The 226,353-nt window shown below is 61.2% G+C and carries 218 protein-coding genes and 1 riboswitch (1 of these 219 only partly in view); of the genes, 130 read left to right on the top strand and 88 right to left on the bottom strand.

The features are described from left to right. A protein-coding gene (locus I2H36_RS08095) for an acetyl-CoA C-acetyltransferase (protein WP_196263384.1) crosses the window boundary here: on the bottom strand, window positions 1-805 show its 5' portion. It extends 374 nt beyond the left edge of the window; the window shows 805 of its 1,179 coding nt (coding positions 1-805); its start codon is at window positions 803-805; its stop codon lies beyond the left edge, outside the window. A gap of 223 nt (window positions 806-1,028) precedes the next feature. On the opposite strand from I2H36_RS08095, the gene phaR reads away from it, so the two are divergent. Next, complete coding sequence (gene phaR, locus I2H36_RS08090; RefSeq protein WP_196263383.1) at window positions 1,029-1,604, top strand: polyhydroxyalkanoate synthesis repressor PhaR; 576 nt, start codon at window positions 1,029-1,031, stop codon at window positions 1,602-1,604. Between the two features lie 74 nt (window positions 1,605-1,678). Here phaR and I2H36_RS08085 read toward each other — a convergent pair whose 3' ends face one another. From I2H36_RS08085 to mtgA, 3 genes are all read right to left on the bottom strand, one after another. Beyond that, window positions 1,679-3,313: an EAL domain-containing protein gene (locus tag I2H36_RS08085; protein WP_196263382.1), complete on the bottom strand. Its 1,635-nt coding sequence runs from the start codon at window positions 3,311-3,313 to the stop codon at window positions 1,679-1,681. 209 nt (window positions 3,314-3,522) lie between these two features. After that, window positions 3,523-3,708 carry a 50S ribosomal protein L32 gene (gene rpmF / locus I2H36_RS08080; protein WP_036358586.1) on the bottom strand — a complete coding sequence of 62 codons (186 nt, stop codon included), beginning with the start codon at window positions 3,706-3,708 and terminating at the stop codon, window positions 3,523-3,525. A 159-nt stretch (window positions 3,709-3,867) separates the two neighbouring features. Beyond that, window positions 3,868-4,659: a monofunctional biosynthetic peptidoglycan transglycosylase gene (mtgA, locus tag I2H36_RS08075; protein ID WP_425523288.1), complete on the bottom strand. Its 792-nt coding sequence runs from the start codon at window positions 4,657-4,659 to the stop codon at window positions 3,868-3,870. Between mtgA and I2H36_RS08070 the strand changes: the two genes are divergently transcribed. Then, entirely contained in the window at window positions 4,658-5,584 is a 927-nt protein-coding gene (locus I2H36_RS08070) for a polyprenyl synthetase family protein (RefSeq protein WP_196263381.1), read from the top strand. The genes mtgA and I2H36_RS08070 overlap by 2 nt on opposite strands. On the opposite strand, the gene I2H36_RS08065 is transcribed toward I2H36_RS08070, so the two are convergent. The 6 genes from I2H36_RS08065 to I2H36_RS08040 all read right to left on the bottom strand — a co-directional run bounded on the left by I2H36_RS08065 (window position 5,581) and on the right by I2H36_RS08040 (window position 12,326). Next, window positions 5,581-6,171, bottom strand: a complete 591-nt coding sequence (locus I2H36_RS08065) for a GNAT family N-acetyltransferase (protein WP_196263380.1) — start codon at window positions 6,169-6,171, stop codon at window positions 5,581-5,583. The genes I2H36_RS08070 and I2H36_RS08065 overlap by 4 nt on opposite strands. Before the next feature lie 106 nt (window positions 6,172-6,277). After that, entirely contained in the window at window positions 6,278-8,224 is a 1,947-nt protein-coding gene (locus tag I2H36_RS08060) for a potassium transporter Kup (RefSeq protein ID WP_196263379.1), read from the bottom strand. Between the two features lie 184 nt (window positions 8,225-8,408). Further along, a complete protein-coding gene (gene ispG, locus I2H36_RS08055) occupies window positions 8,409-9,695 on the bottom strand; it encodes a flavodoxin-dependent (E)-4-hydroxy-3-methylbut-2-enyl-diphosphate synthase (RefSeq protein WP_196263378.1) in 1,287 nt (428 codons plus the stop codon). A gap of 166 nt (window positions 9,696-9,861) precedes the next feature. Then, on the bottom strand, window positions 9,862-10,365 hold the full coding sequence (locus I2H36_RS08050; RefSeq protein WP_246718703.1) for a Fur family transcriptional regulator: 504 nt from the start codon (window positions 10,363-10,365) through the stop codon (window positions 9,862-9,864). A 162-nt stretch (window positions 10,366-10,527) separates the two neighbouring features. Continuing rightward, window positions 10,528-11,178, bottom strand: a complete 651-nt coding sequence (locus I2H36_RS08045; RefSeq protein WP_196263377.1) for a class I SAM-dependent methyltransferase — start codon at window positions 11,176-11,178, stop codon at window positions 10,528-10,530. Then, a complete protein-coding gene (locus I2H36_RS08040) occupies window positions 11,175-12,326 on the bottom strand; it encodes a glycosyltransferase family 4 protein (protein WP_196263376.1) in 1,152 nt (383 codons plus the stop codon). Before I2H36_RS08040 ends, I2H36_RS08045 begins: the two co-directional genes overlap by 4 nt. Before the next feature lie 110 nt (window positions 12,327-12,436). Here I2H36_RS08040 and I2H36_RS08035 point away from each other — a divergent pair, with 110 nt between their 5' ends. The 7 genes from I2H36_RS08035 (at window position 12,437) to I2H36_RS20315 (ending at window position 18,037) form a co-directional block, all read left to right on the top strand. Then, on the top strand, window positions 12,437-12,766 hold the full coding sequence (locus I2H36_RS08035; RefSeq protein ID WP_196263375.1) for a SemiSWEET family sugar transporter: 330 nt from the start codon (window positions 12,437-12,439) through the stop codon (window positions 12,764-12,766). A 27-nt stretch (window positions 12,767-12,793) separates the two neighbouring features. Then, entirely contained in the window at window positions 12,794-13,963 is a 1,170-nt protein-coding gene (locus I2H36_RS08030; RefSeq protein WP_196263374.1) for a DNA topoisomerase IB, read from the top strand. 85 nt (window positions 13,964-14,048) lie between these two features. After that, window positions 14,049-14,381, top strand: coding sequence for a hypothetical protein (locus tag I2H36_RS08025; protein ID WP_196263373.1), 333 nt, complete (start codon window positions 14,049-14,051; stop codon window positions 14,379-14,381). An 84-nt stretch (window positions 14,382-14,465) separates the two neighbouring features. Continuing rightward, on the top strand, window positions 14,466-15,344 hold the full coding sequence (locus tag I2H36_RS08020) for an MBL fold metallo-hydrolase (protein WP_196263372.1): 879 nt from the start codon (window positions 14,466-14,468) through the stop codon (window positions 15,342-15,344). A 73-nt stretch (window positions 15,345-15,417) separates the two neighbouring features. Then, window positions 15,418-16,854: a cytochrome ubiquinol oxidase subunit I gene (locus tag I2H36_RS08015; protein WP_196263371.1), complete on the top strand. Its 1,437-nt coding sequence runs from the start codon at window positions 15,418-15,420 to the stop codon at window positions 16,852-16,854. Window positions 16,855-16,865: 11 nt separating this feature from the next. After that, the gene (gene cydB, locus I2H36_RS08010) at window positions 16,866-17,915 is read left to right on the top strand and encodes a cytochrome d ubiquinol oxidase subunit II (RefSeq protein ID WP_196263370.1); all 1,050 of its coding nucleotides are present in this window, start codon (window positions 16,866-16,868) and stop codon (window positions 17,913-17,915) included. Further along, window positions 17,915-18,037, top strand: a complete 123-nt coding sequence (locus tag I2H36_RS20315; protein ID WP_281432979.1) for a hypothetical protein — start codon at window positions 17,915-17,917, stop codon at window positions 18,035-18,037. The genes cydB and I2H36_RS20315 overlap by 1 nt, the downstream gene beginning before the upstream one ends. A gap of 3 nt (window positions 18,038-18,040) precedes the next feature. Here I2H36_RS20315 and I2H36_RS08005 read toward each other — a convergent pair whose 3' ends face one another. After that, entirely contained in the window at window positions 18,041-18,901 is an 861-nt protein-coding gene (locus tag I2H36_RS08005; RefSeq protein ID WP_196263369.1) for a hypothetical protein, read from the bottom strand. Between the two features lie 404 nt (window positions 18,902-19,305). On the opposite strand from I2H36_RS08005, the gene I2H36_RS08000 reads away from it, so the two are divergent. The 8 genes from I2H36_RS08000 (at window position 19,306) to I2H36_RS07965 (ending at window position 31,548) form a co-directional block, all read left to right on the top strand. Beyond that, on the top strand, window positions 19,306-21,075 hold the full coding sequence (locus I2H36_RS08000; protein WP_196263368.1) for a type I secretion system permease/ATPase: 1,770 nt from the start codon (window positions 19,306-19,308) through the stop codon (window positions 21,073-21,075). Continuing rightward, window positions 21,076-22,401: an HlyD family type I secretion periplasmic adaptor subunit gene (locus tag I2H36_RS07995; RefSeq protein ID WP_196263367.1), complete on the top strand. Its 1,326-nt coding sequence runs from the start codon at window positions 21,076-21,078 to the stop codon at window positions 22,399-22,401. It begins immediately after the preceding gene. A gap of 281 nt (window positions 22,402-22,682) precedes the next feature. Beyond that, a complete protein-coding gene (locus I2H36_RS07990) occupies window positions 22,683-24,884 on the top strand; it encodes an alpha,alpha-trehalose-phosphate synthase (UDP-forming) (RefSeq protein WP_246718724.1) in 2,202 nt (733 codons plus the stop codon). A gap of 22 nt (window positions 24,885-24,906) precedes the next feature. Then, window positions 24,907-25,659: a trehalose-phosphatase gene (gene otsB / locus I2H36_RS07985; RefSeq protein WP_196263365.1), complete on the top strand. Its 753-nt coding sequence runs from the start codon at window positions 24,907-24,909 to the stop codon at window positions 25,657-25,659. Between the two features lies 1 nt (window position 25,660). Further along, entirely contained in the window at window positions 25,661-27,469 is a 1,809-nt protein-coding gene (locus I2H36_RS07980; protein ID WP_196263364.1) for a glycoside hydrolase family 15 protein, read from the top strand. Window positions 27,470-27,531: 62 nt separating this feature from the next. Beyond that, window positions 27,532-28,512: a glucokinase gene (locus I2H36_RS07975; RefSeq protein ID WP_425523292.1), complete on the top strand. Its 981-nt coding sequence runs from the start codon at window positions 27,532-27,534 to the stop codon at window positions 28,510-28,512. 64 nt (window positions 28,513-28,576) lie between these two features. After that, complete coding sequence (locus tag I2H36_RS07970) at window positions 28,577-29,692, top strand: succinylglutamate desuccinylase/aspartoacylase family protein (protein ID WP_196263362.1); 1,116 nt, start codon at window positions 28,577-28,579, stop codon at window positions 29,690-29,692. Window positions 29,693-29,964: 272 nt separating this feature from the next. Then, window positions 29,965-31,548, top strand: a complete 1,584-nt coding sequence (locus I2H36_RS07965; protein WP_196263361.1) for a peptide chain release factor 3 — start codon at window positions 29,965-29,967, stop codon at window positions 31,546-31,548. Between the two features lie 235 nt (window positions 31,549-31,783). Here I2H36_RS07965 and I2H36_RS07960 read toward each other — a convergent pair whose 3' ends face one another. The 6 genes from I2H36_RS07960 to I2H36_RS07935 form a co-directional block, all read right to left on the bottom strand. After that, complete coding sequence (locus tag I2H36_RS07960; protein WP_196263360.1) at window positions 31,784-33,250, bottom strand: PAS domain-containing protein; 1,467 nt, start codon at window positions 33,248-33,250, stop codon at window positions 31,784-31,786. Window positions 33,251-33,322: 72 nt separating this feature from the next. Next, window positions 33,323-34,273, bottom strand: a complete 951-nt coding sequence (locus I2H36_RS07955; protein ID WP_196263359.1) for a sugar kinase — start codon at window positions 34,271-34,273, stop codon at window positions 33,323-33,325. A gap of 200 nt (window positions 34,274-34,473) precedes the next feature. Further along, window positions 34,474-35,382, bottom strand: a complete 909-nt coding sequence (locus tag I2H36_RS07950; protein WP_196263358.1) for an N-acetylglucosamine kinase — start codon at window positions 35,380-35,382, stop codon at window positions 34,474-34,476. A 35-nt stretch (window positions 35,383-35,417) separates the two neighbouring features. Next, window positions 35,418-36,308, bottom strand: coding sequence for an N-acetylmuramic acid 6-phosphate etherase (locus I2H36_RS07945; RefSeq protein ID WP_196263357.1), 891 nt, complete (start codon window positions 36,306-36,308; stop codon window positions 35,418-35,420). Window positions 36,309-36,417: 109 nt separating this feature from the next. Continuing rightward, complete coding sequence (locus tag I2H36_RS07940; RefSeq protein ID WP_196263356.1) at window positions 36,418-37,437, bottom strand: serine hydrolase domain-containing protein; 1,020 nt, start codon at window positions 37,435-37,437, stop codon at window positions 36,418-36,420. Between the two features lie 7 nt (window positions 37,438-37,444). Then, window positions 37,445-38,542: an anhydro-N-acetylmuramic acid kinase gene (locus tag I2H36_RS07935; protein WP_196263355.1), complete on the bottom strand. Its 1,098-nt coding sequence runs from the start codon at window positions 38,540-38,542 to the stop codon at window positions 37,445-37,447. Between the two features lie 141 nt (window positions 38,543-38,683). Between I2H36_RS07935 and I2H36_RS07930 the strand changes: the two genes are divergently transcribed. The 4 genes from I2H36_RS07930 (at window position 38,684) to I2H36_RS19985 (ending at window position 42,457) form a co-directional block, all read left to right on the top strand. Continuing rightward, window positions 38,684-40,183 (top strand): ABC transporter substrate-binding protein, encoded by a 1,500-nt coding sequence (locus I2H36_RS07930; protein ID WP_196263354.1) that lies wholly within the window; start codon window positions 38,684-38,686, stop codon window positions 40,181-40,183. A gap of 63 nt (window positions 40,184-40,246) precedes the next feature. After that, on the top strand, window positions 40,247-41,194 hold the full coding sequence (locus I2H36_RS07925) for an ABC transporter permease (RefSeq protein WP_196263353.1): 948 nt from the start codon (window positions 40,247-40,249) through the stop codon (window positions 41,192-41,194). Window positions 41,195-41,198: 4 nt separating this feature from the next. Then, window positions 41,199-42,023: an ABC transporter permease subunit gene (locus I2H36_RS07920; protein ID WP_196263352.1), complete on the top strand. Its 825-nt coding sequence runs from the start codon at window positions 41,199-41,201 to the stop codon at window positions 42,021-42,023. Continuing rightward, a complete protein-coding gene (locus I2H36_RS19985) occupies window positions 42,020-42,457 on the top strand; it encodes a GNAT family N-acetyltransferase (protein ID WP_196263351.1) in 438 nt (145 codons plus the stop codon). The genes I2H36_RS07920 and I2H36_RS19985 overlap by 4 nt, the downstream gene beginning before the upstream one ends. Window positions 42,458-42,461: 4 nt before the next feature. Here I2H36_RS19985 and I2H36_RS07910 read toward each other — a convergent pair whose 3' ends face one another. From I2H36_RS07910 to I2H36_RS07890, 5 genes are read right to left on the bottom strand one after another with little or no spacing between them, the layout of a single operon-like run. Next, window positions 42,462-43,529: a Gfo/Idh/MocA family oxidoreductase gene (locus tag I2H36_RS07910; RefSeq protein ID WP_196263350.1), complete on the bottom strand. Its 1,068-nt coding sequence runs from the start codon at window positions 43,527-43,529 to the stop codon at window positions 42,462-42,464. A gap of 12 nt (window positions 43,530-43,541) precedes the next feature. Then, on the bottom strand, window positions 43,542-44,675 hold the full coding sequence (gene nagA, locus I2H36_RS07905) for an N-acetylglucosamine-6-phosphate deacetylase (protein ID WP_196263349.1): 1,134 nt from the start codon (window positions 44,673-44,675) through the stop codon (window positions 43,542-43,544). After that, window positions 44,675-45,733 carry an SIS domain-containing protein gene (locus I2H36_RS07900; protein ID WP_196263348.1) on the bottom strand — a complete coding sequence of 353 codons (1,059 nt, stop codon included), beginning with the start codon at window positions 45,731-45,733 and terminating at the stop codon, window positions 44,675-44,677. The genes nagA and I2H36_RS07900 overlap by 1 nt, the downstream gene beginning before the upstream one ends. After that, on the bottom strand, window positions 45,720-46,505 hold the full coding sequence (locus I2H36_RS07895; RefSeq protein WP_196263347.1) for a GntR family transcriptional regulator: 786 nt from the start codon (window positions 46,503-46,505) through the stop codon (window positions 45,720-45,722). Before I2H36_RS07895 ends, I2H36_RS07900 begins: the two co-directional genes overlap by 14 nt. Then, window positions 46,502-47,383, bottom strand: a complete 882-nt coding sequence (locus I2H36_RS07890; RefSeq protein WP_196263346.1) for a glucosamine kinase nucleotide-binding domain-containing protein — start codon at window positions 47,381-47,383, stop codon at window positions 46,502-46,504. Before I2H36_RS07890 ends, I2H36_RS07895 begins: the two co-directional genes overlap by 4 nt. A gap of 354 nt (window positions 47,384-47,737) precedes the next feature. Here I2H36_RS07890 and I2H36_RS07885 point away from each other — a divergent pair, with 354 nt between their 5' ends. The 4 genes from I2H36_RS07885 to I2H36_RS07870 all read left to right on the top strand — a co-directional run bounded on the left by I2H36_RS07885 (window position 47,738) and on the right by I2H36_RS07870 (window position 52,019). Then, complete coding sequence (locus tag I2H36_RS07885) at window positions 47,738-49,027, top strand: ABC transporter substrate-binding protein (protein WP_196263345.1); 1,290 nt, start codon at window positions 47,738-47,740, stop codon at window positions 49,025-49,027. A gap of 71 nt (window positions 49,028-49,098) precedes the next feature. Next, window positions 49,099-50,061: a carbohydrate ABC transporter permease gene (locus tag I2H36_RS07880; protein WP_196263344.1), complete on the top strand. Its 963-nt coding sequence runs from the start codon at window positions 49,099-49,101 to the stop codon at window positions 50,059-50,061. A gap of 13 nt (window positions 50,062-50,074) precedes the next feature. Further along, entirely contained in the window at window positions 50,075-50,902 is an 828-nt protein-coding gene (locus I2H36_RS07875; RefSeq protein ID WP_196263343.1) for a carbohydrate ABC transporter permease, read from the top strand. Between the two features lie 25 nt (window positions 50,903-50,927). Then, complete coding sequence (locus I2H36_RS07870) at window positions 50,928-52,019, top strand: ABC transporter ATP-binding protein (RefSeq protein ID WP_196263342.1); 1,092 nt, start codon at window positions 50,928-50,930, stop codon at window positions 52,017-52,019. A 10-nt stretch (window positions 52,020-52,029) separates the two neighbouring features. Here the strand turns inward: I2H36_RS07870 and I2H36_RS07865 are convergent, their stop codons facing one another. From I2H36_RS07865 to I2H36_RS07850, 4 genes are all read right to left on the bottom strand, one after another. Beyond that, a complete protein-coding gene (locus I2H36_RS07865; RefSeq protein WP_196263341.1) occupies window positions 52,030-52,731 on the bottom strand; it encodes a thiamine ABC transporter ATP-binding protein in 702 nt (233 codons plus the stop codon). Then, entirely contained in the window at window positions 52,718-54,295 is a 1,578-nt protein-coding gene (locus tag I2H36_RS07860; RefSeq protein ID WP_196263340.1) for an ABC transporter permease subunit, read from the bottom strand. Before I2H36_RS07860 ends, I2H36_RS07865 begins: the two co-directional genes overlap by 14 nt. A gap of 6 nt (window positions 54,296-54,301) precedes the next feature. Further along, the gene (gene thiB / locus I2H36_RS07855; RefSeq protein ID WP_196263339.1) at window positions 54,302-55,306 is read right to left on the bottom strand and encodes a thiamine ABC transporter substrate binding subunit; all 1,005 of its coding nucleotides are present in this window, start codon (window positions 55,304-55,306) and stop codon (window positions 54,302-54,304) included. A gap of 70 nt (window positions 55,307-55,376) precedes the next feature. Continuing rightward, window positions 55,377-55,483: riboswitch (TPP riboswitch) on the bottom strand. 47 nt (window positions 55,484-55,530) lie between these two features. Continuing rightward, complete coding sequence (locus tag I2H36_RS07850; protein WP_196263338.1) at window positions 55,531-57,876, bottom strand: Tex family protein; 2,346 nt, start codon at window positions 57,874-57,876, stop codon at window positions 55,531-55,533. A gap of 182 nt (window positions 57,877-58,058) precedes the next feature. On the opposite strand from I2H36_RS07850, the gene I2H36_RS07845 reads away from it, so the two are divergent. The 5 genes from I2H36_RS07845 to I2H36_RS07825 all read left to right on the top strand — a co-directional run bounded on the left by I2H36_RS07845 (window position 58,059) and on the right by I2H36_RS07825 (window position 64,327). Beyond that, window positions 58,059-59,369 (top strand): Hsp70 family protein, encoded by a 1,311-nt coding sequence (locus I2H36_RS07845; protein WP_196263337.1) that lies wholly within the window; start codon window positions 58,059-58,061, stop codon window positions 59,367-59,369. An 89-nt stretch (window positions 59,370-59,458) separates the two neighbouring features. Then, window positions 59,459-62,245 (top strand): phosphoenolpyruvate carboxylase, encoded by a 2,787-nt coding sequence (gene ppc / locus I2H36_RS07840; protein ID WP_196263336.1) that lies wholly within the window; start codon window positions 59,459-59,461, stop codon window positions 62,243-62,245. A 100-nt stretch (window positions 62,246-62,345) separates the two neighbouring features. Next, window positions 62,346-62,519 (top strand): hypothetical protein, encoded by a 174-nt coding sequence (locus tag I2H36_RS07835; RefSeq protein ID WP_196263335.1) that lies wholly within the window; start codon window positions 62,346-62,348, stop codon window positions 62,517-62,519. 98 nt (window positions 62,520-62,617) lie between these two features. Next, window positions 62,618-63,529 (top strand): dihydrodipicolinate synthase family protein, encoded by a 912-nt coding sequence (locus I2H36_RS07830; RefSeq protein ID WP_425523287.1) that lies wholly within the window; start codon window positions 62,618-62,620, stop codon window positions 63,527-63,529. A gap of 18 nt (window positions 63,530-63,547) precedes the next feature. Then, a complete protein-coding gene (locus I2H36_RS07825; protein WP_196263334.1) occupies window positions 63,548-64,327 on the top strand; it encodes an SDR family oxidoreductase in 780 nt (259 codons plus the stop codon). Window positions 64,328-64,366: 39 nt separating this feature from the next. Here the strand turns inward: I2H36_RS07825 and chrA are convergent, their stop codons facing one another. The 3 genes from chrA to I2H36_RS07810 form a co-directional block, all read right to left on the bottom strand. Further along, window positions 64,367-65,767, bottom strand: a complete 1,401-nt coding sequence (gene chrA, locus I2H36_RS07820; protein WP_196263333.1) for a chromate efflux transporter — start codon at window positions 65,765-65,767, stop codon at window positions 64,367-64,369. Between the two features lies 1 nt (window position 65,768). Next, window positions 65,769-66,593: a chromate resistance protein ChrB domain-containing protein gene (locus I2H36_RS07815; protein ID WP_196263332.1), complete on the bottom strand. Its 825-nt coding sequence runs from the start codon at window positions 66,591-66,593 to the stop codon at window positions 65,769-65,771. Between the two features lie 136 nt (window positions 66,594-66,729). After that, window positions 66,730-67,518 (bottom strand): LOG family protein, encoded by a 789-nt coding sequence (locus tag I2H36_RS07810; protein ID WP_196263331.1) that lies wholly within the window; start codon window positions 67,516-67,518, stop codon window positions 66,730-66,732. 487 nt (window positions 67,519-68,005) lie between these two features. On the opposite strand from I2H36_RS07810, the gene I2H36_RS07805 reads away from it, so the two are divergent. The 3 genes from I2H36_RS07805 (at window position 68,006) to I2H36_RS07795 (ending at window position 71,884) form a co-directional block, all read left to right on the top strand. Then, a complete protein-coding gene (locus tag I2H36_RS07805; RefSeq protein ID WP_196263330.1) occupies window positions 68,006-69,202 on the top strand; it encodes a fumarylacetoacetate hydrolase family protein in 1,197 nt (398 codons plus the stop codon). 2 nt (window positions 69,203-69,204) lie between these two features. Beyond that, on the top strand, window positions 69,205-70,680 hold the full coding sequence (locus tag I2H36_RS07800; protein WP_196263329.1) for an aldehyde dehydrogenase family protein: 1,476 nt from the start codon (window positions 69,205-69,207) through the stop codon (window positions 70,678-70,680). Window positions 70,681-71,086: 406 nt separating this feature from the next. Then, window positions 71,087-71,884 carry a CYTH domain-containing protein gene (locus I2H36_RS07795; protein ID WP_196263328.1) on the top strand — a complete coding sequence of 266 codons (798 nt, stop codon included), beginning with the start codon at window positions 71,087-71,089 and terminating at the stop codon, window positions 71,882-71,884. Between the two features lie 51 nt (window positions 71,885-71,935). On the opposite strand, the gene I2H36_RS07790 is transcribed toward I2H36_RS07795, so the two are convergent. From I2H36_RS07790 to I2H36_RS07780, 3 genes are read right to left on the bottom strand one after another with little or no spacing between them, the layout of a single operon-like run. Next, window positions 71,936-72,781, bottom strand: a complete 846-nt coding sequence (locus I2H36_RS07790) for a lytic transglycosylase domain-containing protein (RefSeq protein WP_196263327.1) — start codon at window positions 72,779-72,781, stop codon at window positions 71,936-71,938. Between the two features lie 38 nt (window positions 72,782-72,819). Continuing rightward, entirely contained in the window at window positions 72,820-73,287 is a 468-nt protein-coding gene (locus I2H36_RS07785; protein ID WP_196263326.1) for a hypothetical protein, read from the bottom strand. A 7-nt stretch (window positions 73,288-73,294) separates the two neighbouring features. Further along, window positions 73,295-73,648, bottom strand: a complete 354-nt coding sequence (locus I2H36_RS07780; protein ID WP_196263325.1) for a DUF6152 family protein — start codon at window positions 73,646-73,648, stop codon at window positions 73,295-73,297. Between the two features lie 191 nt (window positions 73,649-73,839). Here I2H36_RS07780 and I2H36_RS07775 point away from each other — a divergent pair, with 191 nt between their 5' ends. After that, the gene (locus I2H36_RS07775; RefSeq protein WP_196263324.1) at window positions 73,840-74,139 is read left to right on the top strand and encodes an HlyU family transcriptional regulator; all 300 of its coding nucleotides are present in this window, start codon (window positions 73,840-73,842) and stop codon (window positions 74,137-74,139) included. 231 nt (window positions 74,140-74,370) lie between these two features. Further along, window positions 74,371-76,086, top strand: coding sequence for a catalase (locus I2H36_RS07770; RefSeq protein WP_196263323.1), 1,716 nt, complete (start codon window positions 74,371-74,373; stop codon window positions 76,084-76,086). Between the two features lie 34 nt (window positions 76,087-76,120). Here the strand turns inward: I2H36_RS07770 and I2H36_RS07765 are convergent, their stop codons facing one another. Both I2H36_RS07765 and I2H36_RS07760 read right to left on the bottom strand, forming a co-directional pair. Beyond that, window positions 76,121-77,008: a YihY/virulence factor BrkB family protein gene (locus I2H36_RS07765; RefSeq protein WP_196263322.1), complete on the bottom strand. Its 888-nt coding sequence runs from the start codon at window positions 77,006-77,008 to the stop codon at window positions 76,121-76,123. 215 nt (window positions 77,009-77,223) lie between these two features. Further along, on the bottom strand, window positions 77,224-78,288 hold the full coding sequence (locus tag I2H36_RS07760; RefSeq protein ID WP_196263321.1) for a zinc-binding dehydrogenase: 1,065 nt from the start codon (window positions 78,286-78,288) through the stop codon (window positions 77,224-77,226). A 546-nt stretch (window positions 78,289-78,834) separates the two neighbouring features. Here I2H36_RS07760 and I2H36_RS07755 point away from each other — a divergent pair. From I2H36_RS07755 to I2H36_RS07735, 5 genes are all read left to right on the top strand, one after another. Further along, complete coding sequence (locus I2H36_RS07755; RefSeq protein ID WP_196263320.1) at window positions 78,835-80,781, top strand: PrkA family serine protein kinase; 1,947 nt, start codon at window positions 78,835-78,837, stop codon at window positions 80,779-80,781. 29 nt (window positions 80,782-80,810) lie between these two features. Beyond that, window positions 80,811-82,118 (top strand): YeaH/YhbH family protein, encoded by a 1,308-nt coding sequence (locus I2H36_RS07750; protein WP_196263319.1) that lies wholly within the window; start codon window positions 80,811-80,813, stop codon window positions 82,116-82,118. Then, window positions 82,115-83,659 (top strand): SpoVR family protein, encoded by a 1,545-nt coding sequence (locus tag I2H36_RS07745; RefSeq protein WP_196263318.1) that lies wholly within the window; start codon window positions 82,115-82,117, stop codon window positions 83,657-83,659. The genes I2H36_RS07750 and I2H36_RS07745 overlap by 4 nt, the downstream gene beginning before the upstream one ends. Window positions 83,660-83,825: 166 nt before the next feature. Beyond that, window positions 83,826-84,287, top strand: a complete 462-nt coding sequence (locus I2H36_RS07740; RefSeq protein ID WP_196263317.1) for a hypothetical protein — start codon at window positions 83,826-83,828, stop codon at window positions 84,285-84,287. A 72-nt stretch (window positions 84,288-84,359) separates the two neighbouring features. Continuing rightward, window positions 84,360-84,650 (top strand): hypothetical protein, encoded by a 291-nt coding sequence (locus I2H36_RS07735; protein ID WP_196263316.1) that lies wholly within the window; start codon window positions 84,360-84,362, stop codon window positions 84,648-84,650. A gap of 242 nt (window positions 84,651-84,892) precedes the next feature. On the opposite strand, the gene I2H36_RS07730 is transcribed toward I2H36_RS07735, so the two are convergent. The 7 genes from I2H36_RS07730 to I2H36_RS19975 form a co-directional block, all read right to left on the bottom strand. Continuing rightward, entirely contained in the window at window positions 84,893-86,083 is a 1,191-nt protein-coding gene (locus I2H36_RS07730; RefSeq protein WP_196263315.1) for a YihY/virulence factor BrkB family protein, read from the bottom strand. Between the two features lie 428 nt (window positions 86,084-86,511). After that, on the bottom strand, window positions 86,512-87,840 hold the full coding sequence (locus tag I2H36_RS07725; RefSeq protein ID WP_196263314.1) for a hypothetical protein: 1,329 nt from the start codon (window positions 87,838-87,840) through the stop codon (window positions 86,512-86,514). Between the two features lie 272 nt (window positions 87,841-88,112). Then, on the bottom strand, window positions 88,113-88,856 hold the full coding sequence (locus I2H36_RS07720; RefSeq protein WP_196263313.1) for an SDR family oxidoreductase: 744 nt from the start codon (window positions 88,854-88,856) through the stop codon (window positions 88,113-88,115). Further along, window positions 88,856-90,103 (bottom strand): FAD-binding protein, encoded by a 1,248-nt coding sequence (locus I2H36_RS07715; protein ID WP_196263312.1) that lies wholly within the window; start codon window positions 90,101-90,103, stop codon window positions 88,856-88,858. The genes I2H36_RS07720 and I2H36_RS07715 overlap by 1 nt, the downstream gene beginning before the upstream one ends. 84 nt (window positions 90,104-90,187) lie before the next feature. Next, the gene (locus I2H36_RS07710; RefSeq protein ID WP_196263311.1) at window positions 90,188-90,583 is read right to left on the bottom strand and encodes a GtrA family protein; all 396 of its coding nucleotides are present in this window, start codon (window positions 90,581-90,583) and stop codon (window positions 90,188-90,190) included. Between the two features lie 80 nt (window positions 90,584-90,663). Next, window positions 90,664-91,590, bottom strand: coding sequence for a UbiA family prenyltransferase (locus I2H36_RS19980; RefSeq protein WP_343234414.1), 927 nt, complete (start codon window positions 91,588-91,590; stop codon window positions 90,664-90,666). Next, window positions 91,545-92,207, bottom strand: a complete 663-nt coding sequence (locus I2H36_RS19975) for a haloacid dehalogenase-like hydrolase (RefSeq protein WP_343234422.1) — start codon at window positions 92,205-92,207, stop codon at window positions 91,545-91,547. Before I2H36_RS19975 ends, I2H36_RS19980 begins: the two co-directional genes overlap by 46 nt. A gap of 360 nt (window positions 92,208-92,567) precedes the next feature. On the opposite strand from I2H36_RS19975, the gene I2H36_RS07700 reads away from it, so the two are divergent. Beyond that, window positions 92,568-92,783: a hypothetical protein gene (locus I2H36_RS07700; protein ID WP_196263310.1), complete on the top strand. Its 216-nt coding sequence runs from the start codon at window positions 92,568-92,570 to the stop codon at window positions 92,781-92,783. A gap of 46 nt (window positions 92,784-92,829) precedes the next feature. On the opposite strand, the gene I2H36_RS07695 is transcribed toward I2H36_RS07700, so the two are convergent. Beyond that, entirely contained in the window at window positions 92,830-93,066 is a 237-nt protein-coding gene (locus tag I2H36_RS07695) for a hypothetical protein (RefSeq protein WP_196263309.1), read from the bottom strand. Between the two features lie 70 nt (window positions 93,067-93,136). Here I2H36_RS07695 and I2H36_RS07690 point away from each other — a divergent pair, with 70 nt between their 5' ends. After that, window positions 93,137-93,523 (top strand): response regulator, encoded by a 387-nt coding sequence (locus tag I2H36_RS07690; RefSeq protein ID WP_196263308.1) that lies wholly within the window; start codon window positions 93,137-93,139, stop codon window positions 93,521-93,523. Between the two features lie 16 nt (window positions 93,524-93,539). Here the strand turns inward: I2H36_RS07690 and I2H36_RS07685 are convergent, their stop codons facing one another. Both I2H36_RS07685 and I2H36_RS07680 read right to left on the bottom strand, forming a co-directional pair. Beyond that, entirely contained in the window at window positions 93,540-94,424 is an 885-nt protein-coding gene (locus tag I2H36_RS07685) for an aldose 1-epimerase family protein (protein ID WP_196263307.1), read from the bottom strand. Between the two features lie 140 nt (window positions 94,425-94,564). Then, window positions 94,565-97,564, bottom strand: a complete 3,000-nt coding sequence (locus tag I2H36_RS07680; RefSeq protein ID WP_196263306.1) for a bifunctional diguanylate cyclase/phosphodiesterase — start codon at window positions 97,562-97,564, stop codon at window positions 94,565-94,567. Window positions 97,565-98,388: 824 nt separating this feature from the next. On the opposite strand from I2H36_RS07680, the gene I2H36_RS07675 reads away from it, so the two are divergent. The 5 genes from I2H36_RS07675 (at window position 98,389) to I2H36_RS07655 (ending at window position 104,363) form a co-directional block, all read left to right on the top strand. After that, complete coding sequence (locus I2H36_RS07675; RefSeq protein WP_196263305.1) at window positions 98,389-99,075, top strand: response regulator transcription factor; 687 nt, start codon at window positions 98,389-98,391, stop codon at window positions 99,073-99,075. A gap of 831 nt (window positions 99,076-99,906) precedes the next feature. Beyond that, on the top strand, window positions 99,907-102,708 hold the full coding sequence (locus tag I2H36_RS07670) for a hybrid sensor histidine kinase/response regulator (protein WP_196263304.1): 2,802 nt from the start codon (window positions 99,907-99,909) through the stop codon (window positions 102,706-102,708). Window positions 102,709-102,710: 2 nt separating this feature from the next. Next, a complete protein-coding gene (locus I2H36_RS07665; protein ID WP_196263577.1) occupies window positions 102,711-103,199 on the top strand; it encodes a chemotaxis protein CheW in 489 nt (162 codons plus the stop codon). 59 nt (window positions 103,200-103,258) lie between these two features. Continuing rightward, entirely contained in the window at window positions 103,259-103,642 is a 384-nt protein-coding gene (locus I2H36_RS07660; protein ID WP_036358805.1) for a response regulator, read from the top strand. Window positions 103,643-103,661: 19 nt separating this feature from the next. Then, the gene (locus I2H36_RS07655) at window positions 103,662-104,363 is read left to right on the top strand and encodes a protein phosphatase CheZ (RefSeq protein WP_196263303.1); all 702 of its coding nucleotides are present in this window, start codon (window positions 103,662-103,664) and stop codon (window positions 104,361-104,363) included. A 95-nt stretch (window positions 104,364-104,458) separates the two neighbouring features. Here the strand turns inward: I2H36_RS07655 and I2H36_RS07650 are convergent, their stop codons facing one another. The 3 genes from I2H36_RS07650 to I2H36_RS20415 all read right to left on the bottom strand — a co-directional run bounded on the left by I2H36_RS07650 (window position 104,459) and on the right by I2H36_RS20415 (window position 110,714). Next, window positions 104,459-107,209, bottom strand: a complete 2,751-nt coding sequence (locus I2H36_RS07650) for a heparinase II/III domain-containing protein (protein WP_196263302.1) — start codon at window positions 107,207-107,209, stop codon at window positions 104,459-104,461. Window positions 107,210-107,389: 180 nt separating this feature from the next. Then, window positions 107,390-108,010 (bottom strand): response regulator FixJ, encoded by a 621-nt coding sequence (fixJ, locus tag I2H36_RS07645; protein WP_196263301.1) that lies wholly within the window; start codon window positions 108,008-108,010, stop codon window positions 107,390-107,392. Continuing rightward, window positions 107,976-110,714, bottom strand: coding sequence for a PAS domain S-box protein (locus I2H36_RS20415; RefSeq protein WP_196263300.1), 2,739 nt, complete (start codon window positions 110,712-110,714; stop codon window positions 107,976-107,978). The genes fixJ and I2H36_RS20415 overlap by 35 nt, the downstream gene beginning before the upstream one ends. A gap of 394 nt (window positions 110,715-111,108) precedes the next feature. Between I2H36_RS20415 and flgB the strand changes: the two genes are divergently transcribed. The 16 genes from flgB to I2H36_RS07560 all read left to right on the top strand — a co-directional run bounded on the left by flgB (window position 111,109) and on the right by I2H36_RS07560 (window position 124,036). Further along, window positions 111,109-111,498: a flagellar basal body rod protein FlgB gene (flgB, locus tag I2H36_RS07635; protein WP_343234413.1), complete on the top strand. Its 390-nt coding sequence runs from the start codon at window positions 111,109-111,111 to the stop codon at window positions 111,496-111,498. Next, the gene (gene flgC, locus I2H36_RS07630) at window positions 111,495-111,911 is read left to right on the top strand and encodes a flagellar basal body rod protein FlgC (protein WP_196263298.1); all 417 of its coding nucleotides are present in this window, start codon (window positions 111,495-111,497) and stop codon (window positions 111,909-111,911) included. Before flgB ends, flgC begins: the two co-directional genes overlap by 4 nt. Window position 111,912: 1 nt before the next feature. Further along, complete coding sequence (gene fliE, locus I2H36_RS07625; protein ID WP_196263297.1) at window positions 111,913-112,245, top strand: flagellar hook-basal body complex protein FliE; 333 nt, start codon at window positions 111,913-111,915, stop codon at window positions 112,243-112,245. 12 nt (window positions 112,246-112,257) lie between these two features. Then, window positions 112,258-113,046, top strand: a complete 789-nt coding sequence (gene flgG / locus I2H36_RS07620) for a flagellar basal-body rod protein FlgG (RefSeq protein ID WP_196263296.1) — start codon at window positions 112,258-112,260, stop codon at window positions 113,044-113,046. Between the two features lie 24 nt (window positions 113,047-113,070). Further along, complete coding sequence (gene flgA, locus I2H36_RS07615; protein ID WP_196263295.1) at window positions 113,071-113,535, top strand: flagellar basal body P-ring formation chaperone FlgA; 465 nt, start codon at window positions 113,071-113,073, stop codon at window positions 113,533-113,535. Continuing rightward, window positions 113,535-114,632 carry a flagellar basal body P-ring protein FlgI gene (flgI, locus tag I2H36_RS07610; protein WP_196263294.1) on the top strand — a complete coding sequence of 366 codons (1,098 nt, stop codon included), beginning with the start codon at window positions 113,535-113,537 and terminating at the stop codon, window positions 114,630-114,632. The genes flgA and flgI overlap by 1 nt, the downstream gene beginning before the upstream one ends. A gap of 32 nt (window positions 114,633-114,664) precedes the next feature. Then, window positions 114,665-115,138, top strand: coding sequence for a MotE family protein (locus I2H36_RS07605; RefSeq protein ID WP_246718718.1), 474 nt, complete (start codon window positions 114,665-114,667; stop codon window positions 115,136-115,138). Then, on the top strand, window positions 115,135-115,833 hold the full coding sequence (flgH, locus tag I2H36_RS07600) for a flagellar basal body L-ring protein FlgH (protein WP_196263293.1): 699 nt from the start codon (window positions 115,135-115,137) through the stop codon (window positions 115,831-115,833). Before I2H36_RS07605 ends, flgH begins: the two co-directional genes overlap by 4 nt. Window positions 115,834-115,853: 20 nt before the next feature. Beyond that, window positions 115,854-116,363 (top strand): flagellar basal body-associated FliL family protein, encoded by a 510-nt coding sequence (locus I2H36_RS07595; RefSeq protein ID WP_196263292.1) that lies wholly within the window; start codon window positions 115,854-115,856, stop codon window positions 116,361-116,363. A gap of 58 nt (window positions 116,364-116,421) precedes the next feature. Beyond that, on the top strand, window positions 116,422-117,159 hold the full coding sequence (gene fliP / locus I2H36_RS07590) for a flagellar type III secretion system pore protein FliP (RefSeq protein ID WP_196263291.1): 738 nt from the start codon (window positions 116,422-116,424) through the stop codon (window positions 117,157-117,159). 121 nt (window positions 117,160-117,280) lie between these two features. Further along, window positions 117,281-118,918 carry a flagellar basal-body MS-ring/collar protein FliF gene (gene fliF / locus I2H36_RS07585; protein ID WP_196263290.1) on the top strand — a complete coding sequence of 546 codons (1,638 nt, stop codon included), beginning with the start codon at window positions 117,281-117,283 and terminating at the stop codon, window positions 118,916-118,918. Further along, on the top strand, window positions 118,918-119,565 hold the full coding sequence (locus I2H36_RS07580) for a hypothetical protein (protein ID WP_196263289.1): 648 nt from the start codon (window positions 118,918-118,920) through the stop codon (window positions 119,563-119,565). The genes fliF and I2H36_RS07580 overlap by 1 nt, the downstream gene beginning before the upstream one ends. Then, window positions 119,562-120,800: a MotB family protein gene (locus tag I2H36_RS07575; protein ID WP_246718700.1), complete on the top strand. Its 1,239-nt coding sequence runs from the start codon at window positions 119,562-119,564 to the stop codon at window positions 120,798-120,800. The genes I2H36_RS07580 and I2H36_RS07575 overlap by 4 nt, the downstream gene beginning before the upstream one ends. Continuing rightward, window positions 120,800-122,092, top strand: a complete 1,293-nt coding sequence (locus tag I2H36_RS07570; protein ID WP_196263288.1) for a chemotaxis protein MotC — start codon at window positions 120,800-120,802, stop codon at window positions 122,090-122,092. The genes I2H36_RS07575 and I2H36_RS07570 overlap by 1 nt, the downstream gene beginning before the upstream one ends. Before the next feature lie 377 nt (window positions 122,093-122,469). Next, the gene (gene fliK, locus I2H36_RS20410; protein WP_210330996.1) at window positions 122,470-123,468 is read left to right on the top strand and encodes a flagellar hook-length control protein FliK; all 999 of its coding nucleotides are present in this window, start codon (window positions 122,470-122,472) and stop codon (window positions 123,466-123,468) included. Then, window positions 123,410-124,036 (top strand): transglycosylase SLT domain-containing protein, encoded by a 627-nt coding sequence (locus I2H36_RS07560; RefSeq protein WP_196263286.1) that lies wholly within the window; start codon window positions 123,410-123,412, stop codon window positions 124,034-124,036. Before fliK ends, I2H36_RS07560 begins: the two co-directional genes overlap by 59 nt. Window positions 124,037-124,079: 43 nt before the next feature. Here the strand turns inward: I2H36_RS07560 and I2H36_RS07555 are convergent, their stop codons facing one another. From I2H36_RS07555 to motA, 8 genes are all read right to left on the bottom strand, one after another. After that, on the bottom strand, window positions 124,080-124,553 hold the full coding sequence (locus I2H36_RS07555) for an AprI/Inh family metalloprotease inhibitor (RefSeq protein WP_196263285.1): 474 nt from the start codon (window positions 124,551-124,553) through the stop codon (window positions 124,080-124,082). Between the two features lie 251 nt (window positions 124,554-124,804). Next, complete coding sequence (locus I2H36_RS07550; protein WP_196263284.1) at window positions 124,805-125,284, bottom strand: hypothetical protein; 480 nt, start codon at window positions 125,282-125,284, stop codon at window positions 124,805-124,807. Window positions 125,285-125,304: 20 nt separating this feature from the next. Continuing rightward, window positions 125,305-126,369: a flagellar biosynthesis protein FlhB gene (gene flhB, locus I2H36_RS07545; RefSeq protein ID WP_196263283.1), complete on the bottom strand. Its 1,065-nt coding sequence runs from the start codon at window positions 126,367-126,369 to the stop codon at window positions 125,305-125,307. 17 nt (window positions 126,370-126,386) lie between these two features. Beyond that, window positions 126,387-127,415 carry a flagellar motor switch protein FliG gene (locus I2H36_RS07540; RefSeq protein ID WP_196263282.1) on the bottom strand — a complete coding sequence of 343 codons (1,029 nt, stop codon included), beginning with the start codon at window positions 127,413-127,415 and terminating at the stop codon, window positions 126,387-126,389. A gap of 14 nt (window positions 127,416-127,429) precedes the next feature. Then, on the bottom strand, window positions 127,430-127,783 hold the full coding sequence (gene fliN / locus I2H36_RS07535) for a flagellar motor switch protein FliN (RefSeq protein ID WP_210330995.1): 354 nt from the start codon (window positions 127,781-127,783) through the stop codon (window positions 127,430-127,432). An 11-nt stretch (window positions 127,784-127,794) separates the two neighbouring features. Then, window positions 127,795-128,106 carry a hypothetical protein gene (locus tag I2H36_RS07530; RefSeq protein WP_196263281.1) on the bottom strand — a complete coding sequence of 104 codons (312 nt, stop codon included), beginning with the start codon at window positions 128,104-128,106 and terminating at the stop codon, window positions 127,795-127,797. Further along, entirely contained in the window at window positions 128,090-129,019 is a 930-nt protein-coding gene (locus I2H36_RS07525) for a flagellar motor switch protein FliM (protein WP_196263280.1), read from the bottom strand. Before I2H36_RS07525 ends, I2H36_RS07530 begins: the two co-directional genes overlap by 17 nt. A 3-nt stretch (window positions 129,020-129,022) precedes the next feature. Continuing rightward, window positions 129,023-129,904 carry a flagellar motor stator protein MotA gene (gene motA / locus I2H36_RS07520; RefSeq protein WP_196263279.1) on the bottom strand — a complete coding sequence of 294 codons (882 nt, stop codon included), beginning with the start codon at window positions 129,902-129,904 and terminating at the stop codon, window positions 129,023-129,025. Between the two features lie 211 nt (window positions 129,905-130,115). On the opposite strand from motA, the gene flgF reads away from it, so the two are divergent. The 21 genes from flgF to I2H36_RS07415 all read left to right on the top strand — a co-directional run bounded on the left by flgF (window position 130,116) and on the right by I2H36_RS07415 (window position 148,673). Next, on the top strand, window positions 130,116-130,841 hold the full coding sequence (gene flgF / locus I2H36_RS07515) for a flagellar basal-body rod protein FlgF (RefSeq protein ID WP_196263278.1): 726 nt from the start codon (window positions 130,116-130,118) through the stop codon (window positions 130,839-130,841). An 8-nt stretch (window positions 130,842-130,849) separates the two neighbouring features. Next, a complete protein-coding gene (gene fliI, locus I2H36_RS07510; protein WP_196263277.1) occupies window positions 130,850-132,175 on the top strand; it encodes a flagellar protein export ATPase FliI in 1,326 nt (441 codons plus the stop codon). A gap of 93 nt (window positions 132,176-132,268) precedes the next feature. Continuing rightward, window positions 132,269-133,759 (top strand): flagellar hook protein FlgE, encoded by a 1,491-nt coding sequence (locus tag I2H36_RS07505; RefSeq protein ID WP_196263276.1) that lies wholly within the window; start codon window positions 132,269-132,271, stop codon window positions 133,757-133,759. Window positions 133,760-133,791: 32 nt separating this feature from the next. Next, window positions 133,792-135,255 (top strand): flagellar hook-associated protein FlgK, encoded by a 1,464-nt coding sequence (gene flgK, locus I2H36_RS07500; RefSeq protein ID WP_196263275.1) that lies wholly within the window; start codon window positions 133,792-133,794, stop codon window positions 135,253-135,255. Window positions 135,256-135,257: 2 nt separating this feature from the next. After that, entirely contained in the window at window positions 135,258-136,607 is a 1,350-nt protein-coding gene (locus I2H36_RS07495; protein ID WP_196263274.1) for a flagellin, read from the top strand. Between the two features lie 15 nt (window positions 136,608-136,622). Next, window positions 136,623-136,970, top strand: coding sequence for a flagellar biosynthesis regulator FlaF (gene flaF, locus I2H36_RS07490; RefSeq protein ID WP_196263273.1), 348 nt, complete (start codon window positions 136,623-136,625; stop codon window positions 136,968-136,970). After that, window positions 136,967-137,383: a flagellar biosynthesis repressor FlbT gene (gene flbT, locus I2H36_RS07485; protein WP_196263272.1), complete on the top strand. Its 417-nt coding sequence runs from the start codon at window positions 136,967-136,969 to the stop codon at window positions 137,381-137,383. The genes flaF and flbT overlap by 4 nt, the downstream gene beginning before the upstream one ends. A gap of 16 nt (window positions 137,384-137,399) precedes the next feature. Continuing rightward, the gene (gene flgD, locus I2H36_RS07480; RefSeq protein ID WP_196263271.1) at window positions 137,400-137,795 is read left to right on the top strand and encodes a flagellar hook assembly protein FlgD; all 396 of its coding nucleotides are present in this window, start codon (window positions 137,400-137,402) and stop codon (window positions 137,793-137,795) included. A gap of 1 nt (window position 137,796) precedes the next feature. Then, complete coding sequence (locus tag I2H36_RS07475; protein ID WP_196263270.1) at window positions 137,797-138,063, top strand: flagellar biosynthetic protein FliQ; 267 nt, start codon at window positions 137,797-137,799, stop codon at window positions 138,061-138,063. 129 nt (window positions 138,064-138,192) lie between these two features. Beyond that, window positions 138,193-140,268: a flagellar biosynthesis protein FlhA gene (gene flhA / locus I2H36_RS07470; protein WP_196263269.1), complete on the top strand. Its 2,076-nt coding sequence runs from the start codon at window positions 138,193-138,195 to the stop codon at window positions 140,266-140,268. Then, window positions 140,265-141,020 carry a flagellar biosynthesis protein FliR gene (fliR, locus tag I2H36_RS07465; protein WP_196263268.1) on the top strand — a complete coding sequence of 252 codons (756 nt, stop codon included), beginning with the start codon at window positions 140,265-140,267 and terminating at the stop codon, window positions 141,018-141,020. Before flhA ends, fliR begins: the two co-directional genes overlap by 4 nt. A gap of 5 nt (window positions 141,021-141,025) precedes the next feature. Continuing rightward, entirely contained in the window at window positions 141,026-141,424 is a 399-nt protein-coding gene (locus I2H36_RS07460) for a hypothetical protein (protein ID WP_196263267.1), read from the top strand. Window positions 141,425-141,471: 47 nt separating this feature from the next. Beyond that, window positions 141,472-141,975 carry a rod-binding protein gene (locus tag I2H36_RS07455; protein WP_196263266.1) on the top strand — a complete coding sequence of 168 codons (504 nt, stop codon included), beginning with the start codon at window positions 141,472-141,474 and terminating at the stop codon, window positions 141,973-141,975. Window positions 141,976-142,015: 40 nt separating this feature from the next. Continuing rightward, a complete protein-coding gene (locus tag I2H36_RS07450) occupies window positions 142,016-142,360 on the top strand; it encodes a magnesium transporter CorA family protein (protein WP_196263265.1) in 345 nt (114 codons plus the stop codon). Further along, the gene (locus tag I2H36_RS07445) at window positions 142,357-142,806 is read left to right on the top strand and encodes a hypothetical protein (RefSeq protein WP_210330994.1); all 450 of its coding nucleotides are present in this window, start codon (window positions 142,357-142,359) and stop codon (window positions 142,804-142,806) included. The genes I2H36_RS07450 and I2H36_RS07445 overlap by 4 nt, the downstream gene beginning before the upstream one ends. 51 nt (window positions 142,807-142,857) lie before the next feature. Further along, complete coding sequence (locus tag I2H36_RS07440; protein ID WP_196263264.1) at window positions 142,858-143,241, top strand: response regulator; 384 nt, start codon at window positions 142,858-142,860, stop codon at window positions 143,239-143,241. Window positions 143,242-143,245: 4 nt separating this feature from the next. Beyond that, window positions 143,246-144,361 carry a protein-glutamate methylesterase/protein-glutamine glutaminase gene (locus I2H36_RS07435; protein ID WP_196263263.1) on the top strand — a complete coding sequence of 372 codons (1,116 nt, stop codon included), beginning with the start codon at window positions 143,246-143,248 and terminating at the stop codon, window positions 144,359-144,361. Further along, window positions 144,358-145,209 (top strand): CheR family methyltransferase, encoded by an 852-nt coding sequence (locus I2H36_RS07430; protein WP_196263262.1) that lies wholly within the window; start codon window positions 144,358-144,360, stop codon window positions 145,207-145,209. Before I2H36_RS07435 ends, I2H36_RS07430 begins: the two co-directional genes overlap by 4 nt. 410 nt (window positions 145,210-145,619) lie before the next feature. Further along, entirely contained in the window at window positions 145,620-147,176 is a 1,557-nt protein-coding gene (locus I2H36_RS07425) for a flagellin N-terminal helical domain-containing protein (RefSeq protein ID WP_196263261.1), read from the top strand. A gap of 74 nt (window positions 147,177-147,250) precedes the next feature. Continuing rightward, entirely contained in the window at window positions 147,251-147,835 is a 585-nt protein-coding gene (locus tag I2H36_RS07420) for a hypothetical protein (RefSeq protein ID WP_196263260.1), read from the top strand. 49 nt (window positions 147,836-147,884) lie between these two features. Continuing rightward, window positions 147,885-148,673, top strand: coding sequence for a DUF1217 domain-containing protein (locus tag I2H36_RS07415; RefSeq protein ID WP_196263259.1), 789 nt, complete (start codon window positions 147,885-147,887; stop codon window positions 148,671-148,673). Between the two features lie 33 nt (window positions 148,674-148,706). Here the strand turns inward: I2H36_RS07415 and I2H36_RS07410 are convergent, their stop codons facing one another. Beyond that, on the bottom strand, window positions 148,707-149,078 hold the full coding sequence (locus I2H36_RS07410) for a hypothetical protein (protein ID WP_196263258.1): 372 nt from the start codon (window positions 149,076-149,078) through the stop codon (window positions 148,707-148,709). 215 nt (window positions 149,079-149,293) lie between these two features. On the opposite strand from I2H36_RS07410, the gene I2H36_RS07405 reads away from it, so the two are divergent. Both I2H36_RS07405 and I2H36_RS07400 read left to right on the top strand, forming a co-directional pair. Then, window positions 149,294-149,431, top strand: coding sequence for a hypothetical protein (locus I2H36_RS07405; protein ID WP_196263257.1), 138 nt, complete (start codon window positions 149,294-149,296; stop codon window positions 149,429-149,431). A 282-nt stretch (window positions 149,432-149,713) separates the two neighbouring features. Further along, a complete protein-coding gene (locus tag I2H36_RS07400) occupies window positions 149,714-150,373 on the top strand; it encodes a transglutaminase-like cysteine peptidase (RefSeq protein WP_196263256.1) in 660 nt (219 codons plus the stop codon). A 58-nt stretch (window positions 150,374-150,431) separates the two neighbouring features. Here I2H36_RS07400 and I2H36_RS07395 read toward each other — a convergent pair whose 3' ends face one another. Continuing rightward, complete coding sequence (locus tag I2H36_RS07395) at window positions 150,432-151,064, bottom strand: hypothetical protein (RefSeq protein WP_196263255.1); 633 nt, start codon at window positions 151,062-151,064, stop codon at window positions 150,432-150,434. A 156-nt stretch (window positions 151,065-151,220) separates the two neighbouring features. Between I2H36_RS07395 and I2H36_RS07390 the strand changes: the two genes are divergently transcribed. Beyond that, a complete protein-coding gene (locus I2H36_RS07390) occupies window positions 151,221-152,891 on the top strand; it encodes a methyl-accepting chemotaxis protein (RefSeq protein ID WP_196263254.1) in 1,671 nt (556 codons plus the stop codon). 88 nt (window positions 152,892-152,979) lie between these two features. Here the strand turns inward: I2H36_RS07390 and I2H36_RS07385 are convergent, their stop codons facing one another. Continuing rightward, entirely contained in the window at window positions 152,980-153,480 is a 501-nt protein-coding gene (locus I2H36_RS07385) for a response regulator (RefSeq protein ID WP_196263253.1), read from the bottom strand. Between the two features lie 119 nt (window positions 153,481-153,599). Here I2H36_RS07385 and I2H36_RS07380 point away from each other — a divergent pair, with 119 nt between their 5' ends. The 4 genes from I2H36_RS07380 to I2H36_RS07365 all read left to right on the top strand — a co-directional run bounded on the left by I2H36_RS07380 (window position 153,600) and on the right by I2H36_RS07365 (window position 156,729). Then, on the top strand, window positions 153,600-153,998 hold the full coding sequence (locus tag I2H36_RS07380) for a response regulator (RefSeq protein ID WP_196263252.1): 399 nt from the start codon (window positions 153,600-153,602) through the stop codon (window positions 153,996-153,998). A gap of 39 nt (window positions 153,999-154,037) precedes the next feature. Further along, complete coding sequence (locus I2H36_RS07375) at window positions 154,038-154,460, top strand: response regulator (protein WP_196263251.1); 423 nt, start codon at window positions 154,038-154,040, stop codon at window positions 154,458-154,460. 92 nt (window positions 154,461-154,552) lie between these two features. Then, window positions 154,553-154,960, top strand: a complete 408-nt coding sequence (locus I2H36_RS07370) for a response regulator (RefSeq protein WP_196263250.1) — start codon at window positions 154,553-154,555, stop codon at window positions 154,958-154,960. Between the two features lie 179 nt (window positions 154,961-155,139). After that, window positions 155,140-156,729: an ABC-F family ATP-binding cassette domain-containing protein gene (locus tag I2H36_RS07365; RefSeq protein WP_196263249.1), complete on the top strand. Its 1,590-nt coding sequence runs from the start codon at window positions 155,140-155,142 to the stop codon at window positions 156,727-156,729. Between the two features lies 1 nt (window position 156,730). On the opposite strand, the gene I2H36_RS07360 is transcribed toward I2H36_RS07365, so the two are convergent. Then, window positions 156,731-160,201, bottom strand: a complete 3,471-nt coding sequence (locus I2H36_RS07360; protein WP_196263248.1) for an indolepyruvate ferredoxin oxidoreductase family protein — start codon at window positions 160,199-160,201, stop codon at window positions 156,731-156,733. A 157-nt stretch (window positions 160,202-160,358) separates the two neighbouring features. Here I2H36_RS07360 and I2H36_RS07355 point away from each other — a divergent pair, with 157 nt between their 5' ends. Continuing rightward, window positions 160,359-160,814, top strand: a complete 456-nt coding sequence (locus I2H36_RS07355; protein ID WP_196263247.1) for an Lrp/AsnC family transcriptional regulator — start codon at window positions 160,359-160,361, stop codon at window positions 160,812-160,814. 12 nt (window positions 160,815-160,826) lie between these two features. Here the strand turns inward: I2H36_RS07355 and I2H36_RS07350 are convergent, their stop codons facing one another. Together I2H36_RS07350 and paaZ are read right to left on the bottom strand one after the other, a co-directional pair. Next, window positions 160,827-161,252 carry a PaaI family thioesterase gene (locus I2H36_RS07350; protein WP_196263246.1) on the bottom strand — a complete coding sequence of 142 codons (426 nt, stop codon included), beginning with the start codon at window positions 161,250-161,252 and terminating at the stop codon, window positions 160,827-160,829. Between the two features lie 107 nt (window positions 161,253-161,359). Then, window positions 161,360-163,387, bottom strand: a complete 2,028-nt coding sequence (gene paaZ / locus I2H36_RS07345) for a phenylacetic acid degradation bifunctional protein PaaZ (RefSeq protein ID WP_196263245.1) — start codon at window positions 163,385-163,387, stop codon at window positions 161,360-161,362. 215 nt (window positions 163,388-163,602) lie between these two features. Here paaZ and I2H36_RS07340 point away from each other — a divergent pair, with 215 nt between their 5' ends. The 7 genes from I2H36_RS07340 to I2H36_RS07310 all read left to right on the top strand — a co-directional run bounded on the left by I2H36_RS07340 (window position 163,603) and on the right by I2H36_RS07310 (window position 169,170). Beyond that, on the top strand, window positions 163,603-164,499 hold the full coding sequence (locus I2H36_RS07340; RefSeq protein ID WP_196263244.1) for a PaaX family transcriptional regulator C-terminal domain-containing protein: 897 nt from the start codon (window positions 163,603-163,605) through the stop codon (window positions 164,497-164,499). A 178-nt stretch (window positions 164,500-164,677) separates the two neighbouring features. After that, window positions 164,678-165,673, top strand: a complete 996-nt coding sequence (paaA, locus tag I2H36_RS07335; RefSeq protein WP_196263243.1) for a 1,2-phenylacetyl-CoA epoxidase subunit PaaA — start codon at window positions 164,678-164,680, stop codon at window positions 165,671-165,673. 14 nt (window positions 165,674-165,687) lie between these two features. Continuing rightward, on the top strand, window positions 165,688-165,978 hold the full coding sequence (gene paaB / locus I2H36_RS07330) for a 1,2-phenylacetyl-CoA epoxidase subunit PaaB (protein WP_036358944.1): 291 nt from the start codon (window positions 165,688-165,690) through the stop codon (window positions 165,976-165,978). Then, a complete protein-coding gene (gene paaC / locus I2H36_RS07325) occupies window positions 165,978-166,736 on the top strand; it encodes a 1,2-phenylacetyl-CoA epoxidase subunit PaaC (RefSeq protein ID WP_196263242.1) in 759 nt (252 codons plus the stop codon). The genes paaB and paaC overlap by 1 nt, the downstream gene beginning before the upstream one ends. Window positions 166,737-166,745: 9 nt before the next feature. Further along, window positions 166,746-167,258: a 1,2-phenylacetyl-CoA epoxidase subunit PaaD gene (gene paaD / locus I2H36_RS07320; RefSeq protein ID WP_196263241.1), complete on the top strand. Its 513-nt coding sequence runs from the start codon at window positions 166,746-166,748 to the stop codon at window positions 167,256-167,258. A gap of 16 nt (window positions 167,259-167,274) precedes the next feature. Beyond that, window positions 167,275-168,351 (top strand): 1,2-phenylacetyl-CoA epoxidase subunit PaaE, encoded by a 1,077-nt coding sequence (gene paaE / locus I2H36_RS07315; RefSeq protein WP_196263240.1) that lies wholly within the window; start codon window positions 167,275-167,277, stop codon window positions 168,349-168,351. A 15-nt stretch (window positions 168,352-168,366) separates the two neighbouring features. Beyond that, on the top strand, window positions 168,367-169,170 hold the full coding sequence (locus I2H36_RS07310; RefSeq protein ID WP_196263239.1) for a Phenylacetic acid catabolic protein: 804 nt from the start codon (window positions 168,367-168,369) through the stop codon (window positions 169,168-169,170). 29 nt (window positions 169,171-169,199) lie between these two features. On the opposite strand, the gene I2H36_RS07305 is transcribed toward I2H36_RS07310, so the two are convergent. From I2H36_RS07305 to paaG, 4 genes are read right to left on the bottom strand one after another with little or no spacing between them, the layout of a single operon-like run. Continuing rightward, on the bottom strand, window positions 169,200-169,835 hold the full coding sequence (locus I2H36_RS07305; RefSeq protein ID WP_196263238.1) for a TetR/AcrR family transcriptional regulator: 636 nt from the start codon (window positions 169,833-169,835) through the stop codon (window positions 169,200-169,202). Between the two features lie 8 nt (window positions 169,836-169,843). After that, window positions 169,844-171,178 carry a phenylacetate--CoA ligase PaaK gene (paaK, locus tag I2H36_RS07300; protein ID WP_196263237.1) on the bottom strand — a complete coding sequence of 445 codons (1,335 nt, stop codon included), beginning with the start codon at window positions 171,176-171,178 and terminating at the stop codon, window positions 169,844-169,846. Window positions 171,179-171,191: 13 nt separating this feature from the next. After that, window positions 171,192-171,668, bottom strand: coding sequence for a hydroxyphenylacetyl-CoA thioesterase PaaI (gene paaI / locus I2H36_RS07295; protein WP_196263236.1), 477 nt, complete (start codon window positions 171,666-171,668; stop codon window positions 171,192-171,194). Next, window positions 171,668-172,459, bottom strand: a complete 792-nt coding sequence (paaG, locus tag I2H36_RS07290) for a 2-(1,2-epoxy-1,2-dihydrophenyl)acetyl-CoA isomerase PaaG (RefSeq protein WP_196263572.1) — start codon at window positions 172,457-172,459, stop codon at window positions 171,668-171,670. Before paaG ends, paaI begins: the two co-directional genes overlap by 1 nt. Before the next feature lie 350 nt (window positions 172,460-172,809). Here paaG and I2H36_RS07285 point away from each other — a divergent pair, with 350 nt between their 5' ends. From I2H36_RS07285 to I2H36_RS07265, 5 genes are all read left to right on the top strand, one after another. Next, window positions 172,810-173,976: an ABC transporter substrate-binding protein gene (locus I2H36_RS07285; protein WP_196263235.1), complete on the top strand. Its 1,167-nt coding sequence runs from the start codon at window positions 172,810-172,812 to the stop codon at window positions 173,974-173,976. A gap of 77 nt (window positions 173,977-174,053) precedes the next feature. Next, complete coding sequence (locus tag I2H36_RS07280) at window positions 174,054-174,926, top strand: branched-chain amino acid ABC transporter permease (protein WP_196263234.1); 873 nt, start codon at window positions 174,054-174,056, stop codon at window positions 174,924-174,926. A 2-nt stretch (window positions 174,927-174,928) separates the two neighbouring features. Then, window positions 174,929-175,876 carry a branched-chain amino acid ABC transporter permease gene (locus tag I2H36_RS07275; RefSeq protein ID WP_196263233.1) on the top strand — a complete coding sequence of 316 codons (948 nt, stop codon included), beginning with the start codon at window positions 174,929-174,931 and terminating at the stop codon, window positions 175,874-175,876. Then, window positions 175,873-176,655, top strand: a complete 783-nt coding sequence (locus I2H36_RS07270; RefSeq protein WP_196263232.1) for an ABC transporter ATP-binding protein — start codon at window positions 175,873-175,875, stop codon at window positions 176,653-176,655. Before I2H36_RS07275 ends, I2H36_RS07270 begins: the two co-directional genes overlap by 4 nt. Beyond that, complete coding sequence (locus I2H36_RS07265) at window positions 176,648-177,352, top strand: ATP-binding cassette domain-containing protein (RefSeq protein WP_196263231.1); 705 nt, start codon at window positions 176,648-176,650, stop codon at window positions 177,350-177,352. Before I2H36_RS07270 ends, I2H36_RS07265 begins: the two co-directional genes overlap by 8 nt. Before the next feature lie 13 nt (window positions 177,353-177,365). Here the strand turns inward: I2H36_RS07265 and I2H36_RS07260 are convergent, their stop codons facing one another. The 11 genes from I2H36_RS07260 to I2H36_RS07210 all read right to left on the bottom strand — a co-directional run bounded on the left by I2H36_RS07260 (window position 177,366) and on the right by I2H36_RS07210 (window position 188,207). Next, a complete protein-coding gene (locus I2H36_RS07260) occupies window positions 177,366-177,584 on the bottom strand; it encodes a DUF2783 domain-containing protein (protein ID WP_196263230.1) in 219 nt (72 codons plus the stop codon). Next, complete coding sequence (locus I2H36_RS07255; RefSeq protein WP_196263229.1) at window positions 177,581-179,185, bottom strand: FAD-dependent oxidoreductase; 1,605 nt, start codon at window positions 179,183-179,185, stop codon at window positions 177,581-177,583. Before I2H36_RS07255 ends, I2H36_RS07260 begins: the two co-directional genes overlap by 4 nt. 33 nt (window positions 179,186-179,218) lie before the next feature. Continuing rightward, window positions 179,219-180,175, bottom strand: coding sequence for an MBL fold metallo-hydrolase (locus I2H36_RS07250; RefSeq protein WP_196263228.1), 957 nt, complete (start codon window positions 180,173-180,175; stop codon window positions 179,219-179,221). A 134-nt stretch (window positions 180,176-180,309) separates the two neighbouring features. After that, complete coding sequence (locus tag I2H36_RS07245; RefSeq protein ID WP_196263227.1) at window positions 180,310-181,182, bottom strand: TonB family protein; 873 nt, start codon at window positions 181,180-181,182, stop codon at window positions 180,310-180,312. A gap of 17 nt (window positions 181,183-181,199) precedes the next feature. Continuing rightward, window positions 181,200-181,646: an ExbD/TolR family protein gene (locus I2H36_RS07240; protein ID WP_196263226.1), complete on the bottom strand. Its 447-nt coding sequence runs from the start codon at window positions 181,644-181,646 to the stop codon at window positions 181,200-181,202. Continuing rightward, entirely contained in the window at window positions 181,646-182,332 is a 687-nt protein-coding gene (locus tag I2H36_RS07235) for a MotA/TolQ/ExbB proton channel family protein (RefSeq protein ID WP_196263225.1), read from the bottom strand. The genes I2H36_RS07240 and I2H36_RS07235 overlap by 1 nt, the downstream gene beginning before the upstream one ends. A 10-nt stretch (window positions 182,333-182,342) precedes the next feature. Continuing rightward, window positions 182,343-182,807, bottom strand: coding sequence for a Tat pathway signal protein (locus I2H36_RS07230; protein WP_196263224.1), 465 nt, complete (start codon window positions 182,805-182,807; stop codon window positions 182,343-182,345). 827 nt (window positions 182,808-183,634) lie between these two features. Continuing rightward, window positions 183,635-185,152, bottom strand: coding sequence for a UxaA family hydrolase (locus I2H36_RS07225; protein WP_196263223.1), 1,518 nt, complete (start codon window positions 185,150-185,152; stop codon window positions 183,635-183,637). Window positions 185,153-185,170: 18 nt separating this feature from the next. Then, complete coding sequence (locus I2H36_RS07220; RefSeq protein WP_343234421.1) at window positions 185,171-186,520, bottom strand: TRAP transporter large permease; 1,350 nt, start codon at window positions 186,518-186,520, stop codon at window positions 185,171-185,173. Between the two features lie 20 nt (window positions 186,521-186,540). Further along, a complete protein-coding gene (locus I2H36_RS07215) occupies window positions 186,541-187,119 on the bottom strand; it encodes a TRAP transporter small permease (RefSeq protein WP_210330992.1) in 579 nt (192 codons plus the stop codon). A gap of 101 nt (window positions 187,120-187,220) precedes the next feature. After that, on the bottom strand, window positions 187,221-188,207 hold the full coding sequence (locus I2H36_RS07210) for a sialic acid TRAP transporter substrate-binding protein SiaP (RefSeq protein WP_210331009.1): 987 nt from the start codon (window positions 188,205-188,207) through the stop codon (window positions 187,221-187,223). A 134-nt stretch (window positions 188,208-188,341) separates the two neighbouring features. Between I2H36_RS07210 and I2H36_RS07205 the strand changes: the two genes are divergently transcribed. The 5 genes from I2H36_RS07205 to lpdA all read left to right on the top strand — a co-directional run bounded on the left by I2H36_RS07205 (window position 188,342) and on the right by lpdA (window position 194,154). Then, entirely contained in the window at window positions 188,342-189,058 is a 717-nt protein-coding gene (locus I2H36_RS07205; protein WP_196263219.1) for a GntR family transcriptional regulator, read from the top strand. A 113-nt stretch (window positions 189,059-189,171) separates the two neighbouring features. Then, entirely contained in the window at window positions 189,172-190,404 is a 1,233-nt protein-coding gene (locus I2H36_RS07200; RefSeq protein WP_196263218.1) for a 3-methyl-2-oxobutanoate dehydrogenase (2-methylpropanoyl-transferring) subunit alpha, read from the top strand. Between the two features lie 3 nt (window positions 190,405-190,407). Further along, entirely contained in the window at window positions 190,408-191,421 is a 1,014-nt protein-coding gene (locus I2H36_RS07195) for an alpha-ketoacid dehydrogenase subunit beta (RefSeq protein WP_196263217.1), read from the top strand. Window position 191,422: 1 nt separating this feature from the next. Continuing rightward, a complete protein-coding gene (locus I2H36_RS07190) occupies window positions 191,423-192,751 on the top strand; it encodes a dihydrolipoamide acetyltransferase family protein (RefSeq protein WP_196263216.1) in 1,329 nt (442 codons plus the stop codon). Window positions 192,752-192,756: 5 nt separating this feature from the next. Next, a complete protein-coding gene (gene lpdA / locus I2H36_RS07185) occupies window positions 192,757-194,154 on the top strand; it encodes a dihydrolipoyl dehydrogenase (protein WP_196263215.1) in 1,398 nt (465 codons plus the stop codon). A 33-nt stretch (window positions 194,155-194,187) separates the two neighbouring features. Here the strand turns inward: lpdA and I2H36_RS07180 are convergent, their stop codons facing one another. From I2H36_RS07180 to I2H36_RS07170, 4 genes are read right to left on the bottom strand one after another with little or no spacing between them, the layout of a single operon-like run. After that, on the bottom strand, window positions 194,188-195,234 hold the full coding sequence (locus I2H36_RS07180) for an adenylate/guanylate cyclase domain-containing protein (protein WP_196263214.1): 1,047 nt from the start codon (window positions 195,232-195,234) through the stop codon (window positions 194,188-194,190). Beyond that, entirely contained in the window at window positions 195,231-195,359 is a 129-nt protein-coding gene (locus I2H36_RS20310) for a hypothetical protein (protein ID WP_281432978.1), read from the bottom strand. Before I2H36_RS20310 ends, I2H36_RS07180 begins: the two co-directional genes overlap by 4 nt. Next, complete coding sequence (locus tag I2H36_RS07175; RefSeq protein ID WP_210330991.1) at window positions 195,356-198,553, bottom strand: response regulator; 3,198 nt, start codon at window positions 198,551-198,553, stop codon at window positions 195,356-195,358. The genes I2H36_RS20310 and I2H36_RS07175 overlap by 4 nt, the downstream gene beginning before the upstream one ends. A gap of 24 nt (window positions 198,554-198,577) precedes the next feature. Beyond that, window positions 198,578-199,681 (bottom strand): branched-chain amino acid ABC transporter substrate-binding protein, encoded by a 1,104-nt coding sequence (locus tag I2H36_RS07170; RefSeq protein WP_196263212.1) that lies wholly within the window; start codon window positions 199,679-199,681, stop codon window positions 198,578-198,580. 386 nt (window positions 199,682-200,067) lie between these two features. On the opposite strand from I2H36_RS07170, the gene I2H36_RS07165 reads away from it, so the two are divergent. Next, on the top strand, window positions 200,068-201,549 hold the full coding sequence (locus I2H36_RS07165) for a mannitol dehydrogenase family protein (protein WP_196263211.1): 1,482 nt from the start codon (window positions 200,068-200,070) through the stop codon (window positions 201,547-201,549). Between the two features lie 68 nt (window positions 201,550-201,617). Here I2H36_RS07165 and I2H36_RS07160 read toward each other — a convergent pair whose 3' ends face one another. Further along, on the bottom strand, window positions 201,618-202,724 hold the full coding sequence (locus I2H36_RS07160; RefSeq protein WP_196263210.1) for a S8 family serine peptidase: 1,107 nt from the start codon (window positions 202,722-202,724) through the stop codon (window positions 201,618-201,620). Between the two features lie 245 nt (window positions 202,725-202,969). Then, on the bottom strand, window positions 202,970-203,455 hold the full coding sequence (locus I2H36_RS07155; RefSeq protein WP_210330990.1) for a hypothetical protein: 486 nt from the start codon (window positions 203,453-203,455) through the stop codon (window positions 202,970-202,972). A gap of 559 nt (window positions 203,456-204,014) precedes the next feature. Between I2H36_RS07155 and I2H36_RS07150 the strand changes: the two genes are divergently transcribed. The 5 genes from I2H36_RS07150 to I2H36_RS07130 all read left to right on the top strand — a co-directional run bounded on the left by I2H36_RS07150 (window position 204,015) and on the right by I2H36_RS07130 (window position 207,112). Then, window positions 204,015-204,422, top strand: coding sequence for a DUF1236 domain-containing protein (locus I2H36_RS07150; RefSeq protein WP_196263208.1), 408 nt, complete (start codon window positions 204,015-204,017; stop codon window positions 204,420-204,422). Window positions 204,423-204,585: 163 nt separating this feature from the next. Next, window positions 204,586-205,077: an RNA polymerase sigma factor gene (locus I2H36_RS07145; protein WP_196263207.1), complete on the top strand. Its 492-nt coding sequence runs from the start codon at window positions 204,586-204,588 to the stop codon at window positions 205,075-205,077. A 30-nt stretch (window positions 205,078-205,107) separates the two neighbouring features. After that, window positions 205,108-205,857, top strand: coding sequence for a hypothetical protein (locus I2H36_RS07140; protein WP_196263206.1), 750 nt, complete (start codon window positions 205,108-205,110; stop codon window positions 205,855-205,857). A gap of 106 nt (window positions 205,858-205,963) precedes the next feature. Next, window positions 205,964-206,320, top strand: coding sequence for a DUF1236 domain-containing protein (locus I2H36_RS07135; protein WP_196263205.1), 357 nt, complete (start codon window positions 205,964-205,966; stop codon window positions 206,318-206,320). 57 nt (window positions 206,321-206,377) lie between these two features. After that, window positions 206,378-207,112: a LuxR C-terminal-related transcriptional regulator gene (locus I2H36_RS07130; protein ID WP_196263204.1), complete on the top strand. Its 735-nt coding sequence runs from the start codon at window positions 206,378-206,380 to the stop codon at window positions 207,110-207,112. A 65-nt stretch (window positions 207,113-207,177) separates the two neighbouring features. Here I2H36_RS07130 and I2H36_RS07125 read toward each other — a convergent pair whose 3' ends face one another. The 5 genes from I2H36_RS07125 to I2H36_RS07105 all read right to left on the bottom strand — a co-directional run bounded on the left by I2H36_RS07125 (window position 207,178) and on the right by I2H36_RS07105 (window position 211,634). Further along, window positions 207,178-208,008, bottom strand: coding sequence for an NAD(P)-dependent oxidoreductase (locus tag I2H36_RS07125; RefSeq protein ID WP_196263203.1), 831 nt, complete (start codon window positions 208,006-208,008; stop codon window positions 207,178-207,180). Window positions 208,009-208,047: 39 nt separating this feature from the next. Next, window positions 208,048-208,740, bottom strand: coding sequence for a 4-carboxy-4-hydroxy-2-oxoadipate aldolase/oxaloacetate decarboxylase (locus I2H36_RS07120; protein ID WP_196263202.1), 693 nt, complete (start codon window positions 208,738-208,740; stop codon window positions 208,048-208,050). Further along, the gene (locus I2H36_RS07115; RefSeq protein WP_196263201.1) at window positions 208,737-209,459 is read right to left on the bottom strand and encodes a PIG-L deacetylase family protein; all 723 of its coding nucleotides are present in this window, start codon (window positions 209,457-209,459) and stop codon (window positions 208,737-208,739) included. The genes I2H36_RS07120 and I2H36_RS07115 overlap by 4 nt, the downstream gene beginning before the upstream one ends. Window positions 209,460-209,489: 30 nt before the next feature. Beyond that, window positions 209,490-210,578: a 4-oxalomesaconate tautomerase gene (locus I2H36_RS07110; protein ID WP_196263200.1), complete on the bottom strand. Its 1,089-nt coding sequence runs from the start codon at window positions 210,576-210,578 to the stop codon at window positions 209,490-209,492. 93 nt (window positions 210,579-210,671) lie between these two features. Next, a complete protein-coding gene (locus I2H36_RS07105) occupies window positions 210,672-211,634 on the bottom strand; it encodes a LysR family transcriptional regulator (RefSeq protein WP_196263199.1) in 963 nt (320 codons plus the stop codon). A 399-nt stretch (window positions 211,635-212,033) separates the two neighbouring features. Between I2H36_RS07105 and I2H36_RS07100 the strand changes: the two genes are divergently transcribed. The 15 genes from I2H36_RS07100 to I2H36_RS07030 all read left to right on the top strand — a co-directional run bounded on the left by I2H36_RS07100 (window position 212,034) and on the right by I2H36_RS07030 (window position 225,471). Next, window positions 212,034-212,801: an alpha/beta fold hydrolase gene (locus I2H36_RS07100; protein ID WP_196263198.1), complete on the top strand. Its 768-nt coding sequence runs from the start codon at window positions 212,034-212,036 to the stop codon at window positions 212,799-212,801. Continuing rightward, window positions 212,794-213,147: an extradiol ring-cleavage dioxygenase gene (locus tag I2H36_RS07095; RefSeq protein WP_196263197.1), complete on the top strand. Its 354-nt coding sequence runs from the start codon at window positions 212,794-212,796 to the stop codon at window positions 213,145-213,147. The genes I2H36_RS07100 and I2H36_RS07095 overlap by 8 nt, the downstream gene beginning before the upstream one ends. After that, complete coding sequence (locus tag I2H36_RS07090; RefSeq protein ID WP_196263196.1) at window positions 213,147-214,013, top strand: class III extradiol dioxygenase family protein; 867 nt, start codon at window positions 213,147-213,149, stop codon at window positions 214,011-214,013. Before I2H36_RS07095 ends, I2H36_RS07090 begins: the two co-directional genes overlap by 1 nt. Window positions 214,014-214,017: 4 nt before the next feature. Further along, the gene (locus tag I2H36_RS07085) at window positions 214,018-214,332 is read left to right on the top strand and encodes a YciI family protein (protein ID WP_196263195.1); all 315 of its coding nucleotides are present in this window, start codon (window positions 214,018-214,020) and stop codon (window positions 214,330-214,332) included. A 63-nt stretch (window positions 214,333-214,395) separates the two neighbouring features. Further along, window positions 214,396-215,571, top strand: a complete 1,176-nt coding sequence (locus tag I2H36_RS07080; protein ID WP_196263194.1) for an ABC transporter substrate-binding protein — start codon at window positions 214,396-214,398, stop codon at window positions 215,569-215,571. A 176-nt stretch (window positions 215,572-215,747) separates the two neighbouring features. Further along, window positions 215,748-216,830, top strand: coding sequence for an aromatic ring-hydroxylating dioxygenase subunit alpha (locus tag I2H36_RS07075; protein ID WP_196263193.1), 1,083 nt, complete (start codon window positions 215,748-215,750; stop codon window positions 216,828-216,830). 7 nt (window positions 216,831-216,837) lie between these two features. Beyond that, window positions 216,838-217,812 carry a PDR/VanB family oxidoreductase gene (locus I2H36_RS07070; protein WP_196263192.1) on the top strand — a complete coding sequence of 325 codons (975 nt, stop codon included), beginning with the start codon at window positions 216,838-216,840 and terminating at the stop codon, window positions 217,810-217,812. 38 nt (window positions 217,813-217,850) lie between these two features. Next, window positions 217,851-218,612, top strand: coding sequence for a GntR family transcriptional regulator (locus I2H36_RS07065; RefSeq protein WP_196263191.1), 762 nt, complete (start codon window positions 217,851-217,853; stop codon window positions 218,610-218,612). A 42-nt stretch (window positions 218,613-218,654) separates the two neighbouring features. Continuing rightward, window positions 218,655-219,830, top strand: coding sequence for an ABC transporter substrate-binding protein (locus tag I2H36_RS07060; RefSeq protein WP_196263190.1), 1,176 nt, complete (start codon window positions 218,655-218,657; stop codon window positions 219,828-219,830). A gap of 57 nt (window positions 219,831-219,887) precedes the next feature. Continuing rightward, window positions 219,888-220,742 (top strand): ABC transporter permease subunit, encoded by an 855-nt coding sequence (locus I2H36_RS07055; protein WP_196263189.1) that lies wholly within the window; start codon window positions 219,888-219,890, stop codon window positions 220,740-220,742. 19 nt (window positions 220,743-220,761) lie between these two features. Further along, on the top strand, window positions 220,762-221,796 hold the full coding sequence (locus I2H36_RS07050) for a branched-chain amino acid ABC transporter permease (RefSeq protein WP_196263188.1): 1,035 nt from the start codon (window positions 220,762-220,764) through the stop codon (window positions 221,794-221,796). Window position 221,797: 1 nt separating this feature from the next. After that, on the top strand, window positions 221,798-222,550 hold the full coding sequence (locus I2H36_RS07045; protein ID WP_196263187.1) for an ABC transporter ATP-binding protein: 753 nt from the start codon (window positions 221,798-221,800) through the stop codon (window positions 222,548-222,550). Beyond that, entirely contained in the window at window positions 222,543-223,277 is a 735-nt protein-coding gene (locus I2H36_RS07040) for an ABC transporter ATP-binding protein (protein WP_196263186.1), read from the top strand. Before I2H36_RS07045 ends, I2H36_RS07040 begins: the two co-directional genes overlap by 8 nt. 23 nt (window positions 223,278-223,300) lie before the next feature. Next, window positions 223,301-224,434 (top strand): 5-methyltetrahydropteroyltriglutamate--homocysteine S-methyltransferase, encoded by a 1,134-nt coding sequence (locus I2H36_RS07035; protein ID WP_196263185.1) that lies wholly within the window; start codon window positions 223,301-223,303, stop codon window positions 224,432-224,434. A gap of 74 nt (window positions 224,435-224,508) precedes the next feature. Then, window positions 224,509-225,471 carry a catechol 2,3-dioxygenase gene (locus tag I2H36_RS07030; protein WP_196263184.1) on the top strand — a complete coding sequence of 321 codons (963 nt, stop codon included), beginning with the start codon at window positions 224,509-224,511 and terminating at the stop codon, window positions 225,469-225,471. 20 nt (window positions 225,472-225,491) lie between these two features. Here I2H36_RS07030 and I2H36_RS07025 read toward each other — a convergent pair. Beyond that, on the bottom strand, window positions 225,492-226,353 hold an 862-nt coding region (locus I2H36_RS07025; protein WP_196263183.1), incomplete at its 5' end, for a dihydrodipicolinate synthase family protein.

The raw sequence follows: 226,353 nt of genomic DNA, 5'->3' as shown, positions 1-226,353 counted from the left end.
CGCGCTTCTGGGCCTCGGCTTCCGTCATCAGCACCAGGGCGGCGGCGCCGTCATTGATGCCCGAGGCGTTGCCGGCCGTGACCGTGCCGTCCTTCGAGAAGGCAGGCCGCAGCTTGCCGAGAGCTTCCACGGTGGTGCCGGCGCGGATGTACTCGTCCTGGTCTACCACGATGTCGCCCTTGCGGGACGCGATGGTGACAGGGGTGATCTCGTCCTTGAAGCGGCCTTCCTTCTGGGCGGCTTCGGCCTTGTTCTGGGACGCGGTGGCGAACTGGTCCTGCTCCTCGCGGGTGAGCTGCCAGCGCTGGGCCACGTTCTCGGCGGTGTTGCCCATGTGATAGCCGTTGAAGGCATCCATCAGGCCGTCTTTCAGCATCGTGTCCACGAGCTTGAAGTCGCCCATCTTGGTGCCGGAGCGCATATGCGCCGCGTGCGGCGCCATCGACATGGATTCCTGACCGCCCGCCACGATGATGCTGGCATCCCCGTTGGCGATCTGCTGCATGCCGATGGCCACTGTGCGCAAGCCCGAGCCGCAGAGCTGGTTGAGGCCCCAGGCGGTCTTTTCCTGCGGCACGCCTGCGGCCATGGCGGCCTGACGGGCCGGGTTCTGGCCCTGAGCTGCAATGAGGATCTGGCCGAGGATCACCTCGTCCACTTCCGAGCCGTCGACCTTGGCGCGCTCGAGAGCGGCCTTGATCGCGATGGCGCCGAGATCATGGGCCGGGGTGTTGGCAAAGGCCCCGTTGAACGAGCCGACGGGGGTGCGTGCCGCTCCGACGATGACGATGCTGTCTCCGGCCATGCCTCTCTCCTATGCTGATCCGTGTGTGCTGGGATGTATGTAGTGCTTATTCGATGAAAGCCCCAGAGGGTGGGATGTCAAGGATAGGATTGTTCGACCCAGTCTCAAGAAGCCTTAGACTTTTGGCGCTTTGCACCTCTGTTATAAGGCCTATAATCAGGTCAGGCCGACATCCCGAAGGGTGCCGGGCCCGGTGAATTTCCCTGGAGCGTATCGGGACAACATGGCGACGGACAAACAACCGACGGTTATCAAGAAATATGCCAACCGCCGCCTCTATCACACGGGCACCTCGACCTACGTGACGCTGGAAGATCTGGCCGGCATGGTGCGCAAAGGCGAGGACTTCGTGGTCTATGACGCGAAGTCCGGCGAGGAGATCACCCGCTCGGTCCTGGCCCAGATCATCTTCGAGCAGGAGAACAAGGAAGGGCCGAACCTCCTGCCCGTCACGGTGCTGCGCCAGCTGATCCGCTTCTACGGCGACAGCATGCAGGCCCTGGTGCCGAGCTATCTCGAATTCTCCATGAACAACCTGTCCCAGGAGCAGCAGAAGCTGCGGGAACAGATGGCGCAGGCCTTCGGCCCTTCGGCCTTCCAGGCCATGGAGGAGCAGGTGCGCAAGAACATGGGCTTCTTCACCGAAGCCATGCGCATGTTCTCGCCCTTCCCGAACGGGAGCCCGGGCATGCCGGAGGCAAAGCCCGCTTCCAAGGGGGAGGGACCCGATGACCTCAATACCTTGAAGCGGCAGATGGCCGACATGCAGGCCAAGCTCGACAAGCTGGCGAGCAAGTAGCCCGAGACTTCCATCGAAGAAAACCGCATCGGATCCGATCTCAAAAGTGCCGATCCGCTTTTGGGTCCGATGCGCTAGCCTCGCGCTTTCTTCAGCATCCGCTGAAGCGGGGACGGCTGCACGATGGCTTCGGGCTCACCGAACAATCCGCCCTGCAGGTAATCCACGCCCCAGGAGGCAAGCAGCCGGGCGACGGCCTCGTCGTCGACCCACTCGGCCGCGGTGGCGATGCCCATATGCTGGGCCCGGTCGACGAGGGTGCGGACATGGAGCCGGTCGTCCGTGGAACGCCTCAGCGGCTGAATGAAGACCCCGTCGATCTTGAGAATGTCGATCGGCAGCACCCGCAGATGAGCCGTCGGCACATGGCCTGCCCCGTAGCCCGTGAGAGCGATGCCCACGCCGAGCGCCTTCATGGCATGAAGCCTGCCGAGGTTGCGCCGGCATTCAGTCAGAGCAATCTCAGGAATCTCAAGAACGAGCCGCGCCTCAATGCCGGGATGGGCGCCGAGATGCGCCGCTAGCATCGACAGCCATTCGGCATCCTGGAGAGTCCTGGATGAAACCGGCAGTGCCAGTCGCCGATCCGGAATTCGAGCCAAGTGATCGGCGGCCAATTCCAGCATGCGTCCGTCGACGAGCAGGGGAAGGTTCGCCTCCTGCAGACCGGGTGCAGGGCCCAGGGGCGTGACGCGGCCATCGGCTCCTGCCACAGAGGCACAGGCGTGAGCCAGCATCGGCGCGCGGGTCTGGGCATCCACCATGGGCTGGCAGGCCAGGGTCAGGCTGCGGTCGTTGAGCGCGGCAACCCAGTCGAACGGCGCCTGCTCGGCGACGCGTGTTGCCCTGGCAGGGCGGGACTTGTAGAGAGCCGACGCCTCACCCCGGTCCGTACCGGCAACGAGAGCCTGCTCGGCGAAGCGCAGCAGTTTTGTGGCTTTGAAGGTGTGATCCGGCGCACAGGCTGCGCTCAGGCGCAGTGAGGATCCGGCCGGGTGATTCTGCAGGAGCCCGTGCAGGCGGTGCATGGCGCCTGCGGTGTCAGCGGCCGGGCAGCAGGTGAGAGCCAGGGCGAACCGGTTCGGCCCGAGCGCCGCGAAAAGGTCGTGGCGGCGCATCATCGGACGAAGCCGGCGTGCAACCTCCGCCATCTCGTCCGTTTCGTCCCCGTCGAACGCGCCGACGATGAGCGTGCAGGTCTGGGAGACGCGGACGGCCTCGTTGATGGCGTCCTGAATGCCGCAAAGAAGCGCCGAGCGCTCCCTCAGCACCGCAGGCAGGAGGTCGCGAGCGCCAGAGGCGGAGTCGATGCGCAACTGGCCGCGTGCGAAAGCGGGGCGGCCCTGCACGTCCGGCTGCCAGCGGCCGGAATCTTCGATCATGACAACTCGGTCGGGCTCAAGCCGCAGAGCATAGCGCGTCTCGTAAGCGTAGTTTGAAGGCTCCATGGCCGCGATGGCATCAGGGCGCGCGAGGCCGCAGCTGGGCTCGACCAGTTGCGCAAAGGCTTGACCATTCTTGGGCAAGTCTCGTGATGGGAGCCGAAGGGCCTCAGCGGCGCCGGGTCCCCAGGTCAGAGCGTCGGTGATCATGTCCCAGGCATAGAGGATCCCAGCGACGGACACGGGGGAGGCTGCAGCCTGGCTCTTGCGCGGCAGCCGGGAGGCTCCCTTGAACAGCCCCATCGGGCCTTGCCGCTTCGTTGCCATCACGCTCACCCTCGGAAATACGCACGATTCCAGGATGGCGACGCAGGGGTCGCAGGTCGGGCCGGTCCTGGAGAACAAGGATGCAGGATCGGCCCTCAGGCTTAATGAAGGGTAAAAAGCTTTGGAAAATCAGCAGACTGGGGATTGTGGGCATAAAAAAACCGACGCTTGAAGCGCCGGTTTTTGATACTCGCATGACGTGTAGAAAATTACGCGTCAGCCTTCACCTTCAGGACCTGACGGCCACGGTACATGCCGGTCTTCAGGTCAACATGGTGAGGACGGCGCAGCTCGCCGGAATCCTTGTCCTCGATATAGGTCGGGGCCTTCAAGGCATCGGCGGAGCGACGCATGCCACGCCGCGAGGGCGACGTTTTTCTCTTAGGAACGGCCATTTCTCGTCTCCGGTAAAAAAGCGGAGCGCCCGCTCAACCGGGGAACGCTCACATCTCAAACTTGATGAGGTTGCGCCTCATACAAGGTCTTCTGGCAAATATCTAGCCCCCTGGCGCATTCGGCATGTTTTTCATTGCCGCAGGGTGCCTCAGGAGGCCTCAGGGCTTCAGGCAGTCGCTGAAGGGCGCGGCCCTCACCATCCGCACCTGCAACTGCCCGGCCAAGGCCTGATGTCCTGGCTTCGGGCGGGCCGGATTGCGCACGAGAGGATTGGGCAGTGACCGGGCCAGAAGAGCCGCCTCACGGGCGTTCAAGTTCCTAGCCGACTTGCGGAAGTATTTTTGCGCGGCGGCTTCGGCCCCGAACACCCCTTCGCCCCATTCGGCGACGTTGAGGTAGACCTCCATCATCCGGCGCTTGGACCAGATCAGGTCGAGATAGAGCGCCACCGGGATCTCGAGCCCTTTGCGGATGTAGGAGCGGCTCGGCCACAGGAAGAGGTTCTTGGCCACCTGCATGGGAATGGTCGAGGCGCCGCGGGCCGGTCCATCGTCGTCGGCCGCCTCCACCACGTCCCGGAGGGCGTCCCAATCCACGCCGTCATGCTCGCAGAAGCGGCTGTCCTCCGCGGTCAGAACGGCCAGCGGAAGGCTGGGCGCGATTTCGTCGAGGCCGACGAAGGTCCGTTCCACCGGTTGCAAGGTGAGCCAGCGGCCGAGCATCAGGGTCGAAACCGGCGGCACGGCCCAGTACAAAAGGCCTAGCCAAAAGACCGCGCCGACCCATAAGAGAACGAGACCGAGGCCGATCTGAACAAAGCGGCGGAGAAAGCGGGCAGCCGTCATCGGTTTCCCGGGCCGTCCCGACCGCAGCGTCCATTTCGGCTTCAATTGTTCACCCACGTTCCCCTCGGGCGGAGCGGCGGCTCCACCCGAATCCAGGCTCATCATGATGCCATCCACCCCTACTTTCACGACACGGCTTTCCGAGGCCGCGAGAGCCATTGAGGCCAGTCTCGAAGCCTTGCTATCAGACAAAGCCGCTTCCGGCGAGATTGCCCGGCCGCCCCGGCTCATGGCCGCCATGCGCCATGCTGCCCTCGGGGGCGGGAAACGCCTGCGGCCCTTCCTGACTGTCGAGGCGGCGCGCCTCTTCGGAGCAGAAGGGCAGGGGCCTCTGCGGGTCGGCTGCGCGGTCGAGCTTCTGCATTGCTATTCCCTGGTGCACGACGATCTGCCCTCCATGGACGACGACGACCTGCGCCGGGGCCGTCCCACGGTGCATAAGGCCTATGACGAGGCCACTGCCATTCTCGTGGGCGATGCCCTTCAGACCTTGGCCTTCGAGGTGCTGGCCGATCCCGCCACCGCGGTCGACCCGGCGATCCGCTCCGATCTCGTGCTCGGGCTCGCCCGGGCCTCCGGCCTCGGCGGCATGGTGGGCGGCCAGCTCCTCGACCTCTCGGCGGAGGGCCGCTACGGGCCGGCAAGCTTAAGCGAGGCGGATGTGCGCCTGCTCCAGATGATGAAGACCGGCGCCATCCTGACCTTCTCGGTAGAGGCTGGGGCGATCCTCGGCAAGGCGGATGGTCCGGCGCGCCAGAGTCTCGTCGAGTATGGCCGCGCGCTGGGTGCCGCCTTCCAGGTGGCCGACGACATCCTCGACCGGGAAGCCTCGGCGGAAGCGCTCGGCAAGCGCACCGGCAAGGACCAGGAGAAGGGCAAGGCGACTCTCGTCGACCTGCTCGGCATGGACGGTGCCCGCTACGAGTGCCGCCAACTCGTGGAGAAGGCGCATGCTTCTCTCGAGAGGTTCGGTTCGAAGGCGGGTACGCTCTGCGAGGCGGTGCGGTTCGTCGTCGAGCGGAAGGTCTAGGGACTGGCTCGCTCCGCAAGGGAGGCGGCCGCGTCAACACCTGCGTCCGTCGGCACCCAGAACTGGAGCTTCAAGTGACCCGGCCGGGCATTGTGCGGGACCGTGCCGGCCGCCTCGCCGCCATTGGCGAGGATCACCTTGCGCGAGGCTTCGTTGTCGTCATCGCAGGTGATCAGAACCCGCGAGAAACCCTCCTCCCGGCAGACGGGCAGGATCATGCGCAACGCCTGCGTGGCATAGCCGCGCCGCTGCTTCCACGGCACGATGGTGTAGCCGATATGCCCATAGGCGCTGGGTGGCAGTTCTTCCGTGCCGCGCTGGAAGCGAAAGCCGATGCGCCCGCAGAATTCGCCATCGCTGATCCAGAAATCGTGCGCGGGCAGGCGGGCGACCTCCCGCCCGTCGGCCAGTCGAATCATCGGGCTATTGTAGAGATCGTGCAGGAATCGCTTAGGGTTGCGGCGCAGCTGCCAGAGCTGCTCACGGCTGACATCCTGGTCGGTATTGGGTGACCATCCGCGGGCAAGGGCATCTTCGTAAGCGGGCAGCCAGGTGAGAGACGGGCGGAGGAAGGTGATGTCAGTCATGGCGGCTCGAAGGTGACATCGGGCCGCCACGAGAGCAACAGGCTCGCGCATCGTGCGGACATCCGGTTCCGGTCCATCCGATGCGCAAGTCTTGGACCATTGATGCCTACACCGTCACCTGCGTGCCGACCTCGACGACCCGTCCGGTGGGGATCTGGAAGAAGTCCGTCGCGTCGCTTGCCGATTTCGCGAGGCTGATGAACAGCTTGTCCTGCCAGAGCGGCATGCCCGACTGGCTCGCCGGCCGGATCGAGCGCCGCGACAGGAAGAACGATGTCGCCATGATGTCGAACTTGAAGCCTTGCTTGCGCAGGATCGCCAGCCCGCGCGGGATGTTGGGCGTCTCCATGTAGCCGTAGCTCAGGCGGATGCGCCAGAACGAATCGCCCACATGCTCGATGGAGACGCGGTCCTCGTCCTCCACGCGCGGGATGTCCGCGCTGTTGACCGTGAGGATCACGTTCTTCTCGTGCAGCACCTTGTTGTGCTTGAGGTTGTGCAGGAGGGCGGCGGGCGCCGTATCCGGATCGCTCGTCAGGAACACGGCCGTGCCCTTCACCCGGTGCGGCGGGCTCTTCTCCAGCATCTGCACCAGCTCGACGAACGGCACGTCGATCTTGCGGGTCTTCTCGAACAGGATCCGGGTTCCCTTCACCCAGGTCCACATGAGCAGGAAGAAGCTGCCGGCGATCAGAAGCGGCACGTAGCCGCCGTCCAGGAGCTTGACCAGGTTCGATGAGAGGAACGTGAGATCGATGAGCAGCAGGGGAATCATAATCAGGCCGGTCTTCACCGGGCCCCAGCCCCAGCTCCGGCTCATCACCACGCAGGCGAGCAGGGTCGTGACGACCATGGTCCCGAACACTGCGATGCCATAGGCGCTGGCTAGGCTGCTCGACGAGCCGAACAGGACCACGAGCCCCACGACGGCCCCGAGCAGGAGCCAGTTGACCCGCGGCAGATAGATTTGGCCCTGGTGGGTTTCTGACGTAAAGCGGACTTCGAGGCGCGGCAGCAGACCGAGCTGGATTGCCTGCCGGGTCAGGGAATAGGCACCGGTGATCACGGCCTGGCTCGCCACGATGGTCGCCAGGGTGGCCAGGATGACCAGCGGCAGGAGCAGCCATGGAGGCGCCAGTAGGAAGAACGGGTTTGCGATGGTCTCGGGGTTCGACAGGACAAGGGCGCCCTGGCCGAGATAGTTCAAGGCGAGGGCAGGAAAGACGACCGTTCCCCAGGCCATGCGGATCGGCCTGCGGCCGAAATGTCCCAGATCCGCATAGAGCGCCTCTGCGCCGGTCACCGCAAGACACACGCTTCCGAGAATGGCGAAGGCGGTTCCCGGATGCGTGACGAGAAAGGATACGCCGTAATATGGGTTGAATGCGAGAAAAACTTCCCAATCGTCAGCGATATGGAGAAGACCGAGGCCCGCCATGCTGATGAACCACAGCAGTGTCAGTGGACCAAAAAGGGCCGCGACTCTGCCCGTGCCGTGGCTCTGAGCCGCGAAAAGGGCGATCAGGATCGCCAGAGCGCCCGGTAGGACATACGCCTCGAAGGAGGGAGCGACCAGCTTCAGGCCCTCCAGGGCCGAGAGCACGGAGATGGCTGGCGTGATCGCTGCGTCGCCATAGAACAGGGCGGCGCCGGCCATGCCCATCATGAGCACGGGCAGGCTCCGGCGCCCAAGTGCGAGCTGCGTCAGGGCGACCAGGGTTAAGGAGCCGCCTTCGCCCTTGTTGTCGGCCCGTAGCAGCAGAATGACGTATTTGACGGTGACTGTGAGGATCAGGGCCCAGAGCAGCAGCGACAGGATGCTGATCACCAGCTCGCGGGTCAGATCCACCGGCACGCCGTGGTGCCCTCCAGTGGCGGCTGCCACGGTCTCGCGCATGGCATAGAGCGGGCTGGTGCCGATATCCCCATAGACCACGCCGATGGCGCCAAGGGTCAGGGTCCAGAAGCTCGCCTTGTGATGGCTCTCGGGAAGGGTAGCCTCAGGGACTGCGGAATCCGCATGTCCGGGAACGACGGCGTGCTGTTCTGCCATGGGTGCTTTTCTTTGCGGATGTGCCCGCGGACGGCCCTTGTTCAAGTCACTCTGCAATCGACGAAGGGCGGCCCCTTCTCAAAAAGCGCAGCGGCCGTCATTGCCAGCGCGGCGGGCTTCTAGCACATCGCGCTTGAGCTTAAAACGGAATTTCTCTCAAGGTTCCATGGTCCAGCTTGCCGCCTCATTCGGCGGCATCGCGACCGGGCTGCCCATAATTCCTGTCGATGTAGTCGATGACGATCTTCTGGAAGTCCTGGGCGAGGGTCGGCCCGCGCAGGGTCATGGCCTTCTTGCCGTCGATGAAGACCGGGGCTGCCGGCTGCTCGCCGGTGCCGGGAAGCGAGATGCCGATATTGGCGTGCTTCGACTCGCCCGGCCCGTTCACGATGCAGCCCATCACGGCCACGTTCAGGTTCTCGACGCCCGGATGGGTGCGGCGCCATTCCGGCATGGATGTGGAGATCCAGGTCTGGATGTCGCGTGCCAGCTCCTGGAAAACCGACGAGGTGGTGCGTCCGCAGCCGGGGCAGGCGGCTACCAGGGGTACGAAGGTGCGGAAGCCCATGGTCTGGAGCAGCTCCTGGGCCGTCTTGACCTCGAGCGTCCGGTCACCGCCTGGCTCCGGCGTCAGGGAGAAGCGGATCGTGTCGCCGATACCCTGCTGGAGCAGGATGCCGATGGCGGCCGACGAGGCCACGATGCCCTTCGAGCCCATGCCGGCCTCGGTCAGCCCGAGATGGATGGCGTAGTCGGAGCGGCGGGCCAGGTCCTGGTAGACGGCGATCAGATCCTGCACAGCGGAGACCTTGGCCGACAGGATGATCCGGTCGCGTCCGAGACCGATCTCCTCAGCGCGGCCGGCCGAGAGCAGGGCGGACTGGATCATGGCCTCGCGGGTCACCCAGCGCATGTCGCGCGGGCGGGCCGAGGCCGCGTTCTCGTTCATCAGGTGGGTGAGCAGCTCCTGATCGAGGGAGCCCCAGTTGGCCCCGATGCGCACGGCCTTGTCGTGCTTGATCGCCTGCTCGACGATGGCACCGAACTGCCGGTCCTTCTTTTCCTTGAAGCCCACATTGCCGGGGTTGATCCGGTACTTGGCCAGCGCCTCGGCACAGGCCGGGTGATCGGCCAGCAGCTGATGGCCGATATAGTGGAAGTCGCCCACGAGGGGCACGTCCACGCCGAGCCGGTCGAGCCGCTCGCGGATCTTCGGCACGGCGGCCGCGGCCTCGTCGCGATCGACAGTGATGCGCACGATTTCCGAGCCCGCCCGGGCGAGCGCCGCCACCTGGGCGACGGTGGCGTCCACATCCGCCGTGTCCGTGTTGGTCATCGACTGGACCACGATCGGAGCGCCGCCGCCGACCATGACGGAGCCGACCCGCACGCCCACCGTGCGGTGGCGCGGGGCGGGACCTGCCGGACTTTCAGAGGCGGGATCGGTCTCAGGAGACGAGATGAAGGACATGCTGCAACCCACGACGGCAGCTCCGGGCTGCCGCCGTTTAGCTGATGCCAAAAGCCCCCTGCGTCAAGCGCGGCTTAGAGCATCAGCCCCAAAAGTGGATTTGCACTTTTGGGACTCAGCAGATGCTCCTTAAAGAGACTGCGCTGGCGGAGCGAAGGCTCACGGATCAGTGAACATCCTGGCAATGGGGGCAGCGGCCGGTAATCTCCAGGGCGCGGCTCAGGGGCTGGTAGCCCTGCGCCGTCAGCACCCTGCGGACGGTCTCCGCCACGTCCGGGCAGGCGATCTCGGTGGCTTCGCCGCAGGCCTCGCAGATCAGGAACGCCGGGGTTGCATGGCCGCCCGTGCTGGCGATGTACGCATTGCGGCTGGCAAGGCGGTGGGCCAGACCCTGCTCGATTAGGAAGTCGAGAGCGCGGTAGACCGTGATGGGTGCCATTTTCCGTCCCTGGGAAACCAAGGCATCTGCCAGATCGTAGGCGCCGAGCGGCTTTGCGGCGCCGAGAAGCACCTCGAGCACGCGCCGGCGGATAGGCGTCAGCCGCACGCCCCTGGCCCGGCACTGAGCTTCGGTTTCCGCCAGGATCTTTCCGGTTCCGGAAGAGAGAGAGGTCTGGAAGCGAGCGGCTTCGCCAGGAAGGCGGTGCTGCAGGGAAGGGGCATGGACCATCAGGATCCCTCTTCGGGTTAGACTGAAAGCGATACGGTGCTACGCCTGCAAATCAAGCGCATCCACTTCGTTCATATAGGTTATAACACTACCTATTTCGAGGGGTAAACAGCAAACTCGATGGATAGGCCAATAAAATGCGAGCCCGTCCCCGAAGCCAGATCACGCCTGCCTGAAACGCCAAACGCTGGAGCGCTTGATGTCGGAATCCTCGAGCGTGCGGGTGACCGGCACCTCATAGGCGGCCAGGCTCTCGAGCCGGTCCTTCGGCAGATAGCTCCGTCCTGGATCGCCGATCAGCACCGTCGCTCCCCGGTTGCTCAGGGCCAGCAGCCACTCGATCACGCGGGCGGCGAGATCGTGCTCGTAACAGATGTCTCCGGCGAGCACCGTGTCCCAACCCCGGTCCTGCCCGACGATGTCAGCGGCAAGCGGAGTAACGGCAACGCCGTTGGCTTGCGCATTCACCCCGACGGCTGCAATGGCGAAAGGATCGATGTCGCAGGCGGTCACCTCGGCAGCCCCTGCCTTCATGGCCGCGATGGCGACAAGCCCCGACCCGGAGGCGAAGTCGAGCACGCAGCGGCCGCGCACCGTCTCGGGATGATCGAGGATGTAGCGCGCCAGCGCCTGTCCGCCGGCCCAGGCAAAGGCCCAGAAAGGCGGGGCCAAGCCGATCTCGCCGAGTTCCTCCTCGGTTCTCTGCCATAGCTCCGTGGCCTCGTCGGCTACGTGCAGGGCGATCTCCGGCGCATGGGGCACGGAGCGAAGCCGGGTCTCGGCGAGGATGAAGGCGACCGGATCGGCGATCATGAGGCCAGCATGGAGCGGTACAGCTCCTTGACGCTGTTCATCACGTCCCGTTCCGTGAAACCGTCGAGAACCCGGGCACGGGCGGCCTCGCCCATGCGGGCGATGCGATCCGGCTCCTGGGTCAGGGTCATCAGAGCCTCGGACAAGGAAGCGGCATCGCCGGGTGGAACGAGCAGCCCCTCAACACCGTCGCGCACGAGGGTCCGGCAGCCGGGCACATCCGTGGTGACGATGGCACGGCCGCAGGCGGCCGCTTCCAGCAGCGTGCGCGGCAGGCCTTCGCCACCGCGGGAGGGCAGGCAGGCCACATGGTGCTCGCGCCAGACGCCCGCGATGTCCCGCGTCGCGCCGTGCCAAGCGATGCCGGGCTCCGCGCTCCAGGCCTTCAGGGTCGCTTCGGGAATCGCTTTCGGGTTCGACGGATCGGGGGCACCGTAGAGAGAGAGCTCGATGGGTGCGCCTTTCGCCCTGGCCATGCGGACCGCCTCCACGGCCACGTCGATGCCCTTGGACCAGAGCATGCGGGCGACCACGCCGACCTTGATGGGAGGCTGGACCGGCAGGGGCTCGGGCTTGAGGACTTCAGGATCGACGCCGGCGCCGCCGAGGATGGTGACATGGGAGTCCGCCGGGTTAAGGCCGAGGAGCTTCGGATCGTCCGTGTTCTCGAAGACGTAGCGGGTTCGGCCAGTCTGGAGGCCGCGCATCAGCAGGCGGATCGCCCGTTGCGATAAGCGCCCTACCAAATCGGTCCGGGCGCCGATGAACCCAAGGCCCGTGAGCGCATAGACCCGTCGTCCGACGCCGGCCAGGGTGGCGGCGAAGCCGCCGAGCAGGATGCCCTTGAGAGCGATGCAGTGAACGAGATCTGCCTTCTCCGCCTTGAGAATGGCTGCCAGCTGGCCGGAGGCATCGCCCATGGTGATAGGGTTAAGGCTGCGCCGCTCGATGTCGAGCGGTACGATCTTCGCGCCCAAGGCCTCAATAGCCTCTCGGTGCGCCCGCACCCGCGTGACCACCGTCACCGCAAGCCCCAGCTCGCGGGCGGCCCTCACCATCGGCAGGAAATGGGAGGCGAAGAACCAGTCCTCGGTCACGACGAAGACGAGCTTCCGGTCTTGAGTTTCAGGAAGGGGAATAGAGGACAAAGGACAATCCGAGTGAAGCAAGGCGCCCTTGTAACCTCCCTGTGCGGGGAAAGGGAACTCCCCCTCGGCGGCGGCCGTTGCCGTCGACTTGTGCAACGGGAGGAACCCTCATGGCGGACTGGCTGCCGACCGTGCTGGCGACAATCGCCGGCATTCTCTCCACGTCAAGCTTCGTGCCCCAGGTGCTGAAGGCTTGGCGCGAGCGGGATACGGCGGCCATCTCGAAGCGCATGTACCTCGTCACCGTGACGGCCTTCGTGCTCTGGTCGGCTTATGGGTTCCTGATTAGGGCCTGGCCGCTCATCGTCTTCAACCTGCTGAGCCTTGGCTTGAGCGGCACCATCCTGTTCCTGAAAATCCGCAACGATCGCCAAGGGAACCTTGCCTCAGCCGCCGCATCGATCTCGCGCAGGGAACCCGAGGCAGTCCGGCCTGGTTGACGTTCCGCTCTTCAGACAAGGCGCCCCATGCTGCTGGAACCCAACGCCACCTCCGAGAACATCGTCGACCCAAGGGATGCCGCTGAAACGGCAGGCCTTCGTTATGTCTCGGACGAGGAGCCCGGCATCCGGCGCAAAAAATCCGGCAAGGGCTTCACCTATCAAAAGCCCGACGGCTCGAAGGTCGCGGACAAGGCGACGCTCGACCGCATCAAGTCGCTCGCCATTCCACCGGCCTACACGGATGTGTGGATCTGCGCGAAGGCCAATGGCCATATCCAGGCGACAGGTCGCGATGCCAAGGGGCGCAAGCAGTACCGTTACCACCCGGCTTTCCGCGAGGTCCGCGAGAGCACGAAATACGAGCATATGCTCGAGTTCGCCCGGGGTCTACCGGCAATCCGCAAGACCATCGACGAGCATATGAGACTGCGCGGGCTTCCGCGTGAGAAGGTGCTGGCCACCGTAGTGCATCTGCTCGAGAACACCCTCATTCGTGTCGGCAACGCCGATTACGTGAAGCAGAACAAGAGCTATGGCCTCACGACCCTGCGCGACCCGCATGTGAAGGTCGAGGGCGGCGAGCTGCGCTTCCAGTTCAAGGGCAAGAGCGGCAAGACCTGGAGGCTGCAGGTGAAGGATCGGCGCATTGCCAGGATCGTGAAAGCCTGCCAGGACCTGCCGGGTCAGGATCTGTTCCAGTATCTTGACGGGAACGGAGAGCAGCAATCGGTCACTTCCGCCGACGTGAACGCCTATCTCAAGGAGATGACGGGCCGCGACATCACGGCCAAGGATTTCCGCACCTGGGCCGGAACGGTGCTGGCCGCGCTCGCCCTCAAGGAATTCGAAGAGTTTGACAGCGAGGCCAAGGCCAAGAAGAACATCCGGGCGGCGATCGAGAAGGTCTCAGGGCGGCTCGGCAATACTCCAAGCATCTGCCGCAAATGCTATGTTCACCCAGAGGTCTTCTCCTCCTACCTCGATGGCGAGCTTCTTCTGGATATCAAGGAAGAGATCGAAACGGAGCTGCGCGAGGATCTGCCGTCCCTCAAGCCCGAGGAGGCTGCCGTTCTCACCCTGCTGCAGGAACGCCTGTCCCGCGAGGTGAAGAAGCAGGAAGAGGCGAAGCCGGCCAAGCGTCGCTCCCCATCACGCAAGGCGCAGGCCAAGGGTCAGGCTGAGATGCGGGCTTGAGACAGCAGCAGACAGCCTGAAGCTTGACCCGATCCGCCGCTCATGGTCCATCGCATTTGTTCGATTGGCGTGAAAAGGTTTCGCGATGAGGGTGCTGGCGGCTGTTGTGTTGGCGTGCTCGATAGCAGGTGGGCTGTCATCCGCTCTGGCTCAGAGTACGCCGCCAAAGTCTTGGCCTGAGGTGAAATGCGAGCGCTATGAAAAGGCCTGGATAGAGGCGCTCGCGCGGCGGGGCAGGCAGGGCCTGAGCCCGGAGTTCATCGAACGCCACGAGGCCTTCCTCGCGTCCGGCTGCACCACACAAGCCGATGTCTGCCCCAGGTCCGCGGAGGAGCTCGGCTTGGCCAACATCATGGTGGTTGCGGCCATGAATGCCGGCACGGCAAGCACCTTCCCGCCCTTCGCCTGCCGCGAGTGATCGGCCGCTCGGGATCATAGCTGATCGAACATTTTCCTCGAGCCTTGCGTTAGGCTCTCGCTCCATTCGTTCGGCGAGGTTCCCATGCGCATCCATCACCTCAATTGCGGCTGCATGTGCCCGGTAGGCGGCCGGCTCTGGGATGGGGTGAGCCGCGGGCTGACCGGCCATCTGGTCTGCCACTGCCAGCTGATCGAAACCGACCGCTACGGGCTCGTGCTTGTCGATACGGGCATCGGCGCCCGCGACGTGGAGGATCCTTACGAGCGCCTGAGCCCCCTCTTCGTGCATGTCAACCGCATCCAGCTGGAGCAGCGCTACACTGCTGTCGAGCAGGTGAAAAGCCTCGGCTTCTCCCCGCGGGACGTGCGTCACATCGTGCTGACGCATCTCGACTTCGACCATGCGGGCGGTCTTGAGGATTTTCCGGACGCAACGGTTCACGTCCTGCGCGCAGAGCTGGAGGAGGCCGAGGTTCGGCAGGGCTTCATCCATCGCCGCCGCTACCGCCCCAAGCAATGGGAGGGCGTTCGCGACTGGCGCTTCTACGACCCGACCGGCGAGCGCTGGTTTGGCTTCGGCTCCGTGCGCGACCTCGACGGCCTGCCGCCCGAGATCCTGATGATACCCCTGCCGGGCCATACGATGGGGCATGCGGGCATCGCCATCGACACGCCGGAAGGCTGGCTGCTCAACGCGGGTGACGCTTATTTCCACCGGCACGAGATGGACGAGGATCCGTCCTGCACGCCTGGGCTCGCAGCCTACCAGAAGCTGATGGAGGAAAACCGCCCGCTGCGCCTTCACAACCAGGAGCGCCTGCGGGATCTGGCGAACAGCTCGCGCAGCAACGTCAAAATCTTCTGCAGCCACGACCCCGTCGAGTTGGAGGCGCTGCAACGCCTGAGCACCGGTTGGCGCCCGCTTCACTCGGAGGCTATGTCAGGAATGCAGGCCTACTAGCCCTCCGACCCCTGGTCCCGGCCTGCCGCTGCCCTAAAAGCAGGCAGGTACGTTGATAAGGGGGAAGGCGGATATGGAATTCGATGCCCTGCTGCTCTCGCGCATCCAGTTCGCGTTCACGATTGCCTTCCATATCATCTTTCCGGCTTTCACCATCGGCCTCGCCAGCTGGCTCGCGGCGTTGGAATTCAACTGGCTGCGCACGGGCAACCCGCTCTACCGCAATCTCTTCCGCTTCTGGGTAAAGGTCTTCGCCGTCTCCTTCGGCCTCGGCGTCGTGTCGGGCATCGTCATGAGCTATCAGTTCGGCACGAACTGGTCGCGCTTCTCCGAGTTCACCGGCAATGTCCTCGGTCCTGTGATCGCCTATGAGGTCATCACAGCATTCTTTCTGGAAGCCGCCTTTCTCGGCATCATGCTCTTCGGCTGGGAGCGCGTCGGCGACCGCCTGCATTTCTTCGCCACCTGCATGGTGGCCCTGGGCACGCTCATTTCCGCGTTCTGGATTCTCTCCGCCAACTCCTGGATGCAGACGCCGGACGGCTTTGCCATCGAGAACGGCAAGGCGGTTCCGGTCGACTGGTTCAAGGTCGTGTTCAATCCATCCTTCCCCTTGCGCTATGCGCATATGGTGATGGGCTGCTACCTGACGACAGCCTTCGCGGTTGCCGGCATGTCGGCCTGGATGCTGCTGCGCCATCCGCACGATGCTCCGGAAGCGAAGCTCGCCGCCTCGCGGCGCTCGCTGTCCATGGCTTTGTGGTTCGCCACCATCTTCGTGCCGGTCCAGATCGTCATCGGGGATCTTCACGGCCTCGGCGTGCTGAAATATCAGCCGACGAAACTTGCCGCCATCGAGGGCAACTGGGATCGCATGGCCAACATGCCTCTGCGCCTCTTCGCAATTCCCGATGAGGTGGCGGAAACGAACCGTTACGAGATCGGCATTCCGAAGATCGGCAGCTGGGTTCTGACCCATGCATTCGACGGTGTCGTGCCTGGACTGAAGGAGGTGCCGCCTGACGAGCGCCCGCCGGTCTGGCCCGTCTTCTTCTCCTTCCGCATCATGGTCGCCATCGGCTTCGCCATGCTGGGCATCGGCCTTTGGAGCCTTTACCTGCGCTGGAAGGGCACGCTGTTCACCAACAGAACATTTCTCACCGCAGCCATGATCATGACGCCATCGGGGTTCGGTGCCGTGCTCTTCGGCTGGTTCACCGCCGAAATCGGGCGCCAGCCCTGGGTGGTTTACGGGCATTTGCGCACGGCGGATGCGGTCTCACCCATCACGGCTGGTGCGGTCACCGCATCGCTCCTGACGTTCATCGTTGTCTATGCCTTCGTGTTCGGCTTCGGCTCCTATTATCTCGCCAAGCTCCTGCGGCGTGGCCCCGATCCGATCGAGGACATTCGCGGCGATGATCTCGGCAAGAAGCCGAAGCGCCCGTTCTCTGTGCCGGACGAAGGTATCGAGGGACGGCCCGGCCATAAAGCCCTGCCAGCGCGATAGGAGACGGCACCATGTTCGGCTTTGGGACGGAATATGAGGGACTGGCCTTCTGGCTGCCGCTGATCTGGTCGGGCCTCATCGCGGTCGCGGTGGCCATGTACGTGATCGTCGACGGGTTCGATCTTGGTGTCGGCATTCTCTTCAAGGCCGCGCACAACGAGAACTGGCGCGACCGTATGATGTTTTCCGTCGCGCCCATCTGGGACGGCAACGAGACCTGGCTCATCCTCGGCGGCGGCGGCCTTTTTGCCGTGTTCCATGTGGCCTATGCGGTTCTGATGCCGGCGCTCTACGTGCCGATCATCCTTATGCTGATCGCGCTCATCTTCCGCGGGGTGGCGTTCGAGTTCCGCTTCAAGGCAGAGCGCTCGAAATTCCTGTGGGACAACGCCTTCTTCTTCGGCTCCCTGCTGGCAACCTTCTTCCAGGGCGTGGTGCTGGGGTCCTTCGTGCAGGGCTTCGCCAATGACGGTCGCCAGTTCACCGGCGGCACCTTTGACTTTCTCACGCCCTTCAGCGTGCTCACCGGCATCAGCCTGATCTTCGGCTATGCGCTTCTGGGCGCGACGTGGTGCGTGATGAAGACTACGGGCGAACTGGAGATCTGGGCGCGGCGCATGGCGGTGCGCTTCCTGCTCCTCACCATCGTGGCCATGGCGGCCGTGTCCCTGTGGGTGCCGTTTCTCGGCCGCCAAATCGAGACGCGCTGGTTCACCTGGCCCAACATCGCCTTCCTGGCGCCCATTCCCTTGGTCACCGCCTATGTGGCCTACAGGCTCTTTCGCGATCTGGAGGAGGGACGCCACCTGCGTCCGTTTTTTCTGACGATCGGCCTGTTCCTGCTCGGCTATCTGGGCTTGGGCGTCAGCCTCTTTCCCTACAACGTGCCGCCGAACCTCACGATCTGGGATACGTCCAACACAGTCAGTTCGCAGCTCTTCGCCTTGGTTGGCTTCGCCATCGTGTTGCCGATCACCTTCGCCTACACGGCCTACGCCTACTGGGTCTTCCGCGGCAAGGTCGCTGAGGAGATCTCGGGCGGCGGCTACGGCTATCACTGATGCAGGACGAAGCGCGTCATCCGCGCGCAAAGCGCCTGCTCTGGTTCGTGTTTCTCTATGGAGCGAGCCTCGCGGTGTTCGCGGGGCTCGTCTATGGCCTGAGGGCGATCATCCCCCATTGAGCCTTAGCGATACGTGCCGATGAAGCCTTTGTCGGTGAGCACGACCCAGCGGGCGCCACGGCGCTCGATGGCCTCGACCTTGCCGACGCCGGGAAGGATGCCGCCCGGCATGACTTCGTACAGGCGGCGATTGCGGCTCTCGACAAGCGCCGCGCCGTTATAGACCTCGCGCAGCACCCAGCCGTCCACCGGTTCGCTCTTGGCCGGCTTCGGCGCGGGTGCCTCTTCACGGGCTGCGGCCTCGGTGACTGGCGGAGCCGCCGGTGCAGGAAGGGCAGCGGGTGTTGCAGGCTTGGTGTTCAGAGCTGCCAGAGTAGTCATGATCTGGCTTTCCATCTTGTCCAGCCGTCCCTCGAGCGATGAGAGCTTCTTGGCAGGCTCCTGGAGGCTGATCGCGAGCCGTTCGACCTTGTCGGTGAGCTTTGCCTGTTCCGAATTTGCTGCGGTGGACGCGGTGTGCTCGATCTCCTTGAAAGCCGTGGTCGTATTCTTGAGGGACTCAAGATCGCGGCTCAGGCGCGCAAGAATCTCCTGGCTGCGGGCGGTCTCTGTTTCCAGCTTCTCGATCGCGTCGCGGTTGGCGAGCGTTCCCACATAGGAGGCAGACCAGCCGGCGCCGACCAGTAGGAGGGCGATGGCCGCTTGGGCGGCGAACCGGGACGGAGCGACCCGACGACTGGCAGCATCTGGGGCCTTTGCCTCGGAGGCCGGGTGAACAGGCTTGGCGCTTTCACGGGCGCTCTTGATGGCCTCAGCCAGGGCGGCGCTAGCCGGAGAGACAATCTTCTGAGCGGCACCGTCGGACGACGCGCGGATCTCTGCCTTGGCTTGGCTGCGATCCTGAAGACGTTTGTTGCTGTCCATATTGCGACCTCATTTGCAGGTCACAGACGATTAACCACGAATGTTTACCAAAGCGTTATGGTTAAGATTCCTGGCTGCATTGCAACCCCCTCTAAACAAAGAGGGAAAGTAACTTTGCGCACATTGATAAAGATCTATTTAGAACTTTTTATTGACATAGTTACATATAATAGGGTTACAACAGGTGGCGTAACGGAAAGCGACACCTTAGGGGCATCTCAATACCCATAAGAGTACTGCCAACATAGGCCGCTAGGCCTAACTATGAAGAGATACTCTCGTGGGGCAAAACCCCGATATGGCAGCCATCGCCAAATGGCCACCGCTGTGCTAGGTAATAACCTTGCGGAGCGGCACTGCAATCAAGCTGGCGCCGGTCACGCGTGCGCTGATGGAAAGAAGACATGAAGCAGGCATCGAGAAATCGGGAAGAAAGTACAGAGGTCCAGGACGCTCTGAAATCCTGTCTTCCCTCATTCACGGGGGTTGCCGTCTTTTCGGCGGTGGTCAACCTTTTGGCGCTGACGGGCTCCATCTACATGCTCCAAGTCTATGACCGGGTGCTGTCGAGCCGGAGCATCCCGACCCTGATCGGCCTCTCGCTGATTACACTCGCGGCCTTTGCGCTCTCCGGCAGTCTCGACATGCTGCGCAGCCGGATGCTGGCGCGCATCGGCGCCCGCTTCGACGAGCTCCTGTCGCACCGGGTCTTCGACCTCGTGGCCACGATGCCGCTCAAGGGCGCCAAGCAGGCCGAGAGCATGCAGCCCATCCGCGATCTCGACACGATCCGCGGCTTCCTGTCGAGCCTTGGTCCCACGGCCCTGTTCGACATGCCCTTCCTGCCGATCTTCCTCATCGGCTGCTTCATGATCCATCCGGGTATCGGCGTCATGTCGGTGTTCGGCGGAGTGGTCATCGTGATCCTGACCATCTACACGGACGCCAAGAGCAAGGGGCCGTCCTATGAGGTGACCAAGAGCGGCGCCGAGCGGCACGTGATGGCGGAAACCAGCCGCCGCAATGCGGAGACCATCCGGGCCAACGGCATGCTGGGCTTCCTGGCCAAGCGCTATGACGACGTTCATGTCCGCCACGTCAATGACGGCCTGATGGCGAGCGAGTCGTCTGCCGGAATCAGCGCCTTCGCCAAGGTCTTCCGCATGGTCCTCCAATCGGCCATCCTGGGTCTCGGCGCCTATTATGTGATCCAGGGCCAGATGTCGGGCGGTCTCATGATCGCCGGCTCGATCCTGATGTCGCGTGCTCTGGCTCCTATCGAAATCGCGGTCGCGCACTGGAAGGGCTTCACCGCCTCCCGTCAGGCCTACCGCCGCCTTCAGCACATCATGTCGATCGTGCCGGCCCAGGGTCAGCGTATGCCGCTGCCTGCGCCCAAGTCGACCCTGACCGTGGAAGAGGTGTATATTGGCGCTCCGGGTGCCACGCTCCCGATCGTTCAGGCGGCTTCCCTTCAGCTGCAGGCCGGTCAGGGCCTGGGCCTCATCGGTCCCAGCGCCTCGGGCAAGTCGACCCTCGCCCGCGCCCTTGTCGGCGTGTGGCCGACCCTGCGCGGCGAGATCCGCCTCGACGGCGCGGCCCTCGACCAGTGGGAGCCCGATCCGCTCGGCCGCAACATCGGCTACCTGCCCCAGGACGTGGAACTGTTTGAAGGCACCGTTGCCGAGAACATCTCCCGCTTCCAGCCGGACGCCAAGCCGGACGATGTGATCGCTGCGGCTCAGACCGCCGGTGCCCACGAGCTGATCCTCAACCTGCCAGACGGCTACGACACCCGCATCGGCGAAGGCGGAGCCTCCCTGTCGGGCGGCCAGCGCCAGCGCGTTGCGCTCGCCCGCGCCCTCTACGGCAACCCGTTCCTGGTCGTGCTCGACGAGCCGAATGCCAGCCTCGACGGCGCCGGCGACGAGGCCCTGAACCAGGCTATCCTGTCGGTGAGGAAGCGCGGCGGCGTGGTCGTGGTCATCACCCACCGCCCGGCCGCTCTCGGTCAGGTCGATCAGGTGGCCATCATGGAAGAGGGCCGGATCAAGGCCATGGGTCCGCGGGACGAGGTTCTGCAATCCGTTATGAAACGCAATGCGACACCGGCTCCGGTGCGCCCGCAGCAGGCACCGGCAGCCCAGGCTGCTAACCTGCGAGAGGTTGGTTAAATGTTGGTCATTCAAGCTCCCCAGAAGAAACCCTCCGCCCATCAGCGGATCCTGCGCCAGTCCGCCATTGCCGGCGTGAGCCTGATCGCCCTGTTCGGCGGAACCATCGGCCTGTGGGCGGCGACCTCGACCCTATCCGGCGCCGTCGTCGCCGGCGGTCAGTTCGTGGTCGATACCAGCGTCAAGAAAATTCAGCATTCCACCGGCGGCATCGTCGGCGAACTCAAGGTCAAGGAAGGCGACCGGGTCACGCAGGGCGACCTTCTGGTTCGTCTGGACGAAACGGTAACCCGCGCAAACATGCAGGTCGTGTCCAAGCAGCTTGATGAGTATATCGGCCGCCAGGCCCGCCTCGAGGCTGAGCGTGACGGTACGTCCGAGGTCCAGATGCCAGCGGAGTTCGCTGGCCGACTGAACGATCCGGCCGTGCAGAAGATCATGTCTTCCGAGCGGACCCTGTTCACCGCACGCCGTGCCTCGCGGGACGCGCAGAAGGATCAGCTCAAGAAGCGCATCACTCAGTCCCGGGACGAGATCGGGGGATTGAAGGCGCAGCAGCAGGCGAAAACCCGTGAAGCCGACCTGATCGTGGACGAGCTGAAGGGTGTGCGCGACCTCTATCAGAGGAACTTGGTCCCGATTACGCGCCTCAATGCTCTTGAGCGGGATGCCGCCAGTATCGAAGGCCAGCGTGGCCAGCTGATCGCAGCGGTCGCCCAGGCCGAGAGCCGCATTGCTGAGACCGAGTTCCAGATCATCCAGATCGACGAGCAGATGCGTGCCGAGGCGATGCAGGAGCTGCGCGAGATCCAGGGCAAGGTCGCGGAATATACTGAGCGTAAAGTCGCTGCCGAGGATCAGCTGAAGCGCATCGACATCCGTGCGCCGAGCGACGGCTTCGTTCACCAGCTCAATGTTCACACCATCGGCGGCGTGATCTCTCCCGCCGAGCCCGTGATGAACATCGTGCCCGTGAACGACAAGCTCGAGCTCGAGGCCAAGGTTCTTCCGAACGAAATCGATCAGGTTAAGCTCGGGCAGAAGTCCACCGTGAAGGTACATGCCGCCAACGCCCGCATGATCCCGGATCTGCACGGCACGGTCAGCCGCATCTCGGCGGACGTATCGCGGGATCAGCAGACCGGCACGACCTTCTATACGATCAGGGTCGAGCTGCCGCAGGAAGAGATCAAGAAGCTCGAGAACCTGCACCTGATCGCAGGCATGCAGGCCGAAGTCTTCGTCGAGGTGAACCAGCGCACCCCGTTCGAATACTTCTTCAAGCCCATGCAGGAGCAGATCGCCCGCGCCTTCCGCGAGCACTGATCCCAACCTCTGAGACGATTTAGAACCGCGGCCGTTGCATTCAGCAGCGGCCGCGGTTTTCGTTTAAGGATCCTTCGGACAGCCCCTTGGGACCCGACTAAGCCTGGAAAGTTCCGCTCAAGAGCCCATAACAGGGGCAACGGCCGCGTCCCTGCGGCCGCCCATCGAAGCAATCTCCAGACGGCTTGCCGCGGAGCCTCGCCAAGCCGCTTCGATGAAGGTATTGGTTTTCTTGAGGAAAAAGCGTCTTGAAGATCATCCTGCGCTTTGGCGGCATTGCGATGCTGGTGGCGGCCATCGTCATCCTGGCCGTGCTGCCTTTTGCGACATCCTTTGTGGAGCAATGGTCGCGCCGTGACGTCGAGCTGCGATCCCGCCTCGTGTTCAATTCCGTTCGCGACCAAGTCAGCGGTCTGCTCGCTCGCAGCGATGCTCAGCAGATCGGCAATCTGTTCGAGCGCATCGCCTCCGACGAGCGCGTGCTCGCCATCGGGTATTGCGACGGGCAGGAGCTACGTTTCCCGACGGCCAACATGCCCAAGTCCTTCTCCTGTACGGAGGCCTCCCGCTCCGATGCGGAGAGCTTCTCCACCGTCAGGAATCAGGATCACAACGTTCTGGTCAGTTCCTTTCCTCTGAATGCAGGCGGGCGCTCAGGTCACCTCGTCGTCCTGCACGATCTGAGCTATGCCGACCAGCGCGGTGGGGAAGCGAGGAACTATCTCTTCCTGGCCCTTGCCGGCGTCGCCTTCGGGGCGGCGGCGCTCGCTGCCATGATTGCCGCCCTCATCATGCGCCGGTGGCTCGCCTCCATCCGGCAGGCGCTGGAGAGCGCCCGCGCGGGCAATGCGCAGCCGGCCGTGGAGGAGAATATCATCCCCCTCGGCAAGGAAATCCGCGACGTGCTCCAGGAGCTGGAATCCTCCCGGCGGACCATCGATGCCGCTCATACGGATTGGAGCCCAGATACGTTAAGAGCGGCGCTGGCCAACGAACTGTCCGGCTCCGAGGTCATCGTGGTATCGAACCGCGAGCCCTACATCCACAATCGCACCGAGACCGGCGAGATCTCCCTTCAGATTCCCGCAAGTGGCCTCGTGTCGGCTCTGGAGCCGGTGGTGCGCGCCTGCGGCGGCACATGGGTCGCCCATGGCAGCGGCACGGCGGACCGGGACGTGGTCGATGCCAGCGACCGGGTGCCCGTCCCGCCGAATCACCCGTCCTACACCCTGCGCCGGGTCTGGCTGTCGGAGGAGGAGCAGGACGGTTACTATTACGGGGCCGCCAATGAAGGCCTCTGGCCGCTCTGCCATATCGCCTTCGTGCGGCCGATCTTCCGCGAAGCCGACTGGCAATACTACCGCTCGGTGAATGAGAAATTCGCCGAGGCCATTGTGGCCGAGGCCAAGCGCGAGGATCCGATCATCCTGGTGCAGGACTACCATTTCGCCCTGCTGCCGCGCATGATCCGTGACCGGTTGCCCAATGCGACCATCGTGACTTTCTGGCATATCCCCTGGCCCAATGCCGAGACCTTCGGCATCTGCCCTTGGCGCGAGGAGATCGTCGATGGGCTGCTCGGCTCGTCGATCCTCGGCTTCCACACCCAGGCCCATTGCAACAACTTCCTGGATTCGGTCGATTCTTTCGTGGAAAGCCGCATCGACCGGGAGAAGGATTCGGTGTTCTTCGGCGGCGAGGAGACCCTGATTCGCCCCTATCCCATCTCTATCGAATGGCCCCCAACCGCCATGGAAGGTCAGAAGCCGATTGAGGAATGTCGCCGCATCGTGCGCGAGCGCTTAGGCTTGTCGCCGGACATGCGGATCGGCGTCGGCATCGAGCGGTTCGATTACACCAAGGGCATTCTCGACCGCATGCAGGCCATCGACGCGCTCATCGGGGAGAATCCGGAATGGCGAGGCAACTTCACCTTCGTGCAGGTTGCTGCCCCGACGCGCAGCAAGCTCGCCAATTACCGCCTGCTCCAAGAAGAGGCCGAAGCGCTCGCCCGCGACATCAACGAGCGTCATGGGGGCGACGGATACCAGCCCATCAGGCTCCTCATCCGCCACCACGAGCCCGACGAGGTGTTCGAGCTGTTTCGCGCAGCGGATCTCTGCATCGTATCGAGCCTGCACGACGGCATGAATTTGGTCGCCAAGGAGTTCGTGGCGGCCCGCGACGACGAGCAGGGCGTGCTCATCCTCTCGGCCTTCGCCGGAGCCTCGCGCGAATTGTCCGAGGCGCTGATCGTCAATCCCTACAACGCCCATGCCATGGGGCAGGCCATCAACCGCGCCCTGACCATGTCGCAGCCGGAGCAGCGCGAGCGCATGCGGCTGATGCGCGATCAGGTCAAGGAGCGCAATGTCTATCGTTGGGCCGGGCAAATGCTGCTCGCAGCCTCCCGACTGCGCAAGCAGCAGCGGATCAGGCAGCTGATCGCCAGAGGGCGCAGGCGGGCACCGGCCAATGCGTGACGTTTCGACAGGACAAAAGGCGATGGCCAGGACGAACGGGGATTATGCCCTCTTTCTCGATTTCGACGGGACGCTCGTCGATATCGTCGAACGTCCCGATGCGGTTGCGGTGGATCCGACCCTGCCGCAAGTTCTCACCAAGCTTCAGGAACGGCTTGGCGGTGCGCTCGCGATCGTCAGCGGACGTCCTGTTGAATTTCTCGACGGGCGCTTTGTGCCCCATGAATTCGACATGGCAGGATTGCATGGGCTCGAGCATCGCATCGCCGGACGGCTCTCCATGTGCGATCCGGACGAGCATCCTGCCCTGCGGAACATGGTGGCGCGTCTGAAGACGATCGTTGCAGATAAGGAGGGCATCCTGATCGAGGACAAGGGCTGCTCGGTTGCGATCCATTGGCGGCTGGCCCCGCACGAGAAGGACTTCGCGCTGGCCACCGCGCATGCTGCCATCGAGGCTTTGGGCAACGATTACCGTGTTCAGCACGGCAAAGCTGTGGCAGAAATCCTGCCCTCGGCGGCAGGGAAGGGCAAGGTGATCGAGCGGTTTCTTCACGAGGTCCCTTATAAGGGGCGGCGTCCGGTCTTCATTGGCGACGACCTGACCGACGAGAACGGCTTCAAGACCGTGAACGCCCATGGCGGCCTGTCCGTGCGCATCGGTGGCGGCGAGACCATCGCCAAGGTGCGCCTCGGAACGCCTGCGGAACTGCGCCACCGCCTGTCACTATGGGCGTCCGAAGGTTCTCTTCCTTTCAAAGAGGATGATTGTTGATATGAGTTCGTTGGACCTTGCCGTCATCGGCAATTGCATGATCTCGGCCCTGGTCGATCGCCGCGCGCAGATCGTCTGGAGCTGCTTTCCGCGATTCGATGGAGACCCCGTTTTTTCGGCCCTGCTCGATTGCCCTGAAGGACAGAGCGATGCGGACCAGAAGGGCGTCTTCGCCATCGACATGGCAGGCCTAGTGAGCTGCGAGCAGAGCTATCTCCAGAACACGGCAGTGCTCGTGTCTCGCATGACGGACTCCTCCGGCAACATCGTCGAGGTCACGGATTTCGCGCCCCGCTTCAAGCATTTCGACCGCACCTTCCGTCCGCCCATGCTTGTGCGCCGTGTCCAGCCCATCAAGGGGCGCCCGCGCATCCGCATCCGTCTTCGTCCGCATTTCGACTGGGGCGAATCCCCGCCCGGCCTGACCCGCGGCAGCAATCATCTGCGCTTCGTCGGCCCTGACTATTCTCTGCGCCTGACCACCGACGCATCGATTTCCTATGTCCAGGACGAGCGCTTCTTCGTGGTGGACCGGCCCATGTCGTTCTTCTTCGGCGAGGACGAGCCCCTGCGCTCGGAGGCCGACACCACGGCCCGGGCCTTCCTCGACAGCACGGTCGATTTCTGGCGCGACTGGGTGCGTTCGCTCTCCATCCCGTTCGACTGGCAGGAGGCGGTGATCCGCGCCGCCATCACGCTCAAGCTGTGCAACTTCGAGGAGACGGGCGCCATCGTGGCGGCGCTCACCACCTCGGTGCCGGAAGCGCCGCACACGCAGCGCAACTGGGATTATCGCTATTGCTGGCTGCGCGACGCCTATTTCGTGATCCAGGCCCTCAACCGGCTCGGCACCACCAAGACGATGGAGGAATACCTCACCTACATCACCAACATCGTCGACGACATGGACGCCATTCCCGACCAGAAGGACATGCCGCCGCTCTTCAGCATCACCCGCTCACCCGATCTCGAGGAGCGGGAAGCCACCGCGCTCGCGGGCTATCGCGGCATGGGTCCGGTGCGCGTCGGCAATGCGGCTTATACGCAGATCCAGAACGATGCCTATGGCAGCGTCGTGCTCGCCTCCGTTCACGCCTTTCTCGACAAGCGCCTGATCCGCACCGGCAACAAGGCCCTGTTCGAGCATCTGGAAAAGCTCGGTCACAGGGCCATCGAGGTATTCGACAAGCCCGATGCCGGCCCCTGGGAGCTGCGCACCAAAGCGGCCGTGCATACTTTTCCGAGCGTGATGTGCTGGGCGGCCTGCGACCGGCTCATCAAGATCGCCGAGGCCATGGGACGCGAGGACCGGGCCGCCTTCTGGCGCGAGAATGCCGAGCACATGCACCGGGTCATCGATGAGCGTGCCTACAACGCCGACAAGGGCACATTCGTGTCGTCCTTCGGCGGCACGGACCTCGACGCCACGCTCCTGCTCCTGGCGGAGCTCGATTTCGTCAAGGCGGACGATCCGCGCTTCGTCGCTACCGTGGAAGCCGTCGGGACGAAATTGCGACGGGGGGACCTGCTTCTGCGTTATGATGTGGAAGACGATTTCGGGCTTATGCACACGGCTTTCATGATCTGCGGCTTCTGGTACGTGGATGCCCTGAACGCCATCGGGCGCAAGGAGGAGGCGAAGGAATTGTTTGAGCATATCCTGAGCCTGCGCAATTCCTTCGGACTGTTCTCCGAAGATGCGGATTTCACCACCGGAGAGCTGTGGGGCAACTTCCCGCAGACCTATTCCATGGTCGGTCTCATCAACTCGGCCGTGCGCCTGAGCCGGAGCTGGGAGGAGGCGTTCTGATGGTCGTCATCGGACGCGGAAGGCAAAAAGGACGATAGGCTTTAATGTTCGCATTTCCCGTTCTGCTCGGCGATATCGGCGGCACCAATGCCCGCTTCGCCGTTCTGCCTGCGCCTGGCGGGACCGTTCAGCTCCTGCCGCGCGCCCTGACGGCGCAGACGCCCGATCCGGTCGGTGCGATCAGGATCGCGCTGGGAGCCTATGAGGGGCCTGCGCCCCGCTCAGCCATCATCGCTGTGGCGACGCGGGTGGACGCGCCCGCGATCCGGCTGACCAACGCCCATTGGCTCATCGATGCCGAGGCGATCGGCCGGACATTGGGTCTCGAGCGTGTGACCCTCGTCAACGACTACACGCCGGTGGCAGCTTCGGTGACGGTGCTCGAAGAGGCGAAGGGCGATCTCGCGCCTATCGGGGTGTTCCCGCCAGCCAAATCCGGCGCGCGGGTCGTCCTGGGGCCCGGCACAGGACTCGGGGCAGGCGCCCTAGTGCCGGTGGAGGACCGCTTCGCCATTCTGGCGACCGAGGCGGGCCACATGGAGTTCGGGCCCATTACGGATGAGGAAACCGCCCTCTGGCCGCATCTGGAGCGTGTGGGCGGGCGCATCTCCGGTGAGGTCGTGCTGTCGGGTCCGGGACTCTTCCGCATCGCCAGGGCGCTCGCCGCCCATCGCTGCGTCGACTGCCCCTTCACCATGCCCAACGACGTTCTCGCAGCCGCCCGTGAGGGCGACAGCCTAGCCAAGGATGCGCTGGACTTGTTCGGGCGTTTCCTTGGGCGCTTTGCCGGGGATCTCGCACTCACCTTCGAATCCTCCGGCGGCGTATTCATCGCGGGTGGCATCGCGCCCCGGATGATCGACATTCTCCAAGTGGGCGGCTTCCGCGAGGCCTTCGACCGCAAGGCGCCCCATGATGCCTGGGCCCGGAAGGTCCCGGTCTACGCGATCACCAATCCGGAGCCGGCCCTGCAGGGTCTGGCCGCTATCGTGACGAATCCCGAGCGCTTCGTCTTCCAATCGCAGGGGTGGCAGGCTACCTGAGGAGCCTGCCGCAAACGCGCCAAGCCGCATCGAGGCTGCCGGCGCTCCAACCTGCTGATTGGTGATGAGAACAGAACAGATCGCCCTTGCTCCGCTTGCTCCCGGAGCCGACCTCTCCCTGACCGTCCAGCGCTTCGGCGGGCAAGGCGCCCGCCCGCGCATCTATGTCCAGGCCTCGCTCCATGCGGACGAGATCCCCGGCATGATCGCAGCCCATCATCTGCGCGAGCGCCTCACCGGCCTTGAGAACGAGGGCCGGATCAAGGGTGAGATCGTGCTCGTGCCTGCGGCCAATCCGATCGGCCTGGCGCAAAGGGTGCTGGGCGACCATATCGGCCGCTTCAATCTTTCCGATGGCATTAATTTCAACCGCGGCTATCCCGACTTCGTGCCGAAGGCGGCTGATCGCATTGAAGGCAAGCTGACCGGCGACGGCGAATCGAATGTGCGCGTGATCCGCGAGGCCCTGCGGGCGGAGCTTGAGGCCTGGGCCCCGGCCAACCCGGCCGAGGCGATGAAGAAGGCGCTGCTCGGCCTCGCTCAGGAGGCCGACATTGTCCTCGACCTGCACTGCGACTCGGAAGCCGTCGTGCATCTCTACACTCATACCCGCTCGGAGGAGGCGTTCGCGTCGCTCTCCGCGTTGATCGGCGCTCACGCTTATCTGCTGGCGGATGTATCGGGCGACGAGCCCTTCGACGAGGCCTGCAGCCGCCCCTGGGCGGAACTGGCCGACCGCTTCCCGGATCACCCGATCCCCTTTGGCTGCCATTCGACCACCCTGGAGTTCCGGGGCGAGCGGGACGTGAGCCACGAGACAGGGCAGGCCGATGCGGCGGCGGTTGTCGATTACCTGATCCTGCGTGGCGCAATCGCCGGTGAGGATCCGCAGGTGCCGGAGCCGCTGTGCCAAGCCACGCCGCTCGCAGCCTCCGAGCCGGTAAAGGCCCCGGCCTATGGCATCCTGGTCTTCAAGGCTGAAATCGGGGCTCGGGTGAAATCCGGCGACGTGATCGCGGACATCGTCGATCCGCTGACTGGGGCTCTGACCCAGGCCAATGCGCCCTGCGACGGCGTGATGTTCGCCCGGATCGCCCAGCGCTTCGTCACCAAGGGCATGCGGCTGGCCAAGATCGCCGGCACCACGGCCAAGCGCACCGGCAAGCTGCTCAGTGCCTGAAACAAGAAAGGCCGCCCCGAGGGGCGGCCTTTCCATTGTCGGTTCCACGGCCCCGAAGAGCCGCCCTTAAAGGTGCGTTACGCACAAATCTCGACAGAGGCCAAGATCCAGGTCGCGGCAACCGGGGAACGTAGGGTATGACAATGAGACACTAGATCACCTCCTTTCGTTGTTGACGGGAAAGCCCCATATGGGGTGAGAAGAGTCCAGCGAAAGGGCAGGGCGCTGCGGCGTTCTGTCCCCCATGTCGATCCCAGAGAATTTTGAGAACCATGACCGATCTTCCGGCCCCTGTGGGCCGCCGCCGAACCTTTGCGATCATCTCCCACCCGGATGCTGGCAAGACCACGCTCACCGAAAAGCTGCTGCTGTTCGGAGGCGCGATTCAGCTTGCCGGCGAGGTGAAGGCCAAGAAGAACCGCGTCTCGACCCGGTCCGACTGGATGGGCATCGAGAAGGAGCGCGGCATCTCGGTGGTGACCTCGGTCATGACCTTCGAATATGGCGGCTGCGTCTTCAACCTGCTCGACACGCCGGGCCACGAGGACTTCTCGGAAGACACCTACCGCACGCTGACCGCCGTCGATTCCGCCATCATGGTGATCGACGCGGCCAAGGGCATCGAGGCGCGCACCCGCAAGCTGTTCGAGGTGTGCCGCATGCGCGACATCCCGATCGTGACGTTCATCAACAAGATGGACCGCGAGGCGCGCAGCCCCTTCGACCTCCTCGACGAGATCGAGAAGACGCTGGCGCTGGACACCTCGCCCGTCACCTGGCCGATCAGCCAGGGCAGGAGCTTTGCCGGCACCTTCGACCTGCGCCGCAACGTGGTTCGCCGCATCGACACCGATGATGAGCCGACGCCCGTCTCCGGCCCGGACGATCCGAAGCTGATGAGCCTGCTACCGCCGGAAGAGGCGGATGCCTGGCAGGAGGAGGTGATGCTCGCGCAGGAAGCCTGCAAGCCCTTCGACCTGCAGGCGTTCCGTGAAGGTCATCTCACGCCGGTGTTCTTTGGCTCGGCCCTGCGTAATTTCGGCGTGCGCGACCTCATCGACGCGCTGGCCGCCTATGCGCCGCCGCCGCGCGGCCAGGAGGCCGACAAGCGGCTTGTCGAGGCAAGCGAGCCGAAGATGTCGGGCTTCGTGTTCAAGATCCAGGCCAACATGGATCCGAACCACCGCGACCGTATCGCGTTTATGCGCATCTGCTCCGGCAAGCTCCAGCGCGGCATGAAGGCGAAGCTCGTGCGCACGGGCAAGCCCATGAGCCTGAACTCGCCGCAATTCTTCTTTGCGCAGGACCGTGCGATTGCGGACGAGGCCTGGGCCGGCGACGTGGTGGGCATTCCGAACCACGGCACCTTGCGCATCGGCGATACGCTCACCGAAGGCGAGGACATCGTCTTCCGCGGCGTGCCGAGCTTCGCGCCGGAAATCCTGCGCCGCATCAAGCTGCAGGACGCCATGAAGGCGAAGAAGCTGCGCGAGGCGCTGCAGCAGATGGCGGAAGAGGGCGTGGTGCAGCTCTTCGTGCCGCAGGACGGCTCCGGCGCCATTGTTGGCGTCGTGGGTGCGCTGCAGCTCGACGTGCTGAAGGAGCGCTTGGCTGCCGAGTACGGCCTACCCATCGACTATGATCCGACGCGCTTCTCCATCTGCCGCTGGATCACGGCGGACGATCCGCGGGAGCTCGACAAGTTCATCGAGAGCCACCTGTCGGCCATGGCGCGCGATCTCGACGAGGCGCCCGTGTTCATGGCGCCGAACATGTTCAACCTTCAATACGAGGTGGACCGCTACAAGGCGATCCAATTCTCGGACGTGAAGGATTACCAGAAGAAGGCGGCGTAGAGCTCGGCGTCCTTTCGCGACTGACGCTCCAAGTCATCACCGGCCTTGTGCCGGTGATCCCGCTTATTTGAGGCGAAACGTTTCTCCGCATCGGGATGGCCGGGACAAGCCCGGCCATGACGTGGAGGGTGTCATCCCCGGCGCACGAAGTGCGGGAAGGGGATCCATTCACACGCGCTGAGCCATGAATTCCCTTCCCCTCCGCTGCGCTCCGGCCGGGAATGACAATGCTGGATCAGGCGTCGAGCTGGTTCAGCGGCAGGTCGATGCGAACATGCAGGCCTTCTGCGCGCCAGTCATAGGCAATGGTGCCGCCGAGCTGGTCGGTCACGCTCCGGCGTACGAGCTTCGAGCCGAAGCCTTCCGTGCTCGGCACCCCTTGGGTCGCCGGTCCGTTGTCTTCCTGCCATGTGAGCGTGAGCATCACGCCGCGCACCCAGGTAATTCTCAGACGGCCTTCTGGAGCCGACAATGCTCCGTATTTCAACGCATTGGTGGCCAGTTCGTGCAGCACCAGGGTCAGGATCGTTGCGGCCTTCGGACCAATCCGCACCGGCGGTCCTTCCAGGATCATCGGGGAGGGCGTGTCCTGGCTGATGTGCGGCGCCAGGATGGCTTCCACGATCTTCTCGACAGTGGTCTCTTCATCGGCCGGATCACTGCCGGTGATGGCAGGGCGGATCAGCTCGTGCGCACGGGCCAAGGCATCGATACGTCCGCGCAGGGCAGCGGCCATCTGCTTCGGCGTCTCGGCCGTCCGCGCCGTCATGGCAATCATACCGCTGGTCATGGCGAAGAGGTTCTTGACCCGGTGGTTGAGCTCCTGCACCAGAAGCTGCCGAACCTCCTCGTTCCTGCGACGCTCGGTGATGTCGATGATCGTTCCGAGAATGCGCGCGGGTTTCAGTTCGCCGTTGATGATCTCGTAGAGCATGCGGCCGCGGCTGAGGATCCATCGGATCTCGCCGTCAGGGCGGACAATTCTGTGCTCAATCTGGATCTGTCCCCCCGAACGGGGATCGCTCAAGGACCCGACGCTGCTCACCACATGTTCGCGGTCGTCCGGGTGAATGGCTGAGTGCCAGAACTCATAGGTCGCGGGCTCGTTCTTCGGCAGGCCGAAGATGTCCTTCTGCCGGTCCGACCAGAAGGTCTCGCCGGTCTGGGCGTTCCATTCCCACAGGCCCATCTCCGTCGCCTCGACGGCAAGGGCCAGACGTTCGTTGTGAAGAGTAGCCTCGCGGGCCTTGATCTCGGCTTCACCACGCGCCTTGACCCGCTCAGTCACATGGGCGGCCAGAGCCAGGATACCGCTGATCTGGTCACCCCCATCGCGAACCGGCAGAAGCTTGATGTCCCAATAGGTGGTCGTGCCGGGCGTAAGCACGAGGGCATGATCCTTCAGCTCCTGGGGTTCGCCGGTCTGGAACACCTTCTCGCGTGATGTCCAAAGTTCAGGCGTGTATCTGTCACCCATGACCTCGGACACGGTCCGGCCGACAAGATCCTCGTCGGGAACAGACAAGGCGGACCGGAACAGGCGGTTGGCAAAGGCGAATTGCTGATCCGATCCAAGCGTGACGGCGATGGCCAGCGGCACGTTCTCCAGGAGCTCGGAAAGCGCCTCCCGGCTGAACCCTTCCGCTCCTCCCTGGAGGCGAATCTCATCGAGTCCATAGGCCCACGGTTGAGAGGGACTCACGCAGACATCCTTTACAAAGGCATATGGACGAGAGGCGTCAATGCCATACTGCTACAGTTTTGCAATATTGTTCTAGGCTGTCAGCTTGCTTTGTCCAGCTATCTCTGTGTCGTCCAGCAAGGCCTTGGACGCGGCCTTTTCCGGAAACTGCGCCTGCACCTGCGCGATGTCGGCAATCGTCGGCAAGCTCGCCTCGTTGCCGAGGTATTGGATCGCATGGGACGAGGCGCCGCGGGCGAAGATGAAGTGCTCGCGCCACGGCAGCTCCGGCCGGGCCATGGCGGAGTAGACATAGGCGCCGTGGAAGATGTCGCCGGCGCCGTTGGTGTCCACTACCTTGTCGCCCGGAACGTCGAGGGCGGGGAGGATCCCTTCCTGGCCGGTCTCGTCATACCAGACGAGGCCGCGCTCGCCCAAGGTCACGCCGCCGATCTTGCAGCCGCGGCTCTTGAGGTACTCCAACATCCCGGCGGGGGTCAGGTCCATCTGCTCGCACAGGCGTTCGGCCACGATGGCGACATCAATGAATTCGAGGAGCTCATGGGTGTTGGAACGCAGGCCGCCGCCATCGAGGGAAGTGAGGATTCCAGCCTCGCGGCAGGCCTTGGCGTAATGCATCGCGGCGTCGGCCTGGTGGCCGTCGAGATGCAGCGCCCTGCAGCCCTGCAGGTTCAGCGGTGGCACCGGGTGCAGGTAATGGTCGTCGCGGCAGCGCACGATGGCACGCTTGCCGCCGCGCGGCATGATGAAGGACAGGGACGACTCGTGAACCTTCCGGTGATGGACCGAAATGCCGTATTTCGCCGCCATGTCGATGAACATGCGGCCAAGCCAATCGTCGGCAATCGATGTGAGCAGATCCGGCGGAAGTCCCAGCTTGGCGCAGGCGAAGGCCGCCGTGACCGCATTGCCGCCGAAGGAGATCGCATAATCCCGTGCCACGGTCTTCTCGTCCCCGGTCGGCAACTCGTCCGCCAGGAAGGTCACGTCGATATAGGTCTGTCCGACAAAGAGAGCATGCATCGCTGGAACATCATCTCGTTGAATTCGCCGCCAGAGTCTTGGACGAGAGGGGAGCATTAGGCAAGTTCTTGAGTTGCTTTACTCTGCTGCGGGTGCCGTGTCCTCACCTCTCCCCACCGGGGAGAGGTACGCCAGCGCCAAGCTGAATTCAGGGCTTAGACGCGGTCGTCTCTCCGGGAGGGGCGACTTATACCGGCTCGTCATACCCTGTTGAGCGTCGCGGCCAGGCGGGCGGCCGTCAGGGCCGCGTCCAGATCGGTCGCGATGAACTCGACGGGGGCGATGAGCCCCTGGCGGAAGGCATTGGAGACGATCGGGTGGAGGCGCGCGCTGCCGCCCACCAGGGCAACCGGCCGGGGACCGAGGCGCTTGATGAGCGCATTGGCAAGGCGAGCCAGTTCCTCGCCGGCTTCGTTCAGGATGCGAAGAGCCGTGCCGTCATCGGCAGAGGCCGCCTCACCCACGGCGCGGGCCAGCGACCCGATCTTGCCCCGGTCGCCGCCATAGACGAAGGAGCGGACGATGTTCCAGTCGGTGCCCCCGAGCGCCCGGGCCATGCAGGTGCCCAGCGTCGAGGTCCAGCCTGCGCCGGGGCTTTCCTCCTCTGCCCGCAGGATAGCCTTGAGGGCCTCGCGGGCGATCCAGAAGCCGGAACCGCCATCGTCGATGAGGTTGCCGCGCCCGCCGACCCGGATCACCTGCTTGTCCTCGGACAGGTAGTAGCCGATGGAGCCGGTGCCGCTGTAGACCAGGATGCCCTCGCCCAGTTCGAAATAAGCCAGGTAGGCGATCCACATGTCCTCCGCGACGAAGACTTTCTCGGGCGGCAGTTCGAAGGTTTCCGCGAACATGGCCCGCATGGTGGCCTCGGCCGGGGTCTCGCGGGTGAGGCCGGTGATACCCGCGATGATGCCGAGCGGCTTGCCCGTCTTCACCACGGCTTGAGCCATATCGAGGACGATCTGGCGGGCGCGCTCTTCAGCAGCGGCGGAAAAGAGATGGCCGGTCAGGGGCGCCACGGAGCCTTGCGCCGCGCATCGTCCGCTGGCATCCGCCAACCGCCAGCGCGTGGCGGTTCCGCCCGCATCGATGCCCAGCCCCAGCCCCATGCGCCCGCAGCCTTCTTGTCAGTGTCCGCTTTCTGTTAGGACGTCTTGGGGAGATCCGCCAGAGCTTTGCGCAGATTGCCGTCGTGGCGCTCGAGCGCGCCTTGCGCCTGCGCCAGGCTGGCGCCCATAGCGATGAGCACGGCGGTCTTCAGGTCTCCGCCGGCTTCAAGGATCGCATCCGTCGCCGTCGCCTCGTCGCAATCGGTGATCTGCATGACCATGATCTCGCTGCGGCGGCGCAGCTTGGCGTTCGTTGCGCGCATGTTGACCATGAGGCCGCGATAGACCCGGTCCATCCTGACCATGATCAGAGTCGAGAGAAGGTTGAGGATCACCTTCTGCGCCGTGCCGGCCTTCATCCGCGTCGAGCCGGCCACCACCTCCTCGCCCGTATCGGCCAGGATCGGATGGGAGCAGACCTCGAGCAGCGGTGTGTCTGGATTATTGGAGATGCCAATGGTCTGGGCACCCCTGGCGGCCGCCTCCTGGAGGGCCGCAATGGTGAACGGCGTCCGTCCGCTGGCCGCCACACCGATCACCACATCGTCGGGTCCGATCTTGTTGTCGCGAATGCCCGCGATGCCGTCCTCGACCGAGTCTTCGGCATTCTCGACCGCCTGCATGATGGCGCCTTCGCCGCCGGCGATCAGATAGACGATGCGGTCATCGGGCCAGTTGAAGGTCGGCGGCAGCTCGGTGCCATCCTGAACGCCGATCCGGCCCGAGGTTCCGGCGCCGGCATACACAAGCCGCCCGCCGCGCCGCAGACGCGGCACGGCCTCTTCCGCAGCGGAGGCGATGGCAGGCAGGGAAGGCCTGACAGCCGCGACGGCGGAGAGCTGTCCCTCGAGAAAAGCCGAGAGCACATCGAGGCTCGGCCAGGTGTCGAGGTCCTGGTAGCGGGTGCTGAAATGTTCTGTCGCCATTATGCCAACCTTCTTCCAGACCAGTATAGGACCAGTTGTGGCCCGCAACAATCGCCTGCAAGCGACTGAGCGGTGCCGGCCGTCAACTTTTCTGTTGGCATCCTTAAAGTCAGGCGAGCCGATCAAACAACGCGATCACCTGCTCGCCCGTTGCACGGCGGAGAGGAAGGATCCCGCTGTCCTTGTGCCGGCTCGGATGAACCCGGTTTGTGAGGAGCGACCAAGCGAGCCCGCGGTCGAAATCGATCCAGAGGCCGGTACCAGTGAAGCCGGTGTGACCGATGGTGTCGGGCGAGCAGGCATCGCCGCCGTGCCAACCGGGATAGAAGCCTTCCCAGCCCACCGTCCGCTTCTCGGATTCCCGTGTACGGATGGCCTTGATGGAATCAGGCGACAGCCCCGTGCCGTCGAGGAGCGAACGGGCGAAGTCGAGCACACCGTCGATGGTGCCGAACAGACCCGCATGACCAGAGGCGCCACCGAGGGCGAAGGCGTTCTCGTCATGCACTTCGCCGCGGACCACGCGCCCGCGCCAAGTGTCCCTCTCGGTCGCAGCACACAGCTTCGGATCGGGCCTGAACGAGAAGCGTTCCGGCAGCGGCTGATCGATCAGTGCCTTCCCGGTGATGCGCTCGATGGCGATGCCGAGCAGCATGTAATTGATGTCGGAATAAACCGGCGGTCCCGGCTGCCAGACCCGCTGAAGAATGAAGGCGCGCAGCGTGTCCGGGTCCTGACCATAGGTGTAGAGCGGCTCCACGGCCGGCAGATGCGTCTGGTGCGCGAGGCACTGGCGAAAGGTGAGCCGCCGCTCGGCCGCGTTCATGTCGTACTGACGAAGATCCGGGATGATCGTCACCAACGGATCGTCGAGGGCGATCCGGCCTTCCTCGACCAATTGCAGAATGCGCGTGGTCGTGAAGATCACCTTCGTGAGCGAGGCGAGGTCGAACCATGTTTCACGGGAAACATTTTCACGCTCCGGCTCGATCTGCGCCGCGCCGGCCCATCGCAGGGCGCGTCCGCCACTTGCCGTAACGAGTCCAAGAACCGCGCCAGGTATGCTGCCGCTCTTAATCGAAGTGGCGGCGGGCGCGAAGGCTTCGTCGATTAGATCCATCAGGGCCATGGCCGTCTCACGCGGCGCGGTGGAGTTCGCCGCCAGGCATGGGATGCGGCACCCCGGTCGTGGTCGGCAGGCTCAAGGGCAAATTGAGGGTCGACCTCACTGCGAGATAGCCGAAGGCCTGCGCTTCAAGGAAATCGCCATCCCAGCCGACGGTTTCCACCGGATCGACGGCAACACCGAGTTCCTCATGCAGGCGCTTCATGAAATGAGCATTGCGCCGCCCGCCTCCGGTCACCAGCCAGCGCTTTGGCGCGCGCGGTACATGGCGCAAGGCTGCGATAACGGATTGCACCGTGAATTCCGCCAAGGTCGCGGCGCCATCCGCATCCGAGAGCGCTTCCACGCCCTTGGCGCGGGCATGAAAGTCCTGGCGGTCGAGCGACTTCGGCGCGGGCCGATCAAAGAACGGGTTCTGCATGAACGCGGAGACGAGTTTCTCGTCGACCTTGCCTGAGGATGCCAACTGGCCGTCCTCGTCATAGCTCAGGCCGCGGCGGCGCAGCACGAAATCGTCGAGGAGCGCACTCGCCGGTCCCGTATCGAAGGCGATCACCACATCGCCGTCGATATAGGTGACATTCCCCACGCCGCCGAGATTGAGGATCATGATCGGCTGCGCGAGGTTGCTGGCGAGCGCACGATGGTAAAGCGGAACGAAGGGAGCGCCTTCCCCGCCCGAGGCGACATCCGCATGGCGGAAGCGGTAGACGGTGTCGATGCCGAGCACGTCGGCGACCTTGTTGCCAAGTCCAAGCTGACGTGTGAAGCGAATCTCCGGCCGGTGATAGACGGTCTGTCCGTGAAAGCCGATGAGCTTCACCTCCGCGGCGGAAATCCCGGTCTCCTCCATGAAGCGCCGGATGGCCGCGATATGAGCCTCCGTTACGGCTTGCTCCAGATCCTCCAGCGGCTCGCTCTGCGCCCGCGCGGGTTCGGCAATCAAGGCCTGAAGGGTTTTCCTCAAATCGCCAGGATAGGAGAAGGTGCGGCCCGGTCCGGGCCTCACGACAGTATCGCCATCCGTCCCGACGATGGAGACGTCGATGCCGTCCATCGATGTGCCGCTGATCACCCCGATGGCTTTGACGATGGAACGGTCCGACATCTGTTTCTCCGACCTTGCCTGTTTGGCCGTGACCATAGCACAGCCGAGAAGTCGGTCTAGAGTGGTATGATATTGGACCATGACAGGTCCGCAGCGATGTCCTATAAATTGCTTTGCGGCTTCCAAGGGAGGAACAGACGTATGGTCAGGTCAGCACTGCGCGGCGCGCTCGGCGCAGGTTTCATGGTGGCGGCGATGGCCTCCGCCTCGGCTCAGGTTTTGGAGATCGGCGCGGATGCAAGCCCGACAGGCCTTGATCCGCATCTCATCACCGCATTCCCGAGCTTCATGGTGGTGAACGGCAACATCTATGAAGGCCTCACGGCCATCGACAAGGATCTGAAGACCATCCCGGGCCTCGCCGAATCCTGGACCGCAGCGCCGGACGGCAAAAGCTATACCTTCAAGCTGCGCTCAGGCGTCAAATTCCACGACGGCTCCGACATGAACGCGGAGGACGTGGTCGCCTCCATCAAGCGCGTCCAGAGCAAGGACATCGCTTCGCCTTTGGCAAGCCGCTTGGCGGCAGTGGAAAGCGCCAACGCGGTCGACGCCCAGACCGTTGAACTGAAACTGAAGGAGCCGTCCGCAGCCCTTCTGTCATCGCTTGCCACCATCGCCATTGTGCCGAGCGCTATGGAGGCGAACAAGGACGCCTTACAGAAGACCCCGGTCGGCACAGGGCCGTTCAAGTTCCAGGAATGGCAGCCCAACGGCTTTATCCTGCTCACCAAGAACGATGCCTATTGGGAAAAGGGCCTGCCGAAGCTTGCCGGGCTCAAGTTCAACATCGTGCCTGAATCGGCTACCCGTCAGGTCGGCCTGAGCAACGGGCAATACGCGCTGCTACCCAACATTGATGCCGCGACCGCCTTGCAGCTCAAGGGCAAGCCGAACGTGAAGCTCGCCGAGACCATGGACCTGTCTTACACGCTCGTCGGCATGAACGTGTCGAAGCCGCCCTTCGACAATGCGAAGGTACGCGAGGCGGTGAATTATGCCATCAACCGCCAGGAGATCGTTGATGCGGCTCTCTTCGGTGCCGGCGTTCCCGGTGGACCGTTGTCGCCGGCCCTGAAATCCTGGGCGCTCAATGTGAACCAGTTCGCCTGCTACAAGCCCGATCCGGCGAAAGCCCAGGCGCTCCTGAAGGAGGCAGGCGTCGCGACGCCGGTGGCCGTGACCCTGAAGGTCCTGCCGCGCCAGGACGTGAAGGACATTGCCCAGGTGGTACAGGAGCAGCTGAACAAGGCGGGTTTCAAGGTGGAACTGGTCAACCAGGAGCAGGGCCAGTTCATCCAGGACTGGCGCAACAGCAACTTCGACATGTTCGCCTCGATCAATGCCGGCCAGCCGGATCCGGACGAGTATTTCTACCGGACCTTCCGCACCGGCGGCTCGACCAACGTGTTCAAGTATTCGGACACGGAGATCGACGGCCTGCTCGATCAGGCGCGCAGCCAGCAGGATCAGGCGGCCCGCAAAACGGCCTATGACAAGGTGCAGCAGAAGCTCGCCTGCTCCGGCCCTGTCGCGCACCTGACCTACGGTACGCTGTTCTCAGCCATGAACAGCAAGCTGCAGGGCTACGATGTGATGCCGAACCGCTCGCTCATGCTGCTGCGCAACGCCTCCTATTAAGAGCCGACGATCGCCCTGGCGCTGCAAATGCGGCGCCAGGGCATTTTTCTGAGAGCCCTCTGTATGAATCGCGTTCTGCTCGCCCGTCTCATCGATCTTGCCTTCGTCCTGTTCGGCGTGTCCGTCATCGTCTTCCTGATGATCCGCCTGATCCCGGGTGACGCGGTTGCGATCATGCTCGGAGCGAATACCGAGATCACGCCCGAGCGCATGGCGGAACTCAACCGCCGCGTCGGCCTCGACCGTCCCATCGTCGAGCAGTACCTGATCTGGGCCGCCGCTGCGCTGCGCGGCGATTTCGGCACCTCGCTCTGGACGGGCCGGCCCGTGGCTGGCGAAATCCTTCTGCACCTGTGGCCGACGCTGGAACTCACTTTCCTGGCGCTTGTCATCGGTGCCGTGCTGGCGGTGCCTGTCGGTTGTGCGATGGCACAGACCCGCGGCGGCGCAGCCGATGTGCTGATGCGGGTGACTGCGATCGCCGGCCTGACCATTCCTTCTTTCTGGCTCGGGATCGTTCTGATCCTGCTTCTCGCCAGCTGGGCGCCGGGCTTTGCGTCTCTCGGCTATGTGCCGTTCTCCGAGGACCCTATCGGCAATCTGCAGCGAATGACGCTGCCGGCCATCGCCCTGGCGCTGCCGATCCTCGCCAATCTCTCACGCCTCGTACGCTCGGCCATGCTCGATGCGCTGGGGCAGGACTATGTCCGCACGGCGCGTGCCAAGGGCTTGGCCGAACGCAAGGTCGTCTACAAGCATGCCCTGCGCAACGCGCTGATCCCGTTCCTCACCAGTGTCGGCATCATGACGGGCTATTTGCTTGGTGGCGCCATCGTGGTCGAGCAGGTCTTTGCCATCCCGGGCCTCGGCCGTCTCATCCTCGGAGCCATTGCCGAGCGCAATTATCCGCTGATCCAGGCGACCATCCTGGTGGTCACCGCTGGCTTCGTGCTCGTGAACTTCCTCGTCGACCTTCTCTACATCGTCGTCGACCCCCGCGTGAGGGCTTAGAGCCGTGCAGCGTCTGGCCAGGAACAAGCTCCTCACCTTCGCGGTCGTTTTGGTGGCAATCCAGATCGTCCTCGCCCTCGGGGCACCGTTGTTCGCTCCCTACGATCCCATGGCGCAGAGCGTGGCACGGCGTTTGCGGGCGCCGACCGAGCTGAACTGGTTCGGCACCGACCAACTCGGCCGCGATGTGCTCACCCGCATCCTCTATGGCTATCGCACCTCGCTCATTGCCTGCCTGCTCGCAGTTGGGGTCGCGCTTCTCGCCGGAGGCACCCTTGGGCTCGTGGCCGCCTATTACCGCGGCTGGCTCGACCGTATCATCATGCGCATCATGGATGTGCTCTTCGCCTTCCCGGTCATGCTGCTCGCCATCGGCATCATCGCGGTGCTGGGGCCGCACACCTACAGCGCGGCCGCCGCCATCGCGGTGGTCTACACGCCGATTTTCGCCCGACTCCTGCGCGGTCCGGCGCTGGTGCTGTGCGAGAGCGAATACGTGGCCGGTGCTCGCGCCATCGGGGCGTCGGATTCGCGCATCATCTTCCTGCACATCCTGCCGAACCTCGCCTCCGTAATCCTGGTCCAGACGAGCCTGCTGTTATCCGCCGCGATCCTGGTGGAAGCCTCGCTCTCGTTCCTCGGCCTTGGCACTCAGCCTCCTACGCCGTCGCTCGGCCTGATGCTCTCGGAGGGCCGCAACTTCCTGATGCTTTCCCCGTGGAGCGCGATCTTCGCGGGCTTCGCCATCCTGTTCCTGTCCTTCGGCTTCAATCTCTTAGGCGACGCCTTGCGCGATACCCTCGATCCACGTCTGAGGGGGCAGCCGTGATCGTACGTCCCGCCGGAGCGGATGACGTACCGGCTCTGGCTATCATCGCCGAAGGATCCTATCGCGCCGCCTTTGCAAAGATCTTGGAAGCGGACATTCTTGCGAGCCGCGATGGGGCCTTCTTTGCCAAGCGTTTCACATCATCATGGGAGCGCATGCTGGTCGCGTGTTCAGGCGAAAGGCCCGTAGGCTTCCTGCTCATGACCGATGGCCATATCGACATGCTGTTCATGGATCCTATGGTAAGTAGCAGGGGCGGCGGATCGCTTCTCCTGGAGGCAGCGGAGCAGCAAGGCGCAAGAAGCCTCGAATGCTTCCGCGACAACCATGGAGCCCGCCGGTTTTACGAGCGCCATGGTTGGAAGGTGGACCGGGAATACGACCGGGAGTTCGCCGGCAGGAGCCGGAGCTTCGTATTCTATGTAAAAGGGTGACGCTTTAGAGCGTCACCACCCGGCCCGTGCGCACCGCCTCGTCGGCGGCGAGCACGATGCGTAGGGAACGGACGGCATCGTTCATGTGGTCGGTCAGGTCAATATCCTCCTGGATCGCCCGCAGGAGGTAGCGCTGCTCGCGCTCGCAGAGTTCGTCGTGGTCCGGCTCATCCGTAGTGCTGATCCGCTCGTCGGTTTTGGCGAAAGTGCCGTCGTCCTTCAAGGCCGCATGGTGGAGCAGGATCTGGTTGGTCTTCGTGTGCGCGTTGATATCGTCGGAGCGGATGTCGCCGACCGTCTCGGCCATGACAATGCTGACGCTGCCCTTCGGGCCGATCACATCCTTCACGAAATAGGCCGTCTCGCTCATCATCGGGCCCCAGCCGGCCTCGTACCAGCCGACGGAGCCGTCGTCGAAAGTCACGTGGAGGTGGCCGTAATTGTACATGCCGGCCGGCATGTCCTCCGTCAGGCGCGTGCCGACGCCATGGACCTGCACGGGTTTCGCCTTCGTGATCTGGCACATCACGTCGACATAATGCACGCCGCAATCGACGATGGGCGAGAGGGATTGCAGAAGCCGCTTATGCGCGTCCCAGGCGGCTCCGCTCGATTGCTGGTTCAGGTTCATGCGGAAGACGTGCGGGGTGCCGAGAGTCCTGGCGATTTCGATGAACTTGATCCAGGACGGGTGGTGGCGAAGGATATAGCCGATGACGAGCTTACGCCCGGTGCGCTGCGCGGTGTCCACCACGCGCTGCGCATCCTCGACCGTATCGGCGAGGGGCTTTTCCACGAACACATGGGCGCCCGCCTCCATGGCCCTGATCGCATAAGGCGCATGGGTGTCCGACCAAGTGTTGATCGACACCACGTCCGGCTTGGTCGCTGCAAGTGCTTCCTCGAAGCCCGTGAAGCGCGGAGCGCCCTGCAGAGACTCTGGAAGTTCCATCGTGTCGATATTGCGCGTACAGAGGCCCGCAATCTCGTAGCCTTCGATCCGGGTATAGGCGAGGGCATGGGAAAGGCCCATATTGCCGAGACCGACGACCAGAACCCGCTGCGCGCTCATCGAAGTTTCCCCTTATTCGCTTTGACCGTCGATCCAAGTTTGCCGCACCTGAAGGCTCTCGTCGAGAAGGACGAGATCCGCGCGGTAGCCCGGCGCAATACGGCCGAGTTCATGATCGAGGCGCAAGAAGCTTGCCGGCACGAGAGACGCCATCCTCAGAACGTCCGGCAGGGCAAGCCCTAAGAGCTCGACGCTGTTGCGCACGGCGCTAGCCATGTCGAGATCGGAACCGGCAAGCGTTCCGTCCTCCGTGGTGAGCCGGCCGTCCTTGCGGTAGATCGTGCGCCCGTGCAGTTCGAAGCTCGTGAGGTCCGTGCCGGTCACCGACATGGCATCGGTCACGAGCATCATTCGTTCCGTGCCTTTGGCGGCAATTGCCACGCGCAAGGCGGCATCGCTCACATGGTGCCCGTCCACGATGAGGCCGCACCAGGTATCCCGGCTGTCGAGGGCGGCACCCACGGGACCAGGATCGCGTCCAGCCAGCGGCGGCATGGCGTTGAACAGATGCGTGAAGCCGCGCAGGCCGTGGCGGGTGGCTTCGATGACGGTGGCGTAGTCGCTCGCCGTATGCCCGGCGCAGATCATTACGCCGGCCGCAGCAAGGCGCGCGATGGAATCCATGCTGTTGCGCTCGGGTGCCAGCGTCACCAGGGTGCGGCCCTCCTTGAGGGAGGTCAGGATGGCGATGTCTGCTTCCTCCATCGGACGCATGAAGGCAGCATTGTGCACGCCCTTGCGCTCGGGGCTGATGAAGGGACCTTCCACATGGATGCCGAGAACGCCTGGAACGCGGGCCGCCAGGGCGTCTCGCATGGCCTCGATCGCTTCCGCCATCGTTTCGCGGGTATCGGTGATAAAGGTCGGCAGGAGGCCCGTGGTGCCGTAGGCGCGGTGCGCCTGAGCGATACTCCTGATGCCCTCCACAGAGCGCACGTCGTTGTAGAGGACACCGCCGCCGCCATTGACCTGAACGTCGATGAAGCCGGGGGCCAGCAGGCCGCTCACCGCTCGGCGTTCGACTCCGGTGCCAAGATCCCGCTCATGCGGCACGGCGGCGATGCGGCCGCTCTCGATGACGACAGCGCGGCCGTCAAGCATGTGCGACCCGTCGAAAATGCGGGCGCCGGTCAGGGCAACGGCCATCAGACTGTCTCCGTCACCTTGCGCAGCCGCGGTGGGTTGTCGGGATTGCGCCCACGGGCCAGCGCCACGGCATTCACAAGGGGATAGAAGCTCTGAATGAGAGCAATCGGGGCAAGATAGGGATGTACGTCCTCGACGGGCGGCAGCATGACGGCGGCAGGGCCCTCTGCCGCGCCTGCGACCACGACGGGAACACCCTGTTCGTTCAGCTTCGTCACGAGATCGTTGACGCCGCTCAGGGTCTCGTCCTGCTGGCTCAATACCAGAATCGGGAAGTGGTCCCCAGCCAGGGTCCAGGGGCCGTGCATCAGCTCGGCGGCGCTCATGGCCTCCGCGTGAACGCCTGATGTCTCCTTGAGCTTGAGGGCTGCTTCCTGCGCTACCGCAAATCCGACGCCGCGTCCGACGACGAAGAGGTTGTCAGCATCGGACAGAAGCGGCAGCGCAGGCGACCAGTCGACGGCGGAGGCCTTAGCAAGAACATCCGGCAGAGTGTCGAGCGCATTCAGCAGGTCTTGATCCTGCGACCAGTGGGCGACGAGCTGAAGGCCTGCTGCCAGCGCGGCGATGAAGGACTTCGTGGCAGCCACGCTCTTCTCGGGTCCTGCGTGGAGCGGCAGCACCACTTCGCAGGTGGAGGCCAGCGGCGAGGAGGTGTCGTTCACCAGCGCAACCGTCAGCGCGCCGTCGTCCCGCCCGGCCTGGGCGAGATTGAGAATGTCGGGGCTGCGGCCCGATTGCGATACGGCGAGAAAAAGCGCACCGCGCATGCGCGGCCGTGCCTCGTAGACCGAGGTCACCGACGGGCCGACGGAGGCGGTCACCAGGCCGGAATGGATCTCGAGCAGGTATTTGACGAAGGTCGCCGCATTGTCCGAGCTGCCCCGTGCGCAGGTTACAGCAAAGGGAGGAGGAGAGGCGCGCAAACGCTTGCCCAGCTCCCGGCAGAGGGGCGCGTTGCTGTCGAGCAGGGATGCTACTACCTGCGGGGCCTCCTGCGCTTCGCGCAGCATGGCCGTGACGGTGGAAACAGCGCTGTTCGTCTCAAGTGTCATCATTGTGCATCCGTTCCGGCTGGCCGATGGTCAGCTCGGCCACGAAATCATAGGCATCGCCCCGGTAGTAGGACGAGGTGAACTCGACCACTTCACCGGCAGCCGTGAAGGAGCGCCGCTCGATATAGAGCGCAGGGCTCTGGGGCGGAACGCCGAGGAGCGAGGCCTGTTCCTCGTTCAGGAGAACCGCGTGGAGCCGCTGCAGGGCCCTCGTCGGCATGAAGCCCTTCTCGTGCAGCACGGCATAGAGGGATTGCTGCACCAAGGATGGATCCGGCAGAACGCGCGACGGAATCACGGCGTTCTCGATGGCCATGGGCACGCCGTTCGCCATGCGCAGACGATTGACGCGGCTCACCCGATCGCCGGGCGAGAGCCCGAGCGCCATCAGCTCGTCCGTCGAAGCCTGTCCGGTCGACTGGCTCAGCATCACGGCGGAGGATTTCAGGCCGCGGGCCGACATGTCGTCGGTGAAACTCGACAGGCGGGACAGGGGCTGCTCCAGCCGCATCTGCTGCGCGATGAAGGTGCCCGAGCCCCAGCGCTGGACGAGCACGCCCTTCTGCACGAGGCCCGTGATGGCCTTGCGAACGGTGACGCGCGAGATCCCAAGCTGCTTGGCGAGGTCACGCTCTCCGGGCAATGCGGCGTCCGCCTTGAGATCGCCCTTGCGCACCGCCTCCTCGATGGATTGCTGCAGCTGAAGGTAGAGAGGCGTGGGATTCGCCTCATTCAGGGGAAGAAGCGACAGGACCTCGCCGGCTTGATCGTTCATGGCGTCCTCCCTGATATGGCCATGCGAGCGAGCAGGATGGCGCCGTCGACAGCATCGGCCATGGGAGCCGCAATGGTGCGCTGGACAGGAGGCGGCAGCCAGGGGCGCATGGGCTCGGCAAGGCCACCGAACAGGCAGATGGCCGGAGCGCCAAGGTCGAGGAGGCGCGTGGCGATCAGTCCCAAGCCGGCGGCAGCGTTTGCAACAAGGTCGATGGCGAGCGGGTCCCGCCGCTCCGTATAGTCGAGGACGAGCGGCGCATAGCGCCCGTAGTCGCTCGGTCGGGCTTTGCCGACCCAGTCGACCAGGATCTCCAGATCGTTCTTGAACTCGGCCAAAACGGCATCCGAGAGCGGGGTCGACGGTGTGCGACCGTCATGGGCCCAGATGCAGCGGCGCAGGAGTTCCCGCCCGATGGCGGCACCGCTGCCTTCGTCTGAAACCTCATAGCCCCAGCCGCCGACATAGTGGCATTGGCTGCTCACGCCGCCATAGCCGCAGGAGCCGGTGCCGACGATGAGAATCGCCCCGTCGCCTCCATTGAAGGCGCCGAGCCAGGCGGTATGGGCATCGGTTTCGATTTCAAAGGATGCAAAGGGATGGGCGCGCGCCAGCAGGCGCTCGACCGCGCTGGTCTGGCCCGCACCGGCTGCCCCCATGCCGGCATGAATTCGGCCGAGATCGCGCTCCTGAAGCCCTGCCTGGGACAGGGCTTCGCGGCAGGCCGTGAGAATCGAGGTCCAGACCAACTCCGGGTCGAGGCGGATATTGGATGGGCCGCCCGTTCCCTCCCCCAGCAGATCGCCTTGAGCATTGCGCAGACGGGCCCGGCACTTGGTACCGCCGCCATCAATGCCAAGGAACAGGAGGTCGGTCATGCGTGGATGGATCTCAGAATACGAATAACGGGACGGCACAATGCCACTTAATGTCCAGTTCGGGAAGGGGCAGAGAGCGTGTTGCCGGGAGCCTTGCGGGCCTGTCCTGTGGATGCAGATTCGCGAGAGCGCGGACGGAAGCTTGTGATTTCCAGAGGATCCAGCCGAAGGGGAGTTGTCTTTGAATTTTGTCGATACCAATATGAGGTCACTTGTCCAACGCATCGACCAGTGAAACAGTCATGGCTGCCCGCTGGGAGGCACAAGAATGCACATAATGGGCACGGGGCAACAAAAGGGAACATGCTCGAAGTCGCGCTTTGACGCCGCTTTGGGCTACGGAGGACGAAAACGATGAAGACGCTCCATTCGAAGGCTTTCCGGCGCCGTGCGGGACAGCTGCTGGCAACGGCATCCGTCGTCGCGGCCGCTCTGGCTTTCGCCAATGCCGCCTCGGCCCAGACTCTCACCATCGAGAGCTGGCGCAATGACGATGCGGATGTGTGGAACACCAAGATCATTCCAGCCTTCAACAAGAAGCACCCGAATATCAAGGTGCAGTTCAAGGCCGATCCGCCGACCGAGTACAACGCCGCTCTCAATGCCCGCCTCGCCGGCGGAACCGCAGGCGATCTCATCACCTGTCGTCCTTTCGATGCATCTCTCGACCTGTTCAAGAAGGGCAACCTCGTCTCCGTCAACGACGTGAAGGGATTGGAGAATTTCTCGGACGTGGCGAAGAGCGCCTGGTCCACGGACGACGGCAAGACCACCTTCTGCATGCCGATGGCCTCGGTGATCCACGGCTTCGTCTACAATAAGGAAATCTTCGACGAGCTGAAGCTCGCGCCGCCCAAGACCGTGGCCGAGTTCCACGCGGTGCTCGACAAGATCAAGGCCGACGGCAAGTACACCCCCATCGCGATGGGCACGGCCGACCAGTGGGAAGCCGCGACCATGGGCTTCCAGAACATCGGCGTGAACTACTGGAAGGGCGAGGAGGGCCGCAAGGCGCTCATCGAGGGCAAGCAGAAGTTCACCGACAAGCCCTATGTGGACGCGTTCAAGGAACTGGCGAGCTGGGCTCCCTATATGGGCGACGGCTACAAGGCGCAGAAATATCCGGATACGCAGAACCTGTTCACCCTGGGCCGCGCGGCCATCTACCCGGCCGGCTCCTGGGACGTGCCGATCTTCCGCAAGCAGGCCGATTTCGAGTTCGACGCCTTCGCGCCGCCCGTGGTGAATGCCGGCGACAAGTGCTACATCAGCGATCATACGGACATCGCCATCGGCATCAACGCCAAGTCGCAGAACATGGAAGCCGCCAAGACCTTCCTGTCATGGGTGGCATCGCCTGAATTCGCCGAAATTTACGCCAATGAGCTGCCGGGCTTCTTCCCGCTCTCCAAGGCGAAGGTGGACGTGAAGGACCCGGTGGCGGCCAAGTTCGTCGGCTGGCGCGGCACCTGCGAGAGCTCGATCCGCAATTCCTACCAGATCCTGTCGCGCGGCACGCCAAATCTCGAGAACGAGCTCTGGAACGTGAGTGCGCAGGTGATGAACGGCGCCATGAAGCCCGAAGAAGCGGCCAAGAAGGCCGAGGACGGGCTTGCCAGCTGGTATGAGCCGCACAAGAAGTAACCTCTGACAGTGTCAGGCGGGTTGCCCCGAGCGGGCAGCCCGCCTCCTTTTCTCCATCAGTCCGGAGCAGCATGACGGATCTCACGGCCCCCAGCGTGCAGGCGGCGGATGCGGTACCGGCCCGTTCGCGTTTTCCGCTTCACATTGCGGTCTTCCTCGCACCGGCGCTGGCAATCTACACGCTGTTCTCGATCTATCCGTTGATCGATACCATCCGCCTGAGCCTTTATGCCGGCGATGAGACGGGCGTGCGCAGCTTCGTTGGCCTCCAGAACTTCTACACGCTCCTGACGGATCCCAACTGGTCGGTCCAGTTCTGGAACGCTTTCCGCAACAACCTGATCTTCTTCGCCATCCACATGGTGGTGCAGAACGGCATCGGTCTTGGCCTCGCCATGCTGCTCAGCCTGCCGCGGCTCACCGGTGGTAGCGTCTACCGAACGCTGATCTTCCTGCCGACCATGCTGTCGGTGGTCATCATCGGCTTCATCTGGCAGCTGATGCTGAACCCGCTCTGGGGCATCGCGCCGAGCCTGTTGAAGATGGTGGGGCTCGGTGGCTTTTTCGGCCCGTGGCTGGGGCAGGAATCGACCGCCCTGCTGACAGTTTCGCTCATCTCGGTGTGGCAGTTCGTCGGCATCCCGATGATGCTGATCTATGCGGCCCTTCTGAACATTCCCGACGATCTCCTCGATGCCGCGACGGTGGACGGGGCAGGGCCGTTCAGTGTGTTCTGGTTCGTGCGCCTCCCGCTCATTTTGCCGACGCTCGGTGTCGTGTCGATTCTCACGTTTGTCGCCAACTTCAACGCCTTCGACCTGATCTACGCCATCAAGGGCGCGCTGGCGGGCCCGAACTTCTCCACCGACATTCTCGGCACCTTCTTCTATCGCACTTTCTTCGGCTTCCAGCTTCAGGTCGGCAGCCCGACTATGGGCGCGGCGGTGGCGACCGCCATGCTGGTCATCATCCTGATCGGGGTGCTGATCTACCTGTTCGGCGTGCAGCGGCGGCTGCAGCGGCATACCTTCTAAGGAGACCCGGGACATGACCATCAGGCCCGGCCGCATCGCTGTCCACATTGCCCTCATCCTCTATACGGTCCTGGCGCTCGGCCCGATCTTTCTGATCCTGATCAACGCCTTCAAGACCCGGCGGGCGATCTTCGCCGACCCGCTCGGCCTTCCGAACGGCCAGACATGGACGACCATCGGCTTCGACCGGGTTTTCGCCAATTCCGATTTCGGCCTCTACTTCTTCAACAGCCTGACTGTCACGGTCGTGTCCCTGGTGCTCATCGTGCTCATCGGGGCCATGGCGGCCTGGGCGCTTACGGAATATCGCTTTCGCGGCAACACCCTACTCAGCCTTTACCTTGCCATCGGCATCATGGTGCCGATCCGGCTGGGCAGTGTCAGCATCCTGCGCATGATGGTGGAGCTGAATCTCGTCAACACCCTCACCGCGCTCATTCTCGTCTATGTGGCGCAGGGCCTGCCGCTCGCGATCCTGATCCTCGGCGAGTTCATCCAGCAGATCCCGAAGGATCTGCGTGATGCCGCCCGCTGCGACGGAGTCAGTGAGTACCGGATTTTCTTCAGCATCATCCTGCCGCTGATCAGCCCGGCCATCGCGACTGTCGCCGTGTTCACCATGGTGCCGGTCTGGAACGACCTCTGGTTTCCGCTGATTCTGGCGCCCGGCGACGGCAAGCAGACGATTACGCTTGGTGTGCAGCAGTTCATTGGTCAGTACGTGACCGACTGGAATGCAGTGCTTGCTTCTCTGACGCTGGCGATTGCGCCGGTCCTCGTCCTCTACCTTCTCTTCTCCCGCTATCTCGTGCGTGGCCTGACCGCCGGCGCCGTGAAGTGACAGCCCCTTCCAGGAATTGACCGCAATGGCTGATGTCTCCCTCCACGGAGTTGCCAAATCCTTCGGGGCCACCGAGATCCTTCGGGATATAAATCTCTCCGTGGATGATGGCGAGTTCGTCGTCTTCGTTGGTCCGTCCGGCTGCGGCAAGTCCACCTTGCTGCGCATCATCGCGGGTCTTGAGACGGTGAGCGGCGGCGAGATCCGGATCGGCAGTCAGCGGGTCAATGAGCTGCCGCCGGCGGATCGCAAGATCGCCATGGTGTTCCAGTCCTATGCGCTCTACCCGCATATGAATGTCTACAAGAATATGGCCTTCGGGCTGAAATTTGCCAAGACTGACAAGGCGGAGGCGGACCGTCGGGTGCGGCAGGCGGCCGAAATCCTGAAGCTCACCCCGCTTCTCGACCGCAAGCCACGGGAACTCTCCGGCGGCCAGAGGCAGCGCGTCGCCATCGGACGCGCCATCGTGCGCAACCCCAGCGTCTTTCTCTTCGACGAACCTTTGTCGAACCTCGATGCGGCCTTGCGCGTCAACACCCGCCTCGAGATCGCCAAGCTCCACCGGGATCTCGGCGCCACCATGATCTACGTCACCCACGATCAGGTCGAGGCCATGACGCTGGCTTCCAAGATCGTAGTGCTGAACCAGGGCCGGATCGAGCAGGTCGGAGCGCCGCTGGAGCTTTATCGCTCTCCCCGCAACCTGTTCGTTGCGGGCTTCATCGGCTCGCCACGCATGAACTTCATCAAGGGACAGGTTCTTCGGGTCAGCGAAGGGCAGGCCATCATCGCCTTCGCCGGCACCGAGGCTACCCTGGATGTTAGGCCTGACGGTGTGAAGCCCGGCGACCATGTGACGGTGGGCATCCGGCCCGAGCACATGGAAGTGGGGGGGGCGGATTCCACATCCCTCAGGGGTACCATCGACGCCGTGGAGCAATTGGGTGAGTCGAGCTATGTCTACATGCGCTTGGCCAGTGGTGACGATGTGATTGTCCGCGCGCCCGGCGAGACCGAGGCAAGCCCGGGCGGCACCTATACGGCCCATGTGCCGACCCGTGCGCTCCACGTCTTCGACGCGGCAGGCCTGTCGGTTCTGCCCGAGCGCTTCTGAGGCGCAGCCTCTATGAGTTCGAGACGGCTGCCGCGATCCTCGGCGCCAGTGCGCTATTGAGAATCTCGGTGGGTCGACCTGAAGCTACGACCTTGCCATCAGCAACGAAGGCCATCTGATCGGCCACGTCGGCGGCATCCTCAGGGGTGTGGATCGTCATGAGGATGGTGACGGGGCGTTTGCGCCGCATCTCGTCGACGAGAAGAATCATGTCCCGGCGCAAGGTAGGATCCAGGCTGCTGAAGGGCTCGTCGAGCAGGATCAGCGGGCGGCCCGAAACCAGGGCACGGGCGAGCGCCACGCGCTGGCGCTGCCCTCCCGACATCTCGCCCGGCTTGCGGATGTCGAAGCCTTCAAGGCCGACGGCCTCCAAGGTTTGCGCAATGAGTTGCTTTTCATTCTCGGTCAGATGCAGCGAGGGCCGTATTCCAAGGCCGACGTTCTGCGTGACGTTCAGGTGCGGGAACAGGTTGTGATCCTGGAACACGATAGCGACAGGTCGCTTGGCCGGCGCGAGCGGCAGCAGGTTCTGGCCAGCGAAGGTCAAAGTACCGCTCTCCGGCGTCTCGAAGCCTGCGATCATGTGGAGCAGGGTAGTCTTGCCGCCGCCTGATGGGCCGATGACGGCGCACAAATGTCCCGCCTTCACCGTCAGCGAGTAGTCGGCCACGAAATCGGACCAGGTCAGACGGCAGTTCTCAATGACCAGCATGGGACAGGCGACCTGAAACGTGAGCGAGAAGGAAGGCGACGAGAACGATGACGAGACCTATGGCTGAGGCTTCATCCAATCGGTAGGCGCCGAGGCGCTCGTAGAGAAGGTATGGCAGTGTCACCAGTTCAGTGCCGCCGAAAAGTGCGATGATGCCAAAATCGCCGAATGACAGGGCCATGGCGAGGGCGAAGCCTGCCGCGAGTGGGCGCTTGAGCACGGGCCAATCCATGATCGTCAGCTTCGCCCATCCGGTGACGCCCAGCGAGGCCGCCACCCGGCCGTAGCGTTCCTCGACGGTGAGCAAATGCGGTGCGACGAAGCGGTAAGCGAAGGGTACGGCAGCTAGCCCGTTGATGAGCGGCAGGAGGATGAGACCGGCGGAGGATGGATCGCCAAAACGCTGGATCAGCAGGAAGAGACCCGCCGTGAGCGCAAAGGGAGGAACGGCGAGAAGAGTATCGGGCAGAAAATCATAGAAGGCCGCGATGCGGGGCGAACGAAGGACAAGACGCCTGCGCCGTGCTGCGGAGGCGAGCGCGAGCGCCAGAATGCAGGCGATCACAGCTGCTGTAGCGGCGATAGCCATGCTCGTAATGAAGGCTTGAAGAAGATCCGCTTCTAGAATGTCGGGAATGTTGCGAAGCCCTGTCAGGACGCTGAGGGCGAGCGGCGCGATGAACAGGGTTGCGATTGCGAGCACAATGGCGTCCAGGATCTTCAGGCTGTGGGCATTGGCATCGGGCCGGCGGACGAGGCTGCGGACGGTGTGTCCGACGGGCGGTCGCGTGAAGGCCCAGTGCAACAGCGCCGTCATCGACAGACAGATCACGAGCTGGATCAGCGCCAGCCAGGCGACGCGGCCGAAGTCGAGGTCGATCTTGAGAGCCTCGTAGATCGCCACTTCGAGAGTGGAACGGCTCGGACCTCCTCCGAGGGCCAGCACGATGGCAAAGCTCTTGAAGCACATGAGAAAGATGAGGCCTGCGATGCCGGGCAGCTCTGCGCGCAGCATGGGCCAGTCGAGGTGGCGAAAGATCTGCGCTGGCGTAAACCCGAAGGCGGTGGCGAGACGCCAGTGTTCGGCGGGAATCTGGTTCAAGCCGTCCAGCGTGATCCGCGCCACGAAGGGAGCGTTCAGGAACACATGAGCGATGAGAATGCCCGGGTAGCCGAAGATGCTGATGCCGCCCGGCCATCCGAGGAAGACGAGTCCTTCGGAGAGCCAGCCGCTGCGGCCATACACGGCGAAAACCGCGAAAACTGCCACGATGGTCGGCATCGCCATCGTGGTACTCAAGGCCGCCAGAACGATGCTCCGGCCCGGGAATGAGCGGCGCACAAGCGCAAGCGCCAATCCGATGCCGAGGGCAAGCGAAAATACGGTCGAGAGCGTCGCCTGGATGATCGAGAAGGCGAGCACGCGACCGAGGTAAGGGCCGATGGAGAAAAGCGTCGGCGCTCCTCCATCGAATGTGGCAAGCGCGATGAAGCCGCCCGCAACCAGCCCAAGGATGGCGAAAGCCACCAGGGTTCCGGGATGGGGCAGCCTCAAGGTCAGCATCGGCGATCAGCGCGCCGTGGCGTTGAGCCAGGCATCGGTGAAGGTGCGGCGGTTCTGCTGCACCTCCTCGGGTGTGAAGAGAAGCGCCTGGCTCGGCTGGATCATTCCCTTGAGAGCTTCAGGCGTGCCGGAGGGCGGGTTCTTGGCCGGATACATCCAGTTGGTCTCCGGGATCGCCGTCTGGAACCCTTCGCTCAGGATGAAGGCCATGAACTTCTTCGCAAGCTCCGGCTGCTTTGTGGTTCGCGTCATGCCGGCGAGTTCGACATGAAGGTAATGCCCTTCGGTGAAGGCGGCAGCCTTGTAGTTATCCTTCTTCTCCGCGACGATGTGATAGGCGGGAGACGTGGTGTAGGACATCACCATGTCGGCCTCACCCTTCATGAAGAGGCCATAGGCTTCCGACCAGCCCTTGGTGAAGGTGACGATGCGGGGCTTCAGCTTGCCCCAGGCCTCGTCGGCCTTGTCGCCATAGACCTTCTGCATCCAGAGAAGGAGGCCGAGGCCAGGCGCGCTGGTGCGGGGATCCTGCAGCACCACCTTGGGTCCGTTGGGATTGTCGACCAATTCCCTTAGGCTCTTGGGCGGGTTACGCAGCTTGTTGGAATCGTACACGAACGCGTAGTAGCCCCAGTCGAACGGGATGAAGGTGTCATCCTTCCATTCGATGGGCAGCGACAAGTCCTTCACCTCGGCGCCATGCGGAGCGAAGAGGTTGAGGGATTTGGCTTCCGCCACGAGGTTCATGTCGAGGCCCACGACCGCATCGGCCTTGGTGTTCTGGCCTTCGAGACGCAGCCGACCGAGCAGGCTGCCCGCGTCCTCGGCCGTGACCCAGGTGAGATCGCAGTTGCAGGTCGCCTCGAAGCGTTCCTCGATGGTCTTGGCGGGGCCGTATTTCCCGGCAAACGAGCTGTAGGTGTAGACGGTGAGCATTGGCTTGGTCTGCGCCTGGGCAAGACTGGTGGCGAGCCCGAGCGAAACAAGGGTGAGAAGCAGTCGGCGTAACATCTTAAGGGCGCTCCCATGCAAGAGGCAGGCCGGACAGGCGGCGCAAATTGCACGGGGCATGGCTTTGATGGCGATGTCGCATGCTCATTCCCTCCGCCGGCATGACCCGGATCAGGTTCGACGGGTCGGCGGCCTGGCCACCTCTCAGCCTCGTATGAGGCTCCCCGTGAGACGCTTTGCTTCTAGAACAGTTCAGGGGCGGCCACAAGCCACCCCTGTTGAAGTCACTTCCGGCTGCCCTTGTCCTTGCCGCCAGCCACTGACGCCCGGCGCAGAGCATCCGCCAAAGCGCCGCCAGAGGAGGGGGCTTGTGCCGCGGGCTTTCTTTCCGCTTGAGCCCGGTGCTTCTGGAAGGCTCCCCGGTTGTCGTCTTGCCGTCCGGCCGCCCGCTTTTCTGACGGATCGCTCATGCGCATGGTGAGCGAGATGCGCTTGCGGGGAATATCGACCTCAAGCACCTTTACCTTCACGATGTCGCCGGGTTTCACGACGGTGCGCGGGTCCTTCACGAAGGTGTCGGCCAGCGCCGAGATGTGGACGAGTCCGTCCTGGTGCACGCCAACATCCACAAAGGCTCCGAAGGCCGCCACGTTGGTCACGACGCCTTCCAGCATCATGCCCGGCTTCAGATCGCTGATCTTCTCCACGCCTTCCATGAAGGTAGCGGTCTTGAATTCGGGGCGCGGGTCGCGGCCGGGCTTCTCCAACTCGCTCAGGATATCCTTGACGGTCGGCACGCCGAACTTCTCGTCGGTGAAGCTCTGCGGGTTGAGCTTCTTCAGGACAGTGCCATTGCCGATCACGACCTTGATGTCGCTCTTCGTAGCTTCCAGAATGCGGCGCACCACCGGATAGGCTTCCGGATGAACGCCGGAGGCATCGAGCGGATCGTCGCCATTCGGGATGCGCAGGAAGCCTGCCGCCTGCTCGAAGGTCTTTGGCCCGAGACCCGAGACCTTGGACAGGGCCTTGCGGGTCTTGAACGGACCATTGGCATCGCGGTGGGTGACGATGTTCTGCGCAACCCAATCGCCAAGGCCCGACACGCGGGCGAGCAGCGGCGCGGAGGCGGTGTTGAGATCAACGCCGACGGCGTTTACGCAATCCTCCACCACCGCGTCGAGGGAGCGGGAGAGCTTATACTCGGCAAGATCGTGCTGGTATTGCCCGACGCCGATGGATTTCGGGTCGATCTTCACGAGCTCTGCAAGAGGATCCTGCAGGCGGCGGGCGATGGAGACGGCGCCGCGTATGGAAACGTCGAGATCCGGCAGTTCCTGGCTAGCAAAGGCGGAGGCGGAATAGACGGAGGCGCCCGCTTCCGAGACCATGATCTTGGTGAGCTGGAGGTCCGGGTGCTTCGACACCAGTTCGGCCGCGAGCTTGTCGGTCTCGCGCGAGGCGGTGCCATTGCCGATGGCGACGAGTTCGACTTTGTGCACACGGCAGAGACGCGCCAAGATGGCGATGGATTCGTCCCATTGGCGCTTCGGTTCGTGCGGGTAAATGGTATCCGTTGCCACCACCTTGCCAGTGGCATCCACCACCGCCACCTTTACGCCCGTACGGTAGCCCGGATCGAGGCCCAGCGTCGGCCGCGCGCCGGCGGGAGCTGCGAGCAGCAGGTCACGCAGGTTGCCCGCGAACACCTTCACGGCTTCGTCCTCGGCGAGCTGCCAGAGCTTCATCTTCATGTCGAGCTCGATGGAGAAGCGCAGCTTCGTCCGCCACGCCCAGCGCACGGTATCGAGCAACCACTTGTCGCCGGCGCGTCCCTGATCGACGATGTCGAAGGCAAGTGCGATGCGGCCCTCATAGCGGCTCACATAACCGGGCTCGGCAGCGTCCTTGTCCTCTTCCATGCGCAGGTCAAGGATCTCCTCCTTCTCGCCGCGGAAGAGCGCGAGGATGCGGTGGGAGGGCAGCTTGGGCAGCGGCTCGGCAAAATCGAAATAGTCGGAGAATTTAGCTCCGTCATTCTGTTTGCCATCACGCACCTTGGAGGTGAGGCTGCCGCGCTCCCAATAGATGTCACGCAAGGCGCCCAGAAGCTCGGCGTTTTCGGCAAAGCGCTCGACCAGAATAGAGCGGGCGCCTTCGAGAGCTGCCTCCGGAGTTGCCACGTCCTTGTCCGGATTGACGAAGGCAGCCGCAGCATCCTTCGGATCGTGGATGGGATTGCTCAGGAGCTCGTCGGCCAGCGGCTCCAGTCCCGCCTCCTTGGCAATCTGTGCCTTGGTGCGGCGCTTCGGCTTGTAGGGCAGGTAGAGGTCTTCGAGCCTCGCCTTGGTGTCGGCGGTGTTGATCTGGAGCGCCAGCTCATCGGTCAGCTTGCCCTGCTCGCGGATGCTGTCGAGGATCGTCTTGCGACGGCTCTCCAGTTCGCGCAGGTAGCTCAGGCGCTCCTCCAGGGTGCGCAGCTGGGTATCGTCCAGGGTGCCGGTGACTTCCTTGCGGTAGCGCGCGATGAACGGCACGGTCGAACCGCCGTCGAGGAGATCGATGGCGGCCTTGACCTGCCATTCCTGGACATTCAGTTCGCTCGCAATGCGCTGACCGATGGATAGCATGAAAGTCTCCGAAAGGTTGAGGCGCGGCTTCTACGGTGCGGGGCGCCTCCGGGTCAACGTCCCGTCCACAGCGCCAGGGTCGCAGTGCCTATAGGGAAAGCACTTTTCCGGCGATTTCGCTTGGCTCCGAAAGCCTTGGCGTATAGACCGTCCGGCCCTTCTCGCCCGCTCCCGAGGTCTTCATGCCCTATTCCAACGATTTTTCCATCGGCATCGATTTCGGCACCAGCAACACGGTTGTGGCCATCGCGAGCCCGGACGGGCAGGTGGAGGCGCTGACCTTCGAGCATGGAGGCGAGAGCCTCAAGGTCTATGTGACCGCGCTCTGCTTCTGGGACGAGCGCCACGGCAACGGCCTGCGCACCGAGGTCGAGGGCGGTCCCTGGGCCATTGAGCAGTTCCTGGAGGGGCTCCATGCTCACCGGTTCATTCAGTCCTTCAAGACTTTCGCGGCGAGTGCCACCTTCAAGGAAACGCGCATTTTCCGGGAGCGCTACGGCTTCGAGGACCTGCTGAGCGCCTTCCTGCGCACTCTGGCGCGCCATGGTGGCTCACAGCTAGACTGGGGTGCGCGGAACGTGATCATTGGCCGGCCGGTCCGGTTTGCCGGCTACAACCCGGATGACGATCTCGCCATGCAGCGCTATCGTGCTGCCTTCGGTCGCTTGGGGGCCGAACATGCCCGCTATGTCTACGAGCCTGTGGGTGCTGCCTTCTTCTATGCGCGGCAGCTCGACCACGATGCGACCGTGCTCGTGGCCGATTTCGGCGGCGGCACCAGCGACTTTTCCGTCATGCGGTTTTCGAAAGCTGGCGGAGTGCTGCGGGCCGAGCCCCTCGGCCATGCGGGCATCGGGCTTGCAGGCGATGCGTTTGACTACCGGGTCGTCGACCGGGTCGTCTCGCCGCGCCTCGGCAAGGGCGGGCTCTACCGCTCGATGGACAAAATCCTGTCGATCCCGAACCATTACTACGCCAACTTCGCCCGCTGGAACCAGCTCGCGATGATGAAGGGCAGCGGCGATCTCAAGGAACTGCGGGAACTTGCCCGTGCCGCGCTCGATCCCGAACCGCTCGAGAAATTCATCGACATCATCGAATACGATTTGGGCTTTGCCCTCTACCGCGCCGTGTCCTCCGCCAAGGTGGCGCTCTCAAGCCATGAGGAGACGGATTTCCGCTTCCAAGGCGAGGGCGTCGACATCCAGGCGCAGATCACCCGTGCCGAGTTCGAGAGCTGGATTGCCGAGGACGTTCAGAAGATTGCCGGCACCGTGGATGAGGCGCTTGCCAAGGCTGGCGTGAAGCCGGAGCAGATCGAGCGCGTCTTCCTCACGGGCGGCACGTCCTTCGTTCCCGCCATCCGGCGCCTGTTCGTGGAACGGTTCGGCGAGAGCTGCCTGATGTCTGCGGACCAGTTCGAATCGATCGCCTACGGCCTTGCCCTGATCGGTCAAACTGAGGATCCAAGTCGCTGGGCTGTCGCCAATTAGTGCGAGACTTAAAATAAAATTACGCTTGCGGGCTTGGGATAAGAGTTTTATTTCGCAGTGCAGCAAAGGCGCTGAAGCGAGAGCCTCCCATGTCCCTGATCAATCCCGACATCACGCCTGAGAAGGATTTTCCCCTTCGCGATGACATCCGCCTCCTGGGGCGTCTCCTCGGTGATACGATTCGCGAGCAGGAGGGGGAGGCAGCCTTCGAGATCGTGGAGCGCATCCGGCAGACCTCGATTCGATACCACCGCGATGAAGATGACGTGGCTCGTCGCGAGCTTGAGACGATTCTGAACAGTCTGTCCCGCGGACGCACGAACCAGATCATCCGCGCCTACAGCTATTTCTCGCATCTGGCGAACATCGCCGAGGACCAGCACCATGTCCGGCGCTCGCGCGCCCATGCGATGAATGGTGCCCACGCCATGACTGCCCCAGCCCCGCGAGAGGGCACCCTGGCGCGGGCCCTCAAGCTCGTGCAGGAAGCTGGCATCAGCCAAACAGCCCTGCAAGCCTTCTTCTCGTCTGCCTTGGTCTGTCCAGTCCTGACCGCCCATCCGACGGAGGTGCGCCGCAAGAGCACCATCGACCGGGAGATGCAGATTTCGCAGATTTTGGCGCAGAGGGATCGCCAAAGTCTGACGCCGGAAGAGGAAGCCACCTGCCAGGAATCCTTGCGTCAAGCAATCCTGACCCTGTGGCAGACAAGCATCCTGCGCCGCAACCGGCTGAAGGTGATCGACGAGGTCAATAACGGCCTATCCTATTACGACTATACCTTCTTCAAGGAGCTGCCGCGGGTCTATGCCTTCCTGGAGGATCAGCTGGCAGCCATCGATCCCATTTGGGAAACCACTGAACTTCCCTCTTTCCTTCGCATGGGCAGCTGGATCGGCGGCGACCGGGACGGCAACCCCTTCGTGACGGCGGAAGCCCTGCGCCAAGCTCTGCTGCTTCAGAGCAAGCATGCGCTCGGCTTTTACCTCGAAGAGTTGCATTGCCTCGGGGCGGAACTGTCGCTGGACGGCCGCTACGTGAATGTGTCCGATGAGGTGCAGGAGCTTGCCAAGGCATCGCCTGATTTATCGCCCCATCGTCAGGACGAGCCCTATCGCCGGGCGATCACGGGAATCTATGCACGCCTCGCCGCCACCGCAGCCGCTCTCGGCCATGGCGATATTGCCCGTCATGCCGTGGGCAACGCGCCAGCCTATTCAAATGTCGAGGAATTTAGAGGCGACCTGTCGGTCCTGCACCGCTCCCTGTTGTCGAACGGATCCGGCTCCCTGTCGCGCGGGCGTCTGCGCAAGCTGCGTCGCGCGGTCGACGTGTTCGGCATTCATCTCGCAAGTCTCGACATGCGCCAGAACTCCGACGTGCATCAGCGCGTCGTGGCGGAGCTGTTCGAAAAGGCGATGCCGGGCGCAGGCTACGAAGCTCTCTCGGAAGAGCAGCGCGTCGCGCTTCTTCTGGAGGAACTCAGGACACCAAGGCCTCTGACTTCGCCCTATCTCGATTATTCGCCTGAAACGTCATCGGAACTCGCCGTCGTTCATGAAGCCGCCGAGGCGCACCGCCGCTATGGCCGTGCGGCCGTGCCGAACTATGTGATTTCGAAGGCGAGCGATCCATCCGATATTCTGGAGGTCGCCCTGCTTCTGAAGGAGGCAGGACTTCTACGTCCACGCGAAGGCGAGATGCACGTCAATATCATCCCGCTCTTCGAGACGATCGCCGATCTGCGCAATTGCAGCCATGTGATGGATGCACTTTTTGCCCTGCCTGACTACATGCGATTGCTGCGTAGCCGGGGACAGGCGCAAGAGGTGATGCTCGGCTATTCCGACAGCAACAAGGATGGCGGTTTCCTTACCTCCGGCTGGGAACTCTACAAGGCAGAAATCGGACTGGTCGATGTCTTCAACCGTCACGGTGTGGCCCTTCGTCTGTTCCATGGCCGCGGCGGTTCCGTCGGCCGGGGCGGCGGACCGAGCTATCAGGCAATCCTTGCGCAGCCTGGCGGCGCCGTGCAGGGCGCCATCCGCATCACGGAGCAGGGCGAGGTCATTGCCGGCAAGTACTCGAACCCCGATCTCGGGCGCCGCAACCTCGAAATTCTCGCCGCCGCAACCCTCGAAGCCTCCCTGCTTCACTCCGGCCAGCCCGCACCGCGCGAGGAATACCTGAAGGCCATGGAGGAACTCTCCAACAGCGCTTTTGAGGCCTATCGCGCCCTCGTCTACGAAACGGATGGCTTCGAGCAGTATTTCTGGGAATCCACCGTCATTGGGGAGATCGCGAATCTCAACATCGGCAGCCGGCCGGCCTCGCGCACGAACTCCCGGCGCATCGAGGATCTGCGGGCTATCCCCTGGGTCTTTGGCTGGGCGCAGTGCCGCCTGATGCTGCCGGGCTGGTACGGGTTCGGCTCGGCCGTGAATGCTTGGCTCGAGAAGAGGCCCGACACCGGCCTCGCGCTGTTGCAGGAGATGTACCGCGAGTGGCCTTTCTTTCAGGCGCTGCTGTCGAACATGGACATGGTGCTGGCCAAGAGCAACATCGCCATCGCGTCCCGTTATGCGAACCTCGTCGAGGACGAGGCCCTGCGCAACGCCATCTTCCAGCGCCTGCGGCATGAATGGGAGGAATCCATCCGCCAATTGCTGGCCATCATGCAGCAGGAATCGCTGCTCGACGGCAATCCGCTTCTGGCTCGCTCCATCCGCAACCGCTTCCCCTATCTCGATCCGTTGAACCACCTTCAGATCGAACTCCTGAAGCGCCACCGTTCCGGCGATGTGGACGAGCAGGTGGTGCAGGGCATTCACCTGTCTATCAATGGGATCGCAGCCGGCTTGCGCAACAGCGGCTAGGAAACAGGGTTTCGGAACTGTGCATGAACTGGTCGGTTGAATCTGGGGGTGCACCCTCGCCGGCGCACCTCTGGCTTATCGACATGATCAGGAGAGTGCCATGTCCCGCGGTGACAAGTCCGCCTACACCGACAAGCAGAAGCGCAAGGCCGAGCATATCGAAGAATCCTACGAGAACCGTGGTCTTTCCGAGAAGGAGGCCGAGCGGCGGGCGTGGGCGACCGTCAACAAGCAGGACGGCGGTGGCAAGAAGAGCGGTTCCGGACGGAGTTAAAGGCATAGCTGGGCAGCCTTGGAAGGGTAGTGCGCTGGGCGGCAAGCGGGTGTAAGAGGGTCCCCTGACCTTTGCCTAGCTCTGCCATGGAGGAAGCCTTGCTCACGAGTTCTGCCGCCGGCGTCTATGTCATCTGCCCCACGCCCTTCGAGGGCGACGGGCGGGTGGACGTCGCCTCGACCGACCGGATGGTCGAAGCCTATCTGAAGGCCGGGGCCACCGGGCTGACGATCCTCGGAATTATGGGTGAGGCCCCAAAGTTGGCAGCCGACGAGGCGCTGGCCTTCGCACGCCAGGTGATCAAGACGGTAGCGGGCCGCGTGCCCGTGATTGTCGGGGTTTCCGCAGCGGGCTTTGCCGCCATGTCGGGCCTGTCCTCCAGGGTGATGGATGCGGGCGCTGCCGGCGTCATGATCGCCCCCCCCTCGACCCTGAAGACCGATGACCAGATCGTCTCCTATTATGCCGATGCGGTCGAAGCCATTGGCACGGAGGTGCCATGGGTGATCCAGGATTACCCGCTCACCACCAATGTGGTCATGACGCCGAAGGTGATCATGCGCATCATTGAGCAGAGCCCGTCCTGCGTCATGCTCAAGCATGAGGATTGGCCTGGTCTCGACAAGATTACCGCCTTGCGCCGCGCAAGCGATGCCGGCCAGGTGCGGCGCGTCTCGATTCTGTGTGGCAACGGTGGCATGTTCCTGCCCTTCGAGATGGAGCGCGGCGCCGACGGCGCCATGACGGGCTATGCCTACCCTGAGATGCTGGTGGGCGTGGTCAACCTCATCAATCAGGGCAAGCGGACTGAGGCGCACGACCTCTTTGATAGGCACCTCCCGCTGGTGCGTTACGAGACGCAGCCCGGCGTCGGGCTGGCCGTGCGCAAATATGTGCTGAAGCGGCGCGGCATCATCGCCACCGACACGCTGCGCAAGCCTGGGCCGAAGCTGAGCCCGGAGACGATTGCCGATATCGAATGGCTGATGGAGCGCATCGAGCGCTCGTAAGAACAGGGGAATTTTCAGATGAAGACAGGATTGGAAGGAAAGCGCGCGCTCGTTCTCGGCGCGAGCAAGGGTCTGGGCTTCGGCATCGCTCAAGGCTTGGCGGAGGAGGGCGCTCGTGTGGCTATCGCAAGCCGCACGATGGAAGGTTCGAAAGTCGCCGCCGACAAGATCGGCAAGGATGTTCTCCCCTTCATCTGCGACACTGGCAAGGTCGATCAGGTTGACACGCTGGTGAAGGATGTGACGGAGGCGCTTGGTGGTGTCGACATCCTCGTGCTCAACAGCGGCGGTCCGCCGCCCGGCAAGGCTCAAGGGGTATCGTCCGATCAGTGGCGCCAATCGTTCGATGCGATGTTCGTCAATCTCGTGCGCATCGCCGATCAGTTGCTGCCCGGCATGATCGAGCGCAAGTTCGGCCGCATCATTTCGGTGATCTCGTCCGGCGTGATCCAGCCGATCCCGAACCTTGCCATCTCCAACGCCATCCGTCCCGCGCTTGTGGGGTGGGGCAAGACGCTGGCGAGCGAGGTGGCGTCCTCTGGCGTCACCGTGAATGCCATTGCGCCGGGCCGCATCGCCACAGATCGCCTGAAGCAGCTCGACGCCGCTAATGCCGAGCGCACGGGCCGCTCCGTGGAGGATGTGGCTGCCGCCGCTCGCGCCGGCATACCGGCTGGGCGTTACGGCGAGATCGAGGAGTTCGCAGCGGCTGCCGTGTTCCTCGCCAGCGAAAAGGCCTCGTTCATGACGGGCTCGATCCTGCGTGTCGATGGCGGCCAGATCTCGTCCGTGACCTGAACGAAAAGTGGGTGAGGCGGACACTGCCTCACCCCACCCTCACGCGATGGCGCCAGCTGCGTAGAGAGCGATCCCCGCGGCCGAAGTCGCAGCCAGGGTTGGCAGCATCCCGACGTGCAAGCGGAACATGGCAACGATAGCCGCCGCCGACAGCAGCAGCGCCCAGAGATTCACGCTTCCCCACACAGGCGCGTCAAAGTTGAGAATGCCCCACTCTATTGGGCGAACGTCTCTGAAGATCGTGTGGATGCCGAACCAGATGGCGAGGTTCAGGATCACGCCCACGACGGCGGCGGTGATTGCCGTCAAGGCGCTGCTTAAAGAGCGATTGCCGCGCAGCACCTCGATGTAAGGGGCGCCAAGGAAGATCCAGAGGAAGCAGGGTGCAAAGGTCACCCATGTGGCGAGGAGGCCGCCCAGCGTGCCTGCCAGAAGCGGATGGAGAGCGCCCGCATCCCGGAAGGCTGCCATGAAGCCCACGAACTGCAGCACCATGATGAGCGGGCCGGGGGTCGTTTCGGCCATTCCGAGACCGTCCAGCATTTCGCCGGGCTGCAGCCAACCATAGGTCTCGACGGCCTGCTGCGCCACGTAGGCCAGAACCGCATAGGCGCCGCCGAAGGTGACCATCGCCATCTTAGAGAAGAAGATCGCGATCTGGCTGAAGACATCTGTGCCGCCGAGAAGCAGCAGAAGTGTGGCGACAGGCATGAGCCAGAGCGTCAGCCATACAGCGGCGATGCGCAGGCTTCGTCCTGTGTAGGGTCTTGCGTGATCTGGGAGATTCTCCCCTAGCAGGTTGTCACCTTCCGCTTCACTCTGGCTGCCATGCCCGCCGAGCTGAAACTCCGCCCGGTTTGCTCTTCCGCCAAGAAACCCGATCAAACCGGCGGCGAGGATGATCAGCGGAAAGGGGGCGTCGAGAAAGAAGATCGCCACGAAGGCAGCCGCCGCAATCCCGATCAGCACTCGGTTCTTGAGCGCGCGCTTGCCGATCCGCACCACCGCCTCGAGCACGATGGCGAGCACGGCCGCCTTCAGGCCGAAGAACAGCGCTGCGACGAAGCCCACCTTGCCGTAGAGGGCATAAATCCAGCTCAAGGTCATGATGGCGATGATGCCCGGCAGGATGAACAGGCCGCCCGCCATGAGGCCGCCGCGCGTGCGGTGCATGAGCCAGCCCACATAGGTGGCCAACTGCTGTGCCTCAGGCCCCGGCAGCAGCATGCAGTAATTGAGGGCATGGAGAAACCGGCTCTCCGAGATCCAGCGCTTCTCCTCGACCAGAATGCGATGCATCACGGCAATCTGGCCCGCCGGCCCGCCGAAGCTCAAGGCCGCGACTCGCAGCCAGACCCGCAAGGCCTCGCCGAGGGAGACGCCATGGCTTGGGAGGGGCTGAGGACTCGAACGTCCCGTGGTTTGCACCGTCTCGCTCATATCACGCCCCAGGCTTCTTCGAGGGCCAGTTATGTGTTTCATCCGTTGCATCCCGGCACCAGCGATAGAAGGCGTCATAGAGCGGAAGCCCAGCCTCGAGCTGGGCGAGATCGTCCGGATACATGCGGGATAGTCCCAGGGAAACGGCCAAGAGGCCTGGCGCCTCGGGAGCAAGATCGAGCCGAGCCGTGTCGGCCCCCCTCACGATCGTGGCGAGGCGTTTCAAGGCCTCGATGCCGAGCCCGAATTCCTCGACCATCACGTCGAAGGTGCAAAGCTCCCCGCGATGGCTCCAGAAGACATCGGCGCCTTCGATATCGAAGGGCGTGGCCCCAAACCGATCCGCGACGGCGGGGACCTCCGAGGTCGGAACGAACAGGAATACCGCGCTCGGATCGACAAAGCGGCGGATCAGCCACGGGCAGGCAATCCGGTCGATCTTGGGGCGCGAGCGTGTCACCCATATCGTTCGCTGCCGTGGATCGCGGGGTGGGATCCTTGCAACGGGCACCATAGGCAAGCCAGCTTGAGCCCAGGCCAAAGTTCCGCCATCGAGAGTGTCGGCCGGTATGCCGGCATGGCGGAGCCAGGCTGCCACCCCATGGCTGAGCTTCAGCCCCTTCTGGCAGATCACGATGACGGATCCACCTGTGAATTCATGAGCCCAATCCGAGACCGTGCCGAAGGGGCGTCTTATAGAACCGGGGATAAGACGTGGATGGCTTTCGAAATCCTCATCGGTGCGAACATCGATGAGCACCGGGCACTTGGGGGTGCCGACAAGACGAGCAAGCTTTTCAGCCGAGATTGTGTTGAATGACGACATGATGCATCCGTGAACGTTTGCTGCGGATGCGATGCTTGGGCATGTCGCCTCGTGGGGAGATCGCGACCCCCATGAGATTCATGAAAGGTCACTCCGGCGATTTTGTCAAATCAATTCAAACCTCTCCAACCCAGCCTCAGAAATCCTGCTCCGAGCCTCTATCGAGTGTCTGAACCACGAGCCCATTTTCGATGAGTGTGCTCCAAACCTCCTCGGCGGTGTTGGCGAAATTGACCAACTCGCGATCCTTCTCGCTGACCATGCCGTGCTCGAGGAAGGCGTCGAACTTGATAACGGATTGCCAATAGGCCTTGTCGAAGAGCACGATGGGCAGGGGCGGCGCCTTGCCTGTCTGCCGGAGAGTCAGGATCTCGAACAACTCGTCCAAGGTGCCAAAGCCTCCGGGGAACACCACCAGGGCATTGGCGCGCATAGCCAGATGCATCTTGCGCATCGCGAAGTAGTGGAAGCGGAACGTCAGGTCCGGAGTCGAGTAGGCATTGGGCTCCTGCTCGTGTGGCAGGGTGATGTTGAAGCCGATCGACGGTGCACCCACGTCGGACGCTCCCCGGTTGGCGGCCTCCATGATGCCGGGGCCCCCGCCGGTGGCGATCACATTATCCCGAATACCGCTGTTATGGGTCAGAGCGCCGCCGCGCTGCGAGGCGATGGCGCCGAAGGAGCGTGCCTCCTGGTACCAGAAGGGAAACTTGCCAGGCCCATCCTCTCGTACTCGGGCGCTGCCGAAGACGACGATAGTTGAGCGGATACCCCAGGTGCGAAGATGCTCCTCGGCTTTGGCGTATTCCAGCATGAACCGCACGCCCCGCATGGAATCGCCGAGCAGAAAGTCCTGATCGAGCGCTGCCAGACGGTAGGAAGGCGAGGTCATGTTGGCCGTATTCGAACGCTTGCTGTCATCCATGCGGTGGGACTCCTTCGACCCGGCCACGCACAAAGCACAGTTTCCAAGCGGCGTTAATTCCCCATCGGGCCGATGGGGAGTTCCTGAGGCCCTGACGGTGGGATCCCGACTGGTTCGGCGGGGCTGGGGGCGTCACTGGGCGTAACGGGCGGGACACCCACGGGCTCCTGAGGACTGGGAATGCCCGCCGGTCCCGGATCGGGATGCACGGGCTGGGGCATCGGATTGGGAACATCGGGCTGTGGATTGGGAGACGGGGTATCGGACATTTCTCGCATCCTTCTCGGTGTCGGCCGGCACGTCCATGGCATTGCAGTGGCGTAACTACGCTGCGAACGGGGGATGAACCGGGTTTGTTCCGAGCTTCGCCGGCAGAGCAGAGCTGCAATGAATTTTCCCTATAGCCCCTTGCGGCATGCTCGCTATATCAAAGGCACACAAGGAAAGAGGGCGAAGCACAGCTCTCACGGAAAGCGAGCGCCGGCCGATGGACCATTTGTCTTCAACGAACATTCTCCGTATCCTGCCGGAAGATGGGTTTCAGGGTGCGCTCGTCGGGCGTGTCTGGCGTCCCGGCTTGGGACCTTCGGTCGTGGTCGTGAGGGAGGATGGCCTCTTCGACATCTCCTCCACATGCTCCACGGTCAGCGATCTTGCCGCCATGGCTGATCCGGCGGGTACCGTGAAGGCTGCGCGGGGCGAGAGGATCGGCTCGCTGGAAGACATTGCCGCGAATACGGCCCCCGACCGCCGCGATCCCTCCAAGCCCTGGCTTCTGGCGCCGATCGATCTTCAAGTCATCAAGGCTGCCGGCGTCACTTTCGCAGTCTCCATGCTGGAGCGTGTCATCGAAGAACGGGCGCGGGGCGACGCAAGCGCCGCAGCCGCCATCCGGGCCGAGGTTCTCCGACTCGTGGGTGATGATCTCAGTCGCCTCAAGCCGGGCTCCACTGAGGCGATGGCACTGAAAGATGTTCTCATGGCTCAAGGAGCCTGGAGCCAGTATCTCGAGGTCGGCATCGGGCCGGACGCAGAGGTTTTCACCAAGGCGCCGACCCTCTCCGCCGTCGGCGCCTTCATGGATGCAGGCTTGCATCCCAAATCGACCTGGAACAATCCCGAGCCGGAAGTGGTGGTGATCGTCACCGCTCAAGGAAAGATCGTGGGCGCGACCCTCGGCAACGACGTGAACCTGCGCGATTTCGAAGGGCGCTCGGCTCTGCTGCTCTCGAAGGCGAAGGACAACAACGCGTCCTGCTCGGTCGGCCCCTTCGTCCGGTTCTTTGACGACACCTTCTCTCTCGACGACGTGCGCCAGACCAATGTGACGCTCACGGTGGAAGGCGGGGACGGGTTCAAGCTCGAAGGTTCGTCCTCCATCACCAAGATCAGCCGCGATCCCGAGGACTTGGTCGCACAGACGGTCGGGCCGCACCATCAGTACCCCGACGGATTTGCGCTTTTCCTGGGAACGATGTTCGCTCCCACGCAGGATCGAGGTGAGCCCGGCATGGGCTTCACCCACAAGTATGGCGACATCGTCACCATTGCGGCTCCCAAGCTCGGGGCGCTTACGAACCGCATGAAGCCCAGTTCCGAATGCGAGCCCTGGACCTTCGGTATCCGGGCGCTCATGTCCAACTTGGCCCAGCGGGGCCTCATCAACACCAGACAGGCAGGTTAACGATGACGAAGAACTATATTGCGGGCGAGTGGCTTGCGGCGTCGGAGGCCTCGCCGAACATCAACCCGTCGAACACGCAGGACGTGGTGGGCGAGTTCGCCCGCGCCTCGGCGGCAGAAGCCGAGAGCGCGATTGCGGCCGCATATGACGCCTTCCCGGCCTGGTCCCGCTCCTCGATCCAGCAGCGCCATGATATCCTGAAAAGCGTCGGCGACGAGATCCTGGCCCGCAAGGAGGAACTCGGCCGCCTCCTCTCCCGCGAGGAGGGCAAGACGCTTCCCGAAGGCATCGGCGAGGTCACCCGCGCGGCCCAGATCTTCCACTTCTTCGCCGGCGAGTGCCTGCGGCTGGCCGGTGAGAAGGTGCCGTCCGTGCGGCCGCTCATCGACGTGGAAATCACCCGCGAGCCCGTGGGCGTGATCGGCCTGATCACCCCCTGGAACTTCCCCATCGCCATTCCGGCCTGGAAGATCGCCCCGGCGCTGGCCTACGGCAACACCGTGGTGTTCAAGCCCGCCGAGCTCGTGCCGGGCTCCGCCCATGCGCTCTCCGAGATCATCATCCGGGCCGGCGTGCCGGCTGGCGTGTTCAACCTGGTGATGGGCAAGGGCTCGGTGGTCGGCGAGGCCATGCTGCAGAGCCCCAAGGTGTCGGCAATCTCCTTTACCGGCTCTGTACCCACCGGACGCCGCGTGGCCCAGACCTGCATCACGGCCGATCCGATGAAGAAGTTGCAGCTCGAGATGGGCGGCAAGAACCCGATGGTGGTGCTTGACGATGCCGACCTCAAGGTGGCGGTGGACTGCGCCGTCAACTCGGCTTTCTTCTCCACCGGCCAGCGCTGCACCGCCTCCTCCCGGCTGATCGTGACCGAGGGCATCCACGACCGGTTCGTGGCCGCCATGCAGGAGCGCATGCAGGGCCTGGTTGTCGATGATGCTTTGAAGGCCGGTACCCATATCGGCCCGGTGGTGGATCAGGGCCAGCTCGACCAAGACCTGAAGTACATCCGCATCGGCCAGGAAGAAGGCGCCAAGCTGGTAGCTGGCGGCGAACTCCTGAAGCGCGAGGCGCCCGGCTTCTATCTGGCGCCTGCCTTGTTCACGGAGGTGGACAACCGGATGCGGGTGGCGCGCGAGGAAATCTTCGGGCCCGTGGCGACGGTGATCCGGGCCAGGGACTATGACGAAGCGCTGGAGATCGCCAATGATACGCCGTTCGGCCTGTCCTCGGGCATCTGCACCACGAGCCTGAAATATGCCTCGCACTTCAAGCGCAATGCGGAGGCCGGGATGGTGATGGTGAACCTGCCCACGGCGGGTGTGGACTACCATGTGCCGTTCGGCGGTCGGAAGGGCTCGTCCTACGGTCCGCGCGAGCAGGGCCGCTATGCAGCCGAATTCTACACCACGGTGAAAACCGCCTACACCTTCGACGGAAATTCACCCTACGTGCCGAAGACCACCGCAAGCGAGTGACCTGACGCTCTTGGATGCGCTACGCATTTGGCTCCGGCATCTTCTTCAGTGAGAGGCCGGAGGCTTAACCTATGTAATAGACTGATGCTCAGGATTGAGAACCGTCGTGTCCACAAAGCTCTTCAGGTGGCATATGGGCACATGAATCGAGCGCCCATTAACTCTATCGACAAATCTCTGGCAGCTTTTTGCCACATCCATTGAACTTTGCCACGCGAACGCCATCATAGGCTTTCAAGAGAATTTCGCTTACATGCTCGAATTTCCGCAGTATCAAACGTTGTTTCATGTCGAACCCAGACGAGTTGCCTCTGGAGTATGAATTGTAACTTCGTTGTTTTGGATCAGCATGCTGTAAATTCTTCGAGCTGGTACGCGGCACTCCGATAATAGTAGAGAACTTAATATGGTTACTTCCCGGCGTTACCTCATTGCCTCTTCCCTTGCGCGTCTCATCCGCAAGGAACGGGGAGGCAATCGTGTCACGGAAGGCCACTTCCCCAATCAAGCCGACCGCAGTTCCTTCGTGGTCGTCGAAGGTGACAAAGGTAGCCTCGTTCTGGTTCATGCGAGTTCCGGTGGGCCGATCGAGGAGCGCACCGAGGTTCCGCGGGCTCATGCCGAGGCGCTTCTCGACGTGACGCCGGGCAAGCTGGATTATCTCCTGACGCACCTGACCGTGGGCACCCGCGATATCCAGATCCTGCGCTTCGTGACGCCGGGGCCCCTCGACTTGATCTCCGTGTTCTTCGAGAGCGAGGATGAAGCCCGGGATTTCCGCCCTCTTTCCTGGTTCGGTGCGGACGTCACAACGGAAGTTCCTTATCAGAACCGCTCCATTGCACTGGAAGGTGCCCCGCAGGCGCCGGACGTTCCCATGTCGAACGCGGCCCTCAATAGCCTGCTGGATGCGCTGGAAAATCGCTACGTGGCACCTCGGGGCTATACGGCTCATCACGCACCCGCCCGCAATCAGGCGGAGCAGGGTGGTAGTCAGCGCAACGCACCCCCTCCGCCACCTGCGGCCCAGGCAGGTGATAGGCCGGCGGCTCCACAACGCGGTGTGCTGTCCAGGCCCGCCGCTCCGGCGGACGCGGACATGCGCGACGATGACGACAATAACGATGACAACGATCTGAACCTCAACATCGAGGACAATGTCATCCGCGAACTGGCCCGATCACTCCGGCCCCAGCGGCGCTGATCCGGATCATTCAAGGGAGCCCTCCGATGGAAGCACCGGAGGGCTTTTTCTTTAGCTCGGCAGGACGATGCAGCTGCCTCCCGCCGAGCGGATATCCCGGCACAGCTTCTCCGCTGCCTGGCGTGTTTCGGCAGGTGCGCGCACCCGATAGAACGTTCTGGTTCCGCGGTAGCGCAGGCGCGTGCCGATAATCATCGGCCGCGTATCCTTGATCAGGGATGCATAAGCCCCGCTTGCACGCCTGAAGCTTGCCAGCGCTTTGTCCTTCGAGAAATTCCCGGCAAGTTGAACGCCCCATGGCGCAAAGGGAGCCTCAATCTTCTCTCCACGGCCGGGAGTCCGCAAGGTGGCGACAACCTGCAGGCATGTCTGAGGTTCAGTGCCGGATGCCTCTTGACCAGTGTCCTTCTTGTCCCTTGCATCCGAGGCCCATTCCTCCGCCGAGCGGCCCGTCACGGCGAAGACGTAGTTCTGGGTCTCCGCCGGCAGTCCCCCACGACCGGCCAACCACGAGGCGACCCGAGCAGGACCCCCGTTATAGGCAGCGGCGGCGAGCCCCAGATTGCTGAACTGGTCTGCAAGTCGTGCGATGAATTCCGCAGCCTTCGGGATGGCCTGCTCAGGGTCGAAGGGATCGACCAATCCGCGTTCCCTGGCCGTGCCTGGCATGAACTGCGCGATGCCCTGCGCTCCCGCTGGGCTGACCACATGCGGCCGGAATGAGCTTTCCTGCCAGATCAGCTTGGTGAGCAGGTCGCGCGGAATTTTTTGGGCCCGTGCAGCGCCTTCGATCAGCCGGCATAGAGCCTGCTCGACTGTTTCACCCGAGGAGCCAGGAGTGGCAAAGGCCGGGCTGCAGCAAAGAAGGATTCCGCAAAGCGCCAGCTGCAAGCGCATAAAGACCTCATCGTTGGGTAACTACAAATCGTGCCAAGCTACAGATAGGCGATCATCCGTCCTGCCAAGAGTGTGACACTCCAGGCGAGGAGCGACACGAGAGCATAGATCCGGGCTCCAGGGGGAAGGAATCCGGCGCGCAGGGCTGATCCGAAACGGGCGTGAAAAAGCGCGACATTGACGAGGCCTAACGCGATGAAGGCGAGCTTCACATAGAAGGCAGGGTTGGTTCCGAGCGCACGAGCCTCGACGGCAAGCAGTAGCAGGCCTGTGGGGACCTGCAGGAGGAGGCCTGCCGCCGCGAGGCGAATGGCATAGCGCCCCACCTGCCAGGCATGCTTGCCATGCTCGGCCAGGACCTTCAGGTCGAACACCGCGATGCCGCCGACCACGAAGGCAGCCCCGAGCACATGGAGCAGGTTCGCAGCCGTATAAAGCCATGCGGAGTGGCGCCCCAGATGGCCGAGCCAGGAGCCTTCCAGGGCCGCGAGCAGGTCCAGATACATGGAGCGCCTAGCGCAGTTCGTAGGTCTTGCCACCCACAACAATGCGCTCGGCCCTCAACTCCGTTTCCGTGCGCGTGGAGGGGTAGCCCTCGAGCCTGACCGGTGTCCCGGGCTTGAGCATGTCCGGGTTCAGGCCTCTCGCGCTCATTCGGAAGGGCGGGGCCAAGACCGCGTCCCAGTTCCTATTCTCATGGGTTACACCCACCGTCACATGGGGGTTCTCCCAATTGGCCCGTTGGATGTTGCTCGTGACGGAAATGAGCCGGCCCGCATCGTAGCTCCCCCAGCCATGATGGGCGACGGCGATACCGCCTATCAGAAGCGCTCCGGAGAAGACCAGTCCGAACAGAGGATATTTCATGATCGTGGCCTCCTGAGTCCCCCGACAGCGCGTTCCTGGTAGAGTTGAATCTAGGACCCTCGCCGTCAAGATACTGTTCCAAAAGGACGAAGTGCGATCATGGGATCGTGAAGGGATAGGACGCGATTCGCTCCTTTGCCGAAGCCCGACTATGCTTCGGGCTCACGAATCAACACAGCTTGAGTTCAGTTATGCCTTCCATCCTGAAAAGCCTCTGGAACCGTTTTGCAGGCGGAGGCAGCGCGACCGGCCGCGAGGAGCCTGTTGCCGACGCAGTCGAGTATAAGGGCTTTCGGATCCGTCCCGCACCGTACTCGGCCAAGGGCGGGTACCAGACGGCGGGGATCATTGAGAAGGATTCGGAGAAGGGGATGAAGGAGCACCGCTTCGTGCGTGCCGAAACACATCCCAGCAAAGACGATGCAACTGCCTTCGCCGTCACCAAGGGCAAGCAGATCATCGACGAGCAGGGTGACCGCCTCTTCGGCTGAGTCGTAGAAGGACGCAAAGTCTCAAAAATTTCCGGCGGATCATCGGCGTCTCCGGCGAAACCAATGCCGATTCCGGATGTTGCCTTCGCGAACATGCGGCGGACTGCTGGACAGCCCAATCAGATAATCTGATCGGAACTCATAGAAATATCGATTGGTCTTGATCGCTGCGGGTCCTGTAAGGTTCTTCAGGGGCACATCGCAATCAACAATTCCTCAAGGGAGAGAGCCATGGATAAGAGCCCCAAAGCACCGTCGGGAACGCCGGATCAGGTTCTCACGAACCGGCAGGGCCATCCGATCACCAACAACCAGTCTCAGCGCACGGTTGGAAGCCGTGGCCCGGCCACGCTGGAGAACTATCAATTCCTTGAGAAGATCACCCATTTCGACCGCGAGCGGATCCCGGAGCGCGTTGTCCACGCCCGTGGTTTCGTCTGCTACGGCGAGCTCGAGGTCACCGGCAAGATCGGCGACGAGCCCGCTTCCAAGTACACCCGAGCCAAGCTGTTCCAGGAAGCCGGCAAGAAGACGCCGCTGGCTATCCGCTTCTCCACCGTGATCGGCGGCCGCGATTCCTCCGAGACTGCCCGCGACCCGCGCGGCTTTGCCGTGAAGTTCTACACCGAGGACGGCAATTGGGATCTGGTTGGCAACAACTTGGCAGTTTTCTTCATCCGCGATGCCATTAAATTCCCGGATGTGATTCACTCCTTGAAGCCCGATCCGATCACGTTCCGCCAAGAGCCGAACCGGATCTTCGACTTCATGAGCCAGGCCCCGGAATCCATGCACATGCTGACGCACCTGTTCAGCCCGCGTGGCATTCCGGCGAGCTACCGGCATATGGAAGGATTCGGGGTCAACACCTACAAGATGGTCAATGCCAAGGGTGATACGGTCCTGGTGAAGTACCATTTCCATCCTCGCTGCGGCCTGGCCAGCCTGACGGCCGAGGAGGCCGCCAAGGTGCAGGGGCAGGATCTCGGTTCTGCCTCCAAGGATCTCTATGAGGCCATTGAGCGGGGCGAACATCCCCAATGGGACATGTACGTTCAGATCATGGAGGATCACGACCATCCGGAGCTGGACTGGGATCCACTCGACGACACCAAGATCTGGCCAGAGAAGGACTTCCCGCTCCGCCACATGGGCGTCATGACGCTCAACCGGAACGTCCAAGATCACTTCAACGAGAACGAGCAGATCGCCATGGGCACGGGCGTTCTCGTGGACGGGCTCGACTTCTCGGACGATAAGATGCTGGTGGGGCGGACCTTCTCCTATTCCGACACCCAGCGCTACCGCGTCGGCACGAACTACCTGCAGCTGCCGGTGAACCAAGCCAAGAACGCCAAGGTTTCCACTAACCTGAACGGCGGGCAGATGTCCTATCGCCGCGATCTTGCGCCGGGGCAGAACCCGCACGTGAACTACGAGCCTTCGATCCACAATGGCCTGCGTGAATCGCCTCGCGAGGAGCCGAACAATGCGCCGGAGATCCGGGGGCGCCTGACCCGCAGCGTCCTTGAGCGCCGCAACGATTACGTCCAGGCGCGAGGCCGCTACTGCACCATGATGGACTGGGAGCGCGACGATCTCGTTCTCAACATGGGCACACTGCTCGGCCAATGCGAGCGGGATGTGCAGGAACGGATGGTCTGGCACCTCATGTTGGTCCATGACGACTACGGCACCCGGGTGGGCAAAGTGCTCGGCATTACGGCGGACGATGTGCGCAACCTTCAGCCGCTGCCGAAGCAGGTGCTGACGGACGAGGACAAGAGCAGGCTTCAGAGGCTGGGCAAGAACGGCGACACGATCGATCCGGCCGTCTGGGGTCAGTGGACGAGTTCCGTGAAGAACTACAAAGCTTCGGCCGAAGAGGTCTTGAACGGCATGCGCGACGTTCCGACGAAGCCAGCCACGAAAGAGGCGGCTGAGTAGTCCTAGCATAGGTTCAAGATGGAATGAGAATGGGTCAGGTTTCCTGGCCCATTCTTTTTTGCAGCTCTGCCGTTTTGCGATCCTGCCGGCTACCCCGGTTCTCGGCATAGGCTTTGGTGAACTCCGCGCCGAAGAGCAGGATGAGGGACGAGTAATAGATCCAGAGCAGGATGGTGATGATCGAGGCGGCGGCTCCGTAGCTCGAGGCCACGTTGCTCTTGCCGAGATAGTAGCCGATCAGAAACTTGCCGAGGGTGAACAAGAGGGCGGTCACAAGGGATCCGGTCCAGACGTCGCTCCATTGGAGGTCGACGGATGGCAGCATCTTGAAGATCATCGCGAACAGGAGCGTGGCGACGGAGAAGGCGACAAGGCTGTTGAGGAAGCGCAGGATGATCGTCGCGCCGGAGAAGTTCGCTTCAAGGTAGGACCCGACGGCCGTGAGGCCGGTATCGACGACCAGGGAGACAAGAAGCAGGAAGCCGATGCCCAGGACCAGCGCAAGGCTAATCAATCTCGTTCGGACGAAGCTCATGACTCCATAGGTGGCGGGCGGTTTTGCCTTCCAGATGATGTTCAGGTCGTCCTGAAGCTCGACCACGGCTCCGGTCACGAGGAGCAGAAAGGTGATGATCCCGATCGTCATGCCGACGATACCGGAGCCGACATTGCTGGCGCTTGCGATCATTGCCTCAAGGGCCGAGGCCTCGTTGTTGCCGATCATGCCGCCGAGTTCGGCCACGATGGCGCCTTGCGCGGCCTCCCGGCCGAAGGCAAGGCCGGCAACCGCGATGGCGGCAAGCAGCATCGGAGCCAATGAAAAAACCGTAAAGAACGCGATAGCGGCGCCAAGGCTCATGGCGCGGTCGTTCCACCAGCCTGCGAATGCCACCTTCAGGAGGCGCCAAGTGTCGGAAAGCATGCAAGAACCGATCCCGCCGGACGCATCGGTCCGGCCCCGCTTGTGTTGCCTTGGCTTTTAACTGGCCGGTGCTTCCTCTTGTTCCTGCAAAGGTTGGTGGAGGAGACGCCCGTGCCGGCAAGCGGCCCGGCACAGGCAGGTGCCTCAAGCCCTTCTCCAGCGTTCCCTCGGCCCTGAGCGGCAAGGGGAGAGAGCATTGATGCCGCTGCCGGGCTTTAAGCGGCGGTGTCCTGCTTCAGCGAGGCCATGTCGATCACGAAACGGTACTTCACATCGCTCTTGAGCATCCGCTCATAGGCCTCGTTGATCTTCTGGATCGGAATGATCTCGATCTCAGCGGTGATCCCGTGCTGGGCGCAGAAGTCGAGCATCTCCTGTGTCTCCGCGATACCGCCGATCAGCGAGCCGGCAAGCTGACGCCGCTTCATGATCAGGTTGAACACGGTGGTGGCCGGATGGGGCTCGGCGGGGGCGCCCACGAGCACCATGGCGCCGTCTCGGGCAAGCAGCACAAGGTAGCTGTCGAGGTCGTGCGGAGCCGCCACCGTGTCGAGGATGAAGTCGAAGCTGTTGCGGTGGGCCTTCATGGCCTCCCGGTCCTTGGAGACGACCACTTCGTGGGCGCCCAGCTTCAGGGCATCCTCCCGCTTATTGGGAGAGGTGGTGAAGAGGACCACATGCGCACCCATGGCCCTGGCCAGCTTCACGGCCATGTGACCCAGGCCGCCGAGGCCCACGACGCCGACCTTCTGCCCAGCCTGAACGCGCCAGCGGCGCAGGGGCGAGAACGTGGTGATGCCGGCGCACAGGAGGGGTGCCGCAGCCGCCGCATCGAGACCGTCCGGCACCCGCAGGACGAAGCTCTCATCCACCACGACAGAGTCGGAGTAACCGCCATAGGTGTTGGCCCCGGTCCCCTGTTCCGGACCATTGTAAGTGCCCGTGAATCCGACTTCGCAGTATTGCTCCAGACCTTCGCGGCACGACCGGCAGGTGCGGCAGGAATCGACCATGCAACCGACACCGACGATGTCGCCGGCCTTGAACTTCTGCACGCTTGAGCCGACGCGGGCGACGCGGCCCACGATCTCATGACCCGGCACACAAGGATAAAGCGTGCCGCCCCATTCTTCCCGAACCGTGTGCAGATCGGAATGGCAGACACCGCAATAGAGGATGTCGATCTGAACGTCTCGCTCGCCCGGTTCCCGGCGCTCGAAGCTGAAGGGGGAAAGCGGTGTGGACGCATCCTGGGCAGCATAGCCGAAAGCTTTGATCACAGGAAAGTTCTCCGGATTGAGCGAGCTGAAGAGGTAAGCCCCGCTGGGTATTCAGGCGCTACAGACGATAGGCTTGATGGATACGCCGTCAATGGAGGCGGGCAGAGTTTGTTCAATTGGAGGGCAAGCCTTTGTTGCATTGCAGCGGATAGAAGCTTTTCCACAAGGTCACGGGCAAGTGAATCGCCGGAGGTTGGCTTCCTCGTCAATTCTCCCCACATCTTAGGTAAGGGCTTGCGCTCACTTGAGGAAAAGTCGCTTCATGATTTTACAGGCGGCAATGCGGCACACCAAAACAGGCTTCTGGTGAGAAACTTTAACTTGCCGTAGGGCCCGCAATCCGCGACCCTGTTTGTGAGGGCGGGCAAACTTCCAAGTCGCACAGACGGACCCGAGATAAGCCCGATCTGTCGTGACCTGTTGATCAGCCGCCGCAACGAAAGGGCTATGCCGCACCATTTGGCCGCATCACAGTATCGCATGGTCTGGGCAACCTTAGCGGTGCAGAATCGTTGTCTTTGAGAGGGATTGGATTTCGGTGGCGCCATGCTTCATTCCGACGACCTGTTCTCGAGTTTTCTGAAAGCCTACGAGACCCGCCGCGAGGCGGAGATGTCCCTGGCGGAATACCTGGAAGGGTGCCGCACCGATCCCATGATGTATGCAAGCGCTCCGGAGCGCATCCTGGCGGCCATCGGCGAGCCTCAGCTCGTCGATACCTCAAAGGACGCACGTCTCGGCCGCATCTTCATGAACCGCACCATCCGGGTCTATCCGGCCTTTTCCGAATTCTACGGCATGGAAGAGACGATCGAGATGATCGTGAGCTTCTTCCGTCACGCAGCGCAGGGGTTGGAGGAGCGCAAGCAGATCCTCTATCTGCTGGGCCCCGTCGGCGGCGGCAAGTCCTCCCTGGCCGAGCGTCTGAAGGCCTTGATGGAGGTCAATCCTATCTATGTCCTGAAGGCAGGTGACGAGATCAGCCCGGTCTTCGAGAGCCCGCTCGCGCTGTTCGATCCGGAGCAGATGGGGTCCGCGTTGGAAGAGCGCTACGGCATCCCTCGCCGTCGCCTGACCAACCTGCTTAGCCCCTGGGCGATCAAGCGCCTCGACGAGTTCAAGGGGGACATTTCCAAGTTCCGGGTGGTCAAGATCAACCCGTCCCGCATGCGGCAGATCGGTGTCGCCAAGACGGAGCCGGGCGACGAGAACAACCAAGACATCTCGTCCCTCGTCGGCAAGGTCGACATCCGCAAACTTGAGACGCTCTCCCAGAACGACCCAGACGCCTACAGCTATTCAGGCGGCCTCAATCGCGCCAATCAGGGCATCCTCGAATTCGTCGAGATGTTCAAGGCGCCGATCAAGATGCTCCACCCCCTGCTGACCGCCACGCAGGAAGGGAATTATGTCGGTACGGAGAATATCGGCTCCATCCCGTTCACCGGCATTATCCTGGCCCATTCGAACGAGGCGGAGTGGCAGACCTTCCGCACCAACAAGAACAACGAGGCGTTCATCGACCGCATCTACGTGATCAAGGTGCCCTATTGCCTGCGGGTCACGGAGGAGCAGAAGATTTACGAGAAGCTGATCCGCGGCTCTGAGCTTGCCGGTGCTCCATGTGCGCCCGCTACGCTGGAGATGCTGGCCCGGTTCTCCGTGCTGTCGCGCCTGCGGGCGCACGAAAACTCCAACTTCTATTCGAAGATGAGGGTGTATGACGGCGAGAGCCTGCGCGAGGTGGACCCGCGTGCCCGCAGCCTGCAGGAATACAAGGACTCGGCCGGTGTCGATGAAGGCATGGATGGGATCTCGACCCGCTTCGCCTTCAAGGTCCTGTCCGCCACCTTCAACCACGACACGATCGAGGTTGCGGCGGATCCGGTGCACCTGATGTACGTGCTCGAACAGGCGCTCCGGCGCGAGCAACTGCCGCAGGACGTGGAGCGGCGCTATCTGGAGTTCATCAAGGCGGAGCTGGCTCCCCGCTATGCCGACTTCATCGGTCACGAGATCCAGAAGGCCTATCTCGAGTCCTACCACGATTACGGCCAGAACCTGTTCGACCGCTACGTATCCTATGCGGATGCATGGATCGAGGATCAGGATTTCAAGGATCCCGATACCGGCCAGCTTCTCAACCGGGAGCTCCTGAACCAGGAACTGACCAAGGTCGAAAAGCCGGCAGGCATCGCCAATCCGAAGGATTTTCGCAACGAGGTGGTGAAATTCTCGCTGCGGGCGCGCGCCGGCAATAACGGCCGCAATCCATCCTGGACGAGCTACGAGAAGATCCGCGACGTGATCGAACGCCGGATGTTCTCCCAGGTGGAGGAACTCCTGCCAGTGATCAGCTTCGGCTCCAAGAAGGATGGCGAGACGGAGAAGAAGCACGGTGAGTTCGTGGCAAGGATGATGGAGCGTGGCTACACCGAGCGTCAGGTTCGGCGCCTCGTGGAGTGGTACATGCGGGTGAAGCAGGCGGGCTGACAGAAAACGGAGGCAGATCAGGCGTTCCTATGTACATCATCGACCGGCGCCTCAACCCAGGGGGCAAGAGTCTGGCGAACCGCCAACGCTTCCTTCGCCGCGCCAAGGCGCAGATCCAGAGGGCGGTGCGCCAGACCGCAGGAGACCGGGACATCACCGATCTCGAACGGGGAGGGGAAGTCACGATCCCAGCCGATGGTGTTCGCGAGCCCAGCTTCCGGCGCTCGGGCGAAGGTGGCGTGCATGATCACATTCTGCCCGGCAACAAGCGCTTCATCGAAGGCGATACGATCGACAGGCCGCCCGGCGGCGGGGGCGGCAGCTCGTCCGGTGGGGACAACGGCGAGGGTGATGACGATTTCCGCTTCGCCCTGACGCGCGACGAATTCCTCGATCTTTTCCTTGACGATCTAGAGCTGCCTGACCTCGCCAAGCGGCGGGTCGCAACGGTCGAGACGCAAGGGTTGCGGCGGGCAGGCTACACGGTCACGGGCTCCCCGGTGAACTTGGCCCTGCTGCGCTCCATGCGGAATGCCCTGTCGCGCCGCATTGCCATGCGACGCCCTAAGCCCCACGAACTGCTTCGTCTCGAAGAGGAGATCGAGCGGCTCGAGACGCAGGAAGGGCCGTCCGAGCATCTCACCGCGCTGCGCCAGGAGCTTGAGCAGCTGAGGCTGCGCACCAAGCGCTTTCCCTATATCGATCCCCTCGATCTACGCTATCGCCGCTTCGAGCCGGTCTCGCGGCCGGTCGCCCAGGCGGTGATGTTCTGCCTGATGGACGTGTCGGGCTCCATGACGGAGCACATGAAGGACCTCGCCAAGCGGTTCTACATGCTGCTCTACATCTTCCTGACGCGCCGCTACAAGCACGTGGAGATCGTCTTCATCCGGCACACTCATGAGGCGAAGGAGGTGGATGAGGAGACCTTCTTCAACAGCCCCGAGACGGGCGGTACGGTGGTGTCCTCGGCCTTGCGCGAGATGCAGCGGATCGTGGAGGAGCGCTATTCCCCGGACGCTTGGAACATCTATGCGGCCCAGGCCTCCGACGGCGACAACTCTCCCAACGACGGTAGCACCAGCGCGGCCCTTCTCAGAGATGTGCTCCTCCCCGTCTGCCAGTACTATGCCTATCTGGAGGTCGGCAGCGACAGCGACCGGATGCAGACCGGCTTCATCAATCACAAAACATCCCTCTGGCAGACCTACGAGACGCTGCAGGAGCAGGGCGCCCACCTCGCCATGCGCAAGGTGAATCACCGCCGTGAGATCTACCCCGTCTTCCGCGAACTCTTCCGCCGGCGCGACGCGGAGGCAGGAGCCAGGGTGCCATGAGCGTGATGGAGCGCGATAATCTGCTGTTCCAGGGTGCCGACTGGGATTTCGGCACCATTCAGCGCATTCATGATGCCGTCGAGGCTATCGGCGTCGGAGAGATGGGGCTCGACGTCTACCCGAACCAGATCGAGGTGATCACCGCCGAGCAGATGCTCGACGCCTATGCCTCCATCGGCATGCCCCTGTTCTACAAGCATTGGTCCTTCGGCAAGCGCTTCGCGCTCCATGAGGCGAGCTACCGCCAGGGGTTCATGGGCTTGGCCTATGAGATCGTCATCAATTCGAACCCGTGCATCTCCTACATCATGGAGGAGAACTCGGCCACAATGCAGACGCTCGTGATCGCCCACGCGGCTTTCGGGCACAACCATTTCTTCAAGAATAACTATCTCTTCCAGGAATGGACGGACGCCGACGGGATCCTCGACTATCTCGAATTCGCAAAAGGCTACATCACGCGGTGCGAGGAGCGCTACGGTCATGCCGCCGTGGAGCGCGTGCTCGATGCCGCCCACGCGCTGATGTCCCATGGCATTCACCGCTATCCGCGCAAGAAACGCCCCGATCTGCGCTCCGAAGAGCGGCGGGAGAAGGAGCGACATCTCCATCTGGAGCAGACCTTCAACGACCTCTGGCGCACGGTGCCCACGAAGGGAGCTGCCGCGAAGCCGCAGTTGAGCGACGAGCGCCGCCGCGCCCTCCTGGAACTGCCGCAGGAAAATCTCCTGTACTTCCTCGAGAAGTCCGCCCCCCGCCTTCAGCTCTGGCAGCGGGAGATCCTGCGAATCGTCCGCCAGATCGCGCAGTATTTCTACCCGCAGCGGCAGACCAAGGTGATGAATGAGGGCTGCGCCACCTATTGCCACTACCGCATCATGACCCGCCTGCACGAGACCGGGCAGATCAGCGACGGCGCCTTCCTCGAATTCCTCCAATCCCATACGAACGTTACGCGCCAGGCGGAATACGACGACCCGCATTACGGCGGTATCAATCCTTATGCCCTCGGTTTCGGCATGATGCAGGACATCGAGCGCATCTGCACCAAGCCCACGGCCGAGGACCGGGAGTGGTTCCCCGAGATTGCCGGCAGCGGCGACGCCATGGCGGTCCTGCGGGATGTATGGGCCAACTACCGGGACGAGAGCTTCATCTCGCAGTATCTGAGCCCGCATCTGATGCGGCAGTGGCGGATGTTCCATCTCGTTGATGATCCTGACCAGCCGGAGCTCAGGATTGAGGCCATCCATGACGAGCGAGGCTACCGCCGGCTGCGCCGTTCCCTGTCGCGTCATTATGATGTCGGCTGGAGCGACCCAGACATCCAGGTGATCGATGTAGATCTCGCTGGCGATCGGCGCCTGATTCTCCACCATCATGTCTTAAACCGGACCCTGCTCCATAAGGACGATGCCCAGAGAGTGCTGCAGATGGTGGCCAATCTCTGGGGCTATGCCGTCGTGCTCAAGGAGGTCGAGCCCTCGACCGGCGCGATCTTCCAAGAACACGTGGCGCACCCGCACGAAACTCTCTTCTGACCGGCAAGAGCCTTTTCAAGACAGCGCATCGTTAGGGCCAGAAAACCGGGCCCACTTTTCCGCACGATGCGCTTGCTTTGACGCAAAAAAGCCAGGGACTCAGAGGATCATAGGTTCCCCTGGGCTCGGCCCGGATACGGGTCGGCTCCGTTGCAGGAGAATACCTATGGAACACAAGCCTGTAGAGAAGCTGCGTAGCGTCGCTGAGGTGCATGAGTTCGCCCAAGGTTTCCTGTCCCGTCGCGAGCGCCTCGAACGTTGGGCTGAAGTGCTGGAGCGCCAGCCGAAGCGTCGCCTGAGGTCGCTGGGCGAGATCGAGTTCGTTCCGAAAGACAAGCGGCCTCAATTGAGGTCGGACGAGTCGCCGATCACGGTTGCCTTCGAGGATCCGATTCTGCGAGCCGCAGGCTTGAAGGGCGACACCCTCGGAGACGCTATGGAATTCTTCGAGCTGTCCGAGGGAGCCTCTCATCGCCTGCTCTGCTCCTGCATGAACGGTTGGAGCATGGAGGCCGGAACGACCGCCCGAAAAGTTCATCGCATCGCGAACCCCGATCATCGGCTTACGTTATTGACGGCAGCCGGATTGCTGACTGCGGCACCTGCTGTGTTCTATATGCTGAGTTGAAGAAACGCTGCAGCATCGAGCCCTCCCGAAACGAGAGGGCTCGATGGCTGGATCAATGTGGGGGCGACAAGGATGACGAATGAGCCGGTGCGTCTTATCGGACTGCCATGGTACCGACCTGAACATTACCAGCGCATCCGCGAGATGATGTCCGACCGGCATAATCTGGCGTCTACTTATGAGAGCTGGCTTGCGGCTGCTGAGAACAACGAAGCCGTTGGCCGAGCGACCGGACTTCAAGTCAGGCGCATCCTGATCGAGCCGGAGGCTTTCGCCGGCTGGTGCGCTGAGAGGAATGTAGAGCCGGACAGCGCCGCGCGCAGGGACTACGTGGCGGAGAAGAACAGCCAGAATGCTCCTTGAGTGGCGGCGCCTAAAGCCAAGCCTTGAAGTCTCTCGGAACCGGGCGCGCTCGGGCATGAGACATAGGGCTTTGTGGATGCCCTTGGCGAGGGTGTCGAGGGACTGTCGATCAGTGATCGCATCGCGGCGCGCTCGTACAAATCCTCGAAGGTCATACGCCTGACGGAAGGTCGGCTTGCGATCAAAAGCACAAAAGAAAAGGCGCTCCCCTGAGAGCGCCTTTGTCATCTGTGTCTGCAGGGTCAGCTCTTCGCAACGCCGACCGTATCCGCCATCTGCGCGCCGCGAGTACCCATAGGCTGGTGGGCTCCCTCCGTCGTATCCTTGGCCGTCTGGTGTTCCATTTCGGCGTTGATCTCGGCGCCGAGCAGAACAACGACGCTTGAGATCCAGATCCAAGTCATGAAGCCGATGACTGCCCCCAATGAACCATAGGTTTCGTTGTAGCTGCCGAAATTGGCGACGTACCAAGAGAACAGCATCGATACGGCAAGCCAGAGCACGGCAGCGATAAGGCCGCCCGGCGTGACCCATTTCCACTCCGCCTTGTCGCGGCTCGGACCGTAGCGATACACCAGCGACAGGCCAAAAACGACAATGAGCAGAAGGACTGGCCAGCGTGCCAGAGACAGTAGCCATTCGAGGCTCTTACCCAGGCCAACGAAATCCAGAAGGATCGGAAGGACGATAATTCCCGTAACGGCGAGTATAATGAAGACGATTGCTCCCAAGGTGAACGACAGAGACATGACGTTCAGTTTGATAAAGCTTCTCTTCTCCTCCTCGTCATACACGATATTTAGGGCGTCGAAGACGGCCTTCATCCCCGCATTGGCGCTCCAGAGCGAGATGACGAGACCGATGACGAAGCTGAAGCCCAAGGTCCCCCCGCCTTGTGAGGCAATCCGTGTGACCTGCTCGCGAATGATGTCGAGTGCGCCGCTAGGAAGGACGCCCGACAGAGTGTTGAGGTGATCCTGCAGCGAAACAGGATCAGCGAAGAGGCCGTAGAGCGAGACCAAGGCGGCAATAGCCGGAAAGATGGCAAGCAGAGCATAATAGGTTACGCCAGCGGCAACGGACATCACGCGGTCCTTGCCGAATTCCTCATAGGTGCGCCACAGAATGTCCTTCCAGCCTTTAGATGGGATCTCGGTCGGCGTGTTAGCACTGCGCCCGCGGCCCTGCTCGTTGGCTGCTTGCGGTGGGGCATGCTGCTTTTCAGAGAAACCAGTATCGCGGTCACGGTTTTCGCTTGCGCCCTGCTGCTGAGGGCGTCGCACTTGACGTCCGGCTGCGGCAGGAGCGGAGCGGCGCTCCCCGTTGGCGACGAGCCTAATAAGGGCCCAGCCGAGAACCACAGCCCACATGGTTGTTGCGGCCGAAGAAGATTGCTGCGTTCCAGGTTGCTGGACAGCCGGATTATCCGCCATAGTCAGACACAGCCTCACTTATCGATTGCCAGCCGAAACGGCTTGGCTCAACCGTAAACATCCCAAATAAGGCAGCGGTTCCAATCAGTTGTCCTGATCACTGAAAGCGGCATCCGCAGAGTACGGGGATAAATCCTTGCAGGAGTAGGTTTCGAACGGGGCTGCACTATAGCTAGGAGCTTCAAACCTTGCCCATAACCAGAAGCAGTGACAAGAGCCAGGTGCTTCAGCACAGGCCTCTCAATGCATAGGAACTCTCCCTGCAAGCTACGCCGAGGTTTCGTTTGTTATCGACGAGCCTGGGCTGCGGGATTTCGGATCCTTTATAGCGCCCGGTCGAGCAGCGAGCGAATGGCTCAAGCCGTACGGGCGCTATTTGCTAACCCTTCGTATGGGACTTCCAAGGTTCGAGCCGTGGAACCCCAATCTCAATCCACCGACTGTCCGACGCTGCTGAGCATGTTCGGTTCACGGCGTTTGTACAGGGTCCATTGATCGGTATGGCGGATGGGATCAAATGCCTCTCGGATGTAAGCTCCATAAAGATTGCGGAGCGGGATGCCGTTGACGCCGGCCTTCGGCACCATCAGCACATCGACGTCCCCGAGCAACTGCTCCGGTGCCAGATGATGGGCGTCATCAACGTTGCGGCCCCAGTGGAGCCACGCATAATCACCGTGGGAAGGCGGCAGATCCAGGCCTGCCGAAAAAGGATTGGCGAAATCCAGGACCGAGACGTTCTTGGGCTTCACGGAAAGTTCGCTCAAGAGTCGCGCGCCTTCTCGAATGCTCATGAGATAGTCACTCATGAAACTGCAGTCACCCGGCATCCAGAGATTGGTCAGTCTCAGTTCACCGAAGCGAGGGAGCCCGAAAGGCTCGCCTATACGTGCCGTGGCAGCGATGAAATGCACGCCGAGTGTTACGAAGCAGTGAAGGCTTGCCGGCAAGAGAAAGGCAATCAGCAGAAGCGGAGCCCCGCGGGCTAAAATGCTGCTCTCTTCTCGATCCTTGAGTCGGCAAGAGCGCAGCAGCAACTCCACCGCGACAGCTGCGCCGGTGAACACTGTGATGATCCCCCAGGACTGAGAGTTCTGGCTTTGGATGATCAGGCCGGGGCCTGCGCAAATTCCGAAGAACATCAGATCGCGAAGGCTGCGGGATCGCCAGAGCACAAGTCCAGCAAAGATGGCGAGGAGCCCATAGTCAGTAAGATGGCGGAGGAAGGCCAGCCACAGATCGACGATGCCGCGGCTTCCGCTCACCTGGCCCGCGAGCGCGAGATCGTCAAGATAGGCGAGAGATGATTGCCATATGGCTTCAATGAGCAATGCCGAGACGACGAGTAGACCGAGGGTCCAAAGCACCCATCGACGCTGTCGGGCGTCGAACAGCATGAAGCCAAGAAAGGCGAGGGCAACCAAGCCGTAGGTCGCCTTGGTGTAAAGCAGCAGCAGGGCGAGGGCGACGGCGCAGATCGCATCGAGCATCTCTTGACGGCCGCGTGGCTTCTCTGGCTGAAGGTAGATGACGAGAAGCGTGCTGAGAGCGGCCCATCCGATCCGGTTGTAGAACATCGCGAATGACAGGGATGCGATGCTCTCGCCGAGGTTTATGGGAACGGCGACGATCAGGAGCAGGAACAGGCCAAAGGGGTTTGCCACCACTGGCCGCAGACGCGAACCGAGGATGTGGATCATCGGAATAACAAGCCCGAGGGTCATAGCCCCCATGGCGGTCGGCATCGCGCCGCCCATGGTGCCGGATATCCAGTATCCGAGAGCGGGTATATAGAAGGAAAGCGGGCCCAGCGCCGTGTGGAAGTCACGGTTGGGAACCTGACCGGACGCAATCCGATGTGCACCGTCGAGGAAGATGAAAAGGTCGTTGAGATAAGCGGTCGTGACGGTTTGCCCTGGCAGGGTGAGCAGAAGCGCGAGGAGGACCGCGACAGCGAGCAGAATCGGACCGACCTTCACGAAGCACTCAGTCATGGGCCACATGTTTTCTGGTCCTCCGCGCGTTAGGGTTAGAGGCGCAAGCGTTTGAAGAAACGTTCCGGAATGCTCCCGATCACCATCATCACGGGAAGCCAGACCGGGCGCACATAAATGACGTCGCGGCCGCTCTTCTCCGCTGCCGTGAAGATGGCACGGCCTACCTCGCCAGGCGCCGCGGTAAGAACGGGAGGCAGCTTCATGCCGGCCGTCATCTGCGTGCGCACGAAGCCGGGCTTGACCGTCACCACCCGCAGGCCTTTGGGTGCCAAGCGGTTGCGCAGGCCCGATAGGAAAGCCGTAAAGCCCGCCTTGGCAGCACCGTAGAGATAGTTGGAGCCGCGGCCGCGATCGCCTGCCACGGAACTCACGCCGACGAGAGTGCCGGATCCGCGTGCCAGGAAGCGCTCGGCGAAGAAGCCGAGCAGGAGTGCCGGACCCTCGAAGTTCGTTCGCAACACAAGAGATGCGTGAGCGATATCAATTTGGCCCTTCGCCTGATCGCCTAGTTCGCCGACAACACACACCACCGTATCCGGCAGCGTTGGCAGGCTGCTGGCAAGGCTGTCGAAGTCGCTGGTCTCGAGAATGTCGATCCGGTGAACCGTCACCTCGGCGCCGGTCCGAGCGCGGATGTCGTCGGCGTTGCGACGGGCTTCCTCCTCGTTTCGGGCGGCGAGCTGCACATGCCATCCGGCCTTAGCGTAGTGCAAGGCCGTGGCCCGCCCGATATCGGAGGTGCCGCCAACCAGAAGGAGGGTTTTGGAAAGTTCCATCAAATGCCCAGCCGTACCGACAGACGCGAAGAAATCCGGCCGGTCGCCCCAATGGCCCGTCGCAGGTCGCGAAAGCGGGGCAATCCGGGATAGCCGGCCTCGAAGGTTGCAGGCAATTGCCTTGCGTCCTTGGCTAGATAGAGCCGTCCCCCGGCTTCGACCACGAAGCGGTCAAGCTCGTCGAGCAGGGGGAAGACATCGTCGCTGACGGGCAAGTCGAGGGTCAGGGTGAAGCCCTCGAGCGGGAACGAGAGGTCGCCATGACTTGAGCCCAGTTGCTTGAGTACCGCCAGGAAGGATGCGTTGCCATGTTTGGAAACGCGTTCAATGATGCTGCCCAGAACCGCCTGTGCCTGCAATGTGGGAATGACGCATTGGTACTGCAGGAAGCCCTCCCGCCCGTAGATCCGGTTCCAGTTCCCTATTCCGTCGAGGGGGAAGAAATAGGGGTTCCAATGAACCAGGAACGGATAGCCGGATTTCACGGCTCCTGCCCGGAAGTACAACTCGTTGAAGATTGATACTGACAGACGGTTGAGAGCGAAGGAGGGCAGGTCAAGCGGAACGCCCAGGCGTCCGAGCCTGGAGGTGGGATAGGGCTCGGCTCCAGGCCGTAGAGCCTCTACGTCTCGCCGGTCGGCATGCTCCGCCGCAAAGATCAGCGAACGGCCGAGCGATGCGCCACGGGCAAGGCAATCGATCCAGGTCACCGAATAGGTTGCGCGGCTTGTCTCCTGGAGCGCCCGGATGGCGCCATCGAGATTACGGGCAACGGTAGTTGTCTGGCGCATCCAACCGGTCTCGATAGGCCGAAGATGGAAGGTGGCATCGAGGATGGTGCCTGTGAGCCCCATTCCGCCGATCGTGGCGGACAGGAGCTCAGGATTTTCGTCACGCGAGCAGGTGACGACGCCTCCATCCGGCAGAGCCAGGGTCAGGCTTTCCACGTAGTCACCGAACCCACCGTCCCGGTGGTGGTTCTTGCCGCGGACATCCGAGGCGATCATGCCCCCGATGGTCACGAACTTGGTGCCCGGCACAACGGGAGGGAAAATGCCCTTTGGGACTACGATGTCGAGCAGGTCGGAGAGCAGGACACCTGCTTCCACTTGGATACGACCTGTCCTCTGATCAAAGCCCCGGATGCGATCGAACCCTCGGGTCATGAGGGTAACCCGTTCTCCAATGGCGGCATCGCCATAAGCGCGCCCGTTGCCACGGGCCACCAGCCCGGTCCGGGATGCCATCAGGCAAGGGAGGGCATTAGGCGACGTGGGGCTGAGAGGCTCTGACGGATGGCGGGGGGTAGCGTCCCCAACCGGTGAGTTCCGTCATGCCTGCCGCTCCTTGAACACGAAGGTCCGATCCAGAATGAACTTGGCCGCATAACCGATCGCAAGTCCAAGAATCGCACCGGGATATTTTGCCAGATCCGTCTGCCAGATCATCCAGAAGGCCACCTCGAAACCCCAGAAGACCAGGGTGGTCAGGACGCTAAAGGCGCCATAGAGGGTGACCTTCTGGGCCTCCTGCCGATGTCCTCCATAGTCATCATCGAACACCCACTTCTTGTCGAGCACGTATTTCAAGACGCAGCCGGCGGCCGTGCCCATGAGAATGGATAGAGTTATGGGCGCCACAGGGGCCATCTGGACGACGATCTCCTGAATAGCCAGATTGATCAGCGTCGCAACGGTGGCGAACAGGACATAGCGGACAAACATCATCGTTCCCCACCTCCCTTGAGATTTGGAAGGAGGGTTCGAGAAGGGCTTACGCGCTCAATTACTTGCCGACGGGACATGGCCTAGACGGCCGCTACAATCAGGATAACGGCGGCCGCTACCGTCGGAAGGCTGCCCCTGTCCCGAACGGCAAACACCACCGGATCATCATCCATGATCCGGCGTCCAGCGAGCATCAGAGCACGGGCAATCCAGAACATGAGAAGCGGTCCCACGAGCCACAGTAGCTGCGGGCGCGAATAGAGTTCATTCACCCTGTCGCTCGAGATGTAGAGTGCCAGGATCGTCACGGCATTGAAGCCGGCAGCCGCGGCCAGGGCTGCCACGATGTCAAGGTTGCTGTTCTTGTAGTCGCGGCTGGTGGGATCCGGGAGGTTGGCGTCGCGACGTGCTGCCAGTTCCAAGCGTTTGATCAGGGCCAGAGACATGAAGATCATCATGCTGAAGGCGATCAGCCACTCCGATACCGCGACAGATATCGCGACAGCACCGCCGATCACCCGAACTGAGTAAAGGCCTGCCAACGTAATCACGTCGACCACCATCATGCGCTTGAGCATGAAGGAATAGGCGGTGGTGAGGATGAAGTAGCCCAGCAGCACGCCTAAGAACGACAGCGACACGGCAGACCCGACAGCTAAGGCCCCGAGAAAGAGAACTGGTATGGCCATGACCCCATGCATCAGTGAAATGGCGCCGCTTGGCAGGGGGCGCTTGCACTTGCTGCGATGCCTGCGGTCGTCCTGCAGATCCACCAGATCATTGAGAATGTAGATGCTGGAAGCGCAAAGCGAGAAGGCAACGAAGGCCGGAACAGCTTGGGTGACAGCTTCCAGCGTGAACAGATGAGCCGCCAGGAGCGGGAGGAAGATGAGCGCGTTTTTGGCATATTGATGCACACGCAGCATCTTGGCCCAGGTCCGCCACGTCGGGCGCGAATGGTTCAGGTGCTCTGCATCGGGACATTGGCGGGCAAGCCGTCTACGCACCCGGCAGGTGCGCGGATGGCAATCGACTTTGCAGCCTTTTCCCAAACGGGAAGATCGGCGGCGTCATTGCCGACATAGTCGAAGCCGCGCTCGCCGAAGGCCTCGACGAGTTGCTGGGCTTTCCTGTGGCCTGCCAGATTCGTGGTCTCGTTGGAAGCGAACCACCCCGTGAAGAGGACGAGGTAGTCGGCAATGCTCTCCACCAGACGCTGATGACTGGCGGAAGCGAGATAAACTCGGCGTCCTGCCGCTCTGGCCTGACGGATCAGGGACAGGACCTCGGGGTCGTACGGCAACGTTCCTGGATCGAAATCTGCAGGCTTGGAGAGGCGATGCTTCAGAACTGCCTTGCCACGGGAGAGTGCCATCAGCATGTCGACCATGGATTGCGGCCGGCGGCCCAGTTCCGAAAAGGCGGTCTCGATCAGAAGGTCGGAAGCAATCAGGGTGCCGTCGAGATCGACAACGAGAGGGCGCGCTCCCTCTTGCCCGGGCGTTTCGATCTCATGGGTGGTCCAGTGCGTCTCATCACGCTCATGCCGGCGCTCAGAACGCTCATGAGGGTGGGGGCTACGGGCACGATGGGGCAATGTCTGCGTTTTAAGTTCAGATTGCACCAAGAGCCCATGCTCCCTTTCAGAAGTCGTCAATGAACATGTTTGCTTGTTCTGCAGCTGTGTACTTTGTACATGGAGCACTGCATCTCCACGCCAAGACAATTCCGTCCCTTTCAGCCAATGAGCGCCGTCATCTGACTGGCCGGGTCCGTCGGTTCACAACAATCGGGCAGAGCTTGACGGCAAATCAACAAACGCGGCTGTGAAAAGTTTCATGAACGGCATTGTTTCATAAGCCTGAGGCGTTGTCCGAGAGAGCGGAAGCGGGCGGCTGAGAGGAGAAAACGTTAACCATTATCCTTAACTGGGCCGCAAGGATGTTGGGCCAGTGTTTGTCTCAATCCATGAGGAGGATCTGAGATGGACGAATGGTCAGGGCGCAAGTGGGAGCCTGTTACCGAGGAGCGCCTGCTCCGGGCAATCGATGTCCTCGTCGACATCGCCAAAGAGCATGGGCCTGCGTTTGATCCCGTTCTGGAAACGGTGAGGCAGGAGCTTCACGATTTTCGGCGTCGGCATTCAGCCGTCGGACCAGTCGAGCACCAGACTGAAATTCCTCTACGAGAAGCCGGCTAAGGCCTCTTGCGCAGTGGGTTTGCCAAGGTTGCTTGCAGCCGGAGTATCAGATCGGCTGCAACTGCTCCTCACGGACGAGGCGGACGGGCCCATCATGGGTTCCTCGCACATGATATTGAAAGCCTGCCTGATCTGCGGGCAGAAGGCGGGTGACCTCCCATATGTCGTCGCGGCGCGTGGTATCGGTTGTGGTCACCATGTTCAGAAAAGCTTCCACCGTGTTGGTGCTTGCCAGCTTGACAAGATACACCCGGTCCCCGACTTTGAACTTGTGCGACGTCATGGCGGGTTCCCCTGCTCGATAACCACCTGAGCAGTAGGAACTAACATAGGTTAGTTTCGTTCCTCGCCTCATGATGAACAATTATTCACAGCACTCCCCCGTGGTTCTCCTGGTCGAAGATGAGCCCCTTGTACGCATGGCAGCCGCCGATGATCTTCAGGATGCCGGCTTTCACGTCCTGGAGGCGGCCAATGCCGATGTCGCGTTGGCGGTCCTGGAATCATGCTCGGAGGACGTGCATGTTCTCTTTACCGACATTGATATGCCGGGCTCCATGAATGGGCTGGATCTCGCTGAGAGCGTCCAGCAACGCTGGCCGCACATCTCGCTACTGATCTCCTCGGCTTATCATCGTCCCGCTCCCGAAGCCCTCCCCGATGATGGGCGGTTCGTGCCGAAACCCTATTGCAGCGATGATGTCGTCCAGCAGATCCGGGAACTCGTGACGAGCCATTGATCTCAACCTGTCTCCCTCAATCCGATTGCCCTATCGGCGGCTTGACAGCTATATCGATTGCGAAGCGGCGCGTTTCTCCGGGTTGAATGGCAACAATCCCAGGCTTGTCTGAAAAGTCGCCTATGAAGTCCTGTGGATCCGCATAGCCTTGCCAGGGCTCGATGCAGATGAAGCCTGATCCTGGTTTGGTCCAGATGCCCAAATGCGGCATGTCAGGAAAGTCGACCCGAAGCGAGGCGCTTTCACGCGCACCATACCCGATGGAACGGCTCCTCAATTGATCGAACACAAGAGCATCCGCCTCAAAGAGATCGTCACGCAGAGCAAGGGTGCTTCCCTGAATGGGGGACAATTCAGTTTCGCGCTTGATTAAGCCTTCAAGAGGTCGACGGATCGGCGCCGTTTCCTCCTGCTCAAACCAGATTTCATGGGCATCGCGCGGGGCGCCATAGGGTAGCGGCCATCGAAAGGCCGGATGGAAGCCGAATGAGACAGGCATTCCGGAGGAGCCGGTATTTGCTACGCTCGAGATGATGCTCAAAGTGGCCCCTTCAACCGCATAGCTGACGTCGAGCTGGAAAGGAAAGGGATAGCCCTGAAGTGTGGCTTCACTGGAGCAGAGCCGAAAGCGGCAATAAGATGGGTTTGCTTCTTCGATGTCGAAGCGGGACGTGCGGGCAAATCCGTGCTTGGGCAGTTCGTACTCCAAGCCATCAACACGGATGCGATCATTTCTGACTCGACCGACGATAGGAAAGAGCAGGGGAGAGCGCCCGGTCCAGAAGGCAGGATCTCCATCCCACAACCAGTCACGACCCTGATCATCCTGAAGGCGAATGAGCTCGGCTCCATCGGCAGACACCTCGGCACGAAGCTGTGGAGTAGAGATGACGACGCTCATTCTTTAAACTCCATATCCCGTGATGCCTTTCTGCAGGAAGGCGGCGATAGGCAGATGGGGCTGGAAGCAGGATGGACAAGGCAGATGGACGAATTTGAGGACGTCGTAAGCCTTCCTCTATCTCGCTACTACTTCTAGGCTTACCTGCTGAGCAAATTTGCCGTCTTGTCCGAGCGGGGCCTTACCAGCATGGCGTTCCAACGGCTCACGAGATCCGGCACCTGTGAGGCGGCCATCGGCTTTGCATACAGAAAGCCTTGGGCATGATCGCAGCCTAACTCGCGCAATCGCCGAGCCTGGCCATGTGTCTCGACACCTTCGGCCGTGACCTGAAGCTGCAGGCTCTTTCCAAGGCTGATAACCGCCGCAACGATCGCTTCATCATCGGAGTCCTGCTCAAGATCCCGCACGAAGCTCCTGTCGATCTTGATATGATCCACGGGAAACTGCTTCAGATGAGTCAAAGAGGCATATCCGGTTCCGAAATCGTCCAGTGCGACCTGGATCCCTTGCCGCCTGAACTCCGCGAGAGCCGAGGAGACGTTGTCAGAGTTTCTGCCGAGAAGAACGGTTTCCGTGACCTCCACCTCGAAAATATCCGCTGGCACCCTCAACCGATCGAGCGTTCGCAGCAGATTGTCGACGATGGCCGTTTGGCTGAACTCGGCTGGTGAGAGGTTCAGGGCCACCCTACCAAATAGGAGATCACGATCCAGCCAGCTACGGACATCCGCAGCCACTTGCGTGATCAGCTGCTTGCCGATGGATGCTGCGATATCATGATCCTCGAATACGGCGCCGAAATATCCCGGGGTGAGAATGCCCTCGGTCGGATGCTGCCAACGTGCCAGCGCTTCAAGGCCGATAATCTCTCCCGTCGTGAGACAAATCTTCGGCTGATAGAAGGGAACGATCTCATCGTTGGAGATCGCCTCGCGCATGTCGCGTCCGAGGGAGACGCGCTGCTCGATGACGTTTCTCATTTCGGGGGAATACGTGATGACCCGGTTTCGTCCTTGGGACTTGGCTTGGTACATCGCGATATCGGAATCCTTGACGAGTTCCGCCGGATTCCCGTCATGATCGGGATAAGCGGCGATGCCGATGCTCACCCGGCTAATCAGCGTCCGTTTCTGATAGACAAACGGCTGTCGAAGCATTTCGGCGATCAATGAGCCAAGCCTCGTCGCGTTTTCCAGCTTCAGCGGGTCGACGACCAGAACGGCGAACTCGTCGCCACCAATCCGCGCAACGGTATCGCATCCGCGCACCATCGTAGACAGGCGACGAGCCGTTTCCTGCAGCAGAGCATCCCCGGCATCATGACCAAGGGTATCGTTGATGTCCTTGAAGTCGTCCAGGTCGATCAGGAGAAGGCTGACACTTGTGCCGCTCTGCCGTGCATGGTCAAGAGCAGCATCAAGGCGATGCTGAAACAGGGTGCGGTTGGGAAGGCCGGTCAGAGCGTCATGATTGGCTGAACGCCAGATCTCCTGCTCCGCTTCTTTCTGCTCGCTGATGTCGAAGGTGACACCCACGATGCGATCGGAGCCGGCTTGTTCGCCACGGGCACGCAACCATCGTGTCTCTCCGCTGGGAAGGACATAGCGGCACTCGATGGAACTGGCTCCATCCAATTGGATCTCCCGCAGAAAGTCTTCAACCTTCTGGTGGTCATCGGGATGGATGCCTGTCATGAAGGTTCTGTCGACACCCGGTCTGATCCCAAGTAGCGCCAGGGAGTTCTCAGAGCGGGTGGTTGCCCCCGATTGCGGGTTGAACTCCCACGCAATCATGTGGGCGGCCTTCAGGGCCAGTTGCAGACGCTCCTCGCTTTTCCTCAGCGCCTGCTCAGACTGCTTGCGTTCATGGATGTCCATGGCAATGCCGAACCATTGCTCGATCCTACCCTGCTCGTTCTTCAGGGGTTGGCCACGCACGATGAACCAGCGGTACATGCCATCCAGGGCGCGACGCAAAGGCATCTCGATCTCGAAAGATGTGCCTTTGCTGAGAGCATTTTGCCACATGCCGAGGATCCGCTCACGATGAAGCGGATCGATAACCGAGGTCCAACTCCCGGCCGGCCCGTCCTCGGAACGCAGGCCGGTGTACTCGTGCCAGACGTCGTTGCAATAGGCGAAGTCTCCTTCTGGAGAGCTAAACCACACGATCTGCGGAGAACTCATGGATGCAGGCATCGCATCCACAAGAGTACGAAGGCGCCTTTCGCTTCTCCGAAGGCGCTCCTCCGTTGCGCGAAACTCTGTGATATCCCGTGAGATGCATAGAAAACCCTGCGGGATACTATCTTGTCCCATGATGGGAGTTACGACGACATCCCACCACTTCTGGGCTCCTGTCATCGTGGCGCATGGGCCCTGGAAGCGCCCGATCCCACCTGACTTGACAGCCTCAACGGCCGCGTTGGTATCCTCGCTGGCAATGCTGCTCCAGATATCGGTCCAGTGACGGCCTTCGATCGCGCGGATGTCCTCGACTTCCATGGCCCGCATGCCGCCCTGGCTCATGAAGCGAAGGCGCCCTTTAAGGTCGAAAACCTTGATGCAATCGTCGGAGCTTGCCAGAAGGCGACGCGTGAACTCCTCGCTTTCCGCCGCCGTTTTGCTGGAGAGTTTCAATTCGAGCTGACACATGACGGCTTGGGCGAGCGTGGTAAGCGCTTCTCCCTGCTGCTCGGTGAGGCCCTCAGGGCGCACGACGTGATCGAGAACGCAGAGCATCCCGAGGGGCAGGCCATCCTTCGTTCTGAGCGGAACACCTGCGTAGAAAGATAAGTCTGGTTCACCTTCGATACGAACCCTGTCCTTGAAGCGTGGGTCGTGGCTCAGATCGGGAACGACAAAAGGCCCAGGTTGCAGGATGGCATGATTGCAGACCGAGTTCTCGCGAGGAGTCTCTGTAAGGTCCAGCCCAATCCTGGCCTTGAAGCGCTGTCGATGTTCGTCGAGGAAGGAAATACAGGCAATTGGAGTCTTGCAGATCTGAGCCGCCAGCTTCGCAATATTGTCGAATTCAACTTCCGGTGCTGTATCGATAATGTCAAACTTCTGGAGCGCAGCAAGGCGTTCGACTTCCTTCCATTGAGGCAGATCGCTGTGGCCAGAACGCTCGTGCATGTAAAAACTGCCGGTTGGAAAACATAGGAGTTCTTCAGAATGTCGGATGCGCCGACTCAACGGAGGGGCATCATGCCTCGAGCATCGGCTCGATCCGTTGCAAACCTATGATCCGGGCTGACCGGTAAAATGGCAGTGCGTCATGCCGATCCTCAACGAGGACCTGCCATAGTGCTAATGAATTCTCGCCTGTAATGTCTGAAAGATCTTCAAAGAAATGAGGTAAATGCCGGCCTGCTTAAGGTCAAGAAGTGGTGCTGCGGCACCACGCATTAGGGTTAACAGAGGCCTCACTTCCGGCTTGCCCTTTGTCGATCTCCAAGCTCCCGTTCCGCAGCACGGCAATCTGTCGTTGCTAGGACACTGAATGCTCTTCTTCTCTTCAGCGCAGCGATCACGTCTCATACAATCTGACCGTCAAAAGCTGCTGCCTTCGCAAGTCGCGTAGGTGCTTCTACGTAGCCTATAGCTTCGGGAAATACGTAGTTACATGAGTTCATAACAGGCCTCCAGGAACAAAAGTGAGAGGATCTTGAGTTTCGGTTTTTGCAAAACATCAGAATTTTCAGTCGCTTGAGCAGCCTCTTTGCGCGTCCCTGCCAAGAACGGACAAGGCAATTCACCTGCGAAAGCTTTGATTAACGTTGGTTAAGGAGCATTAACCATAAGAGAGTAACAGCTCCCATTATTTACGTATTGTCCGCTGAGGACCCAAAATATAGTTTCTGCCTCAGCCGCTTAACAAAGCTGAATCAAGTAAACAAATGTGAGCGGCAAGAACACGACCATTAAACGCACTTAATTACTAAGGCGGGGCAGAAAACATGTATATCGTCGTCGATGACCGGCAGATGGTTACGTCTGGATATGTTGCGAGCTTCAAGCGTGAAGGCATATCCTCCCTTGGCTTGTACGCAGACGAGTTCACCGATTGGCTTGAGACGGCTTCCGACTCCGACCTGGAAGCTGTGCAGGGCTTCGTGCTCGGTACCTTTGAAGAGCGGGTTCATTCCGCCGAAAGCATCCGGCGCTATTCCAAGGCCCCGATCATCGCCCTAAGCGATGTTCGCTCTCTGGAGGAGACCTTGGAACTCTTCACCGCGAAGTTTGATGACGTTGTCCGCAAGCCCGTTCACGTTCGCGAAATTCTTGCGCGGACAGAAGCCGTTTGGCGCCGCGTGAACGCAAGCGCCGGAAAGAAGACCCAGGATAACAGTGACAGGCTGAAGGTTTTCTTCGATGGCCGGGATCCGGAGATCGACGGTCTTCCCCTCTCTCTCCCGCGCCGCGAAAGGCACATTCTGGAATATCTGGTTCGCAAGAAGGGGCACCGGCTCACCAAGAAGCAGATCTTCGACGCGGTCTACGGGATCTATAGCGATGACGTCGAAGACAGCGTTGTCGAGGGGCACATCAGCAAGCTGCGCAAGAAGCTGCGGCAGCGCCTCGGCTATGACCCCATCGATGCTAAGCGGTATATCGGTTATTCCTACGTAGGGATCGCGGTCTAGTTCTCGTCGAAAAGGCATATGGCTGCCGCACTTATGGTACGGCAGCCATAAGCATTTGATGCTCCACAGGAGCAATTCCAGAACGACCTTGAGGCTTGGCTGTATTCGCGCGTCAACAAAGGCGAATTGGCATTTCGGCTATCCCGCACAAACAATGGTTGTCATTCCCGAAGTTACCGACCGGGGATGCGCTGCTCAGAGCTTGGATAATCGCGGACCGCTCTCAATAGCCCCTCTCGATGAGGGGCAACTCCCTTAAATTGAATCGTGCTAGGCCGCTGCGAAGCGCGGTGTAGACTTCGATGACGAACCCATTGGGTAAACTTGGAACCCTAACAGCAGTGTCGATCGCAACATTGATGCTGTCTGGTTGAGCGATTTTTTCTGAAATCGCGTCGAATCAGCAAGCATCACCTTCGGTCGTTAACTCTATTGCAGGAAACGCCGACTTATTCTTACTCAACGTCATGGCTGTGACCTAAGAGGCGCAAAGCTCAAAGGATCAGTTCTTCGTCGGTCTATGGATGAAGAGTTGATCAGGTCCAGTCGCTCAGCCTTGTTGGCTGAGAAACTGATGTAGTGAATGAGGTGTACTGGGGCACTATCCATCATGAAGATCAAAACTTCTTGGATAACCGTCTGCATGCAAATGACGAGCAGCAGTCGCTTTCCTGATCTTCGATCCTGATCCGATAATCGCCCTTCAGTTCCCATGCCTGAACATGAGGTTCAGCGCTTTATTGCCGGCGTGAAGGCCGAACGCTTCTCCCAATCTGGAGCGCCAGACGATCGGCGCTGTTCAGTTCACACAGTAAGAGTTGAGACACGGCAATGGACGATCTTCTTCTTGAGTTTCTTACCGAGACCAACGAGCACCTCGAAACGGTCGACGTGGAGATGGTCCGTTTCGAGCAGGATCCGAACAACGAAGCCATCCTCAGCAACATCTTCCGCCTGGTCCATACAATCAAGGGCACCTGCGGCTTCCTTGGTCTGCCACGGCTCGAGGCATTGGCTCACGCTGCCGAAACTCTCATGGGCAAGTTCCGCGATGGAATGCCAGTTACGACTCCTGCCGTTTCGCTGATCCTCAGTACCCTTGACCGGACCAAGGAAATTCTCGGCGAGCTCGAGCGTCAGGGTGCTGAACCAGAGGGATCCGACGGCGATCTCATCGCATTGCTGGACAAGATGGCCTCGCAGGGGCCATCTGTTCCGGAAGCAGCACTGGCTCCAAAGATGGCGCAAACCTTGCCCACTCCAGTCCACCAAGTTCTCGAGCGGGAGCTGAAGCCCGGCGAGGTTTCGCTCGACGAGTTGGAGCGCGCTTTTCAGGAGGCTCCTGGCCCGGAAAAGGCTGTGACCGCCGGAACCCTTACATATCAGGTTCTTGAACGTCCTCTTAAGCCGGGTGAGGTCTCGCTCGATGATCTGGAGCGCGCGTTCCGCGAGGCACCGGGACCAGCCCGTCTCGTGATCGATAAGCCTGCGGAGAAGCTATCCAGCGGCATGCCCACGGTTTCCGCCGCAGCGCCTGCGGCTCCCAAGAAAAACGGCGAATCGTCCGAGGCGGGAGAGGCCGGCGAAGGCATCTCCGGTAAGGTTCAGACAATCCGTGTCAACGTGGATACCCTCGAGCATCTGATGACGATGGTATCCGAGCTCGTTCTCACCCGGAACCAGCTGCTGGAGATCGCCCGACGCAGTTCAGAGGACCACGGCTACAAGGTGCCGCTGCAGCGTCTGTCGCAGGTTACGGCCGAGTTGCAGGACGGGGTGATGAAGACCCGGATGCAACCGATCGGAAATGCCTGGCAGAAGCTACCGCGCGTTGTGCGCGACCTTTCGAACGAACTCTCGAAGAAGATCGAACTCGTCATGCAAGGCGCGGACACGGAGCTGGATCGGCAGGTCCTGGAGGTCATCAAAGATCCTCTAACCCATATGGTCCGCAACTCGGCAGACCATGGAATCGAGAGCCAAGCGGAACGAAAAGCTGCTGGAAAGCACGAGAAGGGCACGATCCGCCTCAACGCCTATCATGAAGGCGGCTCGATCACGATCGAGATCGCTGACGACGGTAAGGGGCTTAACTTCGCGGCTATCAGGAAGAAGGCCGCCGAACGCGGAATTGCAAATGACGCCGAACTGGAGCGGATGAGCGACGCTCAGGTGGCGAAGTTCATCTTCCACCCTGGCTTCTCGACAGCCGCGAAGGTCACGTCCGTGTCAGGCCGCGGCGTCGGCATGGATGTGGTTAAGACCAATATCGAGCTGATCGGTGGAACCGTCGACATTCGTTCCGAGCAGGGTCGCGGAACCACCTTCACGATCAAGATCCCTCTGACGCTAGCCATCGTGGCAGCGCTCATCGTGTCGTCCAAGGATCAGCGCTTTGCCATTCCACAGATTGCGGTATCGGAACTCGTCCGGGTGTCGCCCACCTCCGAACATTCGATCGAGCGCATCAATGGAACACCGATCCTGCGACTGCGTGATCGCCTGCTGCCAATCGTGCCATTGTCGAAAGTCATGGGTCTGTCCGGGAATGAGGACGCCAATCACGGCTTCGTGGTCGTGACGCAGGTTGCGCATCAACGCTTTGGCATTCTCGTTGACGGTGTTTTTCATACTGAGGAAATCGTGGTGAAACCGATGTCCTCGAAGCTGAGGCACATCCAGCTCTTCTCAGGCAACACCATCCTGGGGGATGGCGCCGTCGTGCTGATCATTGATCCCAACGGTCTTGCGCGCATGGTGGGATCGGAATCTGATCGCAACGAGTTCCAGAGCGATGCAAACCCCGAGCAAGCGGTCGTTGCTGCGGATGAACTGACAAGCCTGCTGGTCTTCCGTGGTGGAAGTGAGAGCCTGAAGGCTGTTCCGCTTTCGCTGGTGACCCGCCTTGAGGAGATCGAAGCATCAACTATCGAGTGGTCGAGTGGGCGCCCAGTGGTCCAATACCGTGGGCGCCTTATGCCGCTCGTCTCTTGTGACGAGGAACTCACCATCAAGCGTGAAGGCATGCAGTCGCTGCTGGTGTTCTCAGACGGCGATGTGTCGATGGGCCTGGCAGTTGCTGAAATCGTCGACATCGTGGAGGATAAACTCGATATCGAGCTCCTTGCTGAGCGTTCCGATCTCGTCGGATCTGCTGTTGTCAGGGGGCGTACCACTGAGATCGTCAACGTCGCGCACTACCTGCCGATGGTCCTCGAGACGTGGTCACGCAAGGAGCGAAGGGGCGGATTAGAGAAGTCTCTGCTCCTTGTAGACAGCTCGACATTCTTCCGGGATATGCTTGTGCCGGTTCTGAAGGCATCTGGGTATCGCGTCCAAACAGCTTCGACAGCCCAGGAAGCCGTTCGCCTGCTGTCTAACGGACTGCATGCTGACGTGGTCGTCACTGACCTCGAGCTTTCAGGACATTCTGGCTTTGCTCTGGTTGCGTCCCTACGGGCCGATCCGCATCACAGCGCGACCCCTGTGATCGGCCTGACGGTCAAGCCCGATCCGCAGCAGATCGCCTTGGCGAGAAAGCTGAATATTTCCGAGATCGTCTCGAAAATCGACCGCAGAGGTCTTCTCTCCGCACTCGCGGAACTCAATGGAACACTTGAAGAGGCTGCTTGATCATGAAGCTCGTAGATTCAATCCCTTCGGGAAATGTGAAGGCAGTCTCCAAGCAGATGGAGTTCGTAACGGTCACGGTGGCTGGACAATTGCTGGGGTTGCCGATCAGCCGGGTGCATGACGTCTTTGTTGTAAGCGAGATGACGACAGTTCCTCTCGCGCCGGGAGAGATTGCAGGTCTCCTGAATCTTCGCGGCCGTGTCGTGACAGCTGTGTCGTTGCGCCGCCGGCTCGGACTGGGCGACACCGCCGAGACGGGGCGACGCATGGCTGTCGGCCTTGAGAACCAGGGCGAAGCCTATGGGCTCCTCGTTGATGACATCGGTGAAGTTCTTAAGCTTGATCCGGACGACATGCAGCCCAATCCGGTTCACATGGATCTGGGCTGGGTGGGACTGTCGCAAGGCGTCCACCAGTTGCGTGACCAACTGCTGATCGTGCTCGACGTCGACGCCGTCCTTTCCTTCGAGACCGAGCGCGAGGCTGCGTAAGCCCAAATCTTCGAGTGCATGTGCTTCAATTTATGTAATCAGAATACAGGAAGTTTGCCGTGAGTCTTGATCTATCCACCCCTGTTCTCATCGTTGACGATTACCAGACGATGCTGCGCATCATCCGCAATCTGCTGAAGCAGATCGGCTTCAACGACGTCGACGAGGCGAAGGACGGCTCCGAGGCTCTGGGCAAGCTCAAGGAGAAGAAGTACGGGCTGGTGATCTCCGACTGGAACATGGCGCCCATGACCGGCTTCGAGCTGCTGCAGCAGGTGCGGGCCGATGCGGAGCTGGGCAGCCTGCCCTTCATCATGATCACCGCCGAGGCCAAAACCGAGAACGTGGTCGCGGCCAAGCAGGCCGGCGTCAACAACTACATCGTCAAGCCCTTCAACGCCGATACCCTCCGGTCGAAGATTAGCGCTGTCTTTGGTGCGTGAGCAGAGCGAGAGCGAGATCATGATCCATAAGAAAAGCTATCGTATCGAGGCGAACCTGGGCGTTGTTTCGCAGGACGAAGGATTCCTCGAGCGTCATTCCGAAGTTATGGGCCTGCTAGCAGCAATCAAGGAGTCAATCGTTCCTGCAAAGGACATCTCGACGTCTCTGCTAGAGGAGCACCGGCGCGATATGCAGGAGGCTCTTCGCCTGAAGGCAGAACTCGATTCCATTTATCAAGCAATCGAGCGCACGAAGAAAGAGATCGCCACGCTTCGATATGCTGGTGCTCAGGGGAAAGAGATCACGCGCGTCACAGACGAACTCGGTGCCATCGTCACCGGGACGGAAACAGCCACCAACTCCATCCTGGCAGCGGCGGAAAGGATCGACGAACTCTCCAGCAATCTTTCATCCAGGTTGGCTGGAAGTGATCAGGATATCGCCCGCGAGATCCTCGATCACGTGATTAGTATCTTTGAGGCTTGCAACTTCCAGGACATTACCGGGCAGCGTATCAGCAAGGTCGTCGGCGCGATGAAGTTTGTTGAGGAGCGTGTTCATCACATGATGGAGATCTGGGGTGGCATGGAAAGCTTCAAGGACATCGAAACCATCGATGATCCGAAGCGTCAGGGAGATAAGGCACTCCTGAATGGACCAGCCTTGGCCTACGATAACGGTGTGACGTCCCAAGACGCAATTGACGCATTGTTCAACTAGTCTGATCGATCGCTCGTCAATGCACTCGGTGTGGCTTGAACCCAGCCTTCAAAGGCTGGGTTTCCTCTTGATATGGGCATAGTTCTTCTGGAGGGCTAAACCAGCAGCCTCTGCACCTGCTGCGAGGCAATGACATTCATAAGCCTCTTCAAGCCTTCTTCCGTTATAGCGAGGATCACGCCTCCGTATACTTCTGATGCACCGGTAAATCCGTAGCTCAGCACATTGGCAGGTTTGAGGCTGCCGGTGCCATTCGAGAGATAGCCCTGCATGGATCCTGCTCGGCCGGTATGCCCATTCTGAACCTTAAACCCGGTAAAATTCCCCGCAATAGAATGAGGAATAACCCGAAGCCTATCCCGCTTATGGAAAGCAATCGACAGATGACTATTGGCAAGAGCTACCGCAATGTTATCGTCAAAGTGAAGGTTGGCTTCAAAGCCAGTAGTGCTCTTGGATGATCGGAAACGGTCAAGGATGGCAATCCCATTCATGTCATCCAGAGATACAAATACGCGCGAATGCTTATAGCAAGCACCATGCACATTCGTGCCTACCTGAACTGCATAGGCATTATCCAGAGATAGCGTTTCTTCGATCCAACCAAGGCCTGCACTCTGCTCGCGAGAATCTGGGATAGCCACATTGTGGGCTCGTGACGAGTGCAGATACTGGCGCACAGGGCCTGCTTCCATAAGCCCAGAGCCACCTGAGTCCGTGATCCACCTTACCCCGCGAGCGGAGTAAACGAAAGAGGTACAGTCGTAGTGCCCATTATCATGTCGTTGCTCCGTGAGTGAGGCACAGAGATAGCTCCACGCCGGCTTCTGCGCGTAGTTTCGAATGGCAATTAGTCCTGCATGCTCCGAGATATGGAGCCTTGAGCCCAGAGGATATGCCAGTTCACCCGCGAGTTCCCGGTCCGACAGCAGATGTCTTCCATACCCGGAGATGAGGCGCCGGAGCCAAGAGGCGTGGTGGAGGTCACGCGGCGTGTCGCCGAACGGCGTAAGCATACCATTTGGGTCTGTGACCGCCACGAGAGCTTTGAGGCTGTCCTTCAAGCGGGTGTCGAGAAGCTGCCTGAGGTCTTCAGCCTCACGGTGGTCCTTAAGGTTCTGAGCCAGGATCATTCCGATGGAGACCAGCTCCAATCGGTAATATTGAGATTGCTCATTTGATGAACCGTGTGGGCCAAGAAGATGATCGAAGCCATTCTGCAGCTGAGCAAGGGCTACGGATCTCCAGTACGAGGAAAGAGCAAAGTTCCGGAGCCCGATCGAGGTGCTGAGTAGAGCGCAGGCGATTCGAACCTGCAGGATGGAATGCAGAAAGATGTTCTGGCTCAGGATCTCGGCGAGCGCAAAGCCATGCTGAACGACCTCCGCAATCAGCACGCGCAGCTTATCAGCAGGTCTCTTCTTAAACGAACGTGCGGCTACAAGAAGCCGAAGCAGAACCTCTGTGCGTATGGCAACCGACGCTGGATAGGCGCTGAGAGGATCTTTGGGTTGACCCCATGGGTTCGAGAGAGACCAAGAAACAGCAAAGTCCGTAGCCTTCTGCAATCCGCTTTCCCCCTGGTCGCGAACGAGATCCAGGAGCCAGGACAAGGATTGATACTCCAGGCGCCATGCAGGAGATTGATAAGGGTCCTCGGTCCAGTCCGGCGTTGAAGGCAAGGGCCACGCCTGGAAGCTGCCGAGAGTCAGTTGACTCTCCACCAGCGTTGCCGATTGACCACGCTGAACCGCTTGCAGTCGATCGTGTATGATCGGCGCTTCTGCTAGAATCTGATAATCAAGCAGACTGTCAATCGGGCTGGTGACATCGATCTTCGCCCTTGAGGAAGATCCTGGTTGAAGCCGTCTGAAAACTTCATCTGCAAAGCCCATAGCATCAGAATGCTCTCCACTAAGAATGCTCTCCAGCAGCAGATCATCACCTAGAGATGTCTCAAGGGGAGTCATGAGGCTGATCGCTGCCTCATCGCGCCAGACTTGGAAGCCGAGTTCAACTGTTGCAGCCTGGCTCGGAGGAGTGAGTTCAAGCGTGAAGCGTCTCGTTTGTCGGTTGACTGGAATGTCGATGTAAGATCCGACCAGAGGTGATGTCGGCAACTCATCCGGCGAAGCAACGATTTCTCCGTTCGTGTTGCGAAAAATGACGCGCACCAGGGCCCCTTCAGCGCCTGAACCCTGGTTGATCAGCTGACCTCGGACAAAAATCGTCGTAGCCGGCACCACTCCATAGGTCAGCCAAGTTGGTTCGGTCTTCAGTCGAATCCAGGAACGGCGCGGGTCGTTAGCATTTAGATGGGATGCTGTAGGCTCTGCTTGAGCATCGTCACTTGCATTTTGGGCGACCTGCAGAAGCTTCGGGTCGATGATCGTGAATGGATGGGAGTTGCGCCAGCTGCGGAAGGACGCCGATATGTGCTTCGCTGGGCTAGGAATCAGAAAGGTGCAGTGAACTTTTGCCGTATGCGTTTGGTCGCTGCTCGCATCGTAGTAGTCGGGTCCTGCGATGTAGCAGTTGTAGGGATCAACCTGGGCTCTGGTCAGGCCCGGAACGTAGGCGAAATCGATGCTTGACCCGTCCTCGGTAAGGAAGTCGATTCCAATGACAGCGAAATCATGTGCTGCTCGGCTTCTCTCTTCAGGGTGCCAGCGGATTTGGAACGTCAGCTCGCACCAGGTATCATGAGAAAGATCCCTAAAATCGAGGTTGGCCCTCGACCAGCGATTCTGATTGGATACATCGAATCGCTGAGTGCCGGCTTCGTCCTGAAGCGCCTCATCGCCGCGTTCTCGAAGCGTCGGAAGGATCTGTCTGACATCGGCCATTGAGGCACCAGATTATTAGGTTGGAAAGGGAGCGAGAGGGATTTGCCTTATACGCCTGTATGGAACCAGCAGGATCATTCGCTCTTGTTTGCTTCTTCCAGGGTCAGGCGGCAGTCAATTCGACCTTCGCAGTTCTCCGGTAGTGCTGCGGCACGAGCCAAGCCAGCGGCCCTGGCGCGTTTACTGTCCTGTCGCGACCTCCAGGAAAAGGGCCATGCGGATCAACTCGGAAAGACTCTTGGCTTCCATCTTCGCCATCACATTCGACCGATGGATCTCAACAGTGCGGATGCTGATGTTCAGCTCATGAGCAATCATCTTGTTGGCCTTGCCGGCGACTAGACCATCAAGCACCTGCCGCTCTCGCTGTGAGAGAGACTGTAGCCGCGCCTGGGTCCTAAGGAGCTCCTGATTCTTGCGAACACTCTTCTCATCGCAGACCAGCGCAAAGCGAACCACCTCCAGGAAGCGGTCTTCCCTGAATGGCTTCTCGAGAAAATCGATGGCGCCTGCCTTCATGGCTTCCACGGCAAGTGGAATGTCCGCATGGCCGGTCATGACGACAACAGGAATATTCAGTCCTCGCGCATTGAGCCGCCGGATGAATTCCAGGCCGTCGATACCGGGCATCCGTACGTCCGTGACAATGCAGCATCGTCCGGGATCGTTTACCTCATCGAGAAAGGCTTTGGCGGACTCATACAGCCGGACGTTCAGGCCAGCTGATACCAGCAGGAACGAAAGCGCCTTTCGCACTCCGACGTCATCATCCACCACATATACGATCGGCGTGTTCGACACTGGCCATGTCCTCCTTGTCGACGGTTCTCAGGGTAAAATGAAAGGTGGTGCCCTCACCAGGATCCGACTCAGCCCAGATCTTGCCGCCATGGGATTCCACGATCGTCCGGCTGATCGAGAGCCCTACGCCCATGCCGCTTCGCTTCGTGGTGGTAAAGGGCTTGAAAAGGTTCTTCAAGACCTCCGGCGCAATCCCTGACCCTGTATCCTGAACGCTGACCTGAACCATGGATTCGGGCAACAGAGGCTGAGCCTTGACCACCAGTTGACGACGATCCGAGTCATGCATCGCCTCGACAGCGTTGCGGATCAGGTTGAGCAGAACCTGCTGGATCTGGACTCGGTTTACGAAGACCAATGGGTTCTCTGATGGAAAGTCATATTCCACTTTCACGTCATTCTCCTTGGCACCTACCAGAGCCAGGGCGCTAGCCTCCTCCACGAGACGCTGGAGCCCTTCGATCTGGTGCTCGCTTCCTCCCCTGGCCACGAACTCCCGCAGCTGCCGGATCACTTCTCCGGCGCGTAGTGCTTCCTCGGCCGCTTCGTTTACTGCATGGCGAACGAGGGATATCTTATCGCCTTCGATGTTGCTGAGGATGAGGCCGCACCCTTTCAGATAGCTTGTAATGGCTGTCAGGGGCTGATTGATCTCATGGGCCAGGGTCGAACCCATCTCTCCCAAGGCCGTGAAACGGGACATATAGGCGAGTTCGGACTGCAATTCCTGCATGCGGGTTTCGGTACGCTGTCGTTCCGTCAGATCGCGGATGAAGGCCGTGAAGAAGCGCTCTCCTTCTGATTCCATCTCGCCGACCTGAACTTCCATAGGGAAGGTCGAGCCGTCCTTGCGCTGGGCGACAACCACGCGCCCACTACCGATAATGCGCCGTTCTCCCGTTTCTCGGTAGCGGCGGATATAGCCGTCATGCTGCTCGCGATAGGGTATAGGCATCAGGAACTTGACGTTCGTGCCGATGATCTCCTCGGGCTGATAACCGAACATGTTCACGGCTGTCGCGCTGAAGGAGCGGATGATGCCGCTCTCATCGGCCACGACCATGGCGTCGGGAACTGTCTCAAGAATGGATCTGAGATGCGCCTCGCTGGTCCGCAGGCGCTCCTCGCTCGAGCGCAAAGCATTCTCGGCCAACTTGCGTTCCGTGATGTCCTGAACCGTACCGATTTTGCGAATGGGCCTCCCGTCATCATCGACCAAGGTCCGGCCGATGGCCGTAATCCAGCGTTCTTCTCCCGTATCGGTACGAATGATCCTGAAGCTGCCGCTATAGGTCAGGCCGCTGCCTGGCTGGTCATCATAGAAGGTGCTCGCCATCCGCTTGCGATCGTCGGGATGAACACAATCGAGGATCATTTCGCGCGTGATGACTGCATCCTCGGCCAGGCCCAGAATCTGCCGCGCCTCCGGCATCCATTGGCGCCGGCCGGTGACAAGATCCTGATCCCAAATGCCCAGAGCTGTTGTTTCGATGGCCAGGCGCAGTCTCTCCTCGCTGCTGCGCAGCCTCATCTCCGCTTGACGCTGATCATGGATGTCCGTGACCGTGCCCACCCATTCCTGAACTTGGCCCTCTTCGTTCAGGAGCGGGACCGCCCGCGCGAGCATCCAGCGGTACTTGCCGTCGAGGCGGCGGACACGGTACTCAAAACTGCCGGGCTCTTCTGAACCACGGACGGCTTGCCACTGGGCGAGAAGCTTCGCTCGATCGTCCGGATGCACAGCATTTAAAAAGCCGAAGCCTGTATAATTCTCATTCGTTTGGCCGCTGAACGTCTCCCAACCCCATACCTTGGTAATCGCCCCTTCTGTCGCCGCGCGCCAGACAATGACGGAACTGGCTTCAATCAGAGCGCGGTACTGCTCTTCACTTTGGCGCAGCCGTTCAGCGGCCAGCTTCTGCTCATGGATATCCGTGACGGTTCCAATCCATTCCTGAACACCGCCATCGGCATCGTGAAGAGGAACGGCTCTCGTCAGAACCCAGCGGTACTCGCCATCGGGTGCAAGAACCCGGTACTCATTAGTCCCAGCTTCCTCCGAAGCCAGCGTTTCAAGCCAAGTCGCCGTCACCCGCTCCCGATCCTCGGGATGAACAGCACCCAGCCAAGCATAGTCTCCACCACTCTCGGACAGTACGGAGGGGGAGGTGTCCCAACTCAGTGATCCGTCGATGATCCTCCCGCCGGCATCTGTCCGCCACACCATCGCGGAGCTTGCTTCGATGAGAGCCCGGTAACGTTCCTCTTGGGTTTTCAGGGCCGCCTCAGCAGCCATGAAGCGGCTGATGTCGCGAGCGGTAAGAACAAAGTTGCAATCTCCGCCGGCATCCGAGGTGATAGCATCAAGTGTCACCCGGCATAGGATATGCACGCCATCTTTTGTCCTACAGCGTATCTGGTCGGCAGAGTGCCCCGAAATCGCTGCTGTGTCGAGATCCTGAAGCGGCTTTCCGCGAAGCTGCGCATCTGAAGAGTACAGAAGAGAAAAATGGCAGCTCAGGATTTCATCTGCTCGCCAGCCATAAATGCGTTCTGCGCCAGCGTTCCATGATACAATGTTCCCTAATCGATCAAGGGTAATCAGAGCAAAGTCGGTAATAGCGTTGAGAACATGGGCAGGATCGGGACTGCGGTGAACCGCAGTCCCGCCAGCAGAATCCTTTAACGCAGGTGTATGAGTCATAGCCCCCAACCCAAGAGCTGCGTTGCTTGCAGGTTTTTAGCGTATTGGCAATTGATCGCGCAAATCGGCAGTTTAGATGGGCTCATGCCGCATCGGCCAGCGTTTTCGCATCAGCGCTCTTCATGAGGATAGCTAGCCAAAATGCAACTGATTCGGTTGCGACATGGTAGCACTTAGATTCGTCATGTAATTACGTTTGGCGCTGACAGGCTGAATCAACGTTGCAGCCCGTTCACCCGTATCCATGGTGCAGACTATCGGCTCAGAATGGATCTTCGAAGCTCAGCTGGGCCTCTACACCCCCCCATCTGCTAGCCATCTGCAGAGGCTAAGTCAGCCTCGTGCAAGGTTGGAAGCTTAAATGCCTCTTTACCATGTTTGCTCGGAGATTCCTGTGACGGAACCTGTCTATCTGTTCGATTTGGCATCGCGACAAGCCCAGTGGCTCGCTGCGCGCCAGACGACGATTTCCGGCAATGTCGCCAATGCCAATACGCCAGGCTACCGCGCCCGAGACGTCGAGCCCTTCGCCGATGTCTTGGACAAGACGAAGCTCGTCATGGCGTCAACGAACAACGGGCATATCGGCATTTCTCCGTCGCGCACTGAAGCCACGAAGGTGAAGAAGTCCGAGAGCTGGGACACGGTTTACTCAAAGAACTCCGTGAGCCTCGAGCAGGAGCTCATCAAAGCGGGCGAGGTCAATCGCCAGCACACCCTGAACACGACCATTGTCAAATCATTCCACAGAATGCTGCTGACCAGCGTGAGGACCCCGTCATGATCGATCCTTTGATTGCTTCCGGCAAACTGTCCAGCGCCGGCCTGGAGGCGCAGTCGGCGCGTCTGCGTGTAGTATCCGAGAACATCGCCAATGCGAACTCGACGGGGCGGACTCCGGGATCCGATCCCTATACGCGCAAGACGATCACCTTTCGCTCCGAGCTTGAGCGGACGCTCGGCGCGGCTTCTGTGTCGGTAAAGGACGTTGGTCAGGACGAAGCTCCGTTCCCGGTCGAGTACGACCCTGGCAATCCGGCCGCCGACGAGAACGGCATGGTCAAGAAGCCGAACGTGAACATGCTGATCGAAATGGCCGACATGCGGGAAGCCAATCGATCCTATCAGGCCAACCTGCAGATGATGAAGCAGGCGAGAGCCATGATCTCCGCAACAATTGATCTCATGAGAGGCTGATATGATCAGTGCCGTATCCTCCATCTCTTCAATGATTGACAGCCCCGCGGCGGTCACGGCCGTTCCAGCGTTCGGCGCGACGACGCCGGCTACAGGTGCAGTCGCCGGGGCCTCGACTGTGAGCTTCAGCGACATGATGGCTCAAGTAGCGACGTCCGCCGTCGATACCATGAAGGCGGGCGAGGCTGCATCGATTGCCGGCATCCAAGGGAAAGCCTCGGTGCAGCAGGTGGTTGAAGCGGTGATGTCTGCCGAACAGACACTTCAGACAGCGATTGCCATCCGCGACAAGGTGGTTGCGGCCTATCAGGAAATCGCCCGGATGGCGATCTAAGAGGATAAGATAATGAGAGCGCTTGCGATTGCTGCCACCGGAATGAATGCACAGCAGCTGAATGTCGAGGTGATCGCCAACAATATCTCGAACGTGAACACCACCGCCTTCAAGGCGGCACGGGCAGAGTTCACAGATCTTCTGTATCAAACCGAGCGGTCTCAGGCGATTCCGAACCAAGCAGGTTCCAGCCCTGTGCCAGAAGGAGCGATGCTCGGTCTAGGTGTGAAGACAGCGGCCATCCGCAACCTCCACCGGCAAGGCTCTTTGACGAACACTGCCAACCAGTTTGACCTCGCTCTCAATGGGCGAGGATGGTTTCAGGTGAATGCACCGAGCGGCGAGATCGTCTATACCCGTGCGGGGTCTTTCAATAAGAACGGTGATGGACAACTCGTCACCCTCGACGGTTATACCCTCAACCCGCCCATCATCGTTCCGCCCAACACGCTCGACGTAACGATCAACGAGTCGGGCGAGATCTTCGCGAAGATCGCCGGGCAGGCTCAGCCGCAGAACCTGGGTCAGCTGACCCTTGCAAATTTTGCCAACGATGCTGGCTTGGAGCCCATCGGCGGCAACTACTATCGTGAGACACTGGCTTCAGGCGCTCCGGCTGTGGGCATCCCGTCCGATCCCGGCTACGGAAAGATCCACCAAGGATATCTCGAAGCTTCGAACGTGGATCCTATCAAGGAAATCACGAATCTGATCTCGGCCCAGCGCGCTTTCGAGATGAACTCCAAAGTCATTCAGGCCGCGGACGACATGGCCGGAACCGTCTCAAAAGGCATTCGCTAAAGGCGGAATCCGGGTGATATCATCATGAAGCACTTCGTCCAGATCGCTCTTGCTGCAACCATTGTCAGCTTGGGAACGCCGCATGGTGCTGTTGCCGAGGATCGTATCCTGCCGGTTCCAGCCGTCACCATTTATGCGGGTGATACGATCCAGGAGTCGATGCTTAAGGATAGGGCTTTCCCGGAGAACTATCGCTACCGGACAGCCGTCGTGGAGTCGCCACGCGTTCTGGCTGGAAAAATGGCACGCCGGACGCTCCTTCCAGGAGAGCCGATCCCGATGAACGCGGTGGACGACCCAAAGCTCGTCACACGTGGCATCCAGGCTCAGATCGTGTTTGAGGAAGGTGGGCTCTCGATCATGGGCGTCGGCATTCCTCTGCAATCCGGTACCATGGGCGAGACGATCCAGGTGAAGAATGCCGACAGCGGGCGCATCATCACTGGGCGGGTTCAAGCTGACGGCCGGATTCGGATTGGAATCTATTGATGCTACGCGTTATTCTCTTCTTCCTCGGCGCTTTGCTTGCGGTGCAGGCTCACGCTGCCACCCGCATCAAGGATGTGGCGTCGGTTCAAGGCGTCCGGGACAATCAGCTGATCGGCTACGGCCTCGTGATGGGCCTGCAGGGAACCGGCGATACCCTCCGCAATTCCCAGTTCACCGAGCAGTCGCTGCAATCCATGCTCGACCGAATGGGCGTGAACGTCCGTGACATCAACTTGCGCACCCGCAATGTCGCAGCGGTCATCATCACGGCGGACCTGCCTCCCTTCGTCGGCACAGGATCGCGTATCGACGTGACCGTCACGTCCATGGGTGATGCGACCTCGTTGAAAGGCGGCGCCCTCATGTTGACCGCCCTGCAAGGCGGCGATGGCCAAGTTTATGCGGTTGCGCAGGGCGCAATCGTGGTATCGGGGTTCTCCGCGCAGGGCCAGGCCGAGACTCTGACCTCCGGCGTCGCGACGGCAGGCCGTATTCCGAACGGAGCCCTTATCGAGCGTGAGGTCCAGGGCGGCTTCGATGCCGTTGGTGGATTGGCTTTTGAGCTCAAGAACCCTGACTACAAGACGGCGACGCTGATAACCGATGCGATCAACCAATATGCCCAACAGCGTTTTGGTGTCCGCGTGGCATCGCCCCGTGACTTCCGAACCGTCGTACTGCAGAAGCCGAAGAATATTGCGGCAACGCGTTTTATCGCCGAGCTAGGCGATCTCGAGATCAGGCCTGATACGCCGGCTCGGATTGTCATCGATCAGCGGACGGGGACAGTCGTGATCGGCAAGAACGTGCAGATCTCGACTGTGGCCATTACCCACGGGGCTCTCACGATCCGCGTAACGGAGACACCCGAGGTCTCGCAGCCAGATCCGTTCTCGATGGGTCAGACAGTCGTGGTCCCGCGCACGCAAATCACGGCAGCGGAGGAGCGCGTGCCCCTTGCAATCGTCCGGGGCTCGGACCTGCAGACCCTCGTCAAGGGCTTGAACCAGATGGGCTTAAAACCCTCTGATGTCATCGCGATCCTCCAGGCGGTTAAGACGGCTGGAGCTCTTCAAGCAGAGTTGGTGATCCAATGATCTCTCGCATGATGTATCAGAAATTGTGGCGAATGGCTGCCTGTAGCTTGATACTGGGTGCGGTTTCCGGCCGTGTTCAGGCACAAGAAGCAAATTCACCTGCCAAGAACAGCCAGTACTGCACCAATATCGCTGATGCAGCTTCGGATGCACGCTTTGCCCTGCAGAAGCAGGCCCTTACCGATATGGAAAAGGAAATCGAAGGCCGCATCAAGGTTCTGGAAGCTAAGCGTGCCGAGTACGAGGAATGGCTCAAGCGCCGCAACGAAGTCTTGGAAAAGGCGGACGAGACAATCGTCATGATCTACTCGAGGATGCGTCCGGATGCGGCGGCTCTCCAGCTCATGAATATGGATGAAGAAATTGCGGCTGCCGTTATCGCCAAGCTCAATCCGCGGGCCGCGAGCGCGGTCCTGAATGAGATGGAGCCAGCCCGAGCCGCTCAGCTGGCAAATGTCATCACTGACGCTCCCAAGCGCGAAAAGAACCCCGTGAGGCAAAATTGAAGCATCTCATTGCTATCGTAGGCCTATGTTTCCTTGCCGCCTGCGCGACGAGGCCGGAGGATTTCGGACGCGAGCCTGGCATGACGCCGGTCGGGTCAGGCGTCGCCGTTGAACGTGAGCCGCTCCCGCATCTGTTCAAAGGGAGTGGTCCGGCGGCTGCGAATTCTACCTGGAGCAATGCCAGCGCCGACCTCTTTACCAGCCCACGAGCCCGACAGGTGGGCGATATCGTAACCGTGAATATCCAGATCGATGATAAGGCGGAATTCGAGAACGCCAGCGACAGGTCGAGGCGATCCTCAATCAATGCCGGTCTCGACTACGCATTCTCGTTCAAAGGCTGGAACTCGGATGGGACGGCGGATGCAGGCATCAACTCCTCATCGGACTCGAAAGGGCAGGGAACCATCGACCGCTCGGAGAAGCTGCGCCTGTCGGTGGCTGCAATTGTCAATGAGGTTCTGCCGAACGGCAACGTGGTGATCAGTGGCTCGCAGGAAGTGCGCGTGAACTTTGAGGTTCGCGTGCTCAACATCGCTGGCATCGTGCGGCCTCGCGACATCTCGCCGAAGAACACTATCAGCTACGACAAGATTGCTGAGGCCAGGGTCTCCTATGGTGGGCGCGGGCGCCTTATGGAAGTCCAGCAGCCAGCCTATGGGCAGCAACTGTTCGATGTCGTGACTCCCTTCTAGGCCAGCTAAGAGGATCGACGATGGCGAAGGCACTTGCACTTCCTGCTCCAGCCGACAGCGCACCCACCCGGGAGGGATCGTTGAGTTGGTTGCTGACACTCGGCCTCCTGACCCTGCTCTCGGCAGCGATCGGAGGTGGGTTCGGGCTCGTGATGGTGTCCGGCATCGAGAAGCGGGTTGAGGAGAAGTACAAGGCCCAGCCCGAGAAGGCCGAGGTTGCGAGCCCCTATGCGGGCAATATCGGGATCAAGAAGCTAGCTCCAGTCGTCACGAATCTCGCTGCTTCGACCGAAGATTGGGTGAGGGTGGAAGCTTCCATCGTCTACAAGATGGGCGCAGATCAGAGCCCCGACGTGATGACCGGTGAGATCCGGCAGGACATCCTGGCCTATATCCGCACCCTTTCGCTGGCGCAGATCCAGGGGCCGAGTGGCCTTCTGCATCTCAGGGAAGACCTGAACGAGCGCGTCAAATTGCGCTCTAAAGGTGTCATTCAGGAGCTTGTTCTCGAAACCCTTATCGTTCAGTAGGTCGAACGCAGTCTGAGTTTTCAAAGCCGCCTGTTCATTTTCCTGAAAGACCATTGCCATGCCTTTCCGTCTGATCCTTGCCGGTGCATTCATCTTGCTGGCGTCGAGTGCCAATGCCCAGCTGGCGGATCTCCAGGCTTTACTCCCTTCAGGAGAAAGTGCGATCAGCGGACGCATGATTCAGCTTGTCGTTCTCCTGACGGTGCTGTCCCTTGCACCAGGGCTTCTGATCATGGTGACGAGCTTCACCCGTTTTGTGGTAGCGTTCTCGTTCCTGCGCTCAGGGCTCGGCCTTCAGAGTACGCCGGCGAACATCTTTCTGATCAGCCTGTCCCTGTTCATGACTTTTTTTGTCATGGGACCGACCTTCGACAAGGCATGGAATGAGGGCGTTCGACCCCTGACGGAGAATCGCATTTCCGAGGCGGAGGCCTTTACCAAGACCACGGAGCCATTCCGGGATTTCATGCTGACCCATGTGAGGCCGAAGGACCTCCAGATGTTCAGCGATCTGGCAGCGGTCAATTACCCGAAGCCCGAAGAGGGCGAGATGATCGACCTGCGGATCCTGATTCCCGCCTTCATGATCTCCGAACTGAGGCGCGGCTTCGAGATCGGCTTTCTCATCGCCCTCCCGTTCCTCGTGATCGACATGATCGTCGCCACCCTGGTGATGTCCATGGGCATGATGATGATGCCGCCGACCGTTTTGGCGCTGCCGTTCAAGATCCTCTTCTTCGTCCTGATCGATGGCTGGAACATTCTCGTAAGTGGCTTGGTCCGCTCCTATTTCTGATTTCTCCTCCACCAGAAGCCTCTTAGCGGTGTTTTGATTAGTATCTGAGAGGGAGCAACCCTCGCACAAGGTTCGCGACGCAAAAGTAATCTCGATAACATTATCAGTACCGAGATTCTTCATGCCTGGTCGTCAACACGCCGAAAGACTCTGGAGTAGTTTGCTGCTGCTGGGCCCGCGTCGCCTGGCTGCCTTGGCTGCCATCGGCCTTGCTGTCTTCCTGTCAGTCGGTGTCGGAGCCTATTATCTCAGCCGCCCGGCTCAGGAGACCTTATACACCGGCTTGGACCGTGAAGATGTCGGCCGGATGGGTGCCGTTCTTAAGGATGCAGGCATCCCCTTCGATGTGAGCGCAGACGGAACGGCGCTTCTGGTCAGCTATGGGAACACGGCCGCGGCCAGGATGCTCCTCGCCGAGAAGGGTCTCCCACACAGCACGAAATCCGGCTACGAGCTCTTCAACGATCTCGGCTCTCTCGGCCTGACATCCTTCATGCAGGAGGTCACAAAAGTTCGCGCTCTTGAGGGCGAGCTGGCGCGTACCATCCAGGGAATGAAGGGAATCAAGGCCGCCCGCGTTCACATCGTCCTTCCGGACCGCGGCTCATTCCGCCGCGAGCAACAGGCGCCTTCTGCTTCCGTAGTCATCCGCACCTTGCCGGCCGATGATCCATCATCGGCCCAGGCGATTCGGCATCTGGTCGCCGCCGCCATTCCAGGCATGGCGGTGGACAAGGTCACCGTGATGAACACCGATGGTACTCTGCTGATGTCCGGGGATGATACTGCCAATGCCTCGACGGGCAAGATGGCCCGCCTTGAAAAGACGGTGGGGTTGGAGATCCAGGACAATGTCCGCCGCACCCTAGCTCCCTACCTCGGTACCGGCAATTTTGAGATCAGCGTGGCCGCTCGCCTGAGCACGGACAAGGTCAGCACCAACGAGACGATCTTCAACCCTGAATCGAAGGTTGAGCGCTCAGTCCGCACGGTCAAGGAAACGGAGGTCGCGCAGAACAAAACCGGGCAGAAGCCGACAACCGTTCAGCAGAACCTGCCTGACGAGAGCGTGCGTGCCGAATCGGGTGATAGCTCCAGCGAAGACAACCAGCGCCGCGAGGAGCTGACCAACTACGAGATCTCGTCGAAGACGATCCAGACCATCAGCGACGGCTATCAGATCAAGAATCTGTCGGTGGCGGTGCTGGTGAACAAGTCTCGCATTGCCTCTCTGCTGGGTGAGAAGGCCACGCCTGCAGAAATGGACGCCAGAATCACGGAAATCGAGCAATTGGTTTCCTCGGCCACGGGTTTCAGCAAGACACGGGGCGACCAGATCAAGGTCGCGGCTGTGAGCTTCGTCGACGATGGTGGCATGCTGCAGCCGGTTTCGGGTCCGCCGCTGACCGAGATCCTGATGCGCCAGTTCGGCACTGTCGTGAATGCCCTCACCATCCTGGCCCTCTGCGCAATGATGATCTGGTTCGGGCTGCGTCCGGCAGTGAGAATGCTGATGGCACGCCATCAGGCCGAACTCGAGCTCCAACGTGAGCAGACCGCCGCTCTCGCCGCAGCTGAGGCCGAAGAGGCTGAGAATGAGACCGGAAGGCAAGCGCTGCAGGCCGCTCTTGAACGAGAAGAGCAGAATCTCATTGAGATGCCCCGCACACCGCAGCGCAAGCTCGAGCAGATCATTGAGCTTAGCGAGGAACATGCTGCCGCTGTTCTGAAGCAATGGCTCGGGCGGGAGGCTGCGTGATGGCAGGAGCAATCGCCAGCCTGCTTGAGGACTTCTCCCCTACACGTCGTGGCGAATCTTTGGGGGGCGGGATCCTGCGTGCCGTCAAGGCGAAAGCGGAGCCAGATCTCCCGCCGCCACCCGTAGTTGACCGGCAAGCTGAACTCATCAAAGCTGCCGAGGCCAAGGTGAGAGCCGAAGAGAGGGATGCTGCTCGGCAACAGCTTGACGAGGCGATTGCTGCTGAGAAGGCCCGCTACGAAGAAGAGTTGGCGTCACAGCGCGTGATTTGGGTAGAGCAGCAGGCGAATCAGCTCTCGATGCTGATCGTGGAAGGCATCGGCCGGATCGAAGCCTTGGTCTCTGAGAGGGTTGCAAATATCCTGAAGCCTTTCGTTTCCGAGGCCTTCCGGCAGCAGAGCGCCGTCGAGTTCAAGGAATCGCTCGCAACCCTTCTCCTCGGCGAAGAGACGGGACCGATGAGGATCGTAGGCCCCGAGGATCTCTTGCGGGCTCTGAAAGAGAACCTTGGTCCTCACGCAGACGCGATAGAATTTCTTCCAGGCGACCATGTCGAAGTGAGCGTCACCGCCCGCGACACGACCGTGCAAACACAGCTGCAGGCTTGGTCGGATCGGCTCGAGCAGGTTTTGAAGGCTGAGTCATGATGTCAAAATCGGATAAGCAGGAAATCGTCATCGTCAGAAGAAGCGATGACGCTGAGGACGTCGTGAAGGGCGGTGCGTGGAAAATCGCGCACGCGGACTTCATGACCGCCATGATGGCCTTCTTTCTCGTCATGTGGCTCATCAGCCTGACCGATGAAGAGACCCGCAGCGGCGTGGCCAATTACTTCAATCCGGTGCAGCTTGCGCAGTCGACCCCGAACAAGAAGGGGCTCGACGACCCGCAAAACGTTCCGCCGGACAATGAGACCGACAACACGAAGGACGGCAAAGAAAAGGGGAGCGGTGAGGGGGCGGGCGGCAAGTCCCACCAGTTGCAGAAGCCTCGCTTCAAGGAAGGAGCTTTGTTCCAGGATCCCTATGCCGTGCTCGCCCGAATCGCAGACGAAATCGAGGCAACGCCGCACGACACACTCGGCGCCGACGTCACGCCTGGTGAGAGCGATGTGCCTGGGTTGAAAGCCGGCGAGGCTTTCCGCGATCCGTTCGATCCGCTTTACTGGCAGGTTGCTCCTGTCGAAGAAATGAAGACAGACACGCCGCTGAAGCCTGGTACGGCGCCGTCTGCACCATCCAAAGCTGTCATTGATGCGATCACTTCATCGAGCGAGAAGCCACGGTCCGGACACAAGGCGCAACAGCAGGCGCCTGCAGGCAGTGCTCCACCCTCGGATGGGCGGGCTGCGCCGTCAGCAGGCGGCCAAGCCGCTACTCCCGCATCCTCGGCAGAACAGAACGCTGCAGAAGCCACTGCCGCCGATCGAAAGGCCGCGGAGCTGAAGCAGGAGATCCTCAAGGCCGTTCAACCGACGAGGGATGTTACACCTCAGCCGCACATCGAGGTCCGCCGCACCGGCGCGGGAACCCTGATCAGTCTTACGGATGATATCGACTTCACAATGTTCGCCGTAGGATCTGCAGAACCGCACGCCAAGGTCGTGCGCGCCATGGCCGAAATCGCCAAAATTCTGCAGGCGAGACCGGGCAAGATCGTGATCCGTGGTCACACCGATGCCCGACCCTTCAGATCCGCCAATTACGACAACTGGCGCCTGTCCCATGCCAGAGCTCAGATGGCCCTTTACATGCTTGTCCGCGGGGGCTTGGACGAAAAGAGGATTGTACGCGTCGAGGGGCATGCGGATCGTGAGCCGAAGATCCCGGTTGATCCTAACGCCGATCAAAACCGTCGGGTCGAGATTCTTCTGCAGGAGTGATGACGGTGAACGTGCGCCCACTCGCTGCTCTCGGGATGATTCTGCTGTTCGCCGCGGATGCATTCTCCAATGACAGTAGCCGCCCTGCCGATGCTGTGGTGGAACCTGCCGTCGAGCAGGAAGTTCGACTGTTGTCGGTTCCGAGCCCCCTGCAGATGGTACGTACGCTGCACCTGATGCAGGATCAGATCGCAACAGGCTCTACGGAGGCTCATATTGGGCAGCGAGGCCTGTTGGGTGTTCTGGACACGCGGTTCATGGAGCTCGAGCCCGAGGTTTGGCAGAATGGCAAGAATATTCACGCCGCCGTGTCTTTTGTTTTGAGCGGCGGCAATCCTGGTCTGTTGAGGAAGCTTCTAGAGCTTGGTTCCTCCGTGGTCACGGAGAATGACAGGCCTCTTGTCGAAGGCGCTCTTGCCTATGTCGAGGGACGGGAGGAGGCAGCCTACAACGCTTTGATGTCCCTTGATCCGCGCACCTTCCCACCGACCATGAGCGCGCAGTTGGCGCTGGTTCAGTCGGCGCTCGTTGTCCGGAAGGATCCTGCGAAGTCCGATGATCTGCTCGACTTCGTTCGTCTCCAGGCTCCAGGCTCGCTGCTTGAGGAAGCCGCACTCCGTCGTCAGGTTTTCGTTGCGAGTCAGACCGGGCATGTCGAGAAGTTTCAATCCCTAGCAACGGGGTACCTGAGACGCTTCCGGCACTCTGTCTATGCCGGGAATTTCAGGCAGCGTCTGGCTTCGGCATCGACCCGCATCGATTTCGGTCAGGACAAGTCCCGCTTCGACGGCTTTGTCATAATGATGAAGGAGCTGGAGCCGGAGGCAAGGCGCGACCTCTACCTTCTTACCGCTCGCGCATCTGTCGAGCAGGGCTTCACTAAATCTGCTCGCTTGCTGTCAGAGGAAGCGCAGAAGCTGGTGGAGGGTGACCTAGTGAGCGCTTCGCGTGCAAAGCTCTATCGCGCGGCCTCCATGATTACGTCGCCGGAGAATATCAAAGCCGCGGCCGAGGATCTCCGCCAGATCGACCGGTCACTTCTCCCTGCCAGTGACGTGGCGTTGTTGGATTCGGCCATGGCAATGGCAGAGCACATCCAGACGATGCCAGGCACACCGGGCGTCCTGGCTGAAAAGGCAAAACCTTTGCTCACCAAAGCTGCCGCCGAGAAGGCGCTGGACACGAGCAATCAAACGCAAGGGCTGGAACAGCTTCAGGCTTTATCCAAGGCCCGTGACGCTTTGAGTCGCGTCGACAGGTTAATCAAGAATCAGGCGTCCGTAACTCAATGACCCGTCTCGATCTCATGCCTCAGACACCAACCCGCGGTGTGGAGGCACTACAGACATCGCGTGGCCCTTCCCCCGCAACCGATGTTCAGCAGGGCAGCAAGGGCTCCGGGAGCGGGACGACGGGCTTCGACACGCTGCTCGAAGGCTTCTCGCGGGAGCAAAGCCGGGAGGGTAACGACTCACTTCAGGATGACACTCTGTCGAGCCCGACCGAACAGACGGCGGAAACATCCGCGACCGACACGACGGTATTGCAGGCCCTGCTCTCAGCCACTTTTCCGGATGGACCCTCGGCAGGAGCAGCCATTCCCCTTGTGGGAAGTCAAGCCTATGCCGTTCTTGAGGGCCTTCTGCCCCAGATCCTGTCGCAGAGTGGGGTGAACAGCCAAGCCGAACCCGAAATGCGCAATGGTGCGTCTTCAATGCCGCCGTTGCTCACCACTGACGCGGCGGCTGACAGCATCCTGAGCCCTGCCATAGGGCCGAAGCTATCGGTCTCCATTCAGAATCAGGAAACGCATTTCAGACCCGTTGTGGAAGGTTTCGAATCAGCACTTCAACAGAGCGCGTCGGCTGAAGCAATCGACCTTCCGATCGAAGCTCGTCCAAACTACCTTGGCGTCAAGAAGGCCATGGAAGCCGCAACGAAGCAGCCTCATTCCCCTCTGCAGCAATCATTGGGCGGAGAGCCAGTCGTTCCTGATGCGGAGGCGGCCAACCTACTTCAGCGGGATGACGAGAAGAGAATCGATAGGGTTTCCATCGGACGCATGGCTGATCGCGCTGAGGTGCAGAAGCAAGCTGCTCCGGGTCTTCAGAAAGCAGAGGTCGGTTCACTGCCACCCGGTACGCTCCACCAGATGGCCAGAGCGATCTTGGATGATGTGTCGGAAGTCTCCGGCGCTCACCAGCCAGCCCTTCAGGGCGATGGCGTGCACCGTGTCGCCGTGGCTCGTGCCTCAGGGGGAGTTCTGAGGGTTCTCAGCCTGCAGCTCAATCCAGTGGAACTGGGACTTGTGACGATCAAGATGCGTCTCTCCGGCGACAGCTTGGAGATGGAGCTTCAGGTCGAGAAACAGGAGACGGCTGATCTCCTCCGAAACGATGCCGAGAAACTCTCCAGCCTGCTGAGAACCTCCGGATACCGGCCCGACGTGATCAATATCCAGACTGCTGAATCCACCAGCCATGACCGAAATTCATTCCAGCGTCCACAACCGGGGATGCAAGACCAAAGCTTCCAGGGTAATGCAGACAGCCAGAACCATTCCTCCAGGCACCATGGTTCGCATGGTCCAGACGAGGCGGAAGCCCGCAATGAGCCGAAACAGAATCGGACTGCTGATAGCAGTAGCTCTGGCGGGATCTACCTCTAGCGCCGTTTACGTGACCTCGGCCGCCGCTCAGCCTCAGTCAGGTTTGTGCGAGCGGGAGATGATGCGCGCCTCCGCTTTATATGGCGTGCCGCTGGGAATGCTCTATTCTGTGGGTCTTACGGAGACCGGAAAGCGCGGAAGCCTGCAGCCATACGCCATGAATGTCGAGGGCAAGGCAGTCTTCTCGAACAGTGCGATTGAAGCGATCCAGAAATTCGAGCAGGCGAGCCGGTCTGGAGCGAGGCTGATCGACATGGGCTGCATGCAGATCAATCATCTGTATCACCGCGAAAAGTTCTCGTCGTTGGAGAGCATGCTGAACCCACGCTTGAACGTGGAATACGCTGCACGATTTCTAAAAGAATTGAAGACCCGCCATGAAACGTGGACGATGGCGGTCGCGCGCTATCACGCCGGGCCTAACAACGATCCGGCGCAGAAGCGCTATGTCTGCCGGGTGATCGCCAATATGGTCGCAGCGGGCTTCGGCGCCTGGACCCCGGGGGCGCGTTCATTCTGCGCAGACGCTCCCGGCCTCAATCCCGGGCAAACGGTTGCGGCAGACTAGAGAAATTCTACTGGCTTAAATTATTTTGACGGGACGTTCTATCCTAGCGCGTCATCGTCAGTGCAGCTTCGGAGCCGCTCAGCGTACCCGAGAGAGCGGCTTCGACGCCTGATAGCCGGGCGACAACCTGTCCGCGGGAGAACAGGATAACCCGATTGTCATTGATGCTCCATCCGTTGACCGTCTTCAGAGCATTGCTGGAGCAGCCTTGAGCCGATGCCTTGTAAAGATCAAGCGACGGAACGCTCGAGAGCTGAATGCGGCATGAGGCGGAGCCGACGCTGGCTTTCCACATCCCGGCGTAGGATGAGGGGCGCTGAGGCGGCGTAAAGACTCCCGGAGCGCTGGCTTGGACATCGGCGTTGGTCTCGCGTTGCGAAGCGGCGGGCTGTTGAGGAACGGGTACGGACAGGGGTTTCTCACCTGAACTTCCACCAAGCGCAGGTCGATCCAGAAGAGGCCCGGGAGGCAGCTCCGGCTCCAGACGGGCCTCATAGCCTCTCCGGACGAGGGGCAAGGCAACCTCCACGCCATGAAGCGGCTCATAAACCGGCTGAATGGCAACCCCGTATGCGGCGACAGCGGGCCTCCCACCCCAAGGAGCGGAGTAGGCAGGGTAGCTTCTTGGGGTGGAGGCGTGCCCCCATGGACCCTGGCGATAGAGACTATCTGCCGAGTTGCAGGCTGAGACCATGCCTGCAACCATGAGCATGGTAGCTTTGGAGATTGATTTGCATCTCATGCATGTAAGCCGTCGACGCTCAGCCATCAATGCCGAGCAATTTCGGCAAGGCAGGAAGGCGACTGAAAACGGGGAGGAAGGGGTCTCAAGCGTGCAGAGGAGACCATGCGCGCGAAGGAGGACAGGTTGAACTCGGACCGCTTGAAGGCTGGATCGAGGAGAACCTTGCTAATCTTTAACCCGATGTAATAGTCGCCGAAGATGAGCTGGAAGAAGACAGTCACTGCGTCGTGCACGAACTCCATGTCGAGAACCACACAGGCGTGATCGTCCCGCCCCGTGCTCACATGAGCGACGTGGCCGTATGACAGCGTCTCACCCTTGAAGAACAGCTCAGCGGACGAGTTCATCATCTCATCCATGTTCCCATGCAGCTGATTATCAGCATAGAACCTGATGATATCGGCATCCGCGAGACAGAAATCGGCAATAACATCCTTGATGTTACAAGCGAGTACCTCTTCGAAAGCATGAATATCCAGATGCTCGCTTGAGGAAGCCACCATGCCTACGGTGCGAAGGCTTCTCATTTCGACCTCGTGAGAATGTAGAACAGGATCTGTGCGACAGCTTTGTAGAAGTCAGGCGGAATCATTCGATCCACTTCAACATGATTGTACATGGATCTTGCCAGAGGCTTGTCCTCGATGACGGGGACGCCGTTCTTCTCTGCGATCTCGCGAATTTTGAGCGCGATGAGGTCCTGTCCCTTGGCAACGACGATTGGTGCGCTCGCCTCACTGCGCTCGTAACGCAGAGCAATCGCGTAGTGTGTCGGATTCGCGATGACGAACGTAGCCTTCGGTACGGCAGCCAGCATACGCTTGCGGCTTCGATCCTGAGCCAGCGATCGCATACGCGCCTTGACCATGGGATCGCCTTCCATCTGCTTATATTCCTCTTTCACCTCCTGCTTAGTCATCTTCAAGTCACTGCGCCACTTGAAGCGAGCCCAAAGCAGGTCAGCGGCGACAAGAACGATCGTGGCGATCGCGATGGCGGAGACGAGGCGCATCGCCATGGTCAACATCAGCTCCGGAAGAAGGGACGGATCACTGAACATGGCATTCAAGACCTTATATTGCTCCGATCTCAGGAGCAGAATGCTGACCATCGTCATCGTCCCGAACTTGAACAACGACTTCAAAAATTCGACGAGACCATGCCGGCCGAAGATGCGCTTCCAGCCCCCCATGGGAGAGATTCTGTTCCATTGCGGCCTGATTCTCTCTGTCACCATGGACGGCATGTTCTGCAAGATCGAGGCAGAGAGGCTGCAAGCAGCCAGGATGACAATGACAGGGATCAAGCATTGGGCAACCTCGAGAGCGACAGCCTGGATCAGGGACGCCGCGTCAGCACCCGTCTCGAGGCGGAAATCTTGCGGCCGGTTGATGAAAAGCGACAGTTTCTCCGTCAGGGTCTTCGTGTTGCTGCGTACCGCAAAAGCCAGACCGATAAGGATGCCCAGAATCGAGGCGAACAGGGGAGCCTCCCTGGAGAAAGGGATGTTTCCTTTCTCCAGGGCCTCGCGAACCTTCTTATCGGAAGGCGCCTCTGTCTTGCTGTCCTTGTCATCCGTATCAGACATGAGCTGAAGCCGATCTGTTAGAAGTAGGCTTCATCCTCAGTCTCTGAGTTGATGACGATCTCTCCGCGACCGGCCATCTCGAGCGCCAGGTCCGTGATGGTCCGGCGGGCTTCAGCAATATCGCGATGCGACGACGGTTCTTTGCTGTTCAGCTCGTGCTCGATCATCCGACGGACACGCGAAGAGAGAGCCGACAGGACAACCTTGCGGAATTCGTCGTTCGTACCCTTGAGCGCGAGGACGACGCGATCTGGCGGCACCTGGTCGAACAGGGTCGTGCGATCCTTGGGCGTAAGCTTGACGATATCGTCGAACGTGAAGAGCAACCCTCTGAGAATCTCGGCTGACTTCGGGCGTACGGTCGAGAGGTTGGTCAGGACATCCTCCATGTGATCGCGCTCCATCTTGTTGATGATGTCGGCGATCTTCGCATGGGTATCCGCACCGGCATTCTTCGAGAAGTTTGCCATGAAGTCTTCATGAAGCGTCTTCTCGATATTCTTCATGGTCTCGTCCACGATCGGCTTCATGCTGAGCATACGACGCATCAGGTTGTTCCGAAGCGGCTGAGGGAGCTGGGTCATCACCTTTGCGGCGCAGGAAGGCTTGACCTTGGAGAGAATCAGGGCTGCCGTCTGCGGATGCTCTTTCATCAGATAGGAGGCGATGGCGCTCTCGGATACAGTCGAGATTCGCTCCCAGATGCTTCTGTTGGCGTTCCCCACCACCTCGCTCATGATGCTGGCGATCTGCTCCGGGCTCAGGATGCCGGTCAGCAGCTTCTCGATGTGGGAGGCGCCGCCGATGAGGTCCGCTCCGTCCGTGAAGTTGGAGGCAAACTCCTCCACCAGCTGCTCGATCTGCGTGGGCGAGACAGGGCCCAGTGCCGCGGCCGACTTCGTGACGAGGCGGATCTCATCCTCGCTGAAATGCTTGAGGACCCTACTGGCAGCAGGCTTCCCCATCGCAAAGAGCAGTGTTGCGACGCGCTCAGGGCCCTTCAGGACCTTGGAGCCATTCGCCTTCATGGGAACTGGTGCGACCATGCGGAAATGCCACTTCAGCCGTTAAGATCGTTGCTGGGGGGACCGACGATCTCGGTGAGCGAGATCCCGAAGCGGGAGTTGTCGTCTTCGACGACCACCACTTCGCCGCGGGCGATAATTCTGCCGTTGACGACGACATCGACAGGTTCACCCACGCGGTGATCGAGAGGAACGATGGCGCCCCTGCCGAGCTTCATCAGGTTGGCAACAGGCATGGTGGCGGACCCGAGAACGACCTGAATCGTGACCGGAATACGCAGGATGGAGTCAAGATTCCTGCCACCGAGCTTGTCATCCTGCGAGGAGATGGCGCTCTCCTGCTGCCAGATCGCTTTGTCTTGAGACTTATTTTCGAAGGGATTTGTCATGGAAGTTGACCTTACGAATTAAGAGAATTGGAGCGTGACTGCTGATGCTGGCTTGCCTCTCGTGTGAGAGTTTCCAGTTGCGCTGCGACCGCCTTGGCCTCCTCGATGCGCATACCGAGCATGGCAAGCGTGTCCTTGCCCTCAGTTCCGAAGCTCATGACGGCCGTCTGAGCGCCCTTGAGAGCGGCCCCGGTTCTGTCGAAGATCTGCTGATATTCGGCATGGTACCGGTCGAGCTTCTTGAGCTTCACGTACATGACCGCAACCATGATGCTAGTTGTCACGAGAGCCAAGAAAAGGATGATGTTAGCGAGGGAGGACATCGTCGAGGAATTCCTTTTCTTGATCGATATGTTCGTCGACCTTGAGAACATAGGTGCCTTCGGACTGGCCGATATTGCACCAGAACAGGCCCTGATGATTACCTTCGAGCTTGACCCGGCTTCTTGGCGTTGCCTGCAACTCGATGACGTCGCCCACCTTCAGATCCGCAATCTCGCCCAGCGAAAGGAAACGCTCCTCAAGAACTGCCTTGAGTGTCACTTCTGTCTTCTTCACCTCGGTTGCGATCTGCTTCATCCAGCGCGGATCACGGCCGGAGGATTCGCCGGAAACGACGCGGGAGAGCACCTTTCTCATCGGATTGAGGACCGATTGCGGAATGACGACAAACATCTCGCCACCGCGGTTGAGCGCTTGCAGCAGGAATTTCGCAGCGATCGCCTGATTGTTACGGCGCCCGATGACCGCGAAGTCCATGCGGGTCTCGATTCGCTCGAGCTTGAACTTGGTATCGGTTACCAGCGAAAAAGAGGCCTGCAGGGCCTTGGCAACCTGCTCGAACAGCGTCTGCGCCATGCGCAGCTCGATGGTGGAAAAGCCGCGGGCTTCTTCAACGGGTGCCTCGGACCCGTCGGATCCGAAGAGCACCTCCACCATCGTGTAGATGAAATCCCGGTCGAAACCGATCAGGATGTGGCTGTCCCATTCGGGAGCGTGAAAGATGCCGGCGACCGCATTGGCCTCGTACATCTCAAGGATTTCGCTGACTCGCCCGCTCTCGAGACCGCTGAGCGAATAATACATGGGCGAGGCCGCCATGTGGCGCAGATGCTCGGCGCAACTCGTGGTCATGCGGTCGAAGATGACGTGCAGCATCGGAAGACGGTCGAGCGAGAGGCCCGCCGAGTCCAGCAGCATGTCGCGAATGTCGTTAGCACTCTGTGTCCCGCTCATCGGTTAGGCCGCCTCTTTCAGCTCTTCGGAACGGCCACCTGTCGTGGTGGCGGCTTCGACCTCGTCGATGGTCGGGCGGTACTCCACCGAAATGCCCTTGCGGCCATGCTCGACAGCGATCTGCGGCAGGGCACCGTTCATGTAGGCGATGAGGGCCTGCTTCACGATCACGTAGACGCGAGTCTGCTTCTCGCGTGTCGCCTTGACCTTGTTGGCCAGGGGCGAGAGGAACGCATAGGAGATGAAGATGCCCACGAAGGTTCCAACGAGGGCCGAGGCGATCAGGCCGCCCAGGATCGCTGGAGATTGATCGATGGCGCCCAGCGCCTTTACGATCCCGAGTACCGCAGCCACAATGCCGAGGGCGGGTAAGGCTTCCGAGACGGTGTTGAGAGAATAGTACGGCTTCGTGCGATCACGCTTCAGGGTCGCGATCTCCTCCTCCATGAGCGCTTCGATTTCATGAGGTCGGGCATTGCCGATGATGATCAGGCGGGCGTAGTCGCAGATGAAGAGGGTGAGGTCCTTGTCCTTGAGGACGCTCGGGAACGATTTGAAGATCTCCGATTCCTCGGGCTGGTCGATGTGACCCTCGACCTCGTTGCGCGGCCTGTTCTTCAACTCCCGCATCAGGGCGTAGAGAAGGCCAAGGATCGAGAGGTAATGCTCCCGCTTGGGAACAGCGCCAGTGATCGCCTCACGGGCAGCGCGTCCGGTATCCTTCACCAAGGCCATGGGATTGGCGATGATGAAGGTGCCGATCGCGATGCCGCAGATGATCACATATTCCCAAGGCTGCCAGATGACAGCCAAATGCCCGCCCATGGCGACATAGCCGCTGACGAGCGAGCCGATGGCAACTGCCAGTCCGATCAAGACGCCCAATGCCTTAGTCCTTTATCGAAATTCAACCTGTTGACGATGTCCTAATCCCGGAGGCTTGCGTGAAGCTGGAACCGCGAGAGCAAGCCTCATGCAAGGCTGCTCGACTACGGATCCTGCATGGTTCACCGGGCCTGACGCTGCCGCATTTGGAAGGTTGGCACTGCCCAGTGACATCGCGTGTCCTACGGGGACACAGGATGGAGGAGTTCAGATGCAATCTTCGCTCTATGTGTCGCTGTCCGCCCAAGTGGCCATGGAAAAGCGCCTCAGCACGATTGCGAACAATGTCGCAAACATCAACACAGGCGGCTTTCGCGCAGACGAAGTGAAGTTCGAGGAGATCTTGTCCCTGGCAGCGAAGGAGAACGTCTCCTTTGCATCGTCCGGTCAGAATTTCGTGTCCCGGCGAACCGGTCCTGTCTCCAAGACGGACAATCCGCTCGACGTCGCGATCCAGGGAGAGGGCTGGTTCGCCTTCACCGGTCCCAGCGGCCCTGTCTACACCCGGGACGGTCGATTCAAGATGAATGAAAACGGCGATCTGCAAACGGTTGAGGGATTTCAGGTTCTTGATGCGGGCGGAGCTCCTATAGCCCTCGACCCGATGGCAGGAACTCCCACGATCAGCCGGGACGGCACGATCTTCCAGGGAGCCAATCAGGTCGGGGCCATCGGTCTCTTCAACCTGAGCCCCGACGCCAAGCTCACCCGCTATGGAAATTCGGGAGTGATCTCGAACATCCCCGGCGCCGTTGTTCAAGACTTCAACTCGAATGGCATTCAGCAGGGCTACAGTGAGGGTTCGAACGTCAATCCGGTTCTGGAAATGACCAAGATGATCGCCGTTCAGAGAAGCTTCGAGAGCGCGGCGACGACGATTCAGGAGAGCGAATCGACTCTCACGGATGCGATCAAGACCCTAGGCCCTAGCACCTGATGGCTACCATGAACCCGTTGCAGTCGCTCGAAGAGTTGGTTCTCACCGAGGGTGGGGCGCGGCGCAAGGTCAGGATCAGCGGCGTCATCAACGAGGTGACGCCAAGCTATTACCGAGTCGCCGGCCTGTCCCAGTTCGTCAAGCTCGGAGACCGGGTCGGGTTCTCTGCACAGGACAAGACCGAGATCGGAGAGGTCGTCCGCATCGACGGTGGCGGCATTACGGTTAAGCCCTTCAACGGAAGGATCGAGGCCGGCCTAGGCATGCCCGCCTTCCTTGTAGGCGATGTCGGCTTGAGCCCCGATCATAGCTGGCGCGGAAGGGTGATTAACGCCCTCGGAGAACCTCTGGACGGATTGGGCCCTCTCATTCCTGGCGCGACACCAATTCAGAATGATGCCGAGCCCCCATCGGCCATGCTGCGCTCCAGGGTCAAAGACCCGCTCAGGACCGGCGTGAAGGCCATCGACCTGTTCACGCCGATCTGCAAGGGGCAGCGCATCGGCATCTTCGCCGGCTCGGGCGTCGGCAAGTCCACCCTCCTGACCATGCTGGCGAAGTGCGACGGTTTTGACACGATTGTGGTCGCATTGGTCGGCGAGCGTGGGCGTGAAGTCCGTGAATTTCTGGAGGGGCCGATCCAGACCAATCTCCACAAGTCGATCATGGTCGTCTCCACCGGCGACGAGAGCCCGATGATGCGTCGTCAGGCGCCGAGAACAGCCGTGGCGCTGGCGGAATACTTCCGCGATTGCGGCGAATCGGTGCTGCTCATCGTCGATTCCGTGACCCGTTATGCGCATGCGGCCCGCGATGTGGCGCTCGCTGCCGGCGAGCCTGCTGTCGCGCGCGGATATACACCCAGCGTGTTCAGCGATCTGCCGCGCCTTCTCGAGCGTGCCGGGCCGGGAGAGGAGGGCAGAGGAGGGGCGATCACCGGCATCTTCTCGGTGCTCATCGACGGCGATGACCACAACGATCCCGTGGCCGACAACATCCGTGGAACGCTCGACGGGCATATCGTTCTCGATCGTGCCATTGCGGATCAGGGTCGCTATCCAGCGATCAACCTACTGGGCTCCATCTCGCGTCTGGCCGATCACGTGTGGTCGAGTGATCAGAAGGAACTCGTCCGTCGCCTGCGCAGTCTCATCGCCCGATTCGAGGATACGCGTGATCTCAGGCTCATGGGCGGATACCATCCTGGGAACGATCAGGAACTCGACCAGGCCGTGGTGCTGGTTCCGAAAATTTACGAGGCTCTGCGGCAGGATCCCTCCATGCCAGCCAGCCGTGACGCCTTCATGGATCTGGCCCAGATCCTGAGACAATAGCATGTCCCCTTCAACTTTACCCACAGCATGTACCAACACAGCCTCGCACAAGCGTGGTGGTGTTTAGTTCGAGCTGAAACCTAGGAGCTATCCATGAGTCTTTATGGCGTTCTTCGTAGCGGCGTCTCTGGCATGAACGCCCAGTCCAACAAGCTGGGGACTGTCGCCGAAAACATCCAGAACTCGAGCACGACCGGATACAAGCGCGCCTCGACGGAGTTCTCGTCGCTGATTCTGCCATCGAGCGAAGGCAACTATAACTCCGGCTCCGTCACAAGCCGCGTCCGCTATACCATCGCCGATCAAGGCCCCATTGCCTACACAACGTCTGGGTCAGACTTGGCGATCTCGGGCAACGGCTTCTTCGTGGTGTCGGATCCGAGCGGATCTCCTTATCTCACCCGCGCCGGCAACTTCGTCAAAGACGGGCGAACCGGCAACCTGATCAATGCGGCCGGCTTCACACTGATGGGCTACAAGCTCGGCACGGAAGCGGTCGATCCTTCACTCAACAGCCTTGATGGCGTCGAGCCGGTCAACATGGCCTCCTTCGGCATGCAGGCGACAGGGTCGACGGCGGGAACGTTCAAAGGCAATCTTCCTTTCGGCCAGCCTGTCGCAGTCGCGGCCGGTACACCAACACCTCCGACCGTGGCCCCACCTGTGGCCGGCAGCGTTCTTTTCTCGGCTCCCACAGTGAGTCGCGGCGCGCAGATCGCGTTCAGTGTTGGCGGTGGCGCGAACCAATACTTTGACGTTACAACACAGAAGACGCCTGCTGAAGTCGCCACAGCCATCAATGCCGCTGTTACTGCTGGCACGCTCACTGGCGTCAACGCGTCCACGAATGCTGCCGGCGATCTGATCCTGACTTCAACCGTTTCACCCACCACGACGAGTGTAACAGGATCCTTCACCTCAGTGAGTAAGGCATCGTCGCTGCAGGTTTACGACAAGGTCGGCAATCCGATCAAAATTGACATCTCGCTTTCAAAGATCGATGCCGATACTTGGACCATTAGCGTCTTCAACGGCAGCGATCCCTCTGCACCCTTCACAGGAACGACCGCGATGGAGCTGAACTTCGATGCGGACGGCAAGCTGACCGGATCGGGCGCGCTGGGCTTCAACATCCCCGGTGGCGAGGCCTTCAGCCTCGACATGACGGGCATGACGCAGCTCGCCGGCGAGTACAACGTTACCGGCAGCTCCAACGGCAATGCGCCTTCGGCAGTCAAGGACGTCGAATTCGCCGCCGATGGCACCGTCTATGCGGTCTATGAGGACGGTACCCGCGTCGGTGCCTATCGAATCCCGCTCGCAACAGTCCCGAGTCCCGACAACCTCAGCCCTCGAGCCGGTAACGTCTATGAAACGACGGCGGCATCCGGTGGCTATCAGGTCGGGTTCCCAGAAATGTCCGGCTTCGGCTCGATCGCTTCGGGAGCTCTGGAAGGGTCAAATGTCGATATCGGCACCGAGCTCACGGCGATGATCGAAGCCCAGACCAGCTACACGGCCAACTCGAAGGTCTTCCAGACCGGCTCGGAACTGCTCGACGTTCTGATGAACCTGAAGCGGTAATCTGCACTCTCATGCTCCAGGGCCATTAATCCATGTCTTTGTCTGTTGCCTACAACACGGCACGTTCATCGCTCCAGGCTTCGCAATCGCAGATGGCGGTTGTGTCGCGCAATACGGCGGGTGCGTCGGACCCAAGCTACTCCCGCAAGATCGGGGCACTTACAACAACGGGTGGCTTCGCCCGGATCACGGTGCTCCGCGCGAGCGACAGCGCCTTGCTGTCGAAGATGCTGGAGACCACCTCAAGCGCCGCAACCCAGAAGGCTCTGCTCGAGGGACTGCAGAAGCTCAGCGCGACCATCGGCGACACGGAACTCGATCAATCGCCTGCGGCTCGCATGGGAGCGCTAAACAGCGCTCTCCAACTCTATGCGAACGCCCCGGACAATCCTGACCTTGCTCAGGCCGTCGTCAAGGCCGCCACGGAGATGGCGACGAGCCTCAATGACGCGACAGCCACGGTTCAGTCGATCCGCCTAGAGACTGATGTGCGGATTGGGGATTCAGTTGCGCGCATCAATGATCTGCTTCTCAAATACGAGAAGGCGAATAACCAAGTAATGAGCGGATCGGCTCTGGGAGCCGACGTGAGTGATGCGATGGATCAGCGCGACAGCCTGATCGCGCAGCTGTCCGAGGAGATTGGCATCACGGTCGTCCCCCGGGCCGGCAACGATGTCGCTCTTTATACGGACAGCGGCGTGCCGCTCTTCGATCGGATCCCGCGAACCGTGACGTTCTCACGGACAACGGTGTTCGGGCCTGCTGTGACAGGTGCGAATGTTCTGATCGATGGCATCCGTGTCACGGGACCGGGTGCGCCGATGGAGCTGAATTCCGGTAACCTCGCGGGGCTGACTCAGCTACGCGACGATGTCGCCGTCACCTATCAGGATCAACTCGACGAGATTGCCCGCACCCTCGTCGAGGCCTTCGCAGAAAAGGACCAGACGGTGCCTGCAAAGGTCGACAGGCCGGGTATCTTCACTTATCCGGCTGCAACAGGTGTACCCGGAGCCCCGGCTCCGACGGGTCTCGCCGGGGTGCTCCGGGTCAACGCCGCAGTTAATCCGGCCGAGGGTGGCAAGTTTGAGTTGATTCGCGATGGCGGCATCAACGGGGCGGATTACACCTATAATCCCGCTGCCGGTGCAAATGCCTCCTTCGCCGGGCGCCTCTCCGGCCTAGTGGATGCCATGTCGGTTCAGCGTCCGATCAACACCGGCCTTGGGTTCGGCCCTCAGGCGTCGCTCCTGAGCCTCGCCTCGTCTTCAGGCAGCTGGCTTGAGGCGACGCGCCAGAGCGCTCATCAGCGGGTGGAATACCAGACGACCCTTCTCGGACATGCGTCCGAGGCGCTGTCCAACGCGACGGATGTGAACATGGATGACGAGACCGCGCTCATGCTGCAGCTAGAGAAATCCTATTCCGCTTCGGCAAAGCTGCTCTCCCTCATCGACCAGATGCTCAAGACACTCCTCAGCGTGGTGGGCTAATCATGAGAACGACTTTTGTCTCGACGCTGGCGCTCTGGAATTCATCCAAGACGTCCCTCGACAAGTTGCAGACGGGCCTCGTGAAGGCAAACAAGGAGCTGGTCACCGGCCGTGAGGCGGATGTGGGCTTGAAGCTCGGATACAAGACAGGTCAGACCCTGTCCCTGCGACAGGATCGCGCCGAGATCGATGCTCTGGTCGACGGTAATGCTTCGATCCTGCTCAGGATGAAATCGAGCACGACGGCGCTCGATCAGGTCAGGTCCAACGCCGACAAGTTCATGGACGCGCTTATTGCAACGCCGCTGAGCTCGTCAAGTGTCTCGACGCTTATGTATCAGGCGAAGGCCAACCTCAACAACCTGACCTCGTCGATGAACAGCACGGCTGGCGGTCAATACATCTTCGGCGGTATCAATTCGCAGGAGAAGCCGTTCAATGAGTACGCTGGCGGAATGCCTCCCTTGCGTGCGGATGTCAGCATTCCCGTATCGGGTCTGTCAGCCGGCGATGTCATCCGATTCAGTGTCGGCGGCACCCCGGATCAGGTCTTCAGCGTCACAACGGAAACCACCGTTGACGACCTCGTCGTATCAATCAATGCAGCGGTGACGGCCACCACCCTCAGCGGAGTGGAGGCGTCGCGAGATCCGGTGACGGGAAACCTCGTGCTGAAATCGACCGATCTGACCGGTAAGACAGACGTGATCGGGTCTTTCACGGATATGGACGGCATTGCGATCCCTGTCGAAGGTTCTGTCACGCGAAGCCCCCAAGCAGCCGTCGCCTCGTCCTTCCGGTCGACCTTCGGGTTCGGAGTGAATGACGCTGCCGTACCGACGATTACGCCGGACGATATGAAAGCCTTCCTGGACGGCCCTTTCACGGCTCTTTTCGAAGGCGTCAATTGGCAGGACTGGTCGAATGCATCGAGCCAGAACATCCAAAGCAGAATCTCGGTGAGAGAGAAGGTTGAGGCATCGGCCAATGCCAACGATCAAGGCATCCAGAAGATGGCGATGGCCTACACGATGATCTTCGATCTCGGGCTGGACCGTCTTGACAGGGGAACCAGGGAAGCTCTCGTCAACAAGGCAATCTCAACCTTCTCCGAGGCCACCACCGGCGTGACCACCATGCAGTCCAGGCTCGGAGCCGTTCAGGAGAAGGTCGAGGAGGCTGACGAGCGGATGAGCCTTCAGAAGGATATTCTCGACGAGAAGATCATTCATCTGGAAGCGGTCGATCCGGCCGAGGCGAAGATAAGGGTCGATCGGCTGATGACCCAGATCCAGACGTCCTACTCTCTGACGGCACAGCTCAAGACCATGAGCTTGATCAACTATTTGTAATGGGTGGAGTGAAGTATGTACCGTTTCTCCTACGCCGAAGTCATTGAGGACTCCTCCAGAGATTGCCGCGACCGCGAGTACGAGATTTTCGACCGAGCCATCACGATGATGAAGGGGGCCAACGGCAAGCCGTCCCAATCTTTGGAAATGCTTGAAGCGATCGTCTTCGTTCAACGTCTGTGGACCTTCCTGATCAAGGATATCGGACATCCCGACAATGGTCTTCCGGACAAATTGAAGGGGCAACTCATCTCCATCGGCCTCTGGGTCATGCGTGAATCTGATCGCGTGGTCAGAGGTGAACATAACAATCTCGAAGCTCTGATTGATATCAATGCCATGATCCAGGAAGGCCTGAAATGAAAGCGAAGATGCGGTTTTCCCTCAAGGCGGGCGAGCGGATTTTCATCAACGGTGCGGTTCTGACCGTAAGCCAGAAGGTGACCTTGAGCCTTCTGAACGAGGCGCGCTTCCTCCTGGAGAGCCATGTGCTTCAGGTCACGGAAGCGACCACACCGATGCGCCAGCTCTACTTTGTCGCACAGTCCATCCTGATCAACCCTCAGGACGCTGAAAAGGTGATGAGCGCCTTCCGTAAGCTGTACGATTCCATTCTGCTGATCACCACCGACGAGCCCGCGCGTGAAGCGCTTTGCAGAGCCGGCGATCTCGTCGAGGCAGATCGGATCTTCGAGGCCCTCAAGGTCATCAGGACCCTGTTCGAGCCGGATGCGATCTCCGTCGCCACACCTCCCGAAGCGGTCCAGGCCGCTTAAAACCCGGAGCCCTATCATGAATGTGACCTCCGTTGCCTCACCGCTTGCAAGCCGGTCGAGCGCCACCAGCCCATCGACCGCCACAGCAACCTATGACAACTTCCTGAAGCTGCTGATGGCCCAGATGAAGAATCAGGACCCGACGGAGCCCATGAAATCCACCGAGTACATGGCCCAGCTTGCGACCTTCTCACAGGTGGAGCAGACGGTTCAGAGCAATACCAAGCTCGATGCGCTTCTCGCATCGTCGGCTCTGTCGCAGGCCGATGGTGTCATTGGCCGGACCGTGACGACGGCCGACGGCAAGATCTCCGGTCAGGTCGACTCGGTGATCATCACCAATGAAGGGGCCGTTGCCCGGCTGAAGAGCGGCGACAACGTCCTGCTCGGCCCAGGAATCGTGGTGAGCTGATATGAACGAGGTTGATGCCCTGGAACTGGTCCGCGCCGCGATCTGGACCGTCATCATCGGAGCTGGACCGGCCGTGGCCGCCGCCATGGTCATCGGCATCGTCATCGCCCTGATTCAGGCGCTGACCCAGATCCAGGAGGTCACCCTCACGTTCATCCCGAAGATCATCGCGATTCTCGTCGTCACACTGGTGACGGGATCGTTTGTGGGCTCCCAGATTTACGCGTTCACGGAACTCGTCTACGGCCGAATCGTAACAGGGTTCTAGCAACGCCCGGTGAACCACTGCAGGGAGCGAGGACGATATGCTCCCCGGTTCCGGAAGGCTTGCGACCTCCGCGCAAGCTTCATAGGGCATCTGTCAGCTTCAACGTTCAATCGGTGAGCTGACAGGCACATGGAAGCAGTTCAAACTACAGCGCTGGGCCGCAGCAGGGATCTGGCTTTCGCCGGTGGCGTGGTCGCCATTCTGGCCATTCTCTTCCTGCCGATTCCTCCCCTGCTGATCGACATGGGTCTCGCCCTTTCGGTCGCTATGTCCGTCCTGATCCTGATGGTGGCTCTCTGGATTCAGAAGCCTCTCGAATTCTCGGCCTTCCCAACCGTTCTCCTCATCGCGACCCTGTTGCGCCTTGCTCTCAGCATCGCGTCGACCCGCCTGATTCTTTCCGATGGCCACAAGGGCATTGATGCGGCCGGGCACGTGATCAGTGGCTTCTCCCAGTTCGTGATGAGCGGCGATTTCGTCATCGGCATCGTCGTCTTCATCATCCTCATCACCGTCAACTTCCTGGTCATCACGAAGGGCGCGACCCGAATCGCGGAGGTCGGCGCCCGCTTCACTCTCGATGCCATCCCAGGCAAGCAGATGGCGATCGACGCGGATTTGTCGGCCGGCCTGATCGACGAGAAGGAAGCTCAGCACCGCCGGCGGGAACTCGAGGAGGAAAGCGCCTTCTTCGGCTCCATGGACGGTGCCTCCAAGTTCGTCCGCGGCGAGGCAGTCGCAAGCCTGATCACGATTGCGGTCAACATCTTCGGCGGGATCATCATCGGCGTGACCCGGCACGGGATGCCGCTGTCCAAGGCGGCCGACGTGTTCACGCAGCTCTCCGTGGGCGACGGCCTCGTCAGCCAGATTCCAGCCCTGGTGGTTTCTCTCGCGGCCGGTCTTCTCGTCTCGAAAGGCGGCACGCGCGGGCAGGCCCAGCAGGCAGTGCTCGATCAGCTGGGAGCTTATCCGCGAGCCTTGATGGTGGCGTCCGCCCTCATGCTCGTGTTCGCCATCATGCCTGGCCTCCCCATGATCCCCTTCCTCGTGCTGGGCGGATGCATGGGCTTCATTGCCTATGCAATTCCGAAGCAACGGGCCGATCAGGAAGCGAAGGTCAAGACCAAGCTCGCTGAGGAGCAGCAGAAGAACCTGCTGGAGTCCCGAGATTCGGTGAAGGAATCCCTGAAGCTTGCGGAGATCGAGGTGTGCCTCGGCAAACATCTCGCATCATATCTGGCAAGCTCACATGGCGATCTCGCCCACCGCGTCAGCAAGATGCGCAAGAAATTCGCGCAGGATTACGGCTTCGTCCTGCCGGATGTGAAGCTCTCCGATAGCCTGATGATCCCGCCGAAGAGCTATCAGATCAAGATTCACGGGACCGTGGTGGCAACGCAGGAAATCCGCCCAGGCGATCTTCTCGTCGTGCTCGGCGACGGCCCAATGCCGGACGTGCCAGGCGACGAGGTTCGTGAACCTGCTTTCGGAATGAAGTCCCTATGGATCTCCGATGTTTATGTGAACGAGATCAAGAGGCAGGGCTTCACGGCAGTTGATGGAGCCTCTGTCCTTCTCACGCACCTGAGCGAGGTGATCCGCAACAACCTTCCGCAGCTTCTCTCATACAAGGATGTTCGCAATCTCTTGGATGGCCTGGACAGTGAATACAAGCGGTTGCTCGACGACATCTGCCCCTCACAGATTTCCTATTCGGGCCTTCAGGCCGTGCTCAAGCTCCTGCTGGCAGAGCGGGTTTCGATCCGCAATCTCAGTCTGATCCTCGAAGCGATCGCCGAGATCGCCCCGCATGCTCGGCGGGCCGAGCAGCTGGTGGAGCATGTTCGGGTGCGCATCGCCCAGCAGATCTGCGGGGATCTGGCGGAGGGAGGAGCCCTCAACGTGCTGCGTCTGGGCAACAAGTGGGACATCGCCTTCCATCAGAGCCTGAAGCGGGATGCGAAGGGTGACGTGGTCGAGTTCGATATCGATCCGCGTCTGGTCGAACAGTTCGGCACCGAGGCCTCCGAGGCGATTAAAGCCCGGATGGGACAGGTCCAGAGCTTCGCCATCGTGACGGCGCCGGATGCTCGCCCCTATGTTCGGATGATCATCGAGCGCATGTTCTCCTCGCTGCCCGTCCTGTCCCATCTGGAGATCGCGCGCGGCGTGGAGGTCAACGCCCTCGGTACGATCTCGTGACCCAGGCCTCTTCCGAGATCCTGCTCGGGATCTTCCTGATCTTCTGCCGTGTCGGCGGCTGCCTGCTCATCGCCCCCGGTTTCTCAAGCTTCCGGATCCCGCTCCAGATTCGCCTGTTCATCGCTTTGACGACGAGCCTCGCGTTGTCTCCGGTTCTGCTCACAAAGCTGCGCGACGGGGTGACGGCGCTTGTGCCCGCCACGATGCTCGTCTCGATCGCTTCTGAATTGCTGACCGGCCTTCTGATCGGGCTTCTGGGCCGGGTCTACTTTCTGGCGCTGCAGACGATGCTGAGCGCGGTCGCCATGGCGTTAGGCCTCGGCGGCATGCCAGGGACACCTATCGACGAGACGGAGCCTCTCCCGCCCATCAGCACTTTCATCATGATGGCAGCAACTGCGATCCTGTTCTTCTCTGACATGCACTGGGAGCTCTATCGCGGACTGGTGGAATCCTATACGCGATTGCCGATAGGCGAGGGACTTGGCGCACGCCTGTCCTTGACTCAGCTCGTGGACCAGATCGCCGCAGCCTTCGTGCTGGCCCTCAGGATCAGCAGCCCTTTCATTCTCTATTCTGTTATCGTCAATTTGGCCGTGGGGCTCACCAACAAGCTGACGCCGCAGATCCCGGTCTACTTCCTGGCAACACCCTTCATCATGCTCGGTGGCCTGTTCATCATGTACTTCGCCGCTCATGACTATGTCCTTCTCTTCATGGACGCGTTCTCCTCCTGGCTTCGAAACGGTTAGTCGGCATGAAGCAGCGCATTCGAAAGATCGATCGCATCCTGAAGGTCCAGGAGCGCCTCAAGCAGGAAGCCGAGTTGAAAGTCTCGCTCCTGGAGAGGGAAGCCGCAGAGCTGAGGGCGTCGCAGGAGGCGATCATTCACTCGATGAACGATCACGACACGCTCCACGGCCTGTTCGTGGACGTGGCCGCCAAGCGATTGCAGACTCTGTCGACGCAAGAAGATCAGGTCGAGAAAGCGAAGGTCGCCCAGAAAGGCGTTGCTCTCGAGAAAGCCATGCAGGCCAAGCGCACGGAAAAGATGCTGACGAACCTGAGAGATCAAAGCCGGCGCGAATCCGAGAAGAAGGATCTCGTCTCGATCCTTGAGACGCTGGCCAAGGGCGGCAGCGCAAGCTTCCCGTAAGCTAGCCGATGTAGAAAGGGCCGAACACAAGAACCGAGAGTGACGCGATGGCGATCAGCCCGCCCTCAGATATTATCAACGATGTCGCAAGAGCGGCGGATCCAACCCGTCTCCAGGCTGCCTCTCGCAAGCTCATGGAAGGCGCTTCGCCGGCCGAGGGCGCAAGCTTTGACGATGCTGTGAAGGAAGCCGCCGACAGGCCTCTCATGATGCCCGGCGCTGACATCTATTCTATCCGCAACTCACTGCGCAACGATGCCGAGACTGCGAATGCCGACAAGGTGCGTAAGGCCCATCAGGAATTCGAGGCTTACATTCTGCAAACCTTCGTCGAATCGATGCTGCCAAGGGATGCTGAGAATACCTATGGCAAGGGCAATGCGGGCTCGATCTGGAAATCCATGCTGGCAGAACAGATCGGCGGGCAGCTCTCGAAGGCCGGGGGCATCGGCATTGCGAACAGGCTCCTGAACGCCCGCAAGCACGGTCCCTCTGCGGGCGCGCCGCAGGTGCCAAGCCATCCGCTGAACACCCTGCTCGGCAAGGTATAGGGTCGGCTGCGAAAGATCATTCGAACAGAGGAGCAAGCCTATGCTGATGAAATCGCTAGATCGCCTTGAAGAGACGCTTGACATGGAAACATCGGCGCTCCTGGCACGGGATCTCTCCAACCTGGATGAGTTCAACCGTCGCAAGAGCCAGTGCCTCCTCGAGATCAGCCGGATCGTCCGGACAGCCGAGATCAGCGCTCTGGATCCCAATGCCACCAAGCGCCTCCAGAACCTGCAGGGCAAGATCGAGCAGAACCAGGACATTCTCAGGCGTCACATGCATGCCGTTCAGGAGGTTGCAAGCATTATCTCGACAGCGATCCAGAAGGCTGAGTCCGACAGCACCTATTCGGCTCATGTCGCCAAGGCTGGTTACGGCACATGATCAAGAACGTCATGGCGGGTTTCTGGGTCTGCGCCGTCACGCTGGCTTCGTGCTACGCGGCGGTCACATGGACCGTCGGAAAAGCCCCCGTCGAGGACAAGGGGAGCTATGAGGGCCTGCAGTACAAGAAGCTGCCGCCCATGAACATTCCGGTCATCGCCGAGGGAGCCGTCCAAGGATACGTGATCGCCAACTTGGTCTTCACGGCCGACGCTAAGACATTGCGGGAAATCTCGGTCCCACCGGAAGCATTTATCCAGGATGAGGTCTTCCGATATGTCTACGCCGACGAGACACTCGATTTCAGGAAGCTGTCCCGGTACAACGTCAATGGGATGATCGGCAACGTTCGCGACAAAATCAACAAACGCCTGGGTGCCGAGATCGTCAAGGAAATCCTGGTCGAGAATTTCAACTTCGTCGACAAGTCAGCCATTCGCTCCTAGCGGGTCTACGCTCCGCCACGAGCTGGATCGCCAGGAACAGGAAATTTTTATATGAGCTATTGCCTGATCATTGATGACTCGCGCGTCATACGAAAAGTCTCCCGCGAGATCGCCGAAGGACTATCCTTCCGTGTAGCCGAGGCCGAGAACGGTGAGGTGGGATTGCAGGCGTGCAGGGCAGAGATGCCTGACGTGATCCTCCTGGACTGGAACATGCCCGTGATGGACGGGTACAGCTTCCTCAAGCATCTGCGTGCAACGCCGGAAGGACAAACCCCGAAGGTTGTGTTCTGCACGACGGAGAACGACATCGATTATATCACGCGTGCTTTGGATGCCGGGGCGGACGAGTACATCATGAAACCGTTCGACCGGGACATCCTTGCAGCCAAGTTCCAAGAACTTGGTGTTCTTCCCGTCTCCCATTCAGCGTGACATCATGTCGATTGCTCCCGTCATTCAACCCGGTCCCGCTCAGAGCAGGCCCACCCGCGTCATGATCGTGGACGACAGCGCCGTCATCCGCGGGATGATTGCGCGCTGGCTGACCGAGGCTGGTGGTTTCGAGATCGTCGCGACGGCATCCAACGGGCGCATGGCGGTGGATGCCGCCGAACGGTCCAAGCCGGAGATCATCCTGCTCGATATCGAGATGCCGGAGGTCGATGGACTCGCGGCTCTTCCCATGATCCTCAAGGTTCAGCCGACGAGCAAGGTCATCGTCATCTCGACTCTCACGCAGAGAAATGCCGAGATTTCACTGAAGTGCCTCTCCCTGGGGGCCGTTGACTACCTTGCAAAGCCGGAAAGTGCCCGTGCGGCAGGAGCTGCGGCCGACTTCCAGCGCGACCTCATTGCGAAACTGCGTGCCCTGGGAGAGGCTAAGAGCCGCCATGTGAGAGTGTCGGCGCCGGCTCTCTCCGTCATGCCGGCACCAGCCGTTTCAACGGCTGTGAAGCCCGGCACTGTAAGGCCGCAATGCCTGCTGATCGGGTCCTCAACCGGCGGTCCTCGTGCGGTCGAACGGGTCCTGCTCGACCTCAAGCCAGCCCTTTCGAGCATCCCCGTGCTGATCGTGCAGCACATGCCCGCGATGTTCACGGCGGTCTTCGCCGAGCACCTGCAGTCCCTCCTCTCCGTTCCGGCCCGGGAAGCCAGGGATGGTGACGCCGTCAGCCCCGGAACAATCCTCGTTGCCCCTGGTGGCCGGCACATGGGCGTGGTCTCTTCAGGCAGCAAAGCCGTCATCCGGCTCAATGACGGACCGCCCGAGAATTTCTGCCGTCCCGCCGTGGACGTGCTCTTCCGGGAAGCGGCGGGCGTGTTCGGCGCCTCCGCCATTGCGGCTGTGCTCACGGGCATGGGATCGGACGGAACGCACGGCGCGCGCCACCTCACGAAGGCAGGCGCGACGATCATCGCCCAGGACGAAGCCACGAGCATCGTCTGGGGAATGCCGGGCAGTATCGTTAAGGCCGGACTGGCCCACGAGATCCTTCCCTTGGAATCCATCGGCCGCTCTTTGAAGGGCCACATCACTGGATCTTCGAAATGACCGAGGCCGAATTCGACGCCCTGCGCGTCTTTCTCAAAGCCCGCTCGGGCTTGGCGCTGTCCCCGGACAAGCGATATCTCGTCGAGAGCCGCCTCTCGTCAGTCTGTACGCGCTTCAAGATCGATAGTCTGTCGCATCTGGTGCGCGAGATCAGGGCAGGGCGCTCGATCGCCCTGGAGAAGGCGACTATCGAGGCAATGACCACGAACGAAACCTTCTTCTTCCGGGACAAGGCACCGTTCGACCTGTTCCAGGACGTCCTGCTGCCGAAATACCTGAAGGAGCGCGCATCGACCCGCCGGCTGCGGATCTGGTGCGCCGCGGCCTCGACCGGCCAGGAGCCGTATTCGCTCGCCATGCTGCTCAAGGAGGCTTTGCCTCGCATGCCGGGCTGGCACATCGAGATCGTGGCGTCGGACATCTCCACCGAGGTTCTGGAGAAGGCGAAGGCAGGATTCTACAATCAGTTCGAAGTGCAGCGTGGCCTGCCGATTCGCCTGCTGGTCAAATACTTCACGCAGGTTGGCGACCAGTGGCAGATCTCGCCCGAGATCCGCGCGATGGTGGATTACCGCTACCTGAACCTGATCGAGGACTTCAATCGCCTGGGTCAGTTCGACATCGTCTATTGCCGCAACGTGCTGATCTATTTCGACCCTAACCTGAAGGCCGATGTGCTGCGCCGGATCGCGAACGTCATGGTGCCCGATGGCTCCCTGCTGCTCGGCGCTTCCGAGACGGTGCTCGGCGTGACCGACGCGCTGACGCTCGATCCAGCTCATCGCGGCTTGTATTCAAAGAACGGTTCAAGCCTCGCGCCAAAGATGTTCGCCGTCGGCGGACGGTAAATGCGCCGTGAGAACGCGATGGCTGTAGATATTGGTCTCGCAAAGATACTATTCGGCGTCCGACTGGTGTCTTCGAATAGTAAACATGCCTGTTCTTCATAGTTAATAAAAGATTAACAGGAAAAATTCTGCTCCGACTTCGATCTTATTGCTTGACGCTAGAGGAGGGGGTTGGTAGACAAGAACTGCAAGCACCGCAGACGGAGATCGCAAGCTCTCTAGGTGCAGAGAAAGCACTATGGTACGCCTTCGCAAGGAGGCCAGGCATGATGCCACTCCATTTTGCCGGTAAAAGCCCGGATGTCATGTGAGCAGCGGATCGAGAATTCTCTCGAGGCATGAAGCCACTCCGCTGGGTCGGTTAGATCCCGACATTCCCTGAACAATCACATCATTCAAGGAAGAAGCACATGTCTTCGATTAACACGAACCTCTCCGCCATCACTGCCCTGCAGTCGCTGAAGGCGACCCAGACGGCTATGAACAAGAACCAGAACCAGATCTCCACCGGTCTGCGCGTCGGCGAGGCCTCGCACAACGCGTCCTACTGGTCGATCTCGACGAAGATGAAGTCCGACAACGGCGCTCTCGGCGCGGTGAAGGACTCCCTCAAGCAGTCGAAGGAGATGATCAACACCTTCTCCGGCGCCATGGAGAAGAGCCTCGGCTTCCTTAATACCATGAAGACGAAGCTGGCTGCCGGCTCCAACCCGGGTGCTGACCTCAAGGCGATCCAGACCGAGCTGAAGAGCTCGATCGAAGGCCTGAAGAGCATTGCGGCCTCGGCGACTTTCAACGGCCAGAACTGGCTGAAGGCCGATGGTGAAACCGTCAAGCTCGTGACCTCCTACGATGGCCAGGCAAAGGAGCTCAAGTTCCTCGACATCGACACCAGCAAGATCAACCTGTTCGCCAAGACCACCGGTGGTGCAGACATCCTTGGTACGGCTGGAACGTCTGGCGTCGCCGTCGACGACATCGACATCTCGGATGCCGCACAAGCTTCCACGCTGAGCTTCACGCTGAAGACTGGCACCTTCGGTGGCACGGGAGTCGGAACCGGCACGAGCACGGTGACGGCTGGCGACGTGATCCGCTTCTCGGTCGGAACCGGCAACGAGCAGACCTTCGTGGTCGACAAGACCATGAACGACATGGATGATCTGGTCGAAGCCATCAACAAGGACTCGACGCTGAACACCCTTGTCGAAGCACGCAAGGTTACGGCTCGCGAAGAAGTGACCACTGGCGTCTTCAAGGAAGTCGATCGTCTCGTTCTGTCTTCCAAGGTAGACGGTTCGAATGTCGTCGGCGGGTACTACAATGGCGTTGCCGCTCCGAAGACGACAACTGCGGCCGCTGTCGGTACCGCTGGAGCTCAGACCTTCGACTTCTCGGCTGCAGGCAGCCTTCCCGCTGCTGGCTCTGTTATCCGCTTCCGCGTCGAAGGCGGCGAGGAGAAGAGCTACACCGTTGCTGGTGGCGATACCACTGCGACGATCCTCGCGGCGAGCCTCAACACCGCATGGGGAGCTGGTTCGGTCTCTGAAGCTGCTAACGTCATCACCTTCGCTGCTCCGGCACCTGGTGCTGGCGTCATGGGTAAGAACGTTCAGGTCAGCATGACTGCTGCGACCTCTGAGGAAGGTGCCGTCAAGGCGACTGCTGCCAAGGCCGGTAGCGGTACTTCTGTCGCCAACGCTCTGAAGTCGGTCGATGAGGCCATCAACAAGATCACCGAAGGCATGTCGATGCTCGGCGCCAACAAGGCCCTGATCGAGAGCCAGGAAGATTTCATCGGTGTCCTTTCTGACTCGCTCACCGCCGGCGTCAGCGCCTTCGTCGATGCCGACATGAACGAGGTGTCGACCCGCAACCAGGCTCTGCAGACCCAGCAGCAGCTCGGCGTGCAGGCTCTCTCGATGGCGAACCAGAACAGCCAGATGATCCTGAAGCTCTTCCAGTAAGAGATTTAGTATCAGCCTGAAGGGAGCCTCGCCTTGAGAAAGGCGGGGCTCCTTTCGTTTGAGAAGAGCGTAAGATGTCATTCATTCGATCATTTCGCTTTGTTTTTCATTTCAAGCCCCTGGCTGCAGGGCTGACGGTCGGCATTGCCGCAACGGCTTTTTCCGGTGAGAGTCTCGGACTGGCGACCTGGTTCGGCCCCTGGGACTACGTGTTGAGGCAGGATGAAGAGGGTCAGCCCCAGGCTGCTTTTGCCCGGTTGCGGGGAAAGAACGGCTCCTTGCTTTGGCTCACGTGCCAGCGCTTTGCTTCCGACGCCGATCAGGCGCCGGTGCCCTTCACAAGTGTTGCTGTTGCGCAGAAGCAGTTCCTGGGCCGGAGCGATCCTGGCGGAAGAAGCACGGTCTATTGGTTCGATAACAACGGCCCGGAGGTGGGGCACTGGATCTACCGAGACCGGCATGGCCAGATGCCCGATCCTGCTCAGGTGCGAGACTTCGTTGATAAGCTCGCCGGAGCGGAAAGCCTGACCGTCGAGCTGTCGAATTATCGCTACGAGACGCAGCAATACGAGTTCCGACTGGATCCAAGAGATACTGGAAACGTCGCGGACAGGTTCAGGAAAGACTGCGACGATATCCTGGGCAAAAGCGACCGTTGAGGCTTCTATCCTTGAGGTACAGCATGCTCCACGGACGAAAGGGTAGGCCATGATCAGCACATCGACACGCTATCAGATCGTCACTAAGGACTTGGCGCGAACCAAGGCTCTGATCGAGAAGGATCCGGCGACGAAGCGCGAGATCGAATATTACCGGGCCAATATCAAAACCATCAAGACGATCGAGGACTTCATCAAGAATGATCGCATCTTCAAGTTTGCCATGAAGGCCTATGGCCTGGAGGATATGGCATACGCCAAGGGCATGATGAAGAAGATCCTTCAGGAAGGCGTGGTCAATCCCTTGAGCATGGCGAACAAGATGTCGAACCCGCTCTACAAGGAGTTCGCCAAAGCGTTCGATTTCAGGGTGAATGGAAGCAATGCGACATCCGCTGCCAGCGCAACAACTGAGGCGGTGCAGAAATACGTTGAGAATGCTCTCGAGAAGAAGGAGGGCGAGCAGAATCAGGGTGTTCAGCTCGCCATGTATTTCAAGCGCAAGGCCTCGTCGGTAAAAACCACCATGGGATTGCTGGCTGATAAGGCATTGCTCAAGTTCGTGCAAACCACCTTCAATATTCCGCAGAATGCCTCCAAGGCGGATCTCGACATTCAGGTCCGAAACCTTGAGAAACACATCAACATCAAGGATCTGCAGGACCCCAAGAAGGTCGACAAGCTGATCCAGCGCTTCAATGCCATGTGGGACGTGACCAATGCCAGCACAGCCAGTGTTTCGCCAGTCGCACTGCTCTTCGATCCGTCATCGGTTCAGGAAGGCTTCAGCATGGACCTGATGATGAGCATCGCCAAGCTCCGCCCCGGCGGGTTCTGACGTCAAGGCTGCGCATTGTGCGGCAGCTTCGATTCAGGGCATAACGTCCACGATGATCCGCTCGGACATCGGCATCGTATCCGTTGGGGCATGAACCACGTATACGCCATGGCACACCCGCGTGATCTTGCGCACAGGCGTGTGGTGCTTGTCCGCTCCCGTCAGGTAGTTCACGGTGTAGAAAGGCTCGCCGCCCACATGGGCGGTTGTCTTCGTCCTGAAGACATAGCCGACCTGACTGGTGTTGATGCGATACACCGATGTCGGCGGTCCGTAAGCTGCGATGCGCGATGAGATCGGCTTTCCGATGTAGTCCGAGCAGGACATCTCGGCCGCCTCATAAGGGGCCGTCGTGCAACCGCCGGCACTGACAGCGATCGCAAGCAAGGCGAAAATGGGTCTCAAGCAGGCCTCCCGGTAATCTGCAGAATGTATCATGGAAATTCCGGCACTTCGATCAATGCCGTGAACCTTCGCGCCTTTTGGTAAAGACGGCATTGGCTTCGCATGCTGCCTTTCGCGCGAACTGAACCTGCCATATTGGGACCAGTTTCGCACAAGGCTGCCGACCCATGATGAGCCCTGGAACGACAGTGCTGTCGGATGTTTGGGGAGATGGGATGAGTATCATTCTGGTGCCGGTTATCGCCGGGTCGCTGATCGGCCTCGTGGGCACGCCGACCATCCGCCTCATGGCTTCATCACAACGAGCCAGGACCTGGGCGAGGAGCCAGAGCGGGTTTCTGCGTCGTTACTGAAAATGACCTGGCAAGAGCGGCAGGAGAAGATGCCGATGGGCGGCATCGCTCGGCGAAATCGGGGCATTTCTTTCGGGCTAAGACGTTATTGCAGCCGAGAGAGTCATTGGCTGCGCTCCTCTTCATTTGAAGAGTATCGGCGCTTAGCACAAGATCGGTTCCTCGTTCTGTTGCTTGAAGTCAACACTGCGACATCGTTCTGACATCTTACTCAGAATCGCGCTTGCGCAGATCCCGTGCTGCTGACAGCTTTGATGAAAAGAAGCGGATGGGTGCGGGGGCATGAACAGGACCGGTTTCTTAAAGCAGGCAGGAAGGCGGCTACTCGCCGCCGCAGGAATGGGTGCCGCGATCCTGTCGGCTGTTGCTGCGGTGAATACGGCTCATGCGCTCCCGCAGATGAATCTGCCGGGGATCAATGCCGCCATCCTGTCGTCCGGACAGGCTGGGCCGACGCCGGCCTGGCTCGCATTCTGCAAGCAGATGCCTGACGAGTGCACGTTCGATCCTTCCGAAGCGGCCGTCATCGCGCTCGACCAGGAGACGTGGAGGCTTCTCGGCGACGTCAACGAGCGTGTAAACGCCACAATTCTGCCGGTCACGGATCAGGACCATTGGGGTGTGGCGGATCGCTGGGATTACCCGGATGACGGATTGGGCGATTGTGAGGACATTCAGATCCTGAAGCGCCGCATGCTCATCCAGGCTGGCCTGCCGCGAAGGGCTCTGCGGATGACGGTGGTGATCGACGAGCTCGGCGCCGGTCATGCGGTGCTGATGGCGCGCACCGATCGCGGCGACTATATCCTCGACAACAAGCGTGCGACAGTTCTGTCCTGGCAGGAGACCGGCTATCGCTATGTGAAGCGGGAAGGCTCTGACGGTAAGTCCTGGGTGTGGCTCGGCAATCAGGCTGCGCCGCTGGTCACGGCCACCAAGTAAGCAGTATTGTGAAGCGCCGCGTGAGCGCGAGCCGCGCTCACGCGGACGAGAAGAATTCTTAGCTCGCGACCTTCGAGGTCGGCCGCTGGCTGATCATCGTCTCGGATGTCAGAACGACCCAGCCATTGTCGGAGCGCTCGATCGAGATGATCTGGCCAATGCCGGGAAGCGTCATTCCCGGCGTGACCCACCAGACCCCTTCCGGCCCTTCGATCAGGGCAGACTCGCTTGTTGCCCTGTGGATCACATAGCGTTGAAACTGACTCTGACGGTCGATGGCGAGGGTTGCCTTGTCGGCTTTGGCCTCCGCGACGGATTCCGCAATCTTCTGCTTATTCAACGAGCCCGTTGTCGCCGGGCTGAGGTCAGGCGCACGCGCCTGCCTGGCATCCGCGCCCTTGCTCATCAGCAGGCCGTTTCCTGTGCTCTGCAGATAGGCATAGCCGTCGCTGAGATAGACCGCGTAAACCGGGAGCGCGACAGCCGAAAGGGTGAGCGCCAGTCCGAGGCACATGACGATGCGGTCGCCTACCACCTCGCGGGCCCGGATCAGATCCTCCAGGCGCCGCACTTTCCGTTCCCGGGTCTCGACGGCGGCTCCGCGCCCGGGCTGTCCCGCCCTGGCCACCTGCTCCAATACTTTATCGAACCGTACGCCCATGGAAACCGCCGCAATAAGAATCGACTGCAATCATTCCTATGAGGTTATGCTTAACAATCCGTCACCTGCCGCAAAGAAAGCCTGTTGAAAAACTCAGGCATGACAGAGCAAGCCCCGCACAAGCGTCCCGTGAATACTGCAACCTGGATTCAAGCGATTTTGCTGATCAAGATCTCTGGGGGATGCATGAAGATCAGAACGAAGATATTTGCGCTCGTCGCTGCCTTGAGCTTGGTTGCGGTGGTCATCGCCGCCGTCGGCATCAGCACCCTGCAGACCTACAATCAGGCCGTCGACGACGTGCGGCTCGCCGCCACGCGCGCTCTATATGGCGAGCGCCTGAACCGGCTGGTGACGCATGTGGTCATGGAAGCGCGCGGCATCTATGCCTCGAAGACGACGGCCGATGCACGCAAGTTCGGCGACGGCTTGGTCGTGAGCTTGAACGAGATCGACACGCTTCTGAAGGAATGGACGCCGATCGTCCCGGACTCGCACAAAGCGCTGTTCGATGCGGTGGTCAAGGACGCCGCTGCGTTCAAGACGTTCCGATCCGAGACTGTGCGCCTCGGTGCCGAGGTGTCGCCCGAGGCCGCCAATGCCCAGGGCAACAATGACGCCAACCGCGCCAACAGAAAGGCTTTCCAGGTCAGCATCGACGCTTTGACCAAGAAGGGCAGCGAAGAAATCGCAGCAGTGGATCGCTATTCGGCTGAGCTCTACAGCGAGCGCCTCACCCTGCTCGTTTCCATTGCGCTCGGCGGCACGATCCTGGCGCTCCTGATCGGCTGGCTGATCGGTCACAGGCAGATCGCCCGGCCGCTGAAGGTCGTCGCCGAGGCGATCCAAAAGCTGGCCTCCGGCGACTACAATCTGCCGAAAGCAAAGGCCGGCAACGACGAGATCGGGGACATCTGGAAGGCCACGCAGGTTTTCGCCGGCACCATGCAGGAAGCGGACGGGCTGCGGCGCCAGCAGACGGAATCCGAGAAGCAGTCCGCCGAGCGCCGCAGGATCGAGATGATGGAACTCGCGCAGAATTTCGAAGGCAGCGTAGGCGGTCTCGTCCAGCACCTCTCGGTTGCCGCTCAGCAGATGGAGTCCACGGCCCGCTCGATGGCCTCCACCGCCCAGCAGACGAACCAGCAGTCGAACGCGGTGGCGGCTGCGGCCGAGCAGACCTCCAGCAACGTGCAGGCCGTGGCCGCCGCCACGGAGGAGCTCGCCGCATCGTCCAACGAGATCGGCACGCAGGTGTCGCAAACCTCCGCTGCCGCAGCTCGTGCCGTGCAGAATGCGCGCAAGACCAACGAGCTCGTGGAGACGCTCGCGGACGGCGCGCAGAAGATCGGCGAGGTGGTCGCCCTCATCAACAGCATCGCGAGTCAGACCAACCTGCTGGCGCTCAATGCCACCATCGAGGCGGCCCGTGCAGGGGAGGCCGGCAAGGGCTTCGCCGTAGTGGCCGCCGAGGTGAAGGAGCTGGCGAACCAGACCTCGCGGGCGACCGAGGACATCACCTCGCACATCAACCAGATTCAGCAATCCACCAATGGCGCCGTGGATGCCATCCGCGAGATCGGCCTCACCATCGAGGAGGTGCACCAGATCGCCACCAACGTGGCGGCTGCGGTCGAGGAGCAGCAGGCGGCCACGCAGGAGATCGCCCGCAATGTCAGCGAGGCTGCCCGCGGCACCCAGGAGGTGACCCAGAGCATCGTCCAGGTCCAGGGGGCGGCCACCCATGCCGGGTCGGCGGCCTCCCAGGTTCTGGCGGCGGCCGGGGAGCTGTCGACCAATTCGTCAGCCCTGACCCGGGAGGTCGAAGGCTTCCTGCAGGGTGTCCGGGCGGCGTGACGCTGCCGGCTCGACCCACATCGACCATGCGAATCAAAAGGCGCAGCTTCGGCTGCGCTTTTTCATGCCGGCATCTTCATCAGAAGCCTCAGGCCGTCTTGGAGATGTCCTCGGCCGGAGCGCTGCCGCCTGCGGCGCCGGCGTCGCGCCTGAGCCGGCGCGCCTCATGGGCCTTTCTCGCAGCCTCCTGAACATAGGACACGAGGGTGGCATTCAGGTAGGGCTTGGGGAGAAAGACCGCTCCTGGCGGCAGATCATTCTCTTTCGGCCATTCGCGGCCCGAGGAGACGATGATCTCCACCCCGGGCCAGTCCCGGTGCACGTGGCCGACCAGCTCGAAGCCGTTCATGCCGGGCGGCATCTCCACGTCCGAAAGCACCACGTCGACCGCGACCTCGGCTTTCAGGACCCGCAGGGCCTCCGCGGCGTCGCCGGCCTCGATGACCCGGAAGTTCGCCTCCAGCAGGATGTCGGCCGTGACGAGCCGCACCAGCGGTTCGTCTTCGACCAGGAGAACGACACCTATGGGATGCGGGTGGGACACGGGACCGAGGGGACAGAGGACAGGGCAGTTGGCAAACGTGGCCATTGATAGACGGTTCCACTTACGAGAGCCAGCCCTTCCCGCGTGGTGACTTAACGCACGGCGCAGGAGAACCCATGGGTCACCACTACGTTGTCCGCCAGTTGTATGCGTCTGGGGCAAGAATGAGTGCTGCATCCGTTACGGTTCTTCCACGCCGGACCCCGCCGACGATCCTTGTTGTCGAAGGGGATGTCCGGATCCGGTATCGCGTCAGCGACGAGCTGCGGGCCTGGGGGTTCAAGGTGCTGGAGGCCGGCTCCGCACCGGAGGCCCTGACCGTGCTCGATGCGGTCCCCGTCGATCTTCTGATCCTGGCTCTCGACCTGCCGGTCCCCGGCAGCGGCTGGGACGTGGCTCATTACGTTCGCGAGAGGCCGGCCCCGATGAAGATGATCGTCACGTCCGGGGAGACAGATAGGCCGGATGGCCTTGGACCATATGTCCGCAAGCCTTACCAGGCCGCCGAGGTCGCGGCCCTTGCCGCGCGAAGCCTGAACTGGCCGCGGCCTCCGCAAGCTTGACCGCCGGAACAAAGGCAAAAGCTCGACGGTTAGCTCTGCGTGAGCACGTCATCGACCCACCTCTCGGCCGAGGCCGACACCCCCCTCCAGACCATCCTCGTCGTCGAGGATGAGGTCCTCATCCGGCTCGTGGTTGCCGAGTACCTGCGCGAATGCGGCTATCGGGTCCATGAGGCCGTCAGCGCCGAGGAGGCGATCCTGATCCTCCAGGCGCCTGAGGTCTCCATCGACATCGTGTTCAGCGATGTCGAGATGCCGGGAGAGATGGATGGCTTCGGGCTCGCCCGCTGGGTCCGTTCCAACATGCCCGAGACACAGGTTATTCTCACCTCCGGGGCGGAGCGGTCGGCCGACATCGCCGGAACCCTCTGCGAGGCCGGTCCCCTGATGAAAAAGCCGTATCACACGCAGGAGGTTGTGGACCGAATCAAGCAGCTGAAGGCCACGGCAAAGCGCTTCTAGAGCCTCGTGCGGTCCCAGCGAGCCGCTGCGCCGCAGAATCACGGCTGCTTGACGGTTGGGAACCGGATAAAATCTTTGCCGTTTTATGCTGGATGAAACCGCACCGCCGCATCGTGAACCAGCCTGTCGTCCTGCTCGTCGAGGACGAGCCTCTCGTTCGTCTTACCCAGGTCGATATTCTGAAAGAATCCGAGTTCTGGGTTGTCGAGGCCCAGGACGCCGATGAGGCATTCGAGCTCCTGAAGTCCCGGCCCGAGATCGACGCCATCCTGACCGACGTGGACATGCCGGGCTCTATGGACGGGTTCGAGTTCGCCCGCCTAGTCCGGCAGGGCTGGCCGGAGGTCGCCGTCCTGGTGATTTCCGGCAAAACCGGCCCGGGCCCGGGCGACCTGCCGCCCAACGCCAAGTTCCTGCACAAGCCCATCATGCCGGACGACCTGATCGCGGCCCTGCAGGAGGTAATGGCCAAGCGACCGCAGAAGAGCGGCGCCGTCTGACCGGCACGCCGATTGAAGCATGATCCGGACCCGGCCAAAGCTTGCGGCCCGGCCAGTCCCTGCCTATAACGTGCCCCGGCGCCCACCGAAGGGCGTCCTTTTCAGCAGGATCTTCGCAGACATGGATTTCCACCCGACAGCAACGCCGCTTCGCCTTGCCACCGGGACCATCCATCGCCATGCCTGCTTCGATTGCTCTTTCCAGCCTTTCCTGGCCCACGCCTGACGGCCGCTCCCTTTTCGACCTCGATCTGAGTTTCGGCCCTGAACGGGCGGGCCTCGTCGGCCGCAACGGCGTCGGCAAGACCACGCTCCTCCGGCTGATCGCCGGCGAGCTTCGGCCGCAAGCTGGAAGCATCGCCGTCAACGGCCGCGTGAGCATCCTGCGCCAGTCGATTCAGGTCGATCCGGCCGAGACCATCGCCAGCCTGTTCGGTGCCACCGAGGCGCTCGCGCTCCTGCGCCACGCCGAGACCGGCGAGGCGACAGCCGAGGAGCTTGCGGATGCGGACTGGACCCTGGAGGCGCGCATGGAATCGGCGCTCGCTCAGGTTGGTCTGGACGCGCGGCCTGACATGGCTCTCGCGACCTTGTCGGGTGGGCAGGCCACACGAGCACGCCTCGCCGCGCTCGTTTTTGCAGAACCCGACTTCCTGCTTCTCGACGAGCCCACCAACAACCTCGACCGGGAGGGACGCGCGGCGGTGATCGATCTCCTCGGCCGATGGCGGGGCGGCGCCGTCGTGGTCAGCCATGATCGCGAGCTGCTTGAGACCATGGATGCCATCGTCGAGCTGACCTCGCTTGGCGCTACGCGCTATGGCGGCAACTGGAGCCAATACCGCAAGCGCAGGGCGCTGGAACTTGCGGCGGTCGCGCGCGATCTGGCAGACGCTGAGAAGCGCGTTGGTGAAATCGACAGGAAGACGCAAGTCGTGGCCGAGCGAAAGGCTCGCAAGGATGGGGCTGGCCAGAGGAAGCGCGCCAAGGGCGACATGCCGCGTATTCTCATGAACGCACAAAAAGACCGGAGCGAAGACTCGGGCGGCGAGAACGCGCGTCTGGCCGAGCGGCGCCGCTCACAGGCGCTTGATGCAGCCGCCTCGGCACGCGAGCGAATCGAGATCCTGCAACCCTTCTCCATACTTCTGCCGCCGACGCATCTGCCCGCCGGCAAGATGGTTTTGAGCATCGACGCAGCAAGCGCCGGTTACACGCCGGAGCAGCCGATCCTGCGCAATCTGTCGTTCTCCATCACCGGGCCGGAGCGCGTTGCCGTCGTCGGGCCGAACGGCTCAGGCAAGACGACGCTGCTCGCGCTCGTCACCGGAGGGCTTCAACCCTGGAGCGGGAGCGTGCGGATCTTCACCGACTTTGCCATGTTCGATCAGCAGGTGAGCCTGCTCGACCCATCCGCCTCGATCCGCGACAACTTCCGGCGCATCAACCCGAGTTCGGACGAGAATACTTGCCGGGCCGCGCTCGCTCGCTTCATGTTTCGGGCCGATGCCGCCTTGCAGCTCGTGTCCGCCTTGAGCGGCGGGCAGGTGCTGAGGGCAGGGCTTGCCTGCGTGCTGGGCGGACCGCAGCCGCCTCCGCTTCTGATCCTCGACGAGCCGACGAACCATCTCGACATCGATTCCATCGAGGCTGTCGAGGCGGGCTTGCGGGCCTATGACGGCGCACTGCTCGTCGTCAGTCACGACGAGGCGTTCCTGGAAGCGGTCGGCATCACGCGTCGGCTGAACCTTGCGGAGCTGCTTTCTTGATCTACGCGTGAGCAGCCTCGCGCGGCCGAATGTCGATCACCTCCGGCTGCTCCACCAGACGCGCCCACAGTCGCTCCACCTCGGCCTGCACCTTGTGGATGGCCGCTTCCTTCATGGGGCCGTAGCCGCGGATGTCCATCGGGGCTTTCGCGATCGCCAGCAGGCTGGCGGGGTGCTGCGCGTCGACGCTCTCGAGAATGCGCTCGACCTGGGCCTCGTACCACCCGATCAGCGCGCGCTCCGTGCGCCGCTCGGCCGTATAGCCGAAGATGTCGAAGGGTGTGCCGCGAACGATCTTCATCCGGGCCAATACGCGCATGGGCGTCTGGATCCATTGGCCGAAGGCACGCTTCTTCGGGCGGCCCCGCGCATCGAGCTTTGACGACAGGAGCGGCGGCGCCAGATGGTACTTCACCGTGAAATCGCCGTCGAATTCCTGCTGCAGCTTGTCGAGGAAGCCGGTTTCCATGTGAAGGCGCGCGACCTCATACTCGTCCTTGTAGGCCATGAGCTTGAACAATGAGCGCGCCACCGCATCGGTGAGCGCCTCGGAATCGAGCGCGGATTCAGCCTTGCGCACCCGCGCCACCATCATCTCGTAACGGCCGGCATAGAGCGCATCCTGATAATCGGTGAGGAACGCGGCCCGCCGCGCGATCACCTGATCCAGCGTCTCCGGCTCGTCCGGCTCGTCGTTGGCGATCTCATGGACGACATCCGGAGCAGCGCTGAGCAGACGGCCCCAGGCGAAGGCCTGTCGGTTGCGCTCGACGGCCACGCCGTTGAGTTCGATAGCGCGCGACAGGGCGTCGAACGAGACCGGCACGAGCCCCTGCTGCCAGGCAAAGCCCAGCATCATCACGTTGGCGAAGACCGTGTCGCCGAGCAGCGTCTCGGCCAGCACATTGGCATTGACCGTCGCCATGTTACCCTGGCCGATGACGCGCTCGATGGCGCGCAGGCGCGTGCGGCTGGCGAGATCCGCATCGCGGAAGCGCACCACGTCGCCGGTTGGCATCTCGGCCGTGTTCATCACGGCCCGCGTGCCGTGTCGATAGGTGCCGGAAGCCTTGGGCGAGGAGCTGACCACAAGATCGCAGCCGATGAGCGCATCCGCCGCACCCTGGTCGATGCGCACTTGGTTCAGCTCGCCGGGATTGGTGGCGATGCGCAGATAGCTCAGCACCGGCCCGAACTTCTGCGCGAAGCCCGTGAAGTCGAGCACCGACACGCCGCGGCCTTCAAGATGTGCCGACATACTGATGAGTGCGCCAATCGTGACGACGCCCGTGCCGCCGACGCCGGTAACGAGCAGATCGAACGGCTTGTCGAGCGCAGGAAGAACGGGTGAGGGGAGCGAGGCGGCCCTGGCGTGCGCATCGAAACCGGATGTGGTCTTCGCTTTGCGCGTCGCGCCTTCCACCGTCACGAAGCTCGGGCAGAATCCCTCGAGGCAGGAAAAGTCCTTGTTGCAGGTGGAGAGGTTGATCTTGCGCTTGCGCCCGAAGGGCGTCTCCTTCGGCTCGACGCTCAGGCAGTTCGACGCCACCGAGCAATCGCCGCAGCCCTCGCAGACGAGATCATTGATCATGGCGAAGCGCTTGGGATCCTCCATCTGGCCGCGCTTGCGGCGGCGGCGCTTCTCGGTCGCGCAGGTCTGCTCGTAGATCAGCACCGTGACACCTGAGATGTCGCGCAATTCCTTCTGCACCCCGTCGAGGTCCTCGCGGGGGTGGATCGTCACGCCTTTCGGCAGATCGGCAGGAATGAATTTGTCAGGATCGTCCGACACGAGCGCGATGCGCTCAACACCTTCCGCGCGTACGCTGTGGGCAATGGCATAGACGCTGATCGGCCCATCCACCGGCTGGCCGCCGGTCATGGCGACCGCGTCGTTGAACAGGATCTTGTAGGTGATGTTGGCCCCCGCCGCGATAGCCTGCCGGATCGCCATGGAGCCCGAATGGTAATAGGTGCCCTCGCCGAGATTCTGGAAGATGTGGCCCTGGCCGGTGAACTTGGACGAGGCCGCCCAGTTCACGCCTTCGCCACCCATCTGGATCAGCGACGAGGTCTCGCGATCCATCCAGCTCGCCATGAAATGGCAGCCGATGCCCGCGAGCGCTTTTGATCCTTCCGCCACCTTGGTCGAGGTGTTGTGCGGGCAGCCGGAGCAGAAATAGGGCGTGCGCGTCGCGCCCGGAACAGTGATCACGCGCTCCGGATCCGGCGACAGGGCGGCCACGCGCTGGGCAAGGTTGAGATCGGCGAAGATGGGATCGAGGCGCTTGGCCAGAACGCCGGCGAGGAAGCGCGGGGTGAGTTCGCCCGTCCACGGAATGAGCCGCTCGCCGGTCTCGTCGTGCTTGCCGACCATGCGCTCCGGCTTGGAGCCGGGATAGTCGTAAAAGTATTCCTTGAACTGGCTCTCGATGATGCCGCGCTTTTCCTCGACCACGAGGATCTCGCGCTTGCCTTTCACGAATTCCATGGCGTCGTGCAGCGGCAGCGGCCACACCATGCCGACCTTGTAGATGTCGATGCCATGCCGGCGGCAGGCGACCTCGTCGAGGCCGATGAGGCGCAGGGCTTCCATCAGGTCGAGATGCGCCTTGCCGGCCGTGACGATGCCGTAGGAGGCATCGCGAATGTCGTAGATGCGCCGGTCGATCGGGTTGGCCTTGGCGAAGGCATAGACGGCGTGCTTCTTCGCCTCCATGCGCTCCTCGATCTGCGGCCCCGGCAGATCCGGCCAGCGATAATGCAGGCCTCCCGGAGGCGGCGTGAATTCGGGTTCGCTGAACCGGCGCGGCGGGTGCAGCTCGACGGAGAGGCCGGATTCCACGATCTCCGACACGGCCTTGAAGCCGACCCACATGCCGGTGAAGCGACTCAGCGCATAGCCGTATTCGCCGAACTCGAGATACTCGGCGACGCTCGCGGGATGGAGCGTCGGCATGAACCAGCTCATGAACGCGACATCGGATTGGTGCGGCATCGACGAGGACACGCAGCCATGGTCGTCGCCCGCCACCACCAGCACGCCGCCATGGGGCGAGGAGCCATAGGCGTTGCCGTGCTTCAGCGCATCGCCGGAGCGGTCGACGCCGGGGCCCTTGCCGTACCAGAGGCCGAAAACGCCCTCGACCTGCCTGTTCGGATCGGTCTCCACCTGCTGCGAGCCCAGCACGGCGGTGGCCGCAAGATCCTCGTTGACGGCGGGCAGGAACTCAATCCTGTGTTCCTTCAGCTGCTCCTTCACGCGCCAGAGCTCGAGATCGACGCCGCCGAGCGGCGAGCCGCGATAGCCTGAGACAAAGCCTGCCGTGTTGAGGCCGGCCAACCGGTCGCGCTTGGCCTGATCGAGGACGATGCGGATGATGGCCTGCGTGCCGGTGAGGAACACCCGGCCGGTCTCCCGGGCGTAGCGGTCGGAGAGCCGGTAATCGTCGAGGGACGGAACGCCTGTCATCAGCCTGACCTCAAGGAGAGAGCTCTATTCTGGCTAACTATGGTAGTCCCGAACGGCTGGTAGGTGCTTTCTCTTTGTTCCTCGGTAAGGCTGGTTCGTGGTAGATGTTATATATCTTGGCGCTATATCTGGTAAAAATTACCAACAGGAGGGCGCCATGCTGGAGAAACAGGACGAGCATATTCTGGTCCAGCTGCAGAAGGAGGGGCGCACCACCAACCAGCAGCTGGCCGAGGACGTGGGCATGTCCACCTCCGCCTGCTGGCGGCGCGTTCGGGCCTTGGAAGAGGCCGGGGTGATCACCGGCTACTCGGCCTTGGTGAACCGGGAACAGGCGGGGTTCGCCACATCGGCGATCCTGCATGTGTCCCTCGAACGGCACGACGCAAAATTCGTCGATGAATTTGTTTCACGTGTAACAGAACGCGCCGAGGTGCTGGAATGCTTCGCCACGACGGGCGACGCCGATTACCACCTGCGGGTCGTGGTGCGCGACATGAAGGCTTACAACGCATTCCTCGACGAATTCATGTTCCGCCTGCCCGGCATCCGCTATGTGCGCACCAACGTGATCCTGAAGGAGATCAAGACCAGCGTGGCGCTGCCGTTCTGAATGGCGCTGATTCTATTTGCTGTCAGGCAGCAGCGCGTAGGCGAGCTGCGCGATGGCGACGGGCCGACTGTCGCCTACAGTCGTGAGCGTCACGCTGCCAAACGCCATGGTGCGCCCAAGCCGAACGACCTTCGCGTCCGCCAGCACATCCGTGCTCGCTGCAGGCCGAAGGAAGTGCGTGGTCTGATCCACCGTGGTCATGGGGCGATAGGCGCCTCCAGCCGAGGAGACCGCAAACACCATGGCGGTGTCGGCCAGACTCATGAGAGCCTGTCCGCAGACCACGCCGTTGTCGCGGCACAGCCTTTCCGAGAAGGGCATCCGCAGAACCGCGCCCTCAGGGCTGAGGCTCTCGATAGCGAGGTGGAGATCCTGGATCCAATGTGCGAAAACATCCGCGAGCATGCGCTCCGCGGTGGCTTGGTCGAACGTGGACATTGATTCCCCCAAACATTCTTCTTCTGATATCCGCTACCAGCCGTGACGATGCGGCGGATACCAGTCTTATCTCATGGTAAGTGGTATGCGCTACCAGACTTCTTCAATCACGACCGCACCGCGTTCATGGTGAGGAGATCGTAGGTCGCGACAGTCTCGCCCTTGTCGGTGGTGATCTCCACGTCCCAGCGCACCTCGCCATACTGCTCGTTGCGCGGCGACTTTGATTTCGCCGTCAACCGAACCTTGATCGTCTCGCCCGGCTGCACAGGCTTGAGGAAACGCAAGGAATCGAGGCCGTAATTGGCCAGGACCGGCCCCAGATCCGGATCGACGAAGAGCCCGGCCGCGAAGGACAAAAGCAGATAGCCATGGGCGACGCGGCCGGGGAAGAACGGATGGTCCTTCGTGGCCTCCTCGCTCATGTGGGCATAGAAGGTATCGCCGGTGAATTCGGCAAAATGCTCGATGTCCTCAAGCGTGATCGTGCGTTCCTTCGAGATGAAGGTCTGGCCGATGGCGAGATCTTCGAAATGGTAGCGGAAGGGATGCCGCCCCTCCTGAACCATCGGAGCACCTTTGATCCAGTTCTGCGTGACGCGCGACAGCATCGCGGGTGAGCCCTGCAAGGCCGTGCGCTGCATGTAATGATGCACGCCGCGCATGCCCCCGAGCTCCTCACCGCCGCCGGCGCGTCCCGGTCCGCCATGGACCATGTGCGGCATGGGCGAGCCGTGGCCGGTCTGCTCCTTGGCGCAGTCCCGGTCGATCAGCACGAGGCGGCCATGAAAGGCCCCGACGCCGAAGACAAGGTCGCATGCCACCGCAGGATCGTACGTATAGACGGAGGCAACAAGGCTGCCGTCGCCGCGATTGGCGAGGGCGATGCCCTGATCGAGACCGTCATAGCCCATGACGGTGCACACCGGGCCGAAGGCCTCGACGCTGTGCACATTGGTGGCGCGGATCGGATCAGGGCAATGCAGCAGAAGCGGAGGGATGAAGGCGCCGCGCTCGCGGTCCGCGCCCTCGACCGTAAAATTATCCTGATCGCCGACGACGATGTCAGCCTCGCTCCGCAGCTTGGCCACCTGCGCCAGCACGTCCCGACGCTGGCCGAGGCCAACGACCGGGCCCATGCGGACGTTCTCAAGCTCCGGATTGCCGACCTTAATTTTGGACAGGCGCTCGCGCAGGGCTTCGATCACGGCAGGAACATGAGCGTTCGGCGCGATGGCGCGGCGGATGGCGGTGCATTTCTGCCCAGCCTTGACCGTCATTTCCTTCGCGACCTCCTTGATGAAGAGGTCGAATTCCGGTGTGCCGGGGCCAGCATCAGGCGCAAGGATAGCAGCGTTGAGCGAGTCACGCTCCGCGATGAAGCGAACCGACTCGCGGGCGATCACCGGATGCCGCTGCAGCTTCTGGGCCGTGTCCGCCGAGCCGGTGAAGGAGACCACGTCCTGACAGGTCAGATGATCGAACAAATCGCCTGTGGACCCGACGACGCACTGGAGTACGCCCTCAGGCAGAATGCGGGACTCGGCGATCATGCGGACGAGGGCATGCGCCACGTAGGAGGTGATCGTCGCGGGCTTCGTCACCACTGGTACGCCGGCGAGGATCGCCGGAGCGAGCTTTTCGAGCATGCCCCAGCAGGGGAAATTGAAGGCGTTGATGTGGACGGCAACCCCGGCCAGGGGCGCCATCACATGCTGGCCGACGAAGCTGCCGCCCTTGGAGAGCGGCTCGACAGCGCCGTCCAGCAGGAAGGTGGAGTTGGGCAGCTCGCGACGGCCCTTGGAAGCATAGACGAAGAGCGTGCCGATGCCGCCATCCACGTCGATAAAATTGTCCGATCGCGTGGTGCCGGTCTGGTAGGAGAGCGTGTAGAGCTGCTCCTTGCGCTCTGACAGATAGATGGCAAGAGCTTTCAGAAGCTCGGCGCGCTGATGGAAGGTCAGCCGCCGCAGGTTGGGACCGCCGACCTGCCGGGCATAGGACAGCACTTCGCCCATATCGAGACCGCCGCTGGCGACCTCGGCGACCACGTCGCCCGTCACGGCGCTGCGAACCTCCGCCAGCTCCTGCCCCGGTGACATCCAACGTCCGCAAACGAAGCTTTCAAGTCTCATCTGGACACCTTCAGGAATGGAGTGACAGGCGGCTCAAGCGGAGCTGCACCCTCATCGGCATTATTAACCGACCGGTCGGTTAGTCAAGAAATTTTGGGATATTGCCTCCTGTGGCTCTGGGGTCGACAGGGGCTGAGGAAGCGTGAATAGGTTAGGGCGAAATGGGCATTAGAGGCGACGACCGCCGCGCTCTTGAAGGAACGGAGTTGGCTTGAATGGCCGCGTTTGTCGAATCCCTCCTGGATCGGTTTCACGAGCGGACACCCATCCGAGCGGGCTCGCTGATCGTGACGGTCTTTGGGGATGCGATCGTGCCGAGGGGCGGGGTCTTGTCCCTGTCTTCACTCCACGAGATCATGCGGGCCTTCCGCATCAGCGATACCCTGGTGAGGACGGCCCTGTCGCGCCTTGTGTCGGAAGGCTGGTTCGAGCGCTGGAAGGTCGGCCGCAACAGCTATTACCAACTCACGGCGCAGGGGCAGGAGGCCTTCGCCCAGGCGACGCAACGGATCTATGCCGACCCGCCCCAGACTTGGCATGGTTCCTTTGACCTCCTTCTGCGCGACAACGGCCAGGACCGGGGCACCCTGCGGGCGGAACTGTCCGAGGCCGGTTATGGCGCCCTTGGGCCGGACCTGCTCATCGCCCCTGCGGGATCCTCGGTCGGAAGGGAGGGAATCCTCCGCCTCTCGGCGAGCCCAGCGGATCTGCCGACTGCCCGGCGGCTGGCAGAGCGCGCCTGGCCCCTGGAGAGCATTGAGGGGCGCTACCGCCGCTTCGTCGATACCTATGCGGGAACTCTTCAAGCTCTCGAGAGCGGCGCCCGGTTCAGCAGCCTTGATGCCCTTCTTGTTCGCATCCTCCTGATCCACGACTACCGCCGGGCCGTTCTGAAGGACCCGTTGTTGCCCCAGGAGCTCCTCCCGACCCCCTGGGCTGGGGCGGCCGCCCGCACCCTTTGCGGCACGATCTACAAGACGCTGCTTCCCGCCGCCGAGCAGTGGATCGACAGCCACGCTCAGAACGATCAGGGCCCGCTTCCCCCTGTTGATCAGGATTTTCAGCAACGGTTTGCTGCGATCCAACCGCTCACAAAATCGCAGGCCAGCTGAAAGATATGTTACAAGAAAATCTTGAATAAACTATTTTTTGTGACATATTGAATAAGCAGCCGCCCATCCTCGAGGCATGCTGCCTGACGTCTTGCCTTTGGCGCATGGAAAATTGCTGCCTTGCGAGCGTTAACGGGCTGCAGAGGAAACGAGGCAACAAAGGTTAGGGAGAAGCGCCGTGTACGCACAGATGGTGAAGACGGGCGTCGACCACATCCAGTCCAAGGAGGAGATGTCTCCCGAGGAGCGCGCATTCCAGGACCGCGTCGATCAGAACATCAAGATCGAGCCAAAGGAGTGGATGCCGGAGGCCTACCGCAAGACTCTGATCCGGCAGATCTCCCAGCATGCCCATTCCGAGATCATCGGCATGCAGCCCGAGGGCAACTGGATAACCCGCGCGCCGACCCTGGAGCGCAAGGCCATCCTGCTCGCCAAGGTACAGGACGAGGCGGGCCATGGCCTTTATCTCTACTGCGCTGCCGAGACGCTGGGCGTGAGCCGCGACGAGCTCATGGAGCAGCTCAACAGCGGCAAGGCCAAGTATTCGAGCATCTTCAATTATCCGACGCTCACCTGGGCCGATATCGGGGCCATCGGTTGGCTCGTCGACGGGGCCGCGATCATGAATCAGGTGCCGCTGCAGCGCTGCTCCTACGGCCCATATTCCCGCGCCATGGTCCGCATCTGCAAGGAGGAGAGTTTCCACCAGCGCCAGGGCTACGACATCATGACCAAGCTCGCGCGCGGCACGCCCGAGCAGAAGGCGATGGCGCAGGATGCGCTGAACCGCTGGTGGTGGCCGTCCCTGATGATGTTCGGCCCGTCCGACGCCGAGTCGGTGCACAGCGCCCAATCCATGCGCTGGAAGATCAAGATCAACTCGAACGACGAGCTGCGCCAGAAGTTTGTCGACCAGACGGTGCCGCAAGCGGAATATCTCGGCCTTACCGTGCCCGATCCAGATCTCAAGTGGAACGCCGAGAGCGAGCACTACGATTTCGGCGAAGTCGACTGGAACGAGTTCTATCAGGTGGTCGCCGGCAATGGCCCCTGCAACCGCCAGCGCCTGCGCACGCGGGTCAAGGCCTACGAAGAGGGCCAATGGGTGCGCGAAGCCGCCGATGCCTATGCGGCTAAGAAGGCGGCGCGCGCCAAAGCCAAGGCGGCGTGAGCGGGAGAGCAACGATGACCGACAAAAAAGAATGGCCTCTCTGGGAAGTGTTCATCCGCAGCCAGCACGGACTCGCCCATCGCCATGTGGGCAGCCTGCATGCGCCCGATGCCGAGATGGCGATCATGAATGCGCGCGACGTCTATACGCGCCGCAACGAGGGCGTGAGCATCTGGGTGGTGCGCGCCTCCGACATTGCCGCGAGCTCCCCGAGCGAGAAGGGTCCGCTGTTCGATCCGGCCAACAGCAAGGTCTACCGGCACCCGACCTTCTACGAGATCCCCGAAGAGCTGGGGCATATGTGATGAGCGGGCAGGAGGTTCTCTTCGAGTATCTGCTGCGCCTTGGCGACAACGCCCTGATCCTCGGGCACCGCCTGTCGGAATGGTGCGGGCATTCGCCCGCGTTGGAAGAAGATTTGGCGCTGTCCAACGTGGCACTCGATCTCATCGGGCAGACGCAGCTTTGGTTGAACCTAGCAGGAGAGATCGAGGGCAAGGGGCGCGACGCCGACAAGCTCGCCTATCTGCGCGATGCCCGCGACTTCCGCAATCTCCTGCTCGTCGAGCAGCCCAACGGCAACTTCGCCGCCACCATGGCGCGCCAGTTTCACTTCGACGCCTGGCACTACCTGCTGCTGCGGGAACTCACGGGCTCGAAGGATGCGCGCATTGCCGAGATCGCCGCCAAAGGGCTCAAGGAGGTCACCTATCATCTCGAGCGCAGTCGTGATTGGATCCTGCGCCTCGGCGACGGAACGGAAGAGAGCCATCGCCGCATGCAGGCGGCCATCGACGACCTCTGGATGTACACGGGCGAGATGTTCGAGTCCGACGAGGTGGACCAGGCCATGATGCGCGAAGGCATCGGTCCCGATCTCGCATCCCTGCACGAGCCGTGGCTCGGCCTGATGCGGTCAACCGCCGAGGAAGCGACGCTTACCTTGCCGCAGCCCGGATGGGCGCAGCGAGGCGGCAAGCGGGGCATGCATTCCGAGCACCTCGGCTACATCCTGGCGGATCTCCAGTTCCTGCAGCGGGCCTATCCCAACGCAACGTGGTAGGAGGCGGCGATGACGGGCAGCCTGACGCGGCCGGATCTGGAGCAGATCAGAACCTGGCTGGAAGAAGTTCCCGACCCGGAAGTGCCTGCCGTCTCCGTCATGGATCTCGGCATCATCCGCGATGTGCAATGGTCCGGCGACGAACTCGTCGTAGCGATCACGCCCACCTATTCGGGTTGTCCTGCAACGAGCGTCATCGCGCTCGACATCGAGGCAGCGCTGCGAGCGAGGGGACTTGATCGCCTGCGCGTCGAGCGCCGGCTCTCGCCACCTTGGACCACGGACTGGATCAGTGAGGCTGGACGGCGCAAGCTCGAAGCCTACGGCATCGCGCCGCCAGTCGAGAGCGCGGGAGGACCGTCGGTCTTCGACCGCCTGCTGCGCAAGCCGCTGACGATCGCCTGCCCACGCTGCAAATCCGAGAACACATCGCGCATCAGCGAGTTCGGCTCGACGCCCTGCAAGGCTCAGTACCGGTGCGACGATTGCCTTGAGCCTTTCGATTACTTCAAGTGCATCTGAAACGAGCGGACGCTCCATGACAAAGTTCTACCCCGTGACCGTTGCCGATGTCAGGCGCGAGACGCGCGACGCCATCATCCTCACGCTCGACGTGCCGGATGAGCACAAGGAGGCGTTCAGCTTCTCGCCGGGGCAATACCTGACCCTGCGCACCACCATCGACGGCGACGAGGTCCGGCGGTCCTATTCCATCTGCGCAGCCCCCATGGAGGGCAGGCTGCGGGTCGGCATCAAGAAGATCGCCGGCGGCGTGTTCTCGAACTGGGTGAGCGAGCAACTGGCGCCCGGCCATGTGATCGAGGCCATGCCGCCGATGGGCAACTTTTTCGTGCCCCTCGATCGTACGCAGAAAAGGCACTTCGTGGGCTTTGCGGCGGGCAGCGGGATCACGCCGCTGCTGAGCATCATCAAGACGACGCTTCTATCCGAGCCGCAATCATCCTTCACCCTGTTCTACGGCAACCGTGCATCGAGCTCCATCATGTTTCGCGAGGAGCTGGAGGATCTCAAGAACGAGCATCTGGAGCGCTTCAGCCTCATTCATATCCTCAGCCGCGAGCAGCAGGACATCGATCTGTTCAACGGCCGCCTGACCAAGGAGAAGTGCGACCAGCTCCTGGAGCATTGGGTTGACGCGTCCACCATAGACACCGCCTTCATCTGCGGGCCGCAGGACATGATGCTGGGCGTTGCGAAAAGCCTCGAGGAGCACGGCCTCGACAAGCGCAAGATCAAGTTCGAGCTCTTCGCCACATCCACGCCAAGCCGCCGCCCGCGTACGTCCGAAGAAGAGCAGGCCAGGAACCACAAGGATCTCTGCGAGGCTACCATCGTCATCGACGGGCGCGCCCGAACCCTGTCGTTCGAGAAGGGCACCGCGTCGGTGCTCGATGCGGCCACCCAGGAAGGTCTCGAGCTTCCCTATGCCTGCAAGGGTGGCGTATGCTCCACCTGCCGGGCGATGCTGGTTGAGGGCGAGGTCGACATGGATGCAAACTTCGCCCTGGAGGATTACGAAATCGCTCGGGGCTACATCCTGACCTGCCAGAGCTATCCGGTGAGTGACAGGATCCTGGTCGATTTCGACAAGTGACCGAGGAGGTGCGCCATGGTCGATGAAGAAGGTCTTGTCGGCTTCGTGGCCGGTGGCGGCCGCCTGAGCGCACCCGACAACGTGACGCCCCGCTATCGCGCGGAGCTCATGCGCCTGATGTCGATTTTTGTCGATTCTGAGATGGCTGGCGCCTCAGGCTTTGCCGATTGCATCAATCTCGCGCCGGGGCTGAAGGAACGAATCACGGCCACGCACATCGTCCTGCAGAAACTTGATCATGCCAGGCAGGTTCTCGGACTGATGGAGCAGTTCGGGGCCAACATGGATCAGTATGTGGGTGCGCATCCCTGGTCGTCCCGTCTCGACCGCAGCGTCAATCTCGGTACGCGCCGCATGGACGGCGACATGCGGCTTAACGTGTTTCACTATCCGATCAATGGCTGGATTGATGCGGTGGTGATGAACTGCCTGATGGGGCAGGCAACCGTCGTGCAACTCGAAGAACTGACGAACGGCTCCTATCAGCCCTTTGCCGACACTCTCGCGGCCATCCTTGCCATCGAGAAACGCCATGCGGAACTTGGTGAACATGGGCTGCGGGTGGCGTTGGAGAAAGGTCACGACAGGACCGATGCCCAGGCATCCGTGAACTACTGGTATCCGCGCGTTGCCGATAGTTTCGGCAGCAGCACATCGGATCATTTCGCCCAACACCGGAAATACGGTTTGCGCCAGAAGGGCAGGGAGGTTCTTTTAGCCCGCTGGCAGGGCATCGTCCATCCGATCCTCTCAAGGTTCGGACTCGTTGCTCCGAGGGATGCATCGCATGAGATGGGTGAACAGGTCTCTTTGCAGTAATCAGCGACCTTTGCAGGCTTGTCTGTGTACTATTCCGCAGCTGTAATCCGCCGTGATGCCGATGCGGGTTCTGCATAGAGATTGCGCGTTCCGTCTACGATCAGCTGGGACACGAGCTCCGCATAATCGGCCCGCGTCACCTCTCCAGTGCTTTTGAACCAGAGATAATGCCAGTTGATCATGCCGAAGAGCGACATGGTTACAGGCTTGAGCAGCTCGGTGCCTTTCAGCTGCGGCGCGACGCCGGCCACCGCGTCAGAGAAGATTTTAACCAGCTCGCGCTCCATGGCTTTGAGCTCCGTCTGCCGGTCGGCGGGCAGCAGGCGCAGGCCGTTGATCTGCACATTGTGCTGGGCGTCTGCATCGCGGTAAGCCTCCAGCAGGGCCGCGACCAGCTCCTTGAGACGGGGCCCGGCAGCCAGATCCGGCCGGTCGGCCGCCTCCACCACTTCGAGCAATTCCTCCAGGTGAAAACGGATCATGTCGAACAGCAGTTCCTCCTTGTCCCGGTAGTAATGGTAGAGGTTCGCCTTCGAGACCCCGCAGGCCTCGGCGATCTTGCTCATGGAGGCGCGGTCATAGCCATGCTCGGCAAAGAGTTCGGCCGAGCGATCGAGGATCGCCCGGCGCTTGTCGTCGTAGTCTGTGGCGCGGGTGCGGGCCATGGGCTTGTCTATTCTTTCGGTCTGCCGTCGATCACGCGCTTCGCCTTGCCCAGCGAGCGCTCGATCCCTTCAGGGTCGAGGACGTTTACCTGAGCCGTGATGCCGATGGTATCCTTAATCGCCTGTCCCAAGCGGTCGGCGGCCGCCTTGCGGGTTTCAGGGTAGTCGGCCTCAGGCCGGATCTCGACCTTGATCTCCATATGGTCCATGCGTCCTTCGCGGGTCAGCACGATCTGGTAGTGGCCCGACAGGCTCGGGATCTGCAGGAGCTTTTCCTCAATCTGGGTGGGGAAGACGTTCACGCCCCTGATGATCATCATGTCGTCGGTGCGGCCCGTGACCTTCTCCATGCGCCGCATGGTGCGCGCGGTGCCGGGCATGAGGCGGGTCAGGTCGCGGGTGCGGTAGCGGATGACGGGCATCGCCTCCTTGGTGAGCGAGGTGAAGACGAGCTCGCCCTCCTCGCCGTCCGGCAGCACCTCGCCGGTCACCGGATGGATCACCTCGGGGTAGAAGTGATCCTCCCAGATGTGCAGGCCGTCCTTGGTCTCGATGCACTCGCAGGCAACGCCCGGACCCATGACTTCGGAGAGGCCATAGATGTCCACCGCATGGATGTCGAAGGCCTCCTCGATTTCGGCCCGCATGGCGTTCGTCCAGGGCTCCGCACCGAAGATGCCGACCTTGAGCGAGGATTGACGCGGGTCGAGACCCTGCTTGCGGAACTCGTCGAGGATCGCGAGCATGTAGGAGGGCGTGACCATGATCACATCGGGCTGGAAATCGTGGATGAGCTGCACCTGGCGCTCGGTCATGCCGCCCGACATGGGGATCACCATGCAGCCGAGGCGCTCGGCGCCGTAATGCGCGCCCAACCCGCCGGTGAAGAGGCCGTAGCCGTAGGCCACATGCACCTTCATGCCTGGACACGCGCCGCTCGCCCGGATCGAACGGGCCATCACATCGGCCCAGGTGTCGATGTCGCGCTTCGTATAGCCGACCACGGTGGGCTTGCCGGTGGTGCCCGATGAGCCGTGCACGCGGGCGATCTGATCCTGAGGCACGGCGAACATGCCGAAGGGATAATTGTCGCGCAGGTCCGCCTTGGTGGTGAAGGGAAATTTAGCGAGGTCGCTCATATCCTTGAAGTCATCCGGATGAACGCCCGCCGCGTCGAACTTCGCCCGGTAGTGCGGCACGTTCTCATAAGCATGGCGCAGGGACCAGGCGAGACGCTCGCGCTGCCACGCAGTCAGCTCGTCACGGGATGCCAGTTCGAGACGATCGAGGGAAGAGGCCTGAGGTTTGAGTTCGGACAGCTTGCGGAGCGGAATCTGATTCAAGCAAACCTCCCATTCATGTTCTTGTTGGTTCCGTCTCGTCCGCGCTCGGCGCGAGCAGCGTGCCGGGAATCGTGCGCGAGTGCCCGCGGAACTCGGCGACGACCTCGCCCTGGCCGTTGCGAATCGTCACGTCATAGATGCCGGAGCGGCCGGATCGATTGCGCTCCACCGCATGGGCCGTCAGCGTGTCGCCCCGGCGGCCGGGCTGCAGGAACGTCACGGCGCATTGCTGCGCGACAGTCCGCTGGTTGTAGGTGTTGCAGGCGAACGCAAAAGCCGAGTCGGCGAGCGTGAAGATGAAACCACCATGGCAGATGCCATGGCCGTTCGTCATGTCGAGGCGGATCGGCATCGACAAAACCGCCTCACCGGGCGCGACCCGCTCCACGACCATGCCGAGGCCCTGGCTCGCCTGATCCTCGGCCCACATGGCCTGCGCGCAGGCTTGCGCGATGTCATACGCGGCGAGGGCGGAGGAGGGCGCGTCCATCAGGCTCTTCCCGTGAATCTGGGTGTCCGCTTCTCGAAGAAGGCCATAACGCCTTCCATGTAGTCCGGTGTACGGCCGGCCCGGCCCTGCAGGTCGCGCTCCAGATCGAGCTGCCGGACGAGATCGTTCGTCTGCGAGGCGTCGAGAGCCTGCTTGATCAGCCCGAGTCCCACGGTCGGCTGCGTCGCGAAGTGCGCCGCGAGACGATGCGCTTCGTCCATGAGGCCCGTATCGTCGACCGCCTTCCAGATCATGCCCCAGGCCTCCGCCTGTTCGGCCGCAACAGGTTCGGCGAGCAGGGCGAGCGCCCGTGCGCGGGCCGTGCCGACGAGGCGCGGCAGGAACCAGGTGCCGCCGGAATCGGGAACGAGGCCGAGTTTTGCAAAGGTCTGGATGAACTTGGCCGAACGCGCCGCCAGAACGATGTCGCAGGCGAGCGCGATGTTGGCGCCGGCGCCGGCTGCAACGCCATTGACGGCGCAGACCACCGGCATCTGCAAATCGCGCAGCTTGCGCACGAGGGGATTGTAGAGACGCTCCAGTGTCGAGGAGAGATCGGGGGGCTGTCCTGGAGCGAAGACCCGGTCCGACAGATCCTGGCCGGCACAGAAGCCGCGCCCGGCGCCTGTGAGGATCAGGGCCCGGCAATCATTGTCCTCCTCCGCATCGAGCAACGCTGCCATGAGGGCCGCATGCATCGCTTCGTTGAAGGAGTTGAGGCGATCCGGCCGGTTGAGGGTGATGACGCGGTAGCCCTCACGCCTGTCCGTGAGGATGAGATCAGTCTCCACCATGGCCCTCCCGAAGTCTTCACTGATGGCAAGCGGGTGGTCTTGCGACTTGTTTACTATTGACCAACCGTTCGGTCAATTATATTGATGTTGGACAAAGGGTCAATGAGAGCATTCTCAGCTCGCACGGAGCCGCATGAGACGGGATTTTTCGAAGACCATCGGGATATGCTCACCCAAGCCTTCCAGGCTGTGCACACACACGATCGCGTAAGCGTCAGCGCCTGCTTCACCAGTAATGCTTTTCCATTCCACCGTGTTCGAGCCGCCGTGACCTGAAGGGTTGCCGGTGGGCCGATGCACTGTGCAAGAACACATAAAAACAAACGACAACAACCAGGAGGAAACGGATGAAATCACAAACGACGTTCAAGTTCATGCTGGCTGCAGGTGCGCTCAGCGTTGGCGTGTCTCACGGCGCCCATGCGCAGGATACCGTCAAGATCGGATCGGTGCTCTCGGTCACCGGCCCGTCGTCGTTCCTCGGAGAGCCTGAGGACAAGACGCTGCGGCTCTATGTCGACAAGATCAATGCGGCTGGCGGTGTTGCCGGCAAGAAGATTGAGCTCGTGATTTACGATGACGGCGGCGATGCCAACAAGGCGCGCACCTTCGCGACTCGTCTTGTCGAGGATGACGAAGTCATCGCCATGGTCGGCGGCACGACGACCGGCAGCACCATGGCGATGATCCCGGTCTTCGAGGACTCCAAGATTCCCTTCATTTCGCTCGCGGGTGCCATCGAGGTAATCGACCCTGTGCGCAAGTTCGTCTTCAAGACGCCGCATACCGATAAGATGGCCTGCGAGAAGATCTTCGAGGATCTGAAAAAACGCAATTTCACCAAGATCGGCCTGATCTCCGGCACCGACGGCTTCGGCGCTTCCATGCGGGCGCAATGCGTGAAGGTGGCGCCGAATTACGGCATGCAGATCGTAGCCGACGAAAACTATGGCCCGCGCGACAGCGATATGACCGCTCAGATCACCAAGATCAAGAACACGGCTGGCGTGCAGGCCGTGGTCAACCCGGGCTTCGGTCAGGGCCCTGCTATCGTGACCCGCAACTATGCTCAGCTCGGCATGAACAGCATCCCATTCTACCAGAGCCATGGCGTTGCCTCGAAGAGCTTCATTGATCTCGCGGGTGCTGCGGCGGAGGGCGTACGCTTGCCGGCCGCAGCGTTGCTTGTGGGCGACAAGCTGCCGGAGAGCGATCCGCAGAAGAAGGTGGTGACCGAGTACAAGCAGGCCTACGAGGGTGCCACGAAGCAGCCCGTCTCGACCTTCGGCGGGCATGCCTATGATGGTCTCTTCATTCTGGTCGAGGCCATGAAGCGCGCCAACTCCACGGATTCCGGAAAGATCCGTGATGAGATCGAAAAGACCAAAGGCTTCGTCGGAACCGGCGGCATCGTGAACATGTCGGCCACGGACCATCTCGGCCTCGATCTCTCGGCCTTCCGCATGCTTGAGATCAAGGGTGGCGACTGGAATCTGGTGGCCTCAGGCAGCTGATCCTCGCGGGTATGGACCAAACGGGAGGCGGATCTTCGGCCTCCCGTTCGTCAATCTGACGAACGTGGGACAGCATTATGGCCGAGTTCCTCCAGTTTCTCATTTCCGGTCTGACGGTGGGTGCAGTCTATGCGCTCGTCGCGCTGGGATTCACGCTGATCTACAACGCATCCGGCGTGGTGAACTTCGCCCAGGGTGAGTTCGTCATGCTCGGCGGCATGGTGACGGTATTCGCGTCGGCCGCCGGTGTGCCGCTGCCGCTGGCTGCTGTCATTGCGGTTGTGGTCGCTCTGGTGATCGGGCTGCTCCTCCATCGCCTCGCCATCGAGCCTGCCCGTGGTGCATCGGCCGTAACCCTCATTATCATCACCATCGGCGCATCGATCCTTCTCCGTGGAATAGCCGCGATCGTCTTCGACAAGCAATTCCACAAGCTCCCCGGTTTCACGGGTGAGGCGCCGATCGACATTCTTGGCGCGGCCGTCCAGCCGCAGAGCTTCTGGGTTCTCGGCGGAGCCGCAGTCGTTGTCGTAGCGCTCTACGTTTTTCTCGAGCACACGCTCCTCGGCAAGGCTGTGCTTGCAACGGCGGCCAACCGGCTGGCAGCACGGCTGGTCGGCATCAACACGACCACGATTATGGCGCTTGCCTTCGGAGGATCCGCCGCCATTGGGGCCATCGCGGGTATTCTCGTGACGCCCATCACCCTGACGAACTACGATGTCGGGACGCTGCTGGCCTTGAAAGGCTTTGCCGCTGCCATGCTTGGGGGCATGGGCAACCCGTTGGGTGCTGTCGTGGGAGGGCTTCTGCTCGGGCTGCTGGAGGCCTTCGGTGCGGGCTACCTGAGTTCCACCTACAAGGACGCCTTCGCGTTCCTGGTCATCCTCATCGTCCTGTTCGCAGCCCCGCAGGGCCTGTTCGGACGCAGAGCCGTCGAGCGGGTGTAAGAATGGGTGCTCTCCTGAACCAGCGCTATCTGACCCTTGTCATTTTGGCAGCAGTGATTGCCGTTCTTCCATTCGTCTTTCCCTCAAGCTACTATTTCCGCGTAGCGTCGCTTGTTTGGGTGTCGGCGCTGGCCGCCATCGGCCTCAATATCCTCATGGGACAGGCGGGGCAGGTCAGTCTCGGCCATGCGGCATTCTTCGGGATCGGAGCCTATGCCGTTGCCATCGGGCCGGCTCATCTTGGCATCCCGTCCTGGGCGGCGCTTCTCATGGGTGCCGTTCTCTCTGCCGTGCTCGCCTATCTGGTAGGACGCCCAATCCTGCGGCTGAGGGGGCATTACCTCGCGATTGCGACCCTCGGTCTCGGCGTTCTGGTCGCGCTCGTGATCTCGACAGAAAGCCGCTGGACTGGCGGACCGGACGGCATGCCGGTCGAGCGGCTGACCCTGTTCGGCTGGCGCGTCAGCGGATCTTACACATGGTACTGGGTGACGGGTGCTCTCCTCCTCATCGGCACTTGGATTGCACTCAACTTGGACGAGACGCCGACAGGGCGGGCTTTTCGTGCGCTGCATGACAGCGAAGTGGCAGCCCAGGTGGTGGGCGTCGATGTCGCCCGCTTCAAATTGCAGGCCTTCGTGATCGCTGCCGTCTATGCCTCGATTGCCGGTTCGGCGCTGGCCCTCATGAACGGCTTCATCAACCCGGATCAGGCAGGCTTCCTTCATTCCGTGGAACTCGTCACCATCGTGGTACTCGGTGGGCTTGGATCCATTGTCGGCAGCATCGTCGGAGCGGCCGTTCTGGTGACGCTGCCGCAGGCGCTGACGGTCTTCCACGAATACGAGCATCTCCTGCTCGGGCTCATCATCATCGTGTCCATGATCTTCATGCGCAACGGCATCGTGCCGAGCCTCTCGGGCCCGTTTCACAGGAGGGCACGGTCATGACGATCCTGACGGCTGCGGATATCGGCATCTCCTTCGGCGGCTTGAAGGCCGTCGATGGCGTGAGCTTTTCGGTGAGCCCCGGCCAGATCCTTTCGATCATCGGCCCGAACGGCGCCGGGAAGACAACGCTGTTTAACATCGTATCCGGGATCTATGCCGCAAGCCGTGGCACGATCCACTTGGCCGACGAGGATGTGACCGGTCTGTCACCCCACAAGCTGGCTGCTCGGGGGCTTTCGCGCACGTTCCAAAACCTGCAGATCTTCCAGCGCATGACCGCATGCGAGAACGTGATGGTCGGCCGCCATCTCCGCGAGAAATGCAGTCTCTTCCCGGCACTGTTCAGAACGCCATCCGTGACGCGCCAGAACCGGGAGACGCGGGCCGCCGCGCTCGATCTCCTCGCCTATGTGGGCCTGAAGGATGTGGCGGATGTGCCCGCCGGCTCGCTTCCCTATGGGGCCTGCAAGCGTCTCGAGATCGCCCGAGCCCTTGCGGCAGAGCCGCGCGTTCTGCTCCTCGACGAGCCGGCGGCCGGCTGCAATGCGGTTGAGACCGAGGAAATCGATCACCTGATCCGCCAGGTCGCCGACAGGGGTGTCGCGGTCGTGCTCGTGGAGCACGACATGAAGCTCGTGATGAAGATCTCCGACAGGATCCTGGTTCTGGAGCGAGGCAGGCCGCTGGCCGAAGGAACGCCGCGGGAGGTGCGCGTTGATCCAAAGGTCCTTGAGGCTTATCTGGGACAGCACGGCGCCCGGGAGGCTGCCCGTGCTTGAGGTGGAGAATCTGCGCAGCGCCTATGGCCGCATTGAGGTCCTGAAAGGCGTCAGCCTTGAAGTGCGTACCGGAGAGGTCGTGGCGCTCGTTGGCGCAAACGGTGCAGGAAAGACGACGCTGCTGCGCGCACTCTCCGGTGTGCAGCCGATCACAAGCGGGGAGATCCGCTTCAAAGGGCAGCGCATCGATCGCCTGCCGCCGCATCAGCGTGTGGAACTCGGCATCACCCAATCTCCTGAGGGGCGACAGGTATTCGGACCCCTCACGGTCGAAGACAACCTGAGGCTCGGGGCCTATAGGCGTCGTGACAAGGAGATCGAGCAGGATCGAGATAAGGTTATTGCCATGTTCCCGATCCTGGCCGAGAAGCGTCATCTCCTCGCTGGTGGATTGTCGGGCGGTCAGCAGCAGATGCTGGCCATCGGCCGGGCGCTCATGGGGCGCCCCAGGCTCCTGCTGCTGGATGAACCATCGCTCGGTTTATCTCCGCTCCTGGTCGATCAAATCTTGGATGCCATCGTGTCCCTGAGGAAAGACGGGATCACGGTGCTTCTCGTGGAGCAGAATGCCAGCGCCGCTTTAGCAATTGCCGACCGCGGCTATGTACTTGAGACCGGCAAGGTGGCCTATAGCGGAACAGGCTCGTCCCTGCTCGCCGACCCTCAGGTGAAAGCGGCCTATCTCGGGATTGCTTGATGCGCCGATCTGATCACTCCGACGCGGGTTCCACTGGTTCCATGCTCTGCTTCGCGAGAGCAATGGCCTCCTGGAGCACGGAGTGCTCGCCGATATGGTTAGCCAGAATGAGGACGAGGCGGCTGTTGAGCGCCGCACTGTCCTCATCCGACAACCCTCGATGCGCCTCGATCAGCGCACGATAGGTGCGATCCGGATCGGCCAAACGACTCTCAGTGATGAGCGCGGTCATGCATGGCCTCCCTCAAACCCTCGCAACCGACGCGAGGCGCTCTCAAGCAGCGAGGGCGTCCCATGACGCCAGCGTGCCGCGAGGTGCTGGTCGGGTCGCACGAGATAGGTGCTCCCGGGGCTCGCATCGAATCGTTGTGCGAAGAAACCTTGATTGTCGAAAAGATCACTCCCGATGACAAGAACCCGGGAGCCTTTGGGAGGTTGTGTTCCGTTCGGCACATGCAGGATCGTCTCCTCGCCGCCAATCGCATCCAGCAGCCAGATTGGTCGTCCATTTTGATCGTGCAGAGGAGCGTCGGGAAGAGGAGCACCGAGGCGGGCAGAGCCGGACCAGCTGTCGGCATCCGGCGTCGAAAGCGGTGTGTCGTAAGTGGATGGCATCGACAGCCTTCCCGAGTTCACCATCCGCTTGGCAAAGGAAGCATGGCGCGCGAGGGCCAGAGTGGCATCGCGGAAGCGAAGCTCCTGTGCCGAGCGTGGTGCGATGAAATCGGTTGACCGGGTCGAATGGCCGATATTCTCATCGGCCGCGGCGGAGCGTTCGAGATTATAGGATTCGATCAGGCTCTCCGGCGCTTCACCCTTGAGAACGATTGCAAGCTTCCACGCCAGATTGTCCGCGTCCTGAATGCCGGAATTCGCGCCCCGCGCGCCGAAGGGCGAGACCTGATGGGCTGCGTCTCCGACAAAGACGACGCGGCCATGCACGAAACGCTCCAGGCGACGGCACTGGAAGGTATAGACCGAGACCCATTCGAGCGAGAAATTGTCATGGCCCAGCATCTGCCTGAGCCGCGGAATCACACGTTCAGGTGCTTGCTCGGCCTTGACGTTCGCGTCGCGCCCGAGTTGCAGGTCGATGCGCCAGACATCGTCCGGTTGCTTGTGCAGGAGAGCGGAGTGACCCTCATGAAAGGGCGGGTCGAACCAGAACCAGCGCTCGGGCGGGAAATTGCCTTTCATCTTCACGTCGGCGATTAGGAACCGGTCCTCGAAGGCCTCACCCTGGAACGCCAGTCCCAGCATCCCGCGCAAGGGAGAGCGTGCCCCATCGGCGGCAACAACCCAATCTGTATCGAACTTGTAAGTGCCTTCAGGTGTCTCGACCGTGAGTGTAGCGCCATCGTTGCGATGCTTCAGGTCCACCACCTTGTTGCACCAGCGGATCTCAAGGTTCGGGAGTGCTGCAGCGCGCTCCACGAGGGCGTGCTCCAGATAATATTGCTGGAGGTTGATGAAGGCCGGCATCTTGTGCCCATCCTCGGGCAGAAGATCGAAAGCATAGAGCAGATCATTGCCCTGAAAGACCTTGCCGACCTTCCAGGTGACGCCCTTCTCAAGGCAGAGATTTCCAACACCGAGGCGGTCGAGGATCTCGAGCGTGCGCTTGGCATAGCAGATGCCGCGCGAGCCTTCGCCGATCCTGTCTGCATCGTCGAGAAGCACCACGGGGATGCGTCGCTGCGCGAGGTCGATGGCCGTGCACAGGCCGACAGGCCCTGCACCGACGATGATGACGGAATGCCGGGCAGGAGAAGCACGATCCTGATCAGGGCAGCGGTGATAGCCGTATTGATAGAGGATTTTGCGGGTATTCATGATGCGTCCCATTCCTCCATCTCGAGTCGAGCGTCAGCTCTGAAGGGCCGCCCACATCTCGCGATCCCGTTCGGCCGTCCAGATCACCGGATGGTCGATGCCCGACGCTTCATCGAAGGCACGCGAGACGTTGAAGGGAAGGCAGTGCTCATAGATGGCGAAGTTCCCGAACTTCGGATCCATAACCTCGCGGGTTGCGGCAAAGGTCTCCTTCAGCGAGCGACCCCGCACGACCGACAGTTCAGCTGCGCCGTAAAGTGTAGTGACGAAGTCGCGGGTCATAGCCGCTGCCTCGCGAACCTGCTGGCTGCCCTGCAAGGCAGCGCCGCGACCAGGTGCAATGGCGTGCGGCTGGAACTCCAGGATGGCGTCGAGCGTCAGCGGCCACTCGCGCAGATAGGCATCGCCGCAATAGCAGGCCGAGTGATACTCCACGAGGTCGCCGGTGAACATGACCTCCGCGTCCGGCACCCAGGCCACGATGTCGCCTGCAGTGTGGCCGGCTCCGAGATGAAATAGTTTCACCTCACGCTTCCCCAGGAACACCGACATGCCGCTCTCGAAGGTGAGGGTGGGCCAGGTGAGACCGGGCGGGATGCTGCTCTCGCCCTTGAACAGGCGCGGGAAGCGGCCGATTTCCGAGGCCTTGTCCTGTTCGCCGCGCTCGACGATGAGATCGTAGGTGGCGTTCGACGCAATGATGCCCTGTGCGTTGTAGGCCGATGCGCCAAGCACGCGCACGGCGTGGTAGTGCGAAAGAACCACATACTTGATCGGCTTGTCTGTCACGGATCGCACACGGGCGATCACGTCCTCGGCCATCATCGGGGTGGCCTGTGCGTCGATCACCATGCAGCCATCGTCGCCGATAATCACACCGGTATTGGGATCGCCCTCGGCGGTATAGGCGTAAAGATCCGGTCCGATCTCGGTGAAGGACACGGTCTTGTCGGACATATCTCCCGTTGAGGCGAAAGCTTTTCCCGTCATGGTGTTTTCTCCCGTCGCGGAATGCCGTCTCTGACCTGCCAAATGGAGCAAGTGCATGGCTGCATTCTTTACGGGTAGGGTAAGCGTCATCGCAGAGTCGTCAAGTTCGCAAGGGCGGCTGCGCAGGGGCGACTTCAGCGGATGTTGATAGCGAGTGGTATATTAAATCTGCGTTCTGGAACAGGATCCGGCGCCGGCGGCACAGAGGATCCCGGCCTTGCGGCGGCGAGCGCGGCCTGATCGGCGGCAGGGTTGCCGGAGCTGCGCCCGATGAACGAGCTGATAATCTGACCAGAGGAGTCGATCGTGAATACTATTTCAGCAGACCCGTTGAAACCTTGACTGCGTAGGATTTCTGGCACGCGGAAGCGACTGCGCAGCGCGGCTCTTAAACTTGCAAAATAGCGGCTGCGGGCACCAGGATCTGCCGAAGCTGCCGAGCCTCCCATGTTCTCGCGCGAGGCCGAAGCCTGTCCCTGGCGCGCCTCAGACGGAGGCTGCTGCGGCTGGGCGACCGCCCTGCGAGGAGGGTGCTTGCGCTCCACAGGCTTAGGTAGCTGCTTCTTCTCGGGGTTGAACTCAGGCTTTGGCGGGGGTGGCTGTTCAAAAGGCTTTGCGACCACCGTATCCGGCGGCAGAAGAGCTACGACAGGCTCGGGCTCCATCGCCATCTCCGCTTCGACCGGAGGTGCTTCCGTCATGTCTTGCGGCTCGTGGATCTCGGCAATCTCTTCGGGCTGCTCAGTCTTCACTTGCTCCAGCGGCACTGGTTCCGGCTCAGCCTCCGGCGCTGCGACGGCGGCCATCTCCGCAGGTGCGACCGACACCGCTTCCTCCATTGCGGGAGCAAGATCAATGGTGATCTCCTGCTCGCCCGGGGTGTCATCCTCGCTGGATCGCCAGAGCGTCAGGGCTCCCAGAACGGCCCCATGAAGGGCAAGCGCCGTGAGGAAGGCGATTCCGAGCCGGTTCGGCTCCTGCGTCGAACGGATGCTTTGTACGGACATCGGGCTTGGCTCAGGTCTTACTGGGCCGGCATTCCGCCCGGAGCCTGGGCGATGAGCGAGACCTTGCTGAAACCGGCCGCACTGACTTGCCCCATGATCTCAACGATGCGCCCGTAGGGGACAGCCCTGTCTCCGCGGACCAGTACGACCTGAGCCGGATCGGCGCTCGCAAGCGCCTTGAGCTTCGGCATCATCCCATCCGGCGTGAACGGTTCCTTGTCGAGAAACGGCCGACCCTGCTCGTCAATGCTGATGACAACAGGTGCTTTCGGTTGAGATACCTTCGCGGCTGCCGTTTTCGGCAGGTTCACCGGCACACCGACGGTCATCAGGGGTGCTGCCACCATAAAGATGATGAGCAGCACGAGCATCACGTCGACGAGTGGTGTGACGTTGATCTCGGACAGAGGCGCAATACCGAAGTCATCATCCGGTTCGCCTGTGCGGAGCGGCCCCATGCCCATTACTCGGCGGCCTCTGCGCGCAGAAGAGGCTTGCGGTCTCGCGCGAGCCGGTCACCGAGCACCGTGATGCCTGCCGTAAACAATTGCTGCAGGCGGCCGAGATCCGTCGTGAGCTTGTTGTAGGCGGTCACCGCCGGAATGGCGGCCACGAGGCCGATGGCTGTTGCGAACAACGCTTCGGCAATACCGGGAGCCACCACCGACAGGCTGGTATCCTGGCTTGCCGCGATGGCGGAGAACGAATTCATGATGCCCCAGACTGTGCCGAACAAGCCGATGAAGGGCGCAGCCGATCCTGTGGTGGCCAGGAACGGTAGTCCCACCTGGAGTTGGCGCATGTCGGCCGACAGCGCAGCCCGCATGGCCCGCTCGATCCGCTCCCGACGCTCCGCGCGGCTCTCCGACGGGTCCTGATCGCGCCAAGCCTCTTGGCCTGCAGCAATGATCCGTCCATTCGTCCCAGCGGATTGCGGGTGAAGTTTCTCGCCCGAGCGTGTGGCCCTTTCGAAGGCCCGTGCCTCGCGCCGGACGCTCCTGAAGCGCAGAAGCTTCTCGACAACTATCGTCCAGCATCCAAGCGATGCCAGGACGAGCAGGATCATGACGCCTTTGACGATCGGGTCGGCCTGCAGGAACAGTCCGACAAAGGATAGATCGTGCGGGGCAGCAGGTACGATGTCGCTCATTACAGCAATCTCATTTCGTGAACGAAACAGCGTCGATCTTGGAGGATGTTTCGAGAGCGGACAGGCACTCCTCCCGGGAATTCGCAGCACCCTCGCAGGTCATGACGTCCTTAAGGAGAACGCTTCCTAACCGTGTGCAGCTCAAGCCTGGGAAGTCGAACAGCTTGATAAGGGTCTTGCGGCCAGGCACTGAACCAACCTCGACAGCCAGCCTCTTGGCTGCAACGCCGTCTGTATCGAGAGCGAACAAATCAAGCTTCAGCGAGCGCCAGCTGTCGCCCTTCTGGTTGTTGATCAGGAAGTAGGTCCGGCAATTCTCGCCTGCAGCCTCGATCTTGTTCAGCTCGATACGCAGAGGCGAGGGTGAAGCACCTTCCTGAGCCAGAGCCGCTCCGCTTAAGGGGAGGAGCAGAGCAAGGCATTCCCATATGCCTCCTGTGGAATATCCAGGATCATTCCACGTGCTTACCTTCATGAACTCCTCCTCGTTCGTATGGACGAGCGCGCAGATACGCAGCCTCACGGATGCGAGAGAAAACTTGGCGCCTTTTGATCCACCGCTGTGAATCCATGTCCGAGCCAGCGAAGCATCCTAAAAGACGCCGTGATGGAATATCTGGGAGAAGCTATTTAGATCAAGGGGTTACGTGAAAGTCAGAGGCGTTCTAAAACAAGCGCTACTCTGTTAAGAACGGGAGCGATTTCGCTTCCTTAAAATGCCTTCAAAGTAAGTTTTTCCCGATTTCGAGCGCGCCAAGTCTGCTGGAGACCTCTCATCCATGCGCTACCGCCCATCTTCGGCGGTTCACAAAAATACCATTTTGGAAATGAACAAAGGACCGAACTGGCACTTAGTATCGAGGAGTTGCAGCGTGGGTTTCAAAGGTCACGACAAACCCTTTCCCGCCTGGTATCCATACGCTTTCGTCGGCGGGATCGCTGCTGTCGCAACAGCGCTTTATGTGCTTGGCTGACGCCATGTCGTGACAGGTGCTTCGCCTGTAGCCGTCGAAATTCACTTATTCCAGGTGGTGAGTTCAAGGGCTCGGCTACGCCCGGGGCACTGCATCCCAAAGCGAAGCGAGGCAGTACATCCGTGCCTCGTTCACTTTTGGGAGAGTGTTGATCCTTCTGGTGGATCAGCCCGAGCATGGTTGCCGGAATATGGTTAACACATCGTTAAAAGATGCTTCCCTATGGGAAGAATTGTCAGTTGATCTTTTGGAACATTCCATCTCAGGCGCCGACTGAACAAAAGCTTGGCGCCTGAGATTGGCACAAACCTGCTTTCTCAACTACCGTTCACATCACAGCGCCAACCTGCCAGGGAACGAACTCAAGGTCGCCATAACCCAGATCCTCAGACATCGTGTGCTCTCCTGAGGCTACCTTCAGCAGAACATCGAAGATCTCCTGACCCTTCTCTTCGAGGGAAACGCCATCGAGGATGTCGCCGCAATTGATATCCATGTCGTCGATCATGCGGCGATAAATGTCAGAGTTGGTGGCGAGCTTGAGAGATGGTGCAGGCTTGCAGCCGAAAGCGGATCCTCGCCCTGTGGTGAAGGCGATCAAGTTGGCACCGCCGGCCACTTGGCCCGTGGCGGCAACAGGATCGTAGCCGGGCGTGTCCATATAAACGAAGCCGTGATCCTTCACCTGCTCGGCATATTCGTACACGGCCTGAAGCGTGGAGCGTCCGCCTTTGGCTGAGGCGCCCAGAGACTTCTCGAGAATCGTTGTCAAGCCGCCTGCCTTGTTGCCCGGTGACGGATTGTTGTTCATCTCGCCGCCATTGCGCTCCGTGTAGGCCTCCCACCATCTAATCCGTGAAACCAGCTTCTCGCCGACCTCCCGGGTTGCGGCGCGGCGGGTGAGCAGATGCTCTGCGCCGTAGATCTCCGGCGTCTCGGACAGGATCGATGTCCCGCCATGGCGCACCAGCAGATCTGACGCGACGCCCAGGGCAGGATTGGCGGTGAGGCCGGAATAGCCATCGGAGCCGCCACATTGAAGAGCCAGGACCAGTTCCGAGGCGGGACGTGTCTCCCGCTGAGCCTTCGCGACGATCGGGAGCATGGCTTTCACGGCATCAGCAATGGCCTGCACGGTCTTTCGCGTGCCGCCGGTCTCTTGGATCGTCAGGGTGCGGAATGTGTCCGTCTCGGTGAGACCGTACTCCTTCTTCATGCGCCCGATCTGGAACACCTCGCAGCCCAAGCCGACCATGATCACCCCTGCAAAGTTGGGGTGGCTGGCATAACCCCACTGGGTCCGGCGCAGGATCTCGAATCCCTCGCCATAGGCCGCATGGCCGCAGCCTGTGCCGTGAACGATGGCGACGATACCGTCGATGCCGGGATAGTCGCGCAGAATTCCCGAGCGCTCCACCTCTGCTGCGGCAAACCGCGCGACTGAAGCCGAGCAGTTCACGGATGTGAGAATGCCGATATAGTTGCGGGTCCCAGTCTTGCCCGAGGCACGCCGGTATCCCTGGAAGGTGGCGCGCAGTTCGGGCGGAAGCAGGTGGTCGTCCTTTGCATCGGCACAGAAAGCATAATCCCGCTCGAAATCGTGCAGGCCCACATTGTGCTCGTGCACCCATTCGCCCGGCGCGATGTGGTTCTTGGCGAAGCCGATGATTTGGCCGAACTTCCGGATCGGCTCTCCTTCACGGATAGGTTCCACGGCCATCTTGTGGCCGCGCAGGATGCGCTCGCGCGCCGTCAGACCTGCAACTTCGGTACCTTGGTTCACGAGATCGATGGCGATGACCACGTTGTCATCAGGTGAAAGGCAGATCGTGCGTGGGGTGTTCATAGCAATCACTTTTCGAAATCAAAGGTAGCCGTTTTCCTTCAGGAATTGCGGCAGCCAAAGGACGGTTTCAGGGACAAAGGTGATGAGGAGAAGCACGAGAAGCAAGGGAACCAGCCAAGGAGCACAAGCCTTCATGCATTCCTCGAAGGTGATGTTTGCCACACGGGTGAGCACATAGAGAACCATCCCAACCGGGGGCGTCAGCAGGCCAATCATCAGGTTGAGAACCATAATGAGGCCGAAATGAACCGGATCGATGCCAAGCTTTACGGCAACTGGCAGCAGCACCGGGGTCAGAATGGTAATGGCTGCAATCGTCTCCATGAAGCAACCGACGATCAGTAGGAAGACGTTTACCAGGATCAGGAAAGTGATCGGATCCGCCGCATAGGTGATGATCCACTCACCGAGGGCGTCGGTGGTGCGGGTTGTGGTCAGCACCCAGCCGAAGATCGAAGCTCCAGCCACGATGAGAAGCACCACGGCCGTCGTCTCGACCGTGTCCATGGTGACACGGATGAACTGGCGCAGGTTCAACACCGAGTAGCGGGGCCGCTGCCCGCGCGCGGCAAGCACCATGTTGAAGCTGCGATGGATCACGGTCGACAGCAGGAGGGCGTAGGCACAGGCGAAGACGGCCGCTTCGGTGGGGGTGAACAGGCCGAAGCTCATGCCGCCGATGATGATGGCGGGGGTGAGAAGAGGCAGGAAGGCATTGACAAAGGAGCGCCCAAGGCGGACGAAATTGAACTTTGCATCGCGCCCGATCCCATAATAATGGGCGTAGAGAGCCACAGTGGCCGACATGAAGAGCGCCATGATCAAGCCAGGAACGATGCCCGCGACGAAGAGTGCATTGATCGAGGCATTGGCGACCACGCCGTAAATGACCAGCGGCAGAGACGGCGGAATGATGGGTCCGATGGTCGATGAAGCGGCAGTGAGGCCCACGGCGAACTTCGTGTCGTAGCCATGATCGCGCATGGCCTTGATCTCGATCGTTCCAAGGCCGCCTGCGTCCGCTACGGCTGTTCCCGACATTCCAGCGAAGATGACGGAACCAGCGACGTTCACGTGGCCAAGGCCGCCCTTCAGCCAGCCGACGGCTGCGACGGCGAAGTCGTAGATCTGCTTGGTGATACCGGCGGAGTTCATCAGGTTGCCGGCCATGATGAAGAAGGGAACAGCCAGCAAGGGAAATGAATCGACGCCGTTCACCATCCGGTGAATTACGGTAATCACCGGAGTTGTGATTTCGCCTGTCAGGTTTCCGATGAAGAGGAACAGCAGTGAGGATCCGGCCAATGCCACAGCGATCGGGACGCCGATGACGATCATGACCAAGAGGGCGACAAGCATCAGAGTAATGAGCATGGAGATCTCCGCCCTCAGTCGATTGTCAGGCTGTGAGCGGCATCCGCCTCACGGCGGCGTAGGCGTCGCAGAAACCGTAAGGTCGCATGCACAGTGACGCCGGCGAGTGCCCCGGAAACCGCCCAGTACAGGTAGCTTTTCGGAATATCGATAGAGACCATGTAGCCTGGAGCCAGTGCCCCAAGTTGATAGGCATACCACGCCATGGCGCCACAGAAGAGCGCGACGAGGCCGTCGACCACAACAAGGGTCCAGTGCCTGGCTTCCCGGGGAAGATAGACGAGAAGCGCCTCGACTGCGATGTGCGAGCCCTTGCGCATGGCTGTTACCGATCCGACAAAGGTGATCAGGATAAGGAAATAGCGGGCGATTTCCTCCGTCCATCCCAGCGAGTTGTTCAGGACATAACGGGTGAAGAACTGCAGAAATACGATCCCGAACAGGATCCAGAAAATAGCAAACACAATGGCATCCGACCATTTGAGGTCGGACAGATCCACATGCGCCTCCTCCTCACGCCATTGCTCGAAGAGTTCATCCATCTCCTGAAGGATGTCATCCGGCGGAGCTGTGTTGCTCCTCGCTTCGGTCATGGCAGGAGCTTGGGTGTTCTGGATTGCGGGCATACGTTCCGGCTTTTCTCAATGAGAAGGGAGAGGCTCTCTCCGCAAGAAAGAGAGCCTCGATGGTTGCGCTAGTTGGTGGTCGCCTTGATCGCCTGGAGACGGTCGTAGACTGTCTTGTCCCAGGTAGCGTCGGAGCCCATGTGCATCTTGACCACGGCTTCGCGGAACGGCGTCCGATCTACCGTCACCACGTTCTTGCCCTGTCCCTTAAACCAGGCGACCAGCTCCTTCTCCATCTTGACGATGTCGTCGGTGCATTTGTCCGCTGCTTCCTGCAGGACTTCGCTCAGAGTCTTCTGCTCGTCGGCTGAGAGGCGCTTCATCGTGCCGCCGGAAACGATGGTGAGCAGGGCATCCGTGATGTGTCCCGTCAACACGATGTTCTTTTGGACCTCATGGAACTTCTTGGCCTGGATGGTGACCAGCGGGTTCTCCTGCGCATCGACCACGCCTTGCGAGAGCGCGAGGTAAACTTCCGCGAATGCAATCGGCGTCGGGTTCGCGCCGACGGCTCTTGGGAACATGGTGTAGAGTGGCGCATCGGGCACACGGATCTTCAGCCCCTTCATGTCCTCGGGCTTTGTGATGTCCTTGTTCGCCGTCACATGCCGCTCGCCGTAATAGGTGAGGCTCACCACCCGGTGGCCCGTCTTCTTCTCATATCCCTGGCCAAGCTCCTTGAAGAGATCGGATTTCCGAAAGGCATTCCAGTGGCCGAAGTCCCGGAACATGTACGGAGCGCCGCCTATGGCGACCGGCCCGTGGGCGCGGCCGGCGAAGAGCTGGCCGGTATAGATGATGTCGACCGTACCGAGGGACAGTCCCTCGTTGATGTCGCTCTCCTTACCGAGCGACGAGGCCGGGAAGACCTCGATCGTGTATTTGCCGTTGGTCCGCTTCTTGAGCTCCTCACCGGCCCAGAGGGCCCATTTGTGGTAGGGCTCGGACGTCTCGTAGACGTGCGCCCATTTGAGCTTGGTCTGGGCGCTTGCCGGCAAAGCGGGGAGGGCGATGGTCGCGGCGGCAATGAGGCCGAAAGCTAGGCGGCGGGTCAAAGATGGCATAGGCGTTCCTCCGAAAATGCCCGGCTCTGCGGCCGATTCGTGATGATCAGTGAGCGGTGAACTCACCAGAGGCCCCCGACAAGCTGGTGGCTTTCGCCCATCGGTTGGACTAACATGTTAGAGATATGGGCGCGTTCGACAAGAGAAAATCCTACGAATTCCTGATTCCCTTGGAGCGAGGGCCACGAGGGAACACGACCGAGCAGGTCGAGCGCGCGCTTCGGTCGGCTATTGTCGATCTCGATTTCGAGCCGGGCGAGTTCATCGATAAAGGGGCTGTTTGCCTCGCCCTCGGGGTCTCCCGGTTTCCAGTGTCGGAGGCTCTTGCACGCTTAGCGGCGGAGGGGCTCGTCGAAATCCTGCCGCAGCGCGGCAGCCGGGCTGCCCGTATCCGCCTGCCGGAGATCAGGGAATCGATGCTGATCCGCCAGGCTCTCGAATGCATGGTGGCGGAAAAGGCGGCCGAGCTTCTGTCAGCGGCCGATATGGACGCCCTTCGTGAAAACCTGCGGGCCCAGCAGGAGGCCGTTGAGCGCGGAGACCGCCCTGGCTTCTATGCCCTGGATCTCGCGTTTCATACGATTCTGGTCGAGGGACTGAACCTGCCCCGCGTGGCTGCCGTCATCGATGCATCCCGTGCCAATATCGACCGGGTGCGCCGCCTCCTTTCGTCGCCTCGCCGCCATACGGTCACCCTGGCCGAGCATCGCGAGATCTTCCACGCAATTGAGACTCGGGATCCCCAAGCAGCGCACAGGGCTATGGCGGCTCATCTTGAAGAGGTCATGGAAGAGTTGGGGCGCTTCTCGGCCGAACACGCAGATGTATTCGTGCATACCTGACGCTCGACCGGCCAGATGATGGGGCTCTTTCCCCAGGCCTCATTTCCACCTCGTTGCACCTATGGCCGGATGGTGTTTCTTTCCTAGTTCTCTCCGGAGGAGAACAACCAATCATGACAACTGACGCACCTCTGTCCCTTCACGTGCCGGAACCAGCCGTTCGTCCGGGAGGCGCCCCGGATTTCTCGAATGTCAAAATTCCCAAGGCAGGAGCCGTCCCCAGGCCGAATATCGATGTAGAACCTGAGTCGATCCGGGATCTCGCCTTTTCGATCATTCGCGTTCTGAACCGGAGTGGCGAAGCCGTCGGCCCGTGGGCCGGCCTGCTGAGCGACGAGGAACTGATCGAAGGTATGCGCCACATGATGACGCTGCGGACCTTCGACGCCAGGATGCTGATCGCCCAGCGCCAGGGCAAAACATCGTTCTACATGCAGCACCTCGGAGAGGAGGCGATCAGTTGCGCCTTCCGCAGGGCGCTCTCCCCAGGAGACATGAACTTCCCGACCTATCGCCAGGCCGGCCTCCTGATCGCGGACGGCTATCCGATGGTCGACATGATGTGCCAGGTCTATTCCAATTCGCGCGATCCGTTGAAGGGGCGTCAGCTGCCTGTCATGTATTCCTCCAAGGAGCATGGCTTCTTCACGATCTCCGGCAACCTCGCGACCCAGTACATCCAGGCTGTTGGTTGGGCGATGGCCTCGGCGATCCGCAACGACACCAGGATCGCCGCAGCGTGGATCGGCGACGGGTCGACGGCCGAGTCCGATTTCCACGCCGCGCTCGTCTTCGCCTCCACCTACAAGGCGCCGGTCGTCCTCAACATCGTCAACAACCAATGGGCGATCTCAACCTTCCAGGGCATTGCCCGGGGAGGGTCGGGCACCTTCGCGGCGAGAGGCTTGGGTTTCGGCATTCCGTCCCTGCGGGTGGACGGCAACGATTATCTCGCCGTTTACGCCGTGGCAAAATGGGCCGTCGAGCGGGCTCGTCGTAATCTCGGGCCGACCCTCGTCGAGTACGTCACCTACCGGGCCGGGGCGCATTCCACATCGGACGATCCATCAGCCTATCGCCCCAAGACCGAATCCGATGCCTGGCCTCTCGGCGATCCGATCATCCGTCTGAAGAACCACCTGATCATGCGGGGCGTCTGGTCCGAGGAGCGGCACAAGCAGGCCGAGGCAGAAATTCTCGATACGGTGATCGCCGCACAGAAGGAGGCGGAGAGCTACGGCACTCTGCATGCCGGCGGGAAGCCCTCCGCGCGCGACATGTTTGACGGCGTTTATGCCGAGATGCCGCCCCATCTGCGCCGGCAGCGTCAGCAGGCGGGGGTCTGATCCATGGCACGCATGACGATGATCGAAGCCATCCGCGACGCGATGGACGTGATGATGGCGCGCGACGAGCGTGTCGTGGTTTTCGGGGAGGATGTGGGCTATTTCGGCGGTGTCTTCCGGTGCACGGCAGGACTCCAGCAGAAATACGGAAAGACCAGGTGCTTTGATGCCCCGATCAACGAAGCCGGCATCGTCGGAGCCGCCATCGGCATGGCGTCCTATGGGCTTCACCCCTGCATCGAGATTCAGTTCGCCGACTACATGTACCCGGCCTATGACCAGATCGTGTCCGAGGCAGCCCGCCTGCGGTATCGCTCAAACGGCGAGTTCACCTGTCCGCTCGTCGTCCGCATGCCGACCGGCGGCGGAATTTTCGGCGGGCAGACTCACAGCCAGAGCCCCGAAGCCCTATTCACCCATGTGTCGGGATTGAAGACCGTCGTGCCGTCGAACCCCCACGACGCCAAAGGCCTCCTGATTGCGGCCATCGAGGATCCCGATCCCGTGATCTTCCTGGAGCCGAAGCGGCTCTACAACGGTCCCTTCGACGGTCATCACGACCGCCCGATCACGCCCTGGTCTAAGCACGACCTCGGCGAGGTGCCCAGCGGCTATTTCACGTTGCCGCTCGGCAAGGCGTCAATCGTTCGAGAAGGGAAGGCCGTGACCGTGCTGGCTTACGGGACAATGGTGTATGTCGCACAGGCGGCTGCAACGGAGACGGGAATCGACGCGGAAATCATTGATTTGCGCACCCTGCTTCCTCTCGACATGGAGACCATCGTTGCTTCCGTTAGAAAGACGGGTCGCTGCGTGATCGTTCATGAGGCGACGCTTACGTCAGGATTCGGGGCTGAGCTGGCGGCACTCGTTCAAGAAGCATGCTTCTTCCAGCTCGAGGCGCCGATCGTGCGTGTGACCGGTTGGGACACGCCTTATCCGCATGCGCAGGAATGGGATTACTTCCCGGGACCTGCCCGTGTCGGTCGCGCGCTCGTTGACACAGTGGAGGCCTGACATGGGTGAGCACCTGATCAAGATGCCCGATGTGGGCGAGGGGATCGCCGAGGCCGAACTCGTCGAATGGCACGTCAAAGTCGGCGACCTCGTGCGCGAGGATGCTTTGCTTGCAGCCGTGATGACCGACAAGGCGACGGTGGAGATTCCCTCTCCCGTCGATGGGGAGGTCCTGTGGCTTGGCGCGGACATCGGAGATGTTGTCGCGATTGGATCGCCCCTGATCCGCTTGAAGACCGGAGATGAGGATGGCGTTGCCTCCGGTCACGACACATCCGATAAGGCACCTGAAGCACCGTCACGGCCGAAGGACATCGAGGCGCAGGCCGATGGCGCAGTCAAAACCTCTGATGCCGTTGTCGAGAAGCAGGCGAGGGAAGCTCCCCAGCCTCAACCTGTCGAGGTTCCACAAAGCCCGCCCGTGAGGGTACACCGCCCATCCGTCCCGCGGATGGAGGGTGATAAGCCGGTTGCCTCCCCGGCGGTTCGCCTGAGAGCCCGTGAGGCCGGGATCGACCTGAGGCAGGTTCCGGGCACCGGCCCCGCCGGCCGGATCACCCATGAGGATCTGGACGCGTTCCTCACCCACGGCCCGCAGGTCGCCAAGGCCCAGGGCTTGGTTCAGGATACATCCGTCCAGCACGTCAAAGTAATTGGGCTGCGCCGCAAGATTGCGGAGAAGATGGCGGTTGCGAAATCGCGCATCCCGCACATCACCTATGTCGAAGAGGTCGACGTGACCGCTCTCGAGGACCTGCGGACGACACTCAACGCGACCAAGCGAGCCGACAGACCGAAGCTGACCCTGTTGCCTTTCCTGATGCGCGCCATGGTCAAGGCCATCGCCGATCAGCCGCACCTGAACGCGATCTACGATGACGAGGCGGGCGTCGTTCATCAGCATGGCGGCGTGCATATCGGCATCGCCACGCAGACGGGTTCGGGTCTGATGGTTCCGATCGTCCGGCATGCGGAAGCGCGGGACATCTGGGACTGTGCCACCGAGTTGACCCGTCTGTCTGAAGCCGCAAAGGCGGGCCTCGCCACCCGAGAGGAACTGAGCGGCTCGACGATTACCATCACGTCGCTCGGCGCAATGGGCGGCATCGTCACGACACCGGTGATCAACTATCCGGAAGTTGCCATCATCGGAGTCAACAAGATCATGGTGCGGCCCATGTGGGACGGCTCGACGTTCATTCCCCGCAAGATGATGAACCTCTCCTCCAGCTTCGATCACAGGATCATCGACGGCTGGGATGCGGCGGTCTTCGTGCAGCGCATCAAAACGCTGCTGGAGACGCCAGCGATGATCTTCGTGGAGGCTTGAGGTCAATGAAGGATATCTCCTGCAAGCTCCTCGTCATCGGGGCCGGGCCGGGCGGCTATGTCTGCGCCATCCGTGCCGGACAGCTCGGTATCGACACAGTCATCGTGGAAGAGAGGAAGCCCGGTGGGACTTGCCTCAATGTAGGCTGCATCCCTTCCAAGGCGCTCATCCATGCGGCTGAGGAGTACGACCGGATCGTTCATCTGTCATCGGGAAAGAACCCGCTTGGAATCAGAACGACGAAACCCGAGATCGATCTGTCTCAGACCATCGCCTGGAAAGACACCGTCGTAGGCCGGCTGAACAGCGGCGTGTCGGGCCTTCTCAAGCGCTCCAAGGTCAAGTTGGTCCAGGGCCGGGCCCACTTTCGTGATGGGAAAACTGTCGAGGTGGAAACGGAGACAGGCCGACAGATCATCCGTGCCGAGAACGTGGTGATCGGAACCGGATCGGCTCCGGTCGAACTCTCCAGCCTGCCATTCGGCGGAACCGTCATCTCCTCGACCGAAGCGCTTTCGCTGACGGCAGTTCCGGAGAAGCTGGTAGTCGTTGGCGGCGGCTATATCGGTCTCGAGCTTGGAACAGCCTTCGCCAAGATGGGCGCTAAGGTGACTGTCGTCGAGGCGCAGGCACGCATCCTGCCGCAATACGATGCGGAACTCACCCGTCCGGTGTCCAAGAGGCTTCAAGCTCTCGGGATCGACGTCATGACCCGCGCGAAGGCCAAGGGGCTGACGAAAGCTGGCGGGGCTCTCTTAGTCGAAACCGAGAGCGGGTCCGAGGTGTCGCTTGCGGCCGACAAGATCCTTGTGACAGTGGGCCGGAGGCCTGTCACGCAAGGCTGGGGGATGGAGGAACTCGTCCTCGATATGGACGGCCCCTTCATCCGCATCGACGAGAAATGCCAGACCTCGATGCGGGGCATTTATGCCATCGGTGACGTGACGGGCGAACCGATGCTGGCCCATCGGGCCATGGCGCAGGGTGAGATGGTGGCCGAAATCATCGCAGGCCATAGCCGCGTCTGGGACAAGCGGGCCATTCCGGCGGTGTGCTTCACCGATCCTGAGATCGTCGCCGTGGGCTTGACCCCGGACGAGGCTCAGAAAGCCGGTGGTGAGATCAGGGTAGGTCATTTCCCCTTCTCGGCGAATGGCCGCGCCATGACGAAGCTCGGCGAAGAAGGCTTCGTGCGCGTCGTGGCTCGGGCGGACAACCATTTGGTTCTCGGCATCCAAGCCGTCGGGCAGGGCGTGTCCGAACTCTCCGCTGCCTTCGGCCTTGCCGTCGAGATGGGAGCCCGCCTTGAGGATATTGCCGGCACCATCCACGCGCATCCCACGCAAGGAGAGGCTTTCCAGGAGAGCGCTCTGAAATCACTGGGACGTGAACTCCATATCTGAGAGCGGCGGACGGTTCCTGACCGTCCGCCTCATCTAACCCGGAGGGGCAACCCTGTAGGCGTCGATAGCGCCCTTGCCCTTGATGAGAACAGGTCCCAGGGGAGTGGCATCGACGCGCGTGCGTATACGCTCCCAGGCTGTGGCGCTCAGATTGATGCCGCTCTGTCTGCCGTGCCCGGCAAGCCGCGCGGCGACATTCACCGTATCGCCCCAGATATCGAAGCTGAACTTCTGCCGCCCAACGACACCCGCAACAACAGGCCCAATGTGGATGCCAACGCGGACATCCCAGGGCAGTGGCAGATCACGGGCGGATGCAATGGTTGACATGGCACATTGGATGCTTGCCATCACCGGATCCGGATTGGGCAGGAGCAGGCCGGCAGTGGCGAGGAATCCATCGCCAACCGTCTTGATCTTCTCAAGGCCATGGTGCGAGGCGATCTCTTCGAAGGTCGAAGCATACACATCAAGATTCGCGACGATCTCCTCCGGCGCAAGGAGATCGCAATAGGCGGTAAATCCGACGATGTCGGCGAAGAACACGACCACATCCTCATGGCGGCGGGGCGTCACGGTTTGGGACTTCTCGAGCTCGTCGACCGCCTGCGACGGCAGAATGGCATGCAGGAGCGCCTCCGCGCGACGCCGCTGATGGTCGATCTCGGTCAGGTAGCTGAGCTCCTGATCATGCAACCTCTTCTTCTCGAGGCAGGCTCTCACGCGGGCTCTCAAAAGCGCCGGGTTGAACGGCTTGGGCAAGTAGTCCTCGGCTCCGAGTTCGATGCAGCGGACGACACTCTCGAACTCCGACAGAGCGGAAATCATCAGGACCGGGATGTCGCGCGTAGCCGAGCCCGTCTTCAGTTGCTTCAGGACTTCGTAGCCGTTGATCTCGGGCATCATGATATCCAGGAGAACGAGATCGAAGCGCTCCTGGGCAATCAGGGTGAGAGCCTCGCGCCCATTCTCGGCGGTCGCCAGATCCGTCCACCCCTCACGTTGCAACCTTCGCGTCAGCGTATACCGGTTGTCCTCATTGTCATCCACGACAAGGATGCGGACTCCAGCGCCGCTCATGACACACTCCGACCCCAGATCAGCGTGCCGGTCGTCTCAAGCAGTCTCTCGAAGACGGCCGGTTTTGTGTCATAGTAGCCGGCGTTCAGGGCCTTATTGCCCTCGATGTAGAGAGTTCCGGTCACATTCGCTCCTCGTGTTCCAGTCGTCCGAGTCGCAGACAATCGGCGATGACATCCCGCAAAGTGGCGAGAACCTCATCCCGCTCGCCGAGTTTCTTGCGCAGGATCCTTCGAATGCCGCCACTCAGGCGCCGCTGGGCTTCCTCGTCCACGTCGGCCGCCGTCAGCACGATAAGAGGAAGATGCCGCGTCTCCTCGTTTCGATGGATTTCATCGACGAACTCGAATCCGTCCATCTCCGGCATGATCAGGTCGAGGAGAATGATATCGGGCTTGACGAGCGGGAGTCGGTCCAGTGCCACCCGCCCGTTCTCGGCTTCGGCCACCTCCCACCCGTCCTCACGCAGAATCCGGGCAAGCCATCCCCGGGTGTGCGGGTCATCCTCCACAACCAGAACCCGAGAGCTGGCATGTTCGGTTCGGCAGTTGGCGAGAGCCTTCAGGAGACCCTCGCGGCTGACTGGCTTCGTCAGATAGGCTGCGGCCCCGAGGGCGTATGCCTGATTCTCCTCGTCGACGATCGTTACCATGATGACCGGGATATCCTGAAGCTCAGGATCGCGCTTCAACTGCTGGAGGGTGCTCCAGCCATCGAATTCCGGCATCAGGACATCCAGGGTAATCACTGACGGATGGATCTCACGGGCGATCTCGATGCCTTGCTGGCCGCTCTCGGCCGTCGCCACTTCGAATCCCTCACGCGTCAGGATCTGGCGCAGGATCTCCCGCGACGTCGCCTCATCATCGACGATCAGCGCGCGTCTTCCTCGCCCGAGAGGTTGCAGGATCAATGAAGGGCTTCCAGCGCTGGAGCGTCTTCTGGGAGGGCCCACCACTCCGCCCGCCGGCACTGAAACCGTGAAGGTGCTGCCGACATCCACGACGCTTTGCACGTTAATGTCGCCACCCATGACGCGACAAAGCCGGCGGCTGATGGAAAGTCCGAGCCCGGTTCCCCCGAATTTTCGTGTCGTCGTGCTGTCCGCCTGGCTGAACTCCTGGAAAAGCTTGTCGCATTGCTCTGTCGTCATGCCGATACCCGTATCCTGCACGGCGATCGTTATCGTGTCTCCTCCTCGATCCACGAATCGAGAAGCCCTTATTGTCACAACTCCGTCTTTCGTGAACTTGCAGGCATTGCTCAGCAGATTAAGCAATACCTGTCGCAGGCGTACGGGATCGGTCTGCATCCTGCCGATCTCTGGCGCGACCTCGACCTTGAGATGGTTGCGGTTCTTTCTGGCAAGAGGTTCAGCCGTCAATGAAACCTCTCTGATGAAGGCATCGAGATCGATCTCTTCCGGGTGAAGCTCCAGCTTGCCCGCCTCGATCTTGGCAAGGTCGAGAATTTCATTGATCAGTGTCAGAAGGTGCGTACCGGCATGGCGGATTCTGTCCAGCGGTTCCACCAGCGGTTCATCTCCCGTCTCCTCGGCCTCGTCCTTGAGCATCTCGGTGATGCCGATGATGGCGTTCAGCGGCGTCCTCAGCTCATGGCTCATGTTCGTGAGAAACTGACTTTTCGCCCGCGTCGCCGCCATGGCCTCATCGCGGGCAACCTCGAGCTGCGCCGCATGGTGCTTGATTGCCGTGATGTCGGTGTAGACCGCGACGGTCCCGCCTCCTGCGATCCTGCGCTCGCAAACCTGGATCCAGCGATTACCGTCGCGATGCTGGATCTCGGCCGCGACCGGATTTCTGTGCCGCGCCATCCTCTCAGCAACCCAGGTGTCGACCCGCCCTTTCGCTTCTATGATGAGACCGCGCTCCGCCGCACGCCGGATCACGGCCTCGAAGGGTGTTCCCGGTTCCATGGGAACATCGGAGCCAGGGTAAAGCAGCTCCTCGTAGCGGCTGTTGCACAGGATGAGTCGATCCTCGGCGTCGTACAGGGCAAAGCCCTCGTTGATGCTTTCGATGGCATCGATCAGCCGTTGCCGGGCGTCGGCAATCTCGCGCAGGTTCTTTTCCTCGACCTCGATCGCCGTGTCCCGGAAGACAGCGAGAGCCTTTGCCATTTGCCCGATCTCGTCTTCCCCATCCCCCGGCAAAGGTGCCCGCAGGTTGCCTCCGGCGATCGCCAGCATGCTGTTGCTCAGGCTCTGCAGCCGCGCAACGAGATTGCGATCGACGTAAAGCCAGACGATGAGCAGGGAGCTCAGAAGGCTGAGAGACACGACAGTCAGCAGAATATTGCGGCCGATGCGCTGAGCCGTCAAAACCTCGCCGCTTGCGGCACGGATGTCGGCGCGGGCCATTGTGACAAGGCCGTCGACTGCTTTCGTGAGTTGCGCGGAAAGGCCGGCATTCTCCGCAAGAACCCGTTCGGCATCCGCCAGGAGGATGAGCTCGGTCCTCCTTGCAGACAGGATGCTGTCCTGTCCGTCGGTCAATCGGGCGAAATCCGAGATACGCTGATCGAAACGGGATCGCAGACGCTGATCCGCCAACTCGGAGGCGATTTGGCGCAGGGCCGCCATGGAGCGGTTCAGAGGAAAGCTCATCACCGAGATATCGGCGAGCTTCTCGGCCAGAGACGCCTTGAGCAAGCCGTCGCTGGTCGAGGCGAATTCGAGTTGCGCCTTCTGCATCAGAAGGTTTTCAGCAATCTCCTGCACAATCACCGAAGGAGGCTGCGGGAAGCCGGCACTTGTCTGCTCGCCACGGTCTATGCGTCGAGCCGTTGCAAACTTGGCGTCCAAAACCACAAGGGCAGGGGCGATCAGGCGTTGCGCCGCGACGGTTGCATTTGACAGACGCTGGACCAACGCATCCTTTTGCGCAGCTACGGCGAGGCGTCCAGCCACGAGGCCGGCAAGTGCTGTGAGGTTGCGCCGCAATCCCGCGACGGCTGGCTCCATGGCGGTTACCGTCGCTGGATCAACCTCGCTCCGGATCTGGGCGAGCAGAGCTTCGAGACGTTCGACTTCGGCGGTAATGGTTGCAGATATCTCCTGATATTGTGCCTGCGAGCGGGCCGTAAGAAGCGTCGGCGCTGCAGCAACAATGCGTTCGGCTTGCCGTGAAAGGTCGAGAGCCACGAGAGCAGAGGGGACACGCTGTTCCGTGATCCGCTCGATCACATGGGCCATCTGGCGAAAGGCATATGTCCCAGTGGCCGCAGCCAGCACTGCGAAGGCGCTGATGCCGAGAAAAGCAAGAAGCAAGCGCCAGCGGACACTCAGGTAGAAGGGCATGCTGACAGGGGCCGAGCCCCTTCCTTATTCCAAGGGGACATATCGACCTTTCCGCCAGATGAACCATTCGAAGCCGGGTTGCCGCACATCTCCTTTGGCATCGAAGCTGACCCGCCCGAGAATGGTTTCGAACTCGTTAGAACGAAGGGCGCTTATCACCGCTTGTGGCTCAATGGAGCCGGCCTTCACAACCGCCTGAGCCCAGGCCTGAACGGCGCCGTAGCTATAGAGGGTATAGCCTTCGGGCTCGAACCCGTTTTGCCGAAAGCGCTCGACGAGAGCGGCCGCATCGGGATTTCGGCGCGGATCGCGGAATGAGGTAAAGACCGTCCCTTCGCCGGCCTCACCTGTCACCTGGATAAAGGCCTCGCTCGCTATGCTGTCACCGGACACCAGCTGAAGGTTGTAGCCTTGCTCACGTGCATTGCGGATCAGGATGGCTGCTTCCCGATAGTATCCGGCGAAATAGACAATCCGAATTCCGGCAGCCTGCAACTTCATGATGAGATTTGAGAAGTCGCTCAGGCCCGGATCGAGTTCGTCATAGAGCGTCTCGGCGCCACCGTTGTTGCGGAGGTGACGTCGGGTTTCTTCGGTCAGCCCTTTGCCGTAGACCGAGCCATCGCTGAGAATGGCAATCCTGCTGTCTTTCCCCCTTGCTGCCAGATAGGCACCCGCTATTGCGCCCTGCTGATCGTCCCTGCCGCAAATACGAAAGACGTTCGGGCGGCCCTCTTCCGTCAGGCGCGGATTGGTCGAGGCGGGCGTCATTTGGATAACCCCGGCTCTTTCATAGATGCCGGCAGCTGGAATGGAAGCGCCCGAGCATTGGTGCCCGACGACAAAGGCTACATTCTCGGCGACGAGCTTGTGGGCCGCTGCGATTGCCTGGCCGCCGTCGCAGGCGTCGTCGACAGAAATGAGTCTCAACTTCTGACCGAGCACGCCGCCGGCGGCGTTGATGTCTCCGATGGCCAGCTCTACGCCCTGTTGCTGCTGCTCGCCCTGATATGCATTGGGACCTGTAAGGGCTCCCGCCATGCCGATGAGGATCTCAGCGCCAGCCGAACCGGCATTCACCATCGCAAAGACGAGGGCTGCAGCGAGACGCAACAGTTTTCGTTCCATGGCGAGCCTCCCGCCACCGAGCTGCATCAAAGTCTTCGGAACGCTTGCCTGCTGCACAGCGGTAACATTGCTTTAAGACAACACAAGTCATTAGCTGCGAGCGATGGTCCGCGCTCCCGATTGCATCTTAATCGATTGAGTTAGCAGGGTCGATCCATGAATGGCCGCGATGCTGTCCTAACCGAAGCTATAAGGGAATACGCCACAAGGGGTGCCGGTGACGTCCATTGGGAACGAATGAGGCGTGCACAGGTCCGATTAAGCATGGCTGTGCCAGTTAGATTCTTTGGGGCTTAACTGTTGACACTGTTACATACGATATTGATGGATGGCGGACGGTCATCCATGAAGTCACATCTCTGCCGAGATCTATAAGAGCCAACATCATGAGCCAGATCCTGAGCTTGCAAAATCTTGCGAACCTACAGCCAGCTATAGCCAAGCCGGGTTATCGCCGTGCAGAGCTCCGGGCCGGGATCCTCCACATCGGCGTCGGCAACTTCCACCGCGCTCATCAGGCGGTGTATCTGGATGACCTGTTCAACGCAGGGAGAGATCGTGACTGGGCCCTCATCGGCGCCGGCATTCGCTCCGGTGACAGGGCGATGCGACAGGCGCTTGAGCCTCAGGACTGGCTCAGCACTGTGGTAGAGCTTGAGCCCGGAGCCAATCATGCTCGGGTCACGGGTGCGATGGTCGACTTCGTTCCCATTGGGGAGGATGGGCGCGCTATTGTCCAAGCCCTCGACGATCCGGCATTGCGGATCGTCTCCCTCACCATCACGGAGGGAGGATACTGCATCGATCCGGGTACGGGGGTTTTCAATCCAGAGCACCCGGATATCGTGCATGATGCTGCGCACCTGAAGACGCCCAGGAGCGCCTTCGGAGTGATCCTGGTAGCCATCAAGCGCCGCCGGGATGAAGGTCTTGCGCCCTTCACGATCATGTCGTGCGACAACATTCCTCATAACGGCCATGTCGCGAAGGAGGCCGTTGCAGGTCTTGCGGACCTCATCGATCCGTCTCTCGCAGCTTATGTGCGCGAGCAGGTAGCCTTTCCCAACAGCATGGTCGACCGGATCACGCCGGCAACCACGTACAGGGAGCGTGCTGCTCTGGTCGAGCGCTTCGGCGTGCAGGACAACTGGCCCGTTTTCTGCGAGCCGTTCCGTCAGTGGGTGCTGGAAGATCATTTCCCCTCCGGCCGCCCGTCACTGGAGGAGGTCGGCGTCACCTTTACGCCTCATGTGGCCGCATTCGAATTGATGAAGCTGCGCATTCTCAATGGCGGACATGCGGCCATTGCTTATCCTGCCGGTCTTCTGGGCATTCACTTCGTTCATGAGGCCATGAAGGATCGACTGGTGCGTTGTTTCCTCGACAAGTTGGAGATGGAGGAGATCATACCCTGCGTGCCGCCTGTGCCGGGTGTCGATCTCCAGGATTACTACCGGCTGATCGCCCGCCGCTTCAGCAATCCCGATGTCGGGGACACGATCCCGCGTCTTGCCCAGGACGGCTCCAACCGGCAGCCCAAATTCATCCTGCCCTCGACACGTGACCGGTTGAGAGACGGTGCAGATGTCACAGGGTTGGCTCTTGTGTCCGCCCTGTGGTGCCGGTACTGCGCGGGCCTGACCGATCAGGGCCGGCCGTTTGCTCTCGATGATCCGAATGCCAGCCGCCTCACGCCGGCGGCATTGGCCGCACGGGAGGACGCCTCCGCGTTCCTGAGCCTGACGGACATCTTCGGCGACCTCTCCAAGAATCCGGTCTTCCGCTCCCGGTTCGAGGCGGCGCTGAGCAGGCTCTGGCGCGAGGGCACCCGCGCAACCCTGGAGGCCTACCTCGGTGAGAGGCTCTGATACATCGAGAGCACCTGGCTTCCAATGTATCAGGAAGCTCCTGCCGGACGTCTTTCAGTCCGTGCGCATCAAGGAACGCTGGGGCGCGGGTTGATCTGCGATTGTGCGACAGGGGTCTCGTCTGCCTGAGGCGGACACAGGTTCGTCGCTTGCAAAAGCCCACTTCCGTAAGTCTTGTCACGGCCCGGCTTGCCTAAATCCATGGTGTTGCTCTCCAGAGCAGCCTCAAGGTCGGCCGGGTTCAGGGTTGCGTTGGAAGCGTGCAGGACTGCGGCAGCGGCGGAGATGAATGGCACGGCATAGGATGTGCCGCTTTTCGTCGTTCCACCTCCGCCCGGCGCGGCTACCCACAGGTCCACTCCGGGTGCCGCAAGGTCGATGTAGTCGCCCTGGGTCGCACGGCGGTAGACATCGCGGTTGTTGTCGACGGCCGTGACGGCGATCACGCCCGGGTACGCGGCCGGATAGGACGGCTCTGCGCCTGCTCCGTTGTTTCCTGCTGCCGCGATGATGGTCATGCCCTTCGCTTGTGCAGATTCAATGGCTCGCCTGAGCACCTCGTTGGGGGGGCCGGACAGGCTCATGTTGACGACGCGTACGTTTTTCTCCGCCAGCGCCTCCAGAGCCATGACGAGCGCCGTCACATCGGTCCGATCCGCCGTTCCGCCGTCGCGATAGAAGGCATCCACCGCCAAGAGGCGTGCTTCGGGCAGAAGACCAGGAGCGCCGCTCCCACTTCGTCCAACGAGAAGTGCCGCCACAGCCGTGCCGTGATCGCGCTGAGAAGGGTTGCCGCGAAGTTGTAATCCGGAAACGATCTCGATCGACTGGCCCTGCAGAGCCCCGTGCTCCTGGTCGATGCCCGTATCGATAAGGCCGATTGTTGGAACCGGACCGCATTGTTTGGCGGCCGGCAGGTTCCAGCCTACGAGAGAGACTGCCTCGCAGCCAGCGCCGGTGCAGCCTGCAGCCCCATCCGTATAGTAAAAGTGGTCAAGATCAGTGATAGCCCCTGCATCGGCGACGCGCACAGCACGCTGAGCCTGAGCCAGCGACATGCCTCTTGGCGGAACAAGCCGCACCACGCTCGCGAGAATGCCCTTGGTCTGCCTTTCGGCCTGGAAACCCTGTGCTCTTAACCTGGTGAGGCTCTCCGATGTGAGGCTGGCAGCCACGATTGAGCGTGACGCCCGTCTCGGCTTGGGAAGGGTCTGGTCTGCATCCGGCTTCGCCGTTTGGGTTTTGGCCTGTGGCGGTAAGTTAACGAGAGGGATGGAGGGCCTCGCAGCAACTGCCGCGGCCTTGCTGGGAGCGGGTGCGGCCTTGCCTGTGTGACCTACCCTTTGCGATGAATCTGGTTTGGATTTTGCGGATCGAGCAGAGTTGCTTTTCGGAGTGTTCCTGGGAGCTAAGACCCTCTCTATTGCTCTGACAGGAGCCGTCGCAACAGGACGAAGGCTGTTTGTGATCGCCCCGAGAACTCCCGGCAGCCCTCCAGGCGTCGTGGAGCGTGAAGCGCGGCTATTCCCAAATGCATTTCCTTGGGCGGATGAATTGCCTCTACCTGAGACTCCTCCGCCGTTCGAGGAATTGCTTTGGCCTGAGGATTGGGCTTGACCGCCGCTCTCGCCGCTGGCACCCCTGCCGTTGCCGTTGCCGTTGCCGTTGCCGTTGCCGTTGCCGTTGCCGTTGTTCCCAGAAGAGTTTCCGGCCCCTCCAGCATTGCCGTTCGCGCTGCCGTTGTTGCCTGAACCTCCCTGACCTCCTGCGTTGCCGCTATTACCGCGATCGGCACCGTTGCCGCTATCGCCCCGGTCACCGCCATTTCCATTGTTGCCGGAATTTCCTTGAGACCCGCCGTCTCCCTTTCCAGCTCCATTCCCGCCCTCGTTTCCACCGTTGCCATTGCCGCCGTCATTCCCAGACTTCGCCATGACTGGAACCTCGGTGAGAGCCAATCCGATGCCGTCTCCGATCCCGAATTGAACCTTGGTTGGACAGGCAATGGCAACACAGGATGCCAATACCAGCAGGGAGCGTCGTTTCGATGTCATCATCCCAGCTCGCCAATGCGCCATAAGAGAGCCCTTGTTCCCTCAGCGGCTTCTGAAGATCCACTCAACATGAGATAACAGTCAAGGCGCTAGCTTGTTTCAGAAGCGCTCAGTACTCCCGATGCTTCAATGGTGTTCAGTAACATATATATGTTTAGCCGGAAGCGAGCGATTTCCCAAACTGACGATAATTAAGAGTGTCAATATTATGAGGCTAACTATCATTTCTTTTGTTGGCATTGTTCATAAATTTCGATGAATATTAGATAGCGCTCTTGTTCATCATACGTTCATTTTAAATGCTATCCGAAAAGGTCGGTACTGAGGGTTGTTTGCTTTGAAACTACTTCGAGAGTAGCGCGTTGTCGGTTGCCGGGTGCTAATCCCGAAGCTTTACTCAGGAGTCAGATCATGTCGAAGAAGATCCTTCTCACCAGCGTCGTTCTCGCTGCTCTTGCCCCTGCAGCGGCCTTTGCACAGTCCGGTGGTGCCGCTGCGGGTGCAGCCACGGGTGCGGTTGGCGGCGCGATCGTCGGCGGGCCTGTCGGCGCGGCCGTGGGTGGCGTGACCGGTGCCATCGTGGGCGGTATTGCTGACCAGCAGCAGCCAGAGTTCCGCTCATATGTGACCACCCAGAAAGTGCCGTCCTATACCTATCGTGAAGAGGTCCGAGTAGGTGCCGTTCTCCCAGAGTCCGGCGTCACATACCATGAGGTACCGGCCGAGTATAAGGTGAAGGGCTACAAGTATACGGTGGTCAACAACACCCCCGTGCTGGTCGAGCCGAGCAGCCGTAAGGTCGTGCAGGTGATCCGCTAACGATCATCGTCACAGATGCTGAGCTTTGGGCGGCCTTCGGGCCGCCCTTCTTTTTTGCCAACGACTGTCCTGCCGCCCCCTTGGCAAACTTAACCTCCTCTTGAGGTTGGAATAAAACGACTAGCTTTCCCGTTATGGTTCTATCAGGTCACGTGGAGCAGGAATGGCAACAGCCATAGGACAGGAACTCGTGGCGCTTCTACCGAGGCTCCGACGCTTTGCTCTGGTGCTTTGCCGCTCGCAACCCCTTGCGGACGATCTTGTTCAAGGGGCCTGCGAACGCGCCCTTGCCAAAGCGGACAGTTGGACGCCAGGCACCCGGTTCGATGCATGGATGTTCCGAATTCTCCGCAATCACTGGATCGATCACCTCAGACGGATGAGAACCGAAGGCATGATGGAAGACGTGGAATCGCAGACGCAGCTGATTGGTGACCCGGGTGAAGAGCCGATTATGAGCAAGCTCGCTCTGGCAGAGGTCCAGCGGGCTATCGACAGTCTGCCGCAGGAACAGCGCGAGGTGCTTGCTCTGGTGTGTGGAGAGGATCTCACCTACCGGGAGGCTGCGGAGGTGCTGAACGTTCCTGTCGGGACTGTCATGAGCCGTCTGGCTCGGGCCAGGAAACGACTGGTCGAAATGACAGCGGCTGCCTGATGCCACATGAGATGTGAGTGGAGTAGAAAGATGTCGGAACTGCACCTCACCGATGAAATCCTGATGGCCTTTGCGGACGGAGAGCTTGATGAGCCCGTCGCGGCAGCCGTTGCCAGAGTCATGGCACTGGATCCAGCAGTCTCACGGAAGATTGTCGAATTTCAGCAGAGCCGCCGTCTGACTCGTTCAGTTTTCGCCAGCAATCTCGCTCCTGATGTTCCAACCGAACTCCGTGCGGCTGTTGCAGCGCAGATCGAGGTCTATGAAACGGCGAACAAGGCTGGCAAAAGGCCAGAACCGGCAGAGATAAGCCGTATATGGCCAGGAAGGCTTCATCCTATAAGGGTAGCCTTAGCAGCCTCTCTTGCGGCTGTCGCGGTAGCCTCAGGTTACTTCATAGGGCGGCAATCGGAGCCGGCGGCAGGACGCCTCGCTCATCTGGAAGACCCGTTTGTTCTCAAGGAACTCAGCCGCCTCGAGGCCGGGCGCGAAGTGGAGCTTCCGGTCGGACGGCTAAGGGTGATCTCAACATATCGACTTCCAAACGAGTCCCTGTGCCGCGAGTTCAGGCTGCAGTCTGCTTCCGCCACGGTCGGGGCGGTGGCCTGTCGAACAGATGGATGGAAAGTAACCTTCGCTTTGGCGGAACCTGCTAAAGGCCCCGAATATGTGCCAAGCTCAGGCAGTGACCTTGTCGACGCCTATCTCAGCAATCTTGGTGCTGGAACCCCACTGAGAGATGAGGCGGAAGCAAAAGCGCTATCCGAGCTCGGACGCTAATTCTCAGCTTACCTCAAAAGGGGTATGTTCTTTTTTTAAGCGGGTCGGAATAAACGTCGCGACCAATCCGTTCTCTGTCCTAGCACGCTAGTGATAGAGGGTAACCATGCGAGCCGCGTATCATCTGGCTATCGCCGTGTTCTCCGTGGGAGCCGTTGTAACCCCCACTGCAGGACCAAATGCAACCCATCAGGCTGGGCCGCCCCTGTCAGCAGGCCAGCAACATGCTTCTCTCGACGCCACGCGCAGCAATATCGCCGAAGTCCCCATGAGAGACGCGTCACAACGAGATGTGACCCTGGCCTCTCACCTCAGCCGGGGTGCCTTGATCGGGGAGACGCTGCCGGACGAGATCGACCTCCACCCGATTCCACGCCATGAGACCTATCGCTACGCGGTCATGAATGACCATCGGGTCATCGTGGACGCAGCTTCGCGCAGGATTGTCTACGTCGTTCGTTAGAGTCCAGCTCCTGATTGAAAGGAGCATACTTCTGCTCATTAGAAGGCGGATTGTTTCATGTCATTGCACAACTCGATAGACGATCGGCGGATCCTTCAACTGGAGGAAAAACCCAAAACAACAGTGTTCACGATCTGCGGCAATCCACTGCTGCGGATCGGTCTCGAAACCGTTCTTGCCGGCGAAGGATTCACCATCTGGCACGAAGCCATCGACGACGTGTCTATTCTACCGGAGGTTCACGATGAGAGCCACGCCCTCTTCCTCATTGATGGTGAGAGCCACAGCGATGCAGCTGTCAGCGTGGTTCAGCGCATCAAGATGCGCTTTCCCGGCGCAAGAATCGTTATTCTGGCAGAAATGTTTGAGCCCGATGCGATATCGGCGGCTTGGAAGGCTGGCGCTCACGGCTTCTGCCTCACTAACAGCCAACGTGAAATCCTCATTGGATTCCTCGAGCTTGTCATGCTCGGCGAAACGGTCTTGCCTTCCGCTTTCGTTCTGTCGATGGCTAAGCCACATGGGGATCATGCTACTCCTTCGCCGGCAGAGAATATTGAGGGATCAGAAGCATACCGATCGCCAGGCCGAAAGCTCTCGGCGCGAGAAGCGCAGATCCTAGAATATTTGAGGGAAGGGGCGCCAAACAAGGTCATTGCCCGCCAGCTTAATCTATCAGAGTCGACGGTGAAAGTTCATGTCAAGGCAATCCTGAAGAAAGTTGGGGCCTGCAATCGAACCCAGGCTGCTCTTTGGGCGAACCGTCATGTCGCAACAGATGCAGAGATTTGATCGCATATCAACAATCAAAAGGAATTTTTGATTCAGGAGGAGCTCTGCAAATACCTTCACCTGACTTAATCAGCTCTTGGCAGTATGCTGGACTTGGCGAAACTCTCGTGCCTTTCGGCAATAGCTGCGGCCAATGACCCATCGAGCCCCAGCTCGGCAATCATGAGGCTCGCTTCACGCATCTCTGCCGCGCGGCGAACGCCGTGCTGCTTCACCCGGGACGTCATCACCCTCGCGACAATTTCCCAATCCATGCCGGGATAAGATGCTTTCAAGCTCGCCAGCACGGCCGGCATGACGCCTGCCTTTTCGGAAGCAAGCGTTAAATCGACCATTAGGGCCTCCATGCCCTTGATGACGATGCTGCGGCATAGCTTCGTGGCAGAGGCCGTTCCGATCTCTGAGCTGACGGGAGTGATCCTCATCCCCAATTGGTTGAGTCGGGCTGAAGTTGCTTCGGCCGTCGCGCCGCCACTCAGAATAGGAACTTCGATCCCGACGCCTCCCACAGGAGCCATGACGGCAAACTCGATGAAAGCCGAGCCTCCCTGCCGAACCTGATCGGCCACGCTCCGCTTCGTGGCGGGCGAGACGGAATTCAGATCGATGTAAGTTTGGTGCGGCTTGAGATGAGGCGCAGCCTGCCGGGCTGCCGTAATCGCAGAATCTGCCGTGACAGCGGAGATGATGACCTCTGGCATTGCACAGGTGTCAGCTATGCTGCCCGCGGCATGAACCTTGTCACCTAACGCTTGCTGCTTCAGTCCAGGGCCTCGGTTTGGGTCGTCAAAAAGGATGTCGTAAACGGTCACGCGCACATCCGGCTTTGCCGCAAGCTGGCGCGAGAAGAGTTGCCCGACTTCCCCATAACCGATGAAGGCGATCTCAAGGCTCATGTGTTTCCACCACGCTGCGGCAGGAGAAGGGCTCCGCCCTTACTCCTCATCCTTGTATTCGACATAAACGAGGCCTGCCTTCTCCAGCGGCTCACGCATCTTGTAGAGGTCGAGGCCGAGTACGCCGGAGGCGAGCTGCTGGCGCTTGGAGCCTTCATTGGCGATGCGGGCTTCACCGGCTGCCGCCACGGCCTCCGCGTCCCGCCGCGGAACCACCAGAACACCATCATCGTCGGCAACGATTGCATCGCCGGGTTTTACGAGGGCGCCCGCGCAAACCACGGGAACGTTGACTGAGCCAAGGGTTGCCTTCACGGTTCCCTTAGCCGATATGGCACGGGACCAAACCGGAAAACCCATCTTGGTCAGGGTCCTCACATCGCGCACGCCCGCGTCGATGATGAGGCCGACCACGCCGCGCGCCTTGAGAGATGTTGCCAGCAGATCGCCGAACATCCCGTCGGTGTTGTCGGTGGTAACGCCAACAACCAGGATGTCGCCCGGTCTGCACTGCTCGACAGCCACATGGATCATCCAATTGTCGCCGGGTTGCGCCAGCACCGTGACGGCGCTGCCAGCCACCTGCGCTGCTGGCCAAATCGGCCGCATGTAGGGCTTCATCAGCCCGGAACGGCCCATAGCCTCATGGGCTGTCGCCACGCCGAGCTCCGCGAGCCTGTCAATTATGTCCTGGTTGATGCGCGGCGTGTTGGTGACGACGACAGGCTTCATGCGAGTTCCTCGACGATCTGGGGAAAGATGCGCTGATAGGCTTCGCCATAGGTCATGGCCCGCCCTGAATTGCGCCCACCCTGCATGCCGCGATTCAGAGCTACGCGGGTATAATATTCCCAAAGATGCTTCTGCGCAGCCAGGATTTCGAAGGCCTTACGCTTCGTCTCCCATACGTCGTCGATGTTAAGGATCACATTGGGCTTGTAGTTGCACTGCTCGGGCTGATGCGGTTCGAACAGGAAGACTGGTGGCGCATTGTAGGTCAAGTCTGGGTTAGGCTTGTGCCCGGCCGCCTGGGCGATGATGCGGGCCTCCTGCGCAAAACGCGTCGCCTCCGGATGATCGACATTGTAGGGATCTTCCAGGGAGTGAGTGAGCACGAAGGAAGGCTTGAGTTCCCGGTAGATGTCGACCAAGCGATCGAGCATTTCCGGAGTGGTGCGAAGCGGGTAGTCGCCCGCATCGAAAAACTCGATCTCGCCGCCCAACACGTCGGCGGCGCGCTCCGCCTCCTCACGTCGCTGGGCCTTCACTTCGGCCAGTGAAATGTCGCCTTTCTTCCAAGCCCATTGGCTCTCGCCGCGCTCGCCGAACGAGAGGCAGACGATCTTCATGCGATAGCCCTTTTTCGCATGAAGCGCGATGGCGCCGCCGGCCCGCCATACGAAGTCGCCAGGATGAGCGGTGACAACAAGTCCGGTTTTCCCAGTGGTCATAGAGGCCTCAAGAAAATGTGTTGCAAAAGGCTAAGCGGCGTCACGGCCCACTTCGGAGGGCAACGCCAATGACTCGTGCGCGAACACATGACCCTCGAAGAGCAGGCGGGCGGTGCGCAGGAGACCGGCTTTCTCAACGACGGGGCTCTCCTCAGTCCCACCCACTTCGATCACGACACTGAACTCGCCGGTGGGATGCTCGACCGAAAGGGTTTTCTCGCGTCCTGCCGGGATCTGCGCCACGCGCGATGCGGGGGAGCCCGGCAGGATGCAGGCGGTCGCGACGGTCACGGCAGCAAAGACGCCGATGGATGCGTGGCATTCGTGAGGAATGAAGCTGCGGGTGCAGATATGTCCTCCGGCCGCGGGAGGCGCTACCAATGCCATTTTCGGCACGACCTTTGATGAGACGTCGCCGAGGCCCATGCGCTTGCCGGCCTCAAGACGGATTTCCTCCAAGCGAGCCTTCAACTCCGTATCCTTGTCGAGCACATCGCGTGGTTCGTATCCCGTGCGTCCGACGGCCGAGGCCTCAATGACAACTACAGGCATACCGTTGTCGATCAGGGTCACGTCCACGCCGGCAACGCGATCCACCACGTTGCCGGTCGGCAGCAGGGATCCGCATACGGAGCCGGCAGCATCGAGGAATTCGATGGCAATGGGGGCTGCAGTACCAGGCACGCCGTCGATACGAGCATCGCCGCCATAGATCACATGACCATCGCGGGTCTGCACCTTCAACTCCGCAATCGTTCCGGTGTTGACCGTTCGCACGCGCACGCGGGTCACGGGATCAACAGCGTTCACGAGGCCGCGTTCGATGGCGAAAGGCGCGACGCCCGCGAGGATGTTGCCGCAGTTGGGCGTGATATCCACCTTCGCTTTATCAATGCCGACTTGGCCGAACAGGAAGTCGATATCGCAGTCGGGATGCTTGGACTTGGACACGATGGCGATTTTGCTCGTGAGCGGGTGAGCGCCGCCGATGCCGTCGATCTGGCGCGGATCCGGCGAACCCATCACCGACAGGAGCAACGCATCGCGGTGCGCCGGATCGGCTGGAAAGTCGTCAGCCAGGAAATAGGCACCCTTGGAGGTGCCGCCCCGAAGGATCATGCAAGGAATGCGCGGCTGAATGGTCCCTCTCCCTAGATTGGTGAATGGTTCCAGGAGGGTGCATCAGGGGGCTTTATGCAGCAAATGGTTTGTTTATGGCTTTTGATGAATTTTATTCACGTTGTTTGCGGGTTTCTTGGCGGCGCGCTTCTGCGAGGCTTGCCCCTCACCTGTGAAGACTTGGACGATGATCCTGCGGAGTTCATCGGCTAGCGGCGATAGTGGGGTGCCCCGCCGTGAAACGATGCCGAGCTGGCGCGTGATGCTTGGGTTGCGCAGAGGTACGAGCTTTAGGCCACGCTGATCGACGGATTCGAAGGCGCGGCTGGGAATTACGGTCAGAGCGACACCGGCCTTGACCAGAGCAACGGCCGTCTGGATGTGCTGAACCTCGAAGCGCCAGGTCAGTCCCTCTCGGCGGCTCCCTAAGGCATCGTCGATGATCATGCGATTTCCTGTCTGCGGGCTGATCCTGATCAGCGGTTCTTCCGTGAGATCGGACCAACTCACGTTGGGCTGGGAAGCCAGAGGGTGGTCCTCCGGACAGACTAGGGTGAAAGGGTCCTTGATCAGCATCTCGATGTCGAAATCCCAGCGATGAGCGGCAACCAGGGTGATGCCGAACGCGATGGTGCCCTCCTGAACTAGGTTGCTGATCTCGGTGGCTGAGTTGTCGTAGATCCGGAGAACCACATCGGGATGCCGTTCCTGGAAGCGGCGTAGCGCAAGGGGCAGGCGGCCCGACGCAATGGTTGGCAAACATCCGATGGACAACGTCTCCTGACGGCTGTGCCCTTCATGGCGGAGTTCGTCCAGGGAAATCGACAGGCTTTCAATGGTGGCCTTGACCTTGGGCAGCAGGTTGAGGCCGGCCTGCGTTAGAGATACCTCCCGGGTGGTGCGGGACAGGAGCTTCACCCCGAGATCCTCTTCCAGCTTGCGAATCCTGTGACTGAGCGCCGTCTGCGACAGGTTGAGATGCGCCGCCGCCAGTTGGAAGCTGCCACGTTCCGCGATGGCCACGAAGGCATGAAGGCCCAGGAAGTCGATGCGCATGAAGGATCCATAGTTCGGGCTTGCTGCTATATATGAAGCAGATTCATCAATCAGCAAAAATAAACCATTTGCTTCATTGCGGCCGCGTCAGATCTTTTAGGATGCCTAGATCTCATAATGAGGGCCAACCCGGCGAATGACGTCAGTGCCTAGGATCTCGCTATATCCCGACCTGAGGAGCCCATCGTTCAAGCTTCAGGGCGGAAACCATGATGCCCATTGCCACATTAATGGGCCTGATCGCCCCTATCCCTATGTGGCGAAGCGCCCTGATATGCTTCACACCCTGCGTGAAGGTTTTAGTATCACGCGGGCGGTCATTGAGAGAGCAATATTCCGAAGCAGTGAGGGGGATTCGTTGATTGCGGTTCATTCAGCTTCGCCTTTTGGAGTGCAACAGTGACGGCGGGGGGCGATCGTCCGACGATCCTTCTTCTGCCGGGGCTCCTTTGCGATGCGAGTGTATGGGCGGCGCAAGCCGAGGCCCTGCGCCCCTGCGCCCATGTTCTCATCACCGACTTTTCAGAGCATGACTCCCTTGAGGCCATGGCGCGGTCAGCGCTAGCGATGGTGGAGGGGCCGATCATCGCCATCGGCCATTCCATGGGCGCCCGTGTCGCCATGGAGATGGTGCATCTGGCGCCGGAGCGCATCGTAATGCTTGCCCTCATCGACACCGGGATCGATTCTCGTCGGGAGGGCGAGGAGGCCAAGCGGCAGGTACTGGTGGATCTGGCTTTTTCGGAGGGTATGGGCGCTCTCGCCGACCGATGGCTCCCGCCCATGGTCCATGCGGATCGGATGGAGGATCGGGCGCTTCTTTCTCCTCTTAAGGAGATGGTGGTGCGGGCAACTCCTGAGCAGCATCAGCGGCAGATTCGGGCGCTTCTCAACCGCCCAAACTTGGTGCCGCGTCTTGCACATATCAAATGTCCAACCCTGGTCATGGTTGGCCGCCAGGATCGCTGGAGCCCGCTCGCACAGCATGAGGAGATGGCGACCCAGATTCCCGATGCGGAACTGGTGATCATCGAAGACAGCGGTCACATGACCCTGCTCGAGCAGCCGGAGCAGGTATCTAACGCTCTGTTGCGCTGGCTGGGCTTTGAGAACAAGCTTGCAGGCGCGCACGGCGCTGCAGCGATGGAGAGCCGACATCATGGATGAGAAGCCAGGGCAGGATCGCATTCCCGATACGCCGCTCTTCGACCGCAAGCGTTCGCTGGGCGGATACCGCATCAACAAGATGGCCATGGGCTTGAGCAGGCCTGAAAACCGCGAGGCCTTCAAGCAGGATGAAAGCGCCTATCTCGACCGCTTTAGTCTGACGCTGGAAGAGAAGGAGGCTGTCATGACGCGCAATTGGCGCGAGATGGTACGGCTTGGCGGCAATCTCTTCTTCATTCTCAAGATTTCCGCCGTCGACCCTGTCCGCATCACCGAGATCGGCGCCCATCAGGCGGGCATGGAGCACGACGATTTCCTGCGCAACCGTTTAGGGAAGAATGTGTAATGGCGAAGCTCATCGGTGGATTGGGGACGTCCCACGTTCCCTCAATCGGGGCAGCGATCGACAAAGGTTTGCGCGACACGCCGGATTGGAAGCCATTCTTCGACGGATACATTCCGGGACAGGAATGGGTGAAGGAGCATAAGCCCGATGTAGCGGTCGTGATCTTTAACGACCATGGCAATTCCTTCTTCCTCGACAAGGTGCCGACTTTCGCGGTTGGTTGTGCCGAGGAATATCGCCCGGTCGACGAGGGTTGGGGCCCCCGCGCAATCTCACCTTTCAGAGGAGCTGTCGATTTCTCTTGGCACTTCATCGACACCCTGATCGAGAACCGGTTCGACCCGATGATCTGCCAGGAGATCGAGGTGGATCACGGCATTCAGGTGCCGATGGAGCTGTTCTGGGGCCGCCCCGCCGAGTGGCCGGTACGGGTGGTGCCGATCTTCGTCAACGTGATCCAATACCCGATCCCGCTTCCGAGCCGCTGCTACGAGATGGGCCGCGTTCTGCGGCAGGCCATCGAGAGCTACCCGGGTGATGAGCGCTTCGTCATTCTCGGCACGGGTGGCCTGTCCCACCAGCTTCAGGGAGCCCGTGCGGGGTTTGTGAACCCGGAGGCTGATCGAGCCTTCCTGAATGACATCGCCACCGATCCCGACAGGCTCGCGAACATGTCACGGGAGCAATATGTCGAGATGTTCGGCAGTGAGGGGGCGGAACTGATGATGTGGCTTGTCATGCGTGGCGCCATGGATCGTGACGTGGTGGTGCGTCACAAGCATTATTTCGTCCCCGCTTCCATGACAGGAGCCGGCATGATCGTGATGGAGAACAAGGCAGCTGCCTCTCCGGCCGTGGCGGCATAGCGCCATGTATTGGCTCATGATCTGCCGCCATAAGCCAGGCGTGGCGGACCTGCGCGAACAGCACAGAGATGCGCATCGCCAGCACGTTGCCACAGGTGGAGGCGGTCTCGCTCGGGTGCTGATCGGCAGTGCCTTGACGGAGGATGATGCCGAGACGCCGCTGGGAAATTTCGGGATCCTTAAGGCTCCGACGCGGGAAGCTGCTCAGACTTTCGCTGAGAACGATCCTTATGCTCGCGCCGGTCTCATCGAATCCATCGAGATCACGGCTCTAGCCTCACGGTTCCAGGCCCATCGGATTGATCCCATGACACAGTAGTGACGGCAACATGAAGCCGGGTCGTCAAGAACTCGGATCATAATATTTATCAGGAGGAAGCGGATGAAAAGAAGAACATTGTTGAGGGCTGCGGGGGTAGCCGCGAGCACGCTGGCTCTTGGCGGTGCAGCGTTGGCGCAGGAGACGGTGAAGATCGGTCTCATTCTGCCGATGACGGGGCCGTTCGCCTCGACGGGTCGGCAGATCGAAGCGGCCGCCAAGCTGTATATGCAGCAGAAGGGCGACACGGTGGCGGGCAAGACGATCCAGCTCATCGTGAAGGACGACACCGGCGTGGCGGACGTGACCAAGCGCTTGGCCCAGGAGCTGATCGTCAACGACAAGATCAGCGTCATGGCCGGCTTCGGCCTCACCCCGCTGGCACTTGCCTCAGGTCCATTGGCGACACAGGGCAAGGTTCCTGCGGTGGTGATGGCAGCGGCGACCTCAACGATCACGGAAGCCTCACCCTTCATCGTGCGCACCAGCTTCACGGCGGCGCAAGCCACCGTTCCTCTTGCTGATTGGGCTGCTAAAAACGGTCTCAAGAAGGTCGTTACCCTGGTGTCGGATTACGGTCCGGGTATCGACGTGGAAAAATCCTTCACGGAAGTCTTCACCAAGGCCGGCGGTCAGGTTGAGAACCTACGTGTGCCGCTGGCGAACCCCGACTTCTCGCCCTTCCTGCAGAAGGTCGCCGATGCCAAACCCGACGCGCTCTTGGCCTTCGTGCCCTCAGGTGTGGGCGCGCAGTTCATGAAGCAGTTCGTGGAGCGCGGTCTCGATAAGAGTGGCATTCGTCTTCTCGCGGAAGGAAGCGTGACGGACGATGATCTGCTCAACAACATTGGGGACGTGGCGCTGGGTACCATTACGAGCCACCACTATTCCGCATCTCACGACAGCCCGGAGAACAAGGCGTTCGTGGAAGCCTTCAAGAAGGCGAACCCGAACATGCGGCCGAACTTCATGGCGGTAGGCGGCTATGACGGCATGCACCTGATCTACGAGGGCCTGAAGAAGACCAACGGTCAAGGCGGTCAGGCGCTGATCGATGCCATGAAGGGCCTAAGCTGGACCAGCCCGCGCGGACCGGTGTCCATCGACCCGCAGACCCGCGACATCGTGCAGAACATCTATGTGCGCAAGGTGGAGCGCAAGGACGGGGAGCTCTACAATGTGGAGTTTGCCACGATCCCGAACGTCAAGGATCCGGTCAAGGCCGCCAAGGCCAATTGATCTCAACAAAATCAAAAAGCGCTGCACTGACCTGTAGCGCTTTTCTGTTATGTATACACCGTTATTCGTATCCATCATATTTTTGCTCTGCAGCAACGGAATTTGGTCATAATAGCCATTCGTATAATTGTTCCGAACACGATGCTGTATACATTCTGCATTCGAGGAGGAAGACGATGACAGAAGCGCGCCTGTTCCCGCTGAATGCTTGGTATGCCGCGGCCTGGAGCCATGAGATCAAACATGAGCTGGCGGCGCGAACGATCTGCAACAAGGATATGGTGCTCTACCGCCGCTCTGACGGTCAGGTGACCGCGCTTGAGGATGCGTGCTGGCATCGGCTGTTGCCGCTCTCCATGGGCCACCTCAAGGGGGACGAAGTGGTCTGCGGATATCATGGGCTTGTCTTCAACGCTGCCGGACGTTGCACCTACATGCCGGCGCAAAAGACCATCAATCCATCGGCCTGCGTGCGCGCATATCCGGTGTCCGAGCGTCATCGCCTCATCTGGGTTTGGCTCGGCGATCCTGCGCTTGCCGATCCCGATAAGATTCCTGATTTCCATTGGAATGATGGCACCGAGTGGGTCGGCGAAGGCGGCACGTTCTACAGCCTGAAATGCGACTACCGCCTCGTGATCGACAACCTCATGGACCTGACGCACGAGACCTATGTCCATGCCGGCAGCATCGGCGACGAAGCGATTACCAGTGCGCCCTTCGACGTCACCCATACGGATCGCACCGCGACCGTGACCCGGTGGATGACCAATATCGAGCCGCCGCCGTTCTGGGCCAAGCAGCTCAACAGGCCCGGTGAGCATGTGGACCGGTGGCAGATCATCTATTTCCAGGCGCCCTCGACGGTGGTTGGTGACGTGGGCGTGGCCGTGACCGGAACGGGCGCGCCGCAGGGGGATCGCTCCCAGGGTGTTAATGGTGCATTTCTGGCAGCTATTACCCCTGAGACTGATAGGAGCTGCCACTACTTCTGGAACTTCGTGCGAACCTTCCGCACGGACGATGAGCAACTCACGAAGGACATCAACAAGGCCCATGTGAATGAGGGCAAGGGCGTTTACGATCAGGATCACGTGGTGCTCGAGGCCCAGCAGTTGGCCATCGACAAGAACCCGCGGCTGCCCTTCTACAACCTCAACATCGATGCCGGCGCTCTCTGGGCTCGCAAACTGATCGACGCGATGCTCGAAGCCGAGCATGGCCTGCCGACTCATGTGCCCAGCGAGGCGGCCGAGTAGGTTTGCCATGAGCAAGCAGGTCGAATGGCGCAAAGGGACCTTGCGCTCGGTGCGGGACCTTACCCCGGACATCCGGCTCTTCGAGATCGAGCCGGAGGGTGAGTTCGTCGTTCCGACGCCGGGAAGTCACATCAACGTGGGAGTGCAGATCGGGGAGCGGGCGGATGTCCGTTCCTACTCGGTCGTCGGGGCCTGTACCGATGGGCTTTACAGGATCGCCGTCAAGCGATTGCCCGACAGCCGCGGCGGGTCGCTCTACATGTGGAGCCTCTCGCCCGGAGCCAAGCTCAGCATCTCGACCCCAGGCAATCACTTCGATCTCAGCTTGGGGCGACCGGAATATCTCCTTCTCGCAGGCGGCATCGGCATCACGCCGATCTACACGATGGCGCTCGCACTGGCGCATGCTGAAGCGAATTTCCGTGTGCTCTACGCCTGCCGGAGCCGCCAGGATATGGCCCTCGCGGAAGAAATGCGGGCGGAGGTCGCCGATCGGCTGCAGATGTTCCTCGACGAGGAGAGCGCCCGTGTCGACCTGGACGCGGAGATCGCTCGGCTTGCACCCGGGGGCGAGCTCTATGTCTGCGGTCCCATCGGCATGCTGGAGGCGGCCAAGCGCGCTTGGCAGAGAAGCGGCCGGCCCGTGGACCAGCTGCGCTTCGAGACCTTCGGCAATAGCGGCCGTTTCGCCACGGAGGCCTTCAAGGTGAAGATTCCCCGGCTCGGGATGGAGGTCGAGGTTCCGCCCAACAAGACCATGCTCGATGCCCTGGAGGCTTCCGGTGTCGCCATGATTTCCGACTGCCGGCGGGGCGAATGCGGTCTCTGCGCCCTTTATATTGTCGAGACGACCGGGACGGTCGATCACCGGGACGTGTTCTTCAGCGACGAGGAGAAGGCTGAGAACAGGAAGCTGTGCACCTGCGTGTCCCGGGTGGCCGGCGGGGATATCACCATCGACACGGCTGACAGGGCCGCGTGAACGGCTTAGCTTGAGCGCGGAAGAGGGGCAGGGAAACCATGATCAAGGCGGCGGAAAATGGCAATGACCGCTCGGTGACGCAGACGGTGAAAGCGCAGCTTGCCCTGCGCGATCTCGTCCTGCGTGGCGAGCTCAATCCTGGCGAGCGCGTTTCCGAACTGCAGATGGTCGAGCGTCTCGGCGTCTCCCGAACCCCGGTCCGCATGGCGCTCGTCCGGCTCGAAGAGGAAGGCTTGCTTGAGGCCATTCCGTCCGGAGGTTTTTCCGTCAAGACCTTTTCCGAGAAGGAGGTCTTCGAGGCCATTGAAATCCGTGGAACGCTCGAAGGTCTTGCAGCGCGTCTGGCAGCGGAACGCGGCGTCAGCCGAACGGATCTCCGCAATGCATCCGATTGCCTCGATGCGATCGACGACGTCATGCGTCATGCCTCAGCCGAGATCGATCTGTTGCGCTATGTCGAGCTGAACGCCCGCTTCCACGACATTCTGATCAGCATGGCCGACAGTCAGGCACTTGCCAGGCAGCTTGAGCGGGTCAACGCCTTGCCGTTCGCCTCGCCCAGCGCCCTGGTGCCTGTCCAGTCACGCTCCCCGGAGATGAACTACATCCTCAGTGTGGCCCAGGACCAGCATCACTGCGTTCTCACCGCCATCGAGCGACGGGAAGGCGCCCGCGCCGAGGCCATCATGCGCGAGCATGCCCGGATCGCTCATCGCAATCTGGAACGAGCACTCACAAACCAAAGAGACATGGACCTGGTACCAGGTTCGGTCCTCATCAAAAGGCGCATCCGCGCGTGATAAGCAAAGGCGAAGACGCCAAACATAAAGAGGGAGAAGCATATGCGACGTCGGACATTCTTGAGCGCCGTGGGAGCGGCGGCGGTGACGCTGGCACTCGGCGGGGCGGCTTTGGCGCAGGAGACGGTGAAGATCGGGCTCATTCTGCCGATGACGGGGCCGTTTGCCTCGACGGGCCGGCAGATCGAAGCGGCGGCCAAGCTGTACATGCAGCAGAAGGGCGACACGGTGGCGGGCAAGACGATCCAGCTCATCGTGAAGGATGACACGGGCGTGGCCGACGTGACCAAGCGCTTGGCCCAGGAGCTGATCGTCAACGACAAGATCGCCGTCATGGCCGGCTTCGGCCTCACCCCGCTGGCGCTGGCACCGGCGCCGCTCGCCACGCAGGCCAAAGTTCCCCAGGTCGTCATGGCTGCCGCCACGGCCACCATTACCGAGGCTTCGCCCTTCATCGTGCGCACCAGCTTCACCCTGCCGCAGGCCACTGTGCCGATGGCCGATTGGGCTTCGCAGAACGGCATCAAGAAAGTCGTGACTCTGGTGTCCGACTACGGTCCGGGCATCGATGCAGAAAAGGCCTTTACCGGCGCCTTCACGGGCAAGGGTGGCCAGGTGGAGAATCTGCGAGTGCCGCTGGCGAATCCCGACTTCTCACCCTTCCTGCAGAAGGTGGCCGACGCTAAGCCTGATGCGCTCTTCGTGTTCGTGCCGTCCGGCATCGGCGCCCAGTTCATGAAGCAGTTCGTGGAGCGCGGCCTCGACAAGAGCGGCGTCAAGCTGATCGGACCCGGCGACGTCACGGATGACGACATCCTGAACGGCATGGGCGATGTCGCTCTCGGGGCGATCACCACCCAGCACTACTCGGCGGCTCACGACAGCCCGGAGAACAAGGCGTTCGTGGAAGCCTTCAAGAAGGCGAACCCGAACATGCGGCCGAACTTCATGGCGGTAGGCGGCTATGACGGCATGCACCTGATCTACGAGGGCCTGAAGAAGACCAACGGTCAAGGCGGTCAGGCGCTGATCGATGCCATGAAGGGCCTAAGCTGGACCAGCCCGCGCGGACCGGTGTCCATCGACCCGCAGACCCGCGACATCGTGCAGAACATCTATGTGCGCAAGGTGGAGCGCAAGGACGGGGAGCTCTACAATGTGGAGTTTGCCACGATCCCGAACGTCAAGGATCCGGTCAAGGCCGCCAAGGCCAATTGATCTCAACGGGAGAGGCGCTGTCATGAATAGCGCCTCTCACAGTTTTCGGAGAACACGGTGCTCACCATTCTCTTCGATGGCATTGCCTACGGGATGCTGCTGTTCGTGCTGGCCTGCGGGTTGGCTGTCACTCTCGGCCTGATGAACTTCGTCAACCTCGCTCATGGCGCCTTCGCCATGGCGGGCGGCTACGTCACGGCCGTGCTGATGAACCGGAGCGGCGTGCCCTTCCTGGCGACCCTGCCGCTTGCTTTCATCATTCCGGCGATCCTCGGTCTGGTGCTGGAGCGGACCCTCTACAAGCGTCTTTACACCCGCAGCCATCTCGATCAGGTGCTGTTCTCCATCGGCCTCGTCTTCATGGCGGTCGCCGCTGTCGACTACAGCTTCGGCTCGCAGCAGCAGCTGATCCAGTTGCCTGTCTGGCTCCAGGGGCGCATCGATGTGATGGGCGTTCAGGTCGGTCTCTACCGCAGCTTCATCATCGTCATCTGCGGCGCCCTTGTGGTCGCCCTGCAGCTCATCCTGACCAAGACCCGGTTCGGCAGCCGCTTACGCGCCGCAGTGGACGATCCTCGTGTGGCTCGCGGGCTTGGCATCAACGTGAGCCTGATCTTTGCCGCGACCTTCGCCTTCGGCTCCGGGCTTGCGGGCCTGGGCGGTGCGCTCGGCGCGGAAATCCTCGGGCTGGACCCGACGTTCCCCCTCAAGTTCATGATCTACTTTCTGATCGTCGTCACGGTCGGGGGCACGACAAGCATCACCGGGCCGTTTCTGGCCTCGCTCATTCTCGGCATCGCAGATGTGGCCGGCAAGTACTATGTGCCGAGCGTCGGCGCCTTCGTCATCTATACGCTGATGATCGTCGTCCTCGTTCTGCGCCCGCAAGGGCTGTTCGAACGTGCGCGCTGATCCAACAGGACCTGAACCTATGTCGACGAATATCGCCGATTACGTCAGAACCACCCTGGTCCGGAGAGGGCGATGGGGCATTAGCGAAATTGCCTTTTGGCTCATCGCCGCCGCGACCCTGTACTTCCTCCCCGAGCGCCATCTGATCCTGAACGAGATCGCGATCATCGGTCTCTTCGCGCTCTCTCTCGATCTCATCCTCGGCTATGCCGGCATTGTATCGCTCGGCCATGCGGCGTTCTTCGGGCTGGGGGCGTACGCGGCTGGAATTCTGGCCAGGGATGGGATTGCGGATCCGCTGCTGGGGCTGGGAGCAGCGGCCATCGCCGCAGCGATCTTAGGGTTCGTGACAAGCTTCCTCGTGCTGCGCGGGTCCGATCTCACCAAGCTGATGGTGACGCTGGGCGTGGCGCTCGTTCTCGGCGAGATCGCCAACCAAGCCTCCTGGCTCACGGGTGGCGCGGACGGTCTCCAGGGGATCGCTATGGGTCCCATCCTCGGCCTGTTCGAGTTCGACATCTTCGGCACCACGGCCTATGCGTACAGTCTCACGGTGACCTTCCTGCTCTTCATCATCGCACGCAGGATCGTCGTCTCGCCCTATGGCCTTTCGCTGCGCTCGATCCGTGACAACCCTTTGAAAGCCAGGGCTGTCGGCATCCCGGTCAATCGTCGCCTCGTGGCAATCTATACACTTGCGGCGGCGTATGCGGGCGTGGCCGGCGCCCTGCTGGCGCAGACCACGCAATTCGTGTCGCTCGATGTGCTCGCCTTCCACCGCTCCGCGGACGTGATGCTCGTGCTCGTGATCGGCGGCGTCGGTTATCTGTATGGCGGTCTCATCGGGGCCATCGTGTTCAAGGTGCTGCAGGACGTGATCTCGGCCTGGACGCCGCAATACTGGCAGTTCTGGATCGGCCTGATCCTGGTCATCATCGTGCTGGCCGGCCGCGAGCACCTGACGGAGCGGGTGAGAACGTTCTGGAAGGGCATGGCCGGTCGCTCGGCCAAGATCCCTGAAACGCTGCCGAAACCATCCGCCCGGGAGGTTTGATATGACCATTGCTCTCGAAACCAAAGGCCTCGTCAAACGCTTCGGCGGCCTCGTCGCGACGGATAATGTGTCGTTCAAGCTGGAGCAGGGTGCGCGCCACGCGCTGATCGGCCCGAATGGCGCCGGCAAGACGACATTCATCAACCTGCTCACCGGCGTCATCAAACCGACATCCGGGCAGATCTTCCTGGAGGGGCAGGAGATCACGGGTTTGCGTCCCGAGTTGCGGGTGCAGCGTGGGCTCGCCCGCACCTTCCAGATCAACCAGCTCTTCCCGGCCATGACCCCGCTTGAGACCATCGGCCTTGCCGTGTCCGAGCGCCTGGGTGGGGGACGGGACTGGTGGCGCGTGACGGGGAGCAAGCGGGAGATCATCCACGAGATCGTCGAGATCGCACAACGCTTTCGTCTGACCGATGTACTCGACGAGCGGACCTCCAATCTGGCCTATGGCAAGCAGAGACTTCTGGAGATCGCGGTCGCCTTTGCCTGCAAGCCCCGCGTGCTCCTTCTGGATGAGCCGGCTGCCGGCGTGCCGGAGGCGGAGCGTCACGAATTGCTGGCGACGGTGGCGGCGCTCCCGCGGGACGTTTCCGTTCTGCTGATCGAGCACGATATGGATCTGGTCTTCAGCTTCGCCGACCGCATCTCGGTCCTTGTCAATGGTGCGCTGTTCACGGAAGGCACGGTCGAACAGGTCTCGACCGATCCCCGTGTGCGCGCCGTCTATCTCGGGGAGAGCGTCGATGAGTGATCTTCTCACCCTGCAGGGCGTCTCGGCCGGTTATGGGGATGCCATCGTCATCTCGAATATCGACCTGTGCCTGAAATCCGGCGAGTCTCTCGCCGTGCTCGGCCGCAACGGCACGGGCAAGACGACGCTCCTCAACACCATCATTGGCGTGACCCGTCATCGCGGCGGCTCGATTTTGCTCGACGGCCAAAACCTGACGACGATGCGCTCCGACAAGCGCGCGCATGCAGGGATCGGCTGGGTCCCCCAGGAGCGCAACATCTTCAAGTCGCTGACCGTGGAGGAGAACCTCACGGCGGTATCCCGCCCAGGACCTTGGAGCGTGAACCGCGTGTACGACATGTTCCCGCGCCTCAAGGAGCGCCGGACCAATATGGGCAACCAGCTCTCCGGCGGCGAACAGCAGATGCTCGCGGTCGCCCGTGCGCTCGTTCTCAATCCCAAGCTGCTGTTGCTCGACGAACCGACGGAGGGGCTCGCACCCATCATCATCGAGGAGCTGCTCGCGGCCCTGACGCGGATCATCCGCGGGGAGGGCATGTCTGCCATCGTCGTCGAGCAGCATGCGCAGAAAATCCTCGGCGTGACCGACAGCGCACTCATTCTCGACCGCGGCACCATCGTTCACGCAAGCTCAAGCCGGGCTCTCATCGACGACCCGGCGGCTCTCGAACAACACCTCGGCGTGACGGCGAAGAAAAAGCCGATGCGCGCCGCAACCCATTGAACCCAGAACTGGAGGATCGATCCATGCAACGTACCAAGCCACCTTTCCGCGCCGATATGGTCGGCAGCCTTCTGCGTACGGCAGCCCTCAAAGAGGCCCGTCACAAGCACCATGACGGAGAGATCACCGACGAGGCCCTGAAGGAGATCGAGGATCGTGAGATCCGGGCTCTCATCAAGCGGCAGGAGGAGATCGGCCTGCAGGCCGTGACCGATGGCGAGTTCCGCCGCGCCTATTGGCACTTCGACTTCCTGGAGCACCTGGACGGGGTCACCTCGGTCGAGGCCGATTCCGGCATGAACTTCAAGGGCGGCGTCGGCATCGCGAAAGCCCTGCGCGTGACCGGCAAGGTGGGCTTTTCGGGCCAGCACCCGATGATCGACCATTTCCGCTTCGTGAAGAATAACACGGATCGTGTGGCCAAGATGACGCTTCCCGGCCCGAGCATGCTGCACTATCGCGGCGGGCGGAAGATGATGAACATGGGTGTCTATCCGAACATGGACGACTTCTATGCCGATGTCGGCAAGGCCTACAACAAAGCCGTGCATGCTTTCTACGATGCCGGCTGCTGCTATCTTCAGCTCGACGACATATCATTTGCTTATCTCTGCGACCCCGATCAGCGCGAGATGCTGCGCCAGCGCGGCGACGATCCGGAAAAGCAGCCCGAGATCTATGCCGGCATGGTGCGCGAGGCTCTCAAGGACAAGCCGGACGACCTGACGATCACGATGCATCTGTGCCGCGGAAACTTCCGCTCCACGTTCATCGCGTCCGGCGGCTATGAACCGGTGGCCGATGTGCTGTTCAACAGCATGCCGGTCGACGGCTATTTCATGGAATGGGATTCCGACCGGGCCGGCGGCTTTGAGCCCCTGCGCTTCCTGCCCAAGGGCAAATCCGTCGTTCTGGGTCTCGTGACCTCCAAGACCGGCGTTCTCGAAAAGAAGGACGACATCAAACGCCGCATCGACGAGGCCTCCAAGTATGTCGACCTGGACCAGCTCTGCCTCTCGCCGCAATGCGGCTTTGCCTCAACGGAGGAAGGCAACACGCTGGCCGAGGAGGAGCAGTGGGCGAAGCTGCGCATGATTGTCGAAATCGCCGAGGAAGTCTGGGGCAGCCCGGGCTCCGGCGCCAAGAAGGCAGCCTGATCGTCAGCCGAGAGCCCGGATGCAGCCGCTCCGGGCTCTCGTTCTGCAGGTTCAACGAGGCAAAAGATATGACGATGCAAGACGAACCCGTGCTCGACCTCGCGCATCTAGGGCATCTCGAACTGCTGACGCCGAAGCCTGATGAGAGCCTGCGCTTCTTCATCGACGTGCTCGGCATGACCGAGAGCGGCCGGCAAGGCGACTCCGTCTATCTTCGCGGCTGGGACGATTACGAGCGGCACTCGCTCAAGCTGACGGCATCAAAAAAGCCCGGCATGGGCCATATGGCTTTCCGCGCCAGGAGCCAGCCCGCGCTGGAGCGGCGGGTCGCCGCTCTCAAAGGGTCCGGCTACGACATCGGCTGGACGGATGGTGATCTCGGCCATGGTCCGGCTTTCCAGTGTCGTGATCCCGATGGGCACCTGATCGAGCTCTATTACGAGACGGAATGGTATGTGGCTCCGCCCGAACTGAAGCCTGCCCTGAAGAACCAGGCTCAGCGCTTCCCGGCCCGTGGCGTCAACGTGCGGCGGCTCGATCATCTGAACTGTCTGGCGTCCGACATCCGTGCCAACCGCATCTTCTTCGAAGATTATCTCGGATGCCGCCTGACCGAGCAGATCGTCCAGAATGACGGGGCCGAGGCCGGCATGTGGATGACGCTCACCAACAAGAGCTATGACTTTGCCTTCACCCGTGACCACACGGGGGCGAAAGGGCGCTTCCACCACTTGACCTATGCCCTCGACAGCCGGGAGGATGTCCTCAGGGCTGCCGACATCTTTCTCGAAGCGGGCGTACCCATCGAGTCCGGACCGCACAAACATGCGGTCCAGCAGACCTTCTTCCTCTACGTCTATGAGCCGGGTGGCAACCGCGTCGAGGTCTGCAATGCAGGCGCCCGCCTCATCCTCGCACCGGACTGGAAGCCGATCGTCTGGACCGAGGAGGAGCGCAAGAAAGGGCAGGCCTGGGGGATGAAGACGGTGGAGTCGTTCCACACCTATGGAACACCGCCTGTTGAGGACTCAGAGTGAGCCCGAGTTTCTATCGATGATCATCGTCCCCATTTCAGGACGAGAGGATCCAGGCGTCTGGCGATTTCGATCAGGCCTTTGCGCGTTTCCGGGTGCAGGGGCTGCAGGGGGTGGCGCACGGCCTCCGAGCCGATCACGCCGCCTTCCTTCATGAGCGCCTTGGCGGCCGAGAGCCCGCATTGCCGGTTCTCGTAGTTGATCAGCGGCAGCCAGCGCTCGTAGGCTGCGGACGCCGCCTCGCGGTCACCGGCGAAATACGGGTCGATGATCTGGCGAATGCCGTCCGGATAGGCCCCGCCCGTCATCGCTCCCGTGGCGCCCGCATCGAGGTCTGCCATCAGCGTGATGGCTTCCTCGCCGTCCCAGGGTCCCTCGATGGCGTCGCCCCCGAGCGCGATCAGGTCGCGCAGTTTCGCGGCGGTGCCGGCCACCTCAATCTTGAAATAGGATACATTGGCAATCTCCTGCGCCATGCGCGCGAGGAACGGTGCCGACAGGGACGTGCCGGCCATCGGTGCATCCTGGATCATGATCGGGATGCTGATTGCATCCGAGACCCGGCGGAAGAACTCGTGGATGCCGGGCTCCGAGACCCGCAGGGTCGCGCCGAAGAAGGGCGGCATGATCATCACCATGGTGGCACCAGCGTCCTGTGCGCGCCGGCTGCGCTCGGCGCAGATCTCGGTCGAGAAATGGCTGGTAGTCACGATGACAGGCACTCGGCCCGCCACATGCTCGAGCACCGTCGTCATCACGGCCTCGCGCTCCTCGTCGCGCAGCAGGAACTGCTCGGAGAAATTCGCCAGGATGCAGAGGCCGTCGGAGCCTGCGTCGATCATGAAATCGATAGCGCGCTTTTGACCTTCGAGATCGAGGCGGCCG

The organism is Microvirga terrestris, from assembly GCF_015694425.1.
Classification (GTDB): Bacteria; Pseudomonadota; Alphaproteobacteria; order Rhizobiales; family Beijerinckiaceae; genus Microvirga; species Microvirga terrestris.
Note: the sequence above shows the minus strand (reverse complement) of the source record. Positions and strands in the feature narration are given on the sequence as shown.

What these genes read in the sequence shown, in the direction of transcription:
- I2H36_RS07690 (WP_196263308.1), top strand. Translation starts at nt 93,137, where the DNA reads ATGATGAACAATTATTCACAGCACTCCCCCGTGGTTCTCCTGGTCGAA.
- I2H36_RS07895 (WP_196263347.1), bottom strand. Translation starts at nt 46,505, where the DNA reads ATGAACGATCAAGCCGGCGAGGTCCTGTCGCTTCTTCCCCTGAATGAG.
- I2H36_RS08050 (WP_246718703.1), bottom strand. Translation starts at nt 10,365, where the DNA reads ATGGTCCATGCCCCTTCCCTGCAGCACCGCCTTCCTGGCGAAGCCGCT.
- I2H36_RS07195 (WP_196263217.1), top strand. Translation starts at nt 190,408, where the DNA reads ATGGCACGCATGACGATGATCGAAGCCATCCGCGACGCGATGGACGTG.
- I2H36_RS07035 (WP_196263185.1), top strand. Translation starts at nt 223,301, where the DNA reads ATGCAACGTACCAAGCCACCTTTCCGCGCCGATATGGTCGGCAGCCTT.
- I2H36_RS07155 (WP_210330990.1), bottom strand. Translation starts at nt 203,455, where the DNA reads ATGGCAACGGTGGAAACGAGGGCGGGAATGGAGCTGGAAAGGGAGACG.
- I2H36_RS07860 (WP_196263340.1), bottom strand. Translation starts at nt 54,295, where the DNA reads ATGCTGACCTTGAGGCTGCCCCATCCCGGAACCCTGGTGGCTTTCGCC.
- I2H36_RS07670 (WP_196263304.1), top strand. Translation starts at nt 99,907, where the DNA reads ATGGACGATCTTCTTCTTGAGTTTCTTACCGAGACCAACGAGCACCTC.
- I2H36_RS07060 (WP_196263190.1), top strand. Translation starts at nt 218,655, where the DNA reads ATGCGACGTCGGACATTCTTGAGCGCCGTGGGAGCGGCGGCGGTGACG.
- I2H36_RS07170 (WP_196263212.1), bottom strand. Translation starts at nt 199,681, where the DNA reads ATGGAACGAAAACTGTTGCGTCTCGCTGCAGCCCTCGTCTTTGCGATG.
- flhB (WP_196263283.1), bottom strand. Translation starts at nt 126,369, where the DNA reads ATGTCTGATACGGATGACAAGGACAGCAAGACAGAGGCGCCTTCCGAT.
- I2H36_RS08070 (WP_196263381.1), top strand. Translation starts at nt 4,658, where the DNA reads ATGATGCCATCCACCCCTACTTTCACGACACGGCTTTCCGAGGCCGCG.
- I2H36_RS07810 (WP_196263331.1), bottom strand. Translation starts at nt 67,518, where the DNA reads ATGGATGACAGCAAGCGTTCGAATACGGCCAACATGACCTCGCCTTCC.
- I2H36_RS07700 (WP_196263310.1), top strand. Translation starts at nt 92,568, where the DNA reads ATGGACGAATGGTCAGGGCGCAAGTGGGAGCCTGTTACCGAGGAGCGC.
- I2H36_RS07605 (WP_246718718.1), top strand. Translation starts at nt 114,665, where the DNA reads ATGGCTGCCTGTAGCTTGATACTGGGTGCGGTTTCCGGCCGTGTTCAG.
- I2H36_RS07070 (WP_196263192.1), top strand. Translation starts at nt 216,838, where the DNA reads ATGAGCAAGCAGGTCGAATGGCGCAAAGGGACCTTGCGCTCGGTGCGG.
- I2H36_RS07770 (WP_196263323.1), top strand. Translation starts at nt 74,371, where the DNA reads ATGGATAAGAGCCCCAAAGCACCGTCGGGAACGCCGGATCAGGTTCTC.
- I2H36_RS07255 (WP_196263229.1), bottom strand. Translation starts at nt 179,185, where the DNA reads ATGAATACCCGCAAAATCCTCTATCAATACGGCTATCACCGCTGCCCT.
- I2H36_RS07580 (WP_196263289.1), top strand. Translation starts at nt 118,918, where the DNA reads ATGGCAGGAGCAATCGCCAGCCTGCTTGAGGACTTCTCCCCTACACGT.
- fliI (WP_196263277.1), top strand. Translation starts at nt 130,850, where the DNA reads ATGAACCCGTTGCAGTCGCTCGAAGAGTTGGTTCTCACCGAGGGTGGG.
- I2H36_RS07435 (WP_196263263.1), top strand. Translation starts at nt 143,246, where the DNA reads ATGTCGATTGCTCCCGTCATTCAACCCGGTCCCGCTCAGAGCAGGCCC.
- I2H36_RS07450 (WP_196263265.1), top strand. Translation starts at nt 142,016, where the DNA reads ATGCTGATGAAATCGCTAGATCGCCTTGAAGAGACGCTTGACATGGAA.
- I2H36_RS07525 (WP_196263280.1), bottom strand. Translation starts at nt 129,019, where the DNA reads ATGAGCGGGACACAGAGTGCTAACGACATTCGCGACATGCTGCTGGAC.
- mtgA (WP_425523288.1), bottom strand. Translation starts at nt 4,659, where the DNA reads ATGATGAGCCTGGATTCGGGTGGAGCCGCCGCTCCGCCCGAGGGGAAC.
- I2H36_RS07910 (WP_196263350.1), bottom strand. Translation starts at nt 43,529, where the DNA reads ATGAGCGCGCAGCGGGTTCTGGTCGTCGGTCTCGGCAATATGGGCCTT.
- I2H36_RS07205 (WP_196263219.1), top strand. Translation starts at nt 188,342, where the DNA reads ATGGGCGCGTTCGACAAGAGAAAATCCTACGAATTCCTGATTCCCTTG.
- I2H36_RS07805 (WP_196263330.1), top strand. Translation starts at nt 68,006, where the DNA reads ATGGACCATTTGTCTTCAACGAACATTCTCCGTATCCTGCCGGAAGAT.
- otsB (WP_196263365.1), top strand. Translation starts at nt 24,907, where the DNA reads ATGGCCAGGACGAACGGGGATTATGCCCTCTTTCTCGATTTCGACGGG.
- I2H36_RS07090 (WP_196263196.1), top strand. Translation starts at nt 213,147, where the DNA reads ATGGCGAAGCTCATCGGTGGATTGGGGACGTCCCACGTTCCCTCAATC.
- paaC (WP_196263242.1), top strand. Translation starts at nt 165,978, where the DNA reads ATGAGCGGGCAGGAGGTTCTCTTCGAGTATCTGCTGCGCCTTGGCGAC.
- I2H36_RS07495 (WP_196263274.1), top strand. Translation starts at nt 135,258, where the DNA reads ATGAGAACGACTTTTGTCTCGACGCTGGCGCTCTGGAATTCATCCAAG.
- I2H36_RS07285 (WP_196263235.1), top strand. Translation starts at nt 172,810, where the DNA reads ATGAAATCACAAACGACGTTCAAGTTCATGCTGGCTGCAGGTGCGCTC.
- flgF (WP_196263278.1), top strand. Translation starts at nt 130,116, where the DNA reads ATGCAATCTTCGCTCTATGTGTCGCTGTCCGCCCAAGTGGCCATGGAA.
- I2H36_RS07440 (WP_196263264.1), top strand. Translation starts at nt 142,858, where the DNA reads ATGAGCTATTGCCTGATCATTGATGACTCGCGCGTCATACGAAAAGTC.
- I2H36_RS07680 (WP_196263306.1), bottom strand. Translation starts at nt 97,564, where the DNA reads ATGCACGAGCGTTCTGGCCACAGCGATCTGCCTCAATGGAAGGAAGTC.
- I2H36_RS07405 (WP_196263257.1), top strand. Translation starts at nt 149,294, where the DNA reads ATGAGTATCATTCTGGTGCCGGTTATCGCCGGGTCGCTGATCGGCCTC.
- flgG (WP_196263296.1), top strand. Translation starts at nt 112,258, where the DNA reads ATGAGAGCGCTTGCGATTGCTGCCACCGGAATGAATGCACAGCAGCTG.
- I2H36_RS07200 (WP_196263218.1), top strand. Translation starts at nt 189,172, where the DNA reads ATGACAACTGACGCACCTCTGTCCCTTCACGTGCCGGAACCAGCCGTT.
- I2H36_RS08015 (WP_196263371.1), top strand. Translation starts at nt 15,418, where the DNA reads ATGGAATTCGATGCCCTGCTGCTCTCGCGCATCCAGTTCGCGTTCACG.
- paaI (WP_196263236.1), bottom strand. Translation starts at nt 171,668, where the DNA reads ATGGACGCGCCCTCCTCCGCCCTCGCCGCGTATGACATCGCGCAAGCC.
- I2H36_RS07140 (WP_196263206.1), top strand. Translation starts at nt 205,108, where the DNA reads ATGTCGGAACTGCACCTCACCGATGAAATCCTGATGGCCTTTGCGGAC.
- I2H36_RS07970 (WP_196263362.1), top strand. Translation starts at nt 28,577, where the DNA reads ATGAGAACAGAACAGATCGCCCTTGCTCCGCTTGCTCCCGGAGCCGAC.
- I2H36_RS07455 (WP_196263266.1), top strand. Translation starts at nt 141,472, where the DNA reads ATGGCGATCAGCCCGCCCTCAGATATTATCAACGATGTCGCAAGAGCG.
- I2H36_RS07715 (WP_196263312.1), bottom strand. Translation starts at nt 90,103, where the DNA reads ATGGCATCCCGGACCGGGCTGGTGGCCCGTGGCAACGGGCGCGCTTAT.
- I2H36_RS07825 (WP_196263334.1), top strand. Translation starts at nt 63,548, where the DNA reads ATGAAGACAGGATTGGAAGGAAAGCGCGCGCTCGTTCTCGGCGCGAGC.
- I2H36_RS07370 (WP_196263250.1), top strand. Translation starts at nt 154,553, where the DNA reads ATGAAACCGCACCGCCGCATCGTGAACCAGCCTGTCGTCCTGCTCGTC.
- I2H36_RS07995 (WP_196263367.1), top strand. Translation starts at nt 21,076, where the DNA reads ATGTTGGTCATTCAAGCTCCCCAGAAGAAACCCTCCGCCCATCAGCGG.
- I2H36_RS07980 (WP_196263364.1), top strand. Translation starts at nt 25,661, where the DNA reads ATGAGTTCGTTGGACCTTGCCGTCATCGGCAATTGCATGATCTCGGCC.
- I2H36_RS07310 (WP_196263239.1), top strand. Translation starts at nt 168,367, where the DNA reads ATGGTCGATGAAGAAGGTCTTGTCGGCTTCGTGGCCGGTGGCGGCCGC.
- I2H36_RS07145 (WP_196263207.1), top strand. Translation starts at nt 204,586, where the DNA reads ATGGCAACAGCCATAGGACAGGAACTCGTGGCGCTTCTACCGAGGCTC.
- I2H36_RS08065 (WP_196263380.1), bottom strand. Translation starts at nt 6,171, where the DNA reads ATGACTGACATCACCTTCCTCCGCCCGTCTCTCACCTGGCTGCCCGCT.
- paaZ (WP_196263245.1), bottom strand. Translation starts at nt 163,387, where the DNA reads ATGAGACTTGAAAGCTTCGTTTGCGGACGTTGGATGTCACCGGGGCAG.
- I2H36_RS07745 (WP_196263318.1), top strand. Translation starts at nt 82,115, where the DNA reads ATGAGCGTGATGGAGCGCGATAATCTGCTGTTCCAGGGTGCCGACTGG.
- I2H36_RS07530 (WP_196263281.1), bottom strand. Translation starts at nt 128,106, where the DNA reads ATGTCCTCCCTCGCTAACATCATCCTTTTCTTGGCTCTCGTGACAACT.
- I2H36_RS07380 (WP_196263252.1), top strand. Translation starts at nt 153,600, where the DNA reads ATGAGTGCTGCATCCGTTACGGTTCTTCCACGCCGGACCCCGCCGACG.
- I2H36_RS07950 (WP_196263358.1), bottom strand. Translation starts at nt 35,382, where the DNA reads ATGGGGCTGGGGCTGGGCATCGATGCGGGCGGAACCGCCACGCGCTGG.
- thiB (WP_196263339.1), bottom strand. Translation starts at nt 55,306, where the DNA reads ATGTTACGCCGACTGCTTCTCACCCTTGTTTCGCTCGGGCTCGCCACC.
- paaE (WP_196263240.1), top strand. Translation starts at nt 167,275, where the DNA reads ATGACAAAGTTCTACCCCGTGACCGTTGCCGATGTCAGGCGCGAGACG.
- chrA (WP_196263333.1), bottom strand. Translation starts at nt 65,767, where the DNA reads ATGAGCGAGACGGTGCAAACCACGGGACGTTCGAGTCCTCAGCCCCTC.
- flgI (WP_196263294.1), top strand. Translation starts at nt 113,535, where the DNA reads ATGCTACGCGTTATTCTCTTCTTCCTCGGCGCTTTGCTTGCGGTGCAG.
- I2H36_RS07570 (WP_196263288.1), top strand. Translation starts at nt 120,800, where the DNA reads ATGACGGTGAACGTGCGCCCACTCGCTGCTCTCGGGATGATTCTGCTG.
- I2H36_RS20315 (WP_281432979.1), top strand. Translation starts at nt 17,915, where the DNA reads ATGCAGGACGAAGCGCGTCATCCGCGCGCAAAGCGCCTGCTCTGGTTC.
- I2H36_RS07120 (WP_196263202.1), bottom strand. Translation starts at nt 208,740, where the DNA reads ATGAAGCCTGTCGTCGTCACCAACACGCCGCGCATCAACCAGGACATA.
- I2H36_RS07900 (WP_196263348.1), bottom strand. Translation starts at nt 45,733, where the DNA reads ATGATGACACTTGAGACGAACAGCGCTGTTTCCACCGTCACGGCCATG.
- flgA (WP_196263295.1), top strand. Translation starts at nt 113,071, where the DNA reads ATGAAGCACTTCGTCCAGATCGCTCTTGCTGCAACCATTGTCAGCTTG.
- I2H36_RS07125 (WP_196263203.1), bottom strand. Translation starts at nt 208,008, where the DNA reads ATGAGCCTTGAGATCGCCTTCATCGGTTATGGGGAAGTCGGGCAACTC.
- I2H36_RS07305 (WP_196263238.1), bottom strand. Translation starts at nt 169,835, where the DNA reads ATGGCCCGCACCCGCGCCACAGACTACGACGACAAGCGCCGGGCGATC.
- I2H36_RS07795 (WP_196263328.1), top strand. Translation starts at nt 71,087, where the DNA reads ATGGTTACTTCCCGGCGTTACCTCATTGCCTCTTCCCTTGCGCGTCTC.
- I2H36_RS07235 (WP_196263225.1), bottom strand. Translation starts at nt 182,332, where the DNA reads ATGAGCGACATCGTACCTGCTGCCCCGCACGATCTATCCTTTGTCGGA.
- I2H36_RS07550 (WP_196263284.1), bottom strand. Translation starts at nt 125,284, where the DNA reads ATGGTGGCTTCCTCAAGCGAGCATCTGGATATTCATGCTTTCGAAGAG.
- I2H36_RS07720 (WP_196263313.1), bottom strand. Translation starts at nt 88,856, where the DNA reads ATGGAACTTTCCAAAACCCTCCTTCTGGTTGGCGGCACCTCCGATATC.
- I2H36_RS07575 (WP_246718700.1), top strand. Translation starts at nt 119,562, where the DNA reads ATGATGTCAAAATCGGATAAGCAGGAAATCGTCATCGTCAGAAGAAGC.
- I2H36_RS07475 (WP_196263270.1), top strand. Translation starts at nt 137,797, where the DNA reads ATGAACGAGGTTGATGCCCTGGAACTGGTCCGCGCCGCGATCTGGACC.
- flbT (WP_196263272.1), top strand. Translation starts at nt 136,967, where the DNA reads ATGAAAGCGAAGATGCGGTTTTCCCTCAAGGCGGGCGAGCGGATTTTC.
- I2H36_RS07275 (WP_196263233.1), top strand. Translation starts at nt 174,929, where the DNA reads ATGGGTGCTCTCCTGAACCAGCGCTATCTGACCCTTGTCATTTTGGCA.
- I2H36_RS07225 (WP_196263223.1), bottom strand. Translation starts at nt 185,152, where the DNA reads ATGAACACCCCACGCACGATCTGCCTTTCACCTGATGACAACGTGGTC.
- I2H36_RS07665 (WP_196263577.1), top strand. Translation starts at nt 102,711, where the DNA reads ATGAAGCTCGTAGATTCAATCCCTTCGGGAAATGTGAAGGCAGTCTCC.
- I2H36_RS07750 (WP_196263319.1), top strand. Translation starts at nt 80,811, where the DNA reads ATGTACATCATCGACCGGCGCCTCAACCCAGGGGGCAAGAGTCTGGCG.
- I2H36_RS07695 (WP_196263309.1), bottom strand. Translation starts at nt 93,066, where the DNA reads ATGACGTCGCACAAGTTCAAAGTCGGGGACCGGGTGTATCTTGTCAAG.
- I2H36_RS08000 (WP_196263368.1), top strand. Translation starts at nt 19,306, where the DNA reads ATGAAGCAGGCATCGAGAAATCGGGAAGAAAGTACAGAGGTCCAGGAC.
- I2H36_RS07725 (WP_196263314.1), bottom strand. Translation starts at nt 87,840, where the DNA reads ATGGGCGGCGCGATGCCGACCGCCATGGGGGCTATGACCCTCGGGCTT.
- I2H36_RS07685 (WP_196263307.1), bottom strand. Translation starts at nt 94,424, where the DNA reads ATGAGCGTCGTCATCTCTACTCCACAGCTTCGTGCCGAGGTGTCTGCC.
- I2H36_RS07260 (WP_196263230.1), bottom strand. Translation starts at nt 177,584, where the DNA reads ATGACCGCGCTCATCACTGAGAGTCGTTTGGCCGATCCGGATCGCACC.
- I2H36_RS07935 (WP_196263355.1), bottom strand. Translation starts at nt 38,542, where the DNA reads ATGTCGGACCGTTCCATCGTCAAAGCCATCGGGGTGATCAGCGGCACA.
- I2H36_RS07050 (WP_196263188.1), top strand. Translation starts at nt 220,762, where the DNA reads ATGTCGACGAATATCGCCGATTACGTCAGAACCACCCTGGTCCGGAGA.
- I2H36_RS07445 (WP_210330994.1), top strand. Translation starts at nt 142,357, where the DNA reads ATGATCAAGAACGTCATGGCGGGTTTCTGGGTCTGCGCCGTCACGCTG.
- I2H36_RS07045 (WP_196263187.1), top strand. Translation starts at nt 221,798, where the DNA reads ATGACCATTGCTCTCGAAACCAAAGGCCTCGTCAAACGCTTCGGCGGC.
- I2H36_RS07765 (WP_196263322.1), bottom strand. Translation starts at nt 77,008, where the DNA reads ATGCTTTCCGACACTTGGCGCCTCCTGAAGGTGGCATTCGCAGGCTGG.
- I2H36_RS07780 (WP_196263325.1), bottom strand. Translation starts at nt 73,648, where the DNA reads ATGAAATATCCTCTGTTCGGACTGGTCTTCTCCGGAGCGCTTCTGATA.
- I2H36_RS07800 (WP_196263329.1), top strand. Translation starts at nt 69,205, where the DNA reads ATGACGAAGAACTATATTGCGGGCGAGTGGCTTGCGGCGTCGGAGGCC.
- flaF (WP_196263273.1), top strand. Translation starts at nt 136,623, where the DNA reads ATGTACCGTTTCTCCTACGCCGAAGTCATTGAGGACTCCTCCAGAGAT.
- I2H36_RS07135 (WP_196263205.1), top strand. Translation starts at nt 205,964, where the DNA reads ATGCGAGCCGCGTATCATCTGGCTATCGCCGTGTTCTCCGTGGGAGCC.
- I2H36_RS07350 (WP_196263246.1), bottom strand. Translation starts at nt 161,252, where the DNA reads ATGTCCACGTTCGACCAAGCCACCGCGGAGCGCATGCTCGCGGATGTT.
- I2H36_RS07245 (WP_196263227.1), bottom strand. Translation starts at nt 181,182, where the DNA reads ATGTCCGTACAAAGCATCCGTTCGACGCAGGAGCCGAACCGGCTCGGA.
- I2H36_RS07870 (WP_196263342.1), top strand. Translation starts at nt 50,928, where the DNA reads ATGGCTGATGTCTCCCTCCACGGAGTTGCCAAATCCTTCGGGGCCACC.
- I2H36_RS07165 (WP_196263211.1), top strand. Translation starts at nt 200,068, where the DNA reads ATGAGCCAGATCCTGAGCTTGCAAAATCTTGCGAACCTACAGCCAGCT.
- I2H36_RS07775 (WP_196263324.1), top strand. Translation starts at nt 73,840, where the DNA reads ATGCCTTCCATCCTGAAAAGCCTCTGGAACCGTTTTGCAGGCGGAGGC.
- I2H36_RS07215 (WP_210330992.1), bottom strand. Translation starts at nt 187,119, where the DNA reads ATGACCGAAGCGAGGAGCAACACAGCTCCGCCGGATGACATCCTTCAG.
- I2H36_RS07065 (WP_196263191.1), top strand. Translation starts at nt 217,851, where the DNA reads ATGATCAAGGCGGCGGAAAATGGCAATGACCGCTCGGTGACGCAGACG.
- I2H36_RS07180 (WP_196263214.1), bottom strand. Translation starts at nt 195,234, where the DNA reads ATGAGCGGCGCTGGAGTCCGCATCCTTGTCGTGGATGACAATGAGGAC.
- fliE (WP_196263297.1), top strand. Translation starts at nt 111,913, where the DNA reads ATGATCAGTGCCGTATCCTCCATCTCTTCAATGATTGACAGCCCCGCG.
- I2H36_RS07340 (WP_196263244.1), top strand. Translation starts at nt 163,603, where the DNA reads ATGGCCGCGTTTGTCGAATCCCTCCTGGATCGGTTTCACGAGCGGACA.
- phaR (WP_196263383.1), top strand. Translation starts at nt 1,029, where the DNA reads ATGGCGACGGACAAACAACCGACGGTTATCAAGAAATATGCCAACCGC.
- ispG (WP_196263378.1), bottom strand. Translation starts at nt 9,695, where the DNA reads ATGTCCTTCATCTCGTCTCCTGAGACCGATCCCGCCTCTGAAAGTCCG.
- I2H36_RS07540 (WP_196263282.1), bottom strand. Translation starts at nt 127,415, where the DNA reads ATGGTCGCACCAGTTCCCATGAAGGCGAATGGCTCCAAGGTCCTGAAG.
- I2H36_RS08005 (WP_196263369.1), bottom strand. Translation starts at nt 18,901, where the DNA reads ATGGACAGCAACAAACGTCTTCAGGATCGCAGCCAAGCCAAGGCAGAG.
- I2H36_RS07650 (WP_196263302.1), bottom strand. Translation starts at nt 107,209, where the DNA reads ATGGCCGATGTCAGACAGATCCTTCCGACGCTTCGAGAACGCGGCGAT.
- I2H36_RS07400 (WP_196263256.1), top strand. Translation starts at nt 149,714, where the DNA reads ATGAACAGGACCGGTTTCTTAAAGCAGGCAGGAAGGCGGCTACTCGCC.
- I2H36_RS07110 (WP_196263200.1), bottom strand. Translation starts at nt 210,578, where the DNA reads ATGATCCTTCGGGGCGGCACCTCCAAGGGTGCCTATTTCCTGGCTGAC.
- fliN (WP_210330995.1), bottom strand. Translation starts at nt 127,783, where the DNA reads ATGACAAATCCCTTCGAAAATAAGTCTCAAGACAAAGCGATCTGGCAG.
- I2H36_RS07885 (WP_196263345.1), top strand. Translation starts at nt 47,738, where the DNA reads ATGAAGACGCTCCATTCGAAGGCTTTCCGGCGCCGTGCGGGACAGCTG.
- flgC (WP_196263298.1), top strand. Translation starts at nt 111,495, where the DNA reads ATGATCGATCCTTTGATTGCTTCCGGCAAACTGTCCAGCGCCGGCCTG.
- I2H36_RS07735 (WP_196263316.1), top strand. Translation starts at nt 84,360, where the DNA reads ATGACGAATGAGCCGGTGCGTCTTATCGGACTGCCATGGTACCGACCT.
- I2H36_RS07190 (WP_196263216.1), top strand. Translation starts at nt 191,423, where the DNA reads ATGGGTGAGCACCTGATCAAGATGCCCGATGTGGGCGAGGGGATCGCC.
- I2H36_RS07965 (WP_196263361.1), top strand. Translation starts at nt 29,965, where the DNA reads ATGACCGATCTTCCGGCCCCTGTGGGCCGCCGCCGAACCTTTGCGATC.
- I2H36_RS08085 (WP_196263382.1), bottom strand. Translation starts at nt 3,313, where the DNA reads ATGGCAACGAAGCGGCAAGGCCCGATGGGGCTGTTCAAGGGAGCCTCC.
- flgK (WP_196263275.1), top strand. Translation starts at nt 133,792, where the DNA reads ATGTCTTTGTCTGTTGCCTACAACACGGCACGTTCATCGCTCCAGGCT.
- I2H36_RS07710 (WP_196263311.1), bottom strand. Translation starts at nt 90,583, where the DNA reads ATGATGTTTGTCCGCTATGTCCTGTTCGCCACCGTTGCGACGCTGATC.
- I2H36_RS07790 (WP_196263327.1), bottom strand. Translation starts at nt 72,781, where the DNA reads ATGCGCTTGCAGCTGGCGCTTTGCGGAATCCTTCTTTGCTGCAGCCCG.
- I2H36_RS07280 (WP_196263234.1), top strand. Translation starts at nt 174,054, where the DNA reads ATGGCCGAGTTCCTCCAGTTTCTCATTTCCGGTCTGACGGTGGGTGCA.
- I2H36_RS07945 (WP_196263357.1), bottom strand. Translation starts at nt 36,308, where the DNA reads ATGGCGACAGAACATTTCAGCACCCGCTACCAGGACCTCGACACCTGG.
- ppc (WP_196263336.1), top strand. Translation starts at nt 59,459, where the DNA reads ATGTCCCTGATCAATCCCGACATCACGCCTGAGAAGGATTTTCCCCTT.
- I2H36_RS07865 (WP_196263341.1), bottom strand. Translation starts at nt 52,731, where the DNA reads ATGCTGGTCATTGAGAACTGCCGTCTGACCTGGTCCGATTTCGTGGCC.
- cydB (WP_196263370.1), top strand. Translation starts at nt 16,866, where the DNA reads ATGTTCGGCTTTGGGACGGAATATGAGGGACTGGCCTTCTGGCTGCCG.
- I2H36_RS07420 (WP_196263260.1), top strand. Translation starts at nt 147,251, where the DNA reads ATGTCATTCATTCGATCATTTCGCTTTGTTTTTCATTTCAAGCCCCTG.
- I2H36_RS07755 (WP_196263320.1), top strand. Translation starts at nt 78,835, where the DNA reads ATGCTTCATTCCGACGACCTGTTCTCGAGTTTTCTGAAAGCCTACGAG.
- I2H36_RS07730 (WP_196263315.1), bottom strand. Translation starts at nt 86,083, where the DNA reads ATGGCGGATAATCCGGCTGTCCAGCAACCTGGAACGCAGCAATCTTCT.
- I2H36_RS07940 (WP_196263356.1), bottom strand. Translation starts at nt 37,437, where the DNA reads ATGGCCCTGATGGATCTAATCGACGAAGCCTTCGCGCCCGCCGCCACT.
- I2H36_RS07080 (WP_196263194.1), top strand. Translation starts at nt 214,396, where the DNA reads ATGAAAAGAAGAACATTGTTGAGGGCTGCGGGGGTAGCCGCGAGCACG.
- fliF (WP_196263290.1), top strand. Translation starts at nt 117,281, where the DNA reads ATGCCTGGTCGTCAACACGCCGAAAGACTCTGGAGTAGTTTGCTGCTG.
- nagA (WP_196263349.1), bottom strand. Translation starts at nt 44,675, where the DNA reads ATGGCCGTTGCCCTGACCGGCGCCCGCATTTTCGACGGGTCGCACATG.
- I2H36_RS07675 (WP_196263305.1), top strand. Translation starts at nt 98,389, where the DNA reads ATGTATATCGTCGTCGATGACCGGCAGATGGTTACGTCTGGATATGTT.
- I2H36_RS07385 (WP_196263253.1), bottom strand. Translation starts at nt 153,480, where the DNA reads ATGGCCACGTTTGCCAACTGCCCTGTCCTCTGTCCCCTCGGTCCCGTG.
- lpdA (WP_196263215.1), top strand. Translation starts at nt 192,757, where the DNA reads ATGAAGGATATCTCCTGCAAGCTCCTCGTCATCGGGGCCGGGCCGGGC.
- I2H36_RS07850 (WP_196263338.1), bottom strand. Translation starts at nt 57,876, where the DNA reads ATGCTATCCATCGGTCAGCGCATTGCGAGCGAACTGAATGTCCAGGAA.
- I2H36_RS07430 (WP_196263262.1), top strand. Translation starts at nt 144,358, where the DNA reads ATGACCGAGGCCGAATTCGACGCCCTGCGCGTCTTTCTCAAAGCCCGC.
- I2H36_RS07785 (WP_196263326.1), bottom strand. Translation starts at nt 73,287, where the DNA reads ATGTATCTGGACCTGCTCGCGGCCCTGGAAGGCTCCTGGCTCGGCCAT.
- I2H36_RS07360 (WP_196263248.1), bottom strand. Translation starts at nt 160,201, where the DNA reads ATGACAGGCGTTCCGTCCCTCGACGATTACCGGCTCTCCGACCGCTAC.
- I2H36_RS07460 (WP_196263267.1), top strand. Translation starts at nt 141,026, where the DNA reads ATGAAGCAGCGCATTCGAAAGATCGATCGCATCCTGAAGGTCCAGGAG.
- I2H36_RS07595 (WP_196263292.1), top strand. Translation starts at nt 115,854, where the DNA reads ATGGCGAAGGCACTTGCACTTCCTGCTCCAGCCGACAGCGCACCCACC.
- I2H36_RS07270 (WP_196263232.1), top strand. Translation starts at nt 175,873, where the DNA reads ATGACGATCCTGACGGCTGCGGATATCGGCATCTCCTTCGGCGGCTTG.
- I2H36_RS07880 (WP_196263344.1), top strand. Translation starts at nt 49,099, where the DNA reads ATGACGGATCTCACGGCCCCCAGCGTGCAGGCGGCGGATGCGGTACCG.
- I2H36_RS07835 (WP_196263335.1), top strand. Translation starts at nt 62,346, where the DNA reads ATGTCCCGCGGTGACAAGTCCGCCTACACCGACAAGCAGAAGCGCAAG.
- I2H36_RS07095 (WP_196263197.1), top strand. Translation starts at nt 212,794, where the DNA reads ATGGATGAGAAGCCAGGGCAGGATCGCATTCCCGATACGCCGCTCTTC.
- I2H36_RS07115 (WP_196263201.1), bottom strand. Translation starts at nt 209,459, where the DNA reads ATGACCACTGGGAAAACCGGACTTGTTGTCACCGCTCATCCTGGCGAC.
- I2H36_RS07130 (WP_196263204.1), top strand. Translation starts at nt 206,378, where the DNA reads ATGTCATTGCACAACTCGATAGACGATCGGCGGATCCTTCAACTGGAG.
- I2H36_RS07925 (WP_196263353.1), top strand. Translation starts at nt 40,247, where the DNA reads ATGAATCGCGTTCTGCTCGCCCGTCTCATCGATCTTGCCTTCGTCCTG.
- I2H36_RS07890 (WP_196263346.1), bottom strand. Translation starts at nt 47,383, where the DNA reads ATGACCGACCTCCTGTTCCTTGGCATTGATGGCGGCGGTACCAAGTGC.
- rpmF (WP_036358586.1), bottom strand. Translation starts at nt 3,708, where the DNA reads ATGGCCGTTCCTAAGAGAAAAACGTCGCCCTCGCGGCGTGGCATGCGT.
- I2H36_RS08045 (WP_196263377.1), bottom strand. Translation starts at nt 11,178, where the DNA reads ATGATCGCCGATCCGGTCGCCTTCATCCTCGCCGAGACCCGGCTTCGC.
- I2H36_RS07240 (WP_196263226.1), bottom strand. Translation starts at nt 181,646, where the DNA reads ATGGGCATGGGGCCGCTCCGCACAGGCGAACCGGATGATGACTTCGGT.
- flhA (WP_196263269.1), top strand. Translation starts at nt 138,193, where the DNA reads ATGGAAGCAGTTCAAACTACAGCGCTGGGCCGCAGCAGGGATCTGGCT.
- I2H36_RS07560 (WP_196263286.1), top strand. Translation starts at nt 123,410, where the DNA reads ATGAGCCGAAACAGAATCGGACTGCTGATAGCAGTAGCTCTGGCGGGA.
- paaB (WP_036358944.1), top strand. Translation starts at nt 165,688, where the DNA reads ATGACCGACAAAAAAGAATGGCCTCTCTGGGAAGTGTTCATCCGCAGC.
- I2H36_RS07740 (WP_196263317.1), top strand. Translation starts at nt 83,826, where the DNA reads ATGGAACACAAGCCTGTAGAGAAGCTGCGTAGCGTCGCTGAGGTGCAT.
- I2H36_RS08020 (WP_196263372.1), top strand. Translation starts at nt 14,466, where the DNA reads ATGCGCATCCATCACCTCAATTGCGGCTGCATGTGCCCGGTAGGCGGC.
- I2H36_RS07390 (WP_196263254.1), top strand. Translation starts at nt 151,221, where the DNA reads ATGAAGATCAGAACGAAGATATTTGCGCTCGTCGCTGCCTTGAGCTTG.
- I2H36_RS07075 (WP_196263193.1), top strand. Translation starts at nt 215,748, where the DNA reads ATGACAGAAGCGCGCCTGTTCCCGCTGAATGCTTGGTATGCCGCGGCC.
- I2H36_RS07040 (WP_196263186.1), top strand. Translation starts at nt 222,543, where the DNA reads ATGAGTGATCTTCTCACCCTGCAGGGCGTCTCGGCCGGTTATGGGGAT.
- I2H36_RS07955 (WP_196263359.1), bottom strand. Translation starts at nt 34,273, where the DNA reads ATGCATGCTCTCTTTGTCGGACAGACCTATATCGACGTGACCTTCCTG.
- I2H36_RS07875 (WP_196263343.1), top strand. Translation starts at nt 50,075, where the DNA reads ATGACCATCAGGCCCGGCCGCATCGCTGTCCACATTGCCCTCATCCTC.
- I2H36_RS07930 (WP_196263354.1), top strand. Translation starts at nt 38,684, where the DNA reads ATGGTCAGGTCAGCACTGCGCGGCGCGCTCGGCGCAGGTTTCATGGTG.
- I2H36_RS07990 (WP_246718724.1), top strand. Translation starts at nt 22,683, where the DNA reads ATGCTGGTGGCGGCCATCGTCATCCTGGCCGTGCTGCCTTTTGCGACA.
- I2H36_RS07355 (WP_196263247.1), top strand. Translation starts at nt 160,359, where the DNA reads ATGCTGGAGAAACAGGACGAGCATATTCTGGTCCAGCTGCAGAAGGAG.
- paaD (WP_196263241.1), top strand. Translation starts at nt 166,746, where the DNA reads ATGACGGGCAGCCTGACGCGGCCGGATCTGGAGCAGATCAGAACCTGG.
- I2H36_RS08035 (WP_196263375.1), top strand. Translation starts at nt 12,437, where the DNA reads ATGGCGGACTGGCTGCCGACCGTGCTGGCGACAATCGCCGGCATTCTC.
- I2H36_RS07655 (WP_196263303.1), top strand. Translation starts at nt 103,662, where the DNA reads ATGATCCATAAGAAAAGCTATCGTATCGAGGCGAACCTGGGCGTTGTT.
- flgD (WP_196263271.1), top strand. Translation starts at nt 137,400, where the DNA reads ATGAATGTGACCTCCGTTGCCTCACCGCTTGCAAGCCGGTCGAGCGCC.
- I2H36_RS08030 (WP_196263374.1), top strand. Translation starts at nt 12,794, where the DNA reads ATGCTGCTGGAACCCAACGCCACCTCCGAGAACATCGTCGACCCAAGG.
- I2H36_RS07230 (WP_196263224.1), bottom strand. Translation starts at nt 182,807, where the DNA reads ATGAAGGTAAGCACGTGGAATGATCCTGGATATTCCACAGGAGGCATA.
- I2H36_RS08025 (WP_196263373.1), top strand. Translation starts at nt 14,049, where the DNA reads ATGAGGGTGCTGGCGGCTGTTGTGTTGGCGTGCTCGATAGCAGGTGGG.
- I2H36_RS07505 (WP_196263276.1), top strand. Translation starts at nt 132,269, where the DNA reads ATGAGTCTTTATGGCGTTCTTCGTAGCGGCGTCTCTGGCATGAACGCC.
- I2H36_RS07085 (WP_196263195.1), top strand. Translation starts at nt 214,018, where the DNA reads ATGTATTGGCTCATGATCTGCCGCCATAAGCCAGGCGTGGCGGACCTG.
- I2H36_RS07150 (WP_196263208.1), top strand. Translation starts at nt 204,015, where the DNA reads ATGTCGAAGAAGATCCTTCTCACCAGCGTCGTTCTCGCTGCTCTTGCC.
- I2H36_RS08060 (WP_196263379.1), bottom strand. Translation starts at nt 8,224, where the DNA reads ATGGCAGAACAGCACGCCGTCGTTCCCGGACATGCGGATTCCGCAGTC.
- I2H36_RS07030 (WP_196263184.1), top strand. Translation starts at nt 224,509, where the DNA reads ATGCAAGACGAACCCGTGCTCGACCTCGCGCATCTAGGGCATCTCGAA.
- I2H36_RS07250 (WP_196263228.1), bottom strand. Translation starts at nt 180,175, where the DNA reads ATGACGGGAAAAGCTTTCGCCTCAACGGGAGATATGTCCGACAAGACC.
- I2H36_RS07425 (WP_196263261.1), top strand. Translation starts at nt 145,620, where the DNA reads ATGTCTTCGATTAACACGAACCTCTCCGCCATCACTGCCCTGCAGTCG.
- I2H36_RS07365 (WP_196263249.1), top strand. Translation starts at nt 155,140, where the DNA reads ATGCCTGCTTCGATTGCTCTTTCCAGCCTTTCCTGGCCCACGCCTGAC.
- I2H36_RS07815 (WP_196263332.1), bottom strand. Translation starts at nt 66,593, where the DNA reads ATGTCGTCATTCAACACAATCTCGGCTGAAAAGCTTGCTCGTCTTGTC.
- I2H36_RS07415 (WP_196263259.1), top strand. Translation starts at nt 147,885, where the DNA reads ATGATCAGCACATCGACACGCTATCAGATCGTCACTAAGGACTTGGCG.
- fliP (WP_196263291.1), top strand. Translation starts at nt 116,422, where the DNA reads ATGCCTTTCCGTCTGATCCTTGCCGGTGCATTCATCTTGCTGGCGTCG.
- I2H36_RS07175 (WP_210330991.1), bottom strand. Translation starts at nt 198,553, where the DNA reads ATGCCCTTCTACCTGAGTGTCCGCTGGCGCTTGCTTCTTGCTTTTCTC.
- I2H36_RS20415 (WP_196263300.1), bottom strand. Translation starts at nt 110,714, where the DNA reads ATGACTCATACACCTGCGTTAAAGGATTCTGCTGGCGGGACTGCGGTT.
- I2H36_RS07845 (WP_196263337.1), top strand. Translation starts at nt 58,059, where the DNA reads ATGCCCTATTCCAACGATTTTTCCATCGGCATCGATTTCGGCACCAGC.
- I2H36_RS07105 (WP_196263199.1), bottom strand. Translation starts at nt 211,634, where the DNA reads ATGCGCATCGACTTCCTGGGCCTTCATGCCTTCGTGGCCATCGCGGAA.